Raw genomic sequence first — 230,686 nt, forward strand, 5'->3', positions numbered from 1 at the left:
TGGTGAGCTTGTGAAAATATTCGTCAACATCTATATTCACAAGCCTGTATGAATCCCGCCCCGGGATCAATGTAAAACTTCCCATGACAAACATCTGTGTCTTGGACTGGAGCGGATTCGTTCCTCTCCTCACACCTGTTGCAAATACTGTGATCCTGCCCCGTTCTTTGGTGAGGACCACCATTCTCCTGTCATATTCGCTCTGGAGGCTGCTGGACAGTACAATTCCATGCAATGTTACTTCTTCTCTCAATTGTATATCCACCTCCATAACAAATTTAACATGACAAGATCGGCAAACTGTGCACTGCCCGCAGCGACTGCACATTCACCGATCCTGTTTGCACATACTACTCGTCTCTAAACCCAAAGTTCCTTAGCAATGTATCTGTATCTCTCCAGTCCTTCTTGACCTTTACCCAAAGCTTCAGATTGACCTTGGTGTCGAGAAGTCTCTCTATTCCATATCTCGCATGAGTACCGATCTTCTTCAGCATGACGCCCTGCTTTCCTATGATGATTCCCTTGTGAGAATCCCTCTCACATATGATAGTGGCATCAATATCGATCAGTCCGCCATCTGGTCTCTCCTTCATGGAGTCAATGACCACCGCAATTCCGTGAGGAACCTCCTTGTCAAGCTGACGAAGTGCCTGCTCTCTGATGAGTTCGGCAACGATCTGTCTCTCCGGCTGGTCAGTGATCGTATCCTCATCGTAATACTGCGGTCCGTACGGAAGATACTTCATGATGGTATCTATAAGCTCATCCGTATTCTTGCCCTTGAGGGCTGACACAGGAACTATCTCCGCAAAATCACAGGCATCCTTGTAGGTATTTATCGCCTCAAATACCTTGCTCTCCTCCACATTATCTATCTTGTTCACAACCACAATGATCGGAGTCTTCACATGCTGGAGCTGCTCTATAATGTAACGCTCTCCCGCACCGATAAATGTTGTGGCCTCAACTATCCAGAGAACCACATCGACCTCATCCAGTGTACTCTCGGCAACCTTGAGCATGTACTCTCCAAGCTTGTTCTTCGCCCTGTTGATTCCCGGTGTATCCAGGAAAATGATCTGTCCCTTATCACTTGTGTACACAGTCTGTATCCTGTTTCTCGTGGTCTGTGCCTTGTTGCTTGTTATCGCTATCTTCTGTCCTATCAGTCTGTTCATAAGTGTCGACTTTCCAACGTTTGGTCTGCCTATGATGGACACGAAGCCTGATTTGTATTCTTTATTCATATATCTCCTTCATCCTGCATGCGAAAGCTAACCTACGCATACGCATCTAGCTTTACTATGTCATGACCCTAATTCGCCGCTCGCAAGTCATGCAAGCACGCCCACTCACTTGCGCTCATTATATCGACTGTCGGCTATACCTAGAAAATTGCAAGTACATCCTTGAAGTTGTCCTTATTCTCCTCTATCCTGCTCTCACCGCCGATGGCACAGATGATTCCTGAATCTGTAACAGCCTTTACGAGTGGAGCAAGAGCTCTGATGGCATCTCTGTCTGTGGAGAGGATCTTGTCTCGCTCGCTCTGAATCTGCTCATCTGTAACACCCATAAAGTATCTCGCCATGTGGCTTATGCCCTCTGCTACAGGTGTTGTAGGTGCATCTATCTGAGCCATGGTTCCAATGATATACTTTGTCATATCCCTGTCTGAGCACTCAAAGTTCTCCACGAACTTATACGCATTCTTGAATATGTCATATGTCTCCATGAGGTTTGGATCCCTGTATGAACTCATATAACATGTTCCATTCCTTAGGAATGAGCACATGGCACCATATGCGCCGCCCTTCACACGGACATTCTCCCACAGATAACCATATGAGAATATGATCTTGAGAACGCTCAGTGAGCTGTCGTACTTGTAACCGGCATCCTCAAAATTACCCGCTATAGCAACATACTGAACCTGGCTTGCAGTCTTGAAGCCCTCATTCTTAAGCTCCTTCTCAAATACTTTCACATCCTTATGTGCAGGTCTTGTGGAGAGTGCCATGCCAAAGTCGGCAAATGATTCCTCAAGCAGATCTGTCACATCCTCATCTCCTGTATATGAAACCGTAAGCGCACCCTTTCTGAGAACCTCTGCAAGAGCATACTGAAGCTTCTCAATGAAGTCGTCATACTTCTCGTCGAAGTGATCCACTATGTCGCACAGGAATTCATAATAAGCAATTCCACATGTCTCATCCGTGAATCTTGCCCCCTCATCTATATATGACATGGCTCTTGTGTATGCGGTCACATGGCCGGAAGCAGCCATGCCATTCTTCATGCTCGACTTCTCCTCCGTCAGGAGCTCCTTCAGTCTCTTCCTGTCATCAATCTTAGACGAGAACAGTATCTCCTTCATGAGCTCTACAGCATACGGAAGCTTCTCATAGAGCGCCTTCATTGATACATAGAAAAACTTCTTGATATCAGTGTCGCTGGCATATCCAACCATGTCAAACTCTATTCCGCCGATATTGCTGTCTATCTCATTTGAGAGCTGTCCATAGGTGTGCTTCTCTGTATCAATATATTTGAACAAACATGTCAGTGTAGCAAGGTATGGCACAAGGTCATTATCTATATCGTTGATGTTGAAATAGAATCTCAGGTATCCTATACCATTTGTAAATATATCGTGGCTTACAACCGGAAGTCCGCCGATCTCAGACTCAACATTCTTGAGCTTCTCTGCCTCTTTGTCAATGTCATCTATCGCCAGAAGCGGAACCTTGGCAAGATCCTCTGCGGATGAAGGAGTCGCCTGATACTCCTTGAGCGCCTTTGTATCCTCCACGATCTTCTCAAGCTCCTCATGGCTGAGCGTAGCCTTGTATGCAGCAAGCTCATCAGCGATCTTCTTCTCATTCTCCTGATCAAGGCCTTTCTTTGGATTCATAGTGAGATACAGACCAAATGTATTATCTATAAAACATTCCTTTATAAGCTGCTCAAAGTATCCGTTCTGAAGATCCTCTCTCAGCTCCTTGTACACATCATTCATCTCGAAGAACATGAGTGCTTTGGTGTCGTCATACAGCCAACTGTTGAACGCATCCAGTCCGTACATGAGTCCCTTAGGAAACCTTCCAAAGTTGGCCTCCTTGTGCTTGAACTCAAACTTGTTGATTGCTGCCTCAATAGCTGCTTTATCTACACCATGGCTGAGCTCTTCAAATGTGTCATCTATAACCTTTATAAATCTGTCCTTGTCATTATTATCAGCGCCTCTTGCTATGATGGAGAATGTGGTCTGCTGACAGCCATTGTCAAATGAGCTGTAGACCTCCTCACCTATTCCCGCATCAGTCAGTGCTTTCTTCAAAACCGCACCCGGCGCATCCATGAGTACGTACTCAAGTATTTCAAGGGCTGTAACCTTCTTCTTCTCGGTGCTGAGTCCTGTTATCTTGCTGTATGTGAGTATGGAATTGTTCTCCTCAGGATCAGTGTCAGCTATGGAGTAATCCATGGTGATGTCCTTCATCTCGTCAAATGGCTTCTGAAGAGGTATCGCTGAATCAATCTCCTTGTAATCGTAATGTGACAGATACTCCTCATCTATAAACTCCAGCTCCTTTGCCATATCACAGTCGCCGTACAGATAGATATAACTGTTCGATGGATGATAATACGTCCTGTGGAAGTCCCTGAATCTCTCAAGGGTAAGTGTAGGTATAAACTCTGGATTACCACCTGAATCATTGCCATATGGAGTGTCCGGCATGAGCGATGACTCTATACCCCTGTACATGATAGACTCAGGACTTGAATACACGCCCTTCATCTCATTGTACACAACTCCGTTATACTTCAGATCTCCATCCACAGAGTCAAGCTCATAATGCCAGCCCTCCTGCTTCATGATCTCATCATGTATATAAATATCCGGATAGAACACAGCATCCAGATACACACTCATGATATTCTCGAAATCCTTCTGATTGAAGCTCGCTATAGGGTATACCGTCTTGTCCGAATATGTCATGGCATTCAAGAAGGTGTTCAGTGAGCCCTTTGCCAGCTCGACAAATGGATCCTTGACCGGATACTTCTTTGAACCACAGAGCACTGAATGCTCGATTATGTGAGGTATTCCTGAATCGTCATATGGAGGTGTTCTAAAGCCTATATTGAACACCTTGTTCACATCGTCATTCTCAATGATGAGAACCCTTGCCTTTGTCTTTATATGCTCCAGCACATAGCCCTTGCCATGTACCTCCGGGAGATCCTTCTCCTCAACTATTCTGTAAGCCTTTACATCCTTGATATTTCCCAATTCATATTCTCCTTCTATATCTTTTTTATATCATTATATATTTTTTCGATATACGCTTTTATATCGCCATGAATTTGCGTGATGACATGCACACATCAGCGTACTTCATTATTCCATCTGTCCGGCACCAAATGAAGCTGGTAGAAACTCTGACAATCTTCTCATGTCGTAATCATCCTCTGATCGTGCTGCGATAACATACATATCCGCAGAAAATTCTGAGAGCACCTGTCTGCATATCCCACATGGATATGTTATTCCGTTTATCCCTGTACTATTCAGGCCGCCGACAATAGCAATCGCTTTGAAATCTTTATAGCCACTGCTCACTGCATTGCACACCGCCGCGCGCTCTGCGCATATGGTTGCACCGTATGAGGAGTTCTCTATATTACAGCCTGTAAATACCCTGTATCCGTTCGCGTTTTTATCGTTGTTGTCCGATTCTCCGCCAACACATTCCGCTTCATCCGAATAATTCTCACGACCTGCCAGGAGTGCTGCTCCGACCTTAAACTGTGAATACCTGGCATATGCCCTCTCTCTTGCCTCCAACGCCTTCACGATAAGACGCTTGATGTCTGTATCTCCAATAATATAATCATTCTCCATAATTACATATCCTCCATACTGATATCTTCGCACTCTCATAATAATAACACTAACAGGCCTTTAGATTCAATCACCCACACAGTATTAAACGTTCAAATATTATCAGCTTGACACACATGACAAGAGGCCGCCTGAAATCCGGCGACCTCTCCAGTCCTTATCTGTATTCAGATGTACGACTTTTCTTAATAGCTTCCTGACTGTATCTGTCTGAGTATTTCATCCACCATATCCTGATATGTGTCCGATGTAAGAACCAGGATAATACAGAACACCAGGAACACAAGTGCTATTGCGCTCATTATAATTCCTGCGATAGCCATTCCCTTGCCAGGCTTCTTATCCTTAAGACTTATGATACCTGTTATCAGTCCCGCAATGGCTGTGGCAATTCCCACATATGTGATACAACATCCAAATGTAAGTGAGAAAATACCAAGCACCATAGATGCTATGGATACACCCTTGCTCTCCTGTGGCATGTTGTTCTGTGGATATGCAGGGCCCCCACCCATGTTCAGATTCTGATTCGCATAATTCTGTCCGTATGGATCTCCCGGCTGTCCATAGCCCTGGCCATACTGTCCATTTGGCTGGCCGTACTGCCCATAGTTCTGATCGTACTGTCCATTCGGCTGGCCATAATTCTGATCATACTGTCCACCCGGCTGACCATAATTCTGTCCATACTGGCCACCTGGCTGACCATAGTTCTGATCGTTCTGTCCATACTGAGGCGCACCTTCATATGGATTCTGCTGTCCCACCTGTCCGTTGTCTTCTGTTGGCTGATAGCCACCAAAGCTGTTGTTATCTTCTCCCATCTCTTCCTGCCTTTCTTTTATAACTTTTTTGTAGCCCATACTTTCCCTTAGTCGAAAAATATCTGTTTTGATTATCTCACACATGCCGATTAGTGTCAATTAACCTGTATAAAAAAGAAACACACCACCCGGTTACGGATGATGTGATCTTTTTTATTTTAGTCATTGCATTTTACTGCGAAATCGTGTCAGACTCTATTCCTTAGAAGCCCATTCCGCCGCCCATTCCTGCTCCGCCTGCCGGCATTGCTGGAGTATCTTCCTTGATATCAGCTACAACTGACTCTGTTGTAAGCATTGTTGAAGCAACTGATGTAGCATTCTGAAGTGCACTTCTTGTAACCTTAACAGGATCGATGATTCCTGCCTCGATCATGTTGACATATGTCTCATTGTACGCATCAAATCCGACACCAACCTCAGACTCTTTGATCTTGTTGATGATGACTGATCCCTCAAGTCCTGCATTTGCTGCGATGTGGAACAGTGGAGCCTCCATAGCCTTGAGAACCACCTTAGCACCTGTCTTCTCGTCACCCTCAAGATTCTTTACAAGCTCTGCAACCTTCTTTGCAGCGTGGATGTATGCTGAACCACCACCTGAGATGATTCCCTCTTCAACTGCTGCTCTTGTGGCATTGAGGGCATCCTCCATACGGAGCTTAGCTTCCTTCATCTCTGTCTCTGTAGCTGCACCAACTCTGATAACTGCAACACCACCGGCAAGCTTTGCAAGTCTCTCCTGAAGCTTCTCCTTGTCGAACTCTGATGTTGTCTCCTCAAGCTGAGCCTTGATGACATTTACACGGCCTGCGATATCTTCCTTAGCGCCCATGCCGTCAACGATAACTGTGTTCTCCTTTGTGATCTTAGCGCTCTTTGCACGGCCAAGGTCATCAAGAGTAGCATCCTTGAGCTCGTATCCAAGCTCCTCAGATATAACCTTACCGCCTGTAAGAATAGCGATATCCTGAAGCATCTCTTTTCTTCTGTCGCCATAACCAGGAGCCTTTACAGCTACTACCTGGAATGTACCACGCAGCTTGTTGACGATAAGTGTTGTGAGAGCCTCGCCCTCGATATCCTCAGCGATGATCAGTAGCTTTGAACCGCTCTGAACGATCTGCTCAAGAAGTGGAAGGATCTCCTGAATATTTGAGATCTTCTTATCTGTAATAAGTATATATGGGTTATCAAGCTCTGCAACCATCTTCTCCATATCTGTTGCCATGTAAGCTGAAATATAACCTCTGTCGAACTGCATACCTTCTACAAGGTCGAGCTCTGTCTTCATTGACTTTGACTCTTCGATTGTGATGACTCCATCCTTTGACACTTTCTCCATAGCGTCGGCAACCATCTGTCCAACCTCATCGTCACCAGCTGAGATAGATGCAACTCTTGCGATCTGATCCTTTCCGCTGATAGTCTCACTCATATCAAGAATAGCCTCAACTGCCTTGTCGCAAGCCTTCTTCATTCCCTTTCTGAGAACGATAGGATTAGCACCTGCTGCCAGATTCTTCATTCCTTCATTGATCATAGCCTGTGCAAGAACTGTAGCTGTTGTAGTACCATCACCTGCAACATCGTTTGTCTTTGTTGCAACTTCCTTGACGATCTGAGCACCCATGTTCTCAAATGCATCCTCAAGCTCTATGTCCTTTGCTATTGTAACACCATCATTTGTGATGAGTGGTGAACCGTATGACTTTGCAAGTACAACGTTTCTTCCTTTAGGTCCAAGTGTAACTCTTACTGTATCTGCTAACTGATTAACTCCTGCCTCAAGTGCCTTTCTAGCCTCAGCACCGTACTTAATTTCCTTTGCCATTTCTATCTACCTCCATGTTATATTACATATATTATCCATATATCATCCGCATATGTCTCCCGCAGCTCACGCTGTCTGGATATATGGCTTTTACTTCTCAACGATTGCAAGGATGCTGTCCTGCTTGATAACTATGTACTCTTCGTCGTCAAGCTTAACCTCTGAACCAGCGAACTTCTGATATATAACTGTATCTCCAACCTTAACGTCCATAGGAACCAGCTTGCCATCAACAACTGCTCCAGGGCCAACCTCTACAACCTCTGCATACTGTGGCTTCTCCTTTGCCTGGCCTGGTAATACGATTCCTGACTTTGTTGTCTCCTCTGCTACTGACTGCTTTAATACTACTCTGTCTCCAAGTGGTCTTAACTTCATGATATATACCTCCTGATTTATTTTTATTATATTTCTGATTCTTGTTTTTAGCACTCAATTTATGTGAGTGCTAACACTGTTTTATATTCTATCCATTTCTATAAAAAAATCAACCCTTATTTTCTAAAAAATATATAAAAATATGTCTGTCATCTACCGTAATACATATCACTTAAAAAGATTCGTTCTTGCATAGTCAAACAGATACTGCTGCGCATATCCCCCGAGATTTCCGAACTTTTTCACGGCAAATGCCTCTATCTCCGGCTTTTTTGTGTCCTTGCCATCAAAGTACATGCTCTCCATGATCCTCTTCATCCACACATCCACAGGGAAAGCCTCACGTCTTCCAAGTCCAAAGAGCAGGACACAGTTTGCAACCTTCTCCCCTACTCCCTTGATCGTCATGAGAAGTTCCCTTGCATGTTCTATGTCAAGTGCATCAAGCTTCTCCTTTGTGACATTTCCCGAGTACACCGCCTCCGTCGCATTCATTATGTATGGAGCACGGAATCCGACCTTGCACTCCCTGAGCTCATCCTCTGTGACCTCATGAAGTCTGTCTACATCAGGAAACACATAAAATGCCTCGCCATTATATCCTATGACCTCATCACCAAATCTATGCGATATATTTTTTACACACTGTTTTATCTGAGGGATATTCTTGTTCTGGGATATGATAAATGATATAAGCGTCTCAAAGAAGTCCTGATTGAGTATTCGTATTCCATCCTTCTCATTCACAGCCGTCTGAAGTGCGCTGTCCGCCTTTATGACACTCTCCTTGATGAGGCCGTAATCATTGTCCATATCCAGATAAGGGCGCCATATTCCTTCATAGTCTTCCATGGATGAACCATATATCCTGAGCACGCCGCCTGACTGTTCCATCTTCACAGCCCTGCCAAATGCTATGACCTCATACACTTCATCATCAAGCTTGTCAAAATGAAAGCACTGACCACACTCAAGTATCTGAGAAAGTCTGAAATCCTTCACTCCGTCTACCGTAACTATATTGCCATCACAACTTACATTCATCTTCCGTACACCTGCCATTTCATATTTGTATAATTGTGCTTTTTGTCTTATAAATTTCTCCAGGCTATTGTATAATACCTGTATATTATTTTCAATGTCACATAAGCAGTGTGGCAAAAACTGACACTATCACAAACAGGAGGATCTATGGCTGAACAGATATACACTATACCAGTAAACGATGCATTTGACAGCGGCTGCGAATGCCCTATGTGCCAGATGCAGAAGGATCTTGAACGAAATGCAATTGAATATACGATGGGGCCAAGCTACATGGAGGACGACAACCGTGCCATGACTGACAAGCTTGGTTTTTGCAGTCATCATCTGAGAATGCTCTATCAGGAAAAGAATCGTCTGGGTCTGGCACTCATGATGAACACCCATATGAATAAGACTATACAAGATATGAGGGCGCTGGCTGCCAAAGGTCCCGCCGCCAAAGCCGGTCTGTTCGGCAAGAACACACCCAATGCACCTGTTGTCGATTATATAGAGAATATGGAGAAAAGCTGCTTCATTTGTGGACGTATGGATGACATGTTCGTACGCTATGTAGACACTATCTTCCATATGTGGAAAAGAGATTCCGAGTTCAGGGACAAATTTGCTACGAGCAAAGGCTTCTGTACATATCACTACGGAATACTATACAAGACAGGCCAGAACAAACTGAGCAAGGAACAGTATGCGCAGTTCATCGAAATCCTCAACAAGGTATACTTTGACAATATGGAACGTGTCAATGGTGACCTGAGCTGGTTCATAGACAAGTTTGACTACAGATACAAGAACGAGCCATGGAAGAATTCCAAGGACGCCCTCCCGAGAGGGATCATCAAGATTGGCCACACATTTGTAGAATAATAAACACATGACAATAAATAAAAGCCGCCTTACATATCTGTAAAGCGGCTTATTTTAACTGACTCTCCATGCAATGAGACCATCCGGAAGCGCCGGCTTTATCATGCCAGGCCTGCTGCCTGTGTTCTCTATGCCATGAGCCTGTCTCATTCTCTCATGGAGATATGCTCTGTATTCTGTGAGAAGCCCGGTAAATATCGGTCTGAGCTCAGGGCACCTTCTGAAATCCCCCGGCTTGACAAGTCCCGGTTTCTTGTGGAATATATCCACACCGGCATTTTTCAACACCGATGCCACGAACTGTGAACAGAAGAAATTGTATTCCCTCTCATACGCAAGATGGAAAAATACGCTGAATACACCCATGAAGTTATATCCGTATCTGTCCGGATGCTTCTTGAATCTGGCGAGCTCCTGCTGTATCCTGTCATACTGCTTACTCGTGACCTTCAGCTCATACACAGCGCATCTGGTTCCCTTGTGCTTTCCAAATATTCCCTTTTCTATGTTCTCACTGATAAATCCACTGTTAAATGGATTGTATACACCTTTCCTTGCAAAACTGTACATCTCATCAAGACTTATGTCCAGTGCCAGAGATGTGTGACAATACGGCTCTCTGGTCATAAGCTTTATGAGATTTGAAAGAACTGTTTTTGTCTTTGACAAAAGTATGTATACCTTCTTACTCTCATCTTTCATATTTTTGTTTCCAATCACCTATTTTGATGTACGCATATCCCCCCACAGGATAAGCGCCAATCCCCACATCATAAATTATAAACGCATCCCCGGTAATTACTTGCCCGGCTTGTAAGAACTCTTGAGTGACACGATCCTGTTGTATACAGGATGCTCCGCTGTAGAATCCTTTGAGTCAACACAGAAGAAACCATTTCTCAGGAACTGGAATGCCTCTCCCGGCTGAGCCTCCTCAAATGCCTTCTCAAGCTTACATCCCTGTTTGATAACAAGTGAGTTTGGATTGAGATTCAATGTACCATCGTCGTTGAGCTTCCCCTTCTCCTCATCGATGATATTCTCATACAGACGAACCTCTGCATCTATTGCGCTCTCTGCCGATACCCAGTGAATGGTTCCCTTGACCTTGCGTCCCTCAAAGCCTGAACCGCTTCTTGTCTCTGGGTCATATGTACAATGTACTGTTGTGACATTGCCGTCCTCGTCCTTCTCAAATCCCACGCACTTTACGAAATATGCATTCTTAAGACGAACCTCGTTGCCAGGGAACAGTCTGAAATACTTCTTAGGAGGCTCCTCCATGAAGTCCTCTCTCTCTATATACAGATACTTGCTGAATGCTACCTTTCTGCTTCCGAGCTCCTCGTTCTCCTGATTGTTCTCGACATCGAGGTACTCAACCTGATCCTCAGGATAGTTGTCGATGACAAGCTTTACAGGATCAACAACTGCCATGTATCTCTTGGCTGTGAGCTTCAGATCGTCTCTCACGCAATACTCAAGCATAGCGTAATCAACAGACGACTGGCTCTTGGATATTCCAACCAGCTCCATGAACTTCTTAATAGCTGATGGTGTGAAGCCTCTTCTTCTGAGGGCTGCAATACTTACAAGACGTGGGTCATCCCATCCGTCTACTATTCCGTCCTCGACAAGCTTCTTGATGTATCTCTTACCTGTTATGACATTTGTCAGGTAAAGCTTTGCGAACTCTATCTGCTTTGGTGTGCCCTCAGGTGAATCCTTGTAACCGAGCTCCATAACCACCCAGTCATACAGAGGTCTGTGATCCTCAAACTCAAGTGTACATATAGAATGTGTAACACCCTCGATGGCATCCTCGATAGGATGTGCAAAGTCATACATAGGGTAAATGCACCACTTGTCACCTGTGTTGTGGTGGTTCATTCTCGCTATTCTGTAGATAATAGGATCTCTCATGTTGATGTTAGGGCTTGCCATATCTATCTTTGCACGGAGTACCTTACTTCCGTCAGGGAACTCACCGTTCTTCATTCTCTCGAATAGATCAAGATTCTCCTCTATGCTTCTGTCTCTGTATGGGCTGTTCTTGCCCGGCTCAGTGAGAGTTCCTCTGTACTCTCTGATTTCATCTGCTGTGAGGTCACACACATATGCCTTGCCCTTCTTGATGAGCTTTATGGCAGCCTCGTACATCTGGTCAAAGTAATTTGATGCAAAGAACACTCTGTCTCCAAAGTCTGCTCCCAGCCACTTGACATCTGCAAGTATTGACTCTACGAACTCTGTCTTCTCCTTTGTAGGGTTGGTATCGTCAAATCTGAGATTAAACTGTCCGCCATACTGCTGTGCCAGTCCGTAATTCAAAAGTATTGACTTGGCATGTCCTATATGTAAATATCCATTTGGCTCTGGTGGGAATCTGGTAACGATCTTCGGCACCTTACCCTCTGCGATATCTTTCTCAATTATCTGTTCAATGAAATTCTTACCTGTCATCTCTTCAGCCATTTCCAAACTGCCTCCCGCTTTTTTTGATAATTCTAAATGTCTGCAACCGAATTTGCACACGATTACAGTTAGTTTACCATACTTTTACTGCTTGTACCACAATTATCTTTTGATTTGTCATTATTTTTCGCACAAATGTAAATATTTTACTTGATTTTTGATGTCCATTTTGTTATAGTTATTATTGCTTTTGAAAAGCAAGCTACTATAGCTCAGGTGGTAGAGCGCAACATTGGTAATGTTGAGGTCACGGGTCCGACTCCCGTTAGTAGCTTTTATTTTTTTGTCCGTATTTACGCCGCCCTGAGCGGCTTTATTTTTATCCACCGCAGACCGGATCACTTACTTTCCGCCCGCAGTCTCAGCTTCATATATTCCATCAGCCCACTTCTTATTCCACTCACTCATGACATCGTTACCTTTTTTAGCTTTGCTCTCCGCTCTCATGTCACCACTCCTTAATCCGATGATTAGCTAATTTTTTGCAAAAAAGGAAGCGGCACTATGCCGCTTCCTGTCTTTGATTAAACAACTTAAAATTTTATTATTCTAATTACACATCCCTGAGCTTAGCTCTGATCCTCTGAACCGCATTGTCTATGGATTTTGCCGGTTTGCAGAGTCTCTCCCCTATCACTTCATAAGAAGCGCCTGTTAGATATTCGTCAAGAACATGCTTCTCAAACTTAGAAAGCTTACTGTCGATGAGCTTTATAAGATCTGACTCACGCAGCTTCGCCATCATGATATCCTCAGGATTAGTTATGACACCCGAATCTATCTCATCAAGCGGGCTGGAGTAATCTCCCCCGCCATCGCCATAGATCGATATATAGTAGTTCAACGGTCCGTTTTTCTTGTTGTTTGAATTGTTCACCGCGGTAATGAGCTGCCTTCTCACGCACATGAACGCAAAGGTCTTGAATGTCGCGCCCTTGTCAGGTCTGTAATTATTCACAGCCTTGACCAGTCCGATCATGCCCTCCTGTATAAGATCCTCCTCATCAGCACCTATGATATAAAGGCTTCTGCTCTGTCCCGTTATCATTGGGCCATAGCGCTTGATAAGTGTCTCCATAGCATCGTTATCCTTTTGTTCATTTATAAGCTCCAGCAGTTCATTATCTGATAATTCCGAATACATATACTCTACCTTTACTTGTTCATCCTCTGTCTTACGACCTCATAAGCCAGAACTCCGGCAGCAACTGACGCGTTGAGTGAGTCTATGTCTCCCTTCATAGGAACAGATACGACATAATCACACTTCTCCTTGACCAGTCTGCTGACGCCGCTTCCCTCATTACCTATGACAAGTCCAAGGGAACCTGTGAGGTTACACTTGTACATGAGTTCTCCGTCCATATCCGCACAGGCGAACCACATGCCTCTATCTTTCAGCTCCTCTATGGTCTTGCTGATATTTGTCACCTTTGCAACAGGTGTATAATTGATAGCTCCCGCTGATGCCTTTACAACTGTAGCTGTGATTCCGACTGCACGCCTCTTAGGTATGATTACACCGTGGGCACCACAGAGATTCGCTGTTCTGATGATCGCACCAAGATTGTGTGGATCCTCTATCTCATCAAGTATGAAGAAAAATGGATCCTCTCCTCTGCTCTCAGCCAGTGCAAACATATCCTCTATCTCTGCGTACTTATATGCCGCTGCATGTGCAATCACTCCCTGATGCTTGCCAGCCTGTGACATCTGGTTTAACTTTTCCTTTGAGAGGTAGTTTATCACTGTATCCTGCTTCTTCGCCTCCCTGACTATGCTGTTCACGATCCCATCCCTGCATCCGTCAAGGACATACAGCTTATCTATGGTCTTGCCTGATCTGAAAGCCTCGAGGACTGCATTTCTTCCCTCTATGACAAATGCTTCCTCATCGCTCTCTGTCTTAATGTTATTCTCAAATTCTCTATTCTGCATCTTTTTCTCCATCTGTACTCTCTGTACTCTTTTCAAGTGTTGAGGTATCCTCTATTGTATCTTCCTGTGCTGCTTTGCCCGGATCCTTGTGCTGCTGTTCTGCCCTGTCCGTTTCAACTGGATCATGGTTCAGTATGATCCTCGTGATCTCAAACATCCTGTCATACTGCTTATCAAGATACAGAAAGCCTATAAGGCACTCAAAGCCCGTTGCCATTCGGTACTGTCCCACAGTCGCATTCTTGGCTGTTGAATGAGTCTTGGTGTTCCTGCCTCTCTTGTATATCCACTCTTCCTCCTCTGTGAGCAGTCCGTTGTCCAGAAGATACATTATATATCCCGCCTGAGCCTCCGCCTTCACAAGCTGGCTCACCTCTTTGTGGTATTTGTATGCCTGCTTGTTATCCTTTGTGACAGCAAGGGTCTTTATGAGAAGATCAAACACGCTGTCACCTATATATGCAAGTGAAAGCGGTGAATACTCCCTTGGATTAGTGTATGTCACCCCGAGTATCTCAGTAAAGTAACTGTCTATGCTCTTTTCCATTTTACGCCCTCTCTGGTATCCTCAAGGATAATTCCCATATCACTGAGCTGGTCACGGATCTCATCTGCCCTAGCAAAGTTCTTTGCCCTTCTTGCAGCCTGTCTCTCTTCAATAAGAGCCTCTATATCTGAATCAAGTATCTCTTCCTTCTTCTCTGTGATGATTCCAAGTATGTCGCAGAGCTTTGTCACTGTATTGAGCACAAGCTTCACAGTAGACTTTGTTGAATCCTCTGTCACATTTACATTTGCATATTTTACGAGCTCAAATATAACTGAGATCGCATCTGCAGTGTTGAGGTCGTCATCCATGGCTGCCTCGTATTTCTTCACAAATGCATCCATCTCGTCTGCAACTGCCTTATCTACTTCTCCTTCTGTTCCGCTTATAGACTTCAGTCTGTCAACTGCTGTAAGGATTCTCTCAAGGCCGTTCTTTGAAGCCTCAACAAGGTCTGCTGAGAAGTTGAGCGGACTTCTATAATGGGCTGACAGCATGAAGAATCTGATGACCTGAAGAGGGTACTTCTCTGCTATCTCTCTGACTGTGAAGAAGTTGCCAAGTGACTTGGACATCTTCTCATTGTTGATCTTGAGGAAGCCGTTGTGCATCCAGTATCTTGCGAACTCTGTGCCATTTGCAGCCTCACTCTGTGCTATCTCGTTCTCATGGTGTGGGAATATAAGATCCTCTCCACCCGCATGTATATCTATTACATCTCCGATATATTTCTTGGACATAACCGAGCACTCAAGATGCCAGCCTGGTCTTCCATCGCCCCATGGTGATGGCCATGATGGCTCGCCCTCCTTCTTTGGCTTCCAGAGAACGAAATCAAGCGGATCCTCTTTCTCATCAACACCTGATACAAGAAGGTCTCTGTTACCTGAACGGAGGTCATCGATATTTTTCTTGGACAGCTTGCCGTAGTCCTTGAACTTTCTGGTTCTGAAGTATACGGTTCCATTCACCTCGTAAGCGTATCCCTTCTCTATAAGAGTCTTTACCATCTCAATCATATCCGGTATCTCTTCTGTTGCCTTTGGATGTGTTGTCGCCTCACGCACATTGAGAGCCGCCATATCCTTCTTGACCTCTGCGATATATCTCTCTGATATAACGCTGGCATCCACCCCCTCCTCATTTGCACGCTTTATGATCTTGTCATCGACATCAGTAAAATTCGATACATAATTGACATCATAGCCCTTGTACTCCAGATATCTTCTGAGCGTATCAAATACTATCATTGGTCTGGCATTTCCTATATGGATATAATCATATACAGTAGGACCACATACATATATTCCCACCTTACCCTCGTTGATAGGCACAAACTCTTCTTTTCTTCTTGTGAGCGTGTTTAAAATCTTCATAAATATAATGTCCTTTCTATATTGGTCGATAATATATCTGTAAGCAAACAAAAAACTTCGTCCCAATATACATATGATATGCATATAGAGACGAAGTATTATCTCCGCGGTTCCACTCTGATTGTATTAAATACTACAATTCCTGTTCTTCGCCTTTTGTGTCTAGTATATGTGCGGGTGCAGGCTTTGTCAATAATTTCATTTTATAATTGTACTGGACATAGCACCAATTATTTACTAGAATAAACTGAATAAAACAATCAGGAGGATACCTATATGTCAGATATAAACAATAACGAAACCGACGAAATGGATATCGAGATGATCGATATAACATACGAGGATGGAACATCCTGCACATGTGAGATCATTGCCAAATTCGAGGTAAATGACATCTCTTATGCCGCTCTGCTTCCTGCAGATGACGAGGATGCCGATATCATCGTGTACAGATACAGCGAGCAGGGAGACGATGTCACCCTCGACGAGATCACCGACGAGGCTGAGTTCAACGATGTCGCTGACGCCCTCGACGAGATCCTGGACGATCTGGAATTCAATTCAGATGACGAGGAATAATATCCGTACATCTATGCGTTTTCTATAAGCTCGTTATTTATCGTGTATTCAAGGCTGAGCGTCTTTGTTTCATGTATATCATCGAAGTGGACACACAGCTTTCTGTCATCTACATATGTGATGACTCCGCGTCCATACCGCTTGTGGATTATGGTGTTTCCTGTTTTTATCAGAGACCTGTCCACAAGCATTTCCTGGACAAATCTCGAGGTCACCGCTTTTCTTCCATACATTTTCTGGGGAACATACACATACAGTCCATACTTAGCCCTCGTGACTGCCACATAGAACAACCTGCGTTCCTCCTCTATATTTCCATCTCCAACCGATTTCTTATGAGGCGTTATGTCCTCAACAGCATCCATTATGAATACATATGAATACTCAAGTCCCTTTGAACAGTGCATAGTCGAAAGTGTGACTGTATCACCCGCCACACTGCCCTGCCTGCTCTGCTCTCTGAGCTGTTTTGTGTATTCGTCTATATACTCCATCCAGCCGTCGAAGCTCAGGAAGTCTTTTGCACTGTCCTGTATCTCCTCCAGGATATCAATATAATCATCCTCACTCACGCCCCTGTACTCAGCATATTCCCTCACATACGCATCCAGTCCAACCGCTTTCCTTATATAATTCACAGCCGCGTACGGTGCAAGTCTGCTTATCCTCTCCAGATCGTTCTCAAGGACATTTATGTTGTTGACTATCCTATACTTATCCTTATAATTCTGCCTCAGCTCCTCAAAGTTCACCACCGGCGAATCAAATGCATCCCTGCTTATATACCTGTTCGGCTTATTGATGATCCTGAGGACCGTTCTCCTGTCCCTGCTGCCCCTTGCAAGCCTTATATAGTCAAATATGTTCTCAGCTAGGAAGTGCGTGAAGATATTTGGTATGTTATCCTTCATCAAAAATGGTATGCCATTTTCCATGAGCTTTGAAGCCAGCGCCCTCGGCTCGGTATTCGTCCTGAATATGATCGCCATTTCACGGTATGGAATACCAGCCCGGTTAAGCTCTGCTATCCTGTCTATAATCTTCTTATTCTGCTCCGTCATGCTGTCCGTCTTAACTATATGGACTCTGTCGCTCTGTCCCGCGGCAAATGCCGACCTGAGCTGCTTCTCATATCTGTCCCGGTTGTTCTGTATTATCCGCTTCGAGCACTCAACTATATCGTAGCTGCAGCGGTAATTGACATTCAGGTATTCTATGACCGTACCATGGAAATCCCCCGGGAACTTCTTCATTATAGCCGGAGCAGCCCCCCTGAAGCCATACACCGACTGATCATCGTCACCCACGGCAAATACGTTCTGGTCCTCTCCGGCCAGCAGCTTCACAATGTCATACTGGATCATATTTATATCCTGGAACTCATCTATGAGTATGTACCGAAACTTGTTCTGCCACATCTTAAGTATGTCTGGTCTCTCCGACAATAGCTCATATGTGAACACCAGCATATCGTCAAAATCTATCTTCCCGCATCTTCTCAGGAAATTCTCATACTCATCGTACACAACTCGGAAATCCTCAGGCTTCATCGTTGTGCTCTCATAGTTCTCAAGACTCACTCTCCCGCTCTTGACATTGCCTATCTCCCCGACAACATTCTTGGCAAAATCCTCCTGACTGTCATACCTAAAGCCGTGCCTGTCTATGCTGTCCCTTATGACTCCATACTTTTCTGAATCCGTGACGATATTCGCCGCTGTGTAATTATATGCATTTCTGAGCATCCAGAAAAATACAGAGTGAAACGTGCCAAAGGTTACCCCGCGGACGCCCGGACACAGCTCCTGAAACCGCCCCTTCATCTCATTTGCCGCAGCCTTCGTGAAGGTTATGACCAGAATATTGTCAGGTCTCACACCATGTTCTTCTGTAATGTATTTTATCCTGTGGGTGATGACCGTAGTCTTACCTGAACCAGGCCCCGCTAGCAGCAGCATCGGCCCATCGCAGTGTCTCACCGCTCTCTTCTGGGATTCATTAAATTCCATCTGTATATCCTTTCACGCAAATATAAAAGGCGGTCAAAAGTTTACCCTTTAACCGCCTTCTCATATCTGCCAGTTATATCAGCATGATATATATCATTACTTACCGCAGCACTTCTTGTACTTAAGTCCGCTTCCACATGGACATGGATCGTTTCTTCCAACCTTTGGTGCCTTGATGATAGTCTTAGATGACTTCTGTATCTTGTAGAGCTCGTCTCTCTTTGCCTTGGAGAATATTCCATCCCACTGAGGAAGAGTGTAGAGCCACTCTGCATTGCACTCAACCATGTTCATATAAAGCTTCTCATAATCTATAGGAAGCTTAACCTCTGAGTCCTCTGTCACATCATCAAGATTGTTTGATTCTGCAAGACTGTCATCTATTCCGTCGAGGAATCCGATCATATACTGAATAGTGAGTCCGTACTTCTCAGCAAGCTCTTTTACAGTTCCATGTACAGGGTCTGCAAGAGGATTAGCAAGAAGCTGCTCATATACGCCCTTCTCTGCCTGGAAATAACTAACCCAGAATTCCTTTCCCTCAGGTGTTCTGTCATCTAATCCGTATGCGTAATCACGCCATTCTTTTAATAAACTCATTTCATCTACCTCTTAAGTATTTTTTTGAACTTTAAAGAGTATATCAAATTATGTAATTTTTTTCAACATATTTGTACTGTTCTACTTGTTCTGATCTCTCATATCTTCGCCCTTGCGTCTGAGCACCCTGGCGATGAGCCATATTCCCCAGCACACAACAGGAATGACCACATCAAGGAATATCATACCCATCAGATTATCACTTCCGGTTATTCCCATTATAAATGTCGCAACATACATTCCGATGAGCACAAGTACAAGCACTATAGCTCCAATTCTCTTCAATATATCCATATCAATCTCTCTTCTTTATCTTATCAAAATACGCCTTGATATCTCTCTCATAACCATTGTCCGACGGCTCATAGAATACCCTGCCTGCAATCTTATCAGGAAGATACTGCTGTTCAACGTAATTATTCGGATAATCATGAGCGTATTTGTATCCTGAGTGTCCAAGCTTTGCTGCACCGCCGTAATGTGCATCTCTGAGATACACCGGAACCTGACCCGTGTCCTCATGCTTTACCGCATCCATAGCCGCAAATATCGCATTCACCACAGAATTGCTCTTCGGTGCACACGCAACGTAGGAAGCCGCATGGGCAAGTATTATCTGTGCCTCAGGCATTCCGACTCTCTCCACAGCCTGTGCACATGCCGACGCCACCACGATAGCATTCGGATCAGCATTGCCCACATCCTCACTGGCACATATCATGATCCTTCTGGCAATAAACTTTATATCCTCACCTCCGTAAAGCATCTTTGCAAGGTAGAATATTGCCGCATCAGGATCTGATCCACGCATGCTCTTTATAAATGCGGATATTATATCATAATGATTATCTCCGTCCTTGTCATATCTTATAGCTCTCTTCTGGATACATTCCTCCGCCACTTCAAGCGTTATGTGTATCCTGCCATCCTCGCTTCTCTCCGTCGACAGAACTCCGAGCTCTATGGCATTTAACGCACTTCTCGCATCTCCCGACGCCATGTCTGCAAGGAAGTCCTCGGCATCCTCATCAATGTCTGCATCAAATGCACCCATGCCATTTTCTGAGTACACTGCCTTGTGGATGAGCTTCTTGATGTCCTCCCTGGACAATGGATTGAGCTGAAATATATGAGATCTGGATATGAGAGCTCCGTTAACCTCAAAATAAGGATTCTCCGTGGTCGCTCCTATGAGCACCACCGTTCCATCCTCAACAAATGGCAGGAGATAATCCTGCTGTGACTTGTTGAATCTGTGGATCTCATCGATGAACAGTATAGTCCGTCTGCCATACATAGCCTTGGTATTCTTCGCCTCTTCCACAACCTTTTCCATGTCCTTCTTGCCCGCCGTTGTGGCGTTGAGCTGTCTGAACTCCGCCTTGGTTGTATTGGCTATGACCATGGCAAGCGTAGTCTTGCCGGTTCCCGGAGGGCCATAAAATATAAGCGAACTTATCTTATCCGCTTTTATCGCCCTGTACAGAAGCTTGTCCTTGCCTATAATATGTTCCTGGCCAACCACGTCATCAAGGCTGGTCGGTCTCATTCTTTTTGCCAGAGGAGAATCATCTTCCGAGAAATTCTCCCTCATATACTCAAATAAATCCATCTTTATGTCCCTGCCATCTAATATTCAGTGTCATAAGACACTTCGAAGCCCGATATCTTACAATAACGGGCTTCGCATGTATCAATATCATATCATCTACTTGATAATGTCCAGTTTCTTCAGCATGTCATTAAACTTCATGATATCAATCGGCTTACATATGTAATCATCATAATCATCGCTGGCGAGATTGCTGTCAAAGCTTGCCTCGTCAAGTGCGCTGGTCATTATGACCTTCGATCTGAGCATCCTTGACACTCCGTGCTTTCTCTCTGCACTTCTTATGGATGCCAGAACTTTATACCCATCTATCTTTGGCATCATGATATCAAGACACACTAGCTCGAACAGTTCGCCCTTCTCAAGAGCATTTACAAATTCATCAACCGCTGCGATTCCATCAGGTGTTATGACCACATCACCAAACTTACTCAAATACTTGGATAAAAATTTTGCATTTGCAACATCATCCTCAGCTATTAATATCTTCATGACAATTCCTCCCTAATTTTACAACCTAAGTACTTTCTCAAGATGACTGAGCATCTCCTTGATCTCAACCCTGAAACTCTTCCTTGAGTATTGGTTTCTCCGTTCAAGCAATCCCTCTGTAAAAATTCCGTTGAACATGAGCGTAAGTTCCTTCGGTGAGAAAACCGCTCGTATCTCCTTGCTGTCAATCGCACTCTGAAATAATGTGCACACAAAATCATTACGCTTCAACATACACTCAGAGATGATCTCTCTCGTCTCTGACATGTGAAGCAATTCTTCATAATGCAGCATTATCGCACCCATACCAATATAGTTATCATAATATGTTGCATATGTATCTGCATAATACTTGATCTTATCCAGGTATGTCCCGTCAAGTCTCTCAACAGTCCTCTGGATATTGACATCAAATGCCGCATATTCGTTCACAACCGCTATAAGTACCTCATCTATACCCCCAAAATACTTATATATCAGCGTATCAGATATATTCTGCTTTCGTGCAAGGTTCTTCGGTGTAAGAGCATGTAATCCCAAATCTCCAATTAGTTCGATAGCTGAAGCGACAATTTTATCTCTGCACGAAATATAACTATCCTCCAATGTCTGTTCCTCCCATTAAACATAATTTTTGCCCTTAGAACACTGGTTTTATTCTATGTCATGGGATATATTTTGTCAACATTTTAGACTATCAAGAGTTTTCCTTTTTCCCTGCTGTACATATACAGACTGTCAGACAGATAATCCATGGCAGGCACTGTTACCTTGTTCGCCTCTCTTATGAGATCCTTGTAATAATCCTCTGTGTAATCCGCACTTGCCCTGATAAACAGCAGCTCATGCACACTGGATGGCAGGATATATATGTCATCACCCACCATATTCGCACACTCCTCAAGCATTCCATCATACAGTACGGCCGTGGCCCCATTGATACCGTGCGTGTTTGACAACATGTACAGTTCGTCCACATTGTCACAGTCGTCATCGAAATCTATCCCTTCATATCTGCCCTTCAGCGCATCAAAAAGGTTCTGCCTTACACACGGAAACATTCTCTGGGTGTTCTTAAGTGCATTCTTATACAATGTATCCAGACTGACTCTCCACCTCTTCACATCATTATTGTTGACTATCGTGGTTGCCAGGCCGTCGTTATCCAGACTCAGCACCCTTCTGAAAGTTATCGCAAGATCATTAAACTCTATAAATGGTGCACTCTCAAGCAGCCGGCTATTTCGCTCCCTGTTGACAAGCCGCACTATTATGTTGTCCATAACCTTCGTCTCATCCACCACATCGCGTATATCAAGCTTCCTGCACCTGCAGTTCGCCTCTCTGAGCCTGCATATATCTTCCATGACAACATCAAAATCCATCCCCTGCTCATAATCCCTGTAAAACGGATCAAGATATATCGTAGGACACACCTCTTCAGAGCTCTTGCACACATTCATCGCAGTGAGCTCCACCCCATTATTCTTCAAAACCTTATTGACCCGGATGTCTGATCCATCTCCCTGTCTGAGAAGTCTGCTTCTCATTTCATCCACTACTCTGGCTATAAATTCATCAAAATTCATTCAATTCTCCTTTTACAAACAAAATCAAACGAAACGTCCCGATATTTTTTCCTGAAATATTTCATGGGTGAATTCTATAGAAAAACTCTGCCAAATTCAATAGTTTTGGTGCGCTTTATAGTGGAATCCTGCGCTTTATAGTGGAATCCTGGCACAGTTGTTGCCGCCATATCAAGAAAAAACCGCCATGCCTTTGGCACAGCGGTCTGTTTATTATCTCTCCTGTATATAATTTGTAAGGAACTCTGTGAATTTATCCATCTCTTCATCCGTACCAATGGATATCCTCAGATAATTGTCTATACGTGGTTTGTCAAAATATCTGACATATATATGGGCATCCTTCGCAGCCTGGAATATCTCCTTTGCCGGAATATCCTTATGCGTTGCAAATACAAAGTTTGCAGACGAAGGAAGACATGTAAAATCAAGTGGCTTTATAGCTTCCACGAATCTCTCTCTCGTGGCGACCACCTTTGAAACAGTCTCCTTAAAATACTCATCGTCCTTAACTGACTCTGTTCCCATTACCAGTGATGGTCTGTTCATTGTATATGAGTTGTATGAATACTTTACGTCATTGAGGGCCTTTATCAGAACCGGGTTGCTTATTGCATATCCTATCCTGAGTCCCGCCATGGATCTCGACTTTGAGAACGTTCTTACAACCACAAGATTGTCATATTTGTCTATAAGACCAAGTGCCGACTCGCCGCCGAAATCTATATACGCCTCGTCTACTATGACTATCGAATCTTTGTTGTGGCTGACTATATCCTCCACATTCTTTATGTCCTCGTATATTCCTGTAGGGGCATTTGGATTAGGGAATACGATTCCCCCGTTCTCTCTGTAGTAACTCTCCTTCACCAGCCTGAAGTTTTCGTCAAGTGCCGGTCTCTCGTAAGGGATACTGAAAAGCTCTGCCCACACATCATAGAAGGAATATGTAATGTCAGGGAACAATATTGGTTTGTCAGAGTTGAAAAATGTAAGAAACGACATGGCAAGCACATCATCCGAACCCACTCCCACAAATACCTGTGAAGGATCAACTCCGTGATACTCTGCAAGCACATCGACAAGTGCCGATGCTGTTGGATCCGGATATAATCTGAGTGTATCAATATCCATCATTGCATTCTTCACTCTCTGTGACGGGCCGTACGGATTCTCATTCGTATTTAACTTTATCACATCTGTATCCTTAGGCTGTTCACCCGGAACATAAGGTTCTACTTTTCTTATATTGTCACTCCACGCTGCCATATTATTCCTCCTCATTCACCTGTGCCAGCTTTGCTGTCTGGTCAGCCGCTATAAGACTGTCTATAAGTTCATTCAGATCTCCGTTCATGATCTGGTCAAGCTTGTATAATGTGAGCTTGATCCTGTGATCTGTAACTCTTCCCTCAGGGAAATTGTATGTTCTGATCTTCTCTGATCTGTCTCCTGTTCCTATCTGGCTTCTTCTGTCCGCAGCCTCTGCGTCATGCTGCTTCTGGAGCTCCATGTCGTACAGCTTTGATCTCAGAAGGGCAAATGCCTTTGCCTTGTTCTGGAGCTGTGATTTCTCTGTCTGGCTGTAGATCACTATTCCTGTAGGTATATGTGTAAGACGTACTGCCGAATCGGTTGTATTGACACACTGTCCACCGTTTCCGGATGCTCGCATTACATCTATCCTTATATCATTCTCATTTATCTCTACATCAACTTCCTCAGCCTCAGGCATAACCGCAACTGTTATGGTCGATGTATGGATTCTTCCGCCTGACTCTGTCTTAGGTATACGCTGTACTCTGTGTACACCACTCTCGTACTTCATCTTGGAGTACGCACCGTCTCCGGTGATCATGAACACAGCCTCCTTGAATCCTCCGATACCGTTCTCGTTGACACTCATAAGTTCAACCTTCCACTTGAACTGGTCGACATATTTCTGGTACATTCTGTACACCTCATATGCGAACAGAGCAGCCTCATCTCCGCCTGCACCGGCGCGGATCTCCACGATTACGTTCTTGGAATCGTTAGGATCCTTTGGAAGCAGAAGAATCTTGAGTTCCTGCTCTATGGTCTCGAGATTCGCCTTTGCCTCATTCATCTCTTCCTTTGCCATCTCGCGGAGCTCCTCGTCGCTCTCCTCCTCAAGAATCTCAAGACTGTCCTCTATGGTAGTCTTTGCATCCTTGTACTCATGGTACTTCTCAACTATAGGTGAGAGATCGCTCTGCTCCTTCATGAGCTTTCTGAATTTGTTCTGATCTGACACAACATCAGGATCGGTGAGCTGATTATTTATCGTATCAAGCTTATCTACAAGTTCTTCTAATCTGTCAAACATATCTATACCTCTCTATATTCATTCTGTCACGCTGTCTCCTGCAGCGTTAAATCTACCGGTTATCTTCTCTGTCATATCTGCCGTACACCACCCGGTCATTACCACTCAGATCCTGTACAACATGTATATCGTCATAACCTGAATCTACAAGGAGGTACTGTACATCTTCTGCCTGATCATTGCCAATCTCGAATACAACATATCCTTCATCCTTTATATATTCTCTCGCCTTATCGGCTATTATTCTATAAAAATACAATCCATCCGCCGTTCCGTCAAGTGCCAGATGTGGTTCATGCTCCCTGACCTCCGGCATGAGTGTCTCTATGACATCACTTCTTATATATGGAGGATTCGACAGTATGAGGTCATATTTCCCGGATATCTGCTCAAAGAGATCCGTCCTGACCACTTCAAATCTATCATCCCCTGCACACAGTTTTGCTACATTTCTCCTTGCAAGACCGATCGCTGCCTCAGATACATCGGCAAGTACGATCCTGCTGTTCTTATTCCAGAGTCCAAACGATACTCCTATGCAGCCCGAACCGCAGCACATGTCCAGAACATCAACGTTATGGTTAGCGTCCTTTACAAGCTTCAATGCCGTCTCAACAAGAGTCTCTGTATCCATCCTTGGAATGAGCACATCTTCTGCGGTATCAAAATCATATCCCATGAAATTCTGCTCACCTGTGATATACTGAAGCGGAATCCTTGTGCTCCTCTTTTCTATGAGCTTCATGTAGGCTTCCGATTTATCATCATCCACGTCATCTTCTCTGGCCATGATCATATCCATACGGTTCATACCCGACAGGTACTGCCACAATATATCAGCGTCTATATCCGCATCAGGAACATCACTTTTCTCCAGCCTGTCCCGTCCCATTCTCAAAAGTTCACACAGCTTCATCTCTATCGAAATCCTTTAATCTTCTATCTCGCCCTTGTGCATGGCGTCCTGGTATGCCTCCCAGTCTATAACTGCCTCCACGGACTTTATCGCAACTGCTATCATGTCAAGATCCGGCTCCCTTGTGGTGAGTCTCTGAACCCACATTCCCGGAACTGACAGCGCATTTGCAAGCTTTGAATCACTCTTGCCAGCAAACATTATAAATTCGTATGATATACCGGCGATTACCGGAACCAGCAGCAGTCTTATGACAAGTCTGAGCCATGCCGTATCTGCGCTTATAAACATGAAAACAATTATGCTTATTATCATTACGATGAACAGAAAGCTTGTTCCGCATCTCTTATGATATCTTGAATACTTCTTCACGTTCTCCGGAGTCAGTGGCACCCCAGCCTCAAAACAGTTGATCGTCTTGTGCTCTGCCCCATGGTACATGAACACTCTCTGTATATCCTTCATAAGCGATATAAGTGCCACATATCCCAGGAATATTCCAAGTCTTATAACTCCCTCTATGGCAGACATGATAATCCTGTTATCTATAACCTTGTCTATGAGTTCCCCGATAAATGCAGGAAGCATCATGAATAACGCGATGGCAAATACAAGTGAAAATAACACTGTACCTATCATCGCCGCATCGTCCGCTCTTTTCTGCTGCTCAGGTGTCCTCTCTTTTTTCTTTTCTTTTTTCTCTTTCTCCGCCTTCTCAGGCTCCTCGTCATCGTAAAACGATGCTGAGTATGTGAGGGTCTTCACTCCTATCACGAGGGATTCCACGAAATTGACAACTCCCCTGATTATAGGAACTCTGAAAAATACACTTCTCGATGCCATGGACACATAATCCACAACTTTCACTTCTATATCTTTATCCGGTTTTCTGACTGCCACCGCATATCTGTCGCCATTTTTCATCATGACACCTTCCATGACAGCCTGACCGCCTATTCTTACTCTCTTCACGCCAATCTCCTATCGGTATATTTAACTGGATAATAAAAAAACAGCTTGAGATTATTGTAAAATAACCTCAAGCTATCAACGTTTTTATTAGTTGGCCTGAACGCCATACTTCTTATTAAACATATCAATTCTACCACGTGCTTTGATTGCCTTCTGCTGACCTGTGTAGAATGAATGACACTTTGAGCAAATTTCTACGTGAATCTCTTCCTTTGTTGATCCTGTAACGAACTCGTTACCACAGTTACATACAACCTTTGCCTGATAGTAATCTGGATGTATTCCTTTACGCATTCTTTTTCACCTCTTTACATATATATTTATATATGAGAACAGGCATAAAGCCAGGGTTCTTCATAACACAACTTCTGTATTCTAACATAGTGACCAGTACAATGCAAGCAGTTTTTTGATTTTTTTGACAAAATCATCTCAACAATCCTGCTGTTATTTTCTGAGAAGTGACTGCTTTACATAGTGGATAAATTCTTTGTTGTTTCTGGTACGAACAAACAGCTTTCTGACATCCTCAAGAATATCCTCTGATTTACTTCCCATGAGCTCCTTGTGAATGGCTGTGACAACCTCCTGCTCTTCCTTGTTGAGAAGAAGATCATCTCTTCTGGTGCCGGATTTTGCTATATCTATGGCAGGGAATATCCTCTTCTCTGAGAGCTTTCTGTCAAGCACAAGCTCCATGTTACCGGTTCCCTTGAACTCCTCAAATACAACGTCATCCATCTTGCTGCCCGTGTCGACCAGCGCTGTGGCAAGGATCGTAAGGCTTCCTCCCTCACGCATGTTTCTGGCGGCACCAAAGAATCTCTTTGGCATGTGAAGCGCTGCAGGATCAAGACCACCTGACAGAGTTCTTCCGCTAGGAGCGACCGTGAGGTTATACGCTCTTGCCAGACGTGTGATACTGTCGAGCAGGATCACGACATCCTTCTTGGACTCCACAAGTCTCTTTGCTCTCTCAATGACCATCTCTGACACTCTCTTATGATGCTCTGGAAGCTCATCAAATGTTGAATAGATAACCTCCACATTAGGGCCCTCTATGGACTCTCTTATGTCTGTTACCTCCTCAGGTCTCTCATCTATGAGAAGGACGAGCAGGTGCATATCCTCATATCTTCTGCTGATCTGCTTTGCGATCTGCTTGAGAAGAGTCGTCTTTCCTGTCTTAGGTGGTGAAACGATCATGCCTCTCTGTCCCTTACCTATAGGGGCAAGAAGATTGATCATCCTGATAGGGATAGGAGCACCGTCTCCGTCAAGCTCTATCCTCTCATTAGGGAAGATAGGGGTCATCTCCTCAAAGCTCTTGCGGGCCGCTATGACCGCAGGATCCTCATCGTTCACGCTTGCCACATATAAAAGGGCACTGAACTTTTCTCCCTGTGTCTTGTTTCTTATATTACCTGTGACTATATCTCCTGTCTTGAGACCAAATCTTCTGATCTGTGCCGGTGACACATATATATCCTGATCTCCCGGAAGATAGTTTGCACTTCTTATGAAGCCATATCCCTCAGGCATGACCTCAAGTATTCCGTGAGCCTGTCTTCCACTGTCGAGCTCCGGCAGATACTCGTTCACGTTCTGTGCCGCCTGATTTGACTGGACTCTGTCCTGATACCTTTCCTGGTTTCTGTCCTGATTCTGACCTCTATCCTGGTATCTCTCCTGATTCTGGCTGCGATCCTGATATGTAGCCATTCTTCTCATACGTCTCTGTCCGTTGTTCTCCCTGGAATCATCATCTCTTGAGCCCTCAGAGTGATGTACTATCCTGTTTTTTCTGTATTCTGTGTCTCCAGCTGTCTCTCTGACCACATGCTCGGTCTTAGGCTCTGACACATTTTTCTTATTTTCCACTGAAACCGCTGTCACATGCTCCTCCACATATTTTATGAGGAACTGCGCAAGCTCCGCCTTCTTCATTCCCGAGCAGCCTTTTATACCATTATCCTTGGTAAACTGACGCAGCTCTGCAAGAGAAGCTTTACTAAAATCCATATATAATTGTCTCCTTTCACTGAAACCAATGATCAACAAATAAATTTAGTATTATGGGAATATAAACACTCTAAGAAATAAGTAGTGTCTCTCAATGATACATCAAATTCAATTACGGTAAAAAAATAAAAATGCGCTAAGCACGCATATTATTCTCGCTCATTATAACATAAATAGAACAATTGTAAATATATTGATTTTAAATTTTACTAATGTTATCATATGAATGTTGTCCGTTCATCAGCACGGACAAACATTTTAACAAAGGATACACGATATGGGAACCGAATCTATTGTATTATATAAACTCATAGTGCTCTATATGCTTGACAGAGTTAACTTCACTCTGACCAATTCACAGATTTCAGACTTTGTTCTGGAGAAGGGCTACACCAATTATTTCACTCTTCAGGAAGCCATAAACGGACTTATAGAAAGCGAATTTGTATATGTATCAAGCATAAGAGGCGCATCCCATTATAAGATAACCTACAAAGGTGAGGAAGCCCTGAGCATGTTCGAGAACAGGATCCCATATGCCATCAAACAGGATATACTGGATTTCTTTGAGAAACAGCAGATCAACCTCAAAAAGGAAACTGAGATACAGTCTGACTACTACCTCAACGATTCCAATGAATATACCGTCTCCTGCGTCATCAACGACAGGAACGAGCCGCTGCTGGATATAAAGTTCAGCGTGCCTACCCAGGCCGTGGCTGTTGCCATATGTGACAACTGGCGTCAGAAAAGCACTGAGATATATGATATACTCGTAAAACAGTTATGGGCATCCAACACATCCAGCTAATATCAGCATAAAAATGACTGAGAATACCGAAAAGAATTATACTCCTCGATATTCTCAGTCATTTTTTTGTCTATTTATCTGACTATATGTTCATGTTACTTTACTGCTGCTCCTGTGCCAGTGTCTCCTCTATGAGATTCCAGATCTCATCTCTTCCCTGCTTTGTCTGTGCGGAGAACGGTATCATCGTTGTTCCAGGAACAAGATCCAGTTTCTCACGTATGAGCTTCAAGTTCTTCTGAACCTGGCTTCTCTTGATCTTGTCCAGTTTTGTGCAAATGATCACCGGCTCATAGCCATTGTCCACGATCCAGTCATACATCATGCAGTCATTCTCCGATGGCACATGTCTTATGTCTATCAGCAGGAATACCTTTTTGAGCTGTGGGGAACCGTGAAGGTATCTCTCGATCATCTTGCCCCATTTTGCTCTTATCTCCACCGATACTTTTGCATATCCATATCCCGGCAGATCCACAAAGTACAGATTTTTATTTACATTATAGAAATTGATCGTCTGTGTCTTACCTGGCTGCGCGGATGTTCTGGCAAGCGATTTCCTGTTAAGCAATCCATTTATCAGAGATGATTTTCCTACATTTGACTTGCCGGCAAATGCGATCTCCGGGAGATCGTTATCAGGTAATTTACTTGTAATTCCACACACAGTCTCAAGCTCAGCGCTCTTTACTATCATATACTTCTCCTTATCTGACAAGGGCAAGGTCAAGCACCTGCCTCATGTCTTCCACTAAATGAATATTGACTCCAGATGTTATCTCTTCATCCAGCTCCAGATAATCGCTCTCATTTTTCGCCGGTATCAGTATATCTTTAACACCGATCATCTTGGCTGCAAGGAGCTTCTCCTTCAGGCCTCCAATAGGAAGCACCTCTCCTCTGAGAGTTATCTCTCCTGTCATTGCTATTCTGCCATTAACCGGCACGTTAAATATGGCCGAATACAACGCTGTCGCCATGGTTATTCCGGCAGACGGACCATCCTTTGGAACTGCCCCCTCCGGTATATGGATATGGAAATCGTGCTTTGCAAAGTAATCGTCTCCAAGCGCCAGTGATTCCTTGAGGGATCTGATATAACTCATTCCCGCATAAGCGGATTCCTTCATAACATCGCCCATCTTACCTGTGAGCTGAAGAGTTCCTGTCCCCGGAAGCACATTGACCTCTATCTCCAGAGTGACACCGCCAACCGCCGTCCAAGCAAGGCCTCTGACAGCGCCAATTTTATTCTTCAGATTTCCATTCTCATCTTTATATTTGTATGGGCCAAGAAAATCCTGGATATTCTTCTTTGTGACTTTGACCACATCCATCTCACCGGTGAGTATCTTGCGGCAGGCCTTCCGACACACCTTGTCTATATTTCTCTCAAGACTTCTGACTCCCGCCTCTCTCGTGTAGTGGCTTATGATCTCCCTTATGGCACCGGCATCTATCTTGAACTGAGATTTTGTTAGTCCGTTCTTCTCACGGGTCTTCTCCACAAGGTACAGCTTTGCTATATGATACTTCTCATTCTCCGTGTATCCCGATATATTTATGACTTCCATTCTGTCGAGGAGCGGCCCCGGTATACCGGAGATGTCGTTCGCCGTTGCTATGAACAGCACATTGCTCAGATCCACCGGCACTCCAAAATAGTGATCATTGAACTCTTTGTTCTGCTCACCATCAAGCACCTCGAGAAGTGCCGATGACACGTCCCCCTTGTAATCACTGCTCACCTTGTCTATCTCATCGAGAAGCATGAGCGGGTTGTTCGTCTTTGCCTTTATCATGGATTGTACAATCTTTCCAGGCATAGCTCCCACATATGTTTTCCTGTGACCTCGGATCTCCGCCTCATCGTGGACTCCGCCCAGTGATAAGCGGACATATTTCCTCGATGTTGCACGGGCTATCGACCTTGCTATGGATGTCTTTCCTGTTCCCGGAGGTCCCACAAGACAAATGATCGGAAGGTCCCCCTTATTGCTCAATATATGAACAGCAAGATAATCAACGATCCTCTCTTTGACCTCCTCAAGGCCATAGTGATCTTTGTCAAGTATGTCTATGGCTGACTGCAGATCATTATTATCTTCCGTTGACACATTCCACGGATAGCTGAGCATCACATCGATATAGTTTGCCGACACACTGCTCTCCACTGCATTCTGAGGTATGCCCTTATAGTAATTTATCTCTTTTTCTATCTTATCGTATACTTCCTGGCTGCAGCCCGCCTCATCGAGTCTCTTCTGGAATTCTCTGACATTTGCATCTACGCCGTCGTCACCAAGCTCCTTACGGATAACGGACATCTGCTCTCTGAGCACATACTTTCTCTGATTCTCAGCGGTCTCCTGATTGACCTTTTCCATGATCTCTTTCTTGATCTTGCCGATTCCGAGAACTTCCTCCATTATCTGTATCAACCTCATAGCACGGCTTCTGACATCTAGCATCTCCAGAAGCTCCTGCCTGTTGTCATCAGATATATTCACATAGTCAGCCATGCTGTCAACCAGCTTTCTGACAGACTTGAATGAACGTATCTCCCTGTACAGAACGTTGTTCTTCACTATACCCTCGTCAAATGCTTCCTTAAGCTTTTCCTTGAGTATGCTCTGTATAGCCTTCTCCTCATCCTCGCTGATGTCGTTAGTCTCCTCCACATCTGTCACGTGGCACACATAATATTTATCCTTGCTGTAATCCACAAGGCGCGCTCTCTTCTCAGTCTGTATGAGAACTCTCATGCCTTTGTTCTGAAGTCTGACAAACTGCTTTATCCTGGCTATGACACCTATCTCATAAAACGAAACTGTCTTATCGCCGTTCTTATGAACAGGATTTGCCAGAAATATACATTCCTCATTCTTGACTGCATGTCCCACCGCCTCGCAGGCTTCACGCGTTGTCGCATCAAGATAGAAGGACAATTCCGGCATAACCACGCCATCGTCAAGACTAATCATTGTCATCTCTAACATTTTCTCATTCATACCTGTTATCTCCGTATATATCATTAAAAAATAAGACGTTATCAACACTGCACATTTAAAGGCTTATAAGGGCGCAAATGTATGTCAGCGTTATAACGTCTCATTTCGGCAATAATGACTATGCACTCTCGCCGTTATCTGTATTTGCCTTTTTCTTCCTTACCTTTTTCTTAGGAAGGTCTGTATCCTCTGATGGATCTCTGTAAGTTAGTACAGGTTCTTCATCGCCTGTTATGACACCCTTGGTAATAACACACTTCTCTATAGTTGGATCTGAAGGGATCTCGTACATAAGATTAAGTGTAGCATTCTCCATGATAGCTCGAAGTCCTCTAGCTCCGGTCTTACGCTCCATAGCTTCCTTTGCTATCTCTCTGAGCGCATCATCCTCTATCTCAAGCTGAACTCCATCAAGCTCAAAAAGCTTCTTATACTGCTTGCATATTGCACTCTTTGGCTCTGTCAGTATTCTCACAAGTGCATCCTCATCCAGAAGATCCAGAGTCACTGCAACAGGAACTCTTCCCACAAATTCAGGGATAAGTCCATACTTTACAAAGTCATGTGGCATAACCTGCTTGAGGAGCTGTCCAACGTCCTGCTCTGACTGTTCTATAACCTCTGCATTAAAGCCAATTGACTTCTGGCCAACTCTATTCTCTATGATCTTCTCCAGTCCCTCGAACGCACCACCACATATGAATAATATGTTGGTCGTATCGATCTGGATAAGCTCCTGATGCGGATGCTTTCTTCCACCCTGAGGTGGAACTGAAGCCACAGTGCCCTCTATTATCTTTAACAAAGCCTGCTGAACGCCCTCACCCGACACGTCTCTGGTTATGGATACGTTCTCGCTCTTCTTTGTGATCTTGTCTATCTCATCAATATAGATTATTCCATGCTCAGCTCTCTCTATGTCATAATCAGCGGCCTGTATAAGCTTCAGGAGAATGTTCTCAACATCCTCTCCTACATATCCAGCCTCTGTGAGAGTTGTAGCATCTGCTATTGCAAAAGGAACGTTTAACAATTTTGCAAGGGTCTGGGCAAGATATGTCTTACCTGATCCCGTTGGGCCAACCATGAGGATATTACTCTTCTGTAATTCAACCTCAAAATCCTTCTGCGCAAGTATTCTCTTATAATGGTTGTACACGGCAACCGCCAGTACCTTTTTTGCCTCTTCCTGACCTATTACATACTCATCAAGAAATTCTTTTATTTCCTTTGGCTTTAACAGATTGATATCACCATCTGAATCAAGTCCTGCGTCAACCAGTTCTTCTTCTATTATCTCTGAGCATATCTCTACGCATTCATCACATATGTAAGCCCCAGGTCCGGCTATGAGTTTTCTAACCTGATCCTGTGTCTTATTACAGAAAGAACATCTGAGCTGTTTTCTCTCGTCACTACGATCTGCCATTACAATACCTCGATTATTCACTATTTATAATTGTCTGGAGCCAGTCTTTTCCAGAATCTGCGAATACACCGCTGGTTCTGCAGGCTGGCTCCAACCAACTGATACATCTTCTACATATCAGATATCTCTATCTGTATTATCTGTTTGTTATAACGCTGTCGATAAGGCCGTATGCACAAGCCTCCTCAGCAGTCATCCAGTTATCACGATCTGTATCTGCCGCTATAACATCAAGTGGTTTTCCTGTATTCTCACTCAGCATTTTGTTGAGTTTCTCTTTTGTCTTTAATATATGTCTGGCTGCGATTTCTATCTCTGTTGCCTGTCCCTGGGTTCCACCAAGTGGCTGATGTATCATGATCTCCGAGTTTGGAAGCGCATATCTCTTGCCCTTTGTTCCTCCTGCAAGAAGGAATGCTCCCATGCTCGCTGCCATTCCACAGCATATTGTTGAAACATCACACTTGATATATCTCATTGTGTCATATATTCCCATTCCGGCTGTAACTGATCCACCCGGGCTGTTGATATATAATGAGATATCCTTTGAAGGATCCTCTGACTCAAGGAATAACAACTGTGCTATAACAAGGCTTGCAGTTGCATCATTGACCTCATCTCCAAGAAAGATGATTCTGTCTTTCAGCAATCTAGAATAAATATCGTATGTTCGCTCTCCGCGGCTAGTCTGTTCTACAACGTATGGTACCAATGCCATGTTATCTACCTCCAATACATATCAAGCCAATCTGTCTGTTAAAATATTAAACTTCCTTTGACTCATCTACAAGAAGCTTTGCAGCCTTCTTAACTGCTACATCCTTCTTGATGCTGTCCTTCTCTGCGTCGCCCATGAATCCCTTGATATCCTCAAGCTTCATCTGGTACTGAGCTGCCATCTTTGAAAGCTCCTCGTCAACTTCCTCGTCAGTAGCCTCAATGTTCTCAGCCTTTACTACAGCCTCAAGAACTGCTCTCTGCTGGATTCTCTTGAGTGCGTCCGGCTTGATTCTCTCCATGAGAGACTCCTCTGTAACGTTTACGATCTGCATATACTGCTCAAGGCTGATTCCCTGATACTGAAGTGTCTGAGCGAACTCATCCTTCATTCTCTTCTGCATATCCTCAACCTGTGCATCTGCAATATCCATAGTTGCGTTCTCGATAACCTTGTCAAGAACCTTTGCTTCCTTCTCGTTTGCAGCGTCTCTGTTCTTCTTTGCAAGTATCTTCTGCTTTACCTCTTCCTTGTACTGGTCAAGTGTATCGCATCCGCCTACCTCGCTTGCGAACTCATCATTGAGCTCTGGAAGCTGTGACTCTGTGATAGAGTTGATCTTGCACTTGAATACTGCCGGCTTTCCTGCAAGCTCCTCAGCCTGGTAATCCTCTGGGAATGTTACGTTAACCTCAACATCCTCTCCGATGTTCTTACCAACAAGCTGATCCTCAAATGTATCGATGAATGAATGTGAGCCAAGAACGAGCTTGTAGTTCTCACCCTTTCCACCATCAAATGGAACACCATCAACAAATCCCTCGAAGTCAAGAGTAACCTCGTCGTCAAGCTGTGCTGCTCTTCCCTCTACGAGTACCTTTCTTGCGTTCTGAAGCTGCTCCTTCTTGATGTCCTCAAGAACCTCGTCATCTGTTACTTCAACGTCGATCTTCTCAACTTCGATTCCCTTGTAATCGCCAAGTGTAACCTCAGGCTTTACAGCAACCTCTGCTGTGAATACGAAATCCTTGCCCTTGCCCATCTCTATTACGTCAATAACTGGCTGTGATGCGATCTCAAGCTCTGAAGCTACAGCCTCTTTTGGATAATACTCGTTGATCATTGCATTTGCAGCATCCTCATAGAATACTTCCGGGCCATACATCTTCTCGATGAATGCCATTGGCACCTTGCCCTTACGGAAGCCTGGAACATTGAATCTGTTCTTTGTCTTGTTGTAAGCTGCTGTCATTGCCTTGTCAAAATCTGCTGCAGGTACTGTGATTGTAAGCTTTGCCATGCTGTGCTCAAGCTTTTCTACTGTGAAACTCATCTTTTTATTTCCTCCTTGAAATGTGCAAATGGTGCCTTAAGCCCTACAATTAAGGCACTCAGATAGCATCCATTTATCTTTTTCTTGTTTATATGTGTGGACAAAGTCCACATCAATCATCGATTATATCATAATGTGCAAATGATTGTCCAGTCCATTATACTATTATTATACTACAAAGTTTTCACGACACAAAAGACCTGATGTATGGATCATACACCAGGTCTTCTTTTTGTTCGTAGATCTAACGGAGATTATAAGCCAGGCTTATCTTCCTGACATCTGCTCTTCCTGTCTCTTGATCATCTGACGAACCATCTCGCCACCGATTGAACCTGACTGAGCTGATGTTAAATCTCCATTGTAGCCATCCTTAAGATCAACACCGATCTCCTTGGCTACCTCCATCTTGAACTTGTTCATAGCACTCTTTGCCTCTGGAACACTTGTCTTGTTAGAGTTTGAACTTGCCATAACCCTGTACCTCCATATTGAAATAATTATTTAAGACTTTCGTCTTGTTAGTATTATTAACAATACGGCTTATGTTATAATGGCAATTTCTGTTATATGCCATGAACTTTTTATCTGAAAATCACTTTTCTCTTAATACTTCATTGGCTCCTCTTCGCCATTCATGACTCTGAGTGCGCCCTGAGCAAGTGCAAGAAGCTCATCCTCTCCTGCATATACTGTAAATGGAGCAATAAATCCTGCTCTCTTCTCAAGCTCTTCGCATGTGTGCTTTGAATATGCGATTCCACCTGTGAGGATGATCTGATCAACCTTTCCTCTGAGAACTGTTGCCATACCACCTATATCCTTGGCAACCTGCTGATAGAATGCATCCTGAACAAGCTTTGCATGCTCATCGCCCTCATTGACAAGCTTCTCAAGATCTCTTGCATCGTTGCTTCCGATGTAAGCGTTGAAGCCGCCCTTTCCAACGAGCTTCTTCATAACCTCAGCCTGTGTATACTCGCCTGAGAAGCACATCTTTACAAGTGCTCCTGAAGGAACGCCACCTGCTCTCTCTGGTGAGAATGCACCGTCACCGTCAAGTGCGTTGTATACATCTACTACCTTACCGTGATCATGGGCACCAACTGATACACCGCCACCCATATGTACTACGATGAGGTTCAGGTCTGTGTACTTCTTGCCAACTTCCTTTGCATATCTCTTGGCTACTGCCTTCTGGTTGAGTGCATGGAACACGCTTATTCTTGGAAGCTCAGGTACTCCTGAAAGTCTTGATGATGGCATAAGCTCATCAACAACGACTGGATCTACGATGTATGAAGGAACTCCGAGCTCATCACCGATCTCTCTTGCGAGGATACCACCAAGGTTTGATGCATGCTGGCCCTGCTTACCGATCTTAAGATCCTCAAGAAGGTCATCGCTTACTGCGTATGTACCGCCTGGGATTGGCTTGAGCATTCCGCCACGTCCTACACATACATCAAGTGTCTTGATATCAAAGTTCTTCTCAGCAAGGACATCAAGAATAACCTTCTTTCTGAAGTCCTTCTGATCTACTATCATATTGAAGCCTGCAAGCTCCTCTGTTGTATGTCTGAGTGTCTCCTCAAACAGAAGTGTCTCGTCCTCGAACACACCGATCTTTGTCGATGTTGAACCTGGGTTTATTATAAGAATCTTATATGACATTTTTTAAACCTCCAAATGTTTTTTATGTATGGCTTATTTGTTTGCCTTAAGTGACTCTGCAACAACTGCTGCAAGTGCTATTGAGTTGAGCTTAACCTCAAATGTATCTGATCTTGATGTAAGGATTACAGGAGCATCTGTACCTGTTATGATACATCCGTTCTTACACTTTGTTGTATGAACAAGTGTCTTGTATACAAGGTTACCTGCATGTATGTCTGGGAACAGAAGGATATCGGCATCTCCAACGATCTTTCTGTCTGTAGCTCCCTTATGGATAGCTGCCTCTGGCTCGATCGCAAGATCCATTGAAAGAGGTCCGTCAACGATACAGCCTGTGATCTCACCGTTCTCGTTCATCTTTGTGAGCTCAGCAGCCTCTACTGTTACAGGCATCTTAGGATTTACAACCTCTACTGCTGCAAGTGGAGCAACCTTTGGACAAGGTATTCCGCACGCATGAGCAACCTCTACAGAGTTCTCTATGATCGACTTCTTCTCCTCAAGTGAAGGATAAGTCATGAACGCAACATCTGTAAGGTACAGGAGTCTGTCAATACCAGGGATCTCAAATACACATACATGTGAAAGTGGCTTACCATTTCTGAGACCAACCTCTTTGTTGAGGACACTCTTCAGGAAATCCTTTGTTGAGAGAAGTCCCTTCATATACATGTCAGCCTTATGATCATGAACAAGTTTCACTGCCTTAAGTGAAGCCTCTATATCATCTGGCTCATTTACAATCTCATAACCTGTAAGATCCATACCGATCTGATCTGCGACCTCTCTGATCTTTGCCTCGTCACCCACAAGTATAGCATCTGCGATTCCCTTCTCCTTTGCTGCCTTTACAGCCTCAAGAATAGGCGCATCCTGTGCTACTGCAACTGAAACTGTCTTTCTGCTGCACTGTGAAACCTTTGCCAATAAATCATCAAAACTTTTACTCATCTTTCGCACCTCACGTGATATTTATTATTTATACAAGTCCATTTTGTATGTTATCACTTATAAATCTAAAGGTCAACCACATTGTCCCATGTTATTATTACTGTCATTTTGATTCTCCGGTAAATTTTTTCCTGTAAAATACGATTCCCGCAACCGAAACTACGGCAAAGCACATAAGCAGTATGACCTTCGAAACAGGATCCCGATCTCCGGTGTCCGGCGTATCAGGAGTGTTTGGCGTGTCGGGTGATGGATGTTCTTTTATTTTCTGATTTGTTATGATCACCGGATCATCCATGGTATATTCATTTTTTGATGTGTCTATCTGAATTTTTTTGTCTGTTTTTTCGTAACCCTCCGGGGCAGCTAACTCCTCTATGCTATACGTGCCTCTGGCAAGTCCGTAAAATACAGCCTGTCCATTTTCTTCCGATTCAGCTTTTGCGATCAGAGCACCCCGGTCATCATATATGCCAAACACAGCCCCGGCAAGCGGACTACCATCCTCCTGATCCGTCTTGAGTATATGCACCATGCCATAGTGATTTTTGACATTTATCACCGGTGGCTCATCTGCACTCTCCGGCACGCTCACCGGTATGGAATTTACCCCCGGGTCGGCAATATAACCCTTGGGAGTTCTGGTCTCCTTTATATAATACTCTCCCGGCTCGAGTCCGGTGAATTCTACACTGCCGGCTTTGTCAGTCTTTTTTGTCATGAGCTTTTCATGATCAGATGCCCTGTACAATGTGAACTCCGCATCCGCAAGAGGTGTCTCCAGAATATCATCCGTCTTGTGGACACTTATGCTCCCTCTGATCTTCTCTTTTTCTTTTGTATAAACTGTCTGTGAAGCAAGGTTCACATCCTCATGTGAAGCTACGACCTCTCCCTCATAATCCTCATCCGTAAGCACCTCATAGCAGACAAGAGCCGAACCACTTATGCTGTCAGTCGAAAACCTGAAATTCACATCCACAGTCATCTCCTCTGCATCTGCGGTAAAACATTTCTCTGACGTTGATCCATCTGCCCCAAGCGGTCTGCCCGACTCCTGTGAGACAACGCTTCCGCTCAGTTTGTATCTGTGCCCGATATCCAGCCCTTTCATACTCACCGTGTCCGTGATATCTGCAGTTTCCGCATCCGGATCAATGAACTTCGATCCGTCTTCACTGTTCTTCGCCACAGATTCTATCTCCGGCATCCTCTCATCAACTATGTCCCCAAGATCAAACACGCACTCATCTGAATCTATTTTGAATTTTATCGGAGCAATGCTCTTATACTTTCCCTTATTTGCATCACAACGAAGCTCTGTCAATGTGTACTCTCCGTACGGCAGTGACCCTTTGGTCTTGTCCGGCTTTCCATCCCCAAACCAGATATCATCCGCAGAACTGGAGTATTCGCCATTGGCATCAGTTGTTATCTCCGCAGACTGGGTGCCATCGGAGTTCTCGACGAGAAATCTCACATTTGCGATCACTGTCCCATCCTCGGCATCCACTTTTTTGAATTTGAAGTCACCTCTTACGACATGGTTCCCGACCACAAGCTCGTAGCCATTTACCAGACGAACAGTGTCGCCATCCTGTTCTATTCTGTCCAGATATATTCCATCTGAACTATCCTTTATAATATTGCCATCCTTTGCGCTTTTAAATATTGAATTCACAAGCTTGTACCCTTCTGGGGCTTTTGTCTCCTGAACCGTGATTGTTCCCGTCTGCAAAACCACATCCTCAAGGCCGCACTTACCGCTGTCATCCGTCTTAAGCGTCCAGCTCTGATCCGGCTTCTCTGGAAGCTCGTCCACGGAATTATAAAAATTCCTGTAATAATTGACTGTAAACTCAGCCCCTGACAAGACAGCATCTCCCTGAGATTTATCTCCCGTCTCCGCATCCTGTTTGTATATGCTCAGATCAATCTTGCCTGAGATCACCTTGTCCCAAGTCTCCCAGCTTATTTCAAGCTCCGTGGATGTACTGACCTCCTTGCCATCCACGGACAGGAATTCTCCTTCTTCGTTTATAACGAGCTGTGCCACAGTACTGTTTCTCTCATAATTGTACGGAGCCCTTTCCTCATATATCCTGTATGTTCCGAACGGCATATCTGTGATCTCATAGGTTCCAAGTCCGCCATATTCTGACATCACAACTATACCATGTCCATTCTCATCAGTCTCTATCTGAGCCACCAGAGTGCGCAGACTCTGTGTGCCGTTTTTCACTTCCATCTCAATATTGTACAGAGCTTCTCCCACACCGGCGCCGGAATCTCTGTCGGTCTTGTGCAGACTGAACTTTCCAAGAACAGGCTTCTCTCCCGTCCATTCAATATCCATAGAAATACTGCTTGAAGCTACCGTTCCAAATAACAACTGCTGGTCATCATCTACCTGAGTGGAATCTACAGTATACACTGTAACTCCGGGGATCCCTTTACCAGACTTTACTGTGCCCGTTCCCTTATGAGCCTTCTCAGCACTGAAAAAGAATCTGTCGCCTCCCATTATAGTTACCTTACCTGTCTTGTGGATGGTGAACTCCTTTTCTCCGCTTTTCCTGATATGGAGCCATGTATCCGCCGGTACCGAGATCCTCACTCCATTCTCAGCATCTGCCTTACACCTCATTATCCTGGTTCTTCTTCTCTTCTCACCAGTCTTCTTGTCCACATAACCGGTATAATCCTTAAGACTTACATAATTACCGTAATTCTCTTTGCTTCCATCATCTATTATCTCTATATCTGCCTGATCTCCCTGAAGGACGATCTCATCTCGCTTTGTCTCCGATATGTATTTATAGAATTCGTCTATAACGTCAAAATACTGTCCATGTCTTATATAATTCAAAGTCAGTGTCATGATGAGCTGTCTGTGATCTGCGGACACCCCCTTAAAACCAGACCACGCATATTCACTTCCCGGTCCATACAGAAACGCTTTCTGAAGCAGTCTGTCATTTGTCACGGAAAATGTCACCTTGTCCGTGCTCTTAACTTCATTTTTCTTATGATCGCCGCAGTATGCCCTGTACTCTACACCGTCCTTATGCACCGTGTAATGCCTCGTGTATGGCATCCCATTGTAAAACACCACATCGCCGCTTAGGATGCAGTCCACATCTTCATAACTTATCTCATATCCGGCCATATCCGCAATTCCATCCGTTGAGGTGGCCTTAACATCAGTATGCCTGCTTTTCTCCCCGGCATACAGTTCGTCAGCACTTGATCTTGTACTGAACCTATGATAAAAAACCACACCGGCCACACATACGGCCAGAAGAACAGCCAGCAGAATCTTATATACATACAATCTTTTCATAATCTCTTCCTTTCTATTTGAGTTTCAGCCCATTCATAACCGTATCCGGTGAGAGCCGTCTTCATGAATCTGTTTAGCTGTTTTATGTGCACAAAAAAAGCTTACGTGCATTAAAAAGCACGCAAGCTTCATTGTCAATAGAATGGCAAACATTCCTCAACAAAGCGAATTTCCACTGAAAATCACCCGTTTTTTACATGGTCTGTATATTTTGATCTCATTTGTGAATTGGAATTTAACCCTCTGGATAATTAAGTCTGCTGTCATCTATATCATACAGAACCTGTGACAGGAATTTCTCTGCAAGATAGTTCGCCATACCGAGATTCATATCCAAGTAATTGCCGCACTCTCTTGGATTTGCTCCAGGGATCGGATCGTGATAATGTCTTATGAATTCGAACATTGATATCATAAGCTCCACTATATCCTTCGACTCATAATCACCTGCGAGTATGAGATAAAATCCCGTCCTGCAGCCCATAGGTCCAAAGTATATGACCCTATCCTTATACTCTTCATTATTTCTCAAGAATGTCGCACCGAGATGCTCTATAGTATGAACCTCCGCAGTGTTCATAACCGGCTCATAATTCGGCTTTGTCATCCTTATGTCAAATGTTGTGAGGATCTGATCCCCAGCCTTATCCTTTCTCGACACATAAATGCCCGGATTCAGGAGAAGATGATTTATCTGAAAACTTGCTATCTTATCCATGTCTACTTCACCTCATATCTCTTTATTATCTCTGTCATCATGTTTACACTGTTCTCTATAGCCTTTGCCGCAAATGTAGGATAATCCATCTCTGCACTGTCATCAGCCTTGTCCGATATGGCCCGGACAACAAGGTACGGAACCTTATTCAGCACTGCAACATGTCCTATGGCCGCGCCCTCCATCTCTGCACATCTTCCACCAAATGTCTCCACAAGCCATTTCTTCTTGTCCTTGCTCCAGATAAACTGATCGCCGCTCACCACTCTTCCAGTGAACACCTTGACTCCTATATTTGCTGCATCGACTGAGTCCTGTGCTATCTTAAGCAGCTCATCGCTGGTCTTGAACACGCTCAGCTCTGTATCAGGGATCACACCCGGCTCATATCCAAGGGCGGATACATCCATATCGTGCTCCACGGTATCCGTAGCCAGAACGATGTCTCCTATATCTATGTCAGCATCCAGTGATCCGGCTATTCCGGTGTTGATGATAGCTGACACTCCATACATGTCGATCAGCGACTGGGTACACATGGCCGCATTGACCTTGCCGACACCGCACTTTACGACCACGACATCCGTTCCTTCTATCTGTCCTTTGTAGAAGCTCATGCCACACTTGTCTGTGACCTGGAGCCCATCTATCATCTCTTTCAGTCTTGCGACTTCCTCGTCCATCGCACCTATGATTCCAAGCATCTCTTATACCTCCATTATCCATTGCTACCTGTCAACTATACTACAACATTCGGAATATGTATATCCTCTTCATAAAAGGAACCTGTCTCCTAAAGCTCCTGAACAGCACCCGAAGTTCTCCCATACGCTGTACATATTCGTCCCCGGACACCTCGCCGCCATAGCTTATGCCTTCCATATATGCCGCAAGATCCTCAGTCTCCGCCGGATCTGCGCCCTTACAGAAATATTCAAGCTGCTGCCTGTGATTTCCCGCCTTCGAAAAATCATCCGACGCAAGTCTTGCATAATCACACATATACCTATAGTAAGCTATCACATTTCCAGTCTTATCTCTCCTGTGATAACCCACAAAACGAACTATCTTCCTGACTGCTATACGCCCCACAAACAAGAGCACTGCAAATGCTATACATCCCGCCAGAACATATATTATCCACACGGCATTTCCAAGTGAAAATGCTATGCCGGTCGTATCTGTTCCGGTATCTCCGCTGTCATCACCTACGAGCCATCTTCCAAATCTGGACCAGAAATCATCCTGGGTCTCATCCTCATCTTCACTCGACGGAGGTGTCAGCTCCACGACCTGCCATCTGCCACGTATGAACGCCTCTATCCACGCATGAGCTCCGCCATCGTCCACATCCACCTGAACAACAGCCGTTCTTCCAAGCTCTGATGAGCCTGAATAATAATCATCGTAACTGAACTGTTCTTCATCGATCATTGTTCCGTCAAGGACCTCGGTGTAATCCACGGCATACCCCTCCACATATCTTGTGGGTATCCCCATGTATCTCAGGATCAGCGCCCCCGCAGTGGCATAATTGGCACACAGGCCCTTCTTCGTGGTATCAAGGAAATAATTGACATAATCCTCATCCCTCGGCGTGGCTCCCGGATGCAGTGTGTACGGATAATTCTCCAGGAAGTATATATACACCTTCTGCAGCACATTATCCACACTGTCTTTTTCCGTGATTCCTGCGCTCTCACAGAATCTTCGTATTGAATCCATATTCTCCTCTGGAATCTCAAGATACTTGTCATCCACCGACGACATAACCGGCTCAGCCAGAGCGGATGGACTGTACTCCACACTGTACAATGAATCGCCCTCTTTGTAAGTATTCATGGCTTCTATATCAGTGTAGTAAGGGTAATATTTTAGATCTCCGGCGCCATCTATGATCTGTATATCCATTCGTCCTCTGGCATGTCCTTCAGAATTGACCGGTGACGGATAGTCGCCATCCTTATCTCTGTCCCAATGATCCCATTTATACTCATCACCAACGAACGCTTTCAGATAGATCCTGTTTGTGCTATATGGTGCAAATGTGATTACCAGATCCGTCTGTCCATCAAGTGTGACATCCGACACGCCTCCAAGCTTTCCATTTGCCAGTCCTCCGGTATTCGCCGAATTCCTTAGGGATTCAAATCCATACATGATGAGGTTTCCAAGCGGGCCTTCGATCTTGTTCTTCGCCGAGCTATCACGATACCTGTACAGATAAGTCTGCTGCGGCTTGACAAGGATAACCGCACTTCCCACCAATATACATACAGCCGCCACACCGGCCGCAAGCTGCAGAGACGCCCTGTCACTATGCCTGTAACTGAATCTTCGCTTCTTCTCATCATATTCAAACGTACTGTCCTTGTCAGTTATACGGAAGTGACCATTTCCCTTAAGGCAGATAACTCCCAAAAGTCCTGTGGATACCATGAACATGTAAATAACATCCGGCTCAAACCTGAAAAACAATGGTAATATAAACACAGGAAGTGAAAACCACACTGCCCAGAACACACTCATATTCGTGTTAAGGAAAATGTTGAGGATTATTATCTCTACACAGCCTATAGCGATGGCTGCCACAGGAACAGTGAGCGCCCTGTTGGACAAAGTCTCGGAGAATACCTTAACCTCCTGGGCTCCATAATAATCAGTCACATGATCCAGGAACTCATTTACGATAGCATAAAATCCACTGTTTATATAGCGTCTGAGAAGCATGATGAACAGGACAAAAGCGACAAGAAATATGATATATCCAACATCTCTCACCCACACCTTGCCTGATTTGAACAGACCACAGAAGTACATGGCCAGCAGCGCATACGCCAGAAATATAACGGGAACACCATACGCCATATCTATACACGACAAAAAGCCGCACATTGAACCGCCTATGATAAATATCTCCAGCAGGCATTTTGCAGCAATACCTCTGCTGTCCGATTTTCTTCTGCGCAGCTTTCTTTTTCTGTAATCCGCGCCTTCTCTGCCTCCATCTGTGATCTCCGGATCGTTGAGCAGCCTTACACCTTCACAGAATTCTACCGTTTTCCTGTCTTCAGTTTTCTTTTTTCTACCAAAGATTCTACCCAATTATGTATCCTTTCACACGATCTCCATATGTAAACACTACATTGCCATCCGCTCTCATATCGCCGGAAACAACTATGATCCTTCTGTCAGAATCCAGATTCTTCTCAAGCATCGATAACCCATAGCCAAAATCTGCATACGCCTGCTCATAAAAGATCTTCTCCATCCATTCAGCGAGATCATCCCTGCTGTCTATCGAAGTCCTGACTATATCGCCCTGCGCGCCGCTCCAGTAATAGAATGTAAACGGCAGTTGTTCATCCAACAGACTTACAGCCATGCCGTAGGCGGATTTCAGTACATCATTCAATATATGTGTCTCATCATCGGCAAGCTCTACCAATATCATGAGCTGGCTTGACGACATGCTCTCTCTGTCCTTTACCATCAGCACGTCTTTTTTTGCTGACAGCTTCCAATGTATATTCTGAAGCTTATCCCCCGGCTGGTATTCTCTCACATCCACAACCTCGGAGAAATCATGACCTTTTTTCCGGCTCTCCTCAGCCTCGTTCATCCCCTGTGAAACCGCGGTCATATCCGCCTCCACATCAACCTTTCCGGAAGGGAAAACCTTGTACTCTTTTACCGAGTTGCATTTGCTCTTTATCCTCACAAATCCAAGCCAGTCAGTAACACATATTCTGTCCGCTTTCACCTCCAGTGCACCTACATACGACTGGGCTATCTGGTAGTCCACCACATTCGCACTGCGCGAATATGCAGGTATGCACAGCGTATGCCTGCCATTTGTATGGAAAAGATCATTCTCCATGCTTATCTCTATCTCTGTGTTCATATTCGGAATAATGCTGCTGTTGTCGAGCACAACCGATACGAGAAATGGCGAGTCCACCGTAAGGTTCTGTTCCCCGCCGCCAAATTTTACAGTCAAATGCCTTGAAATCACAAAGGCGCATACTATTGACACGACCGGCAGAACTATCATCAGTATCATAACTATGAAATTAAAATATGAATGCACAAAAAGAAGGATCAACAGATTTATAACAAACACGAGAATGTATTTGAATACATGCCATGCGTACTTCATCCGCTGATCCTCCTTTACTTATATCTCTTATGTTCTCCGCTCTAAGTTCTTGGAACCTTAATCTGGCTTCTCACTTCATCCAGAGCCTCTGCGACAGTCATTCCATTAGCTCTGGCACGGGCTGCAAGCTTTACCCTGTGCCCAAGCACGTCGTTGAACACCTCTGCTATGTCTCCCGGCACAACATATTCTCTTCCAGAGAGCACCGCCATTGCTCTGCTCATCCGCAGAAGTGCATTTGCGCCTCGCGGACTTGCTCCCATCGAGAAGAGCTCACTCTCCCTGGTAGCCTCAACCAGAGTCACTATGTAATCAAATATTGAATCATGCACACTCAAAGTTCTCGCCTTATCCTGAAGACCTATCAGTTCATCTCTCGTCACTATTCTCTCTACACTGTCCATAGGTACAAATTCCTGACCTTTAAGTATCTGCACCGCAGCCTCGTGGGATGGGTATCCCATGGAAAGTCTCACCATGAATCTGTCAAGCTGGGACTCCGGAAGCATCTGCGTTCCCGACGAACCAACCGGATTCTGGGTTGCCATGACCGTGAAAGGCTGTGGAAGTTCCCTTGTAACAGCATCGACTGTCACATGTTTTTCCTCCATGATCTCAAGGAGTGCCGACTGAGTCTTAGGCGATGTTCGGTTTATCTCATCCGCAAGGAACAGATTACAGAACGCTGAACCCTCTCTGTACTCAAACTCACCGCTTTTTGCATTGTACATGGAAAATCCCATTATGTCACTCGGCAGAACATCCGGTGTAAACTGGACTCTGTTATATTTCATATCCAGAGTTCTGGCAAATGCCGTTGCAAGAGTGGTCTTGCCCACACCCGGGATATCCTCAAGCAGTATATGTCCACCCGCAAGTATGGCAGCATAGACCTTGATTATTATATCTCTTTTTCCCTTTACAGCCTTCTCTACCTCATCAACGACCCGGTTCTCTATATCTGTCATACGCCGTCCTTTCTCTTAGCCTTGGTTAACTCTCTTCACCTCTGATATGAACTTATCCTGTGGCAATGGTCTTGAGAAATAATAGCCCTGAATGTAATCCACTCCAAGATTGCTGAACTTCCTGAGGGATTTCTCCGTCTCCACGCCTTCCACTACGATCTTCATATTCATATCCTTAACCATGCTTATGGTGTTCTTGACAACCTTAATCATCTTGTCATCTGTGTCTATATCCGCAAATGTCTTGTCCAGCTTAACTATCGAAAACGGCATGGATGCTATCCTCTTCATATTGGAATAACCCGTTCCAAAATCGTCAAGTGAGAATGCAATACCATCATCTGTGAGACTGTTGATATTGTCCATCATTGTCGTCTGAGCATAGGCAGCCGCAGTCTCAGTAATCTCAAGATTTATCTGCTCATTGCTGACTCCGTAACGCTCCATCACTGCCCGCACGTCTTCTGATAACTCACTGCTCATGCACTGGATGACCGACAGATTCACCTCAACATATTCCAGTCCGAGATTCTTGAATTTCTCTCCAGCTATGAAACGGCACACCTCTTCAAGAACGAACTTACCTATCTTATGGATCATTCCATTCTCCTCCGCAGCAGGGATAAATATCTCCGGCGAAATGTATCCATACATATCATCATTTAATCTCAGAAGTGCCTCAGCACTGTTATATTTTCCAGAATCTATGCTGTATATAGGCTGATAGTAAACCTCAAACCTGTTCTCGGCAAATGCCTTCTCAAGTATCATGTCCATGTCCCGCATCAGATCATATCTTTCCTTGTTATAGATATCTCTGGCATAGAGAACACGGCCTGTATACTCGTGCTCAGCAAGCTCATCGCCAAACCGCATCACACTGTCAACATCCTCTATATCCTGAGGACATCTGGTGATACATATTATCGGCAATAGATTTATAAACATATCATTATACTTATATCCCTTCTTCAGCTTCTCATTTATCCACTCCGCAAAATCCTCAGCCTGATCCTTGATACGCTGGTTCATGACACATCTGAACATTCCGTTTCCCAGATAATACCACTCAACATCATATCCGTATGGTCTGCTCCACTCTAAAAAGTCTTCAGAGATCTCCCTGAGCAGCTTATGATATTCCTCAACTCCCAGAATCCCGCGAAGAGTCTTGTCATTCTCCATAGTTATCATAACTATCGTTATATCAAGGCCATTATCCAGAGAATTTCTCACGTCGTCCATGTATCTTGTGATCTTGTTCAGGCCCGTGGCACTGCTTATAAACTGCTCCGGACTCTGTATCAGCAACGCAACGAACAGTAATCCAATCGCATTTGCAAACATCTCAATCGGAATATCCGGGTTAAACATCTGAAATACGGCCGCAACAACAACCAATGGGAATATCGCTATGGTTGATACAAATCTTCCTCTTGTAAGTCTCCTGTGGTATCTCGTAACAACCATGAAGCCCAGAATCATATAAAATATTCCGGCAACATACAGAAATGTCATGAAAAACTCTCTTCTGTACTCTCCCTGTCCGCCTATACTGAATACACACGGGGTGAAAAAATTAACTCCGAGCATGATTATGCACAGCAACGTTGGAAGTACCAGTATGAAACTCTTCACTTTACCTCTGAATATGTGTATGGCATCCACTATGTTCATCACATAAGTGGCATACATAGCCGATGAAACGACATGGAAAAAGAGATATCCCGTATGGAATATGTATTGGGTGACTACATGCCTTTCACCCATATTGTCAAATGCGATGGCGCCTATATCAAACGCTGTGGCAACCATTGCAATGGTCAGAACAAATTGAAACTGCCTGTTTAATTTGCCTCTGGTCATCTTCTTCATGATGACTGAGACCATGATAAGAGTAAACACGCAGAATGCCGCGTAATCAAAGTATAGTACTTTGCTCATATTATCCTCCTATGTACAACTCATCCACCTATAGAATAATATAACAAATATTTCTAGGTCTTTCAACGCATTATATCCGGGCGGTCTGTTATCACTGCATCTACGCCCAGTCTGCACATACGTCTCATCCAGTGTGGATCATTCACAGTCCACACATATACCGGTATGTGCTTGCGCTTCATTCTCTTCACAAATTCCTTCGTGCATAGAAGATAATTCGGCGATATAAAATCCGCTTTACACCGTCTCATTCTTCTCTCAGGAAAATACTCATTCAATCTGACACCGAGCTTAGCCTTTTTCTTACCGACAAGCAGTCCGGTCTTTATCCTCGGGTCTATGGCCTTCACATTGTACGACACTTTGTCCTTGAAGGATTTTATCGAGAACTCACCGTATCCAAATCTCCCCTTGACAAGATCTATGACACGCCTCTCGTATCCGCTCTCCTTTAATTCTATATCAAGACATATCTTTCCGCTGCAGAGTTTCAGGACTTCGTCAAGCGTAGGCACTCTGTAGCCTTCTTTTGATGCAATATCGTTGATCCTGTTGTATGTCATATCTCCTATCTTTCTGCCGTCTATAGTTCCATCATGAAATACTATGAGTATATTATCACTGGTTTTCCTCACATCGAACTCCGCCATATCCGCCTTCAGATCTATAGCTATCTGAAACGCTTCAAGTGTATTCTCATGAGGCGCAAGGGCACTCGCTCCTCTGTGTGCTATCACCATAGTCTCTCTATTCATGCAAATATACATCTCCATTCTGATCAATATCTAAATCATATATATCATCTATCGGTATCTCGGTTCTGTCTTCCATAACTATCTTTTTCCCATATACGTCAACATTGCGTATATATCCCGACACATGTTCGTATCTTCCACCGGCTTTTCTGTCATCCTTTACAAAATACTCTATACTCACACATTTTTTGTCTGCATTATGCATTATATTCAACAGTTTCTGATCAAGAACCATTTTCTGACTCTCATCCAGCTCCACCTTCTCATCGGTGAGCCTTGCAGTCTCCGCTATGGCTGCTCCATGTCCTGTGAGTGCGGCAAATGGGGCAAACTGTGCTGCTCTGTCATGGATAGACATGTGCGGATGAACAGAGGACACGTGATGTGGAAGCTGTATTATGTCATCGTAATTATCTTCCATAAGCCCCTCCTAAGCCTTGTGACCGCCTATCTGTCCGTTCCTCTCTATCGTCGTACCGCCCTCCTCAAGATTCATTCCCTTAAGGACTGCATTTTTGCCAAATTTCTTCTTGAGCTCTATCATCGCTTTCTGCATGCTCTGCTCCCGCTTCATATCCTGCTGCTTTTTCTCCGTCTCTGCTGCCCCGTCTCCAAAATCATCAAACAGACTGAGCTGCCTTGATGACTGTTTCTCATGTGCCGCAGTATTCGATATGATATTGTTCGCCGTGACATATATCCTTCTGACATACAATAAAGGATCTACGATCTCTTCAAACAATCCGGTCACCGCATCCATGATGACCTGTGTAGATGATGTATACTCTCCAAGATTCACCGTTCCATGGGCACTTTTCGGTATTTTCCTCCCATACATATCTGTCTGTATCTCTCCGGAAAATTTTGCTCCCGCGGCGTTCTTTTTGAGATTATCTATATCATACCCCACTGTTATGACCATCTGATCTGTCTTGACATTTTTATCCACAAGATCCAGCACGAGCAGATCCGTCATCTCACGGATAATAAGTCTGGCTTTTTCATATTCGTATGGGCATGACAACACCTGTCCTGAACCTATGCTGTTCCTCTCCGGCTTGTAAGCCTTGATATCAGCAATGGTACAAGGCTCCCAGCCCCATGCATGATCTATGAGCAGCTCTGCATTTATACCAAATAATCTGTACAGCAGATCTTCGTTGTAATACTCATCGTCATGTCCCAGTGAGCATCTGGCGATATCTCCCATTGTATAAAGTCCATGACTCTCAAGTTTTCTCGCATATCCTTTTCCCACTCTCCAGAAATCTGTGAGCGGTCTGTGATTCCACAGCTTCTGTCTGTACGACATTTCATCAAGACTTGCTATCCTGACTCCATCCTTATCCGGGGCTATATGCTTTGCCTCAACATCCATCGCTATCTTACACAGGTAGAGGTTCGTTCCTATCCCTGCTGTTGCTGTTATACCGGTCTGTGCAAGCACATCCTGTATGATCGTCATGGCAAGATCGTGCGGACTCATCTTATATATCCCAAGATAATCCGTCACATCCATGAACACCTCATCTATGGAATACACATGCATATCCTCTGGTGCTACATACTTCAGATAGATGTTATATATATCCGTACTATACTTCATGTAATATGCCATACGTGGCGGAGCGGCTATATACGAAACCGCAAATTCATTATGCTCCGCAAGCTCATTGGAATCGCAACTCTCCCCGGAAAAGTTTCCACCGGGTGAAAGTGTTCTCCTGCTGGCATTGACCTCCTTAAGCCTCTGCACCACCTCGAACAGTCTGGCTCTTCCAGGTATACCATAGCTCTTCAGCGATGGGGAAACAGCAAGGCATATAGTCTTCTCTGTTCTCGACGCATCTGCCACAACCAGATTGGTGGTCAGCGGATCAAGTCCGCGCTCAACACATTCAACCGATGCAAAGAAAGATTTCAGATCTATCGCAATATACGTTCTATCTTTCTTATCCCTATCCACAGCCAATCCCCCTGTCACTTCATGCTCAGTCTTAATCTTCTCTTTCTGATGCTTATGTGCCTTGGGTCACATACTATACAGCAGCCGTCTCAGCACCCTTCCCACCGGCCCGTGTATGCCCCAGCACTTTCCTCGATACGAGTATGTATGCGATTATCATCGCCGTACCTGTTATTATCCATGAAACTATATACACGTTCAAAAGCATGCCAAAAGAATGATATCGCGCAAACACCGTATATATCCATATGATCCTGAACACTACTGAACCCACAACTGTTATAATAGCCGGCAGCATGGATCTGCCAAGGCCTCTGAGTGCCGCAGCTGTCATCTCATATGTTCCTGTCATCGCCTCAAGGAGCATGACATGCTTCATTCTTATAAGTGCATACTTTATAACCTCTGTATCTGTTGTATAAAATCTCACAAGAAAATCCCCTGAAAGCATCATGACACTGCTGAACACAGCCGTCATAAGCATGCCCTCTAACATGGCAATCCTGAGAGCTTTTCTGCATCTCTCCTTCTCACCTGCACCATAATTCTGGCTCACAAATGTCACTGCTGCCTGTGCGTATGCGGATATGACAAAATATGCAAAATATTCAAAATTAAGACCCGTGGATGAGCCTGCCACAGCATCAGGACCAAAGCTGTTGATTCCGCCCTGTATCAGCACATTTGACAATGAGAAAACTGCCGTCTGTATCGCTGATGGAGCTCCTATCCTGAGTATCTTTCCCAGGCACACTTTATCTATTCGTATATTCTTTATATCGAGTCTGAGTGGACCTTCCTCATGCATCAATATATACATGACTATTCCCGTACTGACAACATTTGATATGACCGTTGCCATGCCGACGCCTGCCACTCCAAGTTTACACACACACACGAAGAACAGGTTGAGTACAACATTGAGTACGCCTGAAACTATCAGGCAGTAAAGCGGACGCCTTGTATCACCTATAGCTCTGAGCACAGCCGCTCCAAAATTATACAGTATGATAAAAGGCATACCTACGAAATAAATTCTAAGGTACAGCACAGCCTGGTCAAGCACCTTGGCAGGAGTATCAATAGCCTCAAGTATAGGTCTTGCCACAAACATTCCAACCACAAGCATAGCTATTCCGCATATAAGGGCGAACTTCACGCTGGTATGGACACATTTGCTTATTGAATCCTTCTTATTCTGGCCTATATAATGCGCCACAAGAACATTCACACCGACAGAAAGTCCCACAAATACATTCACAAATAGAGCAACGACTGCAGCATTACTTCCAACTGCTGCCAGTGCATCACTTCCCGCAAATCTTCCTGCCACAGCCACATCAGCCGAATTGAAAAGCTGCTGCAATATACTGCTGGCCGCCAGCGGCATTGCAAATATAAGCATCTTAATCGCCAGTGAACCATTTAACATATCCATCTCGTGCGATTTTTTTCTATAATCGGTGTTCTTTTCTGTATTCGTTTCTTTGCCTTTTTCTTTGCTTTTTTCTATGCTTCTTTCTTTACTCTTTTCTGCGCTCATTCTGATGTCCGTCTCTTTTCCGTCATTGTGTTTCATCCTGATATGATCTCCGTTTTCTTATCTAGTGAGCACCCTCATACTTCTGAAGATAGTTGAATAGTGCTCCTATGAGATTGGAATCGTTACCAAATTTGCACAGGCCCACCTGCATCTCATTATAAATCACTGAAAATTTCGCCAGTTTATCCACATACTTCTTCACGCCCTGTATAAATCTTGGTTCCGCACTGATTCCACCGCCAAGGAGTATGATGTCCGGTGCCAGCAGAACATGCATGTTCATACAGTGCTTGGCAATATTCAGATACCAGTCCTCAAGCACATCTATGACCGCCTTATCACCGGCAGCCTCCCACTCATATATCATCTCACCTGACACTTCATCTTCCCTCATGCCCTTGACTGCTGCCACCTCTCTTCTGAGTGAGCTTACCGATGCCTGCATCGTCCAGGTGACATTGTCCGGAAGTTTTACATGTTTCTTTGTATTCTTGAGATTCGCCTCAAGCGGTACAAGTTTGTCTATATTATCCCTGTTCACATCCTCAAACAGGTACGACATCTCACCGGCAACCATACCTCTGCCGTGGAGTATCTTTCTGTCTATGACTATTCCTCCACCGACACCTGTGCCAAATACCAATACAACTGCGCTGCTATAGTCCTTTGCATTTCCCTGCCATATCTCCGACAATGCTGCACATTTGCCGTCGTTCTCAAGCGCTACCTTAAGTCCATCGCATCTCTCGCTTACAAGCTCGCCTATATGTGCTTTGTCAAGGTAAGGCAAGGCTCCGCCGGCATAACATATTCCGTTGTCCACGTCCACCTGTCCAGGAAGTGATATTGCTATTCCTTGTATATCATATCTTTCCTTATATCCATCATATATCGACTGAATTGCATCAAGGAATGCATCCAGCCCCTGTTGTATGTTCTCCAGTCCATTTCCAAATCTTCCAGGTGTAGGGAATTTATTCTTCTCCATTATCTCAGCTTCTCTGTCCATCACACAGTGTTTTATAAATGTTCCGCCTACGTCTATCACAATGTACATATCTTCTCCTCCATACCGAATAGGTTTTATTACTATATATTTTTCTTCAAGCTAAAAAATAGCAGTCTCAAATGTATATACAGTATATATTATACTATATCGAACACACATTCGAAAACCACTATTTTTATGTTAGCATATTTTTTTGTTATCAACAACTACTTTTGTAGCATAACAACAAGTTGTGTACGCCACAGGGACGTTCCTTCTGTAACGAGGAGTGTCCCTGATTACTACTTTTCTTTAGGCAGGATAATATTAAGCAGAATTGCAACCATTGCCGCAGGAACAATTCCTGAGCCTCCAAAAACAAGCTGGAGCAGCTGAGGGGCATTTGCTAGAATACCAGGATTGGCTCCCATTCCATAGCCTACGCCCAGTGCTACTGAAACTATAGACAGGTTGCGTGCGCTTAATGGTTCCTTTGTTATGAGCTGAATACCACTGATAACTATCGAAGAGAACATCATAACCGCAGCTCCGCCAAGCACTGACTGAGGCATGATCGATACCAGTGCTGCAAGTTTAGGGCAAAGGCCACATAATATCAGAAATATCGCTCCTGTTGCAAGCGCAAATCTGTTGACGACCTTAGTCATGGCTACAAGTCCCACATTCTGGCTGAATGATGTATTTGGAAGGACTCCAAACACCGCTGCAAGAGATGAACCCAGACCGTCACACATCACACCACCTGAAAGTTCCTTATCTGTGGCTTCCCTTCCAAGGCCACCTTCCATAACACCTGATATATCACCGACAGTTTCCACCGCTGTTACAATAAACATTATGAGAACGGGAAGTATTGCACGCATATCAAACACCGGTTTTACAGGCATGAGCTGTGGAATCGCAAACCAGGAAGCATCTTTCACCTTGTCCCAGTTCAACACCCAGGCTTTTGTATATTCCACACCATCAGCAGTTATACCTGTTCTCGGAAGGACAAGTCCCATTATGATCGCCGCGATATAACCTGCGATTATTCCAAAAAGAATAGATGACGAGCTTAAAAATCCTTTTGTCCAGTGCTTAAAGAAAAGAATAACCACAAGGACAAATAATGCAAGCAGAAGGTTCTCCATGGAGCCAAAGTCTGCGGCATTATTTCCACCTCCAAACGAATTTATTCCCACCGATATAAGGCTGAGTCCAATTGATAAAACTACTGTACCTGTTACAACAGCCGGGAAAAACCTGCGCAGAGGTTTCAGGAAGAAACCAAGCACAGTCTCAAACAAGCCACCGATAATGGATGCACCCATAATCGCACCATACGCAAGCACTCCACCGCCCATGGTTGCCGCTACGCTGTTGAATACTCCTATAAAACCTGAAGATGTACCCATAATGATCGGTACCTTTCCTCCAACAGGACCTATTGAGAAAAGCTGTATCAGGGTGACAACTCCCGCGATAAGCATTGCGTTCTGAAGCAGCGAAAGCTGAAGATCAGCAAATTCACCACCGACCAGTCCGCATGCTCCTGTGATAATTAATAACGGTGTCAAATTTCCGACAAACATTGCAAGGACATGCTGAAGTCCAAGAGGTATCGCCTGGGAAAGAGGCATCCTTCCATCAAGCTGGAATGCTGTTTCTGAAAGTTTAAACTTATTTTTCATCTGTTGTTTTCTCCTGTATATTTTATTTTCATATTACAGATTCTGTTATTCTGCTTATGTTATCTCCAATTACTCTTCCGGCATGGACATAAGAATCTTCTCCGGTGTGATCGGCAGTTCTCTGTGCCATACACCTGTCGCCCTATATATGGCATGTGCAATAGCAGGTGCCGGAGTGTTGATAACTATTTCTCCTATCGATTTGGCTCCAAAAGGACCTGTAGGCTCATAGCTGTTTTCAAATTCCACTCTCAAATGCCCCATATCAAGACGGGTTGGTATCTTGTATTGCATGAAACTCGACTCTATCGGGCATCCCTTCGCATTGTAGGTGATGTTCTCAAACAGAGTGTGTCCTATTCCCTGGACTATGCCTCCCTCAGCCTGAACACGTGCCAGTGCCGGGTTTATGGCTATGCCACAATCCACGACTGCAGCATAATCCAGTATCTTCACTTCTCCTGTATATCTGTCAAGTTCTATCTCAACCATTCCGACCATATATGGAGGAGGCGAAACCGGAGACGAATGAGAGACTGTAGCTACAGCGGCAATATCATTTGCGACCTGATCCTTAACACTTATATCAGCCAAAGAAACGCTTTGATCTGTTCCTGTCCGATATGCCCTGCCATTTTCGAAATACATTTCATCCTGTTCACATCCAAGCATTCCTGCTGCAATTGCGCACAGCTTCTTCTTCAATTTATCACAGGCAAGCTCCACAGCCTTTCCTGTTACATACGTAGTGGATGAAGCATACGAGCCGGAATCATATGGTGAAGCATCTGTGTCTGCTCCAAATACCGCCACGTCATCAACCGAGCAATCCATACACTCCGCAACCATCTGTGCAAGGATAGTATCACATCCGGTTCCCATATCTGCAGCACCGATTATCAGGTTAAATGTACCATCATCCGCAAGCTTGACCGTTGCAGATCCTACATCCACATTCGATATACAAGAACCCTGCATGGCCATTGCTACTCCTGCAGCCCTGACTTTTCCGTTTCCCATGTTCCTGACAGGGTATTTATCATCCCAGTTAAATATCTCCTTGCATCTGGCCATACATCTGTCAAGAGCACACGCATTTGCCGTCTCGCCATAATACGCAGGCATCTTCATTCCCTCGCGCAGCATATTCTGCTCACGGATCACGGTCGGATCTATCCCCAGTTTCTCCGCAAGTTCATTCACCGCAGACTCAAGCGCAAAGATTCCCTGTGTAGCCCCATATCCTCTGTATGCACCAGCCGCCATAGTGTTCGTATATACAACATCATATCCAAACCTATATGCCTCAAGGCCTCCTGTATATAACGGGATGGACTTATGCCCGCTAAGTCCGACTGTTGTAGGTCCATGCTCCCCATACGCTCCAGTGTTGGACAGAGTATACAGATCAAGTCCTCTTATATGTCCATCGCGGTCTGCTCCCAGACGGACTCTCACCTCCATCTCATGGCGCGGTGAACCTGCGATCTGACTTTCCTGTCTCGTAAATATTATCTTAGCCGCACGCCCGGTCTTCATGGTCACAAATGCAGGATACACCTCACTTACCGCTGTCTGCTTTGCTCCAAATCCGCCTCCTATACGTGGTTTTTCCACTCTGATCCTGCTCTTTGGAATGCCAAGCGCTCTTGACAGAATACGACGTACATGAAACACGATCTGTGTAGAAGAAATTACATGAAGCCTTCCATAACGGTCAAGGTGTGTATACGTTCGAAAAGTCTCCATCATAGCTTGGTTAAAGGCTCTCATATGATATCTGTTCTCCAGCACCTCATCGCAGTCAGCTATAACAGCATCAACATCGCCATCACCGCCTACATCGCTTGCTATCAGGTTGCGTTTCGGATCGCCTCCTACCTGAACTGGCGGAAACCAGTCGTCCTCAGGATGAACCAATATTTCATTATCCTTTGCCTTGTGGAAATCCAGAACAGGCTCCAAGATTTTATATTTAACCTTTATGAGTTTCATAGCCTTAATTGCTGACTTTTCATCCTCAGCTGCTATGATTGCAACCACATCGCCCACACACCTCACATGGCGGTCCATAATGAGTCTGTCATACGGTGACGGCTCAGGATATGTCTGTCCTGCTATTGCAAACCGGCTATTTGGCACATCCTGCCATGTGTAAATATCTACTATTCCAGGTATTTTTTTTGCTATGGAGACATTTATATCCTCCACAATAGCATTCGCATGTGGACTGCGAAGCAGTTTCACAACAAGTGCATCACCGGGAGTGATATCATCCACATATACCGGTTTGCCAAGAAGTAACTGCATAGAATCTTTTTTTCTAACGGATTTATTAACTACATTATATTTTTTATGTTCCATGAGTTCACCCCTTTACCGTCTGTCATCTGCAGAAATTCTACTGTCTAAGTAATTTCGGATTCCTCTCAGTTGTCCCTCATATCCGGAACATCTGCACAAATTTCCGGCAAGATATGCCCTGATCTCATCATCCGATGGATCAGGATTTTCTCTGAGAAGAGCTATTGTATTCATCACAAAACCCGGGTTGCAGAAACCACATTGATCAGCACCCTGATCAGCAATGAACCCGGCAAATTCTGCTGCCTCATCCTGAAGGCCCTCAAGGGTCTGCACCTCGTGTCCATCTGCCCTGGCAGCAAGCATCGAACAGGAAAGGACAGGAGTCTGATCCATAAGCACTGTACACAGACCACAATTTGACGTCTCACAGCCGCGTTTCACACTATAACAGCCATGATCACGCAGAAAATCTATAAGGAGCATATCAGGAGCTATATTTCCCGAGACGAATTTCCCATTTAATTTAACTTTTATTTCCACTGCTGCTCCTCCTCAATCTTTTTCAATAATCTCTGTCCAAGCACACGTATCAGACGGCTTCTGTATTCTGCGCCAGCACGATGATTGCTTCCAACCGGGATCTTGTCAGAAACCCAACTGGCAAATGCTTTCTCTGTATCATCAGAAAGTCCCCCTGTGAGCAAGCCTTCTTCATCCAGAACAAGCATCGCCCTTCCAGGCCTTGCTCCCACAGCCAAACGGTATTCTCCATCCACGCATGATGCCGAACATGCAATGACAGGAAAATCTGTTCTCTGATTGCGGACTGATGCATAAGCAAAAACTCCGGGAGTTTTCCTGATGATCAGATGTACAATCACGTCCCTGTCCTGTTTCATGCCAACAAATTCCCTGAGAGGAATCATACCACCATGATAAAGCTCTACAAATGCATCCATAGCTAAAAAAACTGTCAGAATGTCTGAAAACCCGAAACGTCCCCATATGCTTCCGCCAATCGTTGCGAGATTTCGGAACTGAACTCCCACAATATCCTTCACCGCTTCGCATACTGCACCATGTGTATATTTGTTTAATCCGTCATGCAGCTCTATCTGACGGAGTGATGTCATTGCACCAATAATGAATTCGTCTTCTTTTTCTTCAATCTTATCAAGTCCCAGATCACACATATCTATGGCTGTCTGTATCAGGCGATCCTGCATTTTTGTCCAGAGCATTCCTCCGATAATACAGCTTCCCTTTTTCTGATTCAGTTCATATGCCTCATCAATACTTTGTGCGCGTACATAATTCTGTATTGTTACCATAAAAGCTCCTTTTAACATATAAACACAATTTTTCAAAATATATTATATTAAAACAGCTTGTCTTTGAAAAGATGCTTTGTTACAATACCGTTGTATTATTTCAAGAATAACGAAAGGAACATTGAATTCATGAAAACAACTTTTAAAAAGCAACTATCTATCATCCTTATCTGTACTATGCTGGCAGTACTTACAGCCTGTGGTACAGACAGTGCTACGACAACACAGAGTACTACGGAAAGCACCACAGTTGCTTCAGTATCCGAATCAGCTTCCAGTGAAGAAGTATCATCTGAAGAATTATCTTCTGAAGAGTCTTCCACTGAAGCAGATGCTGAACAGACTGTATACCCTGTAACAGTTACTGACCAGGCCGGCCGTGAAGTTACAATTGAAAAAGAGCCATCTTCTATCGTGAGCGGCTACTATATTTCTTCAAGCCTTCTGATCGCTCTTGGTCTCAAGGATAAGGTTGTCGGTATTGAGGCAAAAGCAGACAAGCGCCCTATTTATAAGCTTGCTGCACCAGAACTGACAGAGCTGCCAAATGTTGGAACTGCCAAAGAGTTCAACCTTGAGACATGCGCTGCTCTTTCCCCTGATCTGGTTATTCTGCCAATGAAGCTGAAGGATGCAGCTCAGAGCCTGACAGACCTCGGTATCGCAGTACTGCTCGTCAATCCTGAAAGTCAGGATCTTCTGACAGAAATGATCAACACCATAGCTACGGCAACTAACACCAACTCAGAGGCTGCAAAGCTGCTCGCATATATAGATTCTCAGAAGGATATGCTTACTTCAGCTCTGTCTGGCGTAGAACCTGAAAGTGTATACCTTGCCGGCAACTCATCATTCCTGTCTACTGCCGGTCCTTCTATGTATCAGTCAAGCATCATAGAGCTTGCCGGTGGAAAAAATGCAGCTGATTCTATCACAGACACCTACTGGGCTGAGATAAGCTATGAGCAGCTTCTTGCATGGGATCCTTCTTATATAATAATCGCATCTGATGCCGAATATACAGTAGATGACGTAATGAACGATCCAAACCTTGCAGAATGCACTGCTGTAAAAAACAGCCACGTATATGCTATTCCTGGAGACGTGGAAGCATTGGACAGCCCGGTACCTGCAGGAATCCTGGCATCTGTATGGCTTGCAGGGATCCTTCATCCTGATCAGGTATCAACTGACACATATACAACTGAAATGACAAATTATTATGAAACATTCTATGGAATCAACAATTAATAACAAGCGTAAAAATAAAAACAAAGCAACAATAACTATTATACTGGGAGCTGTCATTCTGGCAGCTCTCAGTATATTTTCTTTTTTTGTCGGAAAATATCCTCTTACACTTAATGGATTGCTGCAAGGTGATGACATGCAGTGGCGTGTATTTCTCACGCTTCGCGCAAGCCGCGGAATCATCGGCTGTATAGGGGGATTTGTTCTCGGCATAGCAGGATTTGTATATCAGACTGTCTTTAAGAACCCATTGGCTTCTCCAGACATCATAGGTGTATCCTCAGGTGCAAGCGCCGGTGCCGCATTTGGCATTCTGTTTTTGTCCGGGACAATGTCTGTAACCATATCTGCTTTTGCCGGAGCCATATGCTGTGTGATACTGGTTCTGCTTCTGTCATCGCTGACATATGAGCGTGATGGAAAAAGCATAGTACTGGCAGGCATAGCAGTACACAGTCTTGCCCAGACCGCTCTTGTATGTCTGAAGCTGACTGCCGACCCTGAAAAACAATTATCATCAATTGAATACTGGATCATGGGAAGCCTTAATGGCATAAGTATATATTCCATTGGTTCAAATGTAATACTGTGCGCTGTCTGCCTGCTGATAATGTTCCTATTGTACAGGCAGATCATAATGCTCTCCCTTGATGACGCAGAGGGCAAAATGCTTGGTGTGAATGTTAACCAGATACGAATGCTGGTTCTTTTGATCGCAACCCTGGCAACTTCAAGTGTGATCAGCATGACGGGACTTATCAGCTTTATCTCTCTGCTTGCTCCGCACGGAGCCAGAATGCTGCTCAAAAATAACCGCTTATCAACTATGCTTCTAAGTGGTCTTATAGGTGGATGCCTTCTCACTTTCGGTGATATACTTGCCCGCAGTGTATGTTCCACAGAACTACCGGTCAGTATATTCACAAGTATCATAGGAGCACCATTTCTTATCTATCTATGCATAAGGAGGAAACCTGTAAAATGAGTATATTAAACATACGCAATCTGTCAGTCGGCTACCACCACAGCAGCCGCACCAGCACCACAGATGTGCAAAATGTGATAAATAATATCAGCTTTTCTGCAGAAGAAGGTACAATTGTTGGTATACTTGGCGAGAATGGCTGTGGCAAAACAACCCTTATCAAAGCAATCGCCAATTTGATTCCGCATAGTGGCTGCTGCGAGTTAGATAATCTCCAGCTGGAACATATGCCTCACAAAAAACTAGCACAGCTATGTGGATATATCCCTCAAAAAAGCGGCATATCCATAGACATATCTCTCTTAGATGTTGTCATGATGGGATTTAACCCAGAGCTTAAGCTTCTTCAACCCCATACTGAGGCCATGAAAGAAAAGGCTTATAAAGTTCTTGCAATGGTCGGACTTGATTCACGGATAAACGATAATTTTCAGACATTGAGTGAGGGTCAAAAACAGCTTGCCCTGCTGGCACGTACATTTGTGGCAAAACGGAAGCTTTTACTCCTGGACGAACCGGAAAGTGCACTGGACTTCAGGCTGCGTTACCAGATCATGAACCTTCTGTGCAGCTATGTTGAACAAAACCTCGCGGTGTCTCTGGTAACGCTTCACGATTCATCACTTGCATTAAATTACTGCAACACTCTTCTGGTTTTATCTGAATCCAAACTGATCGGTGAAATATATCCTGATAAAACACCCATTGAGGAAATGGAAATGCTTCTGTCCAAAGTTTATGGTACAATCAGTATCAGAGAACTTCGCAACCGTCAGGGAAAGCGCCAGCTTGTCATGATGAAGGAGGATGATATGCATTGAGAGCTGCTATTAAAATAACATTTTTTGATGATAATGATGAGAAATTCTTTGGTGAAGGTCCATACCGCCTTCTTTTGGCTATAGAAAAAACCGGTTCTCTCCGCTCCGCATCCCAGTCAATGGGGCTTGCCTACAGCAAAGCATTCCGCATGATAAAAAACGCTGAAGAGGCGCTGGGATTTTCACTTACAAGCCGCCAAGCAGGTGGCAGGTCAGGTGGGGGGAGCACGATAACACCAGAGGGAAAGGAATGGCTGAAAAAATATGAACAATATAGAGAAGCCTGTATTCAGGCCGGAAGCAAATTGTATATGGAGATCTTTTCTGACTAGCAAAAAGAAACATATCGTTATTACCGGTGACAGGAAAAGTGGCAAATCAACACTTCTCTCTTCACTTTTCGACAGACAAATGCCCGGAATTACATCATGGGCCGTCCCAAAAGAAGGCGTGTACATGAAAAATAACTCTAGCGGTGAAGTTGTACGTATCGGCAAATTCTGCTCTGATGCCACAGGTTGCGAGAACCTCATGCAACCCATTAAAGATGCCTTTAACAGCACATGTATTGCATTTTTAGAAAGCCTAGCAGACACAACAGCACCATGGATTACTGTAGACGAAATTGGATATCTTGAAAACACATCATACGATTATCAAAAAGCTTTCGAAAGGCTCATGAATAAAAAGCGGATCATTATGGTTGTTCGAAAACAGGATCTCTCATTTCTGAACCGGCTGTGCAGCCATAAGGATGTGTTCCTTGTTGACCTTGACAGACCATTTGGCAATTCCGGATGTATCATCATGGCTTCAGGGCAGGGAAAACGCTTTGGCAGCAATAAGCTCATGGCTGAATATCACGGACAGCCGCTCATAAAGTGGATACTTGATATAACAAAAGATTTGTTTTCCAGGCGACTCGTTGTCACCATACACCAGGATATTGAAAAGCTTTGCACAGAATATAGTATACCGGTAATCCTTCACTCCTCACCATATCGGAATGATATGATCCGTCTTGGTCTGGATACAATTGGTTCCTATATTGACCGCTGTGCTTTTATTCCTTCCGATCAGCCACTCATAAAGACGGAATCTATAGCATCACTATTATTATGTGCAAAAAATGAGACATCATATATATGGAGAACGTGTTATGACAAAACTCCAGGATCACCTGTGATATTTCCAAAAGAATATTTTGATGAGCTTATGTCTCTCCCACAGGGAAAAGGCGGGAATGTCGTTGTCCACAGTCACGAATCTCAGGTAATGCAGCTACCCGTCACCAACAAAACTGAATTGATGGACATTGACACACCAGCAGATATGGCGCGGCTGTAGGGACGTTCCTTCTGTCACCAAGAGTGTCCCTCTGTCTTATTCGTTACAGGGGGACACTCTTGGTGACAGAAGGAACGTCCCTGATTATTCTTGGATTTGACTCAAATCAAATGCACCGTTCTCAATCAACTTCAAAATTGTGTCTACCAAGTTGTTTTTTACAGTTTCACTTTCATTTTCAACGCCAGAATACTCTACATAAATAGTGTTCTCTCCCATATCAAAGGTTGCATAATATATTACGGTTTTGATACCTTGACTATTTGACTTTGTTACGAAATATCCTGCATTGATATCAACGCCGTCTACACTTGAAGTGATTGTATTTCCATCAATGATAGTATCTAATAGATTTACACCCTGTTTAGATACTACCATTCTTGTATCACCAATTTTTCCCTCAAGACCCAGAATATTATGATTGTCAGCATCAAAGTAAGCATCTGCGGTAACAGGCAAGTCTGCAAAAAGCATTTCAATCTCAGCATCGCTCAAGGGCCTTGTTGTTACATTTAAGTTAATTGAAGATTGTGATAAGTCATTTTTAACAAAAGTAATTGTTTCTCCACCATCCAGCGTGGCAATATCGTTTTTTGTACCAAACAGATTGCTTTGAAAAACTCCCACTCCAATCACAGCAACGAGTACGAAGCAAGCAGCAACAGACACCCATTTTTGCCGATTAGTTATTTTACTTGTTTTTTTCATAGGTTCAGCCTCCTTAATATACTGATTATCGACATTTCCCAATGCCCTTAAAAGTTTCTTTTCTTTCATACAGAGATACCTTCTTTCTCTAACAATTTTTTAAGTTCGTTCCTTGAACGAAATAATGACATCTTGATTTTGCTCTCGCTCATATCATATTCCGTTGCAATTTCTTTAATGGGCGATAAGTACCAATATCTTCTCATAAAGATTTTTCGCTGTTCTAATGACAGGGAAGAAAGAAAGCGGTTGAGAATATCCGTTAGAGCAATTTCTTCAACAATGTTTTCTGTACTATCCAACGATGGTATGCACTCTTGTATTTCATCAAGAATCAATGGCATTTGCCCGCCATTACGTTTCTTTGCATTGAGCAGTTCGTACCTGTCCAAAGATAAGTTGCGAGTAATCTTCCCTAAAAAAGTTTTTAGGACAGATGGACGGTTAGGCGGTATGCTGTTCCAAGCTCTTAAATAAGTATCATTTACACATTCCTCGCTGTCTTCGTCATTGTGAAGAATATTAAAGGCTATGTATCTGCAATACTTTCCGTATTTTTTTGAAGTTTCGGATATAGCAGCTTCGGAGCGCTCCCAATATAAATCTAATATCTGCTTATCATCCATAGGCTTCTCCTCCTCCTTTGTATTAAGGCCTTTCACTCTAATAGACGGGGAAAATGTGTCAAGCGTCACTTAAATTCAAAAGATATTTATTCAAAGATTAGCTTTCATTTTTTGAAAGAATATAATAAAACAGCAAAAGACATACACCAACAAGTCTCTTAATATTCAATGCGGAAAATTACAATTCATACAATCTTTTTGAAATCAATTTTATCCCTCATTTTTTCATGCTTTTCCTTTGGCTTAGATAAGGGAACACAATACTTATGTTCATTACAAATAACAAGCACTCCAAGAAAAGGTCGCTCGTCCTTACCAATCTGAGGAGATACCGATAAAACTCTGTCATCTATATTATGTAAGTTTCTGATGTATTTCATATCAATACGATATACTTCTAATGGTGCTTGAATCATTCATTTCTTCTTTAAAATATTTCAAGGACTATGTTTCCATAGTCCTTGAATGTAGTGTCACCGTAGCGACCCTAACGCTTTTTGAACGTCCACTTATCGGCAGGACCCTCCTTCAATATTATTGAACCAAATGCCATTCTTTTGTCAATGAATTTCTAAAAATTCATAATCTTTTTATATTTAGCACAAATCATTTTTCAGCCTCGTAGAGCGAAATACACCCACCGCACAAATCTTCGATTTGTACTCTGTGTATTTCGACTAATTATTCTTTTGAATGCCTTCTTTTATCTTATAAATACGTATCTTCCAAATCAAATATTGTACTATCCAAACTACAACAAATATTGCAACAAAAATAGCAAAATAGCTTAATACACCTTTAACAGAATGCTCCATCCATTCGCAAATATATGCAACTGTCATCATAAGTACAGATACAATTCCAAAATAAATGCTTGTTTGTTTTAATAAACTCCACTTATCTATTTCCCAGATAACAGATGCTCCTGCAAATCCTGCTCCAAGAACGGCACTTAAAACAGTCTGTATGATAATCGCTGTTACCTCATTGCCAAATCGTTCAATCAAACTCGGAACACATGAATAGTAACTACCATCACCGATTGCAAGTGAAATTCCAATTGTAATCAAATAACTAATTACAATTCCACCCAATAATCCAACAAATATTCTAGAAAATAATTCTTTTTTCATTTTTAGTCACCTCATAATCCTAATACTTTTTTGATCTTTGAAACATATCTTCTGGAAACATAACTTACAGTCCCATTCGATAATTCCATACAAATTGTTCCTACAAAGCTTAAATCAAGGCTTTTAACCTTCTTAAGATTCACAATTTCTGAATTTGATATCCTTACAAACTTACTGTTATCCAATCTTTCTTCCGCTTCATATAGTCTCAATCTAATTTGATACGTACCATTGTCAGTTTGGGTAAAAACCTTACTGTCTTCTGCATAAATCTTTACTATGTGATCCGGATCTAATAGTGCGACCTTATCCTCTCTGATACCGGAAATAATTGTTGGAGCATCATCTAATCTGCTTACAAAATCAACAACTCTGTTAACTTCTTCCGTCATCTGTGCTGTTGTAATCATAATTTCAGGTTCTTTAGCTTCCGCATCGATATTAATATTCAGTTTCATGATCTTCCTCCTTTCTTGCTTTATAGTATATCTGAATTAGGATTATTATCTATACTTTATCAATAGGTGGTCATTTTTTCTACCTAACTGGTCAAAAACAATGTTTTCTCAGTTGATTCTTTCCCTTGTTTTTTCCCTTATGAGGGTTCATAAACAAGGGTAAAACGATATAACACAATACAAGATGTGACGGGGAGGACACCCACGAAAATTTTAGTATTTTCAAGGGTTTGCCGAGATTTCTATAACCAAATATAACAGTTATTAAATCCCTTAAAATACCTCAAGTGAGACTTCAAATTTATCGCTCTGATTTTTAATACATGTAGGGACGTTCCTTCTGTCACCAAGAGTGTCCCCCTGTCTTATTCGTTACAGGGGGACACTCTTGGTGACAGAAGGAACGTCCCCGATTTCCCCGATTTCCGGTCAATTTCATCTAAAGTGTCCATTAGCGGATCCGGCATATTGAATCCTCATCTTTCTTATGATAACTTTTCCCACAGCGTATCAGAACATCAGGAGGAGTAAATTATGCCAAGAAAATATTATCCATTAACACCTTCACAAAAGATACATTTCAAACCAATTATTGAATTTGGCACTCAGCAAGTAGCAAATATAAGCATTTGTATGACTCTGCAGGCGCCGCTTGATTTTGGTCTGCTGAAAAAATGCATACAACTGGAATACGAGAGATACGAATGCCTGCGAATCCGTTTTACAAAAGTTGACCCAAATGGAGAGGTACGGCAATATGTTGTTTCTCACGATGACAGAGATATTGATTACGAAAACCTTTCATGGCTTTCCGGTGATGACGCTTATCACCGCATGGAAGAATGGTCCAGAATTCCGTTTGACGGGGACAATGTTCCAATGAATGTGATAAAAATGATCTCACTTCCGGGTGGCTACAATGGGCTGTACATCAAGATCGATCACAGACTCATGGATTCATGTGGAGCTATCGTCATGGTGAATGACATCATGGAACTGTACTGTCATTACAAATTTGGCACGCCTTATCCCGAGGACATGGCAAGTTTCACTGACATGGTCGAACGTGATCTTAAAAAAAGCACAGACGAGAAACGTGTCTCAAAAGACCGCATGTACTGGCAAAATGTGCTGGAGGAAAATGGAGAACCTATTTACTCCGATATACAGGGACAACGGATACTTCAGGAAAGCAGACGCCTTCACAATGACAAGTCACTCCGCGCTGCAGATCAGGAGATTAACAACCTGTCTGTCGCTACAAAGAACTATCACCTGGATGCTGAGCCAACTCAGAATCTTCTAGATTTTTGTATGAACAATCACATATCCATGACCAACCTCATTCTCATGGGAATACGAACTTATCTCTCCAAGGCAAATGGCGGACAAACTGACATCTCCATAAGGAATTATGTTTCAAGACGTTCCACCCATGCTGAGTGGGTATCAGGTGGCTCTCGCGCAATGGCATACCCTTGCAGAACCATCATTGATCCGGACACAGAGTTTCTGGATGCAGTTTTCATGATTCAGGATGTTCAGAATCATGTATACCGACACTGCAATTATGACCCGGAACTTTTGTCTGACCAGATGAAAGAAATGTTCCACACTCCTCCACACACTACTTATGAGAGCGTGGGGCTTACTTACCAGCCTCTTCCTATCAGGCTTAAAAATCCGCATCTCGAAGACATTTCCGTAAGGAGCATGTGGATTCCAAATGGTACATCAAAACAAAAGATCTATCTCACCGTCATGCACAGTGCAAATGATCTGGGTTTGAATTTCTATTTCAGATACCAGACCGCAAGTCTCTCCGAACAGGACATCGAACTGTTCTACTACTACCTTATGAAGATAATCTTCAAAGGCATTGCCGAGCCAGAAATGACCGTGGGCGAAATCATCGAATGCATCTAACTATTTTTTTGGGATGGAGGTTCCTGCCCCCCCTTCGTGGGGACGGAGGTGCCTGACCCCATTTGATTAATTCAAGAAGGAGATTTTTAATATGAATAACAATATAACATTTTTAAACATTGTTGCCGAATACTGCAATATACCAGCTGATGAGATCACTAATGATATGCGATTCATAGAAGATTTGGGCTTTAGCTCCCTTGATTTCATGACTTTTCTCGGCGACCTTGAAGATACATTTGACGTGGAAATCGATGAAGATGAGATCATCAATATTCACACTATAGAAGACGCCATCAAGTACCTTGACAACCTGACAAGCTCTTCTGCATCGGTTTAACATTAAAAATCTGGGACGATGGAGTATGTCCCATTTTGCCTCACATAAAAGAAATGGAGATATGATATATGGAAGAAAATATTCTGGAAATTGTTGAAAAAAGCTGTCGGGTATATAGAGATGTAATAGCTGTTAAATATCTGTCTCACAGAGAGATTGTTGAAAAGAGCTACGGAGATATGTGGGATGACATTCGCAAAACTGCTGTCATTTTGCGAAATAATGGACTCTGCGGAACACATATTGCACTGGTGGGAAGCAGCTCTTATGAATGGATCTGCGCCTACATGGCTATACTTTTCACGGGAAATACTGCTGTACCGCTGGATGCAAACTTGTCTGCTCCGGAATTACATGAACTTCTGAATCGGTCAGGATCAATTGCATTATTCTGCGGAGCATCCAGAAAGGATGTGATAACAGAACTGACAGACGATTGTCCCGAAATGAATATTGTATTCACCATGGAAAAGAAAGTCGATATAGAGCATCTGGAGGGTGCAGATTCAAATCCACAATTAGCAATTTTGTCATTTGAACAGCTCCGCAGCGAAATTACCATACCGGATGACTTTGCATTTGCCGATCAGGATAAAGATAAAATGTGTACGCTTATGTATACCTCTGGAACAACAGGTAAAAGCAAAGGCGTCATGCTGTCTCAATTCAATCTCGCACAAAATGTTGAAAATGTATTTGTAAATCTGGAACCTGGTGTAACTATTCTGAGCGTTCTTCCTATACATCACGCCTTCTGCCTGACAATGGAATGGATGAAGGGCATTTCACTGGGCGCCACTATCTGCATCAATGACTCGTTGCTCCACATGCTGAAAAACATGAAACGGTTCCAGCCCGTTGGCATGCTGATGGTTCCTCTCATGGTAGAAACCATTTACAAAAAACTCAAAGATGTCAACCCTCTCCTTCCTAAAAAGCTGGTTGCAAAGGAAGCATTTGGCGGTAAACTGGAATATATATTCTGCGGAGGGGCATATCTGGATCCTGTGTATGTTACCGAATTCAAAAAATACGGAATAGACATACTCCAGGGATACGGCATGACTGAATGCTCCCCTGTAATTTGCTCCAACAATCACAGATACAACAGACCCGGATCCGTTGGCAAACTCCTGGACAACTGTGCTGTTCGTTTTGTCGATGAGGAAATTCAGGTAAAAGGCACAAGCGTCATGTCCGGATACTACGACATGCCAAACGAGACCGCAGAAGCTTTTCAAGACGGCTGGCTCTGCACCGGAGATCTTGGTTATCTCGACTCCGATGGTTTCATGTATATAACCGGAAGGAAAAAGAACCTCATCATTCTGGCAAATGGTGAAAACATATCCCCTGAGGAACTGGAAGGAAAGCTTTCTATAGAGCCCCTTATTTCAGAAATAGTCATTACCGGCGACGGCAACCATCTCACTGCTCACATATATCCAGATCAGGATTTTGTAGATAAGAAACATATGGATGCAGACAGAACTTCTGAAAAATTGCAAAAAATTATTGATACTTTTAACAAAAACCAGCCAACATACAAAAGGATCTCTGCACTGGATATAAGAAAAGAGCCGTTTGAAAAGAGTTCGACAAAAAAGATCAAAAGAAATCTCGTATAACAATAGACTCACACGCATTATTGTTGTAACATTGCTGTATTAGATAGTGACAAAACTGCAGCACCAAGCCAGGCAGCAGATAAAGGAGACAGCCATGATCAACTCAACCGATCCCCGATATGATAGAACTGAAAGTGACCTTCTAGATGCATTCAAGATACTTGCAGGTCAAAAGGCTCTGAACAAAATAAGCGTGTCCGAGATAACCAAACTCACAGGTGTGACCAGAAGCACATTTTACAACCACTACGAAGACATGCCTGCTTTCATCAATGCCATGGAAGACCGCATCGTCGATGAAATATTTCAGATCATGAATAGCTTCAAACCAGAAGGCAATCTTGAGATCTGCCACCAGTTCTTCAGGTCTCTATGCGAATACATGAAAGCAAATAAATTTCTCATGATCATCATTGCCACACCTGAGGCTTATGATTTCGTGGAAAAGGCACTGACAATGTTCCATAGATACGTGCGATTAATTCTGGAAAAATCCAGCAAGACCGGCCTGGCCCAGGAGAAATACTCATACGCCGTAGCATACGCAATAGGCGGCGTGGTTGGTATCCTGCACAAGTTTGCGGTGGATAACTGTCAGGAAAGCAGCGACAAGGTGTCTGCTTTCCTGACAGAAGCATTTCTGGATGGTATGAGACCGTATTTGGGGGTGTAGGTCTCCTATGCTACTCCCACTTATAAGGTGTGAGCTGATAAACGTAATAAGAAATACTATTTGTATTTTACTATGCCCCACAAATGGCTATTTTACAGGATTCTCTATATTCTTATCGTCATTTTTCGAAATAAAACCACCATAAAATCTCCATTTTTTCTTTTGAAAATATTTCCTTATACTACTAACACATTTTCAAGAATTCTCCAGGTTCTATTGCCTTCACTTCCGAGGCCGAATAATCAGACACATTTCTTGTTACGATGTACTCAGCACCAAAGCTCTTTGCACATTCCATCTGCAGGCAATCCTCAAAATCAGAAAAATCTTCGTTTTCAAGACCTGACAATAGTTTCGTTTTATCTATCCCCTCTACATCAAACAACGTACATATACTTGATAATATGTCCCGCCTCTCCTTTATTGTGTAATTTTTTCTTAAAATGAAAAACATATTGGGAATTGAATGTGCCGCAATGCATGCCCTGGCCTTCCCATTTGTGCATAATTCAACAATTGTCCTCGCATCATCTGCAAATGGTTCACGTTCAAGGAGATAATCAAGCAATATATTTGTATCAATCAAAATTCTACTTACCATATTTCTCGTCCCTATAAGAAGCTAATTCTGCTGCATCATCAACAACAGTCCCCTTTTTTCGTAACTGCTCAAGTCTTGCAAACGCTTCTTTCCTTTCATCATTAGAATTATCGTATAATCCATTAACTCCCTGCATAATCTGGATTACAAAAATCAACTTGTCTTCTGGTATTTTCTCCAACTCCATCATTGCGCTCTGTCTTAATGCTGTCATAGGTCATACCTCCTTCAATTTTATATTAATACGCTTACAGCATTACATATAAATCAACCATCATAAGTATATTATGTAATAACTGCTAAGCCATCATAGTCTGCATATATTCCGCTTATATTTCTATTATATTTTATGATCTTATCCATTTCAAGTAACCACATATTTTTTACAAACATTATCACACCTTTTATACTTTCTATCAATATCCGACCTATTACCGACACAAACCACACAAAAAAAATAAGCTGACATATATTATAATATATCAACTTATTTTTAAATTATTATACAACCTTAGGATCACCCTTAAACTCTATTATATCAGCAGTCTCCATCATCTTTTCTAAGTATATCTTCTCGGCTATATTATCCCCATCTTCTTCTATTGAATCATATAGACTCGATATCTTATCCATCTCGCTAACCAAATATTTAGGCATAACTGCTGTATATAGATCCATGGTCATCTGGAGAGTAGCATGTCCAAGATAAGCTTGAACTGTCTTTGGCTGTATACCGGCCTCAAAACACCGAGTAGCAAATGTATGTCTAAAACAATGCGCAGAAAACAGCTCCATTTCAGTCAATGTATCACGCATAAGATTAATCTCGTTTACTATTTTCTTAATAGCGTCACATACAATCTGAGAATTTAAAGGAGTATTGAATTTAGTAGTAAACAAAAAATCCTTGAATTCTTTCTTCACCTTTTTGCTCTTAGGGGCCTTATCAGAGACCACTATCTTTTGCACGTATTGTCTTTTCAACGCCAGTTCACATTGCCTATTGATCGGTATTATTCTTTTACTGGCAGCCGTCTTAGGGTCCTCTATATGGAATTCTTTCTTTGAATCAGAATCATATTGCTGATACACTAAAGTCCGGTTTATAGATATTACTTTTTTATTCATGTCAATATCAGACCACTTCAGTCCAGCAACTCTTCCCAATAAATTTATATGAGGCTTCTGGCATAATGGTGGAAGCCTAACACCATAAATTAACAACACCATATTGAAAAAACACTTGTGTCCTTTAATGTATTAACTGCGAAGAAAAACACAAAAGGAGTATTCACAAGTGGCTTCAGTTAATACATTATGCAAAAGTGTCCTTAATGTCAAGAACACAGTTATAAAAAATTGTAATCTTTACTCTGATAAGAATGGAGTTAAACATATTCGTATCCAAGCAAGACCTAATAAATGGCACGAGAACGACTGCCCATTCTGCCATAAATCATGCCCTGTTTATGATAAACATTCCAGTAGTATAATGCCGAGATATTACGAAGATAACTCGTAGAAAATGCAAAGTCCAGTCGCAAGTTTAGACACGATATTGCTCTTAACAGTCGTATAAAATCAACATTTGCAGGGATTTATCAAATTCCGACATACCGTCTTAGAAAATGAATAATCCCTCGCAATTCATTATGAACTACGAGGGACTGCTTACTGACTGTTAAAGCGGTAGCCGATCTCACGAACACTATCTATGGAAAAGTGAGAGTTTGTATCACAAAGTTTTTTACGAAGATTCCGAATGTGAAAGCCTACGGTATCCTTTTCATTGCCTGCTGATATTTCGCCCCACACCTTATCATAAATCTGCTCGTATGTAAGAACACGACCTTTATTGGCTGCGAGCAAGCAGAGTATATCGTACTCTTTGACGGTCAGTTCAATTTCCTGACCGTTATTGATAACTCTGCGCCGGCTCAAATTGATTTCTAAGCCGGAAAGGGATAATGTCGGCTCATATGAAATCTCTAATTTTTCAAAATCAGGGTGCTGTTTTACAAAAGCCAGCATATCGTCAAAGGCTGTTGAGTCTTGTGCTTTGAACTCCATTATTACGATTCGTCCGATATTATCACCCCCCTTGGTTAGTTTTTTTGTCTTGGACAACATAAGATTTATTGCGTGAGATAATACGATTCATCAATCGTTTTCAGAATAAAATTCACATCGTCATAACGAGAGGAATCGGACTGAGAGCCTAAACTGCATATCAAAAACTCTTTTCCGTGCTGCTGATAAAGCACAATCAAGTTATAGTCGTCAGACAGAGAGCCAGTCTTAATTCCGCATACATTTTCGTTGTAATATTCGGATGTCGGATCAAGGAAGGCGTTTGTATTCTGCCATATTTGTGTACTGCCATCAGGCAGTGTTGCCGTATAAGTGTTTTGAGATACAATTTCTCTAAACCACGAGTATTCCAACAACCGATATACTACTTCTTTCAAATCTAAAGTGGTGGTAAGTGCCTCCATATCAAAACCACTCGGATCATATAAAACTGTGTCTAAGTACCCCTGCTGTTGCAAATGCAGGTTTAAGTTCTCCATGAAAATCCTCACACGCTCTTGACAGCTTTCTGCTTGCGGCGAAAGTAATCCTCCACAATAATCAGCAACCACATAAGCTGCGTCATTCCCTGACGGTACTAACATTGCCGCAAATAGATTGTGTAAAAAGTATTCTTTTTCCTTGATTTGAGCAACAGACGAGCCAGGTTTCGTGAGTGAAATAGCACCATAGTCTGCAACAACGATACTATCAAGGTCTGCTAAAGTTGACGCATACTCAATAACAAACAGCTTGGCTAAACTTGCAGGAATTTGTGGCTCGTTCTCGTTTTTTGAAACAAATATTTCATCATCAGAACAATCCACCAAAATCAGCGATTTTGCATTATAAGAGTCAGGAAAATCTTCTTTGTAGAGAAAACCATTTATTTTATTCTTTACCTCTCTGAAATTTTCCGGCTGCATTGCCCACGGCACAAACATTATACCTATGCCGATACAAACTACAAGCAAAAACAAAAATACTCCAAATCGTTTTTTCTTACGGCGTTTTCTCTGCATATATGTGCTCACCTCCCAACACCAAAACTCCTATGTGCCATTTTTAATCGGCATAATTTGCCTGAATACACTCTGTAAATCCAGACGGATCTCCCAACTTAGCTTTATCAATATTATCACGAAGATATTTGCGTGTGGCGTCATCACAGCGATCTGTTCCCATATAAGGCATATCAAAGGCTTTTTCGAGTTCAGCTAAGGCTTTTGCCGCCCTTTCCGAATCCGTATTGTAAGTATCAAGCCATTCCTGCATCCAAGAATATTCCCAAAGGTTAGATGCTCTTGTATCGCCATATCCTATCTGAAAAGACGCTCCCGTATCTTCGCCTTCCAAAGCATCAGGCGGCGTAAAGCCCTCCGGCCAATTCAAACTCTCAATGGTCGTTAGGTATTCTTCTTCAATGGTAGCAAAGTCCGTGAAACCTCTTGTGTTTGTGTCGGAGTCCGAAGAAGTGGAGCAGCCTGCCAGCATAATCACCAGCAAAGAAATCATAACACACAATAACAGTCTGTACGGTCTTTCGGATTTTGAGATTGTTCGTTTCATTTTGTTTCCTCCTTGAATTGAGTTTTATTATCTAAGAGCCAATGCAGGCTCTAATTTTGCTGCTTTCAATGCTGGTAATAATCCGCCCAATAATGCTGTAAGCACAGACACAGCAACTGCAACAACAGCAACGCTGATTGGATAACTCGGTGTTCCCACCGGGGAATCCACAGGGAGCAACGCTCCAATACAATGCACCAAAATCAGCGAAATCAAAATAGCTGCAAAGCAAACGAATATTGATAAAATCAACTGTGAGCCTAAAACCAATGCCACAATATTTGTTCGTGAAGCACCTATCGCTCTGCGGATCAGCAACTCATGTGTGCGCTGTTCCAATGAAGATAGTCCGATATTGATCTGCCCTAATACGGAAACAAACAGCAACAAAAGCGAAGTAACCAAAAGCCCTAATTGCAGTATGGACAATACCGAATCATAGGTATCTCCAATATCACTCCGCCCAGCACTTTCCCAGTAACCGCCAATGGTATCAGTCAAAATGTCGCCAAGGGCAGAATGTATCTGTTCGATTGTCAGTCCTGTTGTGGGATGCCAATACACATTTGCATTTTGTACTTGCCACATTGCTGGTGCGAAATTGAGGATCGCCGCAGAATCCGCATAGATAGTCGGAAAATCCCTGCCATCGTTTACTACTCCGACAATATTGAATGGGGTTAACGAAAGTGTGCTTTTTACATTTCCTGCAGCATAGGGCGAATCATTAAAATAGTTTTTAGCTTCTTTGTTTATGACCACTTCAAGCGATCCGCCCTCACTCGAAGGCTCTAACCATCTACCGGATGTCATTGGAAGATTATAGACTTGACTATATGCCTCCGTGGTGCAAACTAAATCAAAAGCCATCAGGTTTTGGTAAACATCATTCGGCGGTATTGGCGTTAAATCTTTCATTGGTGCAAATCGAATATCTTCTCCCATAGAAAAAGTAACAGCGGCTACATCATCAATGGCTTCAAATCTCTGGAATAATTGTTCCATTTTATTTCTATCGTGAAAATCGGATTCCGTTATCACGAATGAGTAAGTAGGTGACCAGCCATATACCTGTGCGTTTACGGAAATCAAATACTCCCGTCCAAGCGTACCAACTAATACCGATCCAAGCATTGCGATAATGCCTACAAGCATTGAAACACTTGTCAGAATACTTCTAAGTGGAGACAGACGAAGGTCTTTAAGTATCATTTTTAGCACAAGTTATCCTCCCTCCATCCATTTCAAAAATCGTATCACAGGTATCTGCAATATCAGGATCGTGCGTAACCAACAGCAGCATAATTCCATTTTCTTTTACGACGCTGTGCAACAGTTCCATAATCTGCGTTCCCGTCTTTTTATCCAACGCTCCCGTAGGCTCATCACATAAAATGGCTTCCGGAGATACTGCAAGCGCCCTTGCGATTGCAACTCTTTGTTGTTCACCGCCGGACAAATTGATTGGGTAATCATTTTCCTTGCTTTCTAAGCCGACACTTTTTAGCAAGCCTGTAATTATCTCGTGACGCTGTTTGGCGGTAAACGACTTTTTGGCATAGAGTAGGGGTAATTCGATATTTTCCCATACCCGCAAGTGCTTAATCAGAGAGTAGTTCTGAAATACAAATCCGATATTATTGGCTCGCAGTATAGACAGATCACGGTCTTTCAAAGCAGAAATAGATATACCATCATAAAGGTACTCGCCCTCATATTCCCGATTTAACAAGCCAATAATGGATATAAGGCTTGTTTTGCCTGAGCCGGACTTTCCGACAATGGCATAACTGCGCCCTCGTTGCAATTCCATATTAGCGTTGGTTACTGTTGTCAGCATATCGCCATTATTCAATTTGACGCTTGCTTTCAAATCCTTTATTTTGATTAAAGTCTTTTCGGAAATTCCTTTCATTTTATCAAATCCCCCTCGGATCAAGGTTTGGCGGAGTAGCAGAAACTACATCGCCCTCCTCTAAGCCGGACAGTATTTCTATATTGGCTCCGTCTGTCACACCCAATGTCACTTTTGTTTCCACTCTTTCTCCATTCGGAGTAATTACAGTAACCAATCCCGTCCCTTGTCTACCCGCTATTACCGACAGCGGCAATATAAGGACATCATTTCTCGTTGTCGCCGTTATGACTACCGTTGCACTTTGCCCCGATTTCACATCGACTGTTTGACTGATCAAGCATTGCAGAATGCCCTCTTGCGGCACGATTCCCGTAAACGCATTTTCATCTGCGGCAGGCGACACCACGGCAATCATATCGGTTGGTCCTACACCATCATATACTTGAAATTTTGCTTTCAACTCTGCATACTCCGGTAAGGTACTCAAAAAATTATCTGCCTCTACATTGAGGGCAAATCCTGTATAATGCACTATCGCTACGGGATAATTACTCGGTACGCTTTCATTGGATGGGGCAATAGAGGTAATTGTACCATCCACCGGAGATTTCAATTCTTTGCCGTTCACAGTTCCAATAATTTGCCCGGCAGTGATTTTTTCTTCTAATTCTACCGCTGTATTAAATATGCCATTTTCGGGTGAGAAAATAATAAACGGTACTGCCGGAACAATAGTCGTTTGCGTTGAAACGGTTGGAGTAATTGTCCCTCGTACAACTGATACCGTTTTTTCTGCGGATGTTGCGCTATCTGTAAGATTGTTTTCGTCTGTCTGCCCAATTGCAGAGCAGGCAGATAGCGTAAATACAAGAAACAAAATAGAACATAGCAGCATTTGTTTTCTTAGCAACTTCATCATTCCTCCTTATGCTGTATCACAAAAAATACGAGCCTCTATCTTGATACTTTTATTGTACCAAAACAGAAGCCCGTATTTTCTTGATTGCTCGTAAGATATTCCTCTTTTTTTCTATGCAAATTCTTACAATTTTCCTACGCCAACGGCAAAGTAATTGAAAACTTGTTTTGATCCTCTTGGCTCTCTGCAACGATTGTACCATTGTGTAGTTCAACAATCTGCTTTGCAATCGCCAAACCTAATCCAGCTCCTCCACTGCTTGTACTTCTCGCTGCGTCAAGCCGATAAAACTGCTCGAAAATCCTGTTTAACTTTTCTTCCGGCAGAGTATCGCCGTGGTTACAAAAAATAATGCTGACCGTATCTTCCTGACATTGTGCGCTGATCGTGATATCCGTATTTTCAAAACTGTAGATAACCGCATTTCTCAAAAGGTTATCAAAAACACGCTGAATTTTGTCTGCGTCACATCGAAGCATTATATCATCATCAACACAAAGATTACATTGCAAATTCTTTGATTTGAGCATAGGCTTAAATTCATATACAAGTTGCTCCAGCAGGCGAGTTAAATTGATTTTCGTGTATTGTAATGTAATATCGTATATATTGAATCGTGTTATCTCGAAAAACTCGTTAATCAGATCCTCTAACCGTTCTGCCTTACCAAGAGTGATTGAAAGGTACTTTTCTCGAAGTTCCTTTGAGATTTGCGACTCATCACGCAGTAAAGTAAGATACCCGATTACAGAAGAAAGCGGTGTTTTCAAATCGTGTGCAAGATACATAATCAGGTCATTTTTTCGCTGCTCATTTTCTTTTGCAAGCCTTGCATTACTTTCAGCCTCTTGTTTTAACTGATTGATGTTAGCGGCGATTTCACTCAACTCCGGGGACATTTCAATGTAACTGACATTCTGATCGAACATTTTTCCTGTCGCAGCCTGTACCTCGTACACATAGGCGACTACTTTTTTCAAAAGTAGGTATGTCATGTATATAATACAGCCACCCCACACGATTACAGCCACTATATAAAGATATACTGTTCTGTAATACAAGTAATAATACAAAACATACTTGCGGAGAATTTCCTCTGCCATAATTCCTAAAAGAAAAGTACCGCCAAAAATAAGCACAGAGCAAATCGCACATTGAATTACATACCCTTTGAACAAGGTAGAGAGCAGATAGTTTTTTTCTTTTTTATTCAATTTCATACCCTACCCCCCAAACAGTTTTAATGAACTTCGGATTTTTTGAAGGTTCATTCAATTTTTCCCGAAGCCGCCCAATGTGCGCCATTACCGTATTGTTACTGTTGCGAAGATACTTTTCTTTCCACACGGCTTCAAATAATTCCTCCGAGGCGACAACTTTACCCTGATGTTCGCACAGATACCACAGAATAGAAAACTCCAACGGAGTCAAGGCTATTTCTTTGCCATACAAGTAGCACTTGTGGCTGACTCTGTTTATCAGTAGACCTCTGATGTCATACTCGTCTTTTTCTTCGGATTGGCTCAAATTAGGACTGTTATAGCTCTGATAACGCCTTAATTGCGTCTTTACTCTTGCCACAACCTCTAAAGGATTAAACGGTTTCGTTATATAATCATCCGCACCAATCGTAAGCCCCATAATCTTGTCGCTATCCTCAATTTTGGCGGTAAGCATAATAATAGGGAAGTAAAACTTTTCCCGAATTTTTTGGCAAAGTCGAAAACCATCAATATCCGGCAGCATAATATCAAGTATCGCTAAATCAATCTGCGACTGTTTGATACATTTCATCGCCTCTAACCCATTATAACATTTATATACTGAATAACCATCGTTACTCAAATACACTTCAAGCAGATCAACGATTTCTTTTTCGTCATCCACAATTAAAATCTTCTTGTTCATTGATCCTACACCTCATTTTCGGGTACGGCTTCCATTATGTCGCCAAAATCACACTCTAAGTATTCGCATATATTCAACAGTACGGGAAGGGTAACATTTTCATTTTTTCCGAGTTTCGCAAATGTACTTTTGCTTGCCCCGACCGCTTCTCGTAATTGACTCTTTTTCATTCCCTTGTCAATCAGAAGTTTCCAAAGTTTGTTGTACCGTACTTTCATTTCCGCACCTCCACCCAAATATAGTTTGTATTATAGCACTTTGAGAGTGAAATCGCAATTATTAAGTCTGTATTTTGAGACTTTTAGTTTTCAAACCGGCACAATATCTTTCTGATATGTAATCCAACCGCCTGCAAAATGCAGGCGGCTTGTGTATTTTAATAGGCAGGTGCGCCGTAGCCAAGAATCTCGTAATAACCGATAGAATACTCATTGACTCGGCAACTGTCGCCGGAGTTGCCCTCGACCGTATAAACCTTGCCGTTTTCGACCTTTTGAACAATACCCGTATGGTCGGATAATCCATCCTGACCACTTTCGTCTGCCCAATCGAAGAAAATAATCATTCCGGGGGCAGGCTCGGCGCTGCCATCCAGCCATTGTCCACGATCCTTAAACCATTGTACTCCGTTGACACAGCCTGCATATTTTGGGATAACTCCAGCGTCGATATAGCCGCACTCGTTGGCACACCAAGATACAAAGCAAGCACACCATTCTACACGGGAGTTAAAACCGTACCACGACCAATACGGCTGACCGCCCACATTGCCAACCAGAGAGAGTGCAACGGTCACGATCTGTCCGTCGCCGACTGTAATGCCGTAAAGCACCTGTGACCAAAGGTAATTGTTTTCATCTGCAAGCAGTTCAGCGAGGTAGCCTTTCTGTTCTTCGTTAAAACCATATTGCGCCGCCATTTCCTCGGCAGTCTTGTGGCTGACGGTAATATACAGATAGGTTTGTGTGACCGTGCTTTCAGTTTCCACGATATTACCGTGTCCGTCATCGGTTTCGGTAATAACTGTTTCGGTCTTGCTCTCTGTTCGGGAAGATATTTGATTCATATCTGCCGACTTCTGTGCTTCGTTCTGTGCAATCCCGGCTACATTCCTCATTTTTGTATAGAGAAACGCATTTTTATAGAGAGCCAGTCTTACTATCGTTTTTTTTCAAGTGGTTTATTGAATGGGCTATAGAACACTATGATGATATTGAATCATTTATAAGAGATGAAAACGATAAATATTTGCAGTTAAGAGAAAGAAGGGAACTGATTTATCAGGAGAGATTGAACAGCAATGGAAATATTCTTTCAATTGCATATCGCATATTTTGGCAGTTTTGTCTGGACAATGGGTGGAAGGATATGCCATTTGATGAAGATTCTTTCGACAGGCTTATGGAGAACCTTATCTATGAACAAATTGAGAGCTTGGAGCTAGATGGGAAGGAAAGCAGAGACTACGTTGCAGAGCTATATTTTAGAGTATATAGTGCACTTACCATCAATGAAAGGAGCTCATTATGAACGACCAACTTTTAACTATCAATGATTTATGCACAGAACTCGGTATTGGCAAAAATACCGCATATAAACTCACTACACAGACACACCAAATTAAATCAGCCAAGATAGGGCAACGAATACTTATCACTCGAAATGCGTTAGATGAATACATATCAAACAAGATTGACGGAAAGAAAAATTCTTCATAAAAATCAGTCCATAGCCTTCTTCGGTTATGGACTGCGAATGCCCCTTATCTTTCTGTGACTACTATGCCCCCCTAAACATAATTTGCATATACAAAAAAAGAATGCCTATGTGATAATGTACTCACATAAGCATTCTTCAATATGTTACCCCATACATAAATTGGATTTTATACTCTTGTTGCCCCTGACACCGAATAATAAATAGTTTTTTCAATTATGAAATAAAACAATGAGATTGAAATAATATAAATCATCTGTCTTAAACCAAATCTATATTACTGCTATTTATTTTACCAGTTGATGAATGGCCTTTACAATCGTAAGGCCATAATCCACAAGAAAATTTTTCTGTGCTTCTGAATATGCCTTTCTCTCCTCTATTGCCTCATCTGTGCAATGTCTAAAACACTGCATTTTATTTCTATAACTCTTTACTATTGAATCATCAATGAATCCACAGCATACATTTTCGTATTCTGGTGTGCTATATTTTCCATCTTGTTTCAACAAGTTTTCGATAAGATTTGCAATCTCCGCAATTTTCTCATCTATATGCATGCTGCTAAAAGATGCCTGCCTAGTAGAAATTTCAATAAATTTTTGATTTATAGAATCGTTTACCTCAATGCTGCAATTGTTTTTCTTGAACGTCATTTCTTCTACAAATGCTCTTCTAGCAGCATAACGAATGTCTCCTTTATCATCTCTACCCAACGCTATAATTTTTCCTCCAATATCGTCACGTGTGAATTTCTCTGGTTCAACAGGAGGTCTTGCCAATATCCTAGGGAACTCTTTTATTTCATAACCTAGCATATTCAAATAATATGTTATTAAATAAAACCAACATTTATCTTCAACTGAAAAATAAAGATCTAGCTGACATAATTCTCTAAATTTAGTTATTGCATCTTCAACATCATAAATTTCAAATTGATAATTCTGGGTTTCTCTTACTCCGTAAAAAACATTATATGAATAGTTTACCTTTTTCACAAAATCCAGAAAACGATAATGATAATCTGATGCCTTCACATTACTTAAATAATACTCTCTTAAATCCATAAAAATACTCCATAAAAAAAGTTTTAGTATCTACAATTTGCATCCCTTCTCATTTTTATAAATTCTTCTGCAAATGATTTCGCTGTTTGTCTATTATGATCAACATCCCAATGCTCCTTATTATAGTTTGCAGCAGTCGTCCAATTGAAAGTTCCGTGCATTGCAACCTCCAAATCAATCACACAAAATTTCCTATGCATTATATTTTTATATTTTTCTGACATCACATCTACTCGATATACCTCAAAGTAGTCTTCCAAAACGAATGAAGGTTTATCTTTGTTGATCATGTTATTATCAATAATTATTTTTACATCCAACCCATCGTTCCTTTTTTTTAATAATTCATCGAATATTTTTTTATTGGTAAACCATGCCATTGCAATCCATATTAAAAATTTAGCCTGACGAATCTCATCAATTATTCGATTTTGTATATCATCAAAAAGTATCTCTTGGCTTATTTCTTCTGAGGCACTATTCAGTACTCCAGGCTTTAATATCAATCCCCAGTACTCGTTATCATCGTTCGGTTCATAAACCTGTCTACACAAACCATCAACAAAATTCTCATATTTTCTCAGGACTGTTAATTTATCAGGAACTACACTAATAATAATGTATTCCTTGCGATGATTAGGCAAATGATATGTAAAACCCCATTCTTTTTGAAATGAAACAGAAGCAACTTTAAGAGCCTCTATTACCTCGTCCTTATACTCATACTCACTCATCTTAGCTGTCGCTATTAATAAATCTTTATACTGCTGTTCTGTCATAACTCCCCCTCTATATCGTATATATTGCAACGTAAATGTATATAATATTATAACATCAATGTATTAACATATACAAATTCTTTGTATATGTTAATACATTTGTACAGCAGATCCCTCATATCTATTTCTCAAGATCTAAGTATAAATTCTTCTACATCTTCTCTAAATACCAGCCATCGTCCACTAACGAAGTGCCCTTCCAGAACTCCATCATGAATCATCTGCAGTATCTTTGTTCTCCCACAATGCAACACCCTCATTACATCTTTTATAGTTAATACATCAGGTTCGTTCTGTAACATATTTTCACTCCTTCCTTTGTTAATGGAATGTTCGTGTAAAAAAACAAATTACTGTCTATATGTGCTCATATTAGAATATATCTGTTCACCTATGATTTCCTATCTTCCATCTCCTTTGCCCATTTATAAAAAAGAGTTTTAGTCACCCCTAATCTCTTCATTGCCTCAACAGCTGTAATGTTCTTTGTCTTCCACAACTTCATAACATCATCATAATTTTCAGGTTTTGCAACACTATGCCTACCAAGATGCTTGCCTTTCTTTTTTGCAGCCTCTATTCCAGCTCTTTGCCTTTTCCTTATCGTAATCCTCTCCTGCTCTGCAATACTGCCAAGAACCTCTATGAGAATGTTGTTTATCATATCCCTGATCCACTCCTGTCCCTCAGGGAAATCTATCATCGTTGTTGGCAGATCAAGGATTCTCAGATCTATGCCACTATCTTTAAACCACTTTACCTCCGACAAAATATCCTGTTTGCTCCTGCTGAGTCTGTCCAAGGAAACCACATACAATGAGTCTCCCCTGCGAAGTCCCATTGGACCTTTAAGAGCCTGATACCCTTCACGTTCAAGATTCTTTCCAGACTTCTTATCTACTATAATATTCGTATCTTCTACATATTCCTTCAGTGCTATTATCTGTCTGTCAAGATTCTGCGAATTTGAACTCACACGGGCATATCCATACTTTCTGCCTGTCATAATAACCTACCTCCATATACCATGTCCTCAAAGGTGTACCTTTCAGAACACATAATAATCATCACATATATGTGTTCTGAAAGGTCAAATACCAATAAACGGACATATCCTGTAAATACAACCACCTTTTCGGACACTAGCTTGCCTTCTTCAGCTGTCTATCTATCAATTGCTCAATGAGACTCGATACTTCATCCCATGTATCCACATGTATATATTCGTCATCCAGATATATCGAATACAAGCACTTAAAAATTCCACATTTGCACTGTACCAATGCTGTTATCTGATCATCCGGCAATTCATCTACATAAATCAGATACTCATATACGCACTCTGTAAAATATATCTCATCACATACCTCATAAATATCTTTTCTCTGCTTTGAAATCATCCTGTATTTAAAGAAATCATGTTCATGTTCTATTTGCAACATGAGACGATTTTCTCTTTCAGTAAATAGCTGTCTTTTCAACGAATCACCTCTATGCTGCTATAAATATTTCTTCTGTGTTTCTGTCATATTTATATACGTGATTGGATAGAACGTCCTGAGGGAGAAGAGTTTTATTCACATCGACCACATCAGCACAAAGCTCCTGGGGACTTTTTGTTCCATCACAAATCGGCAATAACAAGCATTCATTCACACTGCTCGGAATTATATAAATATCCTTTTCCATGTAAGCTGCAAAGTCTTTTATTTTATTTTTCATCAGCAACTGGTTAGCTCCATAAATCAGATGTTTATTTGTCATAATATAATATGTTTCATCTTTCTCTGTATCTTCTTTGTAATCTGCATCATACCTATCTCTAAACAGATCCCATATGCTGATAATACACCCCTCATCACAAATCTCCATATTGATCATCGCCTGCTGATAAAGCTCCTGCTCTGTAATTTTCCATTTTGCCATTTGTGAATTGCATACTCTTGTACAGAGAATGCTGACATCCTTATTCTTATCAGAAGTCATGTCGATATAATAAATCAGAGAAAGGTCTAAAAATTCCCTATGTGGAACATTTAACAACAGTTCCCCATTTCGCTCTGTATTTATCAATCTAACACGTATTCTGGTACATGCACGGTCATAATCAGAAAGAACAGAAATATCAAAATCATCATCACCCATCTTCTCCTCATTTTTCTGTACCACCTTTCTTACAACATCTCCTATCTCCATGATCCCAATCTTATATTTCTCATAATACTTGTCTATATAAACACATGGAGACAATTGTCTATTTTCTCTGTGTATGGTAATGGCATCGAACTTAACACCGTTGTTTTTAATCTGAATAGAAGTCTGAACATTTTCATGACCATATATCCTTTCAAGTTTCCCTACTATCTCATCTATAAACTGCTCTTTATTTAATTTGACCATAGTTACATATCCTTTCCTCAAAAATAAAAAAGCCCTGCCCGGTTTACTCAACCAGACAAGGCCATGATTTGTATTTTATTGCTTACGCTACATCTAACAGCTCATTCTTGACCGTAGACATATCCAAAGATATTTCCTTCTTGATTGTTTCATCAAACGATAAAGCCCTCTGAAAATCTGTCTTTATCGGAGCATACTTTAACGCCTGCTTTATCACAGTTTTCTTAGCCATATCCTCATAATTTGATTTCCAAGGGGAATAACTGCTGTCGTACGCTTTACTATATGTCTTTGCATATAAATCCATTTCAGCCCTAGACATGACCGCCATACCATATCCGCCATTCACAGTTTTAAATATTCCATAGAAATATTTAACTTCGCCTCTGTCCGAATATGCCGGACGATGAACAAGAACCGGTTCCAACCCATACTGATATGCAAACTCATCATTTTCATACACAGTCTGAGCCTGTATCGTCTGCATCTGACCGCTTCTATATGCCAATTCAATCAATCCTTTGTATCCAATCTGGAACTGACACTCCAAGGTTCCATGATTCTTATACGGAATAAGATACGCCTGCCCAAGCGGAGTGTTTGGCTCAAGTCCTAACTGCGCCGCATTCATAAGCGCTGCCAGAAACGACATGGGAGTACACTGATTCAATGCAGGTGTGGTATTAAGTGCAGACAATGCTATACGCGTAAATCTCTCTGGGGTCATTACAGCTGGCAGTGCTTTCTTTATCTCCGGCATCATTGCCTTGACCATATCCGGTATTGTCATGCTCTTTGTAAGTTTAACTTCTTCATCCTTTTTCGCTGGGACTTTTGACGCCTGTTCAGCAAGTTCCTGCTTAAGATCTATATTATTTGCCATATACTCATCCTCCTTCATGCTGCACGTTTTATCATAAATCTTCTGCTTGCAGTGTTATTGCAATATTTGTTATACATAACCGGGTCATCTTCTTTGAACTTCTTAGCATCAAATCTGCTCTGCTCAATGTTCGACAATGAAATCTTATAATCTGCTTCAACCGCAATAGTAGCATCCTGCATTTCAATCTTGATTCTCTGATCTATCGCTGCTTTTTCCTGCTCCAGTTTCTTTATCAGTGAATCAAGTTCCATTCTTCTATCAAGAACAGCCTTATAGCCATGAAGTTCGACCTGCTTATTCCTATCACCTTTGAAGTACATCTTTGATATAGTCTCAGAACAGCTATCTGTTCCATCTGGATCAGGCATTACTCTTGCAAGCACATTATTATTCCAAAAATTCTCTTCAATCGTGATCAGATATTTAATAAGCTCTTCATCCCGATCTATTTTTCTTACAAGAAATTTCTGTCCAAATATCAAAACCGCAACATACCAGCAATCATATCCACTTACAGCGAGATAATGCTGAACCTGCATCTGATAATGTAATGGTATATTCCCATCATCCCATTTGTCAGATGAATACGGAGACACTGTCTTACACTCAAGGCCTGCTCTACTACCAACAATCAGCCTGTCAAAATCTGCAAGCATAAATGGATATCCCTCATTCTGATAAATAGCATTTGCTTTTCTAATTTTTAAGCCTGTCTCCTCAGTAAATCTCTGTGCAACATATTCTTCAAGGTCTCTTCCCTGTCTCATTGATTCATTATCTGTCTGCTCAATATCTTCAGATATCTTGTTCTGATATATCTGGAATGCTGATGAATAGGGATTCAATCCACATATAGCACCAGCATCCGTTCCCGTAATTCCTTTCTTTCTGTATCTTAGCCATTCTTCTTTTGGCAGATCCAGTGTTGAAATTAATCGTCGCATCCTATACCTCCATCATCGTAGTTCACGCTGCTCCACCATGTACATTCTTCATCCTCTTCCTGCGCTATATCATATTCTGTATTCTTCATATGCTCTCTTACCACCATGTAATAATCCTCATTCTGAGCACAGTCCTTATATATAGATTCCAAAATATTTGTGCTCTGATTTACAAGATTCATAAGCAGCATGTCCGAAAATTCATCTGCCGAAGAGATAAGTATTTCATATATACATGAACATATTTCCAACTTTGAGTTTTCCCTGGACTCTTTATCACCGTACAACTTCTTGTACTGCTGCAGCTCAGCGTAGATCTTTTTTATAAATTTATCCTTTATTCCCATACGTCATCACAATCCCAAATACCATTTCTTCCATCTATTGTATATACGCACTCCGTTTTACCTGACTTATGCCATATAAGCAGTCCTGAAACAAGTGCCATAACTGTTCCTGCAGTTATCGCTCCAATTATCTTAATATTCATAATCTACCTCCATATTTTTATGCTGCTAAAAGCTGATAAGCCTTATCTATCATAGGATTTCCTTCATATGTTTTCATGAAAAGATTTTCATTATAGTTCTTTGACCTTCTTATCGGATTAGCATGAGTAGCAAAATCTGATACCGCATTGATAAATCTATATGCGTTATTTCCAAGATGTGTAAGGTCTGGGGCATCATAATACCTCATTCTCATATCATCACGAAGCTTTTTTATATTTCTTGTAGTAACAGAACTTGAATTCTGATCTATCGGCAACAGCATTTCTATGTATTCTTTTACCTGTTGATCTGTTATCCTCTGTCTACGCATTCTCTCAAATTCATTACCAAGAGCCTCCATATATTCATCTGCCATAAACAAAGTCTGTTTTGCCTCATCAATCTTACCCTTTATATCACCTGTATGGACCATACTGAAACATCTGTTTGCGGTGCTTAATGCCAGATTCAATGTATTATTACAAACAACTCTCACTGGTGTTATTGCAACCTTCACAGCTCCCGAACCATCATGAGTATTACTAAACACAAGATATGGTGTTATTCGCTCTCCAGACATGATGTACTCCCTCGGAAGCCTTGCCAGAATCCATACTTTCTTCCCTCCCTGAAGAGATCCGGCCGTCTCGTACTTTACACCCTCTCCCAGCAGATTATCAGTAAACGCAAAAGCTTCTGTATTCTGAACAACCTTATACCTGTCTGTAACAACCCCAAGCACAGTATTATCGGACTCTCTTACATTTGCCTTATACCCATCAACCAGTCCTGAATTTGTATACAATGATTTCTGCACTACTCTCCAATCAAGTCCGGCAAGTCTTAATGCATCCTCTGATGATGGAGCCTCCTCTACTACAACACCAAGGCCATGCCATGGTTTTTCCCTTACACTAAACATCGTTTCTACATTTGCTGCCATATTATTTTTTTCTCCTTTCACCTTTGTTTTCTTCTCTATTCTTTCCATTTCTGTCTCGTAGTTCATTCCAAATAACAATCACTGTAGACAGTATCGAAATAATAATCTTCTGCATGTAACTCTTTTCTCCTTATGATTATTCCTCGTCATCATCGCTATCCAATTTCATTGCTTCATCAATGAGCCGGAGCACTTCATCATCAACACATTCAAATACCGCAAGGACATCCTCTGTGATCGGTGGGACTCCCGGACATTCCAAAAGCTGACACAGACTTCTCATTCCATTAATCAACTGACCTGCCTGTTCTAATAAATCTCTACGCTGCATTTTCACACTCTCACCCCCTTCCCGAAAATGAGCATAGAAAAAGAGAGATGAAAAACACAACTTCATCTCTCTTTAAATTAAATATGTAGTTATCTAAGACTTTCCACTGAGTACCGTTTCCTTCAGAAACACAACCACTCCCTGAAGTACAGCAAGTCCTATAGCTGCTATCGTATGCCTGTTTATATCTCATCATCCTCCTTCCTGTTTTCTATGATTTATTATCATCATATAGATGATATATAAACAGGAAGTACCAAATTACGGAATAATCACAATCCCAGTATTACCGCTTCTGCTATCCAAATAGCGGTTCCTATAAGTGATATAATCAAACCTGCCGTTGCAGCCTTCTTTTTCTTTCCCTTCTTAGAAAGTGCCACCACGCTTAGAATTAAAGATATTACATCTGGAACAATACCTACAACTATAAATGTTGTCACCAAACCAATAATACTCAAAATCAACGATACTACACCTATAGTATTTTTTCTTTCTATTTTTTCAGCCAACGTCATTAATATTTCTTCTCTTCGTATTCTGTCGTCGTCATCCTGATCTGTAACATTTTGAGTTGGTTGTTTTTGATTCTTATTTACCCTATCTTCTACTATTTTATTAACATCTCTATTTTCAATGTTTTGCTCTTCTATTTGCTTTTGATTTTTAGTCACCTGTTCTTTCTGGATAATTTTTACTGGCTCTACTGCAACAGGTTGCTCAACAGCTATTATCTTTTCTCCATTGTCATCAACTTTATTAACAATTGTGGAGGATATCATTGTCACATGTTCTGTTTCTTTCCCTGATTCTTCCAGTACGTTTTTCTTTATGGTAATTTCTTTGCCATCTAAGTTTTCATTATCAGTTATAGTTTTATTATGAGCAATCTTTTTTTCATTATCATCTTTAGGCGGAATATCATGGCATATAGTACTATTGGTGTTTTCTGCTATATATTTTTGCAGGGCCTTTAGCAAATTAATAATGTGCTGTTTGAATGCACTACTAACATTAAACCCATTCTCTCCAACATAAAGGTAAATATCCAAATATATCTTCTGCTCTAGGTATTTCTCCCAACTGATAACACCCACATTACCCAAATCATTTCTATAGTAAAATCCATCCTCTACAATAGCAAAACCTTTTGATTTTTTTCCATAATTACCAAAGATTCCACCTGGAACAATCAAAAATACATTTTTCTTAGCATCAATATTGATCGCTTCCTTAAAAGCAACCACCTGTTTGTCAATTCTTACACTTCTTCCTCCATTAAACTTTATAGGATCAACATCAGGTGAAATACCATCAATGTCCTCCTCATATTTATTTACAATTTGCTGTGGTATGCTATCTAAAATAAATTTTTTATTAGCGCTTATATTAGGTTTTGTTTTAACAATTTCAAATACCTCAGTCCAATTCCACTTAACTGCATCCTGAAGGTTTGACAACAGTTTATAATAATCCCTAATTGAACCATCCACTTCCAATATTATATTTCCAATCGAAATATTGTTGTTATCCAATATCTTTATAGTGGAATTTTTGAATTCATTCCAATCCAATCTACCGTTATCATTGCTATTTTTATAATATACACCATACTCTGTAAAAGCGTATGAATTAGAACCTTTATTATTAGTTATATTTGCTCCATATAGAGTCTCATCTTCACCAATAAATAAACTTGCTCTTATTCTCTTTTCATAATCCCTAATATATGCTCTCTGCTTATCATCTTGTTCCTGATAATATTTAGGTGGATTAATTTTTTTCCATGTTATACCACATGAGCTTACCTTACTATTAGAACAAGCTGCATACTTTAATATAGTTGCCAATCTGCTATTATCACAGAATTCAGGAACTAATTCTGACACAAATAAGGCAAATCGAAAAATAAACAACTCCGGATCAGAAATATATGTCAATACAATATTAGATGAATACCTAGATAAATTTTTATCAATTAACATCATCGAATCAATATATGACATGAACTTTGCGCTATCAACAGCACCTATGTCTTTAATATTCCATTCTCCCGACAAGCCTCTATATTTCCATATAATTCTGCGAGTTGTAATAAGAAAACCTTGCTCATGATCTCCTTTGTAATTAAAAATTAACAATGGATCTTCCATAGTTTCTAAAGAATAATGTCTTGTAATATACTTTACAGCATCTCTATCATAATTTTTGTCAAATAAAAATATTTTTTCGCCAAATACATCATCCGAAAAATATTTCTCTGCAACTAACCTAACATCATTTGGAGAACTTTCCTTTATCGTTATTTCAGATTCTGTATTATTATAATTATCCCCTACATATTTTTCATGATTATCTTGTGATTTTACTTCTTTTTCATCAATAAAATTAACTACTGATTTTATGTTTCTTAAAATGGCATAAAGACTTGTTTGCTCAATTCCGGCATTACACACAAAATCTAATTCACCAATTTTTATAGAACTGAACCCTTTTTTTATTGTTTTATTTTTCAAATCATTCCAAGTGATTTTTCCACATTTATTAGATTGACAATAGTATATTCCATCAGTTCCAATAGCAAATCCTGATTTACCATTTCCTAAAATAGTAGAATCTAAAATAATAAAAATTTTCTCATCTTCGGGTATTCCAAAATATGTTTTCACCTTATTTAGCTTTGAATTATTATTTTTTATTGGATTTCCATACACACATGCTGTAGCTTTTTCTAATGGTGCCGACAAACAAGCTTCTGCTATTTTATCAATCATATTCATATCTTCTTTTTCATTTCCTGCCAGCTTTCTAATAAAACCTGTAAAAGCAAATATAAACTCATAAACATTATCAATCCCTGTAAGATAAACATCTTCAGAAACATTGTTACTATGTCCAACAAAATAAATCACATTTGCTAAAATTCTCTTTGCACTATTAACATCATAAATATCTTCCAACTCCCACATATTATTATCATCGTAAACATCTTTCCAATAAAATCCTTTTGTTGTTAATACGAAACCTTGTTTATCATAAAATGCCAACAATAGTTCATCTTCATCCTCAATCTCATATTCGTCTTTTAACAGATCATCCAGTCTATCAGGAATCATATCAACACCATATATATATACATCTCTTCCATATATGTTTTTATCACCAAAAAAAAGCTTAAATAACTCTCTTACTTTATTATCCTTATCCACTTCACACATACCCTTCTCCAACAGTAATTATATTCTACATTTCACAACGTTCATATTTGTAATTCCCCAAAGAGGGAGCATTAGCATATTATCTCACACCTATACCGGCAAATATAAATCTATACTTAATATTCACATAGGTTTATCCATATCAAAAACTCCGTATTTTTTACATCAACCCTATTTTTCTGCATAAACCAGCTAACACTACCATTATTACAAAAAATAATAACATGTACCTTACCGCATAAGCGAAAGTAGTTCCTATCGTATTTTTAAAAAGCGCATTACCAATTTTTATAGTTAAAATTACTGATAACACCAAACATATTATTGCCATCATGTTCATAACTCCCTTCATATAAAATCGTTATTATATAATATATATTTTATATTATATTGCTATAGCGATACTTAATCAACTCTTTAAGTGTAATTTTATCTCAAAAACTTTGATAGTCTATCTCTATAAAGAATAAATAGGAGGCTTCCATATATGGCAAATACACATGAATCTTATGAGTACCCTGTTGGAGATAGATTGCGCTTTTTCCGTGAACAGAAGCAGATATCCACCAACAAACTTGCCAATCTTGCAGGGATCAGCCAAAGTTATGTTCGTGATATTGAAATGGGTAATAAAAATCCCACAATAGAAGTTCTTTTCCAATTGTGCAAAGCACTTGACATTTCATTAAGGGATTTTTTTGATGATGATAATAAGGTTCTACTCAATGATCCACTGTCAACCAGAATATATAGACTCAACTCTGTACAAAGAGAGGCATTACTCGCCTTTCTAAATACTATAGATTAAGCAATTACAACGAAAAACACAGCACCATATAGATATCTACCACTTATCTACATAGTGCTGTGTTTTAATTTTATATTTAATATCTTCCCTGCCTATCGCCGTTTAAAAAAACACCATCTGCATTTTGAAAAAACACCAATTAATCGCCACAAAGTCATAAAATTACAAAAAATCACATCATATTACATACATTTATGTCTTTATTGATATGTAACGCATTTGGCTTAAATTCTCAGGTTTTATGCGGTCTCACCAGCTCCTACTCCCACTTATAAGGTGTGAGCTGATAAACATAGTAGTTCAACCAATTCGCATACAAAGTATTCGCGTGGCATCTCCACTTCTTCACTGGTTTCTTTTCCGGGTCGTTGTCCGGGTAATAATTCACCGGGATCTGTGGATTAAGTCCCTTGGCGAGGTCTCTGTGGTACTCCTGGTCGAGGGTCAGCACGTCGTACTCAGGATGTCCTGTGACAAATATGTTCTTACCGCCGTCACCGATTATGAGGTACGGGCCAGCCACGTCTGACTCGGCTACGATCTCAAGGTGCTCATTGTTTACAATGTCCTCCTTGGATACGCCCGTGTATCTTGAATGTGGCACGTAAAATACATCGTCAAAGCCACGGACAAGCGGTGTTCTCTTGTGGAAGGTGTGATGTTCGTATATGCCGGACAGCTTCTGAGGAAGATCGAACTTCTGCACACCGTATCTGTAGTAGAGTCCCGCCTGGGCGCCCCAACAGATGTGCATGGTCGATGTGACATTTGTCTCGGACCAATCCATGATCTCGCGGAGTTCATCCCAGTAGTCAACATTCTCAAATTCCATCTTTTCAACAGGTGCTCCGGTTATGATGAAACCGTCCCATTTGCGGTTCTTTACGCTGTCAAAATCCTCGTAGAATCTGTCAAGGTGTCCCTTTGTCACGTTCTTGGACTCGTAGGACATGGTTCTAAGAAGCGTGATGTTCACCTGAAGTGGGGTGTTTGACAGGCTTCGCATGAGCTGCAGCTCTGTATCCTCCTTCAGCGGCATGAGGTTGAGTATCAGAATGTCAAGGGGTCTTATGTCCTGGCTGTGCGCCCTTCCTGTTCCCATGACAAATATGTTCTCGTCCTCTAATGTTTTCTTAACCGGCAGATCATCATCTATTCTTATCGGCATCTCTATTCATTCCTTTCCATTTACTGCTTATCCAAGCAAACATGCAGCAGCACACACCAAGTAATCTACCGCAGTTACCCTACTGTCCAATCAATTCTAAGAAATCCTCCTCAGATATGATAGGCACATCAAGGCTTTTCGCCTTCTTGTTCTTGGATGATGTGGAATTCACATCGTTATTTATAAGATATGAGGTCTTGGCAGATACAGAACCTGTAACCTGACCTCCTCTGCTCTCTATCAGTTCCTTGAGCTGGTTTCTGTTGTCAAAATGGGTGAGCGAACCGGTTATGACGAACACCTTGCCCGCCAGATCCTGCTCCGTATCAGAAACCTCATCCACAAACGTAAGCTCAGCCATCAACCTATCTATGATAGCACAATTCTTCTCATTTTCAAAGTATCTGACTATATCCTCTGCTATAACCTGACCGATTCCGTCTATCTCAACGTAGGCTGACACATCTGCCTCCTTCATGGCATCCATATCATTTGCAAAATGCTTTGCCATGAGCTTGGCTGTCGCCTCTCCGACATTTGCAATGCCAAGGCCATTGACAAGACGCCACATGTTCGTCTGTCTGGATGCGTCCACCGCAGCCACAAGCTTGTTGTACGACTTCTCGCCAAATCCCTCAAGTTCAACTATATGTTCTCTGTGAGCCGCAAGCTTATACAGATCAGGAAGCTCCTCGAGGATCTTCTCGTCTATGAACTTCTCTATGGTCGCCTCTGAGAGTCCATCTATATTCAACGCATTTCTGGACACGTAGTGTGAAAATGACTTGAGTTTCTTCGCAGGGCAGAACTGGTTTGTGCAGTACAGAGTCTCAACTCCTGACGCTGCACCGCCTTCCTCCCTCACTATCTCAGTCTCTCCTCCGCATGCAGGACACGCAGCCGGTATGACCACGTTACCGCTCATGGTTAGATTCCTTGCAATTTGCGGAATGATCATATTCGCCTTGTACACTGCAATCTCATCACCTTCGCCAAGCGCCAATGACTTAAGTATGCTGACGTTGTGTATGCTGGCACGGCTTACTGTTGTTCCCTCGAGCTCCACCGGGTCAAATACAGCAACCGGGTTGATGAGTCCAGTTCTTGATGGACTCCACTCCACATAACGGAGGTGGGTGATTGCCTCCTCATCCGCCCATTTGAACGCCATGGCATTTCGCGGGAACTTGGCTGTGGTTCCCAGGCTCCTTCCGTATGCCAAATCATCCAGCATGAGTACCAGACCATCCGATGGGAAGTCATTCTCCGTTATCTTCTCTGAAAATTCCCTCACCTTATCAGGAAGCGCCGACGAGTCTGTCAGGTAGTGTTCTACCACGGTAAATCCCTGCTGCTCCAACCAGTCAAGCTGATATTTGAATGAATTGTGGAAGTCCACATCCTCACCGTCCACTAAATTAAAAGCGAAGAAATGTACATTTCTCTCTTTTGTTATCTTGTTATCGAGCTGTCTCACTGAGCCGCTGCACAGATTTCGCGGGTTCTTGTACTTAGATTCCGCATCCGTTATCTTCTCATTTATCGCATTGAAATCCGAGTATTTGATGACCGCCTCGCCTCTGATCGTCAGCTTGCCCTTGTACGGGATGTGATGAGGTACATTTGCAAATACCTTCGCATTGTTCGTGATGACCTCGCCTATCTCACCATTTCCACGGGTAACCGCTTTTATCATCTCTCCGTTCTCATATGTGAGAACAACTGTGAGTCCGTCCATCTTCCAGGATATTACGCCCTTCTGACCGCCAAGCCATGACACAAGAGCACCTACATCCTTTGTCTTGTCAAGAGAAAGCATTGGATGCTCGTGAGCCTCCTTCGGCAGCTCACTGACGACCTCATATCCTACCTTGACCGTCGGGCTGTTGCTCATGACCATCCCGGTCTCTTTCTCCAGGGCACTCAGCTCATCGTACAGAGCATCATATTCCAGATTGCTCATGATCTCTGTATCTTCCATATAATATTTCTTTGCAGCATCGTTGAGCTGCTTTACAAGTTCTTTAATTCTGGCTATCTTGCCATTATCGTTATTGCCACTAATGTCATTATTTTCTTTAATATTTTCACTGGTATTTCTACTAATATCTTCCATACACACCCCACAAAAAATCCTATATACACTCTCTACTACATCCCCACTATCCGTCTCAGCTCTGCCTCTTCCTCGCGGCTGAGCTCCCTTAACTCTCCAGGTCTCATATTGCCAAGCTTCACGTTGCAGACCCTGACTCTCTTCAGGTTCACTACCCTGTAGCCCAATGCATCACACATTCGTCTGATCTGCCTGTTGAGCCCCTGTGTCAGCACTATCATGAATGACCTGTCATCTATCTTTCGCACCTTACATTTCTTTGTCACTGTATCAAGTATAGGCACTCCTTCCGACATCTTCCTGATGAAGTCCTCTGTTATCTCACGGTTCACCCGCACTCTGTATTCCTTCTCATGGTTGTTCACCGACTTCTGGATGGCATTTGACAGGTCACCATCATTTGTCAGAAGAAGTAGACCCTGGGAGTCCTTGTCCAGCCTTCCCACGTACTGAAGTCTGATCGGATAATCTATGTGATCAAATATATTGTCTGGATCAGCCTTACTCGCTGTACAGGTAAGTCCTATCGGCTTATTATATGCTAGGATCACTGTCCTATCCTTCTGCTGAACCTTCCTGCCCATGAATGTCACCACATCCCCGGGCATGACCTTCTGACCCATGACTGCAGTCTCTCCGTTGATCGTAACCTTTCCATTCTCTATATGTGTATCCGCAGCGCGCCTTGAGCACACGCCCGCCTCGCTGAGATATTTGTTAAGTCTTATTCCATCCGCCATAATCTTTCCTCTGTTATTATTTTCCTATATTGTTAATACATATCTCACATTCTAATTTCTGGTCAGCATACACCATGTATCAGCCAGACCAAGGCCAGTAAATTCTAACCAATATGCAGAACCATCATACCATTTATTTTTCATTTTGTGAACCATTCATCACACCATGTATAACCCACAGCAAAGATTCAGTTAAATTAATTTTGTAAAAGTCCTTGATTTTTTTTATCAATTAATGTATATTTAAGCAAACGCAAAGGTGTGTTTCTTCGGAAACGCACCTTTTTTTATTTTAGGAAAAGGAAGTGCATATTATGGATAACATCGACAGAAAAATCATTCATCTTTTACAGGGCAACGCCAGAACCCCACTCAAGTATCTGGCCAACAAAGTCTTCCTTTCTTCGCCGGCAGTTTCAGCAAGAATAGAGAGACTTGAGAAAGCAGGAATACTGACCGGATATCACGCAAGCATCAACCATGAGGCTCTCGGATATCACATCACAGCATTTATACACATGGCTCTTGATCCAAAACAGAAGCCAACCTTCTATCCATTTGTTGAAGCATGTCCAAATGTACTGGAATGCAACTGTGTGACCGGTGCGCACTCCATGCTCATGAAGGTCTGCTTTCCTAATACCATGGATCTCGACTCATTTATCGGACAGCTCCAGAGATTTGGCAGCACAGAGACACAGATAGTATTCTCCACACCGGTTCCTACCAGAGGGGTTTTGATCGACACAGATACTGTAGACTCTTCAGAGGCTATGTAACAAAATAGCTGTTCAGCAGAAAACGCAGGCATAAAGCCTGCGTTTTCTTTAATTATACATATTCTGGAACTTTCTAAATGTCTCATCCGTTCTAAGCAGATAATCATTGTTTTCTTTTACATGTTCATATATCGCCTGTATATCACCAGATGAGTTGATGGTGTTGATATACGAGCTCTCCTTGTCAGACAAAGCCGAATTGTTGATCTTGTAGCTTCCATCTGACTGTTTCGTCACATATAACGACCTTATATCGAGCGGTTCCGAGTTGACATCCTTTATCATCAGATTGGATAATTCGTACACGATATACGAATCTGCGGTATATCCGTTGGCTATATAACAGGTGGTCTTGTTGTACGCCGTTATATACTCCGCTGCTATCTCAATGCTCTTCATGTCGTCAAATTCCGACGGATCTGTGACCAGTCTCTGAAGTGTCGTCTGATCTGCCTTTGTTCTCGCCAAAAGATAATTGTTCACTAGCTGATTTATCTCATCGATCGTACACAGCCTGTAATTTACTCCGTCTGGTATCTCCAGTCTCACCGTATTATCTCTTCCGGTTATGTCCTCTGTGAACAGCTTATCGTTTATAAAAAATACATACACATAGACTCCGACAAGTATCAGAAATACCGCCCACAGCAAGGCAAGAACGCCACCAGAGATCCCGCCATGTCTGGATCTTCTTCGGCCTTTCCGCGTCTTTGCCTTCTCTTCGGCAAAATAATCGTCATCGCCATACAGCTCCTCATCATCGAACATATCTCCGGTATCCGGTGCATCATCCATATCCTCAGGATCTTCTATGACATAATCCTCATACGGCCTTTTCTGTCTCGCCGGGGTCTCCTCAACCTCTGAAGCTCCGCCGGGCTCTGAGTTATCAGCCAGCTCCGAATCTTCACTGTCATCTAAGTCATCATCTAATCCCGAGTCTCCACTGTCATCCGATTCATCGTCTGACTCCGGATCTTCACCGTCATCTAAGTCATCATCTGTCTCTGAATCTCCACCGATCTCTGATTTCCCATCCAACTCCGGCTCTTCATTTTCTATATTCTGTTCTTCCGCTTCCAAATTCTTTTTCTTCTTCATCACTGCATATCATCCTTTTACGAAATAAATATCAGAGTATAAAAAAGCGTACCAGGGCGGAGTCGAACCGCCCGTCATGGCTCCGGAGGCCATTGCCGTATCCGATTGGCTACTGGTACACAGTTGGTATGATACTACAAAAAACTCACTTTGGCAAATAAAAAAACGTCCCCGCACTTATATGCGGGAACGCTTTGAATTCTCTTGTGTCACTAAATAATTACATAGTTACCGAAACGAATTTTACTATGAATAAGAGTGCAATAATTGTCACTACGATATCCTGCTTCTTATACTTGCCTGTGAACAGTGTGATAAGAACATATGTGATAGCGCCAAGACCGATACCATTTGAAATAGAGTATGTCAGCGGCATCATAAGGAATGTCACGAATGCAGGAACTGCTGAACGCATATCCTCCATATCAACCTTTGCAAAGTTCTTAGCCATAAGTACACCTACGAAGATAAGTGCTGGTGCTGTTGCACATGATGGAATGATGTTGGCAACAGGGCTGAGGAACAGACATACTGCAAAGCAGAGTGCTGTAACCAAACTTGTAAGACCTGTTCTACCACCTGCAGCGATACCTGAAGCTGACTCTACAAATGTTGTACATGTTGATGTACCGAGAAGAGCTCCTGATACAGTACCTATAGAGTCACACATCATACACTCGTCAAGTTTCATTGGGTCACCCTTCTCGTCAAGCATATTAGCCTGGGAAGCTGCACCATAGAGAGTTCCGATGGTATCAAACATATCTACCAGACAGAAGCTGACAACAAGCATGATTGCTGAGAACACACCGCCGATATACTCAGCAGAGAATGCATCCTTCCATGCCTGTCCCTGGAACACTCCGAGGAATCCGACTGAACCGAAATCCTTGAATGACTGTCCGATCGATGAGAAATCAAAGTTAGGTGCCTGAAGCATCATAACATAATATAATACTGTAGATACAAGGATACCTATGATAATGTTACCCTTTACATTAAGCTTTGCAAGGATCGCAATTATTATAAATCCTACAAATGCTACTATAGGAGGTGCGATCTGTGCAATAGCCTCCTTTGTGCTGCCAGCGCTTGTGATCACACCGTGGAAATCAAAGAACTGAACAAATGTATATGGGTTGTCCTGGATAAGTGTTGCATTCTTCAGTCCGATAAGAGCTATGAACAGACCAATACCTGCCGGAATTGACTTCTTAAGGCACTCAGGCATTGCAACTGCAATGTACTTTCTGAGTCCTGTCACTGAAAGGATCAGGAATACGAGACCTGATATCAATACTATTACCAGACCTGCCTGATAACCTCTGATAACACTCACACCTGCAAATGCTGCACCAGCTACAAAGATAGTACAGAAGAATGAGTTAAGTCCCATTCCGCAGGCCTGTGCAAATGGCATGTCCGCGAGGAACGCCATGAGAAGTGTTCCCACTATTGCAACAAGAATAGATGCGATGAATACAGCATTCCATACTGTTCCAAGCTCACCAGCCATGTCTGGAACTGCCCCTGCCAGCCAGCCATTGCTGCCTTCTCCTGCAACCTGATTTGGATTGACCAGAACGATGTATGCCATGGCGAAGAATGTTGTAAGTCCTGCCATGATCTCGGTCTTGATTGTAGACCCACGCTCTGAGATTTTGAAGAATTTGTCCATGATTACTCTCCTTTTCTCGTTTTAGTATAATATAAACAAATACTTGTCCATTCTATATCACTTAATGATACTTTTTCAACTACTTTTAAATAATTTCTTAATGTTCCTTACAAAAATTAAATAACATATAAACAAATAATAAAATAGTCCGGCCGGGTATTCCCCAATCGGACTATCGTATATATGTATTACTCTGTACTATTTTACTTTTTTGACAACAAGACCTCTCACTACTTTATATCTTGAACCTGATATCTTAACTATACCGGTAACTTCTGTGGCGATCTTGCCCTTCTTCACATAGTAGTTCTTGTGATTCTTAGGACTCTTTACTATTCCCGTCTTGCCTGACTGGAATACACCCTTGTAGATATAGCATTTAGCACCTGTTGTGGTACTCTTGAAGAAGCCTGTATAACCTGACTGGATTATACCTTTCTTTACATAGTAATACTTCTTATTCTTAGTGCTTCTGACAAGGGCTGTCTTGCTCTCTGCAAATTTGCCCTTTATTATGAGACACTGCTGTCCCTTTGAATTTCTGTAGAAACCTGTGTAAGCTGTATAAATCTTGCCATTCTTTACAAGATATGTTTTTCCCGTCTTAGGGCTCTTTACAAGTCCCTTGTATCCTGTCTTTACCACGCCATTTACAACATAGTAGTTGACTCCGGCACTCTTGACAAATCCTGTGTAATTCTCCTGAACCACGCCCTTCTTATAGAAGTAGGTCTTTCCATTCTCCTTCACAAGACCATTCTTGCTTGTATCAATAGAAGGAGTTGGGTCTGGTGTTGGATCTGGATCAGGTGTTGGTATTGGATCTGGTGTTGGATCCGGGTCCGGTGTCGGATCTGGGTCTGGTGTTGGATCTGGGTCCGGTGTTGGATCTGGATCCGGTGTTGGATCTGGATCCGGTGTTGGATCTGGTGTCGGTGTGATATCCGCATCCTTGTAGAGATATGCGTCATCCCATGTTCCCCATGCCTTACCTGATGCGGTTGCTCTCATTCCGACAACAACCTCTGTTGTCTCTTCCACTGTAAATCTAATCTCAGGATGCTGCCAGATTTTCCAGCCCTGTGGGACTGCAGGTGCGGATGCAAGTTCTGTATCTCCAGCTTTTGCATACACCTCATACACATCGTTATCTCCATTTGCACCGCCCTGAAGATATGCGCTGAACACATACTCTCCCGGCTCAAGTGTGATGGTCTGATATACATCATATGCAAAATCTGATGAATTGTAGTAGTGACCACAATATGCACCGTTTCTAAAATCTTCCTTTGTCTTGATTGCAAATCCCTTGCTTGTATCAGCGATGGTCCATCCCTCGTTTCCTGACTCAAATCCAGGATTTACAAGGATGTTCTCCTTTAATATTGTTACATTGCACTGAACCTCGACAGTCTCATCATTTACTGTCACAGTTCCCTTTACAGTACATGTTCCTGCACCGTAGTTCTTTACCTTCTCAAGTGCTCCATCCTCCCAGGTGATGTCTGCGCTCTCTGAATTGCCATCATTGTAAGCTACTGTTGCTGCAGTCGGCAGAGCTACATTTGCAATATCTGTTATCTCGATTTCAACATCATCAACTGTTATTGAGACTACCTCTCTCTTTGTCTTTGTTCCTGTATGAACATAGGCAAATGTCTTGAGCGACTCAAGTGGGTGTCCTGTGAAGTCAAACAGTGCCTGGTTGTCAACTGCTGAACCGCCGTACCACTTGCCGGCGTCTGCTGCGTCGTACTCTCCTGCGTATGATGAAGCCCAGCCTGAACCGTACTTCTCCCATGCCTCCTTGTTGGCTGCAAGGACGTCTGCTGCATTCTCTGCAGATGAATCATACACATTTACAGGAAGCCATGCAGGCTCCCAGTAGAATACACCGATTCCTGATGAACCTGTATTCTTTACAGCCTTGATAACTGAGCTGATCTCATTTGCCTGTCCCTGAACTGATATGTCGTAGGTTGTTGAGTCATTTACGCCCTTTCTCACGGTGTTGTCATGTCCATCTCCGTCATCCAGTGTGTATGCCCATGATGTCTCTGCTACCATTACCAGCTTGCCGTATGTGTCAGCCACATTCTTGAGAACTGATGTGAGGTTGTCTGTTGAGCCATGCCATACAGGATAGTATGATGATGCAAATACATCGTAGTCTACATTGTATGTATTAAGTCTCTTTGCAAAATTTGCGTAATTGCCACTTCTCTCAGGATTGGTGAAATGGATGGCAACAAGGATATTCTTGTCGATGGCTCTCACCGCCTCGCTTCCGGCGCTGAAGATCTTTGCCATGTTTTCCCAGTTCTTTGATGTCTCACCGCATATTCCGTTGGTCGTCTCATTTCCGATCTGAACCATACCCACATCAACGCCAGCATCGAGCAGAGTCTTAAGGCTCTCCGATGTGTATGACTTAACTGCAGCTACCTTCTCGTCAAGAGTAAAGTCAGCCCAAGCCTTTGGCACCTGCTGCTTACCTGGATCAGCCCAGAAATCTGAATAATGGAAATCCACAAGAAGCTTTATTCCGGCTGCTGTTGCATACTGTCCGATCTTCTTGGCTGTCTCCAAATCATTGTTACCGCCGCCGTAACCGTTTTTGTCTGCATCATATGGATCATTCCATACACGGACACGCACATAATTTATTCCACATGAAGCAAGGAACTTGAAGTATCCGATATCGTCAAGCTCATTGCCATCGAAGTCATAATACTTAACTCCACTGTTCTTCAGTGACACATAGGATGATACGTCTACACCCTCGATAAATGACTGCTTCTCTCCGTTCAGATCTGTGTATGTGAGATCACTCACGCGGTCCACATATATTCCAGCCTCCACGGGCTCAACTACATCTTCCTCGTCTGTAAGCTTGCAGAGCTTTACATTGTCTATCTTGCCCCAATATCCCTTGGCAAGACTGCCCTTGAATGAAATGCTGACATCAGTTGTATCCTCAAGAACGAACTCTTCTGTCTCATTTGTCGCCCATGCATCCCATCCGGTCGTGGCTCCAACAGCCTGTGACTTATCAGCGACAGATACTGTGAGTCCTGTATCCTGTGCATCGCCCTCGACATCATACTCCAGCTTGTATGTTCCCGCAGGAACAGCCACTACAGTCTGTGTGATGCTGACATCAGCCGCATCTGAAGCCCAGATATTAAGATAATATGTGGAGTTTACATTACTTCCACCGTTTTTTACAACAAGCTCAGCTCCCGATTCACTCTCTATAGTCCAGTTACTGCTGTCACCTGTTTCAAAATCGCCATTTGCAACCTTGAGTGTGTCCACCCAGCTCTCCGCAGCCTTCGCTGTTATCAGTGAGGCTCCAGATCCAAAGATCTGCCCTACCATAAGCGCTCCTGCAAGAACTGCACAGCCAATCTGCCTTACAATTCTCTTTCTTCTCATATATGCCCTCCTAATAAGTATTATTACGCAGACGCATCCCAATGCGCTCCGCGCGGCGTCTGCATTATCACAAGGATTCCTCCTTGCAATAATAATGTTGATCAACAGTTGCGCAACCGTTTGTCCTCATACTGATATATTAACATATTTGAGTTCTGGTTACCATGTCGCTTGTAGACAATGTTTTTAAGAATTAATTGTGCATTTTGTATACATCAAAGCGCAACTCAAGCGCAATCTATTTGCAAATTTGTGCGCAACAAGATAATATTATGTTATGTATTTTCAAATATGCACAATAAATCCCAACGCTTATACAAAGAAAACGCCCTGTCCATGATATGTTATGTAAACTTCATATCATGAACAGAGCGTTTTAACGTATACACACTGTATTATTCTATAATGTAACTTGGAATGTGATGTATCCATCCCCGTCACATCTTGCTGTTATCCTGCCCTTGTGAGACTCAACTATCGATTTGGCGAGAGAAAGTCCTATTCCCGAACCTCCGGTCTCCGAATTTCTTGAGCTGTCAGGTCTATAGAATCTCTCAAACAATATATCCTGAGAGCCCTCTTCCATGCCATCTGTGAGGTTTTTGAGAACAAACTTCACCTTTCTGCCATCACGCTTCAAGGATATACTTATATCCGCTGATTCAACAGCATACTTCATGGCGTTATCCACCAGTATGCTTATGAGCTGCCTGATGGAATTCTCATCCAGTCTGGAGAGAGCCACCATCTGATTTGTGAGCGCTGTCAGTCTCTTGACCTGATCCCTGGTGTTCTTCGTCCATTCACTCTCACCGTTCACCATCTCTATGACCTCGGTATTTGCATCTATGATGGTTAGGGGTGTCTTGATCTCATGGCTTGCATCGGTGATAAACCGCTTCTGCTTGGCATAACTCTCAGCCACCGGCTTGAATATCTTCTTTGACCAGAACAGCACCAGCATGAACACCGCAAGGAATCCCAGAAGTGACACTCCTACACTGTATACCAACGTATTTCTGAACGACTCCAGCTCCTGACGGCAGTCGACAAATATTATCCTGGTTCCATCCTCACAGTCCGCTACCCTGTATCTGTATATATCCGTAAATCCACTGTCTGAACCGTCCCCAAGTATCTTCAAAGCATACGACTCGGCTTCCGATTCATCAACAGCAGCTATATTGTCAAGACTGTAGGACTCAACAGCCCCATATCTTCTCCATCATAAGCTCTGCTGATATTATCGCATTCTGATTTGCCATCAGCAGTTCCATGATCTGATATTCCTTGTTCTGCAGCTTTACGCTTCCACCAGATGAACTGAGCTCATAATTCAGGCTGTTTAACGTGCAGTCGCCATACTTCATCTCCGTGCTGACCGCCTCACTCTTTCTTCTGGTTATCGCGCGTATCCTTGCCAGGAGTTCTTTTGTCTCAAATGGCTTTGCAAGATAATCGTCCGCCCCCAGATCAAGGCCGTTGATCTTGTCATCAGTCTCAGCCTTGGCCGTGAGGACTATGATCGGAATCCTCGTTGCAGCCTCACCCGGCAGCATTCTTATCCTCTTTGCAGCCTCCACACCGTCAGGCATAAGATCAACCAAAAGCCCGGATGCCGATTCTATGTGTCCCTGCTCGTTACTCAGCTCGTTTACGATCATCTGAACCGCAATTACATAGATTATATTTTATACAGTGCCGGATATCAACAGAAACAGACAATAAAAAAGCCTCACGGCCAGCTCAAAAGCCAACCGCAAGGCAATTATTCATATATTCAGATACGGGATATGATTAAACGTTCATCTGCTTAGCAACCTCGGCTGCAAAGTCCTCGTTCTTCTTCTCCATTCCCTCTCCAACCTCGAAACGAACGAAGCTGGCGATCTTGAGATCCTTGTTAACTGACTCAAGGTACTTGGCAACTGTCTGCTTGCCATCCTCAGCCTTAACGTATACCTGATCAAGAAGGCTGATCTCCTTAACCTGCTTTGAGATACGTCCCTCAACAAGACCATTGAAGATCTTATCTGCAACGATAACATCCTTATCAGCAATAGCAAGCTCTGCAAGCTGTGCCTTTGCCTCCTTTGAAAGGAAGTTGAATAAGAAGTTCATGTTGCTCTTCTTCTCTTCGTAGATAGCTACATCCTCTGCGCTCCATACGCCGTCAACAGCCTTTGCGATAAGCTTGTTAAGGATTGGCTTTGGAAGTGTATCAGGTGCATTAAGTGCACTGTCAACTGTGATCTCCTTAAGCTTAGCCATAGCGTCTGCTGAGATATCAGCTCTGCTGATGTACTGTGGGTTCATAGCTGCGATCTGCATAGCTACGTTCTTGAGTGCTTCCTTAGCAGCGTCATCGCTTGCGCCGTTACCAGCTACGATAACACCGATTCTTCCATTGCCGTGTAAGTAGTCAACTACTACATCGCCTGAAAGCTTCTGGAATCTACGGAATGATAACTTCTCTCCGATTGTTGCTGTCTTATCAACAAGGGCTTCCTTAAGACCATTCTCTCCGAGAAGTGCCTCAACATCCTCGCCATCCTTGCCACCAACAAGTGATGAAGCAAGTGCCTGATCAGCGATCTGCTGAACAAATGTCTGGAATATCTCGTTCTTAGCAACGAAGTCTGTCTCTGAGTTAACCTCTACAACAACACCTGTTGTACCATTAACTGCTGCACGGCAGATACCCTCTGCTGCGATTCTGCTTGCCTTCTTCTCAGCCTTAACTGCACCGCTCTTACGAAGTACATCTACTGCTGCTTCCATATTACCATCAGTCTCTGCAAGTGCCTTCTTGCAATCCATCATACCGGCACCTGTGAGCTCTCTTAACTCTTTAACCTGAGCTGCTGTGATTGCCATCTTATTTTACCTCCAAATTTGAATATTGACATATCATAATAATGGTTATGTCGTTTTATTAAAGCTTTTTCAGCCTGTATATGTCTCTTTAAAAGTCACGGGATAATACTTTTTATATTACCCCGTTACCTTTTATAATCATTTATTAATTATAATCAATGATGATCAATATCAACTACAGATTACTCCTCTGCAGCCTCCTCAGCCTCTGCCTCATCTACTGAATCAGCATCAACACCCTGCTGAGCCTCGATAACAGCGTCTGCCATCTTTGAAACGATAAGCTTTACAGCTCTGATAGCGTCGTCGTTACCAGGGATTACATAATCAAGCTCCTCTGGATCACAGTTTGTATCAGCGATACCAACAAGCTTAATTCCAAGTGACTGAGCCTCCTGAATACAGATTCTCTCCTTCTTAGGATCAACAACGAAGATCATGTCTGGTATTCTCTTCATGTTCTTGATACCGCCAAGGTTCTTCTCAAGCTTCTCCATCTCCTTCTTGATCTGGATAACTTCCTTCTTAGGGAGAACGTCAAATGTACCGTCCTGCTCCATCTCCTCGTACTTCTTAAGAGTAGCGATTCTTGTCTGGATAGTCTTGAAGTTTGTAAGCATACCTCCAAGCCATCTCTCATTTACATAGTACATACCGCAACGCTCTGCCTCGCTCTTGATTGAGTCCTGAGCCTGCTTCTTTGTACCAACAAAAAGGATTGTTCCGCCGTTTGCAACACAATCGCCGATTGCATTGTAAGCATCGTCAACCATTCCTACTGACTTCTGAAGATCGATGATGTAGATACCATTACGCTCTGTGTAGATGTATGGCTTCATCTTAGGGTTCCATCTTCTTGTCTGGTGTCCGAAATGTACACCTGCCTCTAATAACTGCTTCATTGAAATAACGCTCATTTTTTCTACCTCCATGGTTAAAATCTTCTGCCGGCATCAACTCTTTGGACCACCCGAGCACAGGCACCACGCCAACTATCAACCAGCATGTATATTTGTTATGCGCACTCACGCAATCGACATTGTAACACAAAAAAAAAGTGCATTCAAGCACTTTTTTCTGAAAATATATGTTTTATAAGAAGTATTCTGTCTGCCGGTCCGTGTTCTATTTTGCTCTTGTCCTGATGCTGTTTATTATATATGAAACACTGGCTACAACAAACAGAAGATAACCGACCGCAAGCTCACCCCAGAATGAACTCATAGTATCTGCAGCATCCAGCACATCATACATACTCTTATAACAGTCAAAGAAGCTCACATCATATCCATAATCACTAAATTCCTGATATAATTCCATGCTGACACTCAGTCTCTCTGAAATGTATATCATTCCTATACACAACACTACGCAGATTATTATGCCCTTCAGGTCAAGTTTCTTTCCAAACTTGTTGTACCCCATCATGGCACATATGACCATAACCGCTCCTGATATGCCTGCGATATAACCAAGCTTATACACAACAAGCCAGAGCACAACTCCGACCAGTGATCCAAGAAACGCTCCTACCAGTCCTGCCAGAACATTTGATCCGGAACTCTTTGCTTTTTTCCCCTGTGGATTCATAGTCTCCTGATCGTAGCCCTGGCCATATGGCTGACTCTGTCCATACATCTGGTTCTGTCCATACTGTGGATTCTGACCATACATCTGGTTCTGGCCATACTGATGATTCTGACCGTACTGCTGTCCCGGATAATAGTTGTCCGTCTGTGAGGCAGCTCCACAATCCGGTTCAGCCGGATTGTTATACCGGTACATAGGACTGGTCTCACTGTGAGTTATTCCAAATTCATTCGGTACATACTGCAAGGCTGCCGGATTTGGCGCAAACGGATCCATACTACTACTACCACTACCCGCACTGAAACGCTGTCCCGGATATCCCATCTCCTCATTATTCATATTGTCTCCCATAATTGATTACTCCTCCCTTTTCTCGTATCTTTACTGATTACCTAATAGTATCCATACTATTCCGCCGTTTGTCTCATTTCCGGTAAATGTGTATGTTCCAGGTACAAGACTCTCAGAATATCCCGATCTGAGAAGCCAGTCGTAATACTCATCTGCATCCCTGATGCCTATCTGTCCAAGCAACTGGCATATCTCGTATGCTGATGTGCCGGCTCCAAATGTGATCTCTCCGCCGCCATTGTCATACTTGATGGCACTCGCTTTCACAGCCTCTGTCGCCGCCTCGGTAGTCTTATTTGTGCTGCTTCCTGAACCGGTCTGCGAATTCTTATCCTCTGTATAGCCGTTGTCCTTGGCAGATGGAACTCTCTCTGTCCTATCAGAAAGGCCTCCGTTGTTATCTGTTGTGCCGGTTCCATTTGACTTGTCGGAGCTTCCGGTCGTACCACTGTTGCTTCCGCTGCCGCTCTCTGCATCGCTCTTGCCATTTTCTGACTTGCCTGTCTCTGTTGTAGTCTTATCGGCATTGGCACTCTTTTCCGTGGTTACTTTCTCTGTCGTTGTCTTTTCTGTCGTCTTATCCTCGGTCTTCTTCTCTGTTGTCGTCTCTGTGGAAGAATCCTCTGTGCTCTTATCCTGCTGCTGACTTACGACCGCCGTCTTGCCCTGACCTGAATCAGTTTTTCCGGCATTTCCAAAATTAAACGCAACAGTCATGGTAAGTGCTCCTATCACCAGCCCTGTACCAAGGCCTCTGAAATAACTTTTTTTATACATAGCTTACCTCCCGGACTGATTACTGTTTGTCAGCCTCATTGATCTTGTCTATCATAACCTTAGCCTCTCCAACTCCTATTCCAAGTTTGTTTGCGATCTCCATGATGCTGAGTCCCTTCTTGTGCAGATCTGCAACCTGTGACTCTACATCTGTGCCTTCATCCCATATATCAACAACCTTGTTCTGAGCGGCTTTCTTCTTTTTTCTCTTCTTTGAACGATTGTTTCTAGATCTGGCAGCATTGTTATTCTCAGCGATCGCTGCGGCTGCCTTCTCAGGATTTTCAGCCTCTACCACTGTAAATGCACTGTCTGTTACCGGTGCATTCTCCACACTGACTGCTTTCTCGGCAGCCTCTGCATCTGCAACAGCCTCAGTGCTGCTCTCTGACTCGGTATTCTCTTTCTGCGCTTCACCCTCGGATGTATCCGACTTATAATTGTCAGCGATACCGTCTGTCTTTACGTCATCTGCTGCTTCAGCATCAGCTTTAGTCTCAGCTCCATCTGCTGTCTCTGTCTTATCTGCTGCCTGAGAATCATTTTCTGACTGAGCTTTCTCTGCATCCGGCTCAGTCTTCTCTGATCCGTTATCTGCCTCCGCAGGCTCTGACTCGGAAGTCTCTACAGTCTCAGGCTCATCGTATGTCACAGGCTCTTTCTCGCTGGTGTCATCCGGATCATATGCCTCGTATGCATCCTTAAGGCTCTGGTTGATGTAATCTATCATCTGCTTCTTGGCCTTCTCTGACAACTGTTTCTCACAAGCCTCAAGCTCTGTCTGCATCTTCTTCTTTGCAGCCTCTATACCCTCCTCGTATGCCTTGACTGCATCATCTATCTTCTTCTGGGTATCAGCCTGGGCTGTCTCATTTGCCTTGACTGTGCCGGCTCTGAATTCATCCAGCTCCTTCCTTGTGCTGTCCATGAGCTCACTCATTTCCTTCTTTGAACTCTCTCTCATCTCAGCAAGCTCTTTTTTCGATGACTCCCTGACCTCATCAAGGCCCTTTTTCATGTCTGATTTCACAGCTTCGCCCTGTTTCTTCAGCTCATTCTTCTTCTTCTCTACAAGGCTGTCACAATACTCATCAAGCTTCTTCTCCAGATTCTCCCTGCTCTCATCCATCACAGAATTCTCTGTATTCTCTTTTGGACCGTCAGTAAGGAAAAAGCTTACTATCACTATCGCTACACCTACTATCAATGTCACTATTGCCGGTATCATATATGTCTCTCCTTTTCGATATATTTATAATTCTGTTCTCAGGCATTCTTCAGTTCATCAAACACCACATCATTCAGCACTTTTATGTACGTGCCCTTCATTCCCGATGATCTCGCCTCGATAACACCTGCGCTCTCAAACTTTCTGAGTGCGTTCACTATAACCGATCTTGTTATGCCTACCCTGTCTGCGACCTTGCTTGCCACCAGTATTCCCTCTTCGCCGTCAAGCTCGGAAAAAATGTGTTTGATCGCCTGCAGCTCTGAAAACGACAGAGTGTTGATTGCTGATCTCACTATGGCCAGCTTGCGGTTTTCCTCAGCATTCTCCTCATTGAGCGCCCGCATCATCTCAAGTCCCACAACGGTGGTTCCATATTCGCCAAGAATGATGTCATCTATATCGTACTCAGTCTGAAGTCTGTACAGAAACAGAGTTCCAAGTCTCTCTCCTGCTATATCAATAGGAAGGAGCAGACCATGATACTTGTCTATATCCTTTCCATCAAATCCAAGTGTCGTCAGATTAACATTCTCCTTAGTGGACAGGACGAGAAGAAGACGCTCGTTGAGCATGTTGTCTATGAGACTTCCTACCTTACCCTCAATGAGCTCATGGATCTCCGGAATATCCTCTCTGTTCTTGAGTCCGAGTATCTTGCCCTTCTTGCTTATTACCATCACGTTTGAAGCAAGAATGTCGCTGAGCACATCACAAATGTCATTAAAAACAACCTTATGTGAATTGTTATTGTGCAATAACTTGTTGATTTTTCGTGTTTTATCTAACAATTGTACACTCATAAGTTATCCTCCATTTTTTTATGTAATAAAAAGTATCTTTTGCTCGAAATATTATGACTATTTGTGATTCTACCACAACAAGATTGACATAACAACCATATTTTATGTAAAGTTGTCATAAAAACAAAGATTTAAGAAAGTGTTGATTTTACTGGATTTTTCAGCCACAACATATAGTGGTCAGTCTTTTTTTCGACACAATTTTAATAATTATGACAACCATACACTTCTTTTAATTTTTCTACAATTCAACAAAAAAACAGACAAATTCACTAATTGTCTCCAATTAGGAATCTGTCTGTCACATATCTTATATCTTAATTATTTATCAGCAGTCTCCGCCGCCTTGTTGTTGCAGGTATAACCACACTCCTGATCTGAGCATACCAGCTTATTGCCCTTTACTATCATGTACTTTCCACATTCAGGACATTTCTCATTGCTTGGCATTGCCCATGACATGAAATCACACTCAGGTGCATTGATACATCCATAGTATCTTCTGCCCTTTCTCGTCGTCTTGATGACCACGTCTCCGCCACACTTAGGACAGGTAACACCTATCTTCTCGTAGAACGGCTTTGTAAATCTGCACTCAGGGAATCCAGGACACGCCAGGAATTTGCCGTGAGGACCATACTTGATGACCATGTTTCGTCCGCACACGTCACACACTTCCTCGGACACCTCATCCTCTATCTTGATGGACTCAAGTTCTGCCTCCGCCTTCTTCACCGCCTCGTCGAGATCCGGATAGAAATTGCGGACAACCACTTTCCAGTCCACAGTTCCCTCTCCTATCTTATCGAGAAGGGACTCCATGTTAGCCGTGAAATTCACATCTATGATAACCGGGAACGCCTGCTCCATGCTCTGGTTAACCGCATCACCTATGGCTGTCACATATAACTTCTTCTGTTCCTTCGTTATATATCTTCTCGCAAGTATGGTCGATATGGTTGGAGCATAGGTACTTGGTCTTCCAATTCCAAGCTCCTCCAATGTCTTGACAAGCAATGCCTCTGTATATCTTGCAGGCGGCTGTGTAAAATGCTGTTTCTCCTCAAAGCCGTCAAGCTCCAGCACATCGCCCTCAGCAAGATTGTTGATTCCCGCAACTGTCTCTCCTCTGTCATTGTCCAGATTGTATACAGCAAGGAATCCGTCAAATGCTATCTTTGATGCGGATGTCTGGAATGTCGCATCGCCGCAGCTTACCTTTACACTCTTGACAGAATATACCGCCCCCGCCATCTGGCTTGCAAGGAAACGATTATATATGAGCTGATACAGTCTGAACTGATCCCTTGAGAGCTGTTCCTTTACCATGACCGGTGACAGAGTCACATCTGTAGGTCTGATAGCCTCATGAGCATCCTGTATCTTCTTGTCTGTCTTGGCGCGTCCATTTGAATCGCCAATATATATCTCACCGAAATTGTCCGTTATATATTTGTCAGCAGCAGCAACTGCTTCCTCTGATATTCTAGTGGAATCTGTTCTCAGGTATGTTATGAGACCTATCGTTCCACGGCCCTTGATATCAACTCCCTCATAGAGCTGCTGTGCGATTCTCATCGTCTTGGATGTCGCAAAATTGAGCTTCGATGAAGCCTCCTGCTGCAGCGTACTTGTTGTAAATGGCAGCGGTGCCTTCTTGTTTCTCTCACTCTCTTTTATGGACTTTACAACGTACTCTCCATCTTGAAGACCGCTGAGTATCTCATCGAGTGCCGCTCTGCCTGATATCTCTTCCTTATTCTTACCATCTCCGGTAAACTTGAACGTGATAGGCTTCTTGAGCTTGCCGCCAGTCAGATTCGCGTCCAGTGTCCAGTATTCCTGCGGGATAAAATCATTTATCTCCTTCTCCCTGTCACACACGAGCTTGAGTGCAACAGACTGTACACGTCCGGCAGAAAGACCTCTCTTGATCTTTGCCCAGAGAACCGGGCTGATCTTGTAACCAACAAGTCTGTCGAGCACTCGTCTCGCCTGCTGGGCATCCACAAGGTTCATGTCTATGTCCCTTGCCTGCTTTATAGAATTCTTTACCGCATTCTTTGTGATCTCATTGAACGTAATTCTCTTGTAATCCTTATTCTCCAGCTTAAGTGCTTTCATCAAATGATAGGATATAGCCTCTCCCTCACGGTCCGGGTCAGTTGCGAGATAGATCTTGTCGGCCTTCTTAACCGCTTTTCTCAGAGCGGCAAGGATATCACCTTTACCCCTTATAGTGATATATTTGGGCTCGAAATCATTATCAACGTCTATTCCCATCTGACTCTTTGGCAGATCTCTCACATGGCCATTCGAAGCAATCACCTCATAGTTTGATCCAAGAAACTTTTTTATTGTCTTAGCTTTAGCCGGAGACTCAACAATAACAAGATTTTTTGCCATAGCTATCTGTCCTTTCTGTAGGTTTCCTGTAATTCTTATCATCCCAGAGCATCTTCCGGCAGTGTTCATTTTCATGGTCAGGCTCTGACATAATAATTTCTTACCAACTGTTTTATCAATCTTTTCTGTTCTAATTCATACAATATCTGAGTCACCTCAGACACTGAAATCCCAGTCTCGAAGCATATATCATCTATATGCCTTGATTCCAAACGTACACAACTATACACTTTTTTCTCTGCAGGCGCAAGTAAATTTTTGTTAAACGCCTTTGATTCAGCTCGGTTTATGCCCATTTCATCAAGTATATCCTCCACCTGTGTGACACACACCGCCCCCATTCTGATAAGTCCGTTACAGCCTCTGCTGCCCGAATCCGTGATCCTCCCGGGAACAGCATACACTTCCCGCCCCTGCTCCAGCGCCTGGTCCGCAGTGATCAGAGAACCGCTTTTTTCCCTCGCCTCAACGACGAGCACACCGGACGAAAGTCCACTGATTATCCTGTTCCTGTACGGGAATCTGAAAGCATCCGGTCTTATGTCAAGCCCACATTCCGACAGCACTACTCCGCCGCCATTTCTTATGTCGTGATATATATCATAGTTCTCCCTCGGATACGGAACATTTATACCACTTCCGAGCACAGCCACAGTCTTTCCTCCGGCCTTCATGGCAGCTCTGTGCGCAGCACCATCTATTCCCAGTGCCATTCCACTGACTATAGTAACCCCTGATGCTGCAAGCTCCCCCGACAGCCTGTCGGCAGCTTCCCTTCCGTACACAGAGGCCTTTCTTGCCCCTACCACCGCAACCGCAGGGTCCAGATTCGCCAGCACATCCACATCCCCTGCTGCAAACAGAAGCATAGGGGGATCCGGTATATCATACAGCTTCCCGGGATACAGCTTATGTCCCGGATAAATATATGTAATGTCATTTCTTCGAAGCTCCTCTGCATATGCCGCAACTTTCCCGGCATCCCTGTGTTCAAGGAATCCGTCAGCCTGAGCCTGTGTGAGTTCATCCCGAAGCTGTTCCTCAGAAGTGTTCCACAGTCCTCTTATACCTCCGTATTTCATGGCAACGTTCATCTTCACAGTGTGAGTCATCCTGCTTATCATCCCAAACCAGAGATAAAGTAATTCCTCCGTCATGTCACACACCTCCCTGAATGTCCGCATTTCTGAAGAACACCGCTTCTCTCAGGTGTTTTATCCCGACCTCAGGATCTCCATCGAGATCCGCAATAGTCCTGGCTATCTTGAGTACCCTGTATGCTCCTCTCGCAGTCATATCCATATCGGCAAAACAGTCCTCCATGAAATTCTTTGCCTCGCCGTCAAGCACTACATATTTACTGCATAATGCCGAATCCATCTGGGAATTGAACCGTATATTTTCACCGCTGAACCTTTCACTCTGTATCCTCTGGGCTCTCAGCACACTCTCCCTCATTTCTGCTGAATTCTTCCCTGTCCGGTCACCAAATAACTGTTTGCAGTCCACCTTCCTAACATCCACATTTATATCTATCCTGTCAAGCAGAGGCTTGCTTATCCTGGCATTATAATTTCTGATCTGCCTGACCGTGCATATACACCTGTTCATATCCGGGTACTGTCCGCAGGGGCATGGATTCCTCGCCGCAACCAGCATGAAGTCCGCAGGAAATCTGTATATTCCACCAAGCCTTGATATACTGACCTCACCGTCCTCAAGGGGCTGTCTCATGACCTCGAGCACGTTCCGGTTAAACTCCGGCAGCTCATCGAGAAACAGCACACCACCGTGTGCAAGACTGATCTCTCCCGGTCTCGGATTATGCCCGCCGCCGGACAGGGCATGCAGGGATATCGTATGATGAGGTGCCCGGAATGGACGGCGGTTTATTATATGACAGGATTCATCCAGAAGTCCCGCCACACTGTACACCTTCGTTATCTCTATACTCTCCTCAAGGCTGAGTCTCGGAAGTATCGTCGGGATACGTCTGGCTATCATGGATTTGCCTGCCCCGGCGGGGCCTGTCATGAGTATGTTGTGCATTCCCGCCGCGGCTATCTCCACTCCACGTTTAAGGGATTCATGCCCCATTACCTCAGAGAAATCCACTTCAGCTTCATCCCCTGACGTATCCAGCATGGCTTCTACATCAACATATTCAGGCTCTATGGTCTGTATACCACTCAAGTGATCGACCAGCTCTCCTATACTTGTGACCGGTATAACAGTCATCCCACGTATAATGGCGGCCTCCCTGGAATTCCCCGCCGGCACTATACAGCTCCTCACACCTTCGCTGTACGCAGAGTGAACTATGGACAGCACACCGCTCACCGTATTCACATGTCCGTCAAGCCCCAGCTCTCCAAGGATAAGTATGTTCTTTATATTGTCTGTTGGAATAACGCCCATGGACGCCAGCATACCCGCTGCGATGGGCAGATCGTAGGCAGTGCCTTCCTTTCTGATATCCGCCGGAAAGAGATTGATCGTTATTCTCTTCGGAGGAATGTTGAAACCGGAATTGCGCAGTGCAGTCCGGACCCGTTCTCCTGCTTCCTTCACGCAGGAGGACAGGTATCCGACCATATTCATAACGGGAAGCCCATCGTGTATATCCGTCTCCACTGATATGAGCGTCCCGTCGATTCCCTGTACAAGTCCACTTAATACTTTACTATACATAAGCAAGTGCTCCTTCCCGCTCTGCCGAGCAGCCTCTCCATCGGAGCACATATTACACTAAAAAGGATATCCCATAATCAAACACAAGTCAAACTCCATTTTGTATACCTGTTTGGAATATCATATCCTTGACTTTTTCCTTTTTCTGCTGCCCTTAATCAGCTTCACCGAAGCCACCTTAAGCAACACAAATGATGCTGCGAGATTCACACACACTGAGATCACGGCCATATGATCCACCACGAAATTCGTGTATTTACCGTATCCCGTCATGGTTTCCACCACAGATTCATCCTCGAGCAATCTGACGAAATTTTCTGCTATCCATATGGCAGGATTGACTGCATAGCACACTGCCTTTCCCATCATATAAGCAGCATAACTGCTTCTTGAACCGTCCGACATATACATCATGGATTCAAAAACTTTTCCTATCGCATATGATAAAAACACAACAGCCGCTATAGTCACTATGGTTGATATGGCCGCCGACACAGAAGTTCTCTTCACGCAGGAGTAAAATATTCCGATACTACCAACGTATATATCTATAAAGAGAACCATTCCAAGGTATTTGAACAGTTCGTCCCAGCCCATTCCTCCAACTATGAATGCAACCGCCATAAACGGAAGAGTTGCTATGACATACATTGCCGTGGTGGCAACTGCCGACAGGAGCTTTCCGGCAACTATCGATATAGGTCTTACCGGAGTCGTCAGCATGATCTCAAGCGTCTGTCTCTCCCTCTCACCGGATATCGAGGTGGATGTGATTATCGGAACTATGAGTCCTATTATGCACAGCTCACACACCGCAAGCACAGGAAACATCTGTGCAATATTTGAATAATATACCTGATATGCTGAGCCTCTGCTCGTCATGAAGAGCATTCCGACAACCAGCGCAAACAGGCAGTTGATGACTGTTATCGTCACGACCATTCTGGCACTTCTCGCATTTACCAGAATATCCTTCTTCAATATGGGATTAATAATTGTTCTTCGCGCCACGATTCTCACCTCCCGTAATCTTAAGGAACAGGGATTCCAGATCTTCCTTCTCCCTGAAAAACTGATGAACGTGCACACCGTTGTCCACAAGACTTCTAAGAAGCTCGGCGTCAGACTCCCTCGTGCCTGAATAATAGACAAGAATTTCTCCATCTTGTATACTTATGCGATCCACATTGAATCTTTCCTTCACAATGACAGATATCCTGTTGGCTGAGGCCTCCGCATCAAGTCCCAACATATATCCCTTTATCCTTACAGGAGGCATGTTCTTATCACCATTTACAATCTCATCCACGCTTCCGCTGGCCACTATCTTTCCGTGGTCTATGACACCTATACTCGTACACATCTCTGAAAGCTCCGGCAGAATATGCGAGCTTATCACGATGGTCTTGCCCATCTCCTTCAGATCACGCAGTATATTCTTCATATCATGTCTTGACCTTGGATCCAGACCCGAACTCGGCTCATCGAGCACCAGAAGCTCGGGATCATGTATGAGCGCTCTTGCTACACAAAGTCTCTGCTTCATACCTCTTGAAAGGCTGTCGACGAACTCGTCCTTTTTATCCTGAATGGCGACAAGCTCCAGATATTTATCTGCGACCTTCTCCACTTCCCGCTTGCTCATGCCGTACATGGAGCCATAAAAATCCATGTACTCCATGACCTTCAGATTGTCGTACACACCGAAAAAGTCAGGAACATATCCTATCTTCCGTTTCACATCCGCAGGTCTGCCAAGTGCGTCTACACCGTCTATGGTGACCTTTCCCGATGTGGCTTTAAGGAGTCCGCACATGATCCTCATGGTTGTCGTCTTACCGGCACCATTTGGTCCGACAAATCCGAATATCTCGCCCTTATCAATATGAAGGTTCATATGATCGAGCGCAACAAACTTTCCATATCTCTTGGTGAGTTCTTCTATATCAACCATTACCGGACACCTCCCCTCGCACTGATATGTGGAAGGTAACTGTCCACATAATAATCTCCCTGCTGAGGAGATATAAATCTCATAGCCAGGCATCCGTCCGACATATATTTGTCAAGTTCCTGCCCCTTTATGATCGTCTGTCCATCGGCAAATACCGTGTCATATTCGTCGGTCTCTCTGTTGAGCATCTGCACTACGACCTTGTTCTTGCCGCTTCCCGCCTGGGTCTTATCGTATATCAGTTCCGTTATATCATCATTCTTGCCAAATCTGATGTTAACGTCCACGGTTTCAGAATACATCAACAGATCGTCATCACCATAATCTGATCCGCCGATTCCATTCTCATCCCTGTCATAAATGCTGTAATAATAAACTCCATCCACATCCTCATATTTAAGGGTATCTATGTCGTATACCATATAGCTGCCATAATTTTCCGTATCGGCATCACTCATCATATCCGGATCCCGCTGTATGGTTCCCCACACAGCCACAACGCCGTCATCTGCAGCGAGTCTACTGTACTGGGCAAGCCGGAGCTGCATGTAATAATTTCCGGACCATTCCGCCGACGATTCATCATCTCCGAAATAATCCTCACCATACTTCTTCGTGTAATATGATCTCATTCCGTCAAGTATGGAGCCGCCGTCAAATTTGTGGGTATTCTTCCTGCTTATCCGTATGGTATCTCCCGCTCTCAGGACATCAGCAACGTAATAATATCCCTCGGACATGACCACAAGATTCTCCACATCGTACGAGGTGTCATTTGTCAATGTTCCCTCAAAGCCATCTGTATATAATGTCAAATTCTTCCGAATCCTTCCAATATCGTTGCTTCCAGCAAAGCTTGCATTAGCTGATATAGTGCCAAATGAACGATTGCTGTAATAATTCAGTGTAACGCCATCTTTTCCATCATTTTTTACCGCATTGAGATTGTCATAAAAGCTGGATTCCATGGAATTATCCACCTCGATGTTGGAATATTTGCTGTTGATGTCTATCTTGTATTGTCCAGATTTTCCGCCTATTATATATGAATATGCGTTCTCCCGCTTGGTATCACCGCTTATATCCGCAGCCACAAATGTAAGTCCGATAGGCTTTGTAACTCTGTACTTGAGACTTACCATATATATGGCGCATGTACCGATAATTGCACATACCGGGATAACTCCCCATATGAGCTCCTTCTTTTTGAGCCTGCTGAGGACGATGTACGCCACAGGGCCACACACAATGATATATATGATCAGCACGATCATAATGACAACAGGTGACGGGGTCTTTCTCTTGTTTGCTGCATTTGCCACATCATATCCATAATATGTGCCTCCATAATACCAGCCTCCATCGATCCAGTTATGTGTCATATCCGTAAAGCCCGCCTCCAGAGCATCCTGCGCCTGGGCAGTCTTATCCTTCTCATCAGTCTGTGCAAGTGAATATGGGAGCACCACGATCCTGCCATGTCCCATATTCAGATAGTACCCATCTGAGCCGTCCAGCTCATGTACCTTTTGTGTGTCATTAACAGCGGAGACAAAGTCCCCGTCAAAGCTGCTGAGTTCATTTTCACCTGACGATTTTGCCAGTATCATAGCTCCACCACTGTACACCCATTGTTTTATGGCAGCACTCTGCTTCTCTGACAAGCCCGACAGATCATAATCATCCACCAACAGATACTCTATAGCCTCCATTCCCTCCTCGGACTCAGGAATATCTGAAGGTGACAATGCAACCGTCTCTACCTTTGCATTATCATACACATTGTCCATGGAGACATCCTCTATATAAGACATGGCATCCTGTCTGTCACTAATCACTCCCACTGCGGCTACCATATCATTGCCCTCTATACTCAGCGAATCCCGCTCTGAGTACACCAGCACTCCGTCACTGTCCTTGATCTCAACCTTTGCTATACCGGAGCCCATATTATCGACACAGAATTCCAGCTCTGTATTTTCTCCTGCCTTTAATTCCACATCTCTGGCATATGTCATATTCTTCGTGCCAAAGCCTTCGGAATAGCTCGTCTGTACAGACACATTTCCCGCAAAATCTGTGTCACACACAATATCCAGCCTGATAACACTGCCTCTGTCATTTACCGCATATCCATTGAGTCCATACTTTAGCTGTATATCAAAATCAGGGTTATTTTCAATTATCCTCTGTTCAACCCGTCCATATGCACTATCTGTGTTCGTTTCCGCCATAGCTGGACAGATCATACCTCCAAGCAGCATAAGTGCAACCGCACCGCCACACGCAAGTTTCGCCGATCTGATCATAAGTCTTTCCTTCCAATTTGACTTTATTTTTTACACTAAACTTATAATAAATTCTGCCGGTAAATAACGCAACTTACACTTTCGTAAGGACACGTCAAAGCTCTTCCGGCATTCCCCGTCCGCGCAAAAAAAGCTCCCCGGATACATCAAATATCATGTATTCAGGGAGCTGCTCAACTCTTAACTGAAATATACTACCTCTTCATCAGGTGCACTTGTGAGTGTGACCTTCTCTGCTGTGAGAACAGGTCCTTCACCTTCAAAATCTGGGTAATACTCGTAGCCTATCTTGGCTGTGACATCAACCCACTGTCTGTCCACAAGATTCTTAGCACCCTGATAATAGCACTTGAATCCGACAAACTGGATATCCTCAACACAGCATGTCATGGCGAATCTTCCAGGAACAAATGCATTGCTGCCGTACTGCTTTGGTCTAAATACCATGGCCTTGAAGTGGATCTTCTTGCCGTCGTATCTCTCTTTCATGTCAGATGCATCCACATACCAGATACCGAAATCGTCATCCGGCAGTTCTATCACATCTGCGCTCACATCGTATGGCAGATCCTCAGGTTCATTTGTCTCAGGTGCAATGGAGCCATCTTTCATCTCAAAGATGATCTGTGCTCTTCTGTTCACCGCCTTGATGGATCTTCTCCACTCAGGTATCTTGGAATTCTCATCACACCTGTTGAAGATTACCATGTCCGCACTGTTGAACTGCTCAACCATGGTTGCCTTCATGTTCTGTGAATACACATCGTATGTCTCCGCATTCACAAATGAGATGACCTGGACAACTGTCCATCCCTTTGGAACCCTTATCTCAAATATCTTATCGAGCTTCCACATACCATTGTACTCGATCATGACCTGTTCCGGATTGTATTTGTCCTGAAGGTCAAGGAGATGGTCTGTGGTGAGCTGATCTTCCTCTATGAACTCTGTATATATATTAGCCTTCTTCAGAGCCTCAAGATCGTACTCCTCCTCTCCGTCCTCGCAGACGAGAAGAAGGGTCTTGGCTCCACCCGTAAAGCCTCTGTCCATCAGGGTCTCCTTGGCAAATGTTGTCTTGCCACTCTCAAGGAATCCCATGAACACATATACAGGTATCTCTTTATTCTGACGTCCCATCATATTAACTCCTTATCATAGAACAACCTGCTTAAACCTCGAACAATTCTGCAAGGTCGTCCTCCTTAAGCTTGCTTCCTATTACGCAAAGCTTACCAGTGATGTCAGCCTTGCCCTTTCTGATCTCGAACTCGCCTGGTACAAGATCAAAGTACAGCCACTCACCTGCATCGCTAGGAACGATACCCTTTGCTCTGAGGATAACACCGTACTTCTCTGTGTCAGCCAGAGTGTCAAGGATCTCTCTGAGCTTGTCCTCATTGTACTTGTGAGGAGTCTCCTTGCCCCAGCTTGTAAATACCTCATCTGCGTGATGATGGTGGTGATCATGGTCATGGCAGCCACATGTACACTCATCGCCATGGTCGTGATCATGATGATGATCGTGGTCATCGTGATCGTGGTGATGCTCGTGCTCATCGTGGTCGTGATGATGCTCATGGTCGTCATCATGGTCGTGATGATGGTCATGGTCGTGACAGCCACATGTGCACTCATCACCGTGGTCGTGGTCATGATCATGTCCCTTCTTAGCCTCATCCATCATTGTCTCCTCAAGAGACTTGTAGTTCTGCATAGCCTCTCTGATGGCTGCTCCATCGATCTCATCCCATGGAGTTGTGATGATGGTTGCATGATCGTTCTTCTCTCTGATCATGGCTACAGCCTTCTCGATCTTATCCTGTGTGGTTGTCTGTGTTCTGCTCAGGATGATAGTGTTGGCACTCTCGATCTGGTTATTGAAGAACTCACCGAAGTTCTTCATATATATCTTAACCTTTGACACATCGGCAACTGTTGTGTAGCTGTCGAGCTCAACATCAAGATTGCCTGATACATCCTTTACTGCCTTGATAACATCAGACAGCTTACCAACTCCTGACGGCTCAATGATGATCCTGTCAGGCGTGTAATCTGTGATAACCTGCTTGAGTGCAGTACCGAAATCTCCGACCAGTGAACAACAGATACAACCTGAGTTCATCTCTGTGATCTGAACGCCGGCATCCTTCAGGAAACCGCCATCGATTCCTATCTCACCAAACTCGTTCTCTATGAGAACCAGCTTCTCGCCCTTAAATGCCTGCTCAATAAGTTTCTTGATCAACGTTGTCTTACCGGCCCCAAGGAAGCCTGAGATAATATCAATCTTTGTCATATCAATCACTCCTTAAACAAATTTATATTAAGACTGTGCAGTAAATACACAGTCTTTGATACCTACATCCACATGATTATACTCGATTGCCTTTATTTTTGCAAGAAATCAAGCATTTTATGTGTGTTAATGAACTATTGTCTCATGTGCACATCCACCTGATTGAACGGAATCTCTATGCCGTTCTCATCAAATGCCTTCTTGAGCTTCCACATGGCATCCCACTTGGCATCGAAAAACTTCTCTATCGTCGCATAGAACTTCACATACATATTGATACCGCTGTCAGCAAATTCATCTATATAGAAGAGAACCTGCTCATCCTTAAGGAAACCGTCAACATCCTTTATGGTCTCAAGTGTGACTCTCTTGACCTTCTCCATATCGGAGTCATACGCAACGGAAAATGGTATCTCCACTCTCCTCATATCGTGCTCAGTCACATTCACAAGGGATGTATTGGATATGTTGCCATTCGGTATGACGACTGATTTGTTGTCGAGGGTTATAAGTCTTGTATAGAATATATCTATGGACACTACTGTTCCCTCACAGTGGGTATTGTTCTCCACTATATAATCTCCGACCCTGAATGGCTTCAGTATGAGTATCAGCAGCCCGCCCGCAAGATTTGACAGACTTCCCTGGAGTGCAAGTCCAAGGGTAACGCCTGCTGTACCGAGTATGGTTATGAATGATGTGATCTGAAATCCCACGATACTCGCCGCAGTGAGCACGATCAAAACATTCATGACGATCTTGACCGCCGATATGAAAAATCCTGCAACACTCGGATCAAGCTTTGATCTCTCGAAGCTCTTCCTGAGTATCTTGAGCAGAAGTTTCACCAGCTTGAAGCAGACAACCATGAATATGACCGCCACTACTATACTGCCCAGCTTGGACATGCACCAGTCTGTAAGCTTCTGGATATATTGTCCTATGATGCTCACCTGATCCGTTGCCTCCTTCACAGCATCCCCGACCACACTCTCTGTGGTCGCAGTATCAGCCGCCATGTTATACAGATCACCAATCAATAGCATAAATGTCTATTCCTCCTATTTTACATGGGCAAACACTGCAAATGACAGTGCAGGAGCACTCACTTCTATCACGCCATCCGCCGCAGTCTCATATCCTTTGTTATTGTTGCCCTCGCCTCCGTATTTTAGGTTATCACTTGAGAAGATCTCTCTGTACTTTCCATCCGTCTCAACCGGAAGCTTATATCCTGTCACATTTTTAAGTCCGAAGTTGCAGACAATATACACATCATCTGCGACATCCAAACCATGTCTTACAAATGATATTACCTGTCCCTTCTCCTGTATATCAAGTGCACTGCCGGCAAGGTCCCTGCCATCACCGCACAGAGCATTCTTTGTATCGTATAATTTGTTGAGTTCCTTTATATATTTCTGAAAATAGCTGTTTGCATCGAACTCAAGAACCGACCAGTCGATCTGGGTTCTTCCGTCAAACCCGGCAAATCCGCCTAATTCCTGTCCCATAAACGTCAGCTTTCTTCCCGGTAGTGACATGGTGAGACCAAACAGAAGTCTGAGATCAGCATACTTGTCCTCATAGCCACCCGACATCTTGGATGCGTAACTTCCACGCTCATATGCAACCTCATCATGGCTGAGCGCCCATACGGTATCATCCTTCTCATCAAATGGTATACCACATGTATAATCCGTAAAGCTTCCTCTGTTCACAGGAGGTATCATCATGAAATCTGTCACTCTGGACACAGCCTCATTATTCCACCTGAGATCTGTCATAACATCATCACCTGCAGTACCGAGGTTTGTTCTCAGCGCTCTGATAAGCTCCTCATCCTCCAGCCTTACTCCGTCCAGATGATATGTATCTATCCAATATGCGATACAATCCACATCCCTCACAGATACCATATCCATGATAACGCCTATCCCCTTGCTGTGGAAATGATCGACCATGGCCATGAACTCCGTAGGTGATCCAAATCTCGATGTCGGAGCGAACATTCCCACGGTATCATAACCCCAGCCATTGTCATCTCTATATTCCATAAGTGGCATAAACTGTATGTAGTTGTATCCCATATTCTTCACGTACATGGCAGCCTCTTTGCCAAATTCGAGATAGTTAAGAGGATATCCATCTGAGTTTCTCTTCCATGTCGGCATGTGGACCTCATATATATTTACCGGGGCAGATACACTGCCTCTCTTCTTCATATATGAAGAGTCTGACCAGCTATACTCAAGCTTTGCAAGTACCGACGCATTTCCCGGTGCCACCTCATAAACCTCAGCGTAAGGGTCTGCAAATATATCTGTATTTCCATCTCTGTATAATGCCTCGAATTTGTATCTGGTATTCATGAGATCGCCCGGAATGAACAGCTCAAACATATCAGTGTAGTCAATCCTTCTCATAGGATTCACGCGTCCATCCCATCCGTTGAAATCTCCTACCACACTGACCCTGGTTGCCCCCGGCATATTCATGCAGAACGATACACCCTGTACACCATCGAGCGTGATCTGTCTTGCTCCAAACAGATCCTTTACATGGAAATCCGACAATATTCCATCGTCTCCATTTACCACCTTCATGACATTGACCGGATCCACGCTGTATCCGAATGAATACGGATCATAGAATTCAGCCGCCTGCTCGCCTTCTGTTATGAGCTTATATGCAAATGCCCCGCTATCCTCGATCTTCACTGTAAAAAATCCCTGTGAACCTATCTCGGTCATAGGATATTTAAATATCGGCTCGCCCGTTTCTTCATTTATCCTGAGAACAAACGCAGCCGTAGCCCTCGGAAGGTATGCATTTACATAGCAGTCATTAAGACACTGGTGCATACCAAGAATATGATGAGGGTTGCCATGCGTACCCCTTGTTATCGCTGCAACCTCATCTGATTTCAATACAAATATCTCCATAAAACCCCTTCTCCTAATGTTAGTCTATCTTGTGTATAAATATTCCGCTTCTGAGCTTTGGCTCAAACCACGTTGACTTTGGAGGCATGAGAAGTCCCGCATCTGCAATGTCGAACAGTTCAGTGATGGATGTCGGATACATCGAGAATGCAACCGCCATTCCTCCATTCACCAGACGCTCAAGCTCTGCAAGTCCTCTGATTCCACCTACGAACATGATCCTCTGATCAGTTCTCGGATCCTGTATTCCAAGTATCGGTGCAAGCACATTGTCCTGAAGTACCGATACGTCAAGTCTGCCCACGACATCATCCGGAACAATACCTTCTCTGACATCCAGTCTGTACCAGCTTCCATCCATGTACATTCCCACCTGTCCTTTGACCTGTGGTTCCACCGGAACATCACTGGCTGTCACATCAAATATCTTTGAAACCTCATCCATGAATTCCTGCTTGTCATGTCCGTTGAGATCCTTTACCACTCTGTTGTACGGCATGATCATAAGCTGGTCATGAGGGAAAAGTACAGAGAGGAAATAATTGAATTCCTCATCCCCGGTATATCCCGGATTCTTCTCTCTCATATGGATTCCCGCCTTGACGGCCGATGCCGCCCTGTGGTGTCCATCCGCTATATAGATATCGTCCACTCCTTCAAATGCAGCTCTGATGGTGTCTATATCTTCCTGGCCATCTATTATCCATACGTTGTGAGTGATCCCGTCAGGTGATGTGAAGCCGTACAACTTATCACCCTTCTTCACTCTATCGATGATCTCGTCAACCTTATCTATCTCTCTGTACGCAAGGAATATAGGTCCCGTCTGCGCTCCGCATGCCTCGACATGCTTTATTCTGTCTATCTCCTTGTCCTCTCTGGTATTCTCATGCTTCTTGATGACTCCATTCATATAGTCATCTATAGAAGAACATGCCACGAGTCCTGTCTGATGCCGGCCATCCATGATAAGCTCATAAATATAATAGACTGGTCTGCGCTCCATGATATATGTTCCATCATCTATCATGCCCTGAAGCAGCTGACCAGCCTTATCATATACACATGGAGCATATGTATCCACATCTGGTCCAAAGGATGTCTCTGCTCTGTCCACTTTCAAAAATGATAATGGTTCGCGCTTGACCTCTATCTCTGCTTCCTGACGGTTATACACATCGTATGGCAAGGCAGCTACTCTGCCTGCAACATCTGGTCTCGGTCTATAGGCTCTAAAACTTCTGATTGTTGCCATATTCTCTACTCCTGTCATAAATATTTTATTGTATGTGCCAATTAACCTCTTACAGCCTTGACAACCTTCTTGATTGAATCCTCATATTCCTCCTCTGATGAGTTCTCGAAAATGAAGAGATCCTTGATGTTTGTAGGCGGATTGAAGTTCTGGCTGTTGATGTACTCATCCCAGTGCTCAAGCTTCCATGTATCTCTGTCTGAAGCTCTCTTGATCATTCTCTCATGACATACATCTTTTCTTGTATTTACCCAGATAACGAAGAGCTCTGCATCTTTCTCTGCAAGCTTAGCGCGAAGATTGTCAAGATACTCATCATCTCTGATCTCCTCTGTGAACGGAGCATTGATGAGAACTGTATCATTGTAATCCAATGCCTCAAATGCAAGATCCAGCACACAGTAATACTCGTAATCTCTGATCTCCTTCTGGAAGAAGTCTGATGAACGGTTGTACTCCTGTCCGGCAACCACAAATATCTGCTTTGAAAGCACGATAAGTGTATCCTTGTCAAGGTATACACAATTGTGAAGTGCCTTTGCAACCTGCTTTGAAATAAATGTCTTTCCACATGCTGGTGGTGATGTAACTAAAATAAGCTTCTTCATATCTATAAATGCCTCCATGTAAATGAAATCAATTTTTCTAATAGTTTATCACAATTGCTATTTGCTTACAACATTTTTTAACGTTAAATAAAAATAAAGAACAGCAAAGAACAATATACGTAAAAAACCGTCAGACCTGTTTTGCAGGCCTGACGGTTAAGATCATATATTCCAACTATATGTTGTTATATTTTATTTTACTATGATTGTACACTTTGCGTACTTACCACTGCCATCCTTAGCCTTACATTTAATTACCACACGGCCCTTCTTCTTACCTACTACTGTTCCACTTGTTGTTACGGTAGCTATCTTCTTATTTGAGGAAACCCAGGTAACTGCCTTGTTGTTTGCAGTTGCAGGACCTACTGTTGCCCTGAGTGTTATCTTTCCCTTTCTCTTTATGGTTGCTGTCTTCTTGTTTAACTTGATCGAAGAAACCATAATAACTGAATTGATTGTACACTTGGCAGTAATATTGCTTCCGTCCTTTGATTTACATGTGATAACTGCCGAACCCTTTCTAACAGCCTTGACAACTCCTGTTGACGAAACTGTTGCAACCTTGGTGTTCGATGATGACCATGTAACCGCCTTATTGTTTGCCGCTGCAGGACCTACAGTTGCCTTGAGTGTGAATGTCGCACCCTTCTTGATAGTCTTGTTTGTTGCATTGAGCTTGATGGATGTTACAGGCTGTGAAACCGTAACAGTACACTTTGCAAGCTTGCCGCTTCCATCCTTAGCCTTACATGTGATAACTGCTGTTCCCTTTGATACTGCTGTGATAGTACCATTGTTTACAGTTGCTACCTTGCTGTTAGAAGTTGTCCACTCAACATTTCTGTTATTTGCGTTAGCAGGAGCTACAGTCGATGTTATTCTGCCCTGTTTACCCACAAACAGATTCAGTTTTGTCTGATTAAGTTTTATTCCTGTAACCGGCTGGTTAACTGTAAGTCTGAGAGTTGCCTTGGCCTTTCTTCCTTCAATGCCTTCGACAGCCTCGCATGTGATTGTCGCTGTACCACGGGATTTTGCTGTTACCTCTCCATTCTGATCTACAGATGCTACTGCTTCACTCGAGCTTGTCCACTTCAGCTCTGTTTTTGAAGCATTCTCCGGATTGAGAGTCACATTCGGGGTAAACTTATCACCTACATTCACAGTCTTAGTGCTCTCACCCAATACTATTGATGATATCTGCTGGACTACTGTAACTTCACATGTTTTTGATACTCCACTGCCATCTCTAGCTGTACATGTTATGTTTGTTGTTCCAGCTTTGACACCTGTTATATTTCCATTTGATACAGTTGCTATATCAGGGTTCTCCGACTGCCAGATAACATTCTTGTAATCCGCATTCTCCGGAAGCACGGTCTGCTTAACAGTATCTCTCTGTCCTACATACAGAGTAAGGCTTTCTTTGTCTAAATCTATCGAACCAACATACCTCTTTACTGTAAGTGTGAACGAATTGGTCTTCTCACTTCCATCCACTGCTGTTGCAGTGATTGTTGTCTGTCCTCTTTCGAGTGCAGTTATGAGACCATCCTGGTCTATAGTTGCAACATTTTCATCTGATGATGTCCAGATGACTTCCTGATTCGATGCAGTTGCAGGGGATGCAGTGCTTGTTACCTGCAGTGTATCACCAGCATATATTGTTGTCTTGTCTCTGTTTATTCTAAGGCTTGTAACTCTCTGCTTTACTGTAATGTTGCAATCCACATACTCATCATCTGAAATTGAAAATCTGATAACAGCAGTTCCTGCTGATCTGGCAGTAACTGTAGCCTTTGTCTTATCTGTTGAACTATATGACACCGAAGCAACGTTTGTATCTGACGATGTCCACTTCAAATTCTTGTAAATACTTGCATCATCCGCATCGATAACAGCCTCAAGTGATACTGTTCTGCTTTCCGTATCTGCTCCGAGCAGCAATTCTGCACTGTTCATATTGAGAGTCAAACCTTTTACAGGCGGCTGTACAGTCACATGACACTTGCCGTACACCTGCTCAGTATCAACAGATGTACATATGATATCAGCTTCTCCCGGATTGACTGCCTTCACATTTCCCTCGGCATCGACCGTAGCAATGCTCTCATTTGATGATGACCATACAACGCTCTGCTCCACTGCAGTATTTGGAGAAACCGTAGCAACGAGATTACTGCTTCCACCTGCAATGATCGTCATTCTAGACTGTGAAAGTGTCACGCTGTTTACTCTCTGTTCAACATTTACCTGAATTACTGTCTCTACATCAGGATTATCAGTTGATGTAAAATGAAGGAATGCGATTCCTGCACCTCTTGTTGTTATAGTCTTACTTGATGTATTAAACGACAAAACCTTATTGTTTTCTTTGCCATACGCATCAGTCACCTTACAAGTGAATCCTGATATCTCTTTGGACGCAAGACCATCCTCGGTAACACACTTTACATCCAGCTTCTTAGAGCCATTTCTTGGATATGTTCCACAGTCCATGTTGATGACTGCGCCATTCTCGTATGTTATCTGGTTGCCTGCATCATCCTTCTCGTTCTGATCTACAAGATAAAGTCCGGTAACAGGCTTGTGACACTCCATATTCACATATCCTATAGCACGATCATTCAGCAGAATGTTAATCTGAGCTGTTCCCGCCGAAACACAGGTCAGTTCTCCTGTCTCCCTGTCTATCTGTGCAACTCTTTCATTTGACGAACTCCATGTTATGTTCTTGTGTGGATTCTTTTCGTCATCCGTAGCTGTAAGTGTAGTCGTATCACCAACTCTGAAGCTGAGTGTAGAACTGTCTGACTTTACAACATTTCCATCAGTTGTATACCATACTGTGACCTTGAGCGGGTTAAGAATGTTGAGTGTGAACTTGACCTTCCCCATTCCTGCTCCTGTATAGTAATTGTATGTAATCTTCTCCGCATCCGGCTCCGCTGTAAATATATATCCATCAAGCTGTCCTCCAGTCACGGATGACGCCTCATTGCTGGCATCTATGCCCTGTATTCCTGCGTATCCTGTAGTATTCCTGTTTCGTTTATGAATTTCAACCCCATTATCATCCGTTAAAGGCTTGCCGTTGTTATCTACAGCAACAGGAAGTTCATAGTCATACCACGCCTTATGCAAACCATAGACTTTTGAAAAATCGCTAAAATCATAATCATAGTTCGTAGTATCAAGTGTTATATCCCTGCTATTCCCACTGCAACTGAACACACCATCATCGCCATAAAGTTTAGGACACACTGATATATCTATGGCCACAAGATTGTTGTTGTCAATCTCAAGTTCTTTAAGGTCAGGATGACCATCAAGCTTTATACCCTGGATATTATTGTCTGAAATATAAAGCTTCTCCAATAAACTGTTTGATGCTATATCAAGCTCTGCAAGAGAATTTGATGATGCGTCAAGATTAACCAGATTGGTGAGAGTAGATACATCAAGCTTATTTATGCCAGTATCCTTGACATAAAGCTCTCTAAGTGCTGTATTCGCAGTAAAATCCACCGCACCCAGAACATTGCTGCTGACATCAAGGTAGCTAAGACTTGTGTTCTTTGACACATCTATTGATGTAAGTCTCGTGTTAGAACAATCAAGTGTTGTAAGCGCCGGGGTATTGTCTATGTTCACCTCAGCCACATAGCTATTTGAACAATCAAGCGAACCAAGGACTATATCACCGGATACGTCAAGCTTGGTAATTGACGAACGAACAACAACTCCACTGTCGCTCTTTGCTCCAGCACAATAAAGATTCTTAAGCTTCTCATGACCTGACACATCAAGGACAGGCAGTGAACGCATGCTGTCACAATAAAGTGTTGTAAGCTCCATGTTTGAGCCAAGATCAAGTGTTGATATGGTGGTTCCACTTACGCCAAGCACCTTAAGCCCCTTCATATTGCTGACATCTATCGATGAAAGGTTTGTTGAATTGGCATTGAGCAGTACAAGATTATTGTAATCAGCCAGAGATGTAAGGCTTGTGATCTTGTTTCCACTTATATCAAGATATGTAAGTTTCTCTGCACTTACCGGCAATGTCAGACTGTCTATTCTGTTACTTGAGACATCTATATATTCAAGATTCTCAAGATTCTCTATATCAAGATTCCTTATAGACTGCTCATTACAATCCAGCTTTGACAGATTGGTGAACAATTCTACGCCATTCAAACTTGATATAGCAGGAGAACACTTCGAAACATCTATAGATGTTACATTCGAGATCTCCGCATCTGACAGATAACCATTACTGTCTGTATCGAAATTACTCGACACATAGCTTCTAAACGACGAATCCGTAAACGTGTCAGCTATGGATACGCCATCATCCGCTGCATAAACCGGGCCAACACTGGCCAGTGACTGGACAATCATCGCTGCACTCACAGCCGCTGCCAGCCATCTCTTCCCTTTTCTCATAAAATACCTCCCTTAGTAATTCATGGTTTATTTACAATTAATCTAATTTTAGTATACCTGTTTGTGCAATGTCAACATAATGTTATCAATAATACTGCATAATATAACGCCATGCAAAACAAAAAAATTGCCGGAACATGTTCAATTCATAGCAGCAACATTATCCCGGCAAATCTTTATGATATTGTTAGCACAGACACTTCAAATATCCATATAATTTATTACTTCTTTGTGATATATCCCTTAGCCTTCAGAAGCTCTGCACAGAGAACTGCACCACCTGCAGCACCTCTTACAGTGTTGTGTGAAAGGCCAACGAACTTCCAGTCATATACTGAATCCTCACGGAGACGTCCAACGCTGATACCCATACCTTTCTCGAAGTCAACGTCCAGAGCAACCTGTGGTCTGTTGTCCTCCTCAAGGTACTGGATAAACTGCTTTGGTGCACTTGGAAGACCAAGCTCCTGAGGCGCGCCCTTGAAGCTTGTCATAGCCTCGATAAGCTGCTCCTTTGTAGGGTTCTTTCTGAACTTTACGAATACAGTTGCTGTATGTCCGTTGAGAACTGGGACTCTGATACACTGGCTTGTGATAGTGATTCCCTCTGCAGGAACGATCACACCATTCTCCTTGTCTACCTTACCCCAGATTCTGAGTGGCTCCTTCTCTGACTTCTCTTCCTCACCACCGATATATGGGATGATGTTGCCAAGCATCTCAGGCCAATCCTTGAATGTCTTACCTGCTCCTGAGATTGCCTGATATGTGCTTACGATAACCTCGTATGGCTCAAATGGCATCCATGCTGTAAGTACAGGTGCGTAACTCTGGATTGAGCAGTTAGGCTTAACTGCAACAAATCCTCTCTCTGTTCCAAGTCTCTTCTTCTGGAACTCGATAACCTCTGCATGGTCTGCATTGATCTCTGGAACCATCATAGGAACATCAGGAGTCCATCTGTGAGCTGAGTTGTTTGAAACTACAGGAGTCTCTGCCTTGGCATAAGCCTCCTCTATAGCCTTGATCTCATCCTTTGTCATATCTACTGCTGAGAATACAAAATCAACTGTGGCAGCAACCTTCTCTACCTCATTGACATTGTATACTACAAGCTTCTTAACTGCCTCTGGCATCGGTGTATCCATCTTCCATCTGTCACCAACTGCCTCTTCGTATGTCTTGCCTGCGCTTCTTGGGCTGGCTGCAACTGTAACGACCTCGAACCAAGGATGGTTCTCAAGAAGTGAGATAAATCTCTGACCTACCATACCTGTTGCGCCAAGGATACCTACCTTTAACTTGTCACTCATTTTTCTTCTCTCCTATTTATCTTTTATTACTTTATGACTCTTACCTTAACAACTCCCTCGATTGCTGAGAGTTCTGCGATGTCGTCTGCTGTTGGCTCTACACCGATATCAAGGATAGAATATGCGTAATCGCCCTTTGCCTTGCTGATCATTCCTGATACATTGCCGCCCTTCTTGGAGAATACTCCTGTGAACTGGGTGAGCATGTTAGGGATGTTCTTGTGGCAGATAGTAACTCTGGCTACATCACTGCACTGTCCCATGTTTACGTTTGGATAGTTTACAGAGTTCTTGATGTTTCCATCGTTGATGTATGCCTTGATCTCCTTACAAGCCATAACTGCACAATTGTCCTCTGACTCTGCTGTTGAAGCTCCAAGATGTGGGAATGCTACCACGTTCTTGTAACCTGCTATAGCTGGGTTAGGGAAGTCTGTCATATACTTTGCAACCTTGCCTGAGTCGAGTGCCGCCTTCATATCCTCATCGTTGACCAGTACGTCTCTTGCGAAGTTGAGGATCTTAACGCCGTCCTTCATCAGTGCAAATGCATCTGCATTGATCATTCCCTTTGTGCTGTCAAGAGCTGGAACATGAACTGTTATATAATCACAGTCTCTGTAGATATCCTCTACATTTGTGATGTGCTTTACATCCTTTGAAAGTCCCCATGCTGCATCTACTGACACATATGGATCATATCCGTATACCTGCATGCCGAGCTTAAGCGCAACATTTGCAACCTTTGCTCCAATGGCACCAAGTCCGATTACACCGAGCTTCTTGCCAAGGATCTCATTGCCTGCGTAGTTCTTCTTCTGCTTCTCCACCATCTTGGCGATATCTGCCTCAGCGGCATTGTTCTTGACCCAGTTGTAACCACCAACGAGGTCTCTTGAAGCCATGAGGAGTGCTGCTACTACAAGCTCCTTAACACCATTTGCATTTGCTCCTGGTGTGTTAAATACTACGATACCCTTCTCAGCGCACTTATCAAGTGGAATGTTGTTGACACCTGCACCTGCACGGGCTACTGCCAGAAGGTTGTCTGACAGCTCAAGATCATGCATGGATGCACTTCTGACCAGAACTGCATCTGCATCTGCGAAATTGTCTGTTACTTCATATGTATCAGGTAAAAGCTCCATACCGCACTTGGCGATAGGGTTTAAGCAATTAATCTTTACTGACATGTCTTTTTCTCCCTTTTCTGTTACTATATATTACTTGTTCTCTGCCTCGAACTTCTTCATGAACTCTACAAGCTTCTCAACACCCTCGATAGGCATTGCGTTGTAGATAGATGCTCTCATACCACCTACTGTTCTGTGACCCTTGAGGTTGACAAATCCAGCCTCTGTAGCCTCCTTGACGAACTTTGCATCAAGGTCTGCGTCACCAGTTACAAATGGTACGTTCATGAGTGAACGGTCTTCCTTTACTACAGTTCCCTTGAAGAGCTCTGAGCTGTCGAGGAAATCATAGAGGATCTTGGCCTTCTTCTCGTTGTGAGCCTTCATAGCCTCAAGGCCGCCCATCTCCTTAACCCACTTGAATACCTTACCACAGATATAGATGCCGTAGCATGGAGGTGTGTTGTAGAGTGAGTCTGCATCTGCCTGAGTCTTGTACTTGAGCATGGTTGGTGTAAATGGCATTACGTCATCTCTGATAAGATCCTCACGAATGATAGCCACTACTACGCCTGCAGGACCAACGTTCTTCTGAACTCCGAAGTAGATCATACCGTAATCCTCAACATTTACAGGCTGTGAGAGAATGTCTGATGACATATCTGCAACGAGTATCTTGCCCTTTGTGTTAGGAAGTGTGTGGTATGTTGTTCCATATATAGTATTGTTATGACAAATGTATACATAATCAGCATCGTCATCTATTGGAAGATCTGAACAATCTGGGATATATGAGAAAGTCTTGTCTGCTGATGATGCAACTGCAACTGCCTTTCCATATTTCTTTGCTTCTTCGTATGCTTTCTTTGCCCACTGACCTGTGATGATGTAGTCAGCTACGCCATTCTTCATGAGATTCATTGGAATTGCTGCGAACTGCTGAGAAGCTCCTCCCTGAAGGAAAAGCACCTTGTAGTTGTCAGGTATGTTCATGAGATCTCTGAGATCCTTCTCTGCCTCTTTGATGATATTGTCGAAGGCCTTAGATCGATGGCTCATCTCCATTACGCTCATGCCTGTTCCCTTGTAATCAAGCATTTCTTCTGCTGCCTCTTTTAATACCACCTCAGGAAGAACTGAAGGGCCTGCTGAAAAGTTGTACACTCTTGCCATTTTTGTTATCTCTCCTTCTTTTTAGTTGTGACGATGATTTTTCCTTCCTGACGAACAGATTGTCAATACTTGTATTCCTTTCTGGGGACGCTCTCGCTCGTTTCGGTCTGCAGCGGTACTAAGGCTCACTTTGTATCGCCAAGTACCGGCGACCTCAAATGCCCTGCGAAAGGAATACAGCAATTTCCAATCTTGTTCTTCGCTCAAGGCAAAATCATCTGTTGTGACTTAATTAAATGTGTGCGAGATATTTTACTTAACAAAAATGTCCTTCGTTCCCATTTATGTGAAAATTCTGACTTATATTTGTTCTTTTGGTGTATCCCGCTTGCGATTGTCAAGTTTTTTGTCTTAAAATCTTATATTTTCAAGTGAATAAACTTGTTTGTCGCTTATATCCCTGTACTATAGCACTCTTTTCGCCTGTCGGCAAGTGGGGATTATATATAAAGGCACCATATTTATGTATGTATGCACACAAATATGGTGCCTTTTCATCTTGTGCCGGCGTATATATTACATATCGTCCTCTGAGAAACAGGTGTCGATGGCTGCTCCCGGAGCTACCATTGGCCATACCTTGTCGTCTCCCGCTATTGTTACATCTATTACCACAGGTCTGCCTGCTGTCAGGGCTGTCTTCATTGCTGCCTCGAACTCATCAAGGGTGTTGGCTCTGATTCCCATGGCACCAAGTCCCTCTGCTACCTTGACGAAATCTACCGAATCGTCAAGCACGGTGTTGGAATATCTGTGGTCATAGAACAGTGTCTGCCACTGTCTTACCATTCCAAGTACGTGGTTGTTCAGGACTACCTGGATGATAGGCACGTTGTATCTCGCAGCTGTTGCTATCTCGTTCAGATTCATTCTGAAGCATCCGTCACCGGCTATGTTGATGACTGTCTTATCAGGTCTGCCGTACTTTGCTCCGATAGCTGCGCCAACACCGTAACCCATGGTTCCAAGTCCGCCTGATGACAGGAATGTCCTAGGCTCCTTGAATGTATAGTTCTGGGCTGCCCACATCTGATGCTGTCCGACATCTGTTGTGATGATCGCATCACCCTCTGTAAGCTCGTAGATTTTCTTGATAGCTGCAGGTCCGTTCAGTGTGTCAAAGCTGTACACGTCAGGATTCTGCTTCTTGAGGTCTTCGATCTCAGACATCCATGTCTTGTTGGACTGGGCGGCAAGCTTGCTGTTGAGTATCTTCAGGACTTCCTTTGCATCGCCGACTATACTGGCATTTGTTGGGATATTCTTATCTATCTCAGCCGCATCTATATCTATATGTATGATCTTTGCATTTGGCGCGAACTTGGATGCATTTCCGATAACTCGGTCTGAGAATCTGGCACCAACAACGATCACAAGATCTGCCCTTGACACACCGAGGTTGGACACCTTTGTTCCGTGCATACCGATCATGCCTGTATATCTCTCGCTTCTTCCGTCAAATGCGCCCTTGCCCATAAGTGTATCGCACACTGGTGCATCCACCTTATCTGCAAATTCTGCAAGCTCTGCTGATGCGTCAGAGATGATACATCCGCCACCTGCCATGATAAATGGTCTTCTTGAAACCTTGATCATCTCAAGGACTTTGTTCACATCCTCCTCGCGGATGGTGTCTGTCTTTCTCTCGATGACCTCCGGTGTCTCTGGTATATACTCTGTCTCCGCTGCGGTTACATCCTTTGTTATATCCACAAGCACCGGGCCAGGTCTGCCGCTCTTTGCGATCTTGAACGCACGTCTGATGGTCGGTGCAAGATCATCTATGTGCTTCACGATAAAGCTGTGCTTGGTGATAGGCATAACAACACCTGCAATGTCTACCTCCTGGAAGCTGTCCTTACCGAGCATATTTACACCTACATTTGCTGTTATTGCCACAACAGGAATGGAATCCATGTATGCTGTAGCTATACCTGTTACAAGGTTGGTGGCACCCGGACCTGATGTGGCCATACATACTCCGACCTTGCCTGTAGCTCTGGCATATCCATCTGCCGCATGGGCAGCCCCCTGCTCATGTGATGTGAGCACATGGTTGATCTCATCCTGGTGCTTGTAGAGGGCATCATATACGTTGAGGATAGTTCCTCCCGGATAACCGAACACGGTGTCAACGCCCTGTTCTTTAAGGCACTCTATAACAATTTCAGAACCTGATATCTTTGACATCTTACTTTCTCCTTTTCCCTTAATTGTGATCAATTAATTCTTTGGCACCTCAAGAACAGCACCTCTGTTGCCTGATGTAACCATAGCTGCGTATCTTGCAAGATAGCCTGTTGTAACCTTTGGCTGTCTTGGCTTCCATGCAGCCTTTCTCTTTGCAAGCTCCTCGTCTGAGACATCGAGCTTGATGCTGAGGTTGTTGATATCGATCTCGATCATATCGCCTTCCTCAACAAGAGCGATAGGTCCGCCCACAGCAGCTTCAGGTGATACATGTCCGATGGACGCTCCACGGCTTGCTCCTGAGAATCTTCCGTCTGTGATAAGGGCAACTGATGAGCCAAGTCCCATACCAGCGATGGCTGATGTAGGGTTGAGCATCTCTCTCATACCAGGGCCTCCCTTTGGTCCCTCGTATCTGATGACTACCACGTCACCCTCTACGATCTTGCCGCCCTTGATAGCTGCGATTGCGTCCTCCTCACAGTCAAATACCCTTGCAGGGCCCTTGTGAGCCAGCATCTCAGGCACAACTGCTGAACGCTTTACTACAGAGCCGTCTGGTGCAAGGTTACCCTTGAGTACAGCCAGACCACCTGTAACTGTATATGGATTGTCCATAGGTCTGATGACCTCAGGATTCTTGTTTACACTATTGGCAACAGCCTCTCCTATTGTCTTGCCTGTAACTGTCATGCAGTCCTTGTTGATGAGTCCTGCATCTGCAAGCTGCTTGATAACCGCATACACACCACCGGCCTCATTGAGATCCTCCATGTATGTGTGGCCTGCAGGAGCAAGGTGACACAGGTTAGGTGTCTTTGCGCTGATCTCATTTGCAAATGAGATATCAAAGTCGAAACCGATCTCATGTGCGATGGCTGGAAGGTGGAGCATAGAGTTGGTTGAACATCCAAGTGCCATATCAACTGTAAGAGCGTTGATGATTGACTCCTTTGTGATGATGTCTCTAGGCTTGATGCCCTTTCTGTACATATCCATAACTGCCATTCCTGCATGCTTTGCAAGCTTAAGTCTCTCTGAATATACTGCAGGGATTGTTCCATTTCCAGGAAGTCCCATTCCAAGAGCCTCTGTCAGACAGTTCATAGAGTTTGCTGTGTACATACCTGAACATGATCCGCATGTAGGACATGTCTTGCACTCATACTCGTATACATCCTCCTCAGTCATGGTTCCGGCTGCGTATGAACCTACAGCCTCGAACATACTTGAAAGACTTGTCTTATTTCCCTTTACGTGTCCGGCAAGCATAGGGCCGCCAGATACAAATACTGTTGGAACATTTACTCTGGCTGCTGCCATGAGAAGTCCTGGAACGTTCTTGTCACAGTTAGGGATCATGACGAGCGCGTCAAACTGATGTGCTATAGCCATAGCCTCTGTTGAGTCTGCGATCAGATCTCTTGTAACCAGTGAATACTTCATTCCGATGTGTCCCATTGCTATACCATCACACACAGCGATCGCCGGGAACATAACAGGTGTACCACCTGCCATGGCAACTCCCATCTTTACTGCCTGTGCTATCTTGTCCAGGTTCATGTGACCTGGAACTATCTCATTGTATGAACATACAATACCTACTAAAGGTCTCTCCATCTCTTCCTTTGTCATGCCCAGTGCGTTGAACAGAGATCTGTGTGGTGCCTGCTGCATTCCAACCCTAACATTATCACTCTTCATCTTATTCTCCTCCAATAATGGTCCTTTCTATATTCTCTCGCAGATAAGATCACCCATCTCGGAACAGCTTACGAGCTGTGTTCCCTCTGAGTGGATATCTATTGTTCTGTATCCGTCCTTGAGAACCGTCTTTACAGCGTTCTCAACTGCATCTGCCTCTTTGTCAAGGTCAAATGTGTATCTGAGCATCATTGCCGCAGACAGGATGGTTGCTATCGGATTCGCCTTGTTCTGGCCTGCTATGTCAGGTGCCGATCCGCCTGATGGCTCATACATACCGAACTTTGTCTCGTTAAGTGATGCAGATGAAAGCATTCCTATAGAACCTGAGATCATGGACGCCTCGTCTGAGAGGATGTCTCCGAACATGTTCTCTGTGAGAACCACATCGAACTGTGCAGGATCCTTCACAAGCTGCATCGCGCAGTTGTCTACGAGCATGTGTTCAAGCTCAACCTCAGGGTAATCCTTTGCCACTTCCTCAACGACCTTTCTCCAGAGTCTTGATGAGTCAAGGACATTGGCCTTGTCAACGGATGTGACTTTCTTTCTTCTCTTCATAGCTATGTCAAATGCCTTGATGGCTATTCTTCTGATCTCGTTCTCATTGTATGTGAGGGTATCAACGGCTGTCATAACTCCGTCAACCTCCTCTGTGTGTCTCTCGCCGAAGTAGAGACCACCGGTGAGCTCTCTCATCATCATCATATCAAATCCGCGCTCTGCGATCTCAGCCTTAAGTGGACATGCCTCCTTCAGTTCATCGTAGAGATTTGCAGGACGAAGATTGGCGAAGAGGCCAAGCTCTTTTCTGATCTTCAGAAGTCCTGCCTCCGGGCGGAGATTTGGAGGGAGCTTATACCATGGTGATGTGGATGTATTTCCTCCGATAGAACCGAGGAGAACTGCATCCTTTGACTTTGCAACTGCCACAGCCTCGTCTGTGAGCGGTACGCCTGTTGCATCTATTGAACATCCACCCATGAGTATCTGCTCATAGTCAAATGTATGTCCAAACTTTTTACCTACTGTATCGAGAACCTTCATAGCCTCTGTGACTACCTCAGGGCCGATACCGTCGCCTTTTATTACGGCTAAATTACACTGCATTTTCTTATTCCTTCTTTCGATTATTAATTCTTGCTATTTATATAGTTGATGAGTCCCTCACTCTTGATGATCTCCTGCATGAATGGAGGGAATGCCTGTCCCTTAAATTCTGTTCCCTGGGTTCTGTCATAGATCATACCGCTGTCGAAATCGATCTCCACGTCATCGCCTGCCTGGATAGCCTCTGCTGCCTCAGGGCACTCGATGATCGGAAGTCCGATATTGATGGCATTCCTATAGAAGATTCTGGCAAATGTCTCTGCGATTACGCAGCTTATTCCTGAAGCCTTGATAGCTATAGGTGCATGCTCTCTTGAAGATCCACAGCCGAAGTTCTTTCTTGCCACCATGATATCGCCCGGCTTTACGCGCTTTACGAAATCCTTATCTATATCTTCCATACAGCTCTTTGCGAGCTCTGCAGGGTCTGATGAATTCAGGTATCTTGCAGGGATGATTACATCTGTATCTACGTTGTCACCATATTTGTGTACTGTTCCATGTGCTTTCATACTCTATATCTCCTTATAAAATATTCTGTAATAAACTGAATCCTATAAACCGAGTTCGTCAGGGCTGCTGATCTTACCTGTGATGGCTGAAGCTGCTGCTACAGCAGGGCTGGCAAGATATACCTCTGAGTCTACATGACCCATACGTCCTACGAAGTTACGATTGGTTGTTGATACAGCTCTCTCTCCTGCTGCCATAACGCCCATATGTCCTCCAAGACATGGTCCGCATGTAGGAGTTGAAACCACTGCTCCGGCCTTGACAAATATAGTCATAAGACCTTCCTCAATACACTGAAGGTAGATATCCTGTGTTCCAGGGATGACGATAACTCTGACACCGTCAGCAACCTTTCTTCCCTTGATGATATCTGCTGCAATTCTCATATCTGAGATACGTCCATTTGTACATGAACCGATGACTACCTGATCGATCTTGATGTCACCGACCTCATCGATAGTCTTTGTATTCTCTGGGAGATGAGGGAAAGCAACTGTTGGCTTAAGCTGTGACAGGTCGATGGTGTACTCTGCATCGTATACAGCATCCTCGTCTGCCTCATACTTTGTATATGACTTTGTGCTGTGCTCCTTCATGTACTCCTCTGTAAGCTCATCGACAGGGAAGATACCATTCTTGGCACCTGCCTCGATGGCCATGTTCGCAATTGTAAATCTATCGTCCATTGTGAGGTTCTTGATTCCCTCTCCAACAAACTCCATAGACTTATAAAGCGCACCGTCAACACCGATCATACCGATGATGTGAAGGATGACGTCCTTACCACTGATCCACTTTGTCTTCTCTCCAACGATGTTGAACTTGATGGCTGATGGAACCTTGAACCAGGCCTTGCCTGTCACCATTCCTGCTGCCATATCTGTACTTCCGACACCTGTTGAGAATGCACCGAGTGCTCCGTATGTACATGTATGTGAGTCTGCTCCGATACATGTCTCACCAGCCACGATAAGTCCTTTCTCCGGAAGGAGCGCATGCTCGATACCCATTGCTCCGACATCGAAATAGTTCTCGATCTCATTTGCCGCTGAGAACTGTCTTACACACTTACAGTGCTCTGCACTCTTGATATCCTTGTTAGGTGTGAAGTGATCCATGACAAGTGCTATCTTCTTCTTGTCAAATACTTCCTTCTTGTTGAACTTCTCCATCTCGTGAATTGCGACCGGAGTTGTTACGTCATTTCCTAATACTAAATCCAAATCTGCCTCGATAAGCTGTCCTGCTTCAACTGATGGCAGTCCTGCATGAGCAGCTAAAATCTTCTGAGTCATGGTCATACCCATATTTATAGTCCTCCTATCATTTGTTTCTAAATACAAATTCTTACTCTTGATAATATCACTCATCTAGGTATAATTACAATATATAAAAAGAATAGTTATTATAACCTGGAGGAATATCATGATAAGTAATCTGAACAATTACGTTATTTTTCATACAGTTGCCAAAGCCGGCAACATCAGCAAGGCCGCAAATCAGCTCTACATCAGTCAGCCCGCGATAAGCAAGGCTATTTCCAAACTTGAAGAAGAACTCGTCACTGCGCTTTTTAACAGAAGTTCCAGAGGGGTAACTCTGACTGAAGAGGGACAGGTTCTCTATGAATATGTTGAGAGGGCATTTGACTCTCTGAATATGGGTGAGGAAAATCTGAAGAATTACAAGGAGCTTGGAATCGGTCACATAAGAATCGGAGTCAGCACATCGCTGTGCAAGCACATCCTTCTGGATTACCTGAAGGACTTTATAAAGGAGAATCCGAACATCAAGTTCAGCATCGACTGCCACTCAACATTGAATACCATCAAGCTTCTTAAGAATGACGACATAGACATAGGTCTGATTTGCAACACAGAGCTTCCAAAGGGGATAGTCTACTCTCCTGTCAAGGAGATACATGACGTATTTGTGGCAAGCCCTGAATATCTGGATAATTTCTACGAGCGCGCAAATGGCAGAGATCAATACAGCTTTGCCGATGAGCTTTCAGGCAATATCAAGGGTAACATTATACCGCTGCTAAACTCAGGCTTAGCCTCTGCCACACACGGCGATGCAACAGATCAAGGTGCGGATAAAAAAAGCAGAGATAACGGACATTCATCCGGCGTCTCTGCTTCTACCACTATTCATAACTCAAGCAACTCAGGTATGTCCAATATATCAACAGTCAACATCCTTGAAGGCTCCAACCTCATGGTTCTGGAGGAGGCAAATGTAACCCGTACCCACGTGGACGAGTATCTCCGCTCACAGGGCATAAGCTGCAGCCAGGTACTTGAGATCAACAACATGGATCTCCTCATCGACTTCGCCGCCATCGGCATGGGCGTTGCCAGCGTGGTACGTGAATTCGCACATGAACAGCTCTCATCCGGTGTTATAACCGAACTTCCGCTTGACACTCCTATTCCGAGCAGGAGTGTCGGCTTCGCTTACTCAGGAATGAAGAATCAGAGCACGGCTATGAAGAAATTTATGGAGTGGGTAGGGGTGTGATTACATGCTTCTGTTTACTGTCCCACCTCAGCATAAATAGCATGATGCATATTCCAAACAGCGAAACCAGTGCGCCAGCCATAAGCCCAGGTGTTCTGTATGCAATTTCTATATCGTGACTGCCCGCATATATCCGGACCCCCATATTGCCTCTACCAAGGCGAATTTTTTCTGCCGGCTCTCCATCCACATATATCTTAAACCCATCATTATATGGATATGCGATATACAGGATACCTGGATTTTTCACATCCACACTTCCATAGAAAGTATTTTTTACAAATCCTGTACACTCAAGCGGACTATCAAGTATCTTCTCTTCTGCTTTCTCAAATTCATCTGCATTGTAATTGTATACCTTTACAAATCGCTCTCCGACACTTCCTGTTTTAGAGCTGGTCGCACCTCCTATAGTTATCCTGACATGTTGTCCTTTCTTTACGAGGCCGACATGTGACAGCTGTTCTGTAACATATGACCCATTCGATACCCTGAGATCTCCGTCCACGATCATCTCCACATAGTGATCGCGGCTATCCTTACTGTAGACATACATATCCATATCAGATTCAGCATCAAACTCATACCGGGTCATCGGCACAAATGCATTTGACGTTCTGTATATGCAATAACCCACTGATTCCTTAAGTGTGTCCTGATTGAGATAAGAAGTACTCCAATCCGATATATCAATCTCTGTAAATACATCTGACGACAGACCACAGCCACTCTTCATAAAATCATTCTGATTTTCAAGAGGTGTCCTGTCTGCTTTCCAGTCTACGATACCATCATCCAACATAAATCCCATCATCTCAGGAGTTTCTGCTTCATACAGATTGTATACGTCATTCTCAGCAACAAGGTTATATCCTGCGTAAGTACCATTCTCCGGACTCAGCACATATCTGACATTGTACATGAGCGCTGTAAGCGGTGTAGTTCCCGAATATATATATTCAACATTGTCAAAGTGGGCAAGTCCCATACTGGAAAACGCTCTGATCGTATTTCCATTTGCCATGGATGAATACCAGTTTGTCTGAGAATATGGCGCATAATTCTCATAAACCATAGCGCTCTTTCTGGTGCCATTTTCTGTATCCAGGGAATTGTATACTGATTCCCACTGATCTAGTCTTACAGCATCTGTCAGAAGACAGTCCTCCGTCTTGCCCGGCATTACATATAATGCATTTCCCATAATCTCAGCTATCCAGCAGCCACAGATAATGCACACAGCCACTCCCGGCTTTATGCTTCCTCTTCTGCAAAGCACGCACAGAATGGCTGCAAATGCCAGCATAAGCATAAATATAACATAGCCAAGCGGGGTACTCATCTCTCTGCTGTCAATAAGACTTGCCACAAATATTACGCCTGCCACCACAGTACTTACAGCAATATACCTCAGTCTCAGCTTACCAAGATTCATGAGAATTCGATATGCTGCAGCAATTAATATAAACGTTAATATAAATGCAAACCTGTTTCCAAGTCCATGTGTGATCGTCATGCCATGGAACACGTAATTGAGCGGAAGATAGTTCAGGGCAAGCACTAACAGGGTCATGGCTATACAGTATTTCACCCTCGTCTTCCAGTCGCACACATCAGACAGAATAAAAATGCAGGCAGCAAATATAACAATACTTCCACAATAACTGTTATTGCTGAACATAGATACACATTCCAGATCCTTCAGCGGATAGAATGAAGATATATACGCTCCAAACTGTCCCCACATCTGTGTTCCTTCAAGCCCCATATCAGTCACCGAAGACGCCGCTCTCATGACCACCAGTCCGGCAGGAACCAGAACCACTCCTGCGAGCAGAGCAGACAGCACCGAGCAGCCGGCAAACGAAAGTCCTCTGCGTAGGAAATCTTTGACATTTTCCCGTTTTTCCAGCAAGAAATATATCACGGCAAACACACATATATAGAATGACAAATAGAAATTGCATATGATCGACGCTGCCAAAGACAGCGTGTATAACATCCATCCTTTTCCATCTGACAGATGCTCTATGCCAAGTGCCACTATCGGAAGCAGAATAAGCCCATCAAGCCACATAATATTATGTCCATATGCAAGGACATACCCGGACAGTCCATATGCCATACTGCATGCCAGCTCTATGAACGTTGCAACTGTCTGGCTGTACCCATTCTCTGTATTTTTCTTATTGGTATGTCTGAAAAAGTAAAGCGCCGTGACCGGCAGGCAGGCGGATTTTATGATGATAAGCAATACCATGGAAAGTTCCAGCCTGCTCTCTCCCAACATCAGAACGATGATATTGAACGGGCTCAGGCAGTAATACAGTAACTCCTGTACAGCATCGATTCCCATTCCCATCGACCAGATAAAGCTTCCTTTGCTACCTCCCGAAATCCATTCAAATAACATATGAAACATATTCTTATACTGCACATATGCATCATACGTCAGAAAACTTTTATCTCCGAACGGATATGCTTTCTGCAGGAGCAAAATTACTGTATATACCAGAACTGTAACTAAGAATACAGCAGCATACAGTATCCCACTCTTTTTATATTTTTTTACTTCTCCTTGCTTTATACCCATATCAATCCCCACTTAATTTATTGCAGTATCTGTTCTATGCAGCCTGTACCTTCTTTTTCCTGCTGCGTCTAAGATTCACCATGTATAAGACAGCTATGAGCCATCCTGCTGCAGATAATATAAGACCAAGCTTGAATCCATATGTTACATACCTGAATTCTATTGTATGTGTTCCAGCAGTCAGCTCCAGACCCACAAGTGCACCATTTGCCAGTGTTGTTATATCAGTCTTCTTTCCATCAACATACGCTGTAAAGCCTCTGTAATAAGGAATTGATGTATACAATATACCATCCTCATTTGCTGTCACCGTACCCTTTACATATGTAGATGTCACTGTGTCAAGTGAAAGCGTCCTATCCTTAATTGATTCCTTGCATTCCTGCATCCTGTCATCATGATATTCATAGAAATCTATACACGTTACTCCCTTTTTTAGGACTGTGGACAGATTGACTGCCTGTATCTCGACCTTCTGCCCACTCTTCAGCTCACCGAGATCAAGTACATCTTTTGGCGAAGGATAAGCGTCATACTCGTTTATATCTGCTATCACGTTTCCATCTACAGTTACAATATTACACAGCTTATTTGCATCCTCAAGGCTCACATACAGATGCATATCCCTCGGAGCTGTAAACGTATAAATCTGTGAGGCATGGTAATCTTCATCAAGTGACACATTCATGTATGTATAAGCATTTTTATCAGTCTTTCTCTCCAAAGTTACTCCATCCGGCAAGATCTGTCTATCCGGAGCGCTTCCTCTGTATTTCACATCAAAATTAGTCAGTTCATCCGGTGAAACACGGGTGAACACTCCTTCAACTCCCGACACATCTTTCACGAATTCATTCTGCACCTCAAACGGAACTACATCTGACACATTCCAATCTTTTATGCTGCCATCTGTAGAAAAGCCCGCTCCCACAGCATAGTCTGTTGTATACCATGCAATCTCATCGTCTATATCATACACATCGTTCTTCAGATTATATCTTTGCTCCTTTGTATACCCACCATAATATGCATCTGCATCCGATAATACATTTCTTACATTGAACATAAGCGCAGTTACCGGTGTAGTATTTCTGTATGCATATGTAGCGCCGTGATCCTGATATACCATTCCAAGCGCATCAAAAAGCCATGTCACTTTTGTATTTATGATTGAAGAGAATATATTAGTGTCTGAATAGACTGTATTATTTTGTGACAAAATCCAGGATGTCTTTCTATTAAGATCACTGTTGTCCTTTTCATTATATATGGCTCTCCATCCGTCAGTTCCGCCTAGATGCTCCTTGCCCGTAGTATATGCATCCGTATTCACATATACGGCATTGGATATCAGCTCCGCAAAAAGTATTACTATAAAATTCACAATCAGAGAATTTATCTTTATGCTGTTTCTGGCCTGTAATACAAATACCATAAACAAATATATAATAAGCAGGATCGTAACCATATAGCAGACTACATTCTGCACCTCATTATTTTCCAGAAAAACGCCCCCAAAGAAAGCCAAAAATACAACTGCGGTCAGTATCACCTCCCGAACCCCCGGCTTCGTCCAGTTCACAGCACACTCAAAAGCTGAAACAATAAGAAGTATGACAAGAATAAAAGCATATCTGTAAGAATATAGATGTGGATATGTGAACCCATGAAGAACATACAGTGCCCCTGTCAGATTCAGACAGGCAACAAGCAGCGCTATCTCCACCAGTCTCTTAACTCTTGCCCGAAGCTGTATATTCCTGTTAAACACATATACAACCGCAAGGAAAAGCAGAGACAGTCCCATATACATATTCCTTGCATACAGAGTTCTTCCAGCTATATCTATATCATGTCCCCAGAAAAAGCTCTGGAACAAATTTGCAAAATTACCAAACTTGCTAAATGGTATATCTTCTGTGAGTGAACTTGCACCTTCTCTTCCAACTATCGCAAGGAAACACGGCACAAGTACAACACATGCACTGAGTGCAGCCGTTATAGATGTGAGTGCAAACTTCACTCCACGCTTCCAAAACATTTTCCAGCTATCCTTTTTCACATCGATAAACCATATCACAGCTATCATAGCCACAAACCACGAAAAATAGAAGTTGAATACAAATGACATGAAAAGCATCACAAAATAAAGTCTCACATCACCGCCCTCAATAAGTCTCTCAACGCCAAGCATCATAACAGGCACGAGAAGAAGGCATATAAGCCAAATGAGATTATACTGATATGCAAGCATATAATCGCACATGGAATAAGCCATTCCCATCACAACACAGAGTATGTCATTCAGCCATCCGTGCTGCATTTTATTTCTGCTGGTATGCGATAAGAAATAGGTCATAGTAACTCCGCAAAGTCCAACCTGAATACACATACTGACGATCATTCCCAGCTCCATATGTGAACCGCCGAACAAAACTGCTATTAGATTGACAGGACTTGCCAGATAATAAAAGAAATTAGTATAGAAATCATATCCTAGTCCCATGTCCCAACTGAAAAAAATTGATTTTCCCTGTCTTATCCTGCCTGATAATTCCACAAAAAACGCATAATACTGGGTATTAGAATCTCCAAGCAGTATAGTATTCTTTCCAAATGGATAACAGTCCGTCATCATCATATGTATCACTATACATATGATAGGAATCAGAAATGCCATTCCATACTTAACAATTTTTCTTGACCTGATTTTCTTTTTTTCCATAATTACTCCATCACTCCATATAACTTTGTATTTTTCCTTTTTCGACAGCATGTTGCATTATAAGTATCAATAACATAAGCAAGACCGCTGATATACTTATTCTCCATGACCAATGCTGAATCTTTGTCCCCTTATATTTTACAACAACTTTACCTGCCTCTGGCGAAACTGATATTTCTACCAATCCATCATTTAGACATTTGCTTACCGTCAGTTTCCGTCCATCAGCCATTATTGCTTCATATCCCTTATAATAATACTTTGGAACTATGCACTCCCCCGCAGTTTTACCCGCATCAAACTCATAGCTTCCGTCTGATCCATAGCGCCCCCGTATGTAAGTATCTTCGCACTTTACCATCCCGCTGCTTTCTGCTCCGACAGATGTTGCAAGATCCCCTTCTTCTGGAAGCCACTCCCAGAACCCTATGCTGTCTGTACTCCCTGCATTATCCGCATAACCTTCCGGATAGTTCACATAGCCACCAAGTTCTATATTCCATACCATATTCAGGCTAAAAATACCGATAAGTATGCTTCCAGCCGCACATAAACATGCATTTCTTCTGTATGATGGCAACAGCTTTATTATATCCACTGACTGAAGTGCAAGGCCAAGTGCCACAAAGAATTCTGTGAACATATTCAGCCTCCACGGAAACTGTATACTGACAAATGGAGTTCTGTCGATAAGTTTCCATGGAAAAATCTTTGTCTCGCATATAAGAAGCACCGCCGCTGTCACAAGGCACATCAAAGCCTTTTTATTATATACTTTTTTATATATACTGACAAATACCATAAGTGCCAGTATTCCAATCTCAATGAATGCAACCGAATACCTTCCACTCACTATCGCGAGCAGTGTCTGAGTCTCCTCATGTGTGTAAAATGCCGGTTCATTGCTTACATAAAACATTCCATCTGCAAATTGTTCAAGCACAGGAAGCCAGTAATAACATGTAAGTACTGCACACGCAAGAGCTTCCATACACACAGCCCCAATAAGTCTTCTGCAAGCCGCAATTCTTTTCCATCTCGCACACATCCATATTATTCCCATGACTACACATAATACAAAGCTTATCGTGTGTGAAAGCATAAGACACGAATATGATACACATAAAAGGCCTTTTCTACTGTGTCCCATCTCAGTCAGGTCGTAAAGAGCAAGAAACGCCAGTGGAATAAATACCATGGCCGCAACTTCGCCAAGTGCAAATCTGGTATATACATCCTCAAGATGATAATGTCCCATTGTGTAAAGCACCATAGTGACAGCACCCGCGCAACGGCTTCTGCCAATGCTCCGCCCTGTATAATACGCAGTAAGTCCCGTACATATCATCAGTACATATATATATATCTTCATTGCAATCTCCGGTGATGCCCCCAGAAGTCTGAAGAGAACGGCTGGCAGCAAGAACAAATCAGGGTAAAATATTCCCATACCGTAGCCATACCCTTCCAACATAGTCTGATATATATATACAGGGTATCCCTGCCCTGACTTTAGCGCTTTGAGGATACTCTCCACCCTGAGCATATGAACCTGCTGGTCATCACCGTATGGCAGGCCTGTCTTAAAACAAGGGATCATACATACACCACTTATCAGAAGCACCAGCAGTGCAATTCCCAGAATCTCTATTCTGTTTTTCTTTTTTTCTCTCACGCAGAATCTCCTCCCGGTCGTCAAAGCTCTGCCACATCATCCCCGGCAGTCAGTACGCATAAATATAAAGACAAACGGGGACAGGTATGGAATCTACTCTCACCTGTCCCCGTATTCTCAGTCATCTAAAACTGTTTATGACTCCTGCACATCTGTGCTATTTTTATTGGTATATCACCGGATATAATCCGTGTGACATGATTTCATCTTACTTAAAATACTCCACACCACTCTCAAATATCTTCTGGTTCTGGTCGCCATATACATTCACAGCTACAGCCTGTCCGATACGCTCTGAGTGTCCCATCTTACCGAGTACACGTCCGTCAGGACTTGTAATACCCTCAATTGCGTAGTATGAACCGTTGACATTGTAATACTCGTCCATGGTTGGGTTGCCGTTCATGTCGACATACTGTGTTGCAACCTGTCCATTTGCAAAGAGCTTCTCGCACCATTCCTTGCTTGCAACGAAACGTCCCTCACCGTGTGAGATAGGAATTGTGTATACTCCGCCGAGCTCTGCCTTCTTCAGCCATGGGCTCTTGTTTGTTACAACCTTGGTGTATACCATCTTGGACTGATGACGTCCGATGCTGTTCATTGTCAGTGTAGGTGAATCATCTGTCTGTGGTCTGATCTCGCCGTAAGGCACAAGACCGAGCTTGATGAGTGCCTGGAATCCATTACAGATACCAAGTGCAAGCCCGTCCCTCTCGTTCAGGAGCTTCATAACTTCCTCGGAGATCTTCGCATTACGGAATGCAGTTGCGATGAACTTACCTGATCCGTCTGGCTCATCACCGGCTGAGAATCCGCCTGGGAACATGATGATCTGTGAATCACTGATTGCCTTTGCAAATGCGTCAACAGAATCTCTGATTCCCTGTGCTGTCATATTTCTGAATACTATCGTCTGTACGTCTGCACCAGCTCTCTCAAATGCCTTTGCTGAGTCGTACTCACAGTTTGTACCAGGGAATACAGGTATGAATACCTTTGGCTTTGCAACCTTGTTCCTTGATGTGTAAACTGTCTTGGCATCAAAGAGTCCAGTCTTGATCTCTGTCTGTGGAACATTTGACTCTGTTGGGAATACCTTCTCAAGAGTCTTTGTCCATGCTGCAAGAGCCTCGTCCATAGTGATTGTGACATCCTTGTATGTAAATACAGGCTCCTTTGTAACCTTACCTATCTTCTTGACAGGAATTCCGAGCTGATCAAGATCTGCTGCCTTAACCTCAAGAATGATAGCGCCATAGTTCTTGGCAACAAGATCCTTCTTGCTCACTGTATCCTCAAGCTCAACACCGAGCTTATTTCCAAATGCCATCTTGCTGACAGCCTCTATTATACCGCCAAATCCAACTGCATATGCAGACTGGATCTTGCCCTCCTTGATCTTCTTGTTCAGGAGGTCATACATGTACAGAACATTCTCATATACAGGTATGTCGTTCTCGTCCTTCTCTATATCCATCTCCACAAGAACATTGCCTGCCTTCTTGAGCTCAGGTGTCACAACGTCCATGTAGCTTGCCACGTCAACTGCAAATGATACAAGTGTTGGAGGTACATCTATATCATTGAATGTACCTGACATACTGTCCTTTCCACCGATAGACGGAAGTCCAAGTCCTATCTGAACATCATATGCTCCGAGGAGCGCTGCCAGTGGCTGTCCCCATCTGTATGGGTCTGTTCCAAGTCTCTTGAAATATTCCTGGAATGTAAGTCTGATCTTGCTTACATCTCCACCTGCTGCAGCTATCTTGGCTGCTGATGTAACAACCGCATATACTGAACCATGATATGGGCTCCAGCTTGACAGATATGGGTCAAATCCGTAGCTCATCATGGTAATAGTGTCTGTCTTACCCTTGAGTACAGGCAGCTTTGCGATCATTGTCTGTGTAGGTGTGAGCTGATACTTACCACCGTAAGGCATTGTGACTGTTCCTGCTCCGATAGAGCTGTCGAACATCTCCACAAGTCCTTTCTGTGAGCACACATTCAGATCTGACAGTGTATCGAGCCATGCCTTCTTGACATCCTCAGGCTCCTTAACTGAATCAAAGTAATTGTCTGCCTTGCTTGGAACTTCAACCTTGACCTGTGTCTCCTGATGAGCACCATTTGTGTTGAGGAATGCACGTGAGATGTTCACGATGTCCTTGCCTCTCCACTTAAGGATAAGTCTAGGCTCCTCTGTAACCTTTGCAACTACTACAGCCTCGAGGTTCTCCTCCTCAGCGTATCCGAGCATAGTGTCAACATCCTTAGGATCGACAACTATAGCCATACGCTCCTGGGACTCTGATATTGCAAGCTCTGTACCGTCAAGACCTGCGTACTTCTTTGGCACCTTGTCAAGATCTACCACAAGTCCGTCTGCCAGCTCTCCGATGGCAACTGACACACCGCCGGCACCAAAATCGTTACACTTCTTTATAATAGATGAAACCTCTTCTCTTCTGAAGAGTCTCTGGATCTTTCTCTCTGTAGGTGGGTTACCCTTCTGAACCTCAGCACCACATGTCTCGAGTGAGTGTGATGTGTGAGCCTTGGATGAACCTGTTGCTCCACCACAGCCATCACGGCCTGTACGTCCGCCGAGCAGGATGATTACATCTCCCGGATCAGATGTGAGACGCTTTACAGCACGTCTTGGAGCTGCACCCATAACTGCTCCGATCTCCATTCTCTTTGCAACATAATCTGGATGATATATCTCATTTACAAGGCCTGTTGCAAGACCGATCTGGTTACCATATGAGCTGTAACCATGGGCTGCTGTTGTCACGATCTTACGCTGTGGAAGCTTGCCCTCCATTGTGTCCTTGAGAGACTTTGTAGGATCAGCCGCACCGGTAACTCTCATAGCCTGGTATACGTAACCTCTTCCTGAGAGCGGATCTCTGATAGCACCGCCAAGACATGTAGCAGCACCACCGAATGGCTCGATCTCTGTAGGATGGTTGTGTGTCTCGTTCTTGAAGAATACGAGCCACTCTTCCTCTACTCCGTCCACAACTACAGGAACAACTATAGAACAAGCATTGATCTCGTCTGACACTTCCATATCATCGAGCTTGCCTGCTGCCTTGAGCTGTTTCATACCCATAAGGGCTATATCCATGAGACATACAAACTTGTCATCTCTGTCCTTGTACATCTCCTTCATCTCTGCTCTGTATGCGTCAAATGTCTTCTCAAGAAGATCCTTGTAATCTCCATCGTCGAACTCTACATCTGTGAGCTCTGTTGAGAATGTTGTATGACGGCAGTGGTCTGACCAGTATGTATCGAGAACTCTGATCTCGGTCATGGATGGATCTCTCTTCTCCTCACTCTTGAAATAGTTCTGGATGTGAAGGAAATCCTTGAATGTCATGGCAAGTCCAAGTGAGTCATAGAGCTCCTTAAGATCTGCCTCTGCCATGTCCTTGAATCCGTCAAATATATGAACATCGGCTGGCTCAGGGAACTCTGTAACCAGAGTCTCAGGAATCTCCATACCGCATATTCTTGAATCAACAGGGTTTACACAGTAGTCCATGACAGCCTTCATCTGCTCGTCTGTCACATCGCCCGAAAGTACATATGTTGTGGCAGTCTTGATAACAGGCTCCTCATCCTCTGCAAGAAGCTTTACACACTGCTCTGCTGAATCGGCTCTCTGATCGAACTGACCTGGAAGTGCCTCTACTGAGAACACCTTATCTGTGGCAGCAAGCTCAGGCTCACCCTCATAGATCACATCTACAGGCGGCTCAGCAAATACTGTCTCAAGAGCCTTTGCATATGTCTCATCTGATATGTTCTCAATATCATATCTGACAAGCACTCTCACATACTCAGCCTTGATACCCAGATAGTTCTTAATCTCTTCGTGAAGTTCCTTCGCCTTGACCGCATAGTCAGGCTTTTTCTCAACATACACTCTCTTGACCTTACTCATGTCATACCTCCATAGTAAAAGCGTTTTTGTTATTTTAATTCTTTAATAATAGCATTTATCTTGTTTTTTTTGTAGTAGTTTTTATCTTTTTGCCGATTTTCAGCTTATTTAAGCATAAAATTGTATCTTAACCCTGCATTTTCACCAAATATGTCATAACTTTCCATGCTAGTTATGCAGTCTTCGTATCATCTTAAATATCACCGAATTCTGGTATATCATAGGTGAATTCTGACAGTAGAATATGATTCCGTCCGTCGGTGCGTATATGTCCGTCGTATTCTCGCCCGTCATCGGATTGATGATATTTGCAATTATGTCGCCTCGTACAACCTCGTCTCCCGGCTGGACAAGCTTCTTGAAGAAGCCGGCGGCATGCTCGGACCTTATGCTGAGCAGATCCTCCTCGTCCATGATGGTGGAAATGTATCCCGCATGGCAGTTGTATCTTATAACGCCCATACGTGTCAGGAATCTGAGCACTGAGGACACCGCCTGATTGGCACTCTCACCATTGATGGTGTCGGTAACTCCCGAATATACCGAGAAAGCCTCCGTGCCGCGCATCTGCCAGTTGTAGTTGAGCGTTGCCTTATCATATGATCTAGGCTCCGCTGTCAATACATACGGCATACCGAACTGGCTGGCAAGGCTGTTGCTCTGCTTGCCTGTCTCTATCATCCTGACGTGCGGGATAAACTCACCATCCATATAGAAGCTCGCAAACTGTATTCCGTATGCGTAGCCGGTGACCTTCTCCATCACCGCCGCTGCAATACGGCTTGTCGCCTGACCTTCAGGATTGCCTGGGAATGATCTGTTTATATCTGAATTGTCTGTTATCCAGTATTTCTTGCCCACATTGAACGAGCTGTAATTGATTGATGGTATCAGAAGTATCTTCTTGCCCGACACTATGGCGCCCCTCGCCTCCAGCTCCCCAAGCTTCTTTGCCAGAAGTGAGCTTATGTAGAGCTGCTGAAATTCATTTCCTCTCATAGCACCAACTATGCATGCAGCCTTGTCTCCGCTGCCATAGGAAAATCCCTGTATCTCGTACTCTCCTCTGTAGGCTGTATTCATGGAATATATGATCTCTTTATTCATGGCCACCTCCGAAAATTCTGGCCACAAGTGACCCCTCTTCTATAACCGGATATTCTCTCAGTGAGAACACAATGCCGCTTCTCGGCGACCTGATGGTCTCCTCCACCGAGCCCGTGAGCACATTTACAATTCTTCCTATGATCTCTCCCTGCTGTATATATTCTGAGTGCTTTGCCACAGGAAGGAAGATTCCGCTGCTCTCAGCATTTACAAATACAACATCCTTGTCTTTTGCAAATTTAGGCTTATGTGCAGTCTCGACTTCGCCTTGCCATATTCCCATCTTCTTCATAAGAGAGAACAGTCCGTCCACTATCTGGTTCGAGTAATCGTAATCTATCTTGAGGGCAACTCCGGACTCCACTACCATACTCTTGACTCCGATCTCGTTGAGGGCATGTGCAAGACTTCCCTCCATGACCGTAGACGACGGATGTATCCATACAACATCCACATTCATGCACGCAACATACGGAGCAAGATCCGATGCCACGTCAGAATTAACCCTGACCTGTGGGATCTCCTTGATGTACACACTGCTGGAATGGACATCAACACAAATGTCCGCCCCCTCTATGTCCTTCATGACCTTTGCCGCTGTATACTCTCCCACAGTTCCGTCCTTTGATCCCGGAAACAGGGTGTTCATGTCTATGTCAAATACAGGCACATCCCTGTACTGAGCCTCAAGTCCCATAGGATTGATAAATGGATATACATCCACGATTCCAGTAAGCTTGTCAAAATCCTTCTTGATCCTTCTGATCAGTTCATAACATATGTACTGTCCGGCAACCTCATCCCCATGTATACCGGACACAATACACAGCCTCTTTTCATTTCCAGTTGGGAAATCCGGAGCCAGATGGTTCTTCTTCACCCTCATGACTTCCCCGATCAGCATGTTAGCTGATACTACAGTTTCTATCATATTTTGTCCACCTTGTATTATTTATTCGTTAGTAATTTTGCAAATTATCCCGGTACATAAAGAAAAGCAGGGTACTTGCCGTATCCTGCTTCTTGTACCTAAGTTATTATACATGATAACTGTCAGTTCTTCAAGGTATGTTGCCTACTCTGTGAGCCTGTTATGCCCTTTTCTTATACTCTATTCTGAGCTTGTCCGCTATGAGTGCGATAAACTCGGAATTTGTCGGTTTGCCTTTTCCCGCATTCACTGTATATCCAAACAAATCGTTGATGGTGTCTATCTGACCTCTGTTCCACGCCACCTCTATGGCATGTCTTATGGCTCTCTCTACGCTGGAGGATGTGGTCTTATATTTCTTCGCTATCGTCGGATAGAGAAGCTTTGTTATGTAGTTCAGCATGTTCACATCGTTGACCGCCATGATGATGCCCTCACGGATGTACTGGTAGCCCTTTATATTTGCAGGAATACCTATATCCCTGATGATATCCGTCACATCGCTCTCTATAGTGTTCTCTATCTTGTGTGCCATACTCTTCTCTGTGAGACATGTGAGCTTGTCGTTCAGCCCTGACTCAAGCTCCTTCTTCTTCATATACATCTGTCTGAGTCTTGTCACAAGCTGCACCGGATTGTACGGCTTCAGGATATAATATGTCGCACCCATCTCAAATGCACATCTTATAAGTCTCTGTGATGACACCGATGTGAGTACCACAAATATCGTATTCTGATATTCAGGCAGTTCACTCATATGCTCCATCACTCCCAGGCCATCCATTCCCGAAAGGCAAATGTCCAGTATCACTATATCCGGCTTGTAGAGCTTTATCGATTCCACCGCTTCATCCCCGGTGCTGACCATATCAACTACTCTCATCTCGTCCTTTGATGCATATGTGGCGATCTGTTTTGCTATCTGTGTGCTGTCGCCATCAGCAATTACAATTTCGATCCCTTTGTTTCCCATAGTATCTCCCTTGTTATGTATAAATTTACAGGATTAAGCGCTTATCCCAACTACTCTATAATAATATTAAATATGATGTAATTTGTCAAGTGCTTTTAATATCATTTTTAATATCACATATTATGACAACATTTTACTACAAATTACCCTGCATTTCTCATCTTCGCTTCCAGTCTTATCTTGTCGGCAATGAGAGCGACAAATTCTGAGTTCGTAGGCTTTCCTTTGCCCGCACTTATGGTGTAACCAAACAGTTCGTTGATAGTCTCTATCTTTCCTCTGCTCCAGGCCACCTCTATGGCATGTCTTATGGCTCTCTCCACCCTTGATGCAGTTGTGCCGTACATCTGGGCGATCGTCGGATAAAGCTGCTTTGTTATGGAATTCAAAATGTCCATATCCCCAACTGCTATGACTATCGCACTTCGGAGATACTGGTAGCCTTTGATGTGCGCCGGAACGCCTATCTCGTGGATTATCCTGGTCACCACCGCCTCCAGCTCGTCCGTCTTCTGCTCATTTTCATCCATCTTCAGAAGCTGAGTCGTATTGCTTCCGCGACCTTTACATGCATCATCAAGCACACCTCTGACCTTCTTCTCATCGTATGGCTGTTCAAGCAGTCTCACCACTGCCTTGTCACCTATCGTCGAAAATACAAAGTCCAGATAATTTCTGTGCTGCTTCGATGAACAGAGCACAAATTTGACATTTCTCAGGTTCTTATTTCCAGATACGCCCTCGACCATATCCGTGATATCCGTACCGGGTATAACCTCGTCCGCGATCACTATGTCTGGCTTATCTTCTGCAATTTTCTTAACAGCTTCGTCACCCTTCTCACAACATCCAATGTACTCATAATCAGGCATATCCTCAAATACGTGCTTTAGCTGTTCAATTTCTCTTTTGTCATGTTTTACCATCATAACTTTAACATGACTCATGTTATACTCCTTCCCAAGTATAGTGACGGAATAACAATATTTACTTTTTTATTCCTGTTATTCCACTACGAACATTATATATAAATGTAGTTTTCTTGGGAATATATAGAACTTCGCAAGTTACGACAGCATCAGCTTCCGGAAAACATTTTTTCTACTGCGACTGACACCAGCAGACCACATACGCACATTTAATGAAAAAATGCGGCATATCTTCCCTTTTCGGGTCGATATGCCGCGCATGATCACTTCTCTTTTGTATGTTCTTTTTCTCTGAGTCTTATGATCGCATCATAGGCCGCCGGATTGTGCTCCTTCAGGTGCTCATCCATTCGTTTTCTTCTCGCCTTATATCTGTCGACAAATTCAGGATGCTCGCTCTCAAGCCTGTGAAGAAGCTGGCTCCGCCTGCGCTCGATACGCTCTGCAACAGAGTCCTCATCCTCGCCTGTGGCCCTCACGATCTCCTCTATGTGGGCCTCCATATGCTCAAGCCATTCTTCCTCATCCTGTATATCCATCTGCTTCCAGAAACCGGTCATGAGCTGTTCAACCCCGGTTCCATTCTTCATACTGCCTATGGACTCGCGGATGTGCTTCTCTATGACATCTTCCGCATCATCGCCAAATGCCCACACAAGCTCCTGAGCCATGTGCTCCGCTCTCTTTCTCCTGATGTCATGATAGCTGTTATGTACACCAACCAATGGATATGGACTCTCAAGGCCGCAGTCTGACAGTGCTCTCTCCATGGTTTGTCTCACGCATCCTGCCTCTATCATGTCGCCAAGTCCAAGCTTTCTGAGCTGGGCGTTGAGCTGGCCTATATGCTCCGTGATATAGAGCTTCACCCCCTTCTCTTTCAGCGTATCATACATGATCCTGAGGGCCTTGGCAGCCGTCACATCCACGCTTCCCATGGCGGACGCATCCACTATGACCGCCTTTGTGTCATCCTGTACCGCATCCATGATATCCTTCTGGAATATGGCTATATTTGCAAAGAACAGATTACTGCTGAATCTGTAAATAACTATATTCTGTATCGGGTATGCATGCTTGAACCTCTCGAGCGCAAGGAATTCCTCATGTCCAGGTACCAGTCCAAGGAAGCTTCTCGGAGGGTCCGCAGCCTTCCTTATGACTGCGGCAAATGAGAGTATGATTCCTATAAGAACTCCATTTATCGTTCCAAGTACCAGCACACCTAGGAAAGCTCCGCAGAATATGTAGAATTCCACCTTACTCACCTCCCACAGCTTTGCCGCCAGATCAAATTCCAGAGCACTGTAGAGTGCGGAGATGACGATTGCCGTGAGCACCGGAACCGGCAGATAACCTATAAATCCCGTTCCACACACGAGGATCACGATCATCACTACTCCTGCAAATATTCCAGTGAGCTGTGTCCTGCCTCCATACTGCTCACTCATTGTGGTTCTGGACACGGAACCGTTTATCGGACAGCAGCCTGTGAATGCCGCTGCAAGATTTGCCATTCCAAATGCCAGAAGCTCCTGATTATCGTCTATCTTATATCTGTTCTTCTGGGCGAAATTGTTCTCAGCCAGAAGCGTCTCCGCCATGATTACCACTGCTATCGACAGACTGACCGTCATGATATTTGGAAGCATCCTCTCATCTATCTGTGGTACAACGATCTGTGGAAGTCCTCTGCTCACCTCCGACAGACATACTATTCCGTATTCATCCATATCTATCACGCAGGACAGCAACGCTCCCGCTGTCATGACGCATATCGCCATCGGAAACTTTGGTATTAATCTTCGTGAAACAAGCAGTACCGCAAGAGCCGTAAATCCCATGATTATTGACGGCACATTTACATCTCCTATCGTCTCTGCTATGTGCTCCACAAGCTCGAACAGCTCTCCTGTTCCCGCTCCGGCTCCATAGAGCTTCGGCACCTGCATAAGTATGATGGTGGTGCATATTCCTGATATGAATCCGCCCATGACAGGAGTCGATATGTAATTTACAAGCTTGCCCGCCTTGAACAGGAAGAATACCAGCAGCCACAGCGCCGTGAAAAATGTTATCACTGGAACAACCTGCATCGCCTGCTCCGTTCCCGGCGCAACCCCAAGCGTCACCAGTGCAGCTCCGACCAGCGCCGCAGGCGCGGCATCCACACCGAACACGAACTGCCTCGACGTGGACAGCAATCCAAATATTATGATCGGGAACACCGAACCATACAATCCATATACCGCCGGCAGCCCGGCTATCTGTGCATACCCCATCGATATCGGTATGGACACCGCCGCTATGATAATTCCTGTCAAAAGATCAGGAAGCAAATTCTCTTTTTTATAATTCTTTAGTGTATGACATAGTGAAATTTTTGAAACCTTGATTTTCTTGCCCTCCTGGGATGTTTGTGTGTGCCGGTCTGCCTTATGCTAAAGTCCGGCACTTCTGTTCTTAATTTTATCACTAAACAGGATTAATTTCACTCCTCCAGCATATTTTCAATAAAAATCCCATACCCCCTGGTTGGATCGTCTACGAATACGTGGGTGACTGCGCCGATTATCTTGCCATCCTGGATGATCGGGGAACCGGACATTCCCTGTACCACTCCGCCCGTCAGGTCTATGAGAGCATCATCGGTCACGTGGAATTCTATATTCTTGTCGGATGAATTCCTGTCCACATACTCTATGTCTATCTCATACTTCTCAAGCTCGCCGCTCATTCTGGAATATATATAAGCCTGCCCCTTGCGGACTTCATGACCTCTGGCTATATACATACGCTCCGCATCGCCGTATTTTGCCTGGCAATAGCTTGTGTCCAGATGACCATATATTCCACTTGCACTGTTGCCGTCAATAATGCCGACCAAAGATCTTCTATATGCGATGCTTCCCTGAAGTCTTCCCGGTTCCGAGGAGTATGACTTGCTTATATTTGTAATATCCGTTGTGTACACTCCACCGGTGCTGCACCGCATCATAACTCCCGTATCTATATCCGACACACTGTGTCCAAGAGCCATGAAATTTGTTCCGTCGACAAATGTAACCGTGCCTATTCCCGACACATCATCCTTCACCCACGCGCCCAGCAGATAAGCGCCATTCTCGTTTTTTTCCGGCGTGATGCTACAGACCTTCTCCTCCCCATCCCTTATATATCTCACGGACAAGCTATCACCCTGGCTTTCAGCAACAATATCAAGCAGCTCCAACCTCTTAGATATCTCCATACCGTCTACACTCACAATATAATCCCCTGTACAGACCTTTCCATCAGCAGGGCAACAGGACTCGCCATTTTCATTTTTAAAGCTGCACACATCCACCACCAAGACTCCCTCCGTCTTCATATAGATTCCCATCGCCTCGCCGGACGGAACTACAGGCCGGTCAAATATATCTCTTCCAAACTCCGCATCCTTCGTGGTCGCCCTTGACACTACCCCATCAAGTGTTGAGCTTGTCTTCTCTGACCTTCCAACATCCACTCGTCTGTCCACCAACACACATAAAACCAATAGTGCTGCAAGGAGCAACAGATCCGCCACAGCCACCCATATGATCACCTTCTTATATCGCCTCATAATCTATTCCTCCTACATATACTTAAAAACAACTAATAGCTTATAAAAAAAGAGTAACAGCCTTGGCTGTTACTCTTAGTATGTTGTGTTAGGAATAACTTTATATCAGTATTTTTTTGTCTTTTCTGCCATTTGTTTCATCTCGCGGGCATTGCTCATGACTGCCTCAGTTATGGTCACGCCGCCGAGAAGTCTTGCGATCTCCTCTGTTGATTCCTCGTCGTTCAGACGGACGATCCTTGTCACTGTCTTGCCCTCGTCGGCAGACTTTTCTATGAGATAATGACTGTCTGCCATCGCTGCGATCTGCGGAAGATGGGTTATGCTTATAACCTGATGGCTTCTGGAAATAACTGCCATTTTTTCAGCAACCTTCTGAGCTGCACGGCCGCTTATTCCCACATCGATCTCATCGAATACAAGAGTGCCGATATTGTCCTCGGACGCCATGCAGGATTTGATCGCCAGCATGATCCTTGAGAGCTCACCGCCTGAAGCCACGTCATATAACGGTCTCATCTTCTCGCCGACATTTGTCGAAATGACAAAATAGCAGTCATCGATTCCATTTGCCGTACACTCCGGAAGCCTGTCAAATACCATGTCGAACCGAACCTCCATGAAACTCAGATCAGCAAGTGCATCTCTGATGTCTCTGCACAGATTCTCAGCCTGCTTCTGTCTCTCAGCAGTAAGCGCATCTGCTGCCTTGAGCATGGCTTTCTCCGCCTTTTTTATTTTGTCTGAAAGTCCTGCTATATATTCGTCATATTCAGACAGCCTTTCATATTCCTTCCTGTTGTCCTCCAGATATTTGAACACCTCTTCCACGGTGCTTCCATATTTTCCCTTTATATCATTGATGACGTCAAGCCTGGACTCAACACTTCTAAACTCAGAATCGTCAAAGTCCATGCTCTGCATGTAATCATTTAATTCAACGTTAAAATCATTCAGCAGCGCGTCAATATTTTCCAACTGGCTATACAGACCGTCTATCTCTCCGTCGAGATCCTTTATACCCTTCATCGATGCCAGTGCTCTGCCGATCTCATTTCCCGCAGATGAAGAAGATTCATAACCTGTAACGCTGTATACATCCGAAGCTGCCGCAACTATATCGCGTGAATTGACCATCCTGTTGTACTGATGCTCAACATCTTCGTCCTCACCAGTCTTTATATTTGCTGACTCGATCTCCGCGATCTGATACTTGAGGAATTCTACCTTTCTGCTCCGCTCCGCCTCATCCATCGAGAGCTCGTCCATCTCACGCCTGAGTGTGACGTACTCTCTGTGACACTCTGCAACCTTCTGCTTCAGGGGATCTATGGATGCTCTGCCATATTTATCCAGAAGCTTCATATGCTCCGCTTTCTTAAGGAGCGTCTGCTGCTGGTGCTGCGTGTGCATATCTATGAGAAGCGCAGATACCTCCCTGAGCTTTGCGGCGGTCACCGCCATATCATTTATAGTGTTGATGGTTCTGGAATTATTTATTCTCCGCGTGATGAGTATCTCGCCATCCTCCGATGGCTCCACTCCCAGATCTCTGATCTGCTCAATCACCTGGGGATCATCCACCAGGAAAAGCAGTTGACAGAAGCCCTCCTTGTCAGGCTCCCTGACTATATCCTTCGGAAGCTTATCTCCCATACCAATCTTCAGGGCTCCCATGATTATGGACTTACCCGCACCGGTCTCACCGGTAAGTATGTTGAGATTATCGGTAAAATTAACATTTGCATCGTCTATGAGTGCAATATTCTTGATATGTACATTAAGTAACATTTGTATCCTCCTGTTGACGCACAGACTTTATTACACATAACATATTACAGAGAGCTGTCATCTCTGCATCTTATCTATCGTCTTCATGACCGAATCGGTCATCTCCCGGCTTCTGACCGCCAGGAATATGGTGTCGTCCCCGGCTATACTTCCGAGGAGTCCATTTATCTCCACATTGTCAAGTGCTGCGGCAACTGCCATCGCCATGCCCGACACTGTCTTGATCACTATCAGATTCTCCGCCGGCACCATGGATAATATGCCAGCCCCGAGAACCTTTCTGTACGACTCTATGGACTCATGTGTTGCCGACTTTCCCAGAGTGTACTTCTGCCTGCCACCCGCCACGGCAACCTTGGTGAGGTTGATCTCTCTTATATCTCTCGATATGGTGGCCTGGGTCGTGGAAAAGCCCGCCTCTGCCAGCTTCTCCAGCAGTTCATCCTGAGTCTCTATATCATATTGTTCGATTATCGACAAAATCTTCGCCTGTCGCTTCTGTTTCATATCACTTTCCCCCAAGCTTGTTTCTAAGTATCTCGTAGAAATTCACATCACTCGCCTTTACGAGCTGCGTGGTTCTCTTTGACACGCATATATCAAGGATATCGCCTGCTGCCAGCTCGAAATCATTTCCACCGTCAAATGAAACTATCGCCTCGGTGTCCTGCGTCTTCCTCTTCTTGGCGATCTCTATTGAAACCTTTGCATCACTAGGAAGCACAATACTCTTCGAAGTCAGCGAATGTGGACATACCGGAGTGATGATCATCAGTCTTGCCATAGGATCCACGATCGGACCTCCGGCTGAGAGATTGTAACCCGTGGAGCCAGTGGGGGTCGATATGATGATTCCATCTCCATCATAGGCATTCAGAAAGCTTCCATTTACATAGACATCAAGACCTATAAGTCTTGAAAATCCTGCCCTGCTGATAACTATATCATTGAGTGCCCTCTTCCTGCACTCCTTGCCATCTCCTGTTCTGACTGTTCCCCTGATCATCATTCTGTCCTGCATGGAATAATCATCCGCAAGCAGTCTGTCTATGATGGTCTGCCAGTTGGTGATCTCCCCCTCAGTGAGGAATCCCACCGTTCCAAGATTTATCCCGAACAGAGGAATCTCCACATGGCTGGCACTGGATGCCACATTGAGGAGTGTTCCATCCCCTCCAAGAACAAGTATACAGTCAAAGCTCTCAAGCTCATCCGTAACCTGCTGCTTGTCACATGCACTGAAGCTGTAGCAGTCCATGGCTTTACACGCACCATTTTGCGATTCAATATACGCTGTGAGCTCCGACGTTATACGATTATCCTCATCCTTATCCGGGTTATATACTATATAAAAATTCTTCATATCGTATCCTCTATGACTTGTTCAGTTCGTTGTGGGACTCCTCCACCAGAGCCTTTATGTCGAATTCCTCATCCGTCTTCGACTCATCCTTTGATATGTGGAGCAGATATTCTATGTTGCCCTCAGGTCCTTTTATAGGTGAATAGCTGAGGTGCAGTGTGCGGAATCCTATGCTTCTGGCATAACCGACTATCATCTCCACAACCTCAATATGGGTTGAAAGCTCTCTGACAACGCCCTTCTTGCCGACCTTCTCTCTTCCCGCCTCGAACTGCGGCTTGATAAGGCACACGATCTCTCCACTATCCGTAAGCAGCTCCTTTACCGCTGGAAGCACCTTTGTAAGAGATATAAATGACACATCTATCGAAGCAAATTCAATCTTATCGTCAATATCCTCAGGTGTGACATATCGTATATTTGTTTTCTCCATACAGACAACTCTCTCGTCATTTCTGAGCTTCCATGCAAGCTGTCCATGACCCACGTCAACGGAATACACCTTCACCGCACCATTCTGCAGCATACAGTCGGTAAAACCGCCGGTGGAAGCACCTACATCCATGCACACCTTACCCGCAAGCTCCACACCGAAATGATCCATAGCCTTCTCAAGCTTCAGGCCTCCACGGCTCACGTATTTGAGGGTGTTGCCCCTGACCTCTATCTTAGCAGTCTCGTCAAATGTCGTGCCGGCCTTATCCTCTTTGTTATTGTCAACATACACTATTCCTGACATGATGATGGCTTTCGCCTTCTCTCGTGAATCTGCCAGTCCCTGTTCTACAAGGAGAACATCAAGTCTCTTCTTCATCTGTCTTCCTCTTATTCTGTACAATCTGTCGATATTATATGTTTTATCCTGTCATACAGCGAATCCGCGTCAAGCTTCAGCATCCTCCTGAGCTCATCCACGCTTCCATGCTGTACAAATGTATCCTCAATGGCACACACTGTCACATCCACATCAAGGTGTCTGTCCATGACATACTCCTCGACCAGAGATCCGTATCCGCCATGCTTTATCTCTTCTTCAATAACCACTATATGTTCATGATCCCTGCTGAGCTCATCTATCATATCAGTATCTATCGGCTTCAGAAATCTTGCATTGACAAATGTGACATTTGTTCCCTCTGCCAGCAGTCTGTCATATACCTTCTCGGCCTCCTGAACCATGTTGCCAACAGCCACTATGGCAAGCTTCTGTCCCCTGTGGATCATCTCGCTCCTGCCATACTCAATATCCGCATTGTATTCCTTAAGTCCATAATAAGCCTCTCCTCTGGAATACTTGAGCGCAACCGGACCATCGTAAGCAACAGCCCACTCCATCGCTCTGGTGAGCTCATATCTGTTCTTCGGCGCAATGATGGTCATGTTCGGAATATGTGACAGAAACGCAGTGTCAAATATGCCCTGATGTGTATCGCCATCTGCACCGACAAGCCCTGACCTGTCAATGGCAAATATGACATGCAGCTTCTGCAGGCACACATCGTGTAAGATCTGATCATATGCCCTCTGCAAAAATGACGAGTATATCGCAACCACTGGCACCAGTCCCGACGCAGCAAGTCCCGCGGCAAACGTCACCGCATGTTCCTCCGCGATGCCAACGTCAAAAGCTCTGTCCGGGAACTCCGCAGCAAATGCCGACACTCCTGTTCCCTTGCCCATGGCAGCCGTTATGGCCGTTATCCTTGGATCAGCCTTGCCAAGCTCCACCAGCTTTCTGGCAAACACTCCTGTGTTTGTCATGGCCTTCCGGTCCTTAATAACCTTTCCAGTCTGTATATCAAACGGATCAACGCCGTGGAAATAGCTAGGGTGTCTCTCGGCATGGGTATACCCCTTGCCCTTCACTGTCTTCACATGCACAAGGATCGGTCTGTTAAGCTTAAGCGCCTTTCGGAAAGTGGCCTCCATCACATCTATATCGTGTCCGTCTATAGGTCCTATATATGTGACTCCCAGCTCCTCGAAGAACATCCCCGGCACAAATATCTGCTTGATGGAATCCTTTGACTTCTTCAGTCCTCTGGCAAGATGTTCTCCAGCCACAGGGATCTTCATGAGGATCTTCTCCACATTGCCCTTAAAATCATTGTACTGCTGCCCAACACGTATCTTGCTGAGATATGTGGACATGCCGCCAACATTCTGATCGATGGACATATTGTTATCGTTCAGCACAACAAGGCAGCCGGTCTTGATATCCGCCATATTATTCATGGCCTCATATACCATGCCACCTGTGAAGGAGCCATCTCCGATCACTGCGGCAATCTTCTCATTTGTACCCTTGATACTTCTGGCACACGCCATTCCAAGCGCAGCGGAAATGGATGTTGAGCTGTGTCCTGTATTGAACGCATCGCACGGGCTCTCACTGGTCTTCGGGAAACCGCTCATTCCTCCAAACTGTCTGAGAGTGCCCATCTCATTCTTCCTGCCCGTCAGTATCTTGTGGACATAGGACTGATGTCCCACATCCCATATAAGCTTATCCTCAGGGAAATCCAAAACCCTGTGAAGTGCCATGGTAAGTTCCACGCATCCAAGATTCGGAGCCAAATGTCCACCGGTCTCGCTCACATGCGACACCAGAAATTCTCTGATCTCATCCGCCAGCTCCGGCAGATCTTCCCTGTCTATATCCTTTATATCGTTTGGTTTATTTATTCTATCCAGTATATTCATATGCACACCACGAGAGGAGTCCTATTTATCCCTGTTTATCAGCCAGATGACCAATTCCTTCAGAAACTCATTGTCCCCGCCTATCTCTTCCAATTCTCTTACTGCTCTCTCCGACAGCTCAGTCACATAACGTCTGGATTCATCAATTCCATGTATCGTGACATATGTAACCTTGCCATTCTCCTCATCACTCAGCGTCGGCTTTCCAAGAAGCGCACTGTCTCCACAGACATCCAGAATATCGTCCTGGATCTGGAATGCCATGCCGACGTCCGATGCTATCTTGTGTACCGCCGCAACCTTAGCCTCGTCTGCCCCCGCAAGTATCGCGCCTATCATCATGGATGCCTCTATGAGGGCTCCGGTCTTGTTCTCATACACATATTCAAGCTGCTCCTTTGAGAGCTCCTTGCCGGTCATCTCCACATCGACAACCTGACCGCCTATCATGCCGTTTATCCCCGGCTTCTGCGCAAGCACACACATCGCAGACGCCACAGCATGTATATCCTCACCCATGCCAAATGCCTTACATGCGGTCTCATATGCATAATTGAGCAGCGCATCCCCCGCAAGAATGGCCATCGCCTCGCCAAATACCACATGGGATGTCTTTCTTCCGCGCCTGTAATCGTCATTGTCCAGAGCCGGAAGATCGTCATGTATGAGTGAATATGTATGTATCATCTCTATCGCAGCCATGAACGGCTTTATAACCTCTGACTTGCCGCCGAACAGCCTGTATGTCTCCTCCATGAGCATGGGACGAAGCCTCTTTCCACCCGCCTCTACCGAGTACGCCATGGCCTCACACACTGTCCTGTTAAATCCGTCTGCAGGTGGCAGATAGCTCTCAACTATATCGTTGATCCTTGCCGCCTTCTCCGCTATAAGTTTATCTATCATGCTTCCTCCTGACCCGAAAGTGTTATCATCTCTTTCTCAACATCGCACAGGTAATTCCTGCATCTGTTTATGAGCTGGACGCCCTCAGAATAAAGCTCCATGGACTCCTTGAGCCCCGTATCAGTATTCTCAAGCGCAGCCGCTATCTCATCAAGTCTGGCAAGAGCCTCCTCTATGGACACATCCTGAAGAGTGTCCGCTGTATCCATATTCTGTGTATCTTCTGCCATATCTATTCCTCCTGCCCGGTCACGTCAGCCACGACCGCCTGTATTCTTCCATCATGAAGAGTTATCTCTATATCATCCCCAGGTGTGATCCCTGACACAGATCTGACAGGCTCACCATCCGATGAAATATATCCAAATCCATTTATGAGCTTAGCTGTAGGCGAAAGGCCATGTATCCTCTCCGTCATGACCGCCAGGGCATTCCTTGTCATGTCGTACTTTCTGCCCATCGCGCTCTTCATCCTGTCATGAAGCCTGTCACAGTGCACCGATCTATCCTCTATCTTATCCGCCATCAGCCCATTTATCTGCTTCTCTATTCTGTCAAGCTGCTGCCTCTGACTGTCCATTCTTCCGGATGGACTTAAAAGTCTGAGCTGCCTGTCATAACCATCCAGACTCCTCGCAAGTCTGTCTATCCTGCCGGATATCAGCATGGTGAGCTGTTCAAGTCTCCTGTCAAATCCGGCAACTGTCTCTGCCACCACCGGAAGCGCATGCATGACAGCCGTGGACGGATTGGATTCTCTCCTGTCCGCAACCATGTCCGCAACTGTGGTGTCTATCTCATGCCCCGTAGCCGATATGATAGGCGTCTCCGCATTGAATATGGCCCATGCCACCTGCTCCTCATTGAACGCCCACAGATCCTCCTTGGAGCCTCCGCCTCTTCCAACGATTATGAGGTCGAGCCCCATGGAATCAAGTATCTCGATTCCTCTGGATATATCCGCCGCCGCATACTGTCCCTGCACGGTCGCAGGATAACAATAGAGCTGGGCATACGGATCCCTCCGTTTTGCCACTGCACGGATATCGCTTATCGCAGCCTTTGCCCCCGCCGTCACTATACCAATACGCCTCGGATAGGCGGGAATAGGCTTCTTGTATTCCTGCGAAAACAGCCCCATGCCGTCCAGTCTGGCTATGAGTCTCTCCAGCTTGGCATTCACCTCGCCGTCACCCACACGCACCAGCCTGTCTACATAGAGCTGATACTTTCCGTCTCTCACGAAGACATCAATATGACCAAATGCATGAACCTTGTCTCCGTTCTTCGGAGCAAACTTGAGTCCATATACCTGTTTTCCCGCAAACATAACAGCCGCCAGAACTCCGCTGGGATCCTTGAGACTGAAATACATATGACCTCTCTTGTCTGTTCCGAGTCCTGTGATCTCTCCCTCAACCCCCAGACTGCCAAGCCACGGCTCGCCGCTGACCAACTCCTGTATCCTCTCATTGAGTTCCTTGACTGTATATATGTTATTCTGCTGTGGCATCTGCGCCACTCTCCTTCTTGTCCTTATCACCGGATACAAGCTTTGCAAGAAGTGCATTCACGAACTTGCTCGCCGATGCATCACAATACTTCTTTGCCAGCTCAACCGCCTCATTGATGGCGACCTTCTCCGGTATGCTCTCATCGTACTTCACTTCATAGACACCAAGCCTTAATATAGCCAGCTCCTCCTTGCCTATACGAGGAAGCTTCCAGCCTTCTGATATCTGTGAAATGATCTCATCTATCTCTGCTTTCTTAGAGATGATATTCTTAACCTTGGTGGTTATATAATCTCTGTCCTCATCGCTGACTATTCCGTACAGAAGCGGATCGTCCTCCTCATCTCCCGGCATCTCAGGGTCAAATGCAAAATCAAGCTGATCCTGCATGCCCTCAGCGTCATTGAACTCCAGTGTAAATACTATCTTGAATATCCTGTCTCTTATATCTCTTCTAGTCATATCTTCCTCTCCACTATATAAAGCTTTATCTGTATCCTATCTGCCATCTCCAACACGTACACCGGCTATCCTTATGTTGACTTCCTCAACGCTCAGTCCTGTCATGGTCTCTATAGCCTGCTTGACCTTATCCTGAACCTGACCTGATACTGATGGTATGCTGTACTCGTACAGAACCTCTATCGCAATATCAACCTTTACCTTGCCAGGAAGAAGCTCTACCTTAACGCCCTTTGCAGGGTTCTTCTTTCCGAACTTTGAGGCAAGCTCATTTGGAAGGTTGCCTGTAAGTCTGTATACACCTTCAACCTCTCCGGCTGCAAGCCCTGCTATGATAGCCACTACGTCATCCGCTATCTGAACTTTGCCCAGAGAATTGCTCTCTTCTATATTGTAAGAATTATCCTGAACCGCGCTGCCTTCAATCACGATATCATCATTCAACTTATCACTCATGGTCATACCTCCCGTTTCGTATGGGTTATTTGAATCTTATTATAATCTGAAGGCAGCTATTTTGCAAGTATATGCGATTCACGGCTTATCCTTCCGCTGTCTATTTGCCACCCATGACAGATATTGCAACACTGCTTATATCATACCCTGTTTTTCGGATAACTATGTCCTCTATCTGTGCTCTCTCGGTATCCGACAGCGATTCCACATTCAGCGACACGTCAACAGCCTCATCACTTATCGTCACTATGGCATCGCTATACCCCTTTGCCGCCAGAACTGTCTCGACATCTGTCTCCTTCTCTATGGTATCGTTCAGCTTCACATATGTATCTGTCGCCTCCTTCTTTGCCGAATCGCTGAGTGCCTCATCACCTATCACATCCATCAGAGCTTCCTTGCTCCTTGATCTGCTCTGCTCACGGTTCAACTTTGCCGCCGCCATATTGCTTGTCACCTGTGCACTGGTGAGTACAGCGTCACCGATCTCATCCTCCTGGCCATTGAGCTCCACATCCTCGGTCTGGCCATTCTCATCCTTCACCGCCTGTGAGTTCTCATTTTCCGCCATGGACGAGAGATCCTCATAGTTGATCACCTCCACCTGTTTTTTGTCAGTTTTTTCCTTCTTCTTGTCCTTTCCTGCATCCGCAAAGCTCATGTAACCGGCCACCCCTATCATAACTGCAAGTGCGATGACCGCCAGTCTGTTCTTTCCACTGAATTTCTTCATAGTCCCTCCACATTAATTTGCTTCTAATATCACAATCTTATGCGTCGGCACGTCAAATAATGCCTGCACTGCATTCGTTATCTTCAGCGTTGTATCGCCATTTTCCGCCCCCTTGCAAATGATAACCACACCCTCGGTCTCCGGCTCCCTGTACCTGACCACATACGGCGAGCTCCCACTGCCCTCACTCACCATGACCGTCTCCTCCGACACGCTTCTCTGGCTGCTGTCGCCGTTCTCACTGGAACTGCTTCCGGAGTCCTTGAGTGCTATGTTCTCACCGCTGTCCTTGACCGTTATCATCACTCTCACATCCGATATTCCGTCCACCTGCTCAAGCACTGATGTGAGTCTCTCCTCCATATACTCCACATAATCCGTGGTATCCCCTGACATATTCCGGTCATTTCCGCCGGTCACATCCGCGTCTGTCTCATCGGACTGTCCGGTCCATCCGCTCTTTAGGTCATTTTTATCAGTCTTGCTGTTATTTGCCGGCCACACAACTATCATCAGACAAATCCCTGACAGCAAAATGAGCAGCAACTTGTATAATCTGTTGTTGCTGCTCTTCAATATATTCATGATCCCCGATATTCCCTTTTTCTTAGAATCCTCCACTACAGTCCCTCCTGCATATGATCTGTATTGCCCCTCCTGATGGTAATCCTGTTCTCATCAACACCATATTCCTCTGACACTGCGGATCTCAGTCCGTCTGTGTCTACTTTATCAGACTGTATGTATATCTCCATGCTGTCTATCCCAAGCTCCTCCCCGGTGACTATACGCACCACCGCATCGGCATTACAATTGTCAGATATAAACCGCTCCACTACCTCCTCCATGGCCCTGACATACATCTCATCATCGCCCTCGGCCACGTCCATTCCAAGCGATTCACTGTATGTATTGAACTCTATCCTGTCCGCATACCCAAGCCAGCCTATGACAGGATTTATCACGACCATCATCATGACAAATCCCACAGCCGACTGGACATATCTGCGCATCTTCGGATCCGGGGCAATATACAGCACGACAGAAAAAAGTATACTGCACACAACTATATTTTTCAGCCACTCAGCAAGCATGCACATCCTCCATCCGTTCTATGATATGTTCACCGACATCAGGGCTATGCTTATGATGAACATCATCACGCTTATTCCGCACGCCCTCAGCATCAGCTCCACTGTCTCCGCCATGATGCCTGCTGCCTCGGCATATCTTTTGTCTCCGACCGGCTGCACCACCGCGGCGATGAACCTTAATATGAACATGATGACGATTATCTTGATCATTGGCACTGCGGCCAGTATGACTATCATGATCGTACACGCCATCCCCATACAGTTTCTGATAAACTCTCCTGTGCTCACCATCACACTGATGACAGCGCTCACCGTGGACATACCTGCACCTTTTCCCAATGTCCTGAGTATGCCATTTCTTGAAAGCCTGTCCATGGACGGTGCTATCATGCTCTTGACCACATTTATCCCGGTTACCACCGCAAACATTGTCCGCATTCCCCACACCGCCAGGCTCTTCATAAGCCCCGCCATCCGGGAGAAATAATCCTCGCTTCCAAGATTATTTATGAGTGCTATGAGCCCGCCGCATTTGATGAGGGGGAGTATGAACTTTATTATCACATTCTGGCAAATGTATATCACCAGGATTATGACCGACTGTGAATATCCGGCACTCTCCGGGCCGCTCACATATAACACAGACGAGGCATACATGGGATAGAACGCTTTCATGAACTCCGTGACATCTCCTATGGTGTCCTGCACGATGGACTGCACTAGGACGAAATCCCCCAGCAGCAGCGATAACAACACCATGTATGTAACCATGAAACCATGGGCGGATACATACTCGCCCATATTTCCCGCAAGCTGGGCAAATGTACTTCCGAGCACGATCACCGCTATGATCTGCAGCGCCAGCCCCCTGCTTGTCCTGACCTCGTATATGACACTGTCGGAAAACACTTTTAGTGCCATGTCTATGGTGGAATCCACGTCACCACTCTTTAGGGACTCGTATATGTCGTAGAAGGTCACGTCGGATTTGTCTTTTGTGATCTCATTGAGGCTTCCGATGACGGAGTCGTCCTCCAATATATCTGAGTTAATATCAGAGTCACTTTCCGTGGTATTTTCCTTTTCATTCTCAGCATAAAATTCTGGACAATATTTGATATCTGTATCATATGATTCAACTTTACTCTCATTACACACATTTGCCGCATCAGGCACTGACACCCCCATAAAGAGCATCAGCACCACCACTATCAAATTACCCCTCAACTATGGTCACCACCAGATCTATAACTCCCATGAGTATGGGCATACTGAGCAAAATAAGAGTTATCTTTCCCGCCATCTCCACCTGGGATGCCATGGCATTGCAGCCGGCATCTTTGCAGATATCTGATGAAAATCGGCATATATACGCTATACCTATCATTTTCAGGATCACGTCTATATATGAAATATTCACCGACACGTACGCAGTCAGCCTGTCTATGTACGAAGCTATAAGTCTGAACCTGCTCACCACAAAATACATGAGCATCACACACCCGGCTATGGACAACACGATCCCGTACCCGGAATCCAGTTCTTTTATCTTCACCGCTATCAGAACCACGATCACCGCAGCCAGAGAAACCGCCATGAGATTCATCATTTACCCCCACATCTACTCTCATTTATTGTCCTATATTTACAATATCCATGATCTCGTTGAACAGGTCACTTATGTACGGGATAACCCAGGAAAGCACAATGATGAGTCCCGCCAGATTGAGCAGATAGGCGTGCTCCTCCTTGCCTGAATGTTTTAGTATCTGGTTGAGCAGTGCCACCAGAATTCCCACTGCACCTATTTTTAGAAGTATCTGGATCGTCATCGTCTCTCCCTCTTAACCTACATGAGCAATATAACTATGAATACGCCTCCAAGCAGCCCAAGTGAATTGGCAAGCCTCTTTATCCCGGAACTTCTGGCGCGTTCCCGCTGGTATCTGTCCGTAATTATATCTTCCACAAGATTTATCCTTGAGAGCTGTGCCTCAACGTCCATATCTCCCATTATCTTTCCAAGCCTGTCCACATCCGCCAGCACCTCCAAGCTCAAGGCACTGTCCCGCCTCAGCATCGCCAGTGAGTCTGTCCACAATTCTGCAAATGGCCTGTCCCTGTTCTTCTCAGACATCTCCGCCAGACCGTTCACCCATTTACCAACATTTCCCTTGAGACGCTTTGCACTGTCGGCGAGTATCTCCGGGAGCTCCGATCCGGCATACATGATCTGCCCCTTGAACAGTTGTATGAAGAGCAGCATTTCCTCCATCTCCTTCACCATGCACCCATGCAACTGCCCTATGGCATGTCCCACCATAAATGAGGCATATACGATCAGACAGCCTCCTATCGCCTTAACCATGTCCTGCCTCCCATCTAATCGTACCAGCACAGCCGGTTGCCCTGGCCGTCAAATATATCAGAGATCTGTCCCGCCTTGTCGCCTCCAAGCACGACATACCTCTCAAAAACCCTATTCTCCACAAGACGCCTTATCCCTGCCCTGTCTCTCACATCATCCATAGAATAGCCATGTGCAGTAGCAAGCAGACGGCATCCGCAGTTTATCACGCCGAAAATGGCATCGACATCCTGCTGCCCTCCTATCTCATCGACCGCTATGAGATCAGGCGCCATGGTTCGAACCAGCATCATCATTCCTGAAGCTTTTGGACAGCAGTCAAGAACATCAGTCCTCATGCCGACATCATTCTGCGGAACACCCTTGTAGCACGCCGCTATCTCCGATCTCTCATCAACCACACCAACTGTCATTCCTCCGTCTGACACTACTCTTATGATGTCCCTGAGCAGTGTGGTCTTGCCGTGACACGGAGCGGACACTATGAGCGTGTTCATCAGCTTGCCATCACCGTATATGTATGGCAGGACATCACCGCTGCATCCCTTGATCTCATGTGCCACCCTGATATTTAGAAATGATATGTGTCTGATGCATTTGATCCTTGTTCCATCGAGTATGATCTTGCCCGCAACTCCTACCCTGTGTCCACCGCACACGGTGATAAAGCCCTGACGTATCTCATCCTCATAGGCATACAGGGAATGATTGCAGATACATTCCAGAGTGTCGTTCACATCCCTGGCAGTCACTATGTACGCATCCTTCATATTACAGGTTCTTGATCCGCAGGAATCAACATATATCTCCGAGTCCTCGTATCTAAGTATAAAGGGACTATTCACCCTCAGACGTATCTCCCACAGTCTCCCATAATCAAGCCTCAGCTTCTCAACCATGCACCTGATCCTGACGGGAAGCAGATGCAATATATCTTCTCCACACATATGTATCGTCCTTCTTCTATATAACACTGTCTGTACAGCTACATAAAAAGTATATTCAGAGGGTGGGGAGGTTAGAACCTTTGGTTGCTTACAGCGCAAAAAAGTCCCGGCGATTCAAATATCCTGAATCACCGGGACTCTTATTCTTCTTATATGTTATCGTAGGTAGTTATATCCTAATGCTGGTAACAATTATTATACTCTTGAAAGATACTCGCCAGTACGTGTATCGATCTTGATCGTGTCACCCTCGTTAACGAAGAGAGGTACTGATACCTGTGCGCCTGTCTCAACTGTACATGGCTTTGTTGCACCTGTAGCTGTATCACCCTTAACACCTGGCTCGCACTCTGTGATAACAAGCTCAACGAAGAGAGGTGGCTCTACAGCAAATACGTTGCCATTGTGTGAACAGATCTTACACATCTCGTTCTCCTTAACGAACTTAAGTGAATCACCTATAGCTGCTGAGCTGATAGGAATCTGATCATATGTCTCTGGATCCATGAAGTAATAAAGATCTCCGTCATTGTACAGATACTGCATGTCCTTTCTCTCGATGTGAGCCTTCTCACACTTCTCTGTTGGACGGAATGACTTCTCTACAACACCGCCACTCTTGATGTTCTTAAGCTTTGTTCTAACGAAAGCTGCACCCTTTCCTGGCTTAACGTGCTGGAACTCTATAATCTGATAAATATTTCCTTCGAATTCGATTGTAACGCCGTTTCTAAAATCGCCTGCTGAGATCATCTCTGCCATAACTATCTTATCCTCCTTAAAGATATAAACTTCTTGTCACATTTTATAATATATGAAATAAATTTTCAACTATTTTTTACCATACCATCAACCTTTATCAGGTAAGTCTACGTTTCTGCGCTTTCTACTGTCGTATATACACAGCAATACAAACGCACATACTCCCACGGCACTCACGATGGCGCCCGGTATAAGACCGGCTGTATGATACCTGAGTTCTATATCGTGATAGCCGCCACTACTAAATCTCTATCAACTTCTTCTCTGATCCGGTAAGATTCCTGTAACCATCCTCCGTCACAACAACCAGATCCTCTATCCTGACACCAAACTGTCCAGGAATATAGATTCCCGGTTCAACTGTTATGACCATGCCAGGTTTCAATATGTCATCACACTTAGGTGAAAATCTCGGATTCTCGTGTATAAACAATCCCACCGAATGTCCAAGTCCATGTCCAAAGCAATCTCCATATCCGGCATCGGCTATTATACGTCTAGCAACAGCATCAACATCGTTACATCTGACTCCTGGTTTTATCATATTCATAGACTCCGTCTGAGCCTTGAGTACCGTATCATACACATATTTCATTGAATCAGATGCCTTTCCTATTGCTACGGTTCTGGTCATATCTGAACAATACCCCTCATATATACAGCCAAAATCCATAGTGAGAAAGTCCCCCTTATTCAGAGTCTTATCCGTAGGAATAGCATGCGGCATGGATGAATTCATTCCAGATGCAGCTATGGTGTCAAAACTCAAGCCTTCCGCACCATTTTTCTTCATATGATACTCCAGTTCAAGCGCAACATCCTTCTCTGTAATGCCAGATCTGAGATATTCCAGTATATGTGAAAATGCCTTGTCTCCTATTGACTCCGCTGTATGGATATTCTCGATCTCCTCATCTGTCTTTATCTCTCTTAAGGAATCCAGCCTACCATCAAGACTTATCCATTCCACACCCGATATTCCTGCTGAGAACTCCGAATACTCTCTATAGCTGATGCTAAGATTCTCAAATCCAACTCTCAGATTCCCAGAATTTTTTCTCTGTCCATCAAGAATAGATGAAATACACGCAACATATCCTTTTCCAGCAATATCTGCAGATTCATATCCTTCACACTCGCGCAGGACCTGCTCCGTATATCTCGAATCCGTTATGACTGTCTTACCTGATCCTGCCAGAACTATAACGCCCTCTCCGCGATACGATGCTATATATCTCATGTTGTACCTGTCAGTGATCAATATCGCATCAAGATTCATCTCATCTATTATCCTTCTGACCTTTTCATAAGCAATTGCTGTGTCCATAACCATCATCTCCCACCTTCTATATAAGAACTTATTTCCTGTACTATCTCATCTATTTCAATTCCTGTAACCGGAACTATGATATCAGCGGCAGCTTCATACACCGGTCCTCGCTGTCCCATAAGTTCCCTCACTCTCTGATCTACATTTTCTCCCTGCAGAAGAGGTCTGGTCGTATCTCCCGCAAGTCGCCTTACTACCTCCTCAGGCTTAACGTCCAGATATATGATCCTGCCCATTCGCCTGAGTTCATCCACATTCGCCTGTCTCATAGGCAGTCCGCCTCCAGTGGATATAACCGTATGTGACAGCCGGCTGTTCAATTCCTTAAGAGTATCTGTCTCAAGCTGTCTGAAATACTCTTCCCCCTTCTCGGCAAATATCTGCTTTATACTGCAGCCTGCCTTCTCCTCTATATAAGAATCTACATCAAGCAGATCAAATCCAAGCTTATCCGCGAGCACCCTGCCAACGGTTGTCTTTCCACACCCCATAAAGCCTATCAGGATAACATTATCCCTGACCGACTGCAGCAATCTGTCGTACACAATATCAGCAACATCCTCCGATATGGATATATCATTCCAGAGCTCATATGCAATTATTCCCTGATAAAGGAGCATACGCAAACCATTGTACGCCAATGCTCCAGCCTGTCTGCAAAGCTTCATAAACCTTGTCTCAAACGGATTATATATGAGATCGATTCCCACACTGACTCTGTCGTAAAAATGTGGATCATCGATAACTACCGCCTCATTGTTCGGTGCCAGACCTATCGATGTGGACTGGAATACCACGAACTTATCATCTACATTCTCCTGCAGTAACTGTCCATAATCACCAAGTCTCATGGCAGTCATAGTCTCTCTGCCGAAATGTCCATTCATATCCTCTGCTATAGTCTCTGCCTTATCAATTGTTCTGTTTAGAATAAATACCTTATCCGCACCCTTATTCATGCACATATATGCCACAGCTCTCGCTGCACCGCCCGCTCCAAGTATGATAATCTTCTTACCATCAAGCTCCACTCCGTAGGACTCCAGTTCTCTGGACAGCCCCATCATATCTGTGTTATATCCCTTATAACCGTTTGCAGTCCTGACAAGAGTGTTGACCGCACCTATTGCCGCTGCCCCATCATCTATATCCACAAGTGAAGCCATTACCTCATTCTTGTGAGGTACAGTGGCGTTCATTCCCAATATATTCAGTTCAAACGCTCCCTTTACAGCATCCGCCAGCCCCTCCTTATGGGTATGGAACGGCACATACACCTCATTGATTTCCAATATATCGCTGAGTGTGTTATGTATAAGCGGTGACATGGTGTGCTGAACCGGATCACCAAGCAAACCCAATAATCTTGTCTTTCCATTTATCTCCATATGTATCTCCATCCTTCAGTCTCTTATTTTGAACAGAGTCAGTATAACACAAAAAGAAACCGGAGTATATAACCACCCCGGTTTCTATATTTATTGCTATTATTTATACTATATACGCATTATGCAAATACATTCTTCTTCTCGGCAATGAAATCTCCAAGTGCCGGAACGTCTATAGTATTGTCTGTCAGGTCGAACAATGGATCTGCGGCCTTAACCTTGATCATTGTATATACAGGAACTGTCTTGCCCTGGTAATATACCTCCACAACGATGTATGTGTAATTTCCACCATATGGTGCATAACACGAATCATCAGGTGTAAGGGCTGTACCATTGCCATTTCTCACAATATCCTTTATATCGCCTGCAATTGATGTTAACTTGGCTGTACCAATCTTATCGTATGACTTAATCATCTTATCAGTATTCTCTGTATAGCTTGGTCTGATTGAGTAATCGGAATCATCGTAATCCAGATCATAGTAAATGTTAACCTTTGTTACCTTTGTCTTCTCCGGAATTCCAATCTTATAATCAAACTCAGGATCATCTGTCTTTGAGTCAACCTCACTTACATATACAGTCTTTCCTGATGAAGCAAGTGCCTCTGCATCCTTTGGAAGCTCATCCTCTGCAGCCCATGTCTGCTTTGGATCGTAACACTTGATAGTTGGCATCTCTGGTACTGCTGATGCACTGTTTACAATAACGTTGATGAACAGCTTTCTCTCATCATTGTTTCTTGTACGTCTACCTGTAACTGATGAATGTCCGGCACCACAATATGTGATCGCACCACTGCCATAAGCTGTAGTGTAGATGAAGTAAGCCTCCATTGCATCTCCAGGATCCGCTGCATACTTTGATGAACGCATCTTACTGTTCGATGAGTTATTTGAACCTGCAAGAGTATACCATACTGTTATGTTGTCACTCTCAAGATCAAGTGCAAATGCCTGCTGATGTGTACCCGATATGTTCAGTGATGAACTTATGTTGTATGGATACAATGTTACAAGACCTGAGTTAAGCTGTGTAGCCTTAACTGTCTCAGCACAAGCTGACTGATCCTGGTTTGAAGCCTGTGACCAGGCTGTTGCTGCCTTATATGACTCCTGTGCATATACATATGGAAGTGTAGTTGTTGCACCAGCCATATTACCATTGTAGTAAAGTGCTGTCATTGCAAGTGCACTTACATATACCTTCTTATCTTTTCCAAGATATGGCTGCCAGTATGCGTTCTTCTCAACAAATACATCCATAATGTTAGAATTCATACTGTTCAGTAATCCTTCGCCTGCAGTAGGATTATTTGCATATGGTGTCAGGTAATACAAGCTGCTATCCGGTGATGTATATGTCACATCATCGACTGTTCCATCTGCTGTGTATGTAACATCCAGTGTACTTGTATTAACAGAAGCCTTGCTGTAAGAAACACTCTTAACGTTATACTTACCAAGCTTAAGCGGATTGTCATACTTGACAACATTGTCTGTTACATCAACATGGAATCTGTTCATTCCTACTACTGATATAAGTGACTTTGTAAGATTAACTGCACCTGCATTTGCATATGGTGACATTGAATCGTGGAAGAAGAACAAATCTCCTCCTGCTGATACATAGTCAAGTATGTACTGACATGTTTCCTTCTTGAAGTCAACCTTAAATCCACCAAATGAATCCGATGGTCCAAGAACAAGTATTGAGTACATGTTCTTCATAAAGCTCTTACCATATGAACGTCTGAGGTAAGTATTGTACTTATCCTTTGCCTCAAGCTCTGCGTTCTTTGCTGTCACATAATCTGAATAATACTTAGCAAAATCAGCTCCGAAATCATCTGACATCTTTCCTGCTTTGAAGTCACCCTCACAGTGATTCATTGTGTTGTACTTTGGCCAGAATATCAGATAATAATCGCCTGTATCCTGCATATACTGAAGGACTTTCTTTGTCTCTGCATTGCTTGTCCTGAAATTATTGATAAATGTACTGTAATTTGTAGTTCCTGTGTATTTACCATCAATATAGTCTATTGCATTCTTGAGATAGTTATCAAGAATCTTCTTTGGCGTTGCAACCTTTGCTGACGCTGCTGAATATTCTGTAAGTGCAACAGCGGCAAGGCTCTCGTACTCTTCCTGACTATGTCCATCAACCTTCTCACCCTTGGCAAGCTTCTCAGCCTCTTCTACCATAGTATCAAGGCAATCATACTGAGCATCCACTCCATCACCTGTCTTGAATGAAGCTCTATCACTTGAAGCAACCACAAGATCAAGATTTATGTCATAATCCTCTGAAAGCTCATCTGCAAGATTTGAATAATAATCATCCGCATCTGTGTTTGTATCAAACTCATATACGCCGAATCTGTTTTCATGTCTTCCAAGAACTGCATACTGAGTAGTTGATGCGTTATCAAGCTCTGCCATGTTTGCAAATACATTGTACTTTGCAATCTTGTGAGCTGTCTGTGACTCAATATCAAAGTAAAGTGTATCAGTTGCTCCCCATGAGGTTGCCGTCTGTCCCTCTGCCATTGTCTGAACCTGAAGAACATTTATCTCACTCTTTGATACGTTATTATTTACTATCTTGCTGAGACCTGTAGAAGAAGCAACTATATTGCCATCCTCATCTGTTATCTCAAGATACCATGCTGCTGATCCAAAGAACTCAGAGTCAAGCGCTACTGTCAGTGATTTCTCCTGACCGTTTGTGATCTTATCCCCAAGACAATAATCACCGCCGCCCTTCTCGAACTTTGTATTCTTATCAACATCTACAAACAACTTGTAGTTATATACTGACTTATCACCATCAACCTGGAATGTAAACTGTAATCTGTTGGACTTGATATAAGTCTGCTGTATTCCCTGCTGATATGTAACTGGTTTTGTAGTGATAGTAAGTCTTGTTCTATGTGCACTTCCTGTCACCAGTCTGTTAAGAGATGCTGAAGTAGCATCATCCCAGACTACCTTGTAGTTATAATATACAGTATCTGTTCCCGGACGCTTATACCATGACTGATCCTGTACGTCTGAGTCCATATAATCAGTTTCCTTGAACTTACCTCCAGCAAGTGACTGAACACGCTTTGTCCATAAACTGTTACCGTATATTCCATCCTTATCACTTATATACTGTGTTGCATTCTTATCGAATCCCCACAGAATATTTGATCCATTTGATCCTGTATGTCTTGCATAGAGAGTATCTACCAACTGATACATTCTTGATGATGGATCGAGATAATAATTCTTTCTCTCAAGCTTTCCATCTTTATACCAATATCCCTGAAGGAGCTCAGCCTGTGAAAGCTTATCACCATTTGCATTTGTACCCTGCATATTCTCATATACGCTGGTAAGCTCATCACTTATGATCATCGGTCTGCCTGATGCCATGTATGTGAGAAGCTCCTGATACTTTGTATTTGTCAGGTCGTTACCATTCTCTGCAAGATATGTTGTTGTGTAATACTTGTCACCAACCTTTGGTGATGCAAGCATATTTGTTGATCCTGATATAGGTGCTGTATCTGGGCTATATGTAGATGCATTCATCAACTGACTGAGTGTACCTGTGTGGTAATACATGATGAATGTTGGGAATATCTGATATGTGTAACCCGACGTAGCATTACCGATATCATTCTGTCCTTTGTACATCTCCGCTGGATTTCTATCCATAGCACTTATATCGCCACCGATATATACCAGATCGTATGTCGCTGCTATATCTTCCTTCATACCAATGAGCTGCTCGGTCGAAACCTGAGTGAGCTGAATATCTCCAATGGATATACCATCGATAGCGTACGCTATCTTCGCCTTGGTAAGATCAAAATCATAATACTCTGTTCTGGCTGCCAGCTCCTGCTTGGACTTACCACTTACTACATCAGATGGAACTGTATAATAGTTTCCTGTTATTTTAGTTGCTCCATCACTTCTTGTTGTATAAGCTGTACTTACAGTATCCTGAAGTGCTGCCACCTCAAGATCAATCGGATAATCCGGCTGAATCTCAAGTACCTTGAACTTGTTATCAGAACCATCGCGATACACACTGGCATTGATAACATCAGCCACTGCCTTTGCCGATGGTGAATCAACTACCGGAATGGTTGGATCTGAATCATCGCCACTGCCATCTCCTGAGCCCTTTCCGTCACCGGCCTTAGAAGAAACTATAAAATACTGTCCACTCTCGACTGCACTGCACAGATCCTTGAATACCGCTGTGCCTATCTCCTTGTTATATGTACCCTTGTCAATAAATACAAAGTCATACTCTGAGAGATCAAGCTTATCATAAGTACCATTCATGAATACTGCCTGGGTTTCGAGATATTTGTCATGCAGACCAGTAACATACGAAACAACCTTTGCCGCATCTGAGAAATCCAGATTAGTATATACAAGATCACTCTTATACTCATAATTGAGATCTGCATTACCAACATTCTCCTGGAAATCCTGATATGTAACTACAACATTCTCATCTTCTGTTCCTGCTGCGTCTATTCTGTATGTGTATCCTGATACATTGTCCTCGTCAACTGTCTTAATATTGAAATCATACTGATAATCAGTATCACTTCCGTCAACAAGACCGGAATTATCAGCTACTCCAACCACAAGATCATCATAAGAGAACTGGTCATCACTGACATCTCCTCCAACTACAACCTTGTAGCTATATTCAGGGCTGAGTCTGTCAAAGCTGTATGTGTATACAGTCTCCATAACTGTGTTGCCATCAGCATCCTTTATCTCCTGACCATTCTCGTCAAGTTTCGGAACCTCTTTCATCTCAAGAGGAGCCTTCATAAGAATATCTACTGATGTTCCTGCCAGATTAAGCTGTGTTCCATTTTCTACTACAAGATATGCATACATATCTGCTGCTGGATCCACTGCATCACCTGCATCATCAGTACATCTCACTGTACCGGAAACTGACTTTGTCTTGACATCCTTATAGTATGATGTTGCAAAGTTGACATTCTTAAATGCCTTACCGCCATTGGTCATCGCCTCTACAAGATCGGCACTGTCAATGAGATAAACATCAGCACCACTTGGCACATATCTTGAAAGACCTGTACCACTGCTTGAAGTACCATTCGCATACATATGTCCTGTCAGATCGCTGTTTGGAGCCTTCTGTACAGATTCCCATGTATTTGTCTTCGCATTGAATGTGTAATCAGCAGAAGCCATGTCTCCACGTGTAGCACTGCTATTCTTCTCTGTGATTTCACTGAACATTGCACTGCCGGCTCCGTCCTCTGAAATCACAAGTATCTTGGCATTATCAAAGTTCCACGACTTTCTGTCTCCTGTAAGACCTGATCTTGAACCAGCCTTATCATATGTGGAATCCTTGATATTATCCGGTATGTTACCATCAAGGAAATCAAGTATTGATACACCCTCATACCACTTATAGTATGTTCCATAGTTAAGGTAATCGCTACCACCCTCGCTGGCTTTTCTCTCTGCCTGAAGAATAAAGTCAGAGATCGTCTTTGTTGTCTTGTTTATATCAGGAGTCGTCTTGTTATCATCTGCCTCCTGATAAAGTGTCTTAAAGAAATCCGGCTCTGTAACAAGGACATTATCATATCTTGCCACAGCACCCTTGGTGATCAGCTTGTATGCAAGTGCACCCATTCTGTAATCATCATTATTTCCTGTTATAAGCTCTGGCTCTGATGTACACAGAGTTCCTGTACACAATGCTATAGGATGTGAGTTTGCTGTAGCATACGCATCCAGCCAGTTATACAGATCCTCGCTTATATCATTTGATGTGCTGGCATAATCACTGGCACCATTTGCCCAAATATATATGAAATCCGCCTGATTGAGGATTCCCTGGGCTGTTGTATCCATGCTGTTCAGCTCGCTGACTGTACAAGTTGTAAGAGTCACCGCACCGGCAGCCATGTTATCGCTTATCGTCTTATATCCATTGAACACTGCAAGTCTGAAATACTCACCTGCATATACATATCTCCAAAGATATGTTGTTGAATCGTATCCTGTCAGCTTCTTCGCATCACCTGAAAACTTGCTATCAGTGACGGTTTCCTTCAGCTTCTCATCCATATCTGCATTACCACTATATGAATCAGGTACTATCTGGACGATTCTGAATTTGTCCTCTCCTGTCTGTTTCTTGCCAGCATCGTTGGAGTTCTTGACTGCCAGATCGATATTGGACAATCCTGTCAGACTTGTAGATTTGCTTCCGCTGCCGTTCGCATCACTCAGGGAAGCCTGAGAATCGGAGTTAGCCAGTGTATAATTCACAAATATAGAGCTGACTACAAGTGCGAATATAATAGCTATAGATGATAAGACTATTTTTTTATTCTTAAACACTGTATTTTCCTCCTCTATTAATCCCACTCATGCTTCTTGAGCACGAATGAATTTCTGAGTCCAACTACACTTGTTACTTTATATGTCTCTTTTGTTTTTGTGTCTTCAAATCCAATAATCACTGCAACACTATTGTCTGCAGGATTGACCTGAAGCTGAAAGCTTTTCACGTTGTTAGCAAGCACTGTACCTTTCTTGGAGCTTGCATCCACATACTTTGTACACGATGAAAGCACCGCCTGTGCCTGATTTACCTTTGCTGAATCGCTGCTCTTGAGATCCTGCTTTGCCTGATTAAGCGTTTCATCACTCATCTCCTGTCTGAAAACATACAATTTCTTGTCTGTCTTGCTGTAGGTAATCGTACAGAATGCAGTCTTATCTAGCTCAGATGAATACTGAACCCACAGATAATCAGCATCTATAAATGTGTGCACATCCTCTGAAGCACCAGCGCCGCCAAAAGGCTTAACATCCGCTATATCATAGCTATTGCTTTTTTTCTTTATCACACCGCTATCTGACACTATATCCTGGATTACATCAGCAACGCCTCCCTGCTTACGGAGTGTGCTTCCCGATCCTGCGGATTTCACATACGTATCCTCAGGAACAATAAAGCTTCCTGTAACCTGAGTGAATGATGTTCCAGTCTGTACGTAAGCAGTTCCATCAATCTTGATATCACTTGCCCCCATCAGTATGTCTGCTATCGCATCATATGTCTCAGTCGCCTGAGACTGAAGCTTCTGTCTGGACGACTGCTTCTTATGTGACGCAACAGTTGTAGATATAAGGGACATGACAGCAACCATGAATATTCCCAAGATTGCCATATACAGTATAAGCTCTATGAATGTGAAGCCCTTGTCTTTATTTCTACATATCATTCTTCACACCCCCTAATTCTTTCCATATGTATGACCGCCTGTATACTGGTTCAGGTTGACCCTTCCAACAGTATTGTTGCTGTTATACTTGCAGAAACGATACTCTCCATATCCAGTCAGCACCTGACTGTCAGATTTCCTGATAATAATAACCTGCTCTGAAAGAGGAGTAGTCACTGAATCTGCATCGTAATCGTCAGCATAATATATCGTAACTCTCTCCAGCACCTTGTCAGGTGCAGATGAATTAGCAGTAAATGACTCCGCCCTTCCATCAGCGCATATACCATAGAAAATATCGTAATTAGCACCATTCTGGACTATCCTTACCGCCTCTCCACTTTTTTGCGTCCTAGTTCTCATCTCAAGCGCCGACAATTCACTGTCAAACTTCTGCAGTGAAGCAGTTGCCTGAGACGCTCTTATTGATGATATAGTGAGAAAGCCCACGCCTGACATTACTGCAATTATAGCAATAACAATTATCATCTCTATAAGCGTGTATCCATTATTTGATTTTATACAATTCTTCATCAGCTACACCCCCTATTCAACATTCTTCTTCCAGTTCTGGAATACAAGAATATCTTCATATGAGATGTCTGATATTGATGCTCCTGTTACCTCTGTGTTACCTTCGCTCTTGGATGATGTATAGTTCTTCAGCACCTTTGTTGTAAGCGTATTGAGCTTTTCGTCTGTGCTCTCTGAACACTGTTCAAGAAGATTTGCAACAAATGCAGCGTCTGCTGATATTGACATATTATGGTCAATTATAAGCTTTGATCCAGTGATTATCATACCTCTGAAGCTCTTAACATTCTCATCAAATCTTACATTACCACCGGCAATTATAATTCCCTGGAATGATCCATCACCATTGTTTGGCTGGAGCTTAACATCACCAGAATTGATAACTATGGTTTTAGCCTCATTATCTGTTGCATTTCCAATTGTATTCTCAATTGAAAGGTTCCTGCTAAATACATAAGCAAAATCAACATAGTGATTTAAAGGAGTGATACTGTAATCATATGAATATTCATCTTTATCCTTATTATATGTACTTGTATATCCACTTGCTGACTTGCTATAGCCTGCAATCTCCCACGCATTTACATCAGGCTTAGTTGCCTCATCCTTCTTGTTGAGAACTGACAGATGATCCTTCATATTTATATACATATATGAGAGGAAATTACTTGTAGTCTCTTCATCATTTGCAACTGAACTTCCTGAAAGCTCTGCAGCATCCGCCTTGAGGTCATTAAATACCTTTTTATTGTTGTCTGAACCCTTGTTACCAAGGATGTTAGTAAACACCTTGCCTGTTGAAACATTATCAAGCGCTGTAGCCACATCCATTGTGGTAGTTGTGGATGCTCTCAGGAACAGCGAATCATCGTTATTCTGATCTGTGACAGCACCGCTTGCATTTATCTTGCCCTCTGCCGGAAGAACCAGCTTAACCTGGAACTGCTCATATTTCTGTACATTATAGAGTTTACTGCTTATCTCATCACCGTAATCCTGAAGAAGCTTATAATATTTCTCTGCAAACTTCTCTGCATTGCTTACATTGGATGAATCTTTTCCATCCTCAATATACAGATAGTAATAATCATGTCCTGAAACAGTCTGCTTAATTGCTGTTACACCCTTATCTCCCTCTGTAGCAAGATCATTGAGGAAATCATCATACAGATCAAGTATGTTCGCATCTGCCTCAAATGTCTTTGGGAACTGAAGTGTAACTGTAGTGATTCCTGTGTCAGGGTCAACCTTCTCAGTGTTGTTCACTACAGACCACTGGGTAAGGAACATAAGCTGATTTGTCTTCACATCAAGAGACTGTCCTGTAGAATAATCCTCCAGTGTTGTGAATGCGTAATCTGCATTCTCATCAACTGTTATATTCTCATCGTCCTCAGGAACACTTGAAGCAGCAATCTTTGAGAATTCGATATATGACTTACCTGCTATATACAGTGAATTAAGATCCTGTAAGTCAAGTGTTGAATTCTTACCATTTACAATAATTGCACTATCACTAAAGTGTGATCTGAGCTTATATCCTGTTGCAAGATATCCTTTTTGTCTGAGATAATTCAGACTTCTTGTATCCTGTGCATTGTAGCTATATCCAAAATAGCTGCCCTGAGTAAACTTAAGACTCGCCTTCTCTGCGTTAAGCTCTGTATCATCAAATATGTATGCATCAGCAGAAGCCTTAAGAGAACCGCCATCCTTTCCACCTATGACAATATTGTCTGCCCAAAGCTCTGAAAGAGTCTGTGTACGACCTGAAAGGTTTATCTCTGCTCCATTGTATGCTGCAAGAGAACCTGAACACACAACAACATCAGAGTTGAGTGTAAGTGATGTATTTTTTCCATTTACAAATATTCCGGAATAAGCACTGCTGTCCTTTGTTCCCCACATTGTACTAGGCTTACTCTCATATTTGTTCGTAACCTTTGTCTCGGCTACATCATTATAATCCTTATTGTAATAATCGCTTGCTGCGTAGATGTTACCCTTAACCTGTGCGTCGGTTGTCCGGTTGTCGTTGTCCTCTCCTACCTCGACACCCATATCCGCAAGTATCGCATATTCATACAATGTATTGTTTGATACACTGCTTGTATCAAACGAAACATTGTACTCAGGCTCCGTGAGAACAATGTCCGTAGTGATAGACTGCTCATAGGTTCCTGCTGTTGATCCTTGCAGATTCACACTTCTCTTAACACACACATTCTTGAATGTGACAGACTGAACCTTGTCATTTTCGTAACCCGACTGCTTCTCCGTCTTAATTCCTCCATTATTCTTATAATACTGAGTTGTTGTCTTGTTATTAACATCAGTATATATAAGCTTCATGTTCGATGTATCAAGTCTGACACCATCCGGATTGTCCACTGCATCATACTCATTAGATATGAAAGACTGAAGTGTATCTGTCACGTTCTTAAGGCTCTTATAGTTTGTATCTGCAACAAAGCCTGTCATGAAAAGCTTTTTGAAAAGCTCATTTGCCGATTTATTGTCAAGGGTAGTATACGCCTGAGCCTTAGTATCATACACAACAACCAATTCAGCCGTAGTTGTATACGCTGAATAAAGGTGCTCATTGGTCGCTGCGCCTACCCCCGCATACATCTCATCAAGTGCAGTTTCTACCTCATAAAAGTTATTCAGGGAATTCAGCTTATAAAACTTGAGCTTGTATGTCATCATAGCTCCCATAAGTATCGCTGAAGCAAGAATGCACATAAATGTGGTTGCGACTATTACAAGGACGAAACTTGAACCGTGATCATCGTTATGCCTAAGCTTTCGCTTTAATCTCTCAATCATCTGTTACTTCCCCCTTGTTCCAGTAACCGTCGTCTTGTTTCCTTTACTATCTGTCAAAGTAACTGTTATATCGTACATATATACACTGTCACTCTGATCCTCTGTCAAACGAGCTACAGGATAGTCAGAATTAACATTGTCAAAGTCAAAGTTGGCATATACATTAAGATCTGACGACTTTGCTCCCGCTGCCAGCTTAAGTCTCACCTTGACATCTGACATCTTGGTGTTCTTTCCTGCATTCGTATATGTAAGATCATCAACGTTCGCCACATTGAACTGCTCACGTATGATCTTCTTGTATGTATCGCTGAGCTCTGCTGTCGTCTCGAATACATACACATCCGCCTTCTCAGATATTCCTGAATTATCCACCGTTATGGTATCTGTCGTACAGTATGAACCATTGTATATCGCCGGAACATAGAGAAGATACACAGGTGGCAGACCATTCGTAAACTCCTGCTTGTATACTATTCCATCACCATATAAGGTTGTAGGCTTGTATACATTTTTGCCTGAGCTCTCATACTGTGATCTGATAACTGAGACCGTTGTATAATCTGTGTATTCCACATAACACTCAACTGTATATGTGGATCCCAGCTTTGATATCTTGATCTTGGTATTCTTCTGGAAATGATCCTCATCGAATGTTCCACCACCGGAAAGATAATGGTTGTACTGCACATCATACTTTCTCAGCACGTCAAGCTTCGCATCCAGGAAATACTGATATGCGAGATTATCAAGATTGCTGCCTGTTGCGGCTACATTATAGGTGGCACCTATAATGATAGCTGACTGTTTGCTGTCCAGATTTCTGATAGTTCCCGATTCCGTAGCATTAGTCTGTATGGCGCCACTTTCATCGCTCTTGAATGTCGCACCACCATCAAGACCTGCAAGCACATATCCATTCTTAAGGACCTGATATGCCGCATCATTCACATCCACCTGACAGGTGTAGGTCTCATAAGATTTTCCTATGGATACATCGTTGCAGGTATAGGTTGTGTCCGAATATTCCGCCGTTTTAGAATTCGGCAATGTAATAGACTTTCCCGATGGTGTTCCCTTTGTAAAGGAATATGTCTTTGTTCCATTGCCATCAGGAATATTCACATTTCCTGACAGATCAGCGGTCTTAAAGATCTCCATGATCTCCTCAGCCTTCTCGACTGCATACTGCTTCTTCGTCGATGTAGTACCTGTCTTCGTTGCTGTGATCAATGCATTAGTTATCGGATATATCAGAATGGCAAATATGGCAGCAGCGATTATAATCTCTACTAAACTAAATCCTTTATTGTTTGATTTAACCATTTATTTGTTCACTCCATTTAAGTGTATGCATCTACTGGGCTGTTGTTGTGGTCGTAGTCGTAGTAGACTTTACTGTTGGGTTTCCAAAGATGTTGTTTGTACCTGTCTGTACATTCACATCTGCGTGATCTGTAGTTCTGTCATCACCGTTTACTGCATATGAGGTTATAGTCATATCTCCCTCATACTTTCCTGTCTGTTCGTTGAATGCTATAGTGACATCGTCAAGAGTCATTCTGTAATCACCATTCTTGATGTAGTCGATGACATCCTTGATATCCTTGTAGTCTCCCTCGTATGTGACAGGGAATGATGCTGAATAGCAGTTGTAACCTGATGCTGTAGCTGCTGACTCATCTATAGTCACGTCAGATGCTGCTGCATCTGTTGAAGCACTTGAATTATCAGCAACGGTAACGTCGCCCACAGCGCCTGCGCCAAGTGTATAGAAAAGTGTCTCCTCCCCCATTGTTACAGTAGGGAAGTTGAACTTATACTTATCCTTTACACCCTGTAAATACATGATTGTGTTATCCTGATACAGCTCTGATGGAAATTCTGCAAGAACAGCCTCATAGTCTGCCTTGTACTTCTCAGTGTCAGCTATGTACTGCTGTCTGTTCGCATCCTTCTCAAGCAGGCTGTTATAATATGTCTGTCTCTCGTTGTACTGACTTTCAATACTCTTCTTGTCATCAAAATTGCTCATGGCAAGGAATCTTATAGGAAGCACTAAGATAGCAATTCCCAATATGAATAATAATAGATTTCTCTGACCCTTTGTGATTGAATCCATGATAGTCCCTCCTTAATTAACTGATACTTCATCTGTTGAAGTCTCGGTGTCATCTGCATTTACATCCTTGTAGATACATGTAACTGTAAAGTCGTATGTTGTATCCCCGCTCTGCTTATCCACATTCTCTGTGACAGACTGAACGAATGAATTGTCTATGCACTCTATATCCTTGAGGTTTATTGCAAATGCAGCTATATCCTCGTACGACTTCGTGTTACCTGTGAAACTAACCTCTGTTGAAGATGAATCAAACGCTGTAAGACTGATTCCCTTTGGCATCTTGTCCTCAAGCTCCGCAATAAGTGTTCCAACATTCTCATTGAGGTTCTCTGTGTAGCTATACATATTCTGAGCATCCATGTATACAGACTCTGCATCCTCATAGTCCTGTACGATCTGCTCTATATCCTTGATAGAATCAATATCTCTGTTCACCTGGTCAAGCTTTGACTGAGCCTTGTTCTTAGCTATGAACGAGTACGCTGTAACACCACCTGCAACTATGACTGCTATGATGATAAATGCTATAACCAGTGGTGTTGTGTCAACACTGCTTGTACCGCCCTTGCTGCCAGTCTCACCAAGCTCGAAGCCCATAGGGTCAAAGGCAGCTCCGATAGGAACCATGAGATATACAGGATTATAAATCTTAAGATCAATCTTTGGGTCAAATTTGATGTTATACAATGTATCCATTACTCTGGTCGATACATTGAGCTGAACCTTGAACAGTCCATCGATTCCCTTGATAAGGGCTCCATCACCTGTGAGGAATACATCATCAATAGGCTTATCAGGATTCTTTGATGTGAAGAAGTCCATCACACGGCCGATATTGTTGATGAGATATCTGAATGCTCCTGTTATAGCATTGTCATCGAAATCAACTGTGAGGAGTCTCTCGTTCTGGAGAAGAGTCATAGCTGTAGTTGCATCCACGCCCTTCGCATCCATAACTTCGTTGACTACCACATTGGTACCGTACGGAACTGTTCTCTGAAGGAGAAGTGTATCTCCTTTTACGATGTTGAGCACTGTTGATTCACTGCCCAACTGGATTACCATAGTTGTCATTGCCTCTGTTGTCTGAGTCTTGATCAACTGAAGCATTGCATTACCAATATAATCAAGTGCTACTACTTTCAGTCCAGCCATAGCTGCGAGATCATAGTATGATCTTACCATGTTCTCTGGTGCAGCGACTGCAAGGACTCTGAGCTGCTTGTTATTCTCTTCATCAGTAACTGTCTCAAGCACTGTATGAGACACTACGTAATCCTCTATATTAACAGGGAAATACTCTGATGAGTTCGCATTAATAATTCCTTTAATTTTGTTCTCCTTAACGAAAGGTACAAGAACCTCTCTGTTAACGATTTTTGTAGAGGTAAGAACGAATATCGCGTTCTTGTTTGTTATTCCATTTGCTGAGAGCTGAGACTTGATCGCCTCTGCTATTCTCTCTTTGTCTCTGATCACGCCATCCTCATAGGCATCTTCCGGTGTCTCGAAGATGATAGCGTTGTGTATCGTTGACTGCTTCTTGTTTGAAGGTGTAACTTCAACGATAGTAATACTTTCATTTGTAATGTCGATTGTTAAGACTTTATTATTACTCGCCATTTTTATAGCCTCCCTCGCTAATCAGTAGTTTTGTATGGAAAATTCCACATTGCTTTGAGTACCAGCTTACCGCTGTTCACCCCATTCATATAATTGTTCCGGATAAGTGCTTTCCGGATAAAGGTCAACATTCTGTCACCCTTTTAATAGCTCATCTCATCCACATAATGACCCTTTTATATAGAAGAAACTCACTGAAAAATAAGTACCAGCTCTACCTAGGTAAGCCAGTTGCCGCCATAAGTCATGCTATGTGACATGTCACATATACAAAAAACCGCTGACTGCAAAGAAAGAGTGAGTATAAAGGATCAGACTATATAACACTCTATATAACATTCTTTCCTTCATATTCAGCTCTGTGTAAAGATATAGCAACCGGGGAAAATCCCCAGCTACTATAAATATAAATAGTAGATAATGTGTCAGCACCTGACGATGATCACACTCACTGCCTGTACGAGGTTGCAACAGGTATAATCACCGTCTGTGCTACACTTATGTAACATCAATCATGTTCTCATGAACAATCCGTAAGTTTACACAAGTCTGTCAGAATCTTACTTGTATTCTGCACATACGTCTGGGTAAAGCTCTGAACCATTAACTGTTACAGTGAAAGTAGACTTATCTGAGCTAAGTGTAAACATAAATGACTGATCCTTATCATACTTTGGCTTGTATGCAGCTGAACCAAGCTGTGATACAACCTCGCTTGTAAATGCAGCGCCAGTTCCATTTACTGCAACAGGCTTTGTTGTTGATAATGTATAATCACCAGCTTCTGCTGCATCGTAAGCTGTCTCTACTGAAAGTGCGTTTGTAACTGCTGTTGCGATTGTCTGTGCATTTGATACATCTGTTGATCTTCTTGACTTAGCGATGTACTTGATAAGTGCCGGTGCAAGAGCTCCAGCAAGGATTGCCATGATAGCAATAACGATAATTAACTCTACTAATGAGAAACCTTTGTTGTTTTTCTTCATAATATTACTCTCCTTTTTAGTTGTTTATTGTGTGTTGTTATGTGCTTTGCACTATATCAAACCGGCATCCTCGTTCTACCGGGTTTAACCTTTTTAGTTATCATGCAGGTCATACATGATATATCAAATAGCTACCAGACGTATGTTACTTGTAAGCATCACACACATCCGGATACAGCTCTGAGCTGTCCACCTTTACGGTGAATGTAGCCTTATCACTATTGACTGTGATAGTGAACTGCTTGTCCTTGTCATACTTTGGCTTGAATGTACTTGTCCCAAGCTGACTTGTGACTTCTGATGTGAACGCATTCGATGTGCCAAGCTGTGTGCCATCGGTATTCACCGGGTAATCACCAGGTGTGGCATCATCATATGCCTTCTCTACCGATAAGGCATTGGCGACTGCCGTCGCTATAGTCTGGGCGTTCGACACATCGGTCGATCTTCTTGACTTTGCTATGTACTTTATGAGCGCCGGTGCAAGTGCTCCGGCGAGAATAGCCATGATAGCTATGACTATGATAAGCTCCACCAGTGAAAAGCCTTTATTTCTATTCATCTAATTTCCTCTTTTGTTTATACATTATCCATAGCATCGTACATACTCATGATAGGTCCATATACCGCTGCAACTATCATGCCAACAACACCTGCAAGAAGAACCATAATCATAGGTTCCATAGCTGCTGTAAGCGCATTTGTTGCCGCCTCAACTTCTTCGTCATAGTAGTCAGCAACCTTGCTGAGCATCTCCTCTATATCTCCTGTCTCCTCACCAATCTTTGTCATGGCTGAGAGCATCGGTGGAAGCATCGTCATATCCTTAAGTGGTTTTGAAAGCGGTACACCCTTGGACACCTGAACCTTAGCATCCATCAGGCCGTCTCTGATAATCTTGTTATCCATCATCTTTGCAACCTGCTCAACAGCATCTATCATCGATATACCTGACGCCATCAATGTACTCATGGTTCTTGCAAATCTTGCACAGGCTGTCTTAACATTCAGATTTCCGAATATTGGAGCCTTAAGTCCTATGTTCGCAAAGAGCTGTTCGCCAAACGGTGTCTTCTTGAAGAACTTAACACCGAACACTATAGCTGCCACTATGATTATGAGCAGCCACCACTTATACATAACGAAATCTGCCGCCGCCATCATCATACGAGTTGCGAGTGGAAGCTGAGTTCCCATCTCTTCAAACATACTTGAGAAGTTTGGTATAACCGCTACCAACACTACTATGATAACTATAACCATAACACAGAGAACTACTATAGGATATGTCATGGCACCCTTGATCTTGGATGACAATGCATTGTCCTTCTCGAAATGCTCTACCAGTCTGTCCAAGCAAATCTCAAGATTACCAGACATCTCACCAGCCGACACCATGTTGATCATGATAGGCGGGAATACATCCGGGTTAACTCTGAGCGCATCCGCCAGAGTTCCACCTTTCTCTACATATGTACGCGCATCTGCTATGGCCTTTCTCAGTGTCTTGTTCTCAATCTGATCCCCCATCAGCTCCAGTGCGGATATGATGGTAACACCGGCCTTGATGACCGCCGAGAACTGTTTACAGAATACACCCAGGTCTCTTGACTTGACCTTCTTCTTAAATCCTATACCCCCGAGCGGGCTGCTCTGCTCCGTCAGACTCATGATCGAGTAGCCTTCTGACTTCAGCTTCTTCTCAGCACCGTCTCTGTTAGGGGCCTCGATGGTACCTTTTTTATTCTTACCATCTCTGTCAACAACCTTGTAATTAAATACTGCCATTGTCTCTCCTCCGACCCAATCTTAATATTCTTACGTTTTCATGTATCTGCACTTTAAAAGCGCAATAATGCAACATAAATTATATGTAAAATATCTTACTATACCACACAGATTTAATCAACATTTAATTATTTGCACGTTATTTTTTAGGCAATGTGCACAATGTGACTTGGTCATTATACCACATTTTTCCATATGGTAATCGATTATTCCATATATCTTACTGTCCGTTGATCTTCTTTCTCAGGTACTGCTGATCCTGTGCGTATGTCATGGCAACCTCTCTTGTGACGGTTCCTGAAGCATACAGATCATACAATGCATCGTCCATAGTGATCATACCTAAGGCTCTGCTTGTCTGGATAGTTGACTGGATCTGATGAGTCTTGGCTTCTCGTATCAGACTTCGTATAGCAGGTGACGCAAGCATTACCTCGAAGGCTGCAACTCGTCCGTTACCGCTCGCTATAGGAAGAAGTGACTGTGAGATAACTCCCTCAAGAACCATCGCGAGCTGAACTCTTACCTGCTGCTGCTGGTTTGTAGGGAAGATATCTATGATACGATCGATGGTTGATGCCGCACCGATTGTATGCAGTGTGGAGAATACCAAGTGTCCTGTCTCGGCAGCGGTTATGGCTGTGGAGATAGTCTCAAGATCTCGCATCTCTCCTACGAGGATGATATCAGGATCCTCACGGAGTGCTGCACGGAGTGCATTCGCATAGCTGAGTGTATCCATACCAACCTCTCGCTGGTTAACTATTGCCTTGTTGTGATGGTGAATGTACTCTATAGGATCCTCCAGTGTGATGATATGATCCGTAAGGTTCTCATTCGCCTTATTTATAATAGAAGCAAGTGTGGTCGACTTACCAGAACCTGTAGGTCCTGTTACGAGAACCAGACCTCTTTTTCTCTTGTAGAGCTCCACAACCTCCCTTGGAATACCAAGCTGGTCAGGTCTTGGGATCTGTGTCTCAACTCGTCTGTACGCTGCTGCCATGTTTCCTTTGTCCATGAATACATTGACACGGAAACGTCCGGTCTCAGGTGAGTCGAATGAGAAATCGACCTCTCCTCTGTCCTGAAGTATGGCCTTATGCCTATCCTTCATAGTAGATCCAATTGCCTCTGCCGCATCAGCAGGTGACAGTGCCGGAACCTCAACCTCGGTGAGCTTACCGTTGATTCTGAGCTTAGGTGGTATACCTACAGCTATATGAACATCTGACGCCTTTGCTTCTACAGAGAAGGCAAGTAATTCCTTCATGTCTAACATAACTTGTCCCTTCCTTTCCCTTTTGCATTAATAATTACAATTTATATATAATCTCATTATATATCTCTTATATCTTACAGCTCTCCCATGTCCACTCCCTCGGCCACGGTCACTGTACTGTGAACAATCTTGTTCATCTCTGCTATGGATGTGATACCATCAAGAACGTGCTTGGCAGCTCCCATCTTCAGTGTGAGCATTCCTTCCTTGAGGGCCTGCTTCTCAATGACATCCGCTGTAGCTCCGGAAGCGATAACAGCCTGAAGCTCTCTTGATACAGGCATCATCTCGTATACACCGATTCGTCCTGAATAGCCTGTGTCGTTACACAGTGGGCATCCCTGTGGCTCGTAGATGATGACATCCTCCTCGTCAGCCGGAACACCGAGCTGAACTCTCTCATCATCCTCCACAAGTCTTGGCTGCTTACATGTGGTACAAAGTCTTCGCACAAGTCTCTGTGCAATAACTCCAACAACAGCATCACCGGCGATGTATGACTCAATACCCATATCGATAAGACGGGTGATGGTCGAAGCCGCTGAGTTAGTATGCAGTGTCGATACAACCAAATGTCCTGTGATAGCGGCCTGTACGGCGATTCCTGCTGTCTCACCGTCTCGGATCTCTCCTATCATGATGATATCCGGATCCTGACGAAGGATAGATCTGAGGGCTGCCGCGAAAGTCATGTCCGCTTTGTTATTAACCTGCACCTGATTGATACCGTTGATGTTCGCCTCGACAGGGTCCTCAACGGTGATGATGTTAACATCCTCTGTGTTAAGCTCACTGAGTGATGTGTACAGTGTAGTTGATTTTCCTGATCCTGTAGGTCCCGTTACAAGGATGATACCATGTGGGTTGCTGAGGATATTATCGAAAACCTTCTCCTGCTCTGCATCGAAACCAAGGGCACTCTTCGGTTTTGTCAGACCGTCCTTGGATGTAAGTCTCATAACCGTCTTCTCTCCGAAAACTGTTGGAAGGATAGAAACACGGACATCAAACTCTCTTCTGTCAACCATGATGGTGATACGACCATCCTGTGGTTTTCTCTTCTCTGCTATATCCATACCGCCTATGATCTTGATACGGGCTGTGATACCTGCCAGTATGCTGAGGTCGTATGACATAACCTGCTTAAGTGCACCATCTATTCTGTATCTGACTCTGACGCTATTCTCCAGAGCCTCTATATGTATATCTGACGCTCTCTGTCTTACTCCGCCTTCGATGATCTGCTTAACCAGAAGTACGATAGGGGAATTATCGATTTCTTCGTTGCCCTCTTCCTCGTCGCCTCCGCCGAGCACATTCTGCTGCTCCTGTCTGTAGGCCTCAGCAGCCTCCATAGCCTGAGCGCTTCCGTAATACTTGTCTATGGCATTCCTGATTCCCTCCTCAGATGCGAGCATCGGCTCTACCTGAAGATTTGTCACAAGACCAATATCGTCCATGGCCATGATATCCATTGGATCTGCCATGGCTACCTTGAGGATGTTCGGGTTATCAGGATCTATCTCTATAGGTATGGCCTGATACTTGGTGACCATGTTCTCAGGCACCATGTGTATAACCTTCTCCTCGATCTTAGCTCCCTTGAGCTCTATGTAGTCAATTCCCAACTGGGTTGTAAGTACCGTAATCAGCATGTCGTTACTTATAAATCCCAGATCAACCAGGGCGTTACCAAGCTTTCTGCCGGTCTCCTTCTGCTTTGCAAGTCCTTCCTGAAGCTGTTCCTCCGTGATAGCCCCCGCTGCTACAAGGACATCTCCAATTCTGATCTTCTTACGTCCCACGCTTAATCGCATTCTCTAAATACCCTCCTCACGTCTCTCGCAATTCTACGCACAGGCAGAATTATCCAAATACCTAAAGCGTATTATATCACAGTATTTTCACATTTTAAACATTTTGTACATATTTTGATACATCTTTTTGCACTTTTATCAGATTTTTGCTTTTTTACAGGGTGGATAGGCACTATTTCTGCACAATAAACATATTATATAAGCAAGCTGACTGTACTAATTGTAAAATAGCCCGTCCATCATATGTACAGCCAGTACAATCAAATTACGGGAGCAGCTCATATATGGAAGCGTTTAAAAACCCACTAACTCCCGAAGAAGAGAAAAAATATATTGCGCTGTGCCTGTCCGGCGACAAGGCTGCCCGCAGCATTCTGATAGAGTACAATCTCCGTCTGGTCGCCCACATATCCAGAAAGTACAATTCCGCCGTGAGGGATCCCGAGGATCTTCTGTCCATAGGCACGATAGGTCTCATCAAAGCCATAGACAGCTACAGACCCGACAAAGGCTGCAAACTGTCAGGATACGCCGCCAAATGTATCGAAAACGAGCTTCTCATGACTCTCCGCCACGAGAAGAAGAAGGCGCGTGAGGTCTCGATCTACGATCCCATCGGCACTGATAAAGAGGGTAACGAGATCGTCATCCTTGACATCATAGGTTCGGAGAACGTCAACGTTCTGGACAAAATGATACAGGACGACCACCTGTGCCTGCTTCCCTCCTGCATATCATCGCTCCTCTCATCCAGGGAGAGGGAGATCATATGTATGCGCTACGGTCTTGACGGGCAGTCACCTCTCACCCAAAAGGAGGTAGCCAGGCTGCTCGGGATCTCCAGGTCATATGTATCGCGCATAGAGAAAAAAGCTCTTGGCAAATTAAGAGGATGCCTGGATTGACATCCAGACATCCTTATGATCACTCTTTTCTTCTCAGTATAATACCGGTCTCAAGCTCCTTATCAAGCTTCACCCTCAATTTCTGCTTTGGATGCGGCGCGGAGTCCATACTGTTTCCTTCCTCGTCGTATATCGCCTGAACCTCGCACTCTATATTTGTTCCATCAAAGCCCATGGCTTCAAGCTTCTCTCCCACCAGAAACTTATTCTTCTGCTCAAAGCATACACAGCCATCCGGGGTAACCTCTCTCACAGTTCCAATATACGTATAGTTTTTTACATATGTGTTATTATCATATATCTGTGATTCTGAGTCTGTCTTCCCGAAATAAAATCCCGTTGTGAACTGCCTGTATGTGCATTTGGCTATCTCTCTCTTGTAGTATTCCATGTTTGCTCTGTACTTCTCTTCTGACTCCATATAATCATCTATGGCTTTTCTGTAGGTTCTGGCAACGGTCGCCACATACAGAGCAGTCTTCATACGCCCCTCTATCTTGAAACTGTCTATTCCGGCTTCCATCATCTCCGGGATGTACTCTATCATGCACAGATCCTTGGAGTTAAATATATATGTTCCTCTGTCGTCCTCGTTGACAGTCATATACTCTCCCGGTCTGGTCTCCTCGACGATGGAATACTTCCATCTGCACGGATGGGTGCACGCACCATGATTCGCATCCCTGCCTGTGAAGTAGTTGCTGAGAAGGCATCTTCCTGAATATGATATGCACATAGCGCCATGGATAAATGACTCTATCTCCATATCGTCCGGTATGTTTGCTCTTATCTGTGATATCTCCGCAAGGGACAGTTCTCTGGCAGACACAACCCGCTTTATGCCGTGGTCATACCAGAACTTGTATGTCATGTAGTTCGTGTTGTTGGCCTGTGTGCTTATGTGTAATTCCATATCCGGCATAGTCTCCCGAGCTATGGTAAACACGCCCGGATCGGATACAAGAACAGCGTCCACACCTGTATCTTTCAGCTCGCCAAAATAAGCTCTTATTCCATCCAGATCATAGTTGTGTGCAAATATATTAGCTGTCACATACACCTTGGCATTATGTGCATGGGCATATTCCACGCCCTGTTTCATCTCTTCTATGGAAAAGTTGTCTGCTTTCGCTCTGAGGCCAAATGCCTGTCCGCCTATATACACTGCGTCAGCTCCATAGTCCACGGCCACCTTGAGCGTGTCCAGTCCGCCCGCCGGGACAAGAAGCTCCGGTTTCTTATCTCTCATATCGTTTCCTCCAACCATTTTTCGTTTATTTCCTGATACTGAGGCTCATTCCATCCCCTATATTGAGTATGGCCGTCTCCAAATGTTCATTGTGGGTGAGCTCGTACAGGTATTCTCTCATCCTTGAATGTATCGTTCTGTTTCTTCTGGTAACTGCAAATCTGCTCTCAAGGACATCTCCGTCCTGAAGCACGTTGTCGCAGAGCAATACCCCCTTTGGAGCAAGCAGCCGTATAGCCTCCGTGAAAAAATTGCCATACTGACCCTTAGCTGCATCCATGAACACCATGTCATAGCTTTCTGTCATCTCTGGTAATATCTCCAGTGCATCGCCCTCAAGCAGAGTAATCTTGTCTGAAGCCCCGGCTCTGACTATATTCTTCTTCGCCTCTTCTATTCTCGGCTGATAATTCTCTATAGTTGTTATATGTGCGTCATCATCCAGAAATCTACTCATAAAAATGGCAGAAAAGCCAATGGCTGAACCTATCTCAAGAATCTTCTTCGGCCTGTTCATAAGAATCAACATCTTGATGAACTCTCCAGCCTCTCGTCTTATGATAGGTACCCTGTTCTCTTCTGCCTCTCTTCTGATCGAGGTCACAACCTCATCGTAGTCTGTATTGAAGGAATTGATAAATGACGCAAGTCTTTCATCACATACCATAATTATCCTCTCTGTCTATTACTCGGCACTGTCCTCGCTGGAGGAGTCATCGCTGTCGTCTCCGCTGCTATCCCCCGAGGAACTCTTGCCATTTCCCGTTATGATCTCTATTATCTCCTGATTTGTATCGCTCGGTGCTATCTGATATGTACCAGGCTGGATATCATCTGCATATCCGCCTATTCTGACCTTCAGAATAAAAGCGTATTTGTCCTTGATGACCTCCGCCGTCTTAAGGGAATCCGCCACGTCAAGAAGCGGCTCGTCCTGAGTTATCTGTATAGTTGCCTTCCGGTTGCTGCCCGGATCCGCAGCCCTTGTGGCAAACACCTGATACGCAAAATCATACGAGTATGAGAAAGCCTTTACCAATATAAATAAAATACATACATTGATGAATAGTCCAAAAAGGAATCTCAGAATCTTCTTCATACTTCTAGCACTATCTAAAGCCATAATCGTTATTCTCCTTGTTCACAAATACATCTCAGCCAGCGCGAATCACCGGGCGTCCTCATCTATGATATCGAAATCAAGATCGTCCGCTATCTGTTCATATACAAGCTTCATCATTCTCACCAGCTTCTGCTCCGCCCTGATAAAGTCATTGACTATAGTATCATGGACTATGGAGTCATATTCCATGAATAGATTATTAACTTCATCATATGGATTGTCAAGCATTTCGTTATTCTGTATTTCATAATTTTTCTTACGAAATTCCATGAGCTGCTGAAGTTTTTCTGGTTTCTGTCTAAGTTTATCCTTGCAATACTGATAATTCTTGTAGACATCAGAATCCTTGATGCACGCATTCAATTGTCTGCTAAGTTCCAATGTATCTGTCATTTTCTCACCCTTCTACACCTCTGTGATTATAGGAAGGATCATAGGGCTTCTCTTTGTCCTCTTCCAGAGGAACTCTCCCATGTCATCCTTTATCACGGATTTGATCTTACCCCAGTCTGTCACGCCGCGGCTCAGGCATCTGTCGAGAGCCTCCTGACATGTGATCCTGCAGTCTTCCATAAGTGTCTCAGACTCCCTGACGTACACGAAGCCTCTTGACACTATATCCGGCCCTGCAACAAGCTGGTTGCTGTATCTGTCCAGGGTCACAACTATGATTATGAGGCCATTCTGTGACAGAAGCTGTCTGTCTCTGAGGACGATATTTCCAACATCTCCAACTCCAAGTCCATCCACAAATACTCCCTGTGCAGGAACCTTGCCGACAACGTCGAACTTCTCCTCACCGATCTCAAGAACATCGCCTGTGGTCATGATCTTGACATTCTCCTTAGGGATTCCCATCTCAACTGCAAGCTCTGCATGTCTCTTGAGGTGTCTATACTCACCGTGGACAGGTATTGCATATTTCGGTCTTGTGAGCGCATATATAAGCTTGAGCTCCTCACGGCAGGCATGGCCGGATACGTGTGTATCCTCAAATATAACGTGTGCACCCTTCGCCTCGAGCTCATTTATAACCTTGAATACCGCCTTTTCATTTCCCGGTATAGGATGTGAGCTGAAAATGACCACATCACCAGGCTTTATGGCTACTTTATTGTGTATGGATGCAGCTATACGTGACAGCGCAGCCATGTTCTCTCCCTGACTTCCCGTGGTGATGAGAACAACCTTCTCATCCGGGTAGTTCTTCATCTCGCTTATATCTATGAGTGTGTTATCCGGTATGTTGATATATCCAAGCTCGGACGCCGTGGTGATGATGTTCACCATGCTTCGTCCCTCTATGACAGCCTTTCTGCCATACTTGTAAGCTGAATTGATGATCTGCTGTACTCTGTCAACGTTGGATGCAAATGTCGCTATGATGATCCTGTGATCCTTGTTGTCGTTGAACAGGTTGTCAAATGTTCTTCCCACTGTCTTCTCTGACTGTGTGAAGCCCTCCTTCTCAGCATTTGTCGAGTCAGCCATGAGTGCAAGCACCCCCTTCTTGCCGAGCTCAGCAAATCTCTGAAGATCTATGGTTCCACCAAATACCGGTGTGTAGTCTATCTTGAAATCTCCGGTGTGGACAATAAGTCCGGCCGGTGTGTATATGGCAAGGGCCGCCGAATCTGCTATGGAGTGGTTTGTTCTGATGAATTCCACTCTGAATGCCCCAAGATTTATATTCTGACCATACTTTACAACCTTTCTTCTGGTGTTGTTCATAAGGTTGTGTTCCTTCAGTTTGTTCTCTATAAGACCCATGGTCAGCTTGGTCGCATAGATCGGCATGTTTAATTCTTTCTCAATGTACGGTATGGCTCCTATGTGATCCTCATGTCCATGGGTAACCACGAGTCCCCTGACCTTGTCCGCGTTTTCCTTGAGATAGGTGACATCAGGAATTACCAGATCGATTCCTAACATGTCGTCCTCAGGGAATGCCAGTCCGCAGTCAATGACTATGATAGAGTCCTCATACTCTATCGCAGTGATATTCATTCCAATCTGTTCCAGACCGCCCAAAGGAATGATCTTCACTGTCTCTTTATTATTCTTATTCAATTTTCTTATACCTCCAAATTTACGTCCTCAAGCAGTTCGTCAAATATCCTGATGACCGCCTCTAATTCATTTTCATCTTCCACAATATCGTATGCTGCCATCTCTTCCGTATCAGCTCCGTTGTTCTCGCGAAGGATAAGGAATGATTCATCATCCGCCTTGTCTATAACGAACAGATAATTCACGCCGCCAAGTGTGGTCTGCTCCACAACCGAGAATTCCACTTCTGTTCCATCTTCTGCTTCAAATATGATACTGTTGTCCGTCTTCCTGTTCTCTGCCATATAAACCTCTTAATACTTCTTCAGGCGTACACAAAACAAAGGCAGAAGGTCTGTGTCTATCACAGACTGCTGCACTTCGCATCAAGATAGTTCTGCAGTATGACCGCAGCCGCCATCTTGTCTATGTACGTCTTCCTGTTCTCTCTTCTCACTCCGCTGTCCATAAGGATCCGCTCTGCCTCCACAGTGGTAAGGCGCTCATCCCACAGAACAACCTCAAGTCCTGTTCTGCGCTCAAGATCCTCCTTGAATGCCTGGGTGGCCTCGCATCTGTCTCCCTCTGAATTGTTCATGTTCTTCGGGTAGCCAAGCACCATCAGCTCTATGCGGTCGCGCTCTCCTGCCGCTCCATACTCTTCAAGTATGGCCTCTATGCGGGCAAGTGTCTGTCTCAGCTTGTTCGCCGACTTTCTCTCTATCGTCTCCAGCGGCTGGGCAGTCATCTTGAGCGGATCGCTCACGGCAACTCCCACCGTCTTGGTTCCATAGTCAAGTCCCAATATTCTCATACTATTCTTTTCCTTTACACGAGGTTATTCTTGATGTAGTCCTCAAGTAAAACCTCAATGATCTCGTCTCTCTCCACCTTCATGATCAGGCTTCGCGCATTCTTGTAGCTTGTGATATATGTCGGGTCACCGCTCATTATGTACCCAACAACCTGGCTTACCGGATTATATCCTTTCTCGGTAAGTGCATCGTATACTTCTCCAATTATCTCGCGTACGTCCACTGTCGCGTCCTTGATTGGAACAATATTCTGTGTACTTTCGTTATTCATCAAATCACGTCCTCATCTTGTTATTATCTCATGAGCCAATTAACATTCCTATTCTAATATAAAAAACTACAAAAGTAAAGGAAGGTTTCCCCCATTTTGGGTATATGTCACATACACAAAGCTGTTCACAAAACTCTCCGGCATGGATATGTCGCCCACATCTATGAGTATATCCATGTATCTCTCCGTATGTCCTCTGAGATATGTCTTATTGTCCTTCTTTACAACCTCTTCCACCAGGACTTCAAGCTCACAACCCTCAAACTGGGCTTCATATGCGGTCTTGTTGTCATGGGCAAGCTTAAGCAGCACATCGCTTCGCTCATTCTTTATCTTAGGAGCAACCTGCTCTTTCATAGCGGCAGCGACTGTTCCCTTTCTCGGAGAATACTTGAATATATGCATCTCATACAGATTGAGCTCCGTCAGATATCTGACAGTCTCTGCAAATTCTTCCTCAGTCTCTCCCGGGAAGCCCACTATCACATCCGTGGTGAGCGCAGGGGACTTATACGCCTTTCTCAGCATGTCACATTTTTCAAAGTATTGCTTGCAAGTGTACTTTCTGTTCATTCTCTTGAGCACTGAATCACAGCCGCTCTGCAGGCTCAGATGGAAGTGTGGACATACTTTCGAATTGGATGAAATCCTCTCCACAAACTCCTCTGTTATTATCCCCGGCTCAAGTGAACCAAGCCTTATTCTCTTGATTCCTTTGATTTTTGAGATAGCCTCTATAAGCTCTATAAGTGCTCCCTCATTATTCTTATCTTTGCCATATGACGATATGTGTATACCGGTAAGCACAACTTCTTTTATTCCTGCCTCCGCAAGCTCTGATACTTCTGCAAGGATCGTCTCCTGGCTTCTGCTTCTTATCCTTCCTCTTACATACGGGATTATACAGTATGAGCAGAACTGATTGCAGCCGTCCTGGATCTTGACATATGCCCTTGTGTGTCCCACAGGGACATGGCCGCCCATCTCCTCGTACTCAGTCTCTCTGGATATATCCACGAAGTATTCCATGGCTTCATGATCTTTACCCGGGGCATTTTTTCCATTGTTTCTCACATTAATATAATCATTAACTATTTCTGTGATACTTTTCTTCTTATTGTTGCTTATTACTATATCTATAGCTTCATCCTGCTCGAGAATCTCTCTGGCTGACTGCACATAGCATCCTGCGGCTATCACTATTCCATCAGGATTCATCTTTCTGGCTCTGTGAAGCATCTGCCTTGATTTTTTGTCCGCAATATTGGTCACAGAACAGGTATTTACTATATATATATCTGCTTTTTCGTCAAATTCCACTATATTTGCACCGGCAGCCTTCAGCATGTCGAGCATGCTGTCAGTCTCCGCCTGATTGACTTTGCAGCCAAGTGTTGTGGCAGCCACAGACATTCCTTTTAGCATGTATTTTACACTCCTTATATTGACTTTTGTATTCTATAAAAATATAATAATGACAGTACATAAAAAACTTACAAGGGTTAGGAGGACTATTTATGACAGCAGTTAAGATTTCTTTAAACTCAATCGATAAGGTCAAGAGCTTTTGCAATGACATTGCGAAATTTGATGCAGAATTCGACCTCGTATCAGGACGTTACGTAATTGATGCAAAGTCAATCATGGGTATTTTCAGTCTTGATATCTCAAAGCCTATCGAACTTAACATTCATGCAGAGAGCGGTATCGATGAGATTATGGCTACTCTGAAGCCATACCTTGCAGAATAATCATTATTCTGCCCCGTATGTTATATGGATCTGATAATCAAAGAGATGCTTATTATGAAGCATCTCTTTTTTGTTGTCTTTTATCACTGTTTTATATTGTATTACTGCTTTGCGCGACACATAACGACCTCTGCCGTATCTACAGCCTTGCGGTACAATGGCTCGATGATTCCTGTGAGCTTTGCCTCCGACTTCTCTATCGCAGAGAGAACCGGATGTGTAACCGGATGCTTTGCAACAAATGTCGTACAGCAATCCTCGTATGGCAGTATAGATGTCTCGTATGTTCCGATTTTCTCTGATATGTCTACTATCTCCTGCTTATCCATACCTATACATGGTCTGAACACCGGCATGGTGCTGACCTGGTTGATAACGTTCAGGCTGAACACAGTCTGGCTTGAAACCTGGCCTATGCTCTCTCCTGTTATCGTACACTGACAGTCATTCTTCTCAGCCAGCTCCTCCGCTATCTTGATCATGTATCTCTTCATGATGATCGTGAGCTCCTCATGAGGACAGTTGTCGTATATTGCCATCTGTACATCGGCAAAGTTGACAACATGGAGTCTGATGGCTCCTGAGTAGTCGGCCACAAGACATGCCAGATCTATAACCTTCTGCTTTGCTCTCTCGCTTGTGAACGGAGGTGCATGGAAGTATACCGCCTCCACAACAACTCCTCTCTTGGCTATCATATATGCCGCAACAGGGCTGTCTATACCGCCTGACAGAAGTGCCATTCCTCTGCCGTTCGTTCCAACCGGCAGTCCTCCCGGGCCAGGTATTGTGATCGAATAGATATACGCTACCTTTCTGATCTCCACATTGATTATCTCCTGAGGTGAGTGCACATCCACTGCAAGATCAGGGAACGCCTCAAGGAGGAAATGTCCAAGCTCGGCGCTTACATCCATTGAAGTCATAGGATATGTCTTGTCATTTCTTCTGGTGAACACCTTGAATGTGAAGTTCTTTCTGTCGTATGCCTTTTCAACATAATCTATTACCTTCTGCTTGAGGTTCTCAAACTCTGTGTTCTCCTCAACCACAACAGGACATATTCCAACGATACCAAATACCTTTCCAAGGGCATTTACCACATCCTCATAGTCGTAATCCGACTTGCACTCAACGAATATTCTTCCCTGCTCCTTGCGGATATAGAAATCTCCGTAAGGCTTCAGCTTTCTGTTGATGTTCTTGCAGAGTATATCTTCAAATATATATCTGTTCTTTCCCTTTGTGCCTATCTCGGCATACTTTATCATAAATGCCTTGTACTGCATATTTCCTCCTATTTCTTCCTCACATATCTTCTGAGTATCGGTAAAAGTTCCTTGCAGCACTCGACTGCATAATCTATCTGTTCCATTGTATTCTCCGGTGAAAAACTGAATCTCAGTGTGGACTCAAGCTTCTCAGGTGACAGACCTATGGCCTTCAGCGTGCTGCTTGTGGAATGTTTATTCGACGAACATGCTGAACCGGATGAGACATATATGCCCTTCTCTTCCAGAGCATGAAGCATGACCTCACTTCGCACTCCCTTGAAGGTTATGCTGGCTATATGGGGCGCATCCCCGGAATTACTGTACACATCGTCTATCTGTGTGAGTTCATCTATAAGATGTTCCTTGAGTTCTCTCATGTGCGCTACATTTGCATCGAGATCTCTGTAGGTCATCTCGGCAGCCAGTGCCATTCCGGCTATTCCCGGTACATTCTCTGTTCCTGACCGCATTCCGCCCTGCTGGCCTCCACCGTATATCACAGGCTTGACCTTGACTCTGTCCTTTATGAACAGTGCTCCAACGCCCTTTGGTCCGTGGAATTTATGGCTGCTTATGGACATCATGTCTATTCCCATACGCTTCGGGTATATCACATATTTGCCAAATGCCTGTATGGCATCCACATGGAAGAGTACATTCGGATTCTTCTCCTTTATGCGTCTGGCAATATCCTCCACCGGCATGACAGCACCTATCTCATTGTTGACGTACATGACTGACACTATGATCGTATCGTCATCTACCTCATCTACCAACCGGTCAACATCTACCACGCCATCACTTCCGGTCGGGATCCTGACAACATCAAAGCCCATATCCTCAAGGAATGTCAGCGGACTGCCGACTGAGGCATGCTCAACTGCTGTTGTTATGATCTTGTTGCCCGCTCTCCTGTTGGCAAGTGCGCCTCCTATCAGAGCCATGTTGTTGGATTCTGTTCCTCCCGATGTGAACACGATCTCCTTCGCCTGAACCTTGAGCAGCCTGGCTATCTTATCCCTGGCATCGCTCACGTATCTGGCCGCATCCACACCCTTCTGGTGCAGTGATGACGGATTGCCATAGTCCTGTTCCATTAACTTTACCACAAGATCTCTCACCTCTGGATAAACCGGGGTGGTCGCTGAATTGTCAAAATATGCTTCCATGTTGTCTTCCACCATTCCGAAACCGATATACGTCCGGCTTCAAGCTTCTTTCTTTCACTAATCTCTACAATATTGTTCTAATTGTCCCTGTCGGCACTGAACATGATGATCGACATAACCGCCAGTCCGGCCGTCTCAGTGCGCAGTATCCTGTGTCCAAGAGTTATACATTCCGCCCCGGCCGCCATTGCCTGTTCCACTTCTTCCCTGGCAAAGCCACCCTCCGGGCCTATGAATACCCCCAGACTTCTGCGGGCAGAGGACGGTGCTGTCACATCAGCGATGATCTGTCTGGACTTTGCAAGTCCCTCCGCCTCCTCATATGGAATTATATTCATATCAAGAGTCTTCGCCATCTCTATCGCCTGTGCAAATGTTACCGGCTCCGTGATCTCAGGGACGATTCCCCTTCCGGACTGTTTTGCAGCAGCTTCCGCTATGATCCGGCATCTCTCGGTCTTCTTTGCAGCCTTCTTCGCATCAAGCTTCACTATGGTGCGCGCAGTGAATACCGGAACTATCCGGCAAACACCGAGCTCCACCATCTTCTGTACTATAAGATCCATCTTATCCGACTTTGGATATCCCTGAAACAGGGTAACCTCCACCGGAAGCTCTGCAAAGTTATCATTCACATCCTCGACGCGGCACAGAACCTCGTCTCTGCCAAGCTCCGATATACTGCACGTATAATCTCTTCCTCTGCCGTTACTGACAGTTATCTCATGACCCACTTTAAGGCGGAGAACGTTCTTTATATGGTTAACGTCTCCGCCTGTTATGCTTATATCTGTTCCTATATCTCTGCCATCTACGTCTACAAAGAATCTGTTCATATTTGATTATTTCCTCTCACACGCTGGTTCATACATGCTTTTTTGCGACAAAGCTTACCCAGTCATTCATGTAGACAGTATCTACGATATCGAAGTTATTGTCAAGAAGAGCCTGTCTGACCTCATCCTCTTTTATGTTTATAATGCCCGATGATATAAAAATACCATCATCCTTCATAAACTTCTGAACTACAGCCGACATTGGAATTATAACGTCTGCAAGGATATTTGCAACTACTATATCATAATTTGCGCCTATTGACTCTACCAGTTTCTGGTCCTCAAGGACATTTCCGCACTTGAATTCCACAGCCTCGGCAGGAATATGGTTCACATCTCTGTTCTCTCCCGCCACATCAACAGCGATCGGATCTATGTCTATACCGAGAACATGCTTTGCACCTAGCTTATTGCAAACAAATGACAGGATACCGCTTCCGCTTCCGGCATCGAGTATCTCATCTCCATCCTTCATGTACTTCTTGAGCTGGCCTATGCACAGTCTCGTCGTCTCATGGGAACCTGTTCCAAATGCTGTTCCGGGATCTATCTCAATAACTATATCCTCGTCCGTTGCATCCTCCGGCACTTCCTCCCAGGTTGGCTTGATGATGATATTGTCATACAGTCTGAATGGCTTGAAGTAGGCCTTCCAGTTGTCTCTCCAGTCCTCTTCCTTCGTCTCACTCTCGGTTATCTCGCCTGTTCCGACAGGAAGAAACTCTGACAGTCTCCTGATCTCTGCAGCCACCTTATCCTTTATCTCCTGCACGTCAAATGTATCGTCAAGGAAACAGGACACCTTTGCAGTTCCATCATTTTCCGGCATATCATCCGGCAGGAGATCGACAAACATCGTCTCCATCTCCTCCTCAGTGAGGGGAATATTATCTTCTATCTGAACACCCAAAACGCCTTCCTCTTCGAGGAAGGCGCTTATGAGGTCTTCAGCTTCACATGTTGTATCTATTGTGAGCTTCGTCCATTTCATATATTTTATACCTACTTTTTCTTTCTTCTCTTGTGATCGCCAAATGTAAATGGTCCTGCTGAATCTGTTGCAGGTCTTGTCTCTACAAGTGTTGCCTGCTCATACTGGTTTAGGATCTTCTTCTGCTCCTCTGTGAGCTTCTCCGGCACCTGTACAACAAGTGTTACATAGTGATCGCCTCGCTGAGTTGGGTTCTTGAGGTTAGGTACTCCTTTGCCCTTCAGCTTTATACGTGTATCTGTCTGTGTTCCTGGTGGTATGGTGTAATCAACCTCTCCTTCGATGGTGTTGATCTTGATAACTCCACCAAGTGCTGCCTGTGTAAATGTGATAGGCTCTGATGAATACAGATTGTACTCCTGTCTCTGGAAGTTTGGATGACGATCAACAAGTATGGTAACTGTAAGATCTCCTCTCTCACCACCGTTGATACCAGGCTCACCCTTTCCTTTGATTCGGATGTTAGTACCATTGTCTACTCCTGGTGGAATAGCTATCTGTATCTTCTTTCTGCTCTTTACATATCCTGTTCCTGCACAGTTGCTGCACTTGTATCTGATGATCTTACCAGATCCACTACAATCAGGACATGTCTGAACATTACGTACAACTCCAAAAAGTGACTGCTGTGTTGTCACTATCTGGCCCTTACCGCCGCACTTGCCGCAGACCTCCGGCTGGTGTCCCGGCTGTGAACCGGTTCCCTTACATACATCACACTCATCCTTCAGTGGGAGCTCAAGCTCCTTCTGGGTTCCGAATATAGCCTCCTCAAAGGCTACTCTGATGGTGGTCTTGATGTTTGCGCCCTTCATAGGGCCATTTGTATTTCTCTGACGGCTTGCGCCACCGAACATATCTCCGAATATATCTCCAAAGATATCTCCCATGTCTGCGAAGTCAAATCCACCAAATCCGTCGGCACCGCCGCCGTTCTGGTCGAATGCTGCATGGCCAAACTGATCATACTTTGCACGTTTCTCAGGGTCACTGAGGACTGAATAAGCTTCAGCTGCTTCTTTGAATTTCTCTGCAGCCTCTTCATCACCAGGGTTCATATCCGGGTGGTATTTTTTTGCTACCACTCGGTATGCCCTTTTGATCTCGGCTTCAGAGGCTCCCTTGGTTACACCAAGGACTTCATAATAATCGGTCTTTGTCTCTGCCATAGCCTTTACCTTTCATCCTCTATATATTAAACCTCTGTGAAATCTCCATCTACAACATCGCCATCTGAGTAATCAGGTGTGCCTGCACCTGTTCCTGCGTTTGCTCCAGGACCGTTCTGCTCATAGAGCTTTGAGAACAGGTTCTGTGCGCTCTCCATCAGCTTATCCTTTGCAGCCTTGATCTTATCTACATCTGCATCGCTCATATTCTCTGCATCTGTGCTGTCTATTGCTGCTCTTAAGGAGTCAAGATCTGCCTTTACGCCAGCCTTGTCAGAATCTGAAAGCTTATCTCCTACCTCGCCGAGTGCCTTCTCTGTCTGGAATGCAAGTGCATCTGCCTCATTTCTTGCCTCGATGCCTTCCTTACGCTTCTTATCCTGAGCCTCGTACTCTGCTGCTTCCTTAACTGCTCTATCGATATCATCATCTGAAAGTGATGTTCCTGATGTGATAGTAATGTGCTGCTCTCTTCCTGTTCCGAGATCCTTTGCTGATACATTTACGATACCATTTGCATCGATATCGAATGTAACCTCGATCTGTGGAACTCCACGTCTTGCTGGAGCGATACCATCAAGTCTGAATCTGCCAAGACTCTTGTTGTCCTTTGCGAACTGTCTCTCACCCTGTACTACGTTGATATCAACGGCATCCTGATTATCCTGTGCTGTTGAGAAGATCTGGCTCTTCTTTGTAGGGATTGTTGTATTTCTCTCGATAAGGTGAGTAGCTATACCACCCATTGTCTCGATTGAAAGTGTAAGTGGTGTAACATCCAGAAGAAGGATCTCGCCTGCACCGGCATCTCCGGCAAGCTTACCACCCTGGATACAAGCACCGATAGCAACACACTCATCAGGGTTGATTCCCTTGAATGGCTCCTTACCTGTAAGTCTCTTAACCTCTTCCTGTACTGCTATGATACGGGTTGAACCACCGACAAGAAGTACCTTGTCAAGGTCTGCTGCTGTAAGTCCTGCATCAGCAAGTGCTGTGTTAACAGGGCCCTTTGTTCTGTCTACAAGATCTGCTGTAAGCTCATCGAACTTAGCTCTTGTAAGGTTCATATCGAAATGCTTTGGTCCATCCTGGTTTGCTGTGATGAAAGGAAGGTTGATGTTGGTTGTTGTAGCTGATGACAGCTCCTTCTTTGCCTTCTCTGCTGCTTCCTTTAATCTCTGCATAGCCATCTTATCGCCTGAAAGGTCGATGCCCTCTGCCTTCTTGAATTCATCAAGCATATACTGTGTAATTGCGTTATCGAAGTCATCACCACCGAGCTTGTTATCGCCGGCTGTTGCAAGAACCTCGATGACACCCTCACCGATCTCAATGATAGATACATCGAATGTACCACCACCTAAATCGTAAACCATGATTCTCTGCTCCTGCTCGTTGTCAAGACCATATGAAAGAGCTGCTGCTGTAGGCTCGTTGATGATACGCTTTACATCAAGACCTGCGATCTTACCGGCATCCTTTGTTGCCTGTCTCTGTCCATCTGAGAAGTAAGCAGGAACTGTGATAACTGCCTCTGTAACCTTCTCTCCTAAGTATCCCTCTGCATCTGACTTCAGCTTCTGAAGGATCATTGCTGAAATCTCCTGTGGTGAATACTTCTTGCCATCTATCTCTACTCTGTAATCTGATCCCATGTGACGCTTGATAGATGAAATTGTCTTATCTGCGTTTGTAACTGCCTGACGCTTTGCAGGCTCACCTACTACTCTCTCTCCTGTCTTCAGGAAACCTACTACTGAAGGTGTTGTTCTCATACCCTCTGAGTTAGCTATAACTACAGGCTTACCACCTTCCATAACTGCTACACATGAATTTGTTGTACCTAAGTCAATACCTATAATCTTACCCATTGTCTTTTCCTCCTAGAAAAAAAATTTACAATATTAAGAAATCTCCCACTCCGTGGGTCCTTCTTATGAAGTTTAATTTGCTACCTTTACCATGCTAAATCTGAGCACCTGATCCTTGTACATGTAACCCTTCTGCATCTCTTCAACGATTACATTCTCTTCGTAGTTGTCATCCTCTACATGCATCACTGCATTGTGGAATGTAGGATCAAACTGTTCCCCGGCGCAATCCATAGGCTTTACACCTATGCTTTCCAATGACGTCATAAGCTGCTTATATATATTTGCAACTCCCGACTCGAATGGTCTGTCCTTATCCTCATCAGGAATGGCTGCCATTGCTCTCTCAAAATTGTCTACCACAGGAAGGAGCTTCTCAAGAACTCCCTTTGCACCTATGTCGTACAATTTGCCTGACTCTTTTTCATTTCTCTGGCGGATGTTCTCACACTCCGCAAGAAGTCTTGTGTACTTTGTCTCTGCATCCTTGCAGCGTTCCTTGAGCTTCTCGTTCTCCTCACGGAGAGCCTTGCCTCCACGTCTGTTCTCCTTTGCAACATGCTGTGGCTTTGCAGCCTCTGCCTGCTCCTCCGGAACGTCAACGGTCTCATCGACCTTGACTTCTGACTCAACGCCATCCTTTATCTCTGCTGAAGCATCTCCAACTATGGTCTCGGCTGCTGTCTGCTCTGTCTTAACCTTCTTGTCGGATGCAGTACTGTTATTGCTATCAGCCATTACATATCCTCCTATTCATCGTTATAATCTTATCTGTCTATCCATTGTTGTTAAATATGTCATCAAGCTCTCCGGTGAGTTCCTTGAGCATGCTCACAACTTTCTTGTAATCCATCCTCTTCGGTCCGATTATTCCTATCGTTCCTTTTGCGCCCTCCGGCATCTTGTATGTTGCTGTTACAAGGGAGCAGTCCTTCAGGTTTTCATCGCTGTTCTCCTGTCCTATCAGGATCTGTATGTCGCTGTCCTGCTGGATCACATCCTCCACATGTTTTGCAAATTCTTCTTTGTCCTCTATGTCTTCCAGTGTTCCGAGCAGCTTCTCTGCGGATGACGTGTTCGCCAGCTCAGGGTACTTGAGTACATTCGTTGCTCCACTGGTATAAACCTTGAGATCATCGGCCTCATGGATCGCCTCCATGATTCCCTGGAATATCGTCTCAAGGATCTCTGCATATTCACCTGCCTGAACCTTCATGGTCTGTATAAGTTCAAGATTGATATCCTGAAGTGCCGCGCCCTGAAGGAAGGTATTTAGCAGAATATTAAATTTTAAAATATCTTCATTCTTCAGGCTGTACGTCGTCTTGATCAGCTTATTCTTGACTATATTGCCATCAACCATGATGACCGCCAGCAATGTGGTCTCATCAACCTGTGACAACTGGATGAACTTTACTGTGTTGTTGTACTGTGGCATCGTAACCAGTGTTGCGTACTGAGTGTTAGTCGCAAGCACCTTTGCCACCTGCTTGAGAAGCTTCTCGAGCTTATCAACTCTATTCAGCAGATTCTCTCGCTCTGTCTGATCCTCTGCTTTCTCTTCATCCCTGTCTGCCATGATGCTGTCAACATAAAACCTGTAACCTGCATCTGTTGGAACTCTTCCTGCCGATGCATGTGGCTGGCATATATAACCCATATCCTCAAGATCTGACATCTCATTTCTTATGGTAGCCGGGCTGACATTCATGTCGGCCAGCTTGGAAATGGTTCTCGATCCAACGGGCTCTCCAGTCTCCAGGTAATTCGAAACGATCGCTTTTAGAATTCTGACTTTTCTCTCGTCAAGTTCCATACTCTCATTCCTTTTTGCTTTTAGTCTTATTAGCACTCAACATATTCGAGTGCTAACCACTAAACATAATCTAACACTGCCGCCCCCTTTTGTCAACAAAATAACGAATGTTTTTGTGTTTTTTTTATGTTTTGAAGGACGGTCGTGCCAGTATTATTCTATTAAGAAGTCCGCCAGAATCGTGTTGCTTACGTCGATGCCTTTTTTTGTGAGGCGGATCAGGCCGTGGTCATCTTCGAGGTGGCCGGTGGACTTGTATTTATCTATGACGGGGCCGTATATGTCGTAGATGGAGTGTCCAAAGTAGTCGTTGAATTTTTCTGCACTCACACCGGATATCATACGCAGGCCGAGGAACATATATTCCTCCATCAGCCTGTCTGCGTCAAGTTCTTCTTCCACATTGCGCATGTGTTCTATTATATCTCTTGCCTTACCCAAATTTGCGACGGGATCTCCGAATGTCATGAGCTCCCTGTGTCTTGCCATGCCGTCTATGTAGTCTTCCAGACTGGATGTGTTGGTGTAGCGTCTGCCGTACAGGAAGGACGCTGCTCCGATTCCGATTCCTATGTATTCCCCGAGGGTCCAGTAGACTATGTTATGTCTGCACTCGTAGCCAGCTTTGGCGTAATTGGATATCTCGTATCTGTGGTAGCCGCCGGTGCCTAAGAGCTTATTTGTTATGTCGTACATCTGCCTGTCCACGTCCTCATCCGGGATCTGTGACAGCAGGTTCTCATCTGCTGCCAGAGGAGTTCCGTCCTCCACTATGAGGCTGTAGGACGATATGTGCTCCGGCTTACACCTTAATACCTTGTCAAGGGTGTCCAGATATGACCTCATGGTCTGTCCCGGTATGTCTGACATCAGGTCTATATTTATATTGCGAAATCCGGCCTCCCTAGCCATGTCAAATGCGGCGAGGAACTGGTCATAATTGTGTATCCTGCCCAGCGCTTCCAGCTCATTTTTCTGTGCGGACTGAAGGCCTATGCTCATCCTGTTTATTCCATTTGCTATATACTCTGCTGCCTTACGGCTGGTCAGGGTGCCCGGATTTACCTCTATGCTTATCTCCGCATCCTCTGCGACATCGAACAGCTTCCTCACCGTCGTCATTACAAGTGTGATCTCGTCCGGCTCCAGTATGGATGGGGTTCCGCCTCCTATGTATATTGTCCTGACCTTGTGGGTCTCCGCCAAATACGAGTAGCTTTTCAGCTCCTCGCACAGGGCTTCGATGTATTTCTCACGGTACACTCCATATCCCGACATGCAGGCTGCCCCCACCGGAAATGACAGGAAGTCGCAGTATGCACATTTCTTCACACAGAATGGGATATGTATGTATATGCTGAGCGGCTTCTTCTCATATGACTCTAAAACTTCGTCATTATTTGCATCGCCGAAATCCCGATCTGAATTTTCGGTATTTATTATATCTATCATTAGTATCCTTCCTTTTTATTTCAAATATCATCACCGCATGAAAAAAGCCGCTACTAAGAATGCTCCTGTCAGAATGCTCTCATTAACGGCTTTTCTACGATTCTATTATTTCTTATTTGATATAACCGTGTCACTGTGTTCCCGGTCTTTTCTATTCCTCATCAAGCTTCAGGACAGACATAAATGCCTTCTGTGGTATCTCCACATTGCCCACCTGTCTCATTCGCTTCTTTCCTTCCTTCTGCTTTTCAAGGAGCTTTCTCTTTCTGGATATATCTCCGCCGTAGCACTTGGCAAGGACATCCTTTCTCATGGCCTTGACTGTCTCGCGGGCTATTACCTTGCCGCCTATGGCCGCCTGGATCGGGATCTCGAACAGATGTCTCGGGATCTCGTCCTTGAGCTTCTCGCACATCTTTCTGCCCCTTTCATACGCTGTATCCTTGTGTATGATAAATGAGAGTGCATCGACCTCTTCCTTATTGATAAGGATGTCCAGCTTCACAAGCTCTGAGCGGACATAGCCCTTCATCTCATAGTCAAATGAAGCATAGCCCCTTGAACGCGACTTAAGTGCATCAAAGAAATCGTATATGATCTCGTTCAGTGGGAGGTCGTACTTGAGAAGCGCTCTTGTCTCCTCCATGTACTCCATGCTCTTGTACACGCCTCGTCTCTCCTGGCAGAGCTGCATGATGGCACCCACATACTCTGTTGTGACCATGATCTCCGCATCGACAAATGGCTCCTCCATGTACTCTATGGTGGATGGATCCGGCAGATTCGACGGATTGGTGAGCTCTATCACATTCCCATCTGTGGTATGTACCTTATATACAACGCCTGGCGCTGTGGTTACCAGATCAAGATTGAACTCCCTCTCCAGTCGCTCCTGAACTATCTCAAGGTGAAGCAGTCCAAGGAAACCACATCGGAAACCAAAGCCCAGTGCTATGGATGTCTCCGGCTCAAAGCTGAGCGCCGCATCATTTAACTGAAGTTTCTCAAGGGCATCCCTGAGATCCGGATACTTTGCTCCATCCGCAGGATAGAGTCCGCAGTATACCATAGGCTGTGCCTTCTTGTATCCAGGAAGTGCCTCGTCACATGGCCTGTCCGCCTGTGTGACTGTATCTCCCACTGTGGTATCCTGTACATTCTTAAGGCTGGCTGTTATGTAACCAACCATACCGGCTGACAGCTCATCACATGGGACAAATCTTCCCGCTCCAAATATTCCGACCTCAACCACCTCAGCCTCAGCTCCGGTGGCCATCATCCTTATGGTGGTTCCCTTCTTCACGCAGCCGTCAAATAATCGGCAGAATATGATAACTCCCTTGTATGAGTCATACAGACTGTCGAATATAAGTGCCTTGAGTGGAGCCTCAGGGTCACCGTGCGGTGCCGGCACCTTCTTCACGATCTGTTCAAGCACTTCTTCTATATTAATTCCATTCTTTGCCGATATCCTTGGGGCATCCTGTGCCTCTATTCCAATTACATCCTCGATCTCGTTCACGACCCTCTCCGGATCTGCTGACGGGAGGTCTATCTTGTTGATGACTGGCATGACATCAAGGTCATGATCCAGCGCCAGGTATACATTCGCCAGGGTCTGCGCTTCTATGCCCTGTGCGGCATCAACCACAAGTATGGCTCCCTCACAGGCTGCCAGACTTCGAGATACCTCATAATTGAAATCCACATGTCCCGGAGTGTCTATGAGATTGAATATGTACTCCTGTCCATCATTGGCATTGTACACGATCCTGACACACTGTGCCTTGATGGTGATTCCACGCTCCCTCTCAAGATCCATATTGTCAAGAACCTGATTCTGCATCTCCCTGCTGGTCAGAGTTCCGGTCTTCTCTATGATCCTGTCGGCAAGTGTTGATTTACCGTGATCTATATGCGCTATTATACAGAAATTTCTTATCTTTGACTGGTCTAAATGCTCCATGTTTTCACATCCTTATCTATGTCCCGCGCCTTGTATGTGCAGGCTCTTTTATTCTTATACTTGTCTTACTCGCATTTGACGTTAATATAACATGTCTGAGCATATAACTGCAAGTGCCAATATGCCACTTAATCCTCACTTCAGGAGCACCTTTGCAAGCATTGCGGCAAATGGTTCGATGGCGTTGTATTCCTCCTCCACCGTGTTAGTCTGTGCGCCTATCTCAGCCAGCATGGCGTGCGGCATGAGATCCATGTTGTACCGGCTCGTGCTTATGTATATCTTGCGCATCATGTCGCCGTAATTTGCCCTGCCCGCCAGATAAGTCTGAAGTGCAAATGCCATGTTGTCGACCTTGTTGTCATTGCTCCAATAGTCCACATCGTTGCCTTCCTCGTCACGGCACATGCCATTTAACAGCATGATCTGTGCTGTGGGCTTTCCATCCACATCTGTAACCAGATGTGTGTCATCCGGCACACCATCCCTGTGGAGATCTATGATGACCTCTATCTCAGGATTGTCTTTAAGTATCTGTGACACACCTTCCCTCGAATAATCATAGGAAGCGTTCCTGTCAAGAACCCCTGTCATCATGTCATATGCCGTGGTGTCGTGGTACACCGGTATGCCATATGTATCCGTGAGTATCTCCGCCAGGCGGTTGCCAAGTCCTATCACCGTGTCGTCCACCTCGCCCGGTCTTGAGTCCGCAAATGCCTCAGAGCCGTGGGTGTGATATATCAGAACTTTGTATCCGCCCGTGTCCATATCCAGCGACAGATCTTTGCCGAGCAGATTTTCCGCATCCAGCTCGTCTTTTTTGACGCACTTAGGGTATGTGGCGTTATAACAATATGAAAGGAGTGTATCTGCGTCCATACCTATATAAGAGCTCTTTATATCCGCCATGGCCGACACAGTCCTGGCATCAGCGGATCTCTGCGCAGCTTCTGTGGTCTCAGTGCTGGCAGGCGCAGAAGTCTCTGAAGTCTCCGCCTGCGATGATGCCTCGCCTTCTGAATCCGCATCCTCCGTCTGGTATGTCCTGCCCTCCTCGCACACCTCCCTGACCTGGGATTCCCAATAATCCATGTAACAGTACACATCCGGCTCAGCCGCACCGGGGCTGTATATGCTCCCGCCTGCATCTCCTGAAGAGCTGCCATATATCCCACGGTACACCAGCTTCCACACATCATCAGCTATCCCTGTCCTTATCAGTATACCCGCACACACCAGAATCACCCACGCCAGTATATACACAGTCTTCACATGAAGTTTTCTGTCTGACATACATTTCCACCCCTTTTGAATATGCTATGGCCTCTGTTATCCATTATTCAAATATATGAGTGTACGTGCCAAATGATTCCCTGTATTTTTCTCTACATCGCTATGGCATTTATCGCCTCAGATATCGTAAAGCTGATGCGGCGCACTAGCTCGTCTATATTTTTCGGGGTCACAAACATATCCGCCATATCCTCGTCCAGGAGATTGCACGCTATCTGGTATCTCTGCTTCTCCGTGAACTCCCTCATGATCCTGCGCCCGTAGGTCTCGTTAAATGCATCAGCCACCTCATCCAGCGAATCGTCTATGATGGATGGAACGGAGATGACTGTCGGAACACCGACTGCGATCACGCGTCTGCCAAGGTTGTCTGAGCTCAGTGTCTTTCTGTTGTTGCCGACACCGGAGCCGGGGCTTATACCTGTATCCGTGAGCTGGATGGTGCATCCTAGTCTCTTGCTGCTTCTGGCCGCCAGAGCGTCTATTGCAACCACGATCTCCACGTCTATCTCATCGCATATTCCCCTGACTATATCCACAGTCTCTATTCCGGTCTGTGCCATGACTCCCGGACATATGGCACTCATGACCAGATCTGGCTTTCCCGGAGTGTCCAGGTGCCTTGTCACATACAGATTGTCTATGACCAGCGGGCCTATGGAATCCGGGGTGACCTGCCTGTTGCCAAGTCCGACCACCAGTATATTTCCCGCATGCCCCATGAGCTCCCTGAGTCTGCCCTCAAGCTCCGCCCTCAGAGGTTCATGTATGGACTCCTCATATTCCTTAAGCTTGGAACACTCTATCGTTATATATTGTCCCTTTGCCTTTCCAAGATTTTTCTCCCCTATCTCATCCAGCACATTTATGGTGGTAGTCTTGATGCTCCTGTCCTCATTCACCACCGTCTTCACCTTTACCCCAGGCATATTTCTCCTGTCGGCTACATTTTCTCTGAGCTCTATCGCAAGATCCGTACGTATCTCCCTGTTCATATGCGTCCTCCTTACATAACCCATTACATGTATAATAAAATACCCCGGCGGATGCATTTTTATGTATCCGCCGGGGCATTCCATGGTAAATCTTACATTACCTTGCCAAGTATTCTGTTGATCACTTCAGGATATCCGCACACCCTGAGGACAGGTGGCTCCCACTCCAGGGATGCCGTCTGATAAAAGCATGTCGACACACCGACTTCTATTCCGCCCTCCATCTCTGATGATCTTACGATCCTTCCAAATTTCTTCTTGTCCTTAACAAGTCCCCAGGCGGCTTTGTTGATGGTAAATTCCACCACCGGGTATCCTCCCACATATCCTGTCACCTTTGCGTCGTCCACATATGACAGCTCGTCCTTCCAGTATTCAACCGCTTCGTCTATTGATGCAAACATATATCTTCTCCTGTTTATTCTGCACTTTTTTATATTTATTATGCTTTTGAATCATACCGTTGTCAATTTACTCTTTCTGATTTTTTCGTTCACGTTTATTAATTTTTGTTTTGTTGCAATATTTTTTTCTTTATTATTATACTGTTATTTGATATACTGATTTGAAGTGTATATTAACGGCAGTAGTCTGCCCTTATTTAGAATTTACTTTTACAATTAAATAGCGGGGATCTATCCCCCAAGTTTTAAGGAGGTCTTTTTATGGATTTTACTAAGAAGGGAGCGGTGAAAGCTCAGAAGGAGCTCGTATCCAAGCTTCCAAGAAACCGGCGTAAGCTTAACATTTCTGTGTTTAAGACTATACTGGTGCTGGTGCTCGCCATTGTGATAGTCGGTGTCGGAGCCGGATTTGGAGCCCTCAAGGGTATTCTGGATGACACACCGAACATCAACGCTGACGCTCTCATACCTAAGGGATACAAGACAACTCTTGTATACCAGAATGGAAAGGAGATCACGACACTTGCCAATTCCAACTCCAACCGAGAGTATGTGTATTACGACTCTATTCCTGAGGATCTTGTGAATGCATTTGTCGCTATAGAGGACAGACGTTTCTGGGAGCACAACGGAATCGATGTACAGGGTATCGCCAGAGCATTTATAAAGGGTCTCAAAAGCAGAGACTTCGATGAGGGTGCTTCCACTCTTACACAGCAGCTTATCAAGAACAACGTGTTCAATGTTGGTCTTGATGAGACAACTTTCCTTGACAGGCTTGAGCGTAAGGTTCAAGAGCAGTATCTTGCAGTTGATATGGAGAAAAAGATCGACAAGAAGTCAATCGTTGAGTATTACCTGAACACCATATATCTCGGTCAGGGATGTTATGGAGTTGAGACCGCAGCCCAGACTTACTTCGGTAAGGAGCTCAGTCAGCTGACAGTTTCAGAGTGCGCTGTGCTCGCAGCAATTCCTCAGAACCCTACGAAATTTGATCCTCTTGTCTATCCTGACGACAACAAGACCAGAAGGGCCCAGGTTCTCAAATACATGCTGGATCTTGAGTATATAACACAGGCCCAGTATGACGAGGCTATAAACGATAACGTTTACAAGCGTATCGCTTCCGTATCTAAGAAGGAAGAAAAGCAGCAGAAGACAGAGGTCAACTCCTACTACACTGATGAGGTTATCAATCAGCTTCAGTCCGATCTCGTCGCCAAGGGTTACTCTGAGGACGAAGCCGAGGCCATGATCTGGTCAGGCGGACTCAAGGTCATCGTATGTCAGGATCCTGAGATCCAGGAGATTGCGGATTCTGTTGTCAACAATGCAGATTACTGGCCTGAGCCTGTATATCAGCTCAACTACGCTCTCACTCTTGCTGACAAGGAGACAAAGGTCCAGACAAACTACAGTGTAGAGAATCTCGAGAGCTGGTTTGCTGAACAGCAGGGCTACGATTATAGTGCAAGATATTACAGTGAGGATGAAGCCCGTGCAGCGGCTGACGAGTTCAAGGATGCCATGGTTGCCGAGACCGGCGACGAAGTCTTCATGGAGACATTCAAGCTTGTCATCCAGCCACAGGTATCATTCACTCTCATGGACCAGAACACCGGTCAGGTCAAGGCACTTGTCGGAGGCCGTGGAGAGAAAACTGAGAACAGATCATTCAACCGTGCAACTGAGGCGACCAGACAGCCTGGTTCATGCTTCAAGATAGTTGCCACATACCTTCCTGCACTGGAAGCGTGCAACATGTCTCTTGCCACCGTATACGATGATGCACCTTACTACTATGAGAATGGTAATCAGGTATTTAACTGGTACGGCGGATACTGGGGACCTAAAACTATAAGATATGCTATCATGGAGTCTATGAATATCATAGCTGTAAAGTGTATCACAGACGTAACTCCGCAGCTCGCATATGACTATCTGCTGAAGCTTGGATTTACAACTCTTGTTGAGAGAAAGACAGACAGCGATGGTCTCATCCTGTCAGATATCAACCAGTCACTTGCACTTGGTGGTCTGACAAATGGTATTACCAACCTGGAGATCACAGCTGCATATGCAACCATCGCCAACGGTGGTAATTATATAAAGCCTGTGTTCTACTCAGAAGTTTACGACCATGAAGGCAATCTTCTGATAGACAACAGGAAGCCTGAGAAGACACGTGTCATATCAGAGCAGACAGCATGGCTTCTCACAAGTGCCATGCACGACGTTGTAACAGGAGGTACCGGTTCAGGTGCCAATTCTTACACAGGTATGTATACAGCAGGTAAGACGGGTACCACATCAGGAGACTTTGATAACTGGTTCTGTGGTTATAACCCATACTACACAGCTTCTATATGGCTTGGAAATGATGCGAACATCACATACAGCCCTGGTTCTATCAAGTGCTATATGTGGAGAGATATCATGGATCAGGTCATCGAGAAGAAGGGACTTGACACATCGGCTACATTTGAGATGCCGGACGGAATCGTTCAGGCAACTGTATGTTCAGATACCGGACTTCTTCCATCGAACGGATGTCCAACAGTTACGGATTACTTCGATGCGACAAAGATACCTACAAAGTATTGTCCAGGTGTCAAGAAGGTAGTGGTATGTAACGAATCACACATGCTTGCCAACAAGGAATGTCCTGAGACAACAACCTTCATCTACAAGCTGAACGATAACGGTGAGTATGTCCTTGAGGGATACACCTGGGATGAATCGCTTCTGAAGGAGCATTGTAACATCCACGGCAAGAAGAAGAATACAAAGAAGACTACCAAAGCAACCACGACAACCGAAGATACATCGGAGGATACATCAGAAGATACAACAACCGAGGAGCCTACAACGACTGAGGAACCTACAACTGAGGAACCTACGTCAGAGGAACCTACCTCTTCAACGGAGATAACCACAACCGAGGAACCAAGCTCGGATGATTCAACCGATACAACTCAATGACGGAAAGCCCCATCATACAATTCAATGTATGATGGGGCTTTTTATATCCTGCCTGTCTTCTAATTTCTATTTTGTCATCTTCGGCTTGAATATCAACGATGCAAGATATCCAAATATCAGTGCGGCCGAGCTTCCAACCGCCGCCATCTGGAAGCCTCCGCGGAACAGTCCGATAAATCCATCCTTATCAACCGCCTCAGTTATGCCCTTCCACAGATTATATCCAAATCCCGTGAGCGGCACCGACGCTCCGCACTGCGCGAAGTCCAGAAGCGGCTTATATATTCCAAGCGCTCCAAGTACAACACCTGTGCATACAAGTATGACCATTATTCTTCCCGGAAGAAGCTTTGTCTTGTCCATCAATATCTGGGCAAGAACACATATTATTCCGCCAACCACAAACGCTTTTACATAATCCATTTACATCTACTCTCCTTTCCTGCCATGATGCTCTATCATGACCGCATGGGCGATTCCGGGTATGGTCTGCCCCTCGTTGTAGCTCACAGTTGATAGCAGCGCTCCCGTTGGAACAAACAGCACTCTCTTCCACTCTCCAGAGCTGACCTTCTTCAATATATATCCGGCAAGAACAGTTGCTGAACAGCCACAGCCCGAACCGCCAGAGTGGGTATCCTGCTCCTCATTGTCAAATATCTCTATACCGCAGTCCATATGATTTGCGGATATATCCACATTGTTCATGCCCAGCAGATCCTCCAGTATCTTCTTGCCTACCTTGCCAAGATCACCGGTTATTATCCTGTCATAGTATGATGGCTTTATGCCAAAGTCCTGAAGATTCTGATATATGACAGCAGCCGCAGCGGGTGCCATACACGCTCCCATATTGAGAGAATCCTTCACTCCGTAATCTACTATCTGCCCTGTGGTGACTCCATGAATACATACATCCGACTCTCTGTCCGACACCACAAAGGCACCACTTCCCGTAACCGTCCAGGTAGCCGACAGGGGACGCTGATTTCCATATTCCAAGGGAAAACGGAACTGCTTCTCCGCACTTCCATAGTGGCTTGACGCCTCCGCAATGACGTTGTCCGCATACCCCGCCGCCACAGTC

204 protein-coding genes, 2 tRNA genes and 1 pseudogene (2 of these 207 only partly in view) are annotated in these 230,686 nt (G+C 43.9%); 21 read left to right on the forward strand and 186 right to left on the reverse strand.

The annotated features are described in order from the left end of the window. The 8 genes from recO to DXB91_RS01025 form a co-directional block, all read right to left on the reverse strand. Positions 1–253, reverse strand: the start of a protein-coding gene (gene recO / locus DXB91_RS00990; RefSeq protein WP_118016616.1) for a DNA repair protein RecO. The gene continues 491 nt to the left of window position 1, outside the view; 253 of the gene's 744 nt are visible here — the first part of the coding sequence; it begins with the start codon at positions 251–253; its stop codon lies off the left edge, out of view. 97 nt (positions 254–350) lie between these two features. Continuing rightward, positions 351–1,250: a GTPase Era gene (gene era / locus DXB91_RS00995; protein WP_015534137.1), complete on the reverse strand. Its 900-nt coding sequence runs from the start codon at positions 1,248–1,250 to the stop codon at positions 351–353. 140 nt (positions 1,251–1,390) lie between these two features. Continuing rightward, on the reverse strand, positions 1,391–4,300 hold the full coding sequence (locus tag DXB91_RS01000; protein ID WP_118016617.1) for an insulinase family protein: 2,910 nt from the start codon (positions 4,298–4,300) through the stop codon (positions 1,391–1,393). 108 nt (positions 4,301–4,408) lie between these two features. Then, positions 4,409–4,912 carry a cytidine deaminase gene (locus DXB91_RS01005; RefSeq protein WP_118016618.1) on the reverse strand — a complete coding sequence of 168 codons (504 nt, stop codon included), beginning with the start codon at positions 4,910–4,912 and terminating at the stop codon, positions 4,409–4,411. A gap of 185 nt (positions 4,913–5,097) precedes the next feature. Next, positions 5,098–5,775 (reverse strand): DUF4190 domain-containing protein, encoded by a 678-nt coding sequence (locus tag DXB91_RS14525; RefSeq protein ID WP_270227137.1) that lies wholly within the window; start codon positions 5,773–5,775, stop codon positions 5,098–5,100. 163 nt (positions 5,776–5,938) lie between these two features. Beyond that, positions 5,939–7,570, reverse strand: coding sequence for a chaperonin GroEL (gene groL / locus DXB91_RS01015; protein WP_117548828.1), 1,632 nt, complete (start codon positions 7,568–7,570; stop codon positions 5,939–5,941). Between the two features lie 90 nt (positions 7,571–7,660). Continuing rightward, positions 7,661–7,948 (reverse strand): co-chaperone GroES, encoded by a 288-nt coding sequence (locus tag DXB91_RS01020; protein WP_118016619.1) that lies wholly within the window; start codon positions 7,946–7,948, stop codon positions 7,661–7,663. A 168-nt stretch (positions 7,949–8,116) separates the two neighbouring features. Next, positions 8,117–8,992, reverse strand: coding sequence for a DNA-3-methyladenine glycosylase family protein (locus tag DXB91_RS01025; RefSeq protein ID WP_118016620.1), 876 nt, complete (start codon positions 8,990–8,992; stop codon positions 8,117–8,119). Positions 8,993–9,139: 147 nt separating this feature from the next. Between DXB91_RS01025 and DXB91_RS01030 the strand changes: the two genes are divergently transcribed. Beyond that, positions 9,140–9,859 (forward strand): DUF6062 family protein, encoded by a 720-nt coding sequence (locus DXB91_RS01030; protein ID WP_015534143.1) that lies wholly within the window; start codon positions 9,140–9,142, stop codon positions 9,857–9,859. A 54-nt stretch (positions 9,860–9,913) separates the two neighbouring features. Here the strand turns inward: DXB91_RS01030 and DXB91_RS01035 are convergent, their stop codons facing one another. After that, the gene (locus DXB91_RS01035) at positions 9,914–10,561 is read right to left on the reverse strand and encodes a hypothetical protein (RefSeq protein WP_118016621.1); all 648 of its coding nucleotides are present in this window, start codon (positions 10,559–10,561) and stop codon (positions 9,914–9,916) included. Between the two features lie 96 nt (positions 10,562–10,657). Continuing rightward, a complete protein-coding gene (locus DXB91_RS01040) occupies positions 10,658–12,334 on the reverse strand; it encodes a glutamine--tRNA ligase/YqeY domain fusion protein (protein WP_055144198.1) in 1,677 nt (558 codons plus the stop codon). A gap of 201 nt (positions 12,335–12,535) precedes the next feature. Between DXB91_RS01040 and DXB91_RS01045 the strand changes: the two genes are divergently transcribed. Beyond that, positions 12,536–12,608: transfer RNA gene (locus DXB91_RS01045), tRNA-Thr, on the forward strand. Between the two features lie 279 nt (positions 12,609–12,887). On the opposite strand, the gene DXB91_RS01050 is transcribed toward DXB91_RS01045, so the two are convergent. From DXB91_RS01050 to cysS, 4 genes are read right to left on the reverse strand one after another with little or no spacing between them, the layout of a single operon-like run. Continuing rightward, positions 12,888–13,478 carry a sigma-70 family RNA polymerase sigma factor gene (locus DXB91_RS01050; RefSeq protein WP_117548824.1) on the reverse strand — a complete coding sequence of 197 codons (591 nt, stop codon included), beginning with the start codon at positions 13,476–13,478 and terminating at the stop codon, positions 12,888–12,890. A gap of 11 nt (positions 13,479–13,489) precedes the next feature. Then, on the reverse strand, positions 13,490–14,272 hold the full coding sequence (gene rlmB, locus DXB91_RS01055) for a 23S rRNA (guanosine(2251)-2'-O)-methyltransferase RlmB (protein ID WP_015534148.1): 783 nt from the start codon (positions 14,270–14,272) through the stop codon (positions 13,490–13,492). Then, a complete protein-coding gene (locus DXB91_RS01060; RefSeq protein ID WP_015534149.1) occupies positions 14,262–14,819 on the reverse strand; it encodes a Mini-ribonuclease 3 in 558 nt (185 codons plus the stop codon). Before DXB91_RS01060 ends, rlmB begins: the two co-directional genes overlap by 11 nt. Next, positions 14,804–16,195: a cysteine--tRNA ligase gene (cysS, locus tag DXB91_RS01065; protein WP_118016622.1), complete on the reverse strand. Its 1,392-nt coding sequence runs from the start codon at positions 16,193–16,195 to the stop codon at positions 14,804–14,806. Before cysS ends, DXB91_RS01060 begins: the two co-directional genes overlap by 16 nt. A gap of 276 nt (positions 16,196–16,471) precedes the next feature. On the opposite strand from cysS, the gene DXB91_RS01070 reads away from it, so the two are divergent. Next, positions 16,472–16,774 carry a DUF1292 domain-containing protein gene (locus DXB91_RS01070; RefSeq protein WP_015534151.1) on the forward strand — a complete coding sequence of 101 codons (303 nt, stop codon included), beginning with the start codon at positions 16,472–16,474 and terminating at the stop codon, positions 16,772–16,774. An 11-nt stretch (positions 16,775–16,785) separates the two neighbouring features. Here the strand turns inward: DXB91_RS01070 and DXB91_RS01075 are convergent, their stop codons facing one another. The 13 genes from DXB91_RS01075 to rho all read right to left on the reverse strand — a co-directional run bounded on the left by DXB91_RS01075 (position 16,786) and on the right by rho (position 29,333). Then, entirely contained in the window at positions 16,786–18,783 is a 1,998-nt protein-coding gene (locus tag DXB91_RS01075; RefSeq protein ID WP_118016623.1) for an ATP-dependent helicase, read from the reverse strand. Between the two features lie 96 nt (positions 18,784–18,879). Continuing rightward, positions 18,880–19,383: an SEC-C metal-binding domain-containing protein gene (locus DXB91_RS01080; protein WP_055144187.1), complete on the reverse strand. Its 504-nt coding sequence runs from the start codon at positions 19,381–19,383 to the stop codon at positions 18,880–18,882. Positions 19,384–19,464: 81 nt separating this feature from the next. Continuing rightward, positions 19,465–19,677: a hypothetical protein gene (locus tag DXB91_RS01085; protein ID WP_015534154.1), complete on the reverse strand. Its 213-nt coding sequence runs from the start codon at positions 19,675–19,677 to the stop codon at positions 19,465–19,467. Between the two features lies 1 nt (position 19,678). Further along, a complete protein-coding gene (locus DXB91_RS01090) occupies positions 19,679–20,995 on the reverse strand; it encodes a replication-associated recombination protein A (RefSeq protein WP_118016624.1) in 1,317 nt (438 codons plus the stop codon). Positions 20,996–21,091: 96 nt separating this feature from the next. Further along, entirely contained in the window at positions 21,092–21,487 is a 396-nt protein-coding gene (locus DXB91_RS01095; RefSeq protein WP_015534155.1) for a response regulator, read from the reverse strand. Between the two features lie 18 nt (positions 21,488–21,505). Next, positions 21,506–22,093, reverse strand: a complete 588-nt coding sequence (locus DXB91_RS01100; protein WP_117548821.1) for a TetR/AcrR family transcriptional regulator — start codon at positions 22,091–22,093, stop codon at positions 21,506–21,508. Positions 22,094–22,176: 83 nt separating this feature from the next. Next, positions 22,177–23,076 carry a DUF5688 family protein gene (locus DXB91_RS01105; protein ID WP_117548820.1) on the reverse strand — a complete coding sequence of 300 codons (900 nt, stop codon included), beginning with the start codon at positions 23,074–23,076 and terminating at the stop codon, positions 22,177–22,179. Positions 23,077–23,289: 213 nt separating this feature from the next. Then, positions 23,290–24,345, reverse strand: a complete 1,056-nt coding sequence (hisC, locus tag DXB91_RS01110; RefSeq protein ID WP_118016625.1) for a histidinol-phosphate transaminase — start codon at positions 24,343–24,345, stop codon at positions 23,290–23,292. Between the two features lies 1 nt (position 24,346). Next, complete coding sequence (gene prfA, locus DXB91_RS01115; RefSeq protein WP_015534158.1) at positions 24,347–25,423, reverse strand: peptide chain release factor 1; 1,077 nt, start codon at positions 25,421–25,423, stop codon at positions 24,347–24,349. A 52-nt stretch (positions 25,424–25,475) separates the two neighbouring features. Next, a complete protein-coding gene (prmC, locus tag DXB91_RS01120) occupies positions 25,476–26,339 on the reverse strand; it encodes a peptide chain release factor N(5)-glutamine methyltransferase (RefSeq protein WP_118016626.1) in 864 nt (287 codons plus the stop codon). Positions 26,340–26,354: 15 nt separating this feature from the next. Then, complete coding sequence (locus tag DXB91_RS01125; protein ID WP_022216026.1) at positions 26,355–27,311, reverse strand: DUF1385 domain-containing protein; 957 nt, start codon at positions 27,309–27,311, stop codon at positions 26,355–26,357. An 87-nt stretch (positions 27,312–27,398) separates the two neighbouring features. Next, positions 27,399–27,605 carry a 50S ribosomal protein L31 gene (gene rpmE, locus DXB91_RS01130; protein ID WP_004853176.1) on the reverse strand — a complete coding sequence of 69 codons (207 nt, stop codon included), beginning with the start codon at positions 27,603–27,605 and terminating at the stop codon, positions 27,399–27,401. A gap of 153 nt (positions 27,606–27,758) precedes the next feature. Continuing rightward, positions 27,759–29,333 (reverse strand): transcription termination factor Rho, encoded by a 1,575-nt coding sequence (gene rho / locus DXB91_RS01135; protein ID WP_117548818.1) that lies wholly within the window; start codon positions 29,331–29,333, stop codon positions 27,759–27,761. 277 nt (positions 29,334–29,610) lie between these two features. Between rho and DXB91_RS01140 the strand changes: the two genes are divergently transcribed. Beyond that, a complete protein-coding gene (locus DXB91_RS01140; RefSeq protein ID WP_015534160.1) occupies positions 29,611–30,144 on the forward strand; it encodes a DUF4364 family protein in 534 nt (177 codons plus the stop codon). Positions 30,145–30,244: 100 nt separating this feature from the next. Here DXB91_RS01140 and yihA read toward each other — a convergent pair whose 3' ends face one another. The 24 genes from yihA to DXB91_RS01260 form a co-directional block, all read right to left on the reverse strand. Then, complete coding sequence (gene yihA / locus DXB91_RS01145; RefSeq protein WP_015534161.1) at positions 30,245–30,841, reverse strand: ribosome biogenesis GTP-binding protein YihA/YsxC; 597 nt, start codon at positions 30,839–30,841, stop codon at positions 30,245–30,247. A gap of 10 nt (positions 30,842–30,851) precedes the next feature. Continuing rightward, on the reverse strand, positions 30,852–33,155 hold the full coding sequence (gene lon, locus DXB91_RS01150; protein ID WP_118016627.1) for an endopeptidase La: 2,304 nt from the start codon (positions 33,153–33,155) through the stop codon (positions 30,852–30,854). 118 nt (positions 33,156–33,273) lie between these two features. Further along, the gene (gene clpX, locus DXB91_RS01155) at positions 33,274–34,584 is read right to left on the reverse strand and encodes an ATP-dependent Clp protease ATP-binding subunit ClpX (protein WP_022216030.1); all 1,311 of its coding nucleotides are present in this window, start codon (positions 34,582–34,584) and stop codon (positions 33,274–33,276) included. A 136-nt stretch (positions 34,585–34,720) separates the two neighbouring features. Beyond that, a complete protein-coding gene (clpP, locus tag DXB91_RS01160) occupies positions 34,721–35,302 on the reverse strand; it encodes an ATP-dependent Clp endopeptidase proteolytic subunit ClpP (RefSeq protein WP_015534163.1) in 582 nt (193 codons plus the stop codon). 46 nt (positions 35,303–35,348) lie between these two features. Further along, a complete protein-coding gene (gene tig / locus DXB91_RS01165) occupies positions 35,349–36,635 on the reverse strand; it encodes a trigger factor (RefSeq protein WP_015534164.1) in 1,287 nt (428 codons plus the stop codon). Positions 36,636–36,902: 267 nt separating this feature from the next. Beyond that, on the reverse strand, positions 36,903–37,109 hold the full coding sequence (locus DXB91_RS01170) for an alpha/beta-type small acid-soluble spore protein (RefSeq protein WP_015534165.1): 207 nt from the start codon (positions 37,107–37,109) through the stop codon (positions 36,903–36,905). Between the two features lie 132 nt (positions 37,110–37,241). Beyond that, positions 37,242–38,309, reverse strand: a complete 1,068-nt coding sequence (buk, locus tag DXB91_RS01175) for a butyrate kinase (RefSeq protein ID WP_015534166.1) — start codon at positions 38,307–38,309, stop codon at positions 37,242–37,244. Positions 38,310–38,342: 33 nt separating this feature from the next. After that, positions 38,343–39,263: a phosphate butyryltransferase gene (gene ptb / locus DXB91_RS01180; protein ID WP_022216032.1), complete on the reverse strand. Its 921-nt coding sequence runs from the start codon at positions 39,261–39,263 to the stop codon at positions 38,343–38,345. A gap of 103 nt (positions 39,264–39,366) precedes the next feature. Further along, positions 39,367–42,606, reverse strand: a complete 3,240-nt coding sequence (locus DXB91_RS01185) for a SpaA isopeptide-forming pilin-related protein (RefSeq protein ID WP_118016628.1) — start codon at positions 42,604–42,606, stop codon at positions 39,367–39,369. Between the two features lie 235 nt (positions 42,607–42,841). After that, positions 42,842–43,324, reverse strand: coding sequence for an S-ribosylhomocysteine lyase (locus DXB91_RS01190; RefSeq protein WP_015534167.1), 483 nt, complete (start codon positions 43,322–43,324; stop codon positions 42,842–42,844). 2 nt (positions 43,325–43,326) lie between these two features. Next, positions 43,327–44,028 (reverse strand): 5'-methylthioadenosine/adenosylhomocysteine nucleosidase, encoded by a 702-nt coding sequence (locus DXB91_RS01195; protein WP_022216034.1) that lies wholly within the window; start codon positions 44,026–44,028, stop codon positions 43,327–43,329. 40 nt (positions 44,029–44,068) lie between these two features. Then, complete coding sequence (locus DXB91_RS01200) at positions 44,069–46,429, reverse strand: transglutaminase domain-containing protein (protein ID WP_118016629.1); 2,361 nt, start codon at positions 46,427–46,429, stop codon at positions 44,069–44,071. Continuing rightward, positions 46,422–47,483, reverse strand: coding sequence for a DUF58 domain-containing protein (locus DXB91_RS01205; RefSeq protein ID WP_118016630.1), 1,062 nt, complete (start codon positions 47,481–47,483; stop codon positions 46,422–46,424). Before DXB91_RS01205 ends, DXB91_RS01200 begins: the two co-directional genes overlap by 8 nt. A 41-nt stretch (positions 47,484–47,524) precedes the next feature. Continuing rightward, positions 47,525–48,451, reverse strand: coding sequence for an AAA family ATPase (locus tag DXB91_RS01210; protein WP_118016631.1), 927 nt, complete (start codon positions 48,449–48,451; stop codon positions 47,525–47,527). Between the two features lie 15 nt (positions 48,452–48,466). Further along, positions 48,467–50,395: an EAL domain-containing protein gene (locus DXB91_RS01215; RefSeq protein WP_117548811.1), complete on the reverse strand. Its 1,929-nt coding sequence runs from the start codon at positions 50,393–50,395 to the stop codon at positions 48,467–48,469. 62 nt (positions 50,396–50,457) lie between these two features. Further along, on the reverse strand, positions 50,458–51,150 hold the full coding sequence (locus DXB91_RS01220; protein WP_118016632.1) for a glycerophosphodiester phosphodiesterase: 693 nt from the start codon (positions 51,148–51,150) through the stop codon (positions 50,458–50,460). Beyond that, positions 51,143–51,571 carry a hypothetical protein gene (locus tag DXB91_RS01225; RefSeq protein WP_118016633.1) on the reverse strand — a complete coding sequence of 143 codons (429 nt, stop codon included), beginning with the start codon at positions 51,569–51,571 and terminating at the stop codon, positions 51,143–51,145. Before DXB91_RS01225 ends, DXB91_RS01220 begins: the two co-directional genes overlap by 8 nt. Before the next feature lie 9 nt (positions 51,572–51,580). After that, positions 51,581–53,116 (reverse strand): Y-family DNA polymerase, encoded by a 1,536-nt coding sequence (locus DXB91_RS01230; RefSeq protein ID WP_117548808.1) that lies wholly within the window; start codon positions 53,114–53,116, stop codon positions 51,581–51,583. A 73-nt stretch (positions 53,117–53,189) separates the two neighbouring features. Then, the gene (locus tag DXB91_RS01235; RefSeq protein WP_117548807.1) at positions 53,190–54,695 is read right to left on the reverse strand and encodes an MATE family efflux transporter; all 1,506 of its coding nucleotides are present in this window, start codon (positions 54,693–54,695) and stop codon (positions 53,190–53,192) included. Between the two features lie 25 nt (positions 54,696–54,720). Next, positions 54,721–55,716: an ROK family protein gene (locus DXB91_RS01240; protein WP_117548806.1), complete on the reverse strand. Its 996-nt coding sequence runs from the start codon at positions 55,714–55,716 to the stop codon at positions 54,721–54,723. A 233-nt stretch (positions 55,717–55,949) separates the two neighbouring features. Beyond that, entirely contained in the window at positions 55,950–57,341 is a 1,392-nt protein-coding gene (locus DXB91_RS01245; protein ID WP_117548805.1) for a uracil-xanthine permease family protein, read from the reverse strand. Between the two features lie 69 nt (positions 57,342–57,410). After that, positions 57,411–59,705: a xanthine dehydrogenase family protein molybdopterin-binding subunit gene (locus DXB91_RS01250; protein ID WP_117548804.1), complete on the reverse strand. Its 2,295-nt coding sequence runs from the start codon at positions 59,703–59,705 to the stop codon at positions 57,411–57,413. 12 nt (positions 59,706–59,717) lie between these two features. Beyond that, positions 59,718–60,188, reverse strand: coding sequence for a (2Fe-2S)-binding protein (locus DXB91_RS01255; RefSeq protein WP_117548803.1), 471 nt, complete (start codon positions 60,186–60,188; stop codon positions 59,718–59,720). Next, a complete protein-coding gene (locus tag DXB91_RS01260; RefSeq protein WP_165852745.1) occupies positions 60,179–60,979 on the reverse strand; it encodes an FAD binding domain-containing protein in 801 nt (266 codons plus the stop codon). The genes DXB91_RS01255 and DXB91_RS01260 overlap by 10 nt, the downstream gene beginning before the upstream one ends. A gap of 129 nt (positions 60,980–61,108) precedes the next feature. Here DXB91_RS01260 and DXB91_RS01265 point away from each other — a divergent pair, with 129 nt between their 5' ends. Genes DXB91_RS01265 through DXB91_RS01285 form a run of 5 tightly spaced genes read left to right on the forward strand, consistent with a single transcriptional unit; the run spans position 61,109 to position 65,383 of the window. After that, entirely contained in the window at positions 61,109–62,230 is a 1,122-nt protein-coding gene (locus DXB91_RS01265; RefSeq protein WP_118016634.1) for an ABC transporter substrate-binding protein, read from the forward strand. Next, positions 62,214–63,215: a FecCD family ABC transporter permease gene (locus DXB91_RS01270; RefSeq protein WP_117548800.1), complete on the forward strand. Its 1,002-nt coding sequence runs from the start codon at positions 62,214–62,216 to the stop codon at positions 63,213–63,215. Before DXB91_RS01265 ends, DXB91_RS01270 begins: the two co-directional genes overlap by 17 nt. Continuing rightward, positions 63,212–64,036, forward strand: a complete 825-nt coding sequence (locus DXB91_RS01275; protein WP_117874141.1) for an ABC transporter ATP-binding protein — start codon at positions 63,212–63,214, stop codon at positions 64,034–64,036. The genes DXB91_RS01270 and DXB91_RS01275 overlap by 4 nt, the downstream gene beginning before the upstream one ends. After that, positions 64,033–64,368: a winged helix-turn-helix domain-containing protein gene (locus tag DXB91_RS01280; RefSeq protein WP_022216050.1), complete on the forward strand. Its 336-nt coding sequence runs from the start codon at positions 64,033–64,035 to the stop codon at positions 64,366–64,368. The genes DXB91_RS01275 and DXB91_RS01280 overlap by 4 nt, the downstream gene beginning before the upstream one ends. Then, positions 64,301–65,383, forward strand: coding sequence for an NTP transferase domain-containing protein (locus DXB91_RS01285; RefSeq protein ID WP_242992594.1), 1,083 nt, complete (start codon positions 64,301–64,303; stop codon positions 65,381–65,383). Before DXB91_RS01280 ends, DXB91_RS01285 begins: the two co-directional genes overlap by 68 nt. Positions 65,384–65,467: 84 nt before the next feature. On the opposite strand, the gene DXB91_RS01290 is transcribed toward DXB91_RS01285, so the two are convergent. The 5 genes from DXB91_RS01290 to DXB91_RS01310 all read right to left on the reverse strand — a co-directional run bounded on the left by DXB91_RS01290 (position 65,468) and on the right by DXB91_RS01310 (position 68,308). Next, positions 65,468–66,160, reverse strand: a complete 693-nt coding sequence (locus DXB91_RS01290; protein ID WP_004853247.1) for a hypothetical protein — start codon at positions 66,158–66,160, stop codon at positions 65,468–65,470. Continuing rightward, a complete protein-coding gene (locus DXB91_RS01295) occupies positions 66,157–66,717 on the reverse strand; it encodes an RNA polymerase sigma factor (protein WP_044998344.1) in 561 nt (186 codons plus the stop codon). Before DXB91_RS01295 ends, DXB91_RS01290 begins: the two co-directional genes overlap by 4 nt. Before the next feature lie 185 nt (positions 66,718–66,902). Then, on the reverse strand, positions 66,903–67,133 hold the full coding sequence (locus DXB91_RS14710) for a type III toxin-antitoxin system ToxN/AbiQ family toxin (protein ID WP_015534180.1): 231 nt from the start codon (positions 67,131–67,133) through the stop codon (positions 66,903–66,905). A gap of 261 nt (positions 67,134–67,394) precedes the next feature. Further along, a complete protein-coding gene (locus DXB91_RS01305; RefSeq protein WP_004853253.1) occupies positions 67,395–67,850 on the reverse strand; it encodes a DUF3021 domain-containing protein in 456 nt (151 codons plus the stop codon). 11 nt (positions 67,851–67,861) lie between these two features. Further along, positions 67,862–68,308, reverse strand: a complete 447-nt coding sequence (locus tag DXB91_RS01310) for a LytTR family DNA-binding domain-containing protein (RefSeq protein ID WP_022216054.1) — start codon at positions 68,306–68,308, stop codon at positions 67,862–67,864. Between the two features lie 534 nt (positions 68,309–68,842). Here DXB91_RS01310 and DXB91_RS01315 point away from each other — a divergent pair. The 4 genes from DXB91_RS01315 to DXB91_RS01330 all read left to right on the forward strand — a co-directional run bounded on the left by DXB91_RS01315 (position 68,843) and on the right by DXB91_RS01330 (position 72,875). Continuing rightward, positions 68,843–70,234, forward strand: a complete 1,392-nt coding sequence (locus DXB91_RS01315) for a condensation domain-containing protein (RefSeq protein ID WP_118016635.1) — start codon at positions 68,843–68,845, stop codon at positions 70,232–70,234. 91 nt (positions 70,235–70,325) lie between these two features. Beyond that, positions 70,326–70,574 carry an acyl carrier protein gene (locus DXB91_RS01320; protein ID WP_117548796.1) on the forward strand — a complete coding sequence of 83 codons (249 nt, stop codon included), beginning with the start codon at positions 70,326–70,328 and terminating at the stop codon, positions 70,572–70,574. Between the two features lie 68 nt (positions 70,575–70,642). Next, the gene (locus tag DXB91_RS01325) at positions 70,643–72,202 is read left to right on the forward strand and encodes an AMP-binding protein (RefSeq protein ID WP_118016636.1); all 1,560 of its coding nucleotides are present in this window, start codon (positions 70,643–70,645) and stop codon (positions 72,200–72,202) included. Positions 72,203–72,296: 94 nt separating this feature from the next. Then, positions 72,297–72,875: a TetR/AcrR family transcriptional regulator gene (locus DXB91_RS01330; protein WP_044998345.1), complete on the forward strand. Its 579-nt coding sequence runs from the start codon at positions 72,297–72,299 to the stop codon at positions 72,873–72,875. A gap of 184 nt (positions 72,876–73,059) precedes the next feature. Here the strand turns inward: DXB91_RS01330 and DXB91_RS01335 are convergent, their stop codons facing one another. From DXB91_RS01335 to DXB91_RS14815, 13 genes and pseudogenes are all read right to left on the reverse strand, one after another. Then, entirely contained in the window at positions 73,060–73,476 is a 417-nt protein-coding gene (locus tag DXB91_RS01335) for a PIN domain-containing protein (protein ID WP_118016637.1), read from the reverse strand. Next, positions 73,466–73,690: a UDP-N-acetylenolpyruvoylglucosamine reductase gene (locus DXB91_RS01340; RefSeq protein WP_118016638.1), complete on the reverse strand. Its 225-nt coding sequence runs from the start codon at positions 73,688–73,690 to the stop codon at positions 73,466–73,468. The genes DXB91_RS01335 and DXB91_RS01340 overlap by 11 nt, the downstream gene beginning before the upstream one ends. A gap of 287 nt (positions 73,691–73,977) precedes the next feature. Further along, a complete protein-coding gene (locus DXB91_RS01345; protein ID WP_118016639.1) occupies positions 73,978–74,706 on the reverse strand; it encodes a site-specific integrase in 729 nt (242 codons plus the stop codon). Positions 74,707–75,147: 441 nt separating this feature from the next. Further along, entirely contained in the window at positions 75,148–75,546 is a 399-nt protein-coding gene (locus DXB91_RS01350) for a winged helix-turn-helix domain-containing protein (protein ID WP_015514508.1), read from the reverse strand. A gap of 65 nt (positions 75,547–75,611) precedes the next feature. Then, entirely contained in the window at positions 75,612–76,568 is a 957-nt protein-coding gene (locus DXB91_RS01355) for a D-alanyl-D-alanine carboxypeptidase family protein (protein WP_012744280.1), read from the reverse strand. 43 nt (positions 76,569–76,611) lie between these two features. Further along, entirely contained in the window at positions 76,612–77,115 is a 504-nt protein-coding gene (locus DXB91_RS01360; protein ID WP_015514509.1) for a hypothetical protein, read from the reverse strand. Between the two features lie 27 nt (positions 77,116–77,142). Beyond that, positions 77,143–78,327, reverse strand: coding sequence for an ABC transporter permease (locus tag DXB91_RS01365; RefSeq protein WP_117456454.1), 1,185 nt, complete (start codon positions 78,325–78,327; stop codon positions 77,143–77,145). Next, entirely contained in the window at positions 78,317–79,030 is a 714-nt protein-coding gene (locus DXB91_RS01370) for an ABC transporter ATP-binding protein (protein ID WP_004853372.1), read from the reverse strand. The genes DXB91_RS01365 and DXB91_RS01370 overlap by 11 nt, the downstream gene beginning before the upstream one ends. Before the next feature lie 4 nt (positions 79,031–79,034). Further along, positions 79,035–79,889: a hypothetical protein gene (locus DXB91_RS01375; protein WP_226841040.1), complete on the reverse strand. Its 855-nt coding sequence runs from the start codon at positions 79,887–79,889 to the stop codon at positions 79,035–79,037. Between the two features lie 137 nt (positions 79,890–80,026). After that, positions 80,027–81,112, reverse strand: coding sequence for a sensor histidine kinase (locus tag DXB91_RS01380; RefSeq protein ID WP_008703821.1), 1,086 nt, complete (start codon positions 81,110–81,112; stop codon positions 80,027–80,029). Then, on the reverse strand, positions 81,099–81,800 hold the full coding sequence (vanR, locus tag DXB91_RS01385; RefSeq protein WP_004853366.1) for a VanR-ABDEGLN family response regulator transcription factor: 702 nt from the start codon (positions 81,798–81,800) through the stop codon (positions 81,099–81,101). The genes DXB91_RS01380 and vanR overlap by 14 nt, the downstream gene beginning before the upstream one ends. A 5-nt stretch (positions 81,801–81,805) precedes the next feature. Further along, positions 81,806–82,018: a helix-turn-helix domain-containing protein gene (locus DXB91_RS01390; RefSeq protein ID WP_008703822.1), complete on the reverse strand. Its 213-nt coding sequence runs from the start codon at positions 82,016–82,018 to the stop codon at positions 81,806–81,808. Positions 82,019–82,176: 158 nt separating this feature from the next. Further along, positions 82,177–82,611: pseudogene (locus DXB91_RS14815) on the reverse strand (CHAP domain-containing protein); the annotation flags it as partial. Between the two features lie 557 nt (positions 82,612–83,168). Here DXB91_RS14815 and DXB91_RS14055 point away from each other — a divergent pair. Then, positions 83,169–83,330 (forward strand): hypothetical protein, encoded by a 162-nt coding sequence (locus tag DXB91_RS14055; protein ID WP_158564565.1) that lies wholly within the window; start codon positions 83,169–83,171, stop codon positions 83,328–83,330. Further along, positions 83,327–83,518 carry a helix-turn-helix domain-containing protein gene (locus DXB91_RS14820; RefSeq protein WP_118016641.1) on the forward strand — a complete coding sequence of 64 codons (192 nt, stop codon included), beginning with the start codon at positions 83,327–83,329 and terminating at the stop codon, positions 83,516–83,518. Before DXB91_RS14055 ends, DXB91_RS14820 begins: the two co-directional genes overlap by 4 nt. Before the next feature lie 285 nt (positions 83,519–83,803). Here DXB91_RS14820 and DXB91_RS01410 read toward each other — a convergent pair whose 3' ends face one another. The 14 genes from DXB91_RS01410 to DXB91_RS14065 form a co-directional block, all read right to left on the reverse strand. Next, positions 83,804–84,583 (reverse strand): hypothetical protein, encoded by a 780-nt coding sequence (locus DXB91_RS01410; protein ID WP_118016642.1) that lies wholly within the window; start codon positions 84,581–84,583, stop codon positions 83,804–83,806. 23 nt (positions 84,584–84,606) lie between these two features. Next, positions 84,607–85,362: a phospholipase D-like domain-containing protein gene (locus DXB91_RS01415; RefSeq protein WP_118016643.1), complete on the reverse strand. Its 756-nt coding sequence runs from the start codon at positions 85,360–85,362 to the stop codon at positions 84,607–84,609. 128 nt (positions 85,363–85,490) lie between these two features. Next, complete coding sequence (locus DXB91_RS01420; protein WP_118016644.1) at positions 85,491–85,664, reverse strand: helix-turn-helix domain-containing protein; 174 nt, start codon at positions 85,662–85,664, stop codon at positions 85,491–85,493. 89 nt (positions 85,665–85,753) lie between these two features. Further along, a complete protein-coding gene (locus DXB91_RS01425; protein WP_118016645.1) occupies positions 85,754–86,368 on the reverse strand; it encodes a recombinase family protein in 615 nt (204 codons plus the stop codon). Positions 86,369–86,504: 136 nt separating this feature from the next. Continuing rightward, positions 86,505–86,804: a hypothetical protein gene (locus DXB91_RS01430; RefSeq protein ID WP_118016646.1), complete on the reverse strand. Its 300-nt coding sequence runs from the start codon at positions 86,802–86,804 to the stop codon at positions 86,505–86,507. 49 nt (positions 86,805–86,853) lie between these two features. After that, positions 86,854–87,762, reverse strand: a complete 909-nt coding sequence (locus tag DXB91_RS01435) for a DUF5688 family protein (RefSeq protein WP_118016647.1) — start codon at positions 87,760–87,762, stop codon at positions 86,854–86,856. 82 nt (positions 87,763–87,844) lie between these two features. Then, complete coding sequence (locus DXB91_RS01440; RefSeq protein WP_118016648.1) at positions 87,845–88,645, reverse strand: recombinase RecT; 801 nt, start codon at positions 88,643–88,645, stop codon at positions 87,845–87,847. 14 nt (positions 88,646–88,659) lie between these two features. Next, positions 88,660–89,592, reverse strand: coding sequence for a YqaJ viral recombinase family nuclease (locus DXB91_RS01445; protein WP_118016649.1), 933 nt, complete (start codon positions 89,590–89,592; stop codon positions 88,660–88,662). Then, positions 89,580–89,939, reverse strand: a complete 360-nt coding sequence (locus DXB91_RS01450; protein WP_118016650.1) for a hypothetical protein — start codon at positions 89,937–89,939, stop codon at positions 89,580–89,582. The genes DXB91_RS01445 and DXB91_RS01450 overlap by 13 nt, the downstream gene beginning before the upstream one ends. After that, positions 89,930–90,082: a hypothetical protein gene (locus DXB91_RS14060; RefSeq protein WP_158564566.1), complete on the reverse strand. Its 153-nt coding sequence runs from the start codon at positions 90,080–90,082 to the stop codon at positions 89,930–89,932. The genes DXB91_RS01450 and DXB91_RS14060 overlap by 10 nt, the downstream gene beginning before the upstream one ends. Positions 90,083–90,099: 17 nt before the next feature. After that, positions 90,100–91,026 carry a DUF932 domain-containing protein gene (locus tag DXB91_RS01455; protein ID WP_118016651.1) on the reverse strand — a complete coding sequence of 309 codons (927 nt, stop codon included), beginning with the start codon at positions 91,024–91,026 and terminating at the stop codon, positions 90,100–90,102. A 136-nt stretch (positions 91,027–91,162) separates the two neighbouring features. Next, positions 91,163–91,363: a hypothetical protein gene (locus DXB91_RS01460; protein WP_118016652.1), complete on the reverse strand. Its 201-nt coding sequence runs from the start codon at positions 91,361–91,363 to the stop codon at positions 91,163–91,165. Positions 91,364–91,629: 266 nt separating this feature from the next. Further along, complete coding sequence (locus tag DXB91_RS01465) at positions 91,630–94,575, reverse strand: hypothetical protein (protein WP_118016653.1); 2,946 nt, start codon at positions 94,573–94,575, stop codon at positions 91,630–91,632. A 160-nt stretch (positions 94,576–94,735) separates the two neighbouring features. Next, positions 94,736–94,909, reverse strand: coding sequence for a hypothetical protein (locus DXB91_RS14065; protein WP_158564567.1), 174 nt, complete (start codon positions 94,907–94,909; stop codon positions 94,736–94,738). Positions 94,910–95,062: 153 nt separating this feature from the next. Between DXB91_RS14065 and DXB91_RS01470 the strand changes: the two genes are divergently transcribed. Beyond that, the gene (locus DXB91_RS01470) at positions 95,063–95,383 is read left to right on the forward strand and encodes a helix-turn-helix domain-containing protein (protein WP_118016654.1); all 321 of its coding nucleotides are present in this window, start codon (positions 95,063–95,065) and stop codon (positions 95,381–95,383) included. Positions 95,384–95,642: 259 nt separating this feature from the next. On the opposite strand, the gene metA is transcribed toward DXB91_RS01470, so the two are convergent. The 3 genes from metA to DXB91_RS01485 all read right to left on the reverse strand — a co-directional run bounded on the left by metA (position 95,643) and on the right by DXB91_RS01485 (position 99,407). Continuing rightward, positions 95,643–96,551 carry a homoserine O-acetyltransferase MetA gene (gene metA / locus DXB91_RS01475; protein WP_055223972.1) on the reverse strand — a complete coding sequence of 303 codons (909 nt, stop codon included), beginning with the start codon at positions 96,549–96,551 and terminating at the stop codon, positions 95,643–95,645. A 79-nt stretch (positions 96,552–96,630) separates the two neighbouring features. Then, positions 96,631–98,667 carry an NAD-dependent DNA ligase LigA gene (gene ligA, locus DXB91_RS01480; protein WP_118016655.1) on the reverse strand — a complete coding sequence of 679 codons (2,037 nt, stop codon included), beginning with the start codon at positions 98,665–98,667 and terminating at the stop codon, positions 96,631–96,633. Positions 98,668–98,702: 35 nt separating this feature from the next. Further along, positions 98,703–99,407, reverse strand: a complete 705-nt coding sequence (locus DXB91_RS01485) for a pseudouridine synthase (protein ID WP_022216102.1) — start codon at positions 99,405–99,407, stop codon at positions 98,703–98,705. Positions 99,408–99,721: 314 nt separating this feature from the next. Between DXB91_RS01485 and DXB91_RS01490 the strand changes: the two genes are divergently transcribed. Then, a complete protein-coding gene (locus DXB91_RS01490; protein WP_118016656.1) occupies positions 99,722–100,186 on the forward strand; it encodes an Lrp/AsnC family transcriptional regulator in 465 nt (154 codons plus the stop codon). Positions 100,187–100,234: 48 nt separating this feature from the next. Here the strand turns inward: DXB91_RS01490 and DXB91_RS01495 are convergent, their stop codons facing one another. From DXB91_RS01495 to leuC, 33 genes are all read right to left on the reverse strand, one after another. Beyond that, positions 100,235–101,287 carry a hypothetical protein gene (locus tag DXB91_RS01495; protein WP_118016657.1) on the reverse strand — a complete coding sequence of 351 codons (1,053 nt, stop codon included), beginning with the start codon at positions 101,285–101,287 and terminating at the stop codon, positions 100,235–100,237. Positions 101,288–101,334: 47 nt separating this feature from the next. Beyond that, a tRNA-Arg gene (locus DXB91_RS01500) sits at positions 101,335–101,406 on the reverse strand. A 101-nt stretch (positions 101,407–101,507) separates the two neighbouring features. Then, a complete protein-coding gene (locus DXB91_RS01505; protein WP_117548786.1) occupies positions 101,508–102,965 on the reverse strand; it encodes an NCS2 family permease in 1,458 nt (485 codons plus the stop codon). Positions 102,966–103,163: 198 nt separating this feature from the next. Then, entirely contained in the window at positions 103,164–106,403 is a 3,240-nt protein-coding gene (locus tag DXB91_RS14530) for a glycosyl hydrolase 53 family protein (RefSeq protein WP_158564568.1), read from the reverse strand. A gap of 400 nt (positions 106,404–106,803) precedes the next feature. Then, positions 106,804–107,547 (reverse strand): sensor histidine kinase, encoded by a 744-nt coding sequence (locus tag DXB91_RS01525; protein ID WP_118016658.1) that lies wholly within the window; start codon positions 107,545–107,547, stop codon positions 106,804–106,806. 58 nt (positions 107,548–107,605) lie between these two features. After that, positions 107,606–108,067, reverse strand: coding sequence for a response regulator transcription factor (locus DXB91_RS01530; RefSeq protein WP_118016659.1), 462 nt, complete (start codon positions 108,065–108,067; stop codon positions 107,606–107,608). Between the two features lie 133 nt (positions 108,068–108,200). Then, entirely contained in the window at positions 108,201–109,280 is a 1,080-nt protein-coding gene (gene tsf / locus DXB91_RS01535) for a translation elongation factor Ts (RefSeq protein WP_022216097.1), read from the reverse strand. 182 nt (positions 109,281–109,462) lie between these two features. Then, positions 109,463–110,197 carry a 30S ribosomal protein S2 gene (gene rpsB / locus DXB91_RS01540; protein ID WP_015533520.1) on the reverse strand — a complete coding sequence of 245 codons (735 nt, stop codon included), beginning with the start codon at positions 110,195–110,197 and terminating at the stop codon, positions 109,463–109,465. A 208-nt stretch (positions 110,198–110,405) separates the two neighbouring features. Continuing rightward, a complete protein-coding gene (locus DXB91_RS01545) occupies positions 110,406–111,221 on the reverse strand; it encodes a hypothetical protein (RefSeq protein WP_118016660.1) in 816 nt (271 codons plus the stop codon). Positions 111,222–111,251: 30 nt separating this feature from the next. After that, positions 111,252–111,998 (reverse strand): hypothetical protein, encoded by a 747-nt coding sequence (locus DXB91_RS01550; protein ID WP_118016661.1) that lies wholly within the window; start codon positions 111,996–111,998, stop codon positions 111,252–111,254. A 19-nt stretch (positions 111,999–112,017) separates the two neighbouring features. After that, entirely contained in the window at positions 112,018–113,226 is a 1,209-nt protein-coding gene (locus DXB91_RS01555) for a DUF6115 domain-containing protein (RefSeq protein WP_117874761.1), read from the reverse strand. Positions 113,227–113,264: 38 nt separating this feature from the next. Continuing rightward, the gene (gene codY / locus DXB91_RS01560; protein ID WP_022216094.1) at positions 113,265–114,029 is read right to left on the reverse strand and encodes a GTP-sensing pleiotropic transcriptional regulator CodY; all 765 of its coding nucleotides are present in this window, start codon (positions 114,027–114,029) and stop codon (positions 113,265–113,267) included. A 321-nt stretch (positions 114,030–114,350) separates the two neighbouring features. Then, positions 114,351–116,435 (reverse strand): type I DNA topoisomerase, encoded by a 2,085-nt coding sequence (topA, locus tag DXB91_RS01565; protein WP_117549412.1) that lies wholly within the window; start codon positions 116,433–116,435, stop codon positions 114,351–114,353. Between the two features lie 77 nt (positions 116,436–116,512). Then, positions 116,513–117,592: a DNA-processing protein DprA gene (gene dprA / locus DXB91_RS01570; protein WP_117548780.1), complete on the reverse strand. Its 1,080-nt coding sequence runs from the start codon at positions 117,590–117,592 to the stop codon at positions 116,513–116,515. A gap of 1 nt (position 117,593) precedes the next feature. Then, on the reverse strand, positions 117,594–119,126 hold the full coding sequence (locus DXB91_RS01575) for a YifB family Mg chelatase-like AAA ATPase (RefSeq protein WP_118016662.1): 1,533 nt from the start codon (positions 119,124–119,126) through the stop codon (positions 117,594–117,596). Positions 119,127–119,246: 120 nt separating this feature from the next. Beyond that, positions 119,247–120,137, reverse strand: coding sequence for an ABC transporter permease (locus DXB91_RS01580; protein WP_118016663.1), 891 nt, complete (start codon positions 120,135–120,137; stop codon positions 119,247–119,249). Continuing rightward, positions 120,115–121,080, reverse strand: coding sequence for an ABC transporter ATP-binding protein (locus DXB91_RS01585; RefSeq protein WP_117548777.1), 966 nt, complete (start codon positions 121,078–121,080; stop codon positions 120,115–120,117). Before DXB91_RS01585 ends, DXB91_RS01580 begins: the two co-directional genes overlap by 23 nt. Continuing rightward, positions 121,080–123,389, reverse strand: a complete 2,310-nt coding sequence (locus DXB91_RS01590; RefSeq protein WP_118016664.1) for a hypothetical protein — start codon at positions 123,387–123,389, stop codon at positions 121,080–121,082. The genes DXB91_RS01585 and DXB91_RS01590 overlap by 1 nt, the downstream gene beginning before the upstream one ends. Positions 123,390–123,569: 180 nt before the next feature. After that, positions 123,570–124,529 carry a TIGR03943 family putative permease subunit gene (locus DXB91_RS01595; protein ID WP_015533531.1) on the reverse strand — a complete coding sequence of 320 codons (960 nt, stop codon included), beginning with the start codon at positions 124,527–124,529 and terminating at the stop codon, positions 123,570–123,572. A gap of 31 nt (positions 124,530–124,560) precedes the next feature. Next, the gene (locus tag DXB91_RS01600; protein WP_117548775.1) at positions 124,561–125,688 is read right to left on the reverse strand and encodes a CobW family GTP-binding protein; all 1,128 of its coding nucleotides are present in this window, start codon (positions 125,686–125,688) and stop codon (positions 124,561–124,563) included. 134 nt (positions 125,689–125,822) lie between these two features. Further along, positions 125,823–126,734, reverse strand: a complete 912-nt coding sequence (locus DXB91_RS01605; RefSeq protein WP_117548774.1) for a mechanosensitive ion channel family protein — start codon at positions 126,732–126,734, stop codon at positions 125,823–125,825. 15 nt (positions 126,735–126,749) lie between these two features. Next, positions 126,750–128,633, reverse strand: a complete 1,884-nt coding sequence (locus DXB91_RS01610) for a GlgB N-terminal domain-containing protein (protein ID WP_118016665.1) — start codon at positions 128,631–128,633, stop codon at positions 126,750–126,752. A gap of 19 nt (positions 128,634–128,652) precedes the next feature. Further along, entirely contained in the window at positions 128,653–129,888 is a 1,236-nt protein-coding gene (locus tag DXB91_RS01615; protein WP_118016800.1) for a DUF1015 domain-containing protein, read from the reverse strand. A gap of 41 nt (positions 129,889–129,929) precedes the next feature. Continuing rightward, entirely contained in the window at positions 129,930–130,496 is a 567-nt protein-coding gene (locus tag DXB91_RS01620) for an AAA family ATPase (protein WP_015533536.1), read from the reverse strand. Between the two features lie 192 nt (positions 130,497–130,688). Beyond that, positions 130,689–134,948, reverse strand: a complete 4,260-nt coding sequence (locus DXB91_RS01625; RefSeq protein WP_118016666.1) for an Ig-like domain-containing protein — start codon at positions 134,946–134,948, stop codon at positions 130,689–130,691. Between the two features lie 221 nt (positions 134,949–135,169). Continuing rightward, positions 135,170–136,261, reverse strand: a complete 1,092-nt coding sequence (gene asd, locus DXB91_RS01630; RefSeq protein ID WP_118016667.1) for an aspartate-semialdehyde dehydrogenase — start codon at positions 136,259–136,261, stop codon at positions 135,170–135,172. A 26-nt stretch (positions 136,262–136,287) separates the two neighbouring features. Beyond that, positions 136,288–137,454, reverse strand: a complete 1,167-nt coding sequence (locus DXB91_RS01635) for a phosphoglycerate dehydrogenase (RefSeq protein ID WP_118016668.1) — start codon at positions 137,452–137,454, stop codon at positions 136,288–136,290. A gap of 30 nt (positions 137,455–137,484) precedes the next feature. After that, on the reverse strand, positions 137,485–138,567 hold the full coding sequence (gene serC, locus DXB91_RS01640; protein ID WP_015533539.1) for a 3-phosphoserine/phosphohydroxythreonine transaminase: 1,083 nt from the start codon (positions 138,565–138,567) through the stop codon (positions 137,485–137,487). 516 nt (positions 138,568–139,083) lie between these two features. After that, positions 139,084–140,757, reverse strand: a complete 1,674-nt coding sequence (gene ilvB, locus DXB91_RS01645; RefSeq protein ID WP_118016669.1) for a biosynthetic-type acetolactate synthase large subunit — start codon at positions 140,755–140,757, stop codon at positions 139,084–139,086. Positions 140,758–140,790: 33 nt separating this feature from the next. After that, positions 140,791–142,461, reverse strand: coding sequence for a dihydroxy-acid dehydratase (ilvD, locus tag DXB91_RS01650; RefSeq protein ID WP_015533540.1), 1,671 nt, complete (start codon positions 142,459–142,461; stop codon positions 140,791–140,793). 27 nt (positions 142,462–142,488) lie between these two features. After that, entirely contained in the window at positions 142,489–143,571 is a 1,083-nt protein-coding gene (gene leuB / locus DXB91_RS01655; RefSeq protein ID WP_117874751.1) for a 3-isopropylmalate dehydrogenase, read from the reverse strand. A 23-nt stretch (positions 143,572–143,594) separates the two neighbouring features. Next, positions 143,595–144,083, reverse strand: coding sequence for a 3-isopropylmalate dehydratase small subunit (gene leuD / locus DXB91_RS01660; protein ID WP_117874749.1), 489 nt, complete (start codon positions 144,081–144,083; stop codon positions 143,595–143,597). A gap of 42 nt (positions 144,084–144,125) precedes the next feature. Further along, on the reverse strand, positions 144,126–145,391 hold the full coding sequence (gene leuC, locus DXB91_RS01665; RefSeq protein ID WP_118016670.1) for a 3-isopropylmalate dehydratase large subunit: 1,266 nt from the start codon (positions 145,389–145,391) through the stop codon (positions 144,126–144,128). A 118-nt stretch (positions 145,392–145,509) separates the two neighbouring features. On the opposite strand from leuC, the gene DXB91_RS01670 reads away from it, so the two are divergent. Next, positions 145,510–146,607 carry a LysR family transcriptional regulator gene (locus tag DXB91_RS01670; RefSeq protein ID WP_118016671.1) on the forward strand — a complete coding sequence of 366 codons (1,098 nt, stop codon included), beginning with the start codon at positions 145,510–145,512 and terminating at the stop codon, positions 146,605–146,607. Here the strand turns inward: DXB91_RS01670 and DXB91_RS01675 are convergent. From DXB91_RS01675 to DXB91_RS01885, 43 genes are all read right to left on the reverse strand, one after another. Then, positions 146,585–149,200 carry a YfhO family protein gene (locus DXB91_RS01675; RefSeq protein WP_118016672.1) on the reverse strand — a complete coding sequence of 872 codons (2,616 nt, stop codon included), beginning with the start codon at positions 149,198–149,200 and terminating at the stop codon, positions 146,585–146,587. The two genes, DXB91_RS01670 and DXB91_RS01675, sit on opposite strands and share 23 nt — an antisense overlap. Positions 149,201–149,234: 34 nt before the next feature. Next, positions 149,235–151,925: a YfhO family protein gene (locus DXB91_RS01680; RefSeq protein ID WP_158564569.1), complete on the reverse strand. Its 2,691-nt coding sequence runs from the start codon at positions 151,923–151,925 to the stop codon at positions 149,235–149,237. A gap of 10 nt (positions 151,926–151,935) precedes the next feature. Further along, complete coding sequence (locus DXB91_RS01685; RefSeq protein ID WP_118016674.1) at positions 151,936–153,600, reverse strand: DUF6541 family protein; 1,665 nt, start codon at positions 153,598–153,600, stop codon at positions 151,936–151,938. Between the two features lie 208 nt (positions 153,601–153,808). Continuing rightward, positions 153,809–157,561, reverse strand: a complete 3,753-nt coding sequence (locus DXB91_RS01690; protein ID WP_117548764.1) for a phosphoribosylformylglycinamidine synthase — start codon at positions 157,559–157,561, stop codon at positions 153,809–153,811. 168 nt (positions 157,562–157,729) lie between these two features. After that, the gene (locus DXB91_RS01695) at positions 157,730–158,668 is read right to left on the reverse strand and encodes a M14 family metallopeptidase (RefSeq protein WP_015533548.1); all 939 of its coding nucleotides are present in this window, start codon (positions 158,666–158,668) and stop codon (positions 157,730–157,732) included. Further along, a complete protein-coding gene (locus DXB91_RS01700; protein WP_022216686.1) occupies positions 158,661–159,599 on the reverse strand; it encodes a M14 family metallopeptidase in 939 nt (312 codons plus the stop codon). The genes DXB91_RS01695 and DXB91_RS01700 overlap by 8 nt, the downstream gene beginning before the upstream one ends. Before the next feature lie 160 nt (positions 159,600–159,759). Further along, positions 159,760–160,572, reverse strand: coding sequence for a sporulation transcription factor Spo0A (gene spo0A / locus DXB91_RS01705; RefSeq protein WP_015533550.1), 813 nt, complete (start codon positions 160,570–160,572; stop codon positions 159,760–159,762). A gap of 143 nt (positions 160,573–160,715) precedes the next feature. Then, positions 160,716–161,519 carry a sporulation transcription factor Spo0A gene (gene spo0A, locus DXB91_RS01710; protein WP_015533551.1) on the reverse strand — a complete coding sequence of 268 codons (804 nt, stop codon included), beginning with the start codon at positions 161,517–161,519 and terminating at the stop codon, positions 160,716–160,718. Between the two features lie 245 nt (positions 161,520–161,764). Continuing rightward, complete coding sequence (locus DXB91_RS01715; protein ID WP_201858974.1) at positions 161,765–163,840, reverse strand: SulP family inorganic anion transporter; 2,076 nt, start codon at positions 163,838–163,840, stop codon at positions 161,765–161,767. A 152-nt stretch (positions 163,841–163,992) separates the two neighbouring features. Beyond that, the gene (locus DXB91_RS01720; RefSeq protein ID WP_022216688.1) at positions 163,993–165,105 is read right to left on the reverse strand and encodes a SpoIVB peptidase S55 domain-containing protein; all 1,113 of its coding nucleotides are present in this window, start codon (positions 165,103–165,105) and stop codon (positions 163,993–163,995) included. A 105-nt stretch (positions 165,106–165,210) separates the two neighbouring features. After that, positions 165,211–166,896, reverse strand: a complete 1,686-nt coding sequence (recN, locus tag DXB91_RS01725) for a DNA repair protein RecN (protein WP_118016676.1) — start codon at positions 166,894–166,896, stop codon at positions 165,211–165,213. Between the two features lie 57 nt (positions 166,897–166,953). Beyond that, on the reverse strand, positions 166,954–167,403 hold the full coding sequence (locus DXB91_RS01730) for an arginine repressor (protein ID WP_117548758.1): 450 nt from the start codon (positions 167,401–167,403) through the stop codon (positions 166,954–166,956). A 1-nt stretch (position 167,404) separates the two neighbouring features. Beyond that, on the reverse strand, positions 167,405–168,259 hold the full coding sequence (locus DXB91_RS01735; RefSeq protein WP_117548757.1) for an NAD(+)/NADH kinase: 855 nt from the start codon (positions 168,257–168,259) through the stop codon (positions 167,405–167,407). Between the two features lie 10 nt (positions 168,260–168,269). Beyond that, entirely contained in the window at positions 168,270–169,073 is an 804-nt protein-coding gene (locus tag DXB91_RS01740) for a TlyA family RNA methyltransferase (RefSeq protein ID WP_022216691.1), read from the reverse strand. Positions 169,074–169,084: 11 nt separating this feature from the next. Further along, positions 169,085–170,962 (reverse strand): 1-deoxy-D-xylulose-5-phosphate synthase, encoded by a 1,878-nt coding sequence (gene dxs, locus DXB91_RS01745; RefSeq protein WP_117548756.1) that lies wholly within the window; start codon positions 170,960–170,962, stop codon positions 169,085–169,087. Between the two features lie 21 nt (positions 170,963–170,983). Beyond that, positions 170,984–171,868 carry a polyprenyl synthetase family protein gene (locus tag DXB91_RS01750; RefSeq protein ID WP_015533557.1) on the reverse strand — a complete coding sequence of 295 codons (885 nt, stop codon included), beginning with the start codon at positions 171,866–171,868 and terminating at the stop codon, positions 170,984–170,986. Continuing rightward, a complete protein-coding gene (gene xseB, locus DXB91_RS01755) occupies positions 171,865–172,098 on the reverse strand; it encodes an exodeoxyribonuclease VII small subunit (protein ID WP_015533558.1) in 234 nt (77 codons plus the stop codon). Before xseB ends, DXB91_RS01750 begins: the two co-directional genes overlap by 4 nt. Positions 172,099–172,100: 2 nt before the next feature. Further along, positions 172,101–173,381, reverse strand: a complete 1,281-nt coding sequence (xseA, locus tag DXB91_RS01760; protein WP_158564570.1) for an exodeoxyribonuclease VII large subunit — start codon at positions 173,379–173,381, stop codon at positions 172,101–172,103. Next, positions 173,365–173,844 (reverse strand): transcription antitermination factor NusB, encoded by a 480-nt coding sequence (nusB, locus tag DXB91_RS01765; RefSeq protein WP_118016677.1) that lies wholly within the window; start codon positions 173,842–173,844, stop codon positions 173,365–173,367. The genes xseA and nusB overlap by 17 nt, the downstream gene beginning before the upstream one ends. Positions 173,845–173,880: 36 nt before the next feature. Continuing rightward, positions 173,881–174,300: an Asp23/Gls24 family envelope stress response protein gene (locus tag DXB91_RS01770; protein WP_015533560.1), complete on the reverse strand. Its 420-nt coding sequence runs from the start codon at positions 174,298–174,300 to the stop codon at positions 173,881–173,883. A gap of 100 nt (positions 174,301–174,400) precedes the next feature. Further along, entirely contained in the window at positions 174,401–175,033 is a 633-nt protein-coding gene (locus tag DXB91_RS01775; RefSeq protein ID WP_015533561.1) for a SpoIIIAH-like family protein, read from the reverse strand. A 12-nt stretch (positions 175,034–175,045) separates the two neighbouring features. Beyond that, a complete protein-coding gene (locus tag DXB91_RS01780) occupies positions 175,046–175,654 on the reverse strand; it encodes a stage III sporulation protein AG (RefSeq protein WP_022216696.1) in 609 nt (202 codons plus the stop codon). Further along, positions 175,654–176,127 (reverse strand): stage III sporulation protein AF, encoded by a 474-nt coding sequence (locus DXB91_RS01785; RefSeq protein WP_015533562.1) that lies wholly within the window; start codon positions 176,125–176,127, stop codon positions 175,654–175,656. Before DXB91_RS01785 ends, DXB91_RS01780 begins: the two co-directional genes overlap by 1 nt. Before the next feature lie 18 nt (positions 176,128–176,145). Beyond that, positions 176,146–177,354 (reverse strand): stage III sporulation protein AE, encoded by a 1,209-nt coding sequence (locus tag DXB91_RS01790; RefSeq protein WP_147343965.1) that lies wholly within the window; start codon positions 177,352–177,354, stop codon positions 176,146–176,148. Beyond that, positions 177,344–177,733 (reverse strand): stage III sporulation protein AD, encoded by a 390-nt coding sequence (spoIIIAD, locus tag DXB91_RS01795; RefSeq protein WP_022216698.1) that lies wholly within the window; start codon positions 177,731–177,733, stop codon positions 177,344–177,346. The genes DXB91_RS01790 and spoIIIAD overlap by 11 nt, the downstream gene beginning before the upstream one ends. Positions 177,734–177,758: 25 nt before the next feature. Beyond that, positions 177,759–177,959: a stage III sporulation protein AC gene (gene spoIIIAC, locus DXB91_RS01800; protein ID WP_015533564.1), complete on the reverse strand. Its 201-nt coding sequence runs from the start codon at positions 177,957–177,959 to the stop codon at positions 177,759–177,761. A gap of 17 nt (positions 177,960–177,976) precedes the next feature. Beyond that, positions 177,977–178,495: a stage III sporulation protein AB gene (locus DXB91_RS01805; RefSeq protein ID WP_015533565.1), complete on the reverse strand. Its 519-nt coding sequence runs from the start codon at positions 178,493–178,495 to the stop codon at positions 177,977–177,979. A gap of 14 nt (positions 178,496–178,509) precedes the next feature. Further along, positions 178,510–179,442 carry a stage III sporulation protein AA gene (gene spoIIIAA, locus DXB91_RS01810; RefSeq protein ID WP_117548748.1) on the reverse strand — a complete coding sequence of 311 codons (933 nt, stop codon included), beginning with the start codon at positions 179,440–179,442 and terminating at the stop codon, positions 178,510–178,512. A gap of 195 nt (positions 179,443–179,637) precedes the next feature. Further along, the gene (efp, locus tag DXB91_RS01815; RefSeq protein WP_055144922.1) at positions 179,638–180,195 is read right to left on the reverse strand and encodes an elongation factor P; all 558 of its coding nucleotides are present in this window, start codon (positions 180,193–180,195) and stop codon (positions 179,638–179,640) included. 250 nt (positions 180,196–180,445) lie between these two features. Beyond that, a complete protein-coding gene (locus DXB91_RS01820) occupies positions 180,446–181,537 on the reverse strand; it encodes a M24 family metallopeptidase (RefSeq protein WP_118016678.1) in 1,092 nt (363 codons plus the stop codon). Continuing rightward, positions 181,537–182,922 (reverse strand): shikimate kinase, encoded by a 1,386-nt coding sequence (locus DXB91_RS01825; protein ID WP_118016801.1) that lies wholly within the window; start codon positions 182,920–182,922, stop codon positions 181,537–181,539. The genes DXB91_RS01820 and DXB91_RS01825 overlap by 1 nt, the downstream gene beginning before the upstream one ends. A gap of 119 nt (positions 182,923–183,041) precedes the next feature. After that, positions 183,042–189,335: a DUF5057 domain-containing protein gene (locus tag DXB91_RS01830; RefSeq protein ID WP_118016679.1), complete on the reverse strand. Its 6,294-nt coding sequence runs from the start codon at positions 189,333–189,335 to the stop codon at positions 183,042–183,044. Between the two features lie 17 nt (positions 189,336–189,352). Then, positions 189,353–190,225, reverse strand: coding sequence for a prepilin-type N-terminal cleavage/methylation domain-containing protein (locus DXB91_RS01835; RefSeq protein ID WP_022216704.1), 873 nt, complete (start codon positions 190,223–190,225; stop codon positions 189,353–189,355). Between the two features lie 12 nt (positions 190,226–190,237). Then, entirely contained in the window at positions 190,238–190,759 is a 522-nt protein-coding gene (locus DXB91_RS01840) for a prepilin-type N-terminal cleavage/methylation domain-containing protein (protein WP_117548745.1), read from the reverse strand. A 12-nt stretch (positions 190,760–190,771) separates the two neighbouring features. Next, positions 190,772–193,588 (reverse strand): hypothetical protein, encoded by a 2,817-nt coding sequence (locus DXB91_RS01845; RefSeq protein WP_117548744.1) that lies wholly within the window; start codon positions 193,586–193,588, stop codon positions 190,772–190,774. A gap of 3 nt (positions 193,589–193,591) precedes the next feature. After that, positions 193,592–194,914: a prepilin-type N-terminal cleavage/methylation domain-containing protein gene (locus DXB91_RS01850; RefSeq protein ID WP_055223930.1), complete on the reverse strand. Its 1,323-nt coding sequence runs from the start codon at positions 194,912–194,914 to the stop codon at positions 193,592–193,594. Between the two features lie 31 nt (positions 194,915–194,945). Further along, on the reverse strand, positions 194,946–195,710 hold the full coding sequence (locus tag DXB91_RS01855; RefSeq protein ID WP_117548743.1) for a hypothetical protein: 765 nt from the start codon (positions 195,708–195,710) through the stop codon (positions 194,946–194,948). Between the two features lie 12 nt (positions 195,711–195,722). Then, positions 195,723–197,336: a type IV pilus assembly protein PilM gene (gene pilM, locus DXB91_RS01860; RefSeq protein ID WP_117548742.1), complete on the reverse strand. Its 1,614-nt coding sequence runs from the start codon at positions 197,334–197,336 to the stop codon at positions 195,723–195,725. A 560-nt stretch (positions 197,337–197,896) separates the two neighbouring features. Further along, the gene (locus tag DXB91_RS01865) at positions 197,897–198,322 is read right to left on the reverse strand and encodes a type II secretion system protein (RefSeq protein ID WP_118016680.1); all 426 of its coding nucleotides are present in this window, start codon (positions 198,320–198,322) and stop codon (positions 197,897–197,899) included. Between the two features lie 145 nt (positions 198,323–198,467). Further along, positions 198,468–198,884, reverse strand: a complete 417-nt coding sequence (locus DXB91_RS01870; protein WP_055144040.1) for a type II secretion system protein — start codon at positions 198,882–198,884, stop codon at positions 198,468–198,470. Positions 198,885–198,901: 17 nt separating this feature from the next. Then, entirely contained in the window at positions 198,902–200,110 is a 1,209-nt protein-coding gene (locus DXB91_RS01875) for a type II secretion system F family protein (RefSeq protein WP_055144038.1), read from the reverse strand. Between the two features lie 220 nt (positions 200,111–200,330). Then, entirely contained in the window at positions 200,331–201,392 is a 1,062-nt protein-coding gene (locus tag DXB91_RS01880; RefSeq protein ID WP_117548741.1) for a type IV pilus twitching motility protein PilT, read from the reverse strand. A 74-nt stretch (positions 201,393–201,466) separates the two neighbouring features. Then, on the reverse strand, positions 201,467–203,209 hold the full coding sequence (locus DXB91_RS01885) for a GspE/PulE family protein (RefSeq protein ID WP_015533121.1): 1,743 nt from the start codon (positions 203,207–203,209) through the stop codon (positions 201,467–201,469). Positions 203,210–203,493: 284 nt separating this feature from the next. Between DXB91_RS01885 and sigK the strand changes: the two genes are divergently transcribed. Continuing rightward, positions 203,494–204,114 carry an RNA polymerase sporulation sigma factor SigK gene (gene sigK, locus DXB91_RS01890; RefSeq protein ID WP_117548740.1) on the forward strand — a complete coding sequence of 207 codons (621 nt, stop codon included), beginning with the start codon at positions 203,494–203,496 and terminating at the stop codon, positions 204,112–204,114. Between the two features lie 19 nt (positions 204,115–204,133). Here the strand turns inward: sigK and DXB91_RS01895 are convergent, their stop codons facing one another. From DXB91_RS01895 to mtaB, 9 genes are all read right to left on the reverse strand, one after another. Beyond that, complete coding sequence (locus tag DXB91_RS01895) at positions 204,134–205,363, reverse strand: peptidase U32 family protein (RefSeq protein WP_117549407.1); 1,230 nt, start codon at positions 205,361–205,363, stop codon at positions 204,134–204,136. A 25-nt stretch (positions 205,364–205,388) separates the two neighbouring features. Continuing rightward, on the reverse strand, positions 205,389–206,030 hold the full coding sequence (locus DXB91_RS01900; RefSeq protein WP_117548739.1) for an O-methyltransferase: 642 nt from the start codon (positions 206,028–206,030) through the stop codon (positions 205,389–205,391). Positions 206,031–206,048: 18 nt separating this feature from the next. Further along, positions 206,049–206,486 carry an endolytic transglycosylase MltG gene (locus DXB91_RS01905; protein WP_117548738.1) on the reverse strand — a complete coding sequence of 146 codons (438 nt, stop codon included), beginning with the start codon at positions 206,484–206,486 and terminating at the stop codon, positions 206,049–206,051. A gap of 45 nt (positions 206,487–206,531) precedes the next feature. Then, positions 206,532–206,879 carry a YlbF family regulator gene (locus DXB91_RS01910; protein WP_015533125.1) on the reverse strand — a complete coding sequence of 116 codons (348 nt, stop codon included), beginning with the start codon at positions 206,877–206,879 and terminating at the stop codon, positions 206,532–206,534. 12 nt (positions 206,880–206,891) lie between these two features. Beyond that, positions 206,892–208,556, reverse strand: a complete 1,665-nt coding sequence (locus DXB91_RS01915) for a ribonuclease J (RefSeq protein ID WP_022217240.1) — start codon at positions 208,554–208,556, stop codon at positions 206,892–206,894. A gap of 5 nt (positions 208,557–208,561) precedes the next feature. Then, positions 208,562–208,840: a DUF1292 domain-containing protein gene (locus DXB91_RS01920; protein ID WP_055223926.1), complete on the reverse strand. Its 279-nt coding sequence runs from the start codon at positions 208,838–208,840 to the stop codon at positions 208,562–208,564. Positions 208,841–208,899: 59 nt separating this feature from the next. Further along, a complete protein-coding gene (gene ruvX / locus DXB91_RS01925) occupies positions 208,900–209,349 on the reverse strand; it encodes a Holliday junction resolvase RuvX (RefSeq protein WP_118016681.1) in 450 nt (149 codons plus the stop codon). Between the two features lie 14 nt (positions 209,350–209,363). After that, positions 209,364–209,621: an IreB family regulatory phosphoprotein gene (locus tag DXB91_RS01930; protein ID WP_022217238.1), complete on the reverse strand. Its 258-nt coding sequence runs from the start codon at positions 209,619–209,621 to the stop codon at positions 209,364–209,366. A 66-nt stretch (positions 209,622–209,687) separates the two neighbouring features. Continuing rightward, on the reverse strand, positions 209,688–211,046 hold the full coding sequence (gene mtaB / locus DXB91_RS01935) for a tRNA (N(6)-L-threonylcarbamoyladenosine(37)-C(2))-methylthiotransferase MtaB (protein WP_118016682.1): 1,359 nt from the start codon (positions 211,044–211,046) through the stop codon (positions 209,688–209,690). Between the two features lie 92 nt (positions 211,047–211,138). On the opposite strand from mtaB, the gene DXB91_RS01940 reads away from it, so the two are divergent. Further along, positions 211,139–211,372: an HPr family phosphocarrier protein gene (locus DXB91_RS01940; RefSeq protein WP_015533130.1), complete on the forward strand. Its 234-nt coding sequence runs from the start codon at positions 211,139–211,141 to the stop codon at positions 211,370–211,372. A gap of 101 nt (positions 211,373–211,473) precedes the next feature. Here DXB91_RS01940 and thiI read toward each other — a convergent pair whose 3' ends face one another. The 13 genes from thiI to DXB91_RS02005 form a co-directional block, all read right to left on the reverse strand. Next, positions 211,474–212,661, reverse strand: coding sequence for a tRNA uracil 4-sulfurtransferase ThiI (gene thiI / locus DXB91_RS01945; RefSeq protein WP_118016683.1), 1,188 nt, complete (start codon positions 212,659–212,661; stop codon positions 211,474–211,476). An 8-nt stretch (positions 212,662–212,669) separates the two neighbouring features. Further along, the gene (locus tag DXB91_RS01950; protein ID WP_118016684.1) at positions 212,670–213,815 is read right to left on the reverse strand and encodes a cysteine desulfurase family protein; all 1,146 of its coding nucleotides are present in this window, start codon (positions 213,813–213,815) and stop codon (positions 212,670–212,672) included. A 77-nt stretch (positions 213,816–213,892) separates the two neighbouring features. After that, complete coding sequence (locus tag DXB91_RS01955) at positions 213,893–214,651, reverse strand: 16S rRNA (uracil(1498)-N(3))-methyltransferase (RefSeq protein ID WP_022217234.1); 759 nt, start codon at positions 214,649–214,651, stop codon at positions 213,893–213,895. A 28-nt stretch (positions 214,652–214,679) separates the two neighbouring features. Then, on the reverse strand, positions 214,680–215,642 hold the full coding sequence (gene prmA, locus DXB91_RS01960) for a 50S ribosomal protein L11 methyltransferase (RefSeq protein ID WP_015533134.1): 963 nt from the start codon (positions 215,640–215,642) through the stop codon (positions 214,680–214,682). Positions 215,643–215,653: 11 nt separating this feature from the next. Beyond that, positions 215,654–216,811 carry a molecular chaperone DnaJ gene (gene dnaJ, locus DXB91_RS01965; protein WP_022217232.1) on the reverse strand — a complete coding sequence of 386 codons (1,158 nt, stop codon included), beginning with the start codon at positions 216,809–216,811 and terminating at the stop codon, positions 215,654–215,656. Between the two features lie 26 nt (positions 216,812–216,837). Beyond that, positions 216,838–218,685 carry a molecular chaperone DnaK gene (dnaK, locus tag DXB91_RS01970; RefSeq protein ID WP_015533135.1) on the reverse strand — a complete coding sequence of 616 codons (1,848 nt, stop codon included), beginning with the start codon at positions 218,683–218,685 and terminating at the stop codon, positions 216,838–216,840. Positions 218,686–218,757: 72 nt separating this feature from the next. Beyond that, positions 218,758–219,423, reverse strand: a complete 666-nt coding sequence (gene grpE / locus DXB91_RS01975; protein ID WP_015533136.1) for a nucleotide exchange factor GrpE — start codon at positions 219,421–219,423, stop codon at positions 218,758–218,760. A 37-nt stretch (positions 219,424–219,460) separates the two neighbouring features. Then, entirely contained in the window at positions 219,461–220,501 is a 1,041-nt protein-coding gene (gene hrcA, locus DXB91_RS01980) for a heat-inducible transcriptional repressor HrcA (protein ID WP_118016685.1), read from the reverse strand. 153 nt (positions 220,502–220,654) lie between these two features. Beyond that, on the reverse strand, positions 220,655–221,953 hold the full coding sequence (gene hemW / locus DXB91_RS01985) for a radical SAM family heme chaperone HemW (protein WP_118016686.1): 1,299 nt from the start codon (positions 221,951–221,953) through the stop codon (positions 220,655–220,657). Between the two features lie 151 nt (positions 221,954–222,104). Further along, on the reverse strand, positions 222,105–223,919 hold the full coding sequence (lepA, locus tag DXB91_RS01990; RefSeq protein WP_022217229.1) for a translation elongation factor 4: 1,815 nt from the start codon (positions 223,917–223,919) through the stop codon (positions 222,105–222,107). A gap of 135 nt (positions 223,920–224,054) precedes the next feature. Beyond that, entirely contained in the window at positions 224,055–225,215 is a 1,161-nt protein-coding gene (locus DXB91_RS01995) for a stage II sporulation protein P (RefSeq protein WP_118016687.1), read from the reverse strand. Positions 225,216–225,307: 92 nt separating this feature from the next. After that, the gene (gene gpr / locus DXB91_RS02000; RefSeq protein ID WP_118016688.1) at positions 225,308–226,210 is read right to left on the reverse strand and encodes a GPR endopeptidase; all 903 of its coding nucleotides are present in this window, start codon (positions 226,208–226,210) and stop codon (positions 225,308–225,310) included. Positions 226,211–226,302: 92 nt separating this feature from the next. Beyond that, the gene (locus tag DXB91_RS02005; protein WP_015533142.1) at positions 226,303–226,614 is read right to left on the reverse strand and encodes a hypothetical protein; all 312 of its coding nucleotides are present in this window, start codon (positions 226,612–226,614) and stop codon (positions 226,303–226,305) included. A gap of 261 nt (positions 226,615–226,875) precedes the next feature. On the opposite strand from DXB91_RS02005, the gene DXB91_RS02010 reads away from it, so the two are divergent. Next, positions 226,876–229,599, forward strand: coding sequence for a transglycosylase domain-containing protein (locus DXB91_RS02010; RefSeq protein ID WP_117548727.1), 2,724 nt, complete (start codon positions 226,876–226,878; stop codon positions 229,597–229,599). 66 nt (positions 229,600–229,665) lie between these two features. Here DXB91_RS02010 and spoVAE read toward each other — a convergent pair whose 3' ends face one another. After that, positions 229,666–230,022, reverse strand: a complete 357-nt coding sequence (gene spoVAE / locus DXB91_RS02015) for a stage V sporulation protein AE (RefSeq protein WP_118016689.1) — start codon at positions 230,020–230,022, stop codon at positions 229,666–229,668. Positions 230,023–230,028: 6 nt separating this feature from the next. After that, on the reverse strand, positions 230,029–230,686 hold the 3' portion of the coding sequence (gene spoVAD / locus DXB91_RS02020) for a stage V sporulation protein AD (protein ID WP_118016690.1). It continues 368 nt past the right edge of the window; only the last 658 of its 1,026 coding nucleotides appear in the window; the start codon falls outside the window, past its right edge; the stop codon is at positions 230,029–230,031.

It is taken from the genome of Coprococcus sp. OM06-34AC (genome assembly GCF_003462545.1).
In the GTDB taxonomy this organism is placed as follows: Bacteria; Bacillota; Clostridia; order Lachnospirales; family Lachnospiraceae; genus Coprococcus; species Coprococcus aceti.

Bases quoted from the DNA above. Each gene is read 5' to 3' on its own strand.
- tsf (WP_022216097.1), bottom strand. From the start codon at position 109,280: ATGGCAATCACAGCAGCTCAGGTTAAAGAGTTAAGAGAGCTCACAGGT.
- DXB91_RS01740 (WP_022216691.1), bottom strand. From the start codon at position 169,073: ATGAAGAAGAGACTTGATGTTCTCCTTGTAGAACAGGGACTGGCAGAT.
- nusB (WP_118016677.1), bottom strand. From the start codon at position 173,844: ATGACTAGAAGAGATATAAGAGACAGGATATTCAAGATAGTATTTACA.
- DXB91_RS01505 (WP_117548786.1), bottom strand. From the start codon at position 102,965: ATGGACAAATTCTTCAAAATCTCAGAGCGTGGGTCTACAATCAAGACC.
- DXB91_RS01430 (WP_118016646.1), bottom strand. From the start codon at position 86,804: ATGTTGCAAATAGAACATGAACATGATTTCTTTAAATACAGGATGATT.
- DXB91_RS01295 (WP_044998344.1), bottom strand. From the start codon at position 66,717: ATGGATGATAAGCAGATATTAGATTTATATTGGGAGCGCTCCGAAGCT.
- DXB91_RS01335 (WP_118016637.1), bottom strand. From the start codon at position 73,476: ATGGTAAGTAGAATTTTGATTGATACAAATATATTGCTTGATTATCTC.
- DXB91_RS01040 (WP_055144198.1), bottom strand. From the start codon at position 12,334: ATGGCTGAAGAGATGACAGGTAAGAATTTCATTGAACAGATAATTGAG.
- DXB91_RS01455 (WP_118016651.1), bottom strand. From the start codon at position 91,026: ATGGCAGCAAATGTAGAAACGATGTTTAGTGTAAGGGAAAAACCATGG.
- thiI (WP_118016683.1), bottom strand. From the start codon at position 212,661: ATGCAGTACAAGGCATTTATGATAAAGTATGCCGAGATAGGCACAAAG.
- lon (WP_118016627.1), bottom strand. From the start codon at position 33,155: ATGAATGAGAAAATGTTAGAGATGACAATGATTAGTCTTGACGATGGC.
- serC (WP_015533539.1), bottom strand. From the start codon at position 138,567: ATGGCAAGAGTGTACAACTTTTCAGCAGGCCCTTCAGTTCTTCCTGAG.
- DXB91_RS01355 (WP_012744280.1), bottom strand. From the start codon at position 76,568: ATGCAGAGAAAACGCCGTAAGAAAAAACGATTTGGAGTATTTTTGTTT.
- DXB91_RS14820 (WP_118016641.1), top strand. From the start codon at position 83,327: ATGAACGACCAACTTTTAACTATCAATGATTTATGCACAGAACTCGGT.
- DXB91_RS01325 (WP_118016636.1), top strand. From the start codon at position 70,643: ATGGAAGAAAATATTCTGGAAATTGTTGAAAAAAGCTGTCGGGTATAT.
- DXB91_RS01275 (WP_117874141.1), top strand. From the start codon at position 63,212: ATGAGTATATTAAACATACGCAATCTGTCAGTCGGCTACCACCACAGC.
- DXB91_RS01070 (WP_015534151.1), top strand. From the start codon at position 16,472: ATGTCAGATATAAACAATAACGAAACCGACGAAATGGATATCGAGATG.
- DXB91_RS01345 (WP_118016639.1), bottom strand. From the start codon at position 74,706: ATGGTGTTGTTAATTTATGGTGTTAGGCTTCCACCATTATGCCAGAAG.
- rpsB (WP_015533520.1), bottom strand. From the start codon at position 110,197: ATGAGCGTTATTTCAATGAAGCAGTTATTAGAGGCAGGTGTACATTTC.
- DXB91_RS01245 (WP_117548805.1), bottom strand. From the start codon at position 57,341: ATGAAAAATAAGTTTAAACTTTCAGAAACAGCATTCCAGCTTGATGGA.
- DXB91_RS01290 (WP_004853247.1), bottom strand. From the start codon at position 66,160: ATGAAAGAAAAGAAACTTTTAAGGGCATTGGGAAATGTCGATAATCAG.
- yihA (WP_015534161.1), bottom strand. From the start codon at position 30,841: ATGATAGTAAAGAGCGCTGAGCTTGAGACTGTGTGTGGAATTACAAGT.
- DXB91_RS01270 (WP_117548800.1), top strand. From the start codon at position 62,214: ATGGAATCAACAATTAATAACAAGCGTAAAAATAAAAACAAAGCAACA.
- DXB91_RS01320 (WP_117548796.1), top strand. From the start codon at position 70,326: ATGAATAACAATATAACATTTTTAAACATTGTTGCCGAATACTGCAAT.
- DXB91_RS01425 (WP_118016645.1), bottom strand. From the start codon at position 86,368: ATGACAGGCAGAAAGTATGGATATGCCCGTGTGAGTTCAAATTCGCAG.
- DXB91_RS01495 (WP_118016657.1), bottom strand. From the start codon at position 101,287: ATGAAGAAGAAAAAGAATTTGGAAGCGGAAGAACAGAATATAGAAAAT.
- DXB91_RS01770 (WP_015533560.1), bottom strand. From the start codon at position 174,300: ATGAGTGATAAGTTGAATGATGATATCGTGATTGAAGGCAGCGCGGTT.
- DXB91_RS01370 (WP_004853372.1), bottom strand. From the start codon at position 79,030: ATGAAAGGAATTTCCGAAAAGACTTTAATCAAAATAAAGGATTTGAAA.
- DXB91_RS01445 (WP_118016649.1), bottom strand. From the start codon at position 89,592: ATGCGACGATTAATTTCAACACTGGATCTGCCAAAAGAAGAATGGCTA.
- DXB91_RS01875 (WP_055144038.1), bottom strand. From the start codon at position 200,110: ATGGCAGTATTTAATTACAAGGTTGTTGACAGAGATGGTAAGAATAAA.
- DXB91_RS01410 (WP_118016642.1), bottom strand. From the start codon at position 84,583: ATGGATTTAAGAGAGTATTATTTAAGTAATGTGAAGGCATCAGATTAT.
- cysS (WP_118016622.1), bottom strand. From the start codon at position 16,195: ATGAAGATTTTAAACACGCTCACAAGAAGAAAAGAAGAGTTTGTGCCT.
- ruvX (WP_118016681.1), bottom strand. From the start codon at position 209,349: ATGAGAATATTGGGACTTGACTATGGAACCAAGACGGTGGGAGTTGCC.
- DXB91_RS01075 (WP_118016623.1), bottom strand. From the start codon at position 18,783: ATGGAATTTAATGAATCCCAGAAGAGAGCGGTGAGACACTGCGATGGG.
- DXB91_RS01435 (WP_118016647.1), bottom strand. From the start codon at position 87,762: ATGGTCAAATTAAATAAAGAGCAGTTTATAGATGAGATAGTAGGGAAA.
- DXB91_RS01080 (WP_055144187.1), bottom strand. From the start codon at position 19,383: ATGAGTTTATTAAAAGAATGGCGTGATTACGCATACGGATTAGATGAC.
- DXB91_RS01330 (WP_044998345.1), top strand. From the start codon at position 72,297: ATGATCAACTCAACCGATCCCCGATATGATAGAACTGAAAGTGACCTT.
- DXB91_RS01605 (WP_117548774.1), bottom strand. From the start codon at position 126,734: ATGCTATTGATTGGTGATCTGTATAACATGGCGGCTGATACTGCGACC.
- spo0A (WP_015533550.1), bottom strand. From the start codon at position 160,572: ATGGGAAACAAAGGGATCGAAATTGTAATTGCTGATGGCGACAGCACA.
- DXB91_RS01955 (WP_022217234.1), bottom strand. From the start codon at position 214,651: ATGAACAGATTCTTTGTAGACGTAGATGGCAGAGATATAGGAACAGAT.
- DXB91_RS01170 (WP_015534165.1), bottom strand. From the start codon at position 37,109: ATGGCAAGTTCAAACTCTAACAAGACAAGTGTTCCAGAGGCAAAGAGT.
- DXB91_RS01870 (WP_055144040.1), bottom strand. From the start codon at position 198,884: ATGAATAGAAATAAAGGCTTTTCACTGGTGGAGCTTATCATAGTCATA.
- DXB91_RS01865 (WP_118016680.1), bottom strand. From the start codon at position 198,322: ATGAAGAAAAACAACAAAGGTTTCTCATTAGTAGAGTTAATTATCGTT.
- DXB91_RS01470 (WP_118016654.1), top strand. From the start codon at position 95,063: ATGGCAAATACACATGAATCTTATGAGTACCCTGTTGGAGATAGATTG.
- DXB91_RS01575 (WP_118016662.1), bottom strand. From the start codon at position 119,126: ATGTATAGTAAAGTATTAAGTGGACTTGTACAGGGAATCGACGGGACG.
- DXB91_RS01900 (WP_117548739.1), bottom strand. From the start codon at position 206,030: ATGGTATGTGATGAAAGACTTGCGTCATTTATCAATTCCTTCAATACA.
- DXB91_RS01105 (WP_117548820.1), bottom strand. From the start codon at position 23,076: ATGAATTTTGATGAATTTATAGCCAGAGTAGTGGATGAAATGAGAAGC.
- DXB91_RS01670 (WP_118016671.1), top strand. From the start codon at position 145,510: ATGATAAGTAATCTGAACAATTACGTTATTTTTCATACAGTTGCCAAA.
- DXB91_RS01680 (WP_158564569.1), bottom strand. From the start codon at position 151,925: ATGGAAAAAAAGAAAATCAGGTCAAGAAAAATTGTTAAGTATGGAATG.
- DXB91_RS01585 (WP_117548777.1), bottom strand. From the start codon at position 121,080: ATGGTTGATATAGAAGAACTCACCAAGAGATATGGAAAGTTTGTTGCG.
- DXB91_RS01635 (WP_118016668.1), bottom strand. From the start codon at position 137,454: ATGTCAGTAAAGATTAATTGCTTAAACCCTATCGCCAAGTGCGGTATG.
- DXB91_RS01850 (WP_055223930.1), bottom strand. From the start codon at position 194,914: ATGGTTAAATCAAACAATAAAGGATTTAGTTTAGTAGAGATTATAATC.
- clpX (WP_022216030.1), bottom strand. From the start codon at position 34,584: ATGGCAGATCGTAGTGACGAGAGAAAACAGCTCAGATGTTCTTTCTGT.
- vanR (WP_004853366.1), bottom strand. From the start codon at position 81,800: ATGAACAAGAAGATTTTAATTGTGGATGACGAAAAAGAAATCGTTGAT.
- mtaB (WP_118016682.1), bottom strand. From the start codon at position 211,046: ATGCTAAAAGGAATGTCTGTGGCTGCCACAACACTTGGCTGCAAAGTC.
- prfA (WP_015534158.1), bottom strand. From the start codon at position 25,423: ATGTTTGACAGATTAGAAGAACTTGTAGATAAGCTTGATACGATAAAT.
- DXB91_RS01205 (WP_118016630.1), bottom strand. From the start codon at position 47,483: ATGAAGTACGCATGGCATGTATTCAAATACATTCTCGTGTTTGTTATA.
- DXB91_RS01590 (WP_118016664.1), bottom strand. From the start codon at position 123,389: ATGATCAGATCGGCGAAACTTGCGTGTGGCGGTGCGGTTGCACTTATG.
- dnaJ (WP_022217232.1), bottom strand. From the start codon at position 216,811: ATGGCAGAGACAAAGACCGATTATTATGAAGTCCTTGGTGTAACCAAG.
- DXB91_RS14710 (WP_015534180.1), bottom strand. From the start codon at position 67,133: ATGATTCAAGCACCATTAGAAGTATATCGTATTGATATGAAATACATC.
- DXB91_RS01530 (WP_118016659.1), bottom strand. From the start codon at position 108,067: ATGATCGTAAACGAGCTGAGTAACGAGCAGGGACACATAGAATCGGCA.
- codY (WP_022216094.1), bottom strand. From the start codon at position 114,029: ATGAGTGTACAATTGTTAGATAAAACACGAAAAATCAACAAGTTATTG.
- rho (WP_117548818.1), bottom strand. From the start codon at position 29,333: ATGGATTTTAGTAAAGCTTCTCTTGCAGAGCTGCGTCAGTTTACCAAG.
- DXB91_RS01060 (WP_015534149.1), bottom strand. From the start codon at position 14,819: ATGGAAAAGAGCATAGACAGTTACTTTACTGAGATACTCGGGGTGACA.
- DXB91_RS01285 (WP_242992594.1), top strand. From the start codon at position 64,301: ATGAACAATATAGAGAAGCCTGTATTCAGGCCGGAAGCAAATTGTATA.
- prmC (WP_118016626.1), bottom strand. From the start codon at position 26,339: ATGAAGCTGTGTGAACTTTTGAGAATGGGACGGGACAGGCTGGAGAAA.
- DXB91_RS01235 (WP_117548807.1), bottom strand. From the start codon at position 54,695: ATGAAACACAATGACGGAAAAGAGACGGACATCAGAATGAGCGCAGAA.
- leuD (WP_117874749.1), bottom strand. From the start codon at position 144,083: ATGAAAGCACATGGAACAGTACACAAATATGGTGACAACGTAGATACA.
- DXB91_RS01440 (WP_118016648.1), bottom strand. From the start codon at position 88,645: ATGGCAAATAATATAGATCTTAAGCAGGAACTTGCTGAACAGGCGTCA.
- ptb (WP_022216032.1), bottom strand. From the start codon at position 39,263: ATGAGTAAAAGTTTTGATGATTTATTGGCAAAGGTTTCACAGTGCAGC.
- groL (WP_117548828.1), bottom strand. From the start codon at position 7,570: ATGGCAAAGGAAATTAAGTACGGTGCTGAGGCTAGAAAGGCACTTGAG.
- DXB91_RS01420 (WP_118016644.1), bottom strand. From the start codon at position 85,664: ATGTTACAGAACGAACCTGATGTATTAACTATAAAAGATGTAATGAGG.
- DXB91_RS01620 (WP_015533536.1), bottom strand. From the start codon at position 130,496: ATGAAGAAGCTTATTTTAGTTACATCACCACCAGCATGTGGAAAGACA.
- recN (WP_118016676.1), bottom strand. From the start codon at position 166,896: ATGTTACTTAATGTACATATCAAGAATATTGCACTCATAGACGATGCA.
- DXB91_RS01820 (WP_118016678.1), bottom strand. From the start codon at position 181,537: ATGGTTATGGACACAGCAATTGCTTATGAAAAGGTCAGAAGGATAATA.
- DXB91_RS01625 (WP_118016666.1), bottom strand. From the start codon at position 134,948: ATGAGAAAAGGGAAGAGATGGCTGGCAGCGGCTGTGAGTGCAGCGATG.
- DXB91_RS01610 (WP_118016665.1), bottom strand. From the start codon at position 128,633: ATGGAGATATTTGTATTGAAATCAGATGAGGTTGCAGCGATAACAAGG.
- DXB91_RS01050 (WP_117548824.1), bottom strand. From the start codon at position 13,478: ATGTATTCGGAATTATCAGATAATGAACTGCTGGAGCTTATAAATGAA.
- DXB91_RS01490 (WP_118016656.1), top strand. From the start codon at position 99,722: ATGGATAACATCGACAGAAAAATCATTCATCTTTTACAGGGCAACGCC.
- DXB91_RS01880 (WP_117548741.1), bottom strand. From the start codon at position 201,392: ATGTTAGACATGAAGGAATTACTTGCCTTCTCTGTAGAAGCAAAGGCG.
- DXB91_RS01690 (WP_117548764.1), bottom strand. From the start codon at position 157,561: ATGAGTAAGGTCAAGAGAGTGTATGTTGAGAAAAAGCCTGACTATGCG.
- DXB91_RS01250 (WP_117548804.1), bottom strand. From the start codon at position 59,705: ATGGAACATAAAAAATATAATGTAGTTAATAAATCCGTTAGAAAAAAA.
- dprA (WP_117548780.1), bottom strand. From the start codon at position 117,592: ATGACGGAGGAATTACTTTATCTCTGGTTTGGGATGATAAGCAGGATG.
- spoVAE (WP_118016689.1), bottom strand. From the start codon at position 230,022: ATGGATTATGTAAAAGCGTTTGTGGTTGGCGGAATAATATGTGTTCTT.
- dxs (WP_117548756.1), bottom strand. From the start codon at position 170,962: ATGAATATACTGGATAGAATAAATAAACCAAACGATATAAAGGATATA.
- DXB91_RS01085 (WP_015534154.1), bottom strand. From the start codon at position 19,677: ATGGATATATTGAAGAGAATTGGAGCTATAGTGCTTGTACTTGTGCTC.
- DXB91_RS01090 (WP_118016624.1), bottom strand. From the start codon at position 20,995: ATGGATTTATTTGAGTATATGAGGGAGAATTTCTCGGAAGATGATTCT.
- DXB91_RS01895 (WP_117549407.1), bottom strand. From the start codon at position 205,363: ATGAGAGATAAGAAACCGGAGCTTCTTGTCCCGGCGGGCGGACTGGAC.
- DXB91_RS14525 (WP_270227137.1), bottom strand. From the start codon at position 5,775: ATGGGCTACAAAAAAGTTATAAAAGAAAGGCAGGAAGAGATGGGAGAA.
- DXB91_RS01240 (WP_117548806.1), bottom strand. From the start codon at position 55,716: ATGTACATTGTGATAGACGTAGGCGGAACATTTATAAAACACTGTGTG.
- DXB91_RS01720 (WP_022216688.1), bottom strand. From the start codon at position 165,105: ATGAGGCGATATAAGAAGGTGATCATATGGGTGGCTGTGGCGGATCTG.
- DXB91_RS14065 (WP_158564567.1), bottom strand. From the start codon at position 94,909: ATGATGGCAATAATATGTTTGGTGTTATCAGTAATTTTAACTATAAAA.
- DXB91_RS01550 (WP_118016661.1), bottom strand. From the start codon at position 111,998: ATGTATAAAAAAAGTTATTTCAGAGGCCTTGGTACAGGGCTGGTGATA.
- lepA (WP_022217229.1), bottom strand. From the start codon at position 223,919: ATGGAGCATTTAGACCAGTCAAAGATAAGAAATTTCTGTATAATAGCG.
- spo0A (WP_015533551.1), bottom strand. From the start codon at position 161,519: ATGAGTCATGTTAAAGTTATGATGGTAAAACATGACAAAAGAGAAATT.
- spoIIIAA (WP_117548748.1), bottom strand. From the start codon at position 179,442: ATGTGTGGAGAAGATATATTGCATCTGCTTCCCGTCAGGATCAGGTGC.
- prmA (WP_015533134.1), bottom strand. From the start codon at position 215,642: ATGAAATGGACGAAGCTCACAATAGATACAACATGTGAAGCTGAAGAC.
- DXB91_RS01845 (WP_117548744.1), bottom strand. From the start codon at position 193,588: ATGATTGAGAGATTAAAGCGAAAGCTTAGGCATAACGATGATCACGGT.
- DXB91_RS01265 (WP_118016634.1), top strand. From the start codon at position 61,109: ATGAAAACAACTTTTAAAAAGCAACTATCTATCATCCTTATCTGTACT.
- DXB91_RS01950 (WP_118016684.1), bottom strand. From the start codon at position 213,815: ATGGAAGCATATTTTGACAATTCAGCGACCACCCCGGTTTATCCAGAG.
- DXB91_RS01350 (WP_015514508.1), bottom strand. From the start codon at position 75,546: ATGGAGTTCAAAGCACAAGACTCAACAGCCTTTGACGATATGCTGGCT.
- tig (WP_015534164.1), bottom strand. From the start codon at position 36,635: ATGAGTTTCACAGTAGAAAAGCTTGAGCACAGCATGGCAAAGCTTACA.
- DXB91_RS01260 (WP_165852745.1), bottom strand. From the start codon at position 60,979: ATGGTAACAATACAGAATTATGTACGCGCACAAAGTATTGATGAGGCA.
- DXB91_RS01695 (WP_015533548.1), bottom strand. From the start codon at position 158,668: ATGAATAAAGAGATCATATATTCCATGAATACAGCCTACAGAGGAGAG.
- DXB91_RS01310 (WP_022216054.1), bottom strand. From the start codon at position 68,308: ATGAAACTGAATATTAATATCGATGCGGAAGCTAAAGAACCTGAAATT.
- DXB91_RS01730 (WP_117548758.1), bottom strand. From the start codon at position 167,403: ATGAAACAGAAGCGACAGGCGAAGATTTTGTCGATAATCGAACAATAT.
- topA (WP_117549412.1), bottom strand. From the start codon at position 116,435: ATGGCAAAAAATCTTGTTATTGTTGAGTCTCCGGCTAAAGCTAAGACA.
- DXB91_RS01930 (WP_022217238.1), bottom strand. From the start codon at position 209,621: ATGAATAACGAAAGTACACAGAATATTGTTCCAATCAAGGACGCGACA.
- gpr (WP_118016688.1), bottom strand. From the start codon at position 226,210: ATGAACAGGGAGATACGTACGGATCTTGCGATAGAGCTCAGAGAAAAT.
- rpmE (WP_004853176.1), bottom strand. From the start codon at position 27,605: ATGCGTAAAGGAATACATCCAGATTACTATCAGGCAAAGGTTGTATGT.
- hisC (WP_118016625.1), bottom strand. From the start codon at position 24,345: ATGGCAGCGTGGAGTGACAATATAAGAAAAGTAGAACCTTATGTTCCG.
- leuB (WP_117874751.1), bottom strand. From the start codon at position 143,571: ATGCAGTGTAATTTAGCCGTAATAAAAGGCGACGGTATCGGCCCTGAG.
- spoIIIAC (WP_015533564.1), bottom strand. From the start codon at position 177,959: ATGACGATCCAGATACTTCTAAAAATAGGTGCAGTGGGAATTCTGGTG.
- DXB91_RS01825 (WP_118016801.1), bottom strand. From the start codon at position 182,922: ATGGAGATAAATGGAAAGACAAGATTATTGGGTTTGCTTGGTGATCCG.
- ligA (WP_118016655.1), bottom strand. From the start codon at position 98,667: ATGGAAGATATTAGTAGAAATACCAGTGAAAATATTAAAGAAAATAAT.
- DXB91_RS01380 (WP_008703821.1), bottom strand. From the start codon at position 81,112: ATGAAATTGAATAAAAAAGAAAAAAACTATCTGCTCTCTACCTTGTTC.
- DXB91_RS01835 (WP_022216704.1), bottom strand. From the start codon at position 190,225: ATGATATGTAGAAATAAAGACAAGGGCTTCACATTCATAGAGCTTATA.
- spoIIIAD (WP_022216698.1), bottom strand. From the start codon at position 177,733: ATGAATCTCATGGCGGTTTCTCTGGCTGCGGTGATCGTGGTTCTGATA.
- DXB91_RS01025 (WP_118016620.1), bottom strand. From the start codon at position 8,992: ATGAATGTAAGTTGTGATGGCAATATAGTTACGGTAGACGGAGTGAAG.
- DXB91_RS01735 (WP_117548757.1), bottom strand. From the start codon at position 168,259: ATGAAGAATTTTTATATAGTATATAACCCGGATAAGGATGAGGATAAT.
- DXB91_RS01920 (WP_055223926.1), bottom strand. From the start codon at position 208,840: ATGGCAGAGAACAGGAAGACGGACAACAGTATCATATTTGAAGCAGAA.
- buk (WP_015534166.1), bottom strand. From the start codon at position 38,309: ATGTCATATAAGATTCTTATAATAAACCCAGGTTCAACATCGACAAAG.
- hemW (WP_118016686.1), bottom strand. From the start codon at position 221,953: ATGATAGATATAATAAATACCGAAAATTCAGATCGGGATTTCGGCGAT.
- DXB91_RS14055 (WP_158564565.1), top strand. From the start codon at position 83,169: ATGCCATTTGATGAAGATTCTTTCGACAGGCTTATGGAGAACCTTATC.
- DXB91_RS01485 (WP_022216102.1), bottom strand. From the start codon at position 99,407: ATGGCGGATGGAATAAGACTTAACAAATATCTCAGCGAGGCGGGCGTG.
- DXB91_RS01210 (WP_118016631.1), bottom strand. From the start codon at position 48,451: ATGACAGATATAGAGAACCGGGTCGTTGATGAGGTAGAGAAGGCTGTA.
- DXB91_RS01140 (WP_015534160.1), top strand. From the start codon at position 29,611: ATGGGAACCGAATCTATTGTATTATATAAACTCATAGTGCTCTATATG.
- DXB91_RS01375 (WP_226841040.1), bottom strand. From the start codon at position 79,889: ATGAAGTTGCTAAGAAAACAAATGCTGCTATGTTCTATTTTGTTTCTT.
- DXB91_RS01840 (WP_117548745.1), bottom strand. From the start codon at position 190,759: ATGAAGAATTGTATAAAATCAAATAATGGATACACGCTTATAGAGATG.
- DXB91_RS01030 (WP_015534143.1), top strand. From the start codon at position 9,140: ATGGCTGAACAGATATACACTATACCAGTAAACGATGCATTTGACAGC.
- DXB91_RS01390 (WP_008703822.1), bottom strand. From the start codon at position 82,018: ATGAAAGTACGGTACAACAAACTTTGGAAACTTCTGATTGACAAGGGA.
- hrcA (WP_118016685.1), bottom strand. From the start codon at position 220,501: ATGGAACTTGACGAGAGAAAAGTCAGAATTCTAAAAGCGATCGTTTCG.
- DXB91_RS01775 (WP_015533561.1), bottom strand. From the start codon at position 175,033: ATGAAGAAATTCAGTGGAAAGAACAGACTGGCGGTCATCGCACTTGCA.
- DXB91_RS01700 (WP_022216686.1), bottom strand. From the start codon at position 159,599: ATGATAGAAACTGTAGTATCAGCTAACATGCTGATCGGGGAAGTCATG.
- DXB91_RS01600 (WP_117548775.1), bottom strand. From the start codon at position 125,688: ATGACAAAGATTGATATTATCTCAGGCTTCCTTGGGGCCGGTAAGACA.
- DXB91_RS01360 (WP_015514509.1), bottom strand. From the start codon at position 77,115: ATGAAACGAACAATCTCAAAATCCGAAAGACCGTACAGACTGTTATTG.
- DXB91_RS01555 (WP_117874761.1), bottom strand. From the start codon at position 113,226: ATGATACCGGCAATAGTGACATTGATAGTAGGTGTAGCGATAGTGATA.
- DXB91_RS01615 (WP_118016800.1), bottom strand. From the start codon at position 129,888: ATGGCAACAATCAGAAGTTTTAGAGCCTATAGACCGAGACCAGATGTT.
- DXB91_RS01595 (WP_015533531.1), bottom strand. From the start codon at position 124,529: ATGGGACGTCAGAATAAAGAGATACCTGTATATGTGTTCATGGGATTC.
- ilvB (WP_118016669.1), bottom strand. From the start codon at position 140,757: ATGTCAAAGATATCAGGTTCTGAAATTGTTATAGAGTGCCTTAAAGAA.
- DXB91_RS01225 (WP_118016633.1), bottom strand. From the start codon at position 51,571: ATGGAAGATAATTACGATGACATAATACAGCTTCCACATCACGTGTCC.
- DXB91_RS01415 (WP_118016643.1), bottom strand. From the start codon at position 85,362: ATGACAGAACAGCAGTATAAAGATTTATTAATAGCGACAGCTAAGATG.
- efp (WP_055144922.1), bottom strand. From the start codon at position 180,195: ATGATCTCAGCAGGCGATTTTAGAAACGGCGTTACAATCGAATTCGAA.
- DXB91_RS01095 (WP_015534155.1), bottom strand. From the start codon at position 21,487: ATGAAGATATTAATAGCTGAGGATGATGTTGCAAATGCAAAATTTTTA.
- DXB91_RS01545 (WP_118016660.1), bottom strand. From the start codon at position 111,221: ATGGGAGACAATATGAATAATGAGGAGATGGGATATCCGGGACAGCGT.
- DXB91_RS01675 (WP_118016672.1), bottom strand. From the start codon at position 149,200: ATGGGTATAAAGCAAGGAGAAGTAAAAAAATATAAAAAGAGTGGGATA.
- sigK (WP_117548740.1), top strand. From the start codon at position 203,494: ATGGAAGCGTTTAAAAACCCACTAACTCCCGAAGAAGAGAAAAAATAT.
- DXB91_RS01220 (WP_118016632.1), bottom strand. From the start codon at position 51,150: ATGAATAGAGAGACTATGGTGATAGCACACAGAGGAGCGAGTGCCCTT.
- DXB91_RS01910 (WP_015533125.1), bottom strand. From the start codon at position 206,879: ATGACAGATACATTGGAACTTAGCAGACAATTGAATGCGTGCATCAAG.
- leuC (WP_118016670.1), bottom strand. From the start codon at position 145,391: ATGGGTATGACCATGACTCAGAAGATTTTAGCTGCTCATGCAGGACTG.
- DXB91_RS01315 (WP_118016635.1), top strand. From the start codon at position 68,843: ATGCCAAGAAAATATTATCCATTAACACCTTCACAAAAGATACATTTC.
- asd (WP_118016667.1), bottom strand. From the start codon at position 136,261: ATGAGTGACAAGTTAAAGGTAGGTATCCTTGGCGCAACAGGTATGGTA.
- DXB91_RS14060 (WP_158564566.1), bottom strand. From the start codon at position 90,082: ATGAATATTAAGATAATTGGAGCGATAACTGCAGGAACAGTTATGGCA.
- DXB91_RS01940 (WP_015533130.1), top strand. From the start codon at position 211,139: ATGACAGCAGTTAAGATTTCTTTAAACTCAATCGATAAGGTCAAGAGC.
- DXB91_RS01785 (WP_015533562.1), bottom strand. From the start codon at position 176,127: ATGCTTGCTGAGTGGCTGAAAAATATAGTTGTGTGCAGTATACTTTTT.
- DXB91_RS01995 (WP_118016687.1), bottom strand. From the start codon at position 225,215: ATGTCAGACAGAAAACTTCATGTGAAGACTGTGTATATACTGGCGTGG.
- pilM (WP_117548742.1), bottom strand. From the start codon at position 197,336: ATGGCGAGTAATAATAAAGTCTTAACAATCGACATTACAAATGAAAGT.
- DXB91_RS01750 (WP_015533557.1), bottom strand. From the start codon at position 171,868: ATGATAGATAAACTTATAGCGGAGAAGGCGGCAAGGATCAACGATATA.
- DXB91_RS01005 (WP_118016618.1), bottom strand. From the start codon at position 4,912: ATGGAGAATGATTATATTATTGGAGATACAGACATCAAGCGTCTTATC.
- DXB91_RS01020 (WP_118016619.1), bottom strand. From the start codon at position 7,948: ATGAAGTTAAGACCACTTGGAGACAGAGTAGTATTAAAGCAGTCAGTA.
- DXB91_RS01905 (WP_117548738.1), bottom strand. From the start codon at position 206,486: ATGGCTTTAGATAGTGCTAGAAGTATGAAGAAGATTCTGAGATTCCTT.
- DXB91_RS01465 (WP_118016653.1), bottom strand. From the start codon at position 94,575: ATGTGTGAAGTGGATAAGGATAATAAAGTAAGAGAGTTATTTAAGCTT.
- DXB91_RS01305 (WP_004853253.1), bottom strand. From the start codon at position 67,850: ATGAAAAAAGAATTATTTTCTAGAATATTTGTTGGATTATTGGGTGGA.
- DXB91_RS01035 (WP_118016621.1), bottom strand. From the start codon at position 10,561: ATGAAAGATGAGAGTAAGAAGGTATACATACTTTTGTCAAAGACAAAA.
- era (WP_015534137.1), bottom strand. From the start codon at position 1,250: ATGAATAAAGAATACAAATCAGGCTTCGTGTCCATCATAGGCAGACCA.
- DXB91_RS14530 (WP_158564568.1), bottom strand. From the start codon at position 106,403: ATGAGAAGAAAGAGAATTGTAAGGCAGATTGGCTGTGCAGTTCTTGCA.
- DXB91_RS01195 (WP_022216034.1), bottom strand. From the start codon at position 44,028: ATGCTTGGAATCATAGGTGCGATGGACGAGGAAGTCGCAAGACTGAAA.
- DXB91_RS01855 (WP_117548743.1), bottom strand. From the start codon at position 195,710: ATGGATTCAATCACAAAGGGTCAGAGAAATCTATTATTATTCATATTG.
- DXB91_RS01365 (WP_117456454.1), bottom strand. From the start codon at position 78,327: ATGATACTTAAAGACCTTCGTCTGTCTCCACTTAGAAGTATTCTGACA.
- DXB91_RS01450 (WP_118016650.1), bottom strand. From the start codon at position 89,939: ATGGGAATAAAGGATAAATTTATAAAAAAGATCTACGCTGAGCTGCAG.
- DXB91_RS01340 (WP_118016638.1), bottom strand. From the start codon at position 73,690: ATGACAGCATTAAGACAGAGCGCAATGATGGAGTTGGAGAAAATACCA.
- dnaK (WP_015533135.1), bottom strand. From the start codon at position 218,685: ATGGGTAAGATTATAGGTATTGACTTAGGTACAACAAATTCATGTGTA.
- ilvD (WP_015533540.1), bottom strand. From the start codon at position 142,461: ATGAAGAGTGATAATGTTAGGGTTGGAATGCAGCAGGCACCACACAGA.
- DXB91_RS01805 (WP_015533565.1), bottom strand. From the start codon at position 178,495: ATGGTTAAGGCGATAGGAGGCTGTCTGATCGTATATGCCTCATTTATG.
- clpP (WP_015534163.1), bottom strand. From the start codon at position 35,302: ATGGCATTGGTACCATACGTTGTAGAACAGACTAGCCGCGGAGAGCGA.
- DXB91_RS02005 (WP_015533142.1), bottom strand. From the start codon at position 226,614: ATGTTTGCATCAATAGACGAAGCGGTTGAATACTGGAAGGACGAGCTG.
- DXB91_RS02010 (WP_117548727.1), top strand. From the start codon at position 226,876: ATGGATTTTACTAAGAAGGGAGCGGTGAAAGCTCAGAAGGAGCTCGTA.
- DXB91_RS01185 (WP_118016628.1), bottom strand. From the start codon at position 42,606: ATGAAAAGATTGTATGTATATAAGATTCTGCTGGCTGTTCTTCTGGCC.
- DXB91_RS01885 (WP_015533121.1), bottom strand. From the start codon at position 203,209: ATGCGATTAAGCGTGGGACGTAAGAAGATCAGAATTGGAGATGTCCTT.
- grpE (WP_015533136.1), bottom strand. From the start codon at position 219,423: ATGGCTGATAGCAATAACAGTACTGCATCCGACAAGAAGGTTAAGACA.
- metA (WP_055223972.1), bottom strand. From the start codon at position 96,551: ATGCCGATAAGAATAGATGATGATCTGCCGGTTAAGAAAACATTAGAG.
- xseB (WP_015533558.1), bottom strand. From the start codon at position 172,098: ATGGCAGAAGATACACAGAATATGGATACAGCGGACACTCTTCAGGAT.
- DXB91_RS01215 (WP_117548811.1), bottom strand. From the start codon at position 50,395: ATGAGCAAAGTACTATACTTTGATTACGCGGCATTCTGCGTGTTTACT.
- rlmB (WP_015534148.1), bottom strand. From the start codon at position 14,272: ATGCAGAATAGAGAATTTGAGAATAACATTAAGACAGAGAGCGATGAG.
- DXB91_RS01190 (WP_015534167.1), bottom strand. From the start codon at position 43,324: ATGGATAAGATAGCAAGTTTTCAGATAAATCATCTTCTCCTGAATCCG.
- xseA (WP_158564570.1), bottom strand. From the start codon at position 173,381: ATGCCACAGCAGAATAACATATATACAGTCAAGGAACTCAATGAGAGG.